This window comes from Streptomyces sp. NPDC006872, assembly GCF_040635845.1.
GTDB lineage: Bacteria > Actinomycetota > Actinomycetes > Streptomycetales > Streptomycetaceae > Streptomyces.
On the sequence record NZ_JBEYIL010000004.1, the window covers coordinates 386341 to 617026 of the forward strand.

158 protein-coding genes and 3 pseudogenes (2 of these 161 running past the window's edge) are annotated in these 230686 nt (G+C 72.1%); 102 read left to right on the forward strand and 59 right to left on the reverse strand.

Annotation, left to right across the window (positions count from 1 at the left end):
- Positions 1-46, reverse strand: the 5' end (the start) of a protein-coding gene (locus ABZ725_RS14920; RefSeq protein ID WP_358803092.1) for a histidinol-phosphate transaminase. Its footprint begins 1016 nt before the window's first position; the window shows 46 of its 1062 coding nt (coding positions 1-46); the start codon lies at positions 44-46; the stop codon falls past the left edge of the window.
- Between the two features lie 974 nt (positions 47-1020).
- Positions 1021-1467, reverse strand: coding sequence for a transposase family protein (locus ABZ725_RS14925; protein WP_358803093.1), 447 nt, complete (start codon positions 1465-1467; stop codon positions 1021-1023).
- Between the two features lie 892 nt (positions 1468-2359).
- Here ABZ725_RS14925 and ABZ725_RS14930 point away from each other — a divergent pair.
- Both ABZ725_RS14930 and ABZ725_RS14935 read left to right on the forward strand, forming a co-directional pair.
- A complete protein-coding gene (locus ABZ725_RS14930) occupies positions 2360-2782 on the forward strand; it encodes a CHAT domain-containing protein (RefSeq protein ID WP_358803094.1) in 423 nt (140 codons plus the stop codon).
- Between the two features lie 596 nt (positions 2783-3378).
- Positions 3379-4791: a cytochrome gene (locus tag ABZ725_RS14935; RefSeq protein WP_358803095.1), complete on the forward strand. Its 1413-nt coding sequence runs from the start codon at positions 3379-3381 to the stop codon at positions 4789-4791.
- A 56-nt stretch (positions 4792-4847) separates the two neighbouring features.
- On the opposite strand, the gene ABZ725_RS14940 is transcribed toward ABZ725_RS14935, so the two are convergent.
- Positions 4848-7304 (reverse strand): CBM35 domain-containing protein, encoded by a 2457-nt coding sequence (locus tag ABZ725_RS14940; RefSeq protein WP_358803255.1) that lies wholly within the window; start codon positions 7302-7304, stop codon positions 4848-4850.
- 209 nt (positions 7305-7513) lie between these two features.
- Between ABZ725_RS14940 and ABZ725_RS14945 the strand changes: the two genes are divergently transcribed.
- Positions 7514-10249 (forward strand): glucosidase, encoded by a 2736-nt coding sequence (locus ABZ725_RS14945; RefSeq protein WP_358803096.1) that lies wholly within the window; start codon positions 7514-7516, stop codon positions 10247-10249.
- Positions 10246-11694 carry an alpha-amylase gene (locus ABZ725_RS14950; RefSeq protein ID WP_358803097.1) on the forward strand — a complete coding sequence of 483 codons (1449 nt, stop codon included), beginning with the start codon at positions 10246-10248 and terminating at the stop codon, positions 11692-11694. The genes ABZ725_RS14945 and ABZ725_RS14950 overlap by 4 nt, the downstream gene beginning before the upstream one ends.
- Before the next feature lie 3 nt (positions 11695-11697).
- Here ABZ725_RS14950 and ABZ725_RS14955 read toward each other — a convergent pair whose 3' ends face one another.
- From ABZ725_RS14955 to ABZ725_RS14990, 8 genes and pseudogenes are all read right to left on the reverse strand, one after another.
- Positions 11698-12252: a DinB family protein gene (locus ABZ725_RS14955; RefSeq protein WP_358803098.1), complete on the reverse strand. Its 555-nt coding sequence runs from the start codon at positions 12250-12252 to the stop codon at positions 11698-11700.
- A gap of 101 nt (positions 12253-12353) precedes the next feature.
- The gene (locus tag ABZ725_RS14960; RefSeq protein ID WP_358803099.1) at positions 12354-14150 is read right to left on the reverse strand and encodes a hypothetical protein; all 1797 of its coding nucleotides are present in this window, start codon (positions 14148-14150) and stop codon (positions 12354-12356) included.
- Entirely contained in the window at positions 14147-17731 is a 3585-nt protein-coding gene (locus ABZ725_RS14965) for a DUF5682 family protein (protein ID WP_358803100.1), read from the reverse strand. The genes ABZ725_RS14960 and ABZ725_RS14965 overlap by 4 nt, the downstream gene beginning before the upstream one ends.
- A gap of 5 nt (positions 17732-17736) precedes the next feature.
- Positions 17737-18906, reverse strand: coding sequence for an AAA family ATPase (locus tag ABZ725_RS14970; protein ID WP_358803101.1), 1170 nt, complete (start codon positions 18904-18906; stop codon positions 17737-17739).
- A gap of 35 nt (positions 18907-18941) precedes the next feature.
- Positions 18942-23981 (reverse strand): hypothetical protein, encoded by a 5040-nt coding sequence (locus ABZ725_RS14975; protein ID WP_358803102.1) that lies wholly within the window; start codon positions 23979-23981, stop codon positions 18942-18944.
- Positions 23978-24832, reverse strand: coding sequence for a DUF4132 domain-containing protein (locus ABZ725_RS14980; protein ID WP_358803103.1), 855 nt, complete (start codon positions 24830-24832; stop codon positions 23978-23980). Before ABZ725_RS14980 ends, ABZ725_RS14975 begins: the two co-directional genes overlap by 4 nt.
- Before the next feature lie 98 nt (positions 24833-24930).
- Positions 24931-25320, reverse strand: a complete 390-nt coding sequence (locus ABZ725_RS14985; RefSeq protein ID WP_358803104.1) for a cold shock domain-containing protein — start codon at positions 25318-25320, stop codon at positions 24931-24933.
- Positions 25321-25408: 88 nt separating this feature from the next.
- Positions 25409-25555 (reverse strand): annotated as a pseudogene (locus ABZ725_RS14990) (LysR family transcriptional regulator); the annotation flags it as partial.
- A gap of 2 nt (positions 25556-25557) precedes the next feature.
- Here ABZ725_RS14990 and ABZ725_RS14995 point away from each other — a divergent pair.
- A pseudogene (locus ABZ725_RS14995) lies at positions 25558-26013 on the forward strand (EamA family transporter); the annotation flags it as partial.
- A 34-nt stretch (positions 26014-26047) separates the two neighbouring features.
- Here the strand turns inward: ABZ725_RS14995 and ABZ725_RS15000 are convergent.
- Entirely contained in the window at positions 26048-26437 is a 390-nt protein-coding gene (locus ABZ725_RS15000) for a DUF5997 family protein (RefSeq protein WP_358803105.1), read from the reverse strand.
- A 58-nt stretch (positions 26438-26495) separates the two neighbouring features.
- On the opposite strand from ABZ725_RS15000, the gene ABZ725_RS15005 reads away from it, so the two are divergent.
- Positions 26496-27317, forward strand: a complete 822-nt coding sequence (locus tag ABZ725_RS15005) for a LysR family substrate-binding domain-containing protein (protein WP_358803106.1) — start codon at positions 26496-26498, stop codon at positions 27315-27317.
- Positions 27318-27355: 38 nt separating this feature from the next.
- On the opposite strand, the gene ABZ725_RS15010 is transcribed toward ABZ725_RS15005, so the two are convergent.
- The 3 genes from ABZ725_RS15010 to ABZ725_RS15020 form a co-directional block, all read right to left on the reverse strand.
- Positions 27356-30160 carry a beta-L-arabinofuranosidase domain-containing protein gene (locus ABZ725_RS15010; protein WP_358803107.1) on the reverse strand — a complete coding sequence of 935 codons (2805 nt, stop codon included), beginning with the start codon at positions 30158-30160 and terminating at the stop codon, positions 27356-27358.
- Positions 30161-30290: 130 nt separating this feature from the next.
- Positions 30291-30767 carry an Lrp/AsnC family transcriptional regulator gene (locus ABZ725_RS15015; RefSeq protein ID WP_351916327.1) on the reverse strand — a complete coding sequence of 159 codons (477 nt, stop codon included), beginning with the start codon at positions 30765-30767 and terminating at the stop codon, positions 30291-30293.
- Between the two features lie 106 nt (positions 30768-30873).
- Entirely contained in the window at positions 30874-32271 is a 1398-nt protein-coding gene (locus ABZ725_RS15020) for an MFS transporter (protein WP_358803108.1), read from the reverse strand.
- Positions 32272-32805: 534 nt separating this feature from the next.
- On the opposite strand from ABZ725_RS15020, the gene ABZ725_RS15025 reads away from it, so the two are divergent.
- The 16 genes from ABZ725_RS15025 (at position 32806) to ABZ725_RS15100 (ending at position 50776) form a co-directional block, all read left to right on the forward strand.
- A complete protein-coding gene (locus ABZ725_RS15025) occupies positions 32806-33636 on the forward strand; it encodes a 2-amino-3,7-dideoxy-D-threo-hept-6-ulosonate synthase (protein ID WP_358803109.1) in 831 nt (276 codons plus the stop codon).
- A complete protein-coding gene (locus tag ABZ725_RS15030; RefSeq protein WP_358803110.1) occupies positions 33633-34844 on the forward strand; it encodes a 3-dehydroquinate synthase II family protein in 1212 nt (403 codons plus the stop codon). Before ABZ725_RS15025 ends, ABZ725_RS15030 begins: the two co-directional genes overlap by 4 nt.
- A gap of 6 nt (positions 34845-34850) precedes the next feature.
- Positions 34851-36233 (forward strand): class I adenylate-forming enzyme family protein, encoded by a 1383-nt coding sequence (locus ABZ725_RS15035; RefSeq protein ID WP_358803111.1) that lies wholly within the window; start codon positions 34851-34853, stop codon positions 36231-36233.
- A gap of 76 nt (positions 36234-36309) precedes the next feature.
- The gene (locus ABZ725_RS15040; protein WP_351916319.1) at positions 36310-36585 is read left to right on the forward strand and encodes a phosphopantetheine-binding protein; all 276 of its coding nucleotides are present in this window, start codon (positions 36310-36312) and stop codon (positions 36583-36585) included.
- A complete protein-coding gene (locus tag ABZ725_RS15045; RefSeq protein WP_358803112.1) occupies positions 36582-36860 on the forward strand; it encodes an acyl carrier protein in 279 nt (92 codons plus the stop codon). Before ABZ725_RS15040 ends, ABZ725_RS15045 begins: the two co-directional genes overlap by 4 nt.
- Entirely contained in the window at positions 36850-38025 is a 1176-nt protein-coding gene (locus tag ABZ725_RS15050) for a beta-ketoacyl-[acyl-carrier-protein] synthase family protein (protein WP_358803113.1), read from the forward strand. Before ABZ725_RS15045 ends, ABZ725_RS15050 begins: the two co-directional genes overlap by 11 nt.
- On the forward strand, positions 38022-38882 hold the full coding sequence (locus ABZ725_RS15055) for a hypothetical protein (RefSeq protein WP_358803114.1): 861 nt from the start codon (positions 38022-38024) through the stop codon (positions 38880-38882). The genes ABZ725_RS15050 and ABZ725_RS15055 overlap by 4 nt, the downstream gene beginning before the upstream one ends.
- Complete coding sequence (locus tag ABZ725_RS15060; RefSeq protein WP_358803115.1) at positions 38869-40569, forward strand: long-chain fatty acid--CoA ligase; 1701 nt, start codon at positions 38869-38871, stop codon at positions 40567-40569. Before ABZ725_RS15055 ends, ABZ725_RS15060 begins: the two co-directional genes overlap by 14 nt.
- A complete protein-coding gene (locus ABZ725_RS15065) occupies positions 40566-41120 on the forward strand; it encodes a hypothetical protein (RefSeq protein WP_358803116.1) in 555 nt (184 codons plus the stop codon). The genes ABZ725_RS15060 and ABZ725_RS15065 overlap by 4 nt, the downstream gene beginning before the upstream one ends.
- A 3-nt stretch (positions 41121-41123) precedes the next feature.
- Entirely contained in the window at positions 41124-42041 is a 918-nt protein-coding gene (locus tag ABZ725_RS15070) for an NAD(P)-dependent oxidoreductase (protein ID WP_358803117.1), read from the forward strand.
- Positions 42038-43918: an FAD/NAD(P)-binding protein gene (locus ABZ725_RS15075; protein ID WP_358803118.1), complete on the forward strand. Its 1881-nt coding sequence runs from the start codon at positions 42038-42040 to the stop codon at positions 43916-43918. Before ABZ725_RS15070 ends, ABZ725_RS15075 begins: the two co-directional genes overlap by 4 nt.
- A 70-nt stretch (positions 43919-43988) precedes the next feature.
- On the forward strand, positions 43989-45425 hold the full coding sequence (locus tag ABZ725_RS15080; RefSeq protein ID WP_358803119.1) for an adenylosuccinate lyase family protein: 1437 nt from the start codon (positions 43989-43991) through the stop codon (positions 45423-45425).
- The gene (locus tag ABZ725_RS15085) at positions 45422-47017 is read left to right on the forward strand and encodes an MFS transporter (protein WP_358803120.1); all 1596 of its coding nucleotides are present in this window, start codon (positions 45422-45424) and stop codon (positions 47015-47017) included. The genes ABZ725_RS15080 and ABZ725_RS15085 overlap by 4 nt, the downstream gene beginning before the upstream one ends.
- A 1-nt stretch (position 47018) precedes the next feature.
- The gene (gene fabG / locus ABZ725_RS15090; RefSeq protein ID WP_358803121.1) at positions 47019-47747 is read left to right on the forward strand and encodes a 3-oxoacyl-ACP reductase FabG; all 729 of its coding nucleotides are present in this window, start codon (positions 47019-47021) and stop codon (positions 47745-47747) included.
- Positions 47748-47982: 235 nt separating this feature from the next.
- Positions 47983-49587, forward strand: coding sequence for an FUSC family protein (locus ABZ725_RS15095; protein ID WP_358803122.1), 1605 nt, complete (start codon positions 47983-47985; stop codon positions 49585-49587).
- Positions 49588-49729: 142 nt separating this feature from the next.
- On the forward strand, positions 49730-50776 hold the full coding sequence (locus tag ABZ725_RS15100) for a lactonase family protein (RefSeq protein WP_358803123.1): 1047 nt from the start codon (positions 49730-49732) through the stop codon (positions 50774-50776).
- A gap of 100 nt (positions 50777-50876) precedes the next feature.
- On the opposite strand, the gene ABZ725_RS15105 is transcribed toward ABZ725_RS15100, so the two are convergent.
- Both ABZ725_RS15105 and ABZ725_RS15110 read right to left on the reverse strand, forming a co-directional pair.
- Positions 50877-51800, reverse strand: a complete 924-nt coding sequence (locus tag ABZ725_RS15105; RefSeq protein WP_351912887.1) for a hypothetical protein — start codon at positions 51798-51800, stop codon at positions 50877-50879.
- A 208-nt stretch (positions 51801-52008) separates the two neighbouring features.
- Entirely contained in the window at positions 52009-52995 is a 987-nt protein-coding gene (locus ABZ725_RS15110; RefSeq protein WP_358803124.1) for a BadF/BadG/BcrA/BcrD ATPase family protein, read from the reverse strand.
- Between the two features lie 155 nt (positions 52996-53150).
- On the opposite strand from ABZ725_RS15110, the gene ABZ725_RS15115 reads away from it, so the two are divergent.
- Positions 53151-53828: a uracil-DNA glycosylase gene (locus ABZ725_RS15115; protein WP_358803125.1), complete on the forward strand. Its 678-nt coding sequence runs from the start codon at positions 53151-53153 to the stop codon at positions 53826-53828.
- 85 nt (positions 53829-53913) lie between these two features.
- Here ABZ725_RS15115 and ABZ725_RS15120 read toward each other — a convergent pair whose 3' ends face one another.
- On the reverse strand, positions 53914-64674 hold the full coding sequence (locus ABZ725_RS15120; protein ID WP_358803126.1) for an amino acid adenylation domain-containing protein: 10761 nt from the start codon (positions 64672-64674) through the stop codon (positions 53914-53916).
- A gap of 101 nt (positions 64675-64775) precedes the next feature.
- The gene (locus ABZ725_RS15125; protein ID WP_358803127.1) at positions 64776-66077 is read right to left on the reverse strand and encodes a valine--pyruvate transaminase; all 1302 of its coding nucleotides are present in this window, start codon (positions 66075-66077) and stop codon (positions 64776-64778) included.
- A gap of 1421 nt (positions 66078-67498) precedes the next feature.
- On the opposite strand from ABZ725_RS15125, the gene ABZ725_RS15130 reads away from it, so the two are divergent.
- From ABZ725_RS15130 to ABZ725_RS15160, 7 genes are all read left to right on the forward strand, one after another.
- Positions 67499-68956 carry an amino acid adenylation domain-containing protein gene (locus ABZ725_RS15130; RefSeq protein WP_358803128.1) on the forward strand — a complete coding sequence of 486 codons (1458 nt, stop codon included), beginning with the start codon at positions 67499-67501 and terminating at the stop codon, positions 68954-68956.
- A gap of 153 nt (positions 68957-69109) precedes the next feature.
- On the forward strand, positions 69110-70438 hold the full coding sequence (locus ABZ725_RS15135) for a condensation domain-containing protein (RefSeq protein ID WP_358803256.1): 1329 nt from the start codon (positions 69110-69112) through the stop codon (positions 70436-70438).
- Positions 70439-70523: 85 nt separating this feature from the next.
- Positions 70524-71675: a cytochrome P450 gene (locus ABZ725_RS15140; RefSeq protein ID WP_358803129.1), complete on the forward strand. Its 1152-nt coding sequence runs from the start codon at positions 70524-70526 to the stop codon at positions 71673-71675.
- Positions 71665-74784: an amino acid adenylation domain-containing protein gene (locus ABZ725_RS15145; protein WP_358803130.1), complete on the forward strand. Its 3120-nt coding sequence runs from the start codon at positions 71665-71667 to the stop codon at positions 74782-74784. Before ABZ725_RS15140 ends, ABZ725_RS15145 begins: the two co-directional genes overlap by 11 nt.
- Before the next feature lie 32 nt (positions 74785-74816).
- A complete protein-coding gene (locus ABZ725_RS15150; RefSeq protein WP_358803131.1) occupies positions 74817-76559 on the forward strand; it encodes a non-ribosomal peptide synthetase in 1743 nt (580 codons plus the stop codon).
- A gap of 6 nt (positions 76560-76565) precedes the next feature.
- Complete coding sequence (locus tag ABZ725_RS15155; protein WP_358803132.1) at positions 76566-77345, forward strand: hypothetical protein; 780 nt, start codon at positions 76566-76568, stop codon at positions 77343-77345.
- Positions 77327-78388 (forward strand): phosphopantetheine-binding protein, encoded by a 1062-nt coding sequence (locus ABZ725_RS15160; RefSeq protein WP_358803133.1) that lies wholly within the window; start codon positions 77327-77329, stop codon positions 78386-78388. Before ABZ725_RS15155 ends, ABZ725_RS15160 begins: the two co-directional genes overlap by 19 nt.
- Here ABZ725_RS15160 and ABZ725_RS15165 read toward each other — a convergent pair.
- Positions 78373-79149 carry an alpha/beta fold hydrolase gene (locus tag ABZ725_RS15165; RefSeq protein WP_358803134.1) on the reverse strand — a complete coding sequence of 259 codons (777 nt, stop codon included), beginning with the start codon at positions 79147-79149 and terminating at the stop codon, positions 78373-78375. The two genes, ABZ725_RS15160 and ABZ725_RS15165, sit on opposite strands and share 16 nt — an antisense overlap.
- 273 nt (positions 79150-79422) lie before the next feature.
- Here ABZ725_RS15165 and ABZ725_RS15170 point away from each other — a divergent pair, with 273 nt between their 5' ends.
- The 25 genes and pseudogenes from ABZ725_RS15170 to ABZ725_RS15290 form a co-directional block, all read left to right on the forward strand.
- A complete protein-coding gene (locus ABZ725_RS15170; protein WP_358803135.1) occupies positions 79423-80580 on the forward strand; it encodes a pyridoxal-phosphate dependent enzyme in 1158 nt (385 codons plus the stop codon).
- Positions 80581-80689: 109 nt separating this feature from the next.
- Complete coding sequence (locus ABZ725_RS15175; RefSeq protein ID WP_358803136.1) at positions 80690-86122, forward strand: type I polyketide synthase; 5433 nt, start codon at positions 80690-80692, stop codon at positions 86120-86122.
- 52 nt (positions 86123-86174) lie between these two features.
- The gene (locus ABZ725_RS15180) at positions 86175-87026 is read left to right on the forward strand and encodes a 3-hydroxyacyl-CoA dehydrogenase NAD-binding domain-containing protein (protein ID WP_358803137.1); all 852 of its coding nucleotides are present in this window, start codon (positions 86175-86177) and stop codon (positions 87024-87026) included.
- Positions 87027-87056: 30 nt separating this feature from the next.
- Entirely contained in the window at positions 87057-87305 is a 249-nt protein-coding gene (locus ABZ725_RS15185) for an acyl carrier protein (protein ID WP_351912862.1), read from the forward strand.
- Positions 87306-87388: 83 nt separating this feature from the next.
- Complete coding sequence (locus ABZ725_RS15190) at positions 87389-89305, forward strand: CocE/NonD family hydrolase (protein ID WP_358803138.1); 1917 nt, start codon at positions 87389-87391, stop codon at positions 89303-89305.
- A complete protein-coding gene (locus ABZ725_RS15195; protein ID WP_358803139.1) occupies positions 89302-90555 on the forward strand; it encodes a hypothetical protein in 1254 nt (417 codons plus the stop codon). The genes ABZ725_RS15190 and ABZ725_RS15195 overlap by 4 nt, the downstream gene beginning before the upstream one ends.
- A gap of 467 nt (positions 90556-91022) precedes the next feature.
- Complete coding sequence (locus ABZ725_RS15200) at positions 91023-91583, forward strand: hypothetical protein (RefSeq protein WP_358803140.1); 561 nt, start codon at positions 91023-91025, stop codon at positions 91581-91583.
- 360 nt (positions 91584-91943) lie between these two features.
- Positions 91944-93101: an acyl-CoA dehydrogenase family protein gene (locus ABZ725_RS15205; protein ID WP_358803141.1), complete on the forward strand. Its 1158-nt coding sequence runs from the start codon at positions 91944-91946 to the stop codon at positions 93099-93101.
- Positions 93102-93181: 80 nt separating this feature from the next.
- Positions 93182-99619 (forward strand): MupA/Atu3671 family FMN-dependent luciferase-like monooxygenase, encoded by a 6438-nt coding sequence (locus tag ABZ725_RS15210; protein WP_358803142.1) that lies wholly within the window; start codon positions 93182-93184, stop codon positions 99617-99619.
- A complete protein-coding gene (locus ABZ725_RS15215) occupies positions 99619-107511 on the forward strand; it encodes an amino acid adenylation domain-containing protein (RefSeq protein WP_358803143.1) in 7893 nt (2630 codons plus the stop codon). The genes ABZ725_RS15210 and ABZ725_RS15215 overlap by 1 nt, the downstream gene beginning before the upstream one ends.
- Positions 107508-110885, forward strand: coding sequence for an amino acid adenylation domain-containing protein (locus ABZ725_RS15220; RefSeq protein WP_358803144.1), 3378 nt, complete (start codon positions 107508-107510; stop codon positions 110883-110885). The genes ABZ725_RS15215 and ABZ725_RS15220 overlap by 4 nt, the downstream gene beginning before the upstream one ends.
- Before the next feature lie 298 nt (positions 110886-111183).
- Complete coding sequence (locus tag ABZ725_RS15225) at positions 111184-118002, forward strand: SDR family NAD(P)-dependent oxidoreductase (RefSeq protein WP_358803145.1); 6819 nt, start codon at positions 111184-111186, stop codon at positions 118000-118002.
- Positions 118003-118101: 99 nt separating this feature from the next.
- Complete coding sequence (locus ABZ725_RS15230; RefSeq protein ID WP_358803146.1) at positions 118102-118317, forward strand: MbtH family NRPS accessory protein; 216 nt, start codon at positions 118102-118104, stop codon at positions 118315-118317.
- A complete protein-coding gene (locus ABZ725_RS15235; protein ID WP_358803147.1) occupies positions 118314-119081 on the forward strand; it encodes an alpha/beta fold hydrolase in 768 nt (255 codons plus the stop codon). The genes ABZ725_RS15230 and ABZ725_RS15235 overlap by 4 nt, the downstream gene beginning before the upstream one ends.
- Positions 119078-122608, forward strand: a complete 3531-nt coding sequence (locus ABZ725_RS15240) for an amino acid adenylation domain-containing protein (protein ID WP_358803148.1) — start codon at positions 119078-119080, stop codon at positions 122606-122608. Before ABZ725_RS15235 ends, ABZ725_RS15240 begins: the two co-directional genes overlap by 4 nt.
- The gene (locus ABZ725_RS15245; protein WP_358803149.1) at positions 122605-124473 is read left to right on the forward strand and encodes a CocE/NonD family hydrolase; all 1869 of its coding nucleotides are present in this window, start codon (positions 122605-122607) and stop codon (positions 124471-124473) included. The genes ABZ725_RS15240 and ABZ725_RS15245 overlap by 4 nt, the downstream gene beginning before the upstream one ends.
- 80 nt (positions 124474-124553) lie before the next feature.
- Positions 124554-125534, forward strand: a complete 981-nt coding sequence (locus tag ABZ725_RS15250; protein WP_358803150.1) for an alpha/beta fold hydrolase — start codon at positions 124554-124556, stop codon at positions 125532-125534.
- Between the two features lie 38 nt (positions 125535-125572).
- Positions 125573-126385: an LLM class F420-dependent oxidoreductase gene (locus ABZ725_RS15255; RefSeq protein WP_358803151.1), complete on the forward strand. Its 813-nt coding sequence runs from the start codon at positions 125573-125575 to the stop codon at positions 126383-126385.
- A gap of 243 nt (positions 126386-126628) precedes the next feature.
- Positions 126629-128413, forward strand: coding sequence for an ABC transporter ATP-binding protein (locus ABZ725_RS15260; RefSeq protein ID WP_358803152.1), 1785 nt, complete (start codon positions 126629-126631; stop codon positions 128411-128413).
- On the forward strand, positions 128410-130197 hold the full coding sequence (locus ABZ725_RS15265) for an ABC transporter ATP-binding protein (RefSeq protein ID WP_358803153.1): 1788 nt from the start codon (positions 128410-128412) through the stop codon (positions 130195-130197). The genes ABZ725_RS15260 and ABZ725_RS15265 overlap by 4 nt, the downstream gene beginning before the upstream one ends.
- 67 nt (positions 130198-130264) lie before the next feature.
- The gene (locus ABZ725_RS15270; protein WP_358803154.1) at positions 130265-131437 is read left to right on the forward strand and encodes a pyridoxal-phosphate dependent enzyme; all 1173 of its coding nucleotides are present in this window, start codon (positions 130265-130267) and stop codon (positions 131435-131437) included.
- 55 nt (positions 131438-131492) lie between these two features.
- On the forward strand, positions 131493-136061 hold the full coding sequence (locus tag ABZ725_RS15275; RefSeq protein WP_358803155.1) for an SDR family oxidoreductase: 4569 nt from the start codon (positions 131493-131495) through the stop codon (positions 136059-136061).
- Entirely contained in the window at positions 136058-140731 is a 4674-nt protein-coding gene (locus ABZ725_RS15280; RefSeq protein ID WP_358803156.1) for an SDR family NAD(P)-dependent oxidoreductase, read from the forward strand. The genes ABZ725_RS15275 and ABZ725_RS15280 overlap by 4 nt, the downstream gene beginning before the upstream one ends.
- A gap of 144 nt (positions 140732-140875) precedes the next feature.
- Positions 140876-141469, forward strand: a complete 594-nt coding sequence (locus ABZ725_RS15285) for a cysteine dioxygenase family protein (protein WP_358803157.1) — start codon at positions 140876-140878, stop codon at positions 141467-141469.
- A gap of 34 nt (positions 141470-141503) precedes the next feature.
- Positions 141504-144143, forward strand: a pseudogene (locus tag ABZ725_RS15290) (amino acid adenylation domain-containing protein); the annotation flags it as partial.
- 66 nt (positions 144144-144209) lie between these two features.
- On the opposite strand, the gene ABZ725_RS15295 reads toward ABZ725_RS15290, so the two are convergent.
- Positions 144210-145361, reverse strand: coding sequence for an exo-alpha-sialidase (locus tag ABZ725_RS15295; protein ID WP_358803158.1), 1152 nt, complete (start codon positions 145359-145361; stop codon positions 144210-144212).
- Between the two features lie 212 nt (positions 145362-145573).
- Between ABZ725_RS15295 and ABZ725_RS15300 the strand changes: the two genes are divergently transcribed.
- Complete coding sequence (locus tag ABZ725_RS15300) at positions 145574-146155, forward strand: hypothetical protein (RefSeq protein WP_351912820.1); 582 nt, start codon at positions 145574-145576, stop codon at positions 146153-146155.
- A gap of 419 nt (positions 146156-146574) precedes the next feature.
- On the opposite strand, the gene ABZ725_RS15305 is transcribed toward ABZ725_RS15300, so the two are convergent.
- Positions 146575-148317 (reverse strand): acyl-CoA dehydrogenase family protein, encoded by a 1743-nt coding sequence (locus ABZ725_RS15305; protein ID WP_358803159.1) that lies wholly within the window; start codon positions 148315-148317, stop codon positions 146575-146577.
- A 74-nt stretch (positions 148318-148391) separates the two neighbouring features.
- Between ABZ725_RS15305 and ABZ725_RS15310 the strand changes: the two genes are divergently transcribed.
- Entirely contained in the window at positions 148392-149144 is a 753-nt protein-coding gene (locus ABZ725_RS15310) for a PaaX family transcriptional regulator C-terminal domain-containing protein (protein ID WP_358803160.1), read from the forward strand.
- A 126-nt stretch (positions 149145-149270) separates the two neighbouring features.
- Here the strand turns inward: ABZ725_RS15310 and ABZ725_RS15315 are convergent, their stop codons facing one another.
- Entirely contained in the window at positions 149271-150083 is an 813-nt protein-coding gene (locus ABZ725_RS15315; protein WP_358803161.1) for a pectate lyase, read from the reverse strand.
- A gap of 49 nt (positions 150084-150132) precedes the next feature.
- Positions 150133-151110 (reverse strand): polysaccharide lyase family 1 protein, encoded by a 978-nt coding sequence (locus ABZ725_RS15320; RefSeq protein WP_358803162.1) that lies wholly within the window; start codon positions 151108-151110, stop codon positions 150133-150135.
- A gap of 423 nt (positions 151111-151533) precedes the next feature.
- On the opposite strand from ABZ725_RS15320, the gene ABZ725_RS15325 reads away from it, so the two are divergent.
- Complete coding sequence (locus ABZ725_RS15325) at positions 151534-152847, forward strand: PHB depolymerase family esterase (RefSeq protein ID WP_358803163.1); 1314 nt, start codon at positions 151534-151536, stop codon at positions 152845-152847.
- A 58-nt stretch (positions 152848-152905) separates the two neighbouring features.
- Here the strand turns inward: ABZ725_RS15325 and ABZ725_RS15330 are convergent, their stop codons facing one another.
- Positions 152906-154288, reverse strand: coding sequence for a nucleobase:cation symporter-2 family protein (locus ABZ725_RS15330; protein WP_358803164.1), 1383 nt, complete (start codon positions 154286-154288; stop codon positions 152906-152908).
- 106 nt (positions 154289-154394) lie between these two features.
- A complete protein-coding gene (locus ABZ725_RS15335; RefSeq protein WP_358803165.1) occupies positions 154395-155753 on the reverse strand; it encodes an FAD-dependent oxidoreductase in 1359 nt (452 codons plus the stop codon).
- A gap of 200 nt (positions 155754-155953) precedes the next feature.
- On the opposite strand from ABZ725_RS15335, the gene ABZ725_RS15340 reads away from it, so the two are divergent.
- Positions 155954-156475, forward strand: a complete 522-nt coding sequence (locus tag ABZ725_RS15340; RefSeq protein WP_358803166.1) for a DUF6214 family protein — start codon at positions 155954-155956, stop codon at positions 156473-156475.
- Positions 156476-156523: 48 nt separating this feature from the next.
- Here ABZ725_RS15340 and ABZ725_RS15345 read toward each other — a convergent pair whose 3' ends face one another.
- Positions 156524-157177 (reverse strand): DUF305 domain-containing protein, encoded by a 654-nt coding sequence (locus tag ABZ725_RS15345; protein WP_358803167.1) that lies wholly within the window; start codon positions 157175-157177, stop codon positions 156524-156526.
- Positions 157178-157387: 210 nt separating this feature from the next.
- Here ABZ725_RS15345 and ABZ725_RS15350 point away from each other — a divergent pair, with 210 nt between their 5' ends.
- A complete protein-coding gene (locus ABZ725_RS15350) occupies positions 157388-158890 on the forward strand; it encodes a hypothetical protein (RefSeq protein WP_358803168.1) in 1503 nt (500 codons plus the stop codon).
- Here ABZ725_RS15350 and ABZ725_RS15355 read toward each other — a convergent pair.
- The 5 genes from ABZ725_RS15355 to ABZ725_RS15375 all read right to left on the reverse strand — a co-directional run bounded on the left by ABZ725_RS15355 (position 158878) and on the right by ABZ725_RS15375 (position 162821).
- On the reverse strand, positions 158878-159597 hold the full coding sequence (locus ABZ725_RS15355; RefSeq protein ID WP_358803169.1) for a helix-turn-helix domain-containing protein: 720 nt from the start codon (positions 159595-159597) through the stop codon (positions 158878-158880). The two genes, ABZ725_RS15350 and ABZ725_RS15355, sit on opposite strands and share 13 nt — an antisense overlap.
- Positions 159598-159784: 187 nt before the next feature.
- Positions 159785-160474, reverse strand: coding sequence for an HAD-IA family hydrolase (locus ABZ725_RS15360; protein ID WP_358803257.1), 690 nt, complete (start codon positions 160472-160474; stop codon positions 159785-159787).
- 46 nt (positions 160475-160520) lie between these two features.
- Complete coding sequence (locus ABZ725_RS15365; RefSeq protein WP_358803170.1) at positions 160521-161045, reverse strand: hypothetical protein; 525 nt, start codon at positions 161043-161045, stop codon at positions 160521-160523.
- Positions 161042-161713: a phosphatase PAP2 family protein gene (locus ABZ725_RS15370; protein WP_358803171.1), complete on the reverse strand. Its 672-nt coding sequence runs from the start codon at positions 161711-161713 to the stop codon at positions 161042-161044. Before ABZ725_RS15370 ends, ABZ725_RS15365 begins: the two co-directional genes overlap by 4 nt.
- 172 nt (positions 161714-161885) lie before the next feature.
- On the reverse strand, positions 161886-162821 hold the full coding sequence (locus tag ABZ725_RS15375) for a M56 family metallopeptidase (protein ID WP_358803172.1): 936 nt from the start codon (positions 162819-162821) through the stop codon (positions 161886-161888).
- Between the two features lie 519 nt (positions 162822-163340).
- Between ABZ725_RS15375 and ABZ725_RS15380 the strand changes: the two genes are divergently transcribed.
- Positions 163341-164504 carry a transposase gene (locus ABZ725_RS15380; RefSeq protein ID WP_358803173.1) on the forward strand — a complete coding sequence of 388 codons (1164 nt, stop codon included), beginning with the start codon at positions 163341-163343 and terminating at the stop codon, positions 164502-164504.
- Positions 164505-164539: 35 nt separating this feature from the next.
- On the opposite strand, the gene ABZ725_RS15385 is transcribed toward ABZ725_RS15380, so the two are convergent.
- Positions 164540-165094, reverse strand: a complete 555-nt coding sequence (locus tag ABZ725_RS15385; protein WP_358803174.1) for a DUF5134 domain-containing protein — start codon at positions 165092-165094, stop codon at positions 164540-164542.
- A gap of 222 nt (positions 165095-165316) precedes the next feature.
- Here ABZ725_RS15385 and ABZ725_RS15390 point away from each other — a divergent pair, with 222 nt between their 5' ends.
- Positions 165317-166957: an FUSC family protein gene (locus ABZ725_RS15390; protein WP_358803175.1), complete on the forward strand. Its 1641-nt coding sequence runs from the start codon at positions 165317-165319 to the stop codon at positions 166955-166957.
- 209 nt (positions 166958-167166) lie between these two features.
- A complete protein-coding gene (locus ABZ725_RS15395; protein ID WP_358803258.1) occupies positions 167167-167739 on the forward strand; it encodes a MarR family transcriptional regulator in 573 nt (190 codons plus the stop codon).
- An 11-nt stretch (positions 167740-167750) separates the two neighbouring features.
- Here the strand turns inward: ABZ725_RS15395 and ABZ725_RS15400 are convergent, their stop codons facing one another.
- Positions 167751-168515, reverse strand: a complete 765-nt coding sequence (locus ABZ725_RS15400) for a VOC family protein (protein ID WP_358803176.1) — start codon at positions 168513-168515, stop codon at positions 167751-167753.
- A 135-nt stretch (positions 168516-168650) separates the two neighbouring features.
- On the reverse strand, positions 168651-169043 hold the full coding sequence (locus ABZ725_RS15405; protein WP_358803177.1) for a VOC family protein: 393 nt from the start codon (positions 169041-169043) through the stop codon (positions 168651-168653).
- A gap of 113 nt (positions 169044-169156) precedes the next feature.
- Between ABZ725_RS15405 and ABZ725_RS15410 the strand changes: the two genes are divergently transcribed.
- Positions 169157-169705 carry a GNAT family N-acetyltransferase gene (locus ABZ725_RS15410; RefSeq protein WP_358803178.1) on the forward strand — a complete coding sequence of 183 codons (549 nt, stop codon included), beginning with the start codon at positions 169157-169159 and terminating at the stop codon, positions 169703-169705.
- Between the two features lie 3 nt (positions 169706-169708).
- Here ABZ725_RS15410 and ABZ725_RS15415 read toward each other — a convergent pair whose 3' ends face one another.
- Positions 169709-170428, reverse strand: a complete 720-nt coding sequence (locus ABZ725_RS15415; protein ID WP_358803179.1) for a glycerophosphodiester phosphodiesterase family protein — start codon at positions 170426-170428, stop codon at positions 169709-169711.
- A gap of 261 nt (positions 170429-170689) precedes the next feature.
- Between ABZ725_RS15415 and ABZ725_RS15420 the strand changes: the two genes are divergently transcribed.
- The 4 genes from ABZ725_RS15420 to ABZ725_RS15435 all read left to right on the forward strand — a co-directional run bounded on the left by ABZ725_RS15420 (position 170690) and on the right by ABZ725_RS15435 (position 174622).
- Complete coding sequence (locus tag ABZ725_RS15420; protein ID WP_358803180.1) at positions 170690-172087, forward strand: DUF6421 family protein; 1398 nt, start codon at positions 170690-170692, stop codon at positions 172085-172087.
- A gap of 56 nt (positions 172088-172143) precedes the next feature.
- A complete protein-coding gene (locus tag ABZ725_RS15425; RefSeq protein ID WP_351920562.1) occupies positions 172144-172890 on the forward strand; it encodes an SDR family oxidoreductase in 747 nt (248 codons plus the stop codon).
- Entirely contained in the window at positions 172887-173957 is a 1071-nt protein-coding gene (locus ABZ725_RS15430) for a low specificity L-threonine aldolase (protein WP_358803181.1), read from the forward strand. Before ABZ725_RS15425 ends, ABZ725_RS15430 begins: the two co-directional genes overlap by 4 nt.
- 92 nt (positions 173958-174049) lie before the next feature.
- Positions 174050-174622 carry a transglutaminase family protein gene (locus tag ABZ725_RS15435; RefSeq protein WP_358803182.1) on the forward strand — a complete coding sequence of 191 codons (573 nt, stop codon included), beginning with the start codon at positions 174050-174052 and terminating at the stop codon, positions 174620-174622.
- Positions 174623-174655: 33 nt separating this feature from the next.
- On the opposite strand, the gene ABZ725_RS15440 is transcribed toward ABZ725_RS15435, so the two are convergent.
- Positions 174656-175384, reverse strand: a complete 729-nt coding sequence (locus tag ABZ725_RS15440; RefSeq protein ID WP_358803183.1) for a lysophospholipid acyltransferase family protein — start codon at positions 175382-175384, stop codon at positions 174656-174658.
- A 187-nt stretch (positions 175385-175571) separates the two neighbouring features.
- A complete protein-coding gene (locus ABZ725_RS15445; RefSeq protein WP_358803184.1) occupies positions 175572-175988 on the reverse strand; it encodes a DUF4395 domain-containing protein in 417 nt (138 codons plus the stop codon).
- Between the two features lie 75 nt (positions 175989-176063).
- On the opposite strand from ABZ725_RS15445, the gene ABZ725_RS15450 reads away from it, so the two are divergent.
- From ABZ725_RS15450 to ABZ725_RS15465, 4 genes are all read left to right on the forward strand, one after another.
- Positions 176064-176477: a thioredoxin family protein gene (locus ABZ725_RS15450; protein ID WP_351920541.1), complete on the forward strand. Its 414-nt coding sequence runs from the start codon at positions 176064-176066 to the stop codon at positions 176475-176477.
- Positions 176478-176685: 208 nt separating this feature from the next.
- Positions 176686-177207 (forward strand): flavin reductase family protein, encoded by a 522-nt coding sequence (locus ABZ725_RS15455; protein WP_358803185.1) that lies wholly within the window; start codon positions 176686-176688, stop codon positions 177205-177207.
- A gap of 219 nt (positions 177208-177426) precedes the next feature.
- Positions 177427-178215: an electron transfer flavoprotein subunit beta/FixA family protein gene (locus ABZ725_RS15460; RefSeq protein WP_351920537.1), complete on the forward strand. Its 789-nt coding sequence runs from the start codon at positions 177427-177429 to the stop codon at positions 178213-178215.
- Between the two features lie 50 nt (positions 178216-178265).
- Positions 178266-179228: an electron transfer flavoprotein subunit alpha/FixB family protein gene (locus tag ABZ725_RS15465; RefSeq protein WP_358803186.1), complete on the forward strand. Its 963-nt coding sequence runs from the start codon at positions 178266-178268 to the stop codon at positions 179226-179228.
- A 64-nt stretch (positions 179229-179292) separates the two neighbouring features.
- On the opposite strand, the gene ABZ725_RS15470 is transcribed toward ABZ725_RS15465, so the two are convergent.
- A complete protein-coding gene (locus ABZ725_RS15470; protein WP_358803187.1) occupies positions 179293-180213 on the reverse strand; it encodes an endonuclease/exonuclease/phosphatase family protein in 921 nt (306 codons plus the stop codon).
- Between the two features lie 180 nt (positions 180214-180393).
- Here ABZ725_RS15470 and ABZ725_RS15475 point away from each other — a divergent pair, with 180 nt between their 5' ends.
- Positions 180394-181698 carry an aldolase gene (locus ABZ725_RS15475; protein WP_358803188.1) on the forward strand — a complete coding sequence of 435 codons (1305 nt, stop codon included), beginning with the start codon at positions 180394-180396 and terminating at the stop codon, positions 181696-181698.
- Positions 181699-181754: 56 nt separating this feature from the next.
- Here ABZ725_RS15475 and ABZ725_RS15480 read toward each other — a convergent pair whose 3' ends face one another.
- The 3 genes from ABZ725_RS15480 to ABZ725_RS15490 form a co-directional block, all read right to left on the reverse strand.
- Positions 181755-182144 (reverse strand): VOC family protein, encoded by a 390-nt coding sequence (locus ABZ725_RS15480; RefSeq protein ID WP_358803189.1) that lies wholly within the window; start codon positions 182142-182144, stop codon positions 181755-181757.
- Between the two features lie 122 nt (positions 182145-182266).
- Positions 182267-183004 (reverse strand): hypothetical protein, encoded by a 738-nt coding sequence (locus tag ABZ725_RS15485; protein WP_358803190.1) that lies wholly within the window; start codon positions 183002-183004, stop codon positions 182267-182269.
- A 7-nt stretch (positions 183005-183011) separates the two neighbouring features.
- On the reverse strand, positions 183012-184049 hold the full coding sequence (locus ABZ725_RS15490) for a LacI family DNA-binding transcriptional regulator (RefSeq protein ID WP_358803191.1): 1038 nt from the start codon (positions 184047-184049) through the stop codon (positions 183012-183014).
- A 235-nt stretch (positions 184050-184284) separates the two neighbouring features.
- Here ABZ725_RS15490 and ABZ725_RS15495 point away from each other — a divergent pair, with 235 nt between their 5' ends.
- Complete coding sequence (locus tag ABZ725_RS15495) at positions 184285-185271, forward strand: ROK family protein (protein WP_358803192.1); 987 nt, start codon at positions 184285-184287, stop codon at positions 185269-185271.
- A gap of 79 nt (positions 185272-185350) precedes the next feature.
- Here ABZ725_RS15495 and ABZ725_RS15500 read toward each other — a convergent pair whose 3' ends face one another.
- Positions 185351-186298 (reverse strand): ADP-ribosylglycohydrolase family protein, encoded by a 948-nt coding sequence (locus tag ABZ725_RS15500; RefSeq protein ID WP_358803193.1) that lies wholly within the window; start codon positions 186296-186298, stop codon positions 185351-185353.
- A 225-nt stretch (positions 186299-186523) separates the two neighbouring features.
- Between ABZ725_RS15500 and ABZ725_RS15505 the strand changes: the two genes are divergently transcribed.
- Both ABZ725_RS15505 and ABZ725_RS15510 read left to right on the forward strand, forming a co-directional pair.
- On the forward strand, positions 186524-186718 hold the full coding sequence (locus ABZ725_RS15505) for a hypothetical protein (protein ID WP_358803194.1): 195 nt from the start codon (positions 186524-186526) through the stop codon (positions 186716-186718).
- Between the two features lie 141 nt (positions 186719-186859).
- Positions 186860-187903, forward strand: coding sequence for an NUDIX domain-containing protein (locus tag ABZ725_RS15510; protein WP_358803195.1), 1044 nt, complete (start codon positions 186860-186862; stop codon positions 187901-187903).
- Between the two features lie 21 nt (positions 187904-187924).
- On the opposite strand, the gene ABZ725_RS15515 is transcribed toward ABZ725_RS15510, so the two are convergent.
- The gene (locus ABZ725_RS15515; protein WP_358803196.1) at positions 187925-188971 is read right to left on the reverse strand and encodes a protein kinase family protein; all 1047 of its coding nucleotides are present in this window, start codon (positions 188969-188971) and stop codon (positions 187925-187927) included.
- A 22-nt stretch (positions 188972-188993) separates the two neighbouring features.
- The gene (locus ABZ725_RS15520; protein ID WP_358803197.1) at positions 188994-190349 is read right to left on the reverse strand and encodes a dipeptidase; all 1356 of its coding nucleotides are present in this window, start codon (positions 190347-190349) and stop codon (positions 188994-188996) included.
- Between the two features lie 204 nt (positions 190350-190553).
- Between ABZ725_RS15520 and ABZ725_RS15525 the strand changes: the two genes are divergently transcribed.
- Entirely contained in the window at positions 190554-191819 is a 1266-nt protein-coding gene (locus tag ABZ725_RS15525; RefSeq protein WP_358803198.1) for a geranylgeranyl reductase family protein, read from the forward strand.
- Between the two features lie 20 nt (positions 191820-191839).
- Here the strand turns inward: ABZ725_RS15525 and ABZ725_RS15530 are convergent, their stop codons facing one another.
- Positions 191840-192301: a nitroreductase family deazaflavin-dependent oxidoreductase gene (locus ABZ725_RS15530; RefSeq protein ID WP_358803199.1), complete on the reverse strand. Its 462-nt coding sequence runs from the start codon at positions 192299-192301 to the stop codon at positions 191840-191842.
- 159 nt (positions 192302-192460) lie between these two features.
- On the opposite strand from ABZ725_RS15530, the gene ABZ725_RS15535 reads away from it, so the two are divergent.
- The 3 genes from ABZ725_RS15535 to ABZ725_RS15545 all read left to right on the forward strand — a co-directional run bounded on the left by ABZ725_RS15535 (position 192461) and on the right by ABZ725_RS15545 (position 195213).
- Positions 192461-193150: a TetR/AcrR family transcriptional regulator gene (locus ABZ725_RS15535; RefSeq protein ID WP_358803200.1), complete on the forward strand. Its 690-nt coding sequence runs from the start codon at positions 192461-192463 to the stop codon at positions 193148-193150.
- 156 nt (positions 193151-193306) lie between these two features.
- Complete coding sequence (locus ABZ725_RS15540; protein WP_358803201.1) at positions 193307-194551, forward strand: sensor histidine kinase; 1245 nt, start codon at positions 193307-193309, stop codon at positions 194549-194551.
- On the forward strand, positions 194548-195213 hold the full coding sequence (locus ABZ725_RS15545; RefSeq protein WP_351920008.1) for a response regulator transcription factor: 666 nt from the start codon (positions 194548-194550) through the stop codon (positions 195211-195213). Before ABZ725_RS15540 ends, ABZ725_RS15545 begins: the two co-directional genes overlap by 4 nt.
- On the opposite strand, the gene ABZ725_RS15550 is transcribed toward ABZ725_RS15545, so the two are convergent.
- Positions 195174-195485: a DUF6332 family protein gene (locus tag ABZ725_RS15550; RefSeq protein WP_358803202.1), complete on the reverse strand. Its 312-nt coding sequence runs from the start codon at positions 195483-195485 to the stop codon at positions 195174-195176. The two genes, ABZ725_RS15545 and ABZ725_RS15550, sit on opposite strands and share 40 nt — an antisense overlap.
- Before the next feature lie 73 nt (positions 195486-195558).
- Complete coding sequence (locus tag ABZ725_RS15555; protein ID WP_358803203.1) at positions 195559-197073, reverse strand: MFS transporter; 1515 nt, start codon at positions 197071-197073, stop codon at positions 195559-195561.
- An 87-nt stretch (positions 197074-197160) separates the two neighbouring features.
- Between ABZ725_RS15555 and ABZ725_RS15560 the strand changes: the two genes are divergently transcribed.
- Positions 197161-197577: a MarR family transcriptional regulator gene (locus tag ABZ725_RS15560; RefSeq protein ID WP_358803204.1), complete on the forward strand. Its 417-nt coding sequence runs from the start codon at positions 197161-197163 to the stop codon at positions 197575-197577.
- Between the two features lie 26 nt (positions 197578-197603).
- Here ABZ725_RS15560 and ABZ725_RS15565 read toward each other — a convergent pair whose 3' ends face one another.
- Positions 197604-198347 (reverse strand): maleylpyruvate isomerase family mycothiol-dependent enzyme, encoded by a 744-nt coding sequence (locus tag ABZ725_RS15565; RefSeq protein WP_358803205.1) that lies wholly within the window; start codon positions 198345-198347, stop codon positions 197604-197606.
- A 50-nt stretch (positions 198348-198397) separates the two neighbouring features.
- Complete coding sequence (locus ABZ725_RS15570) at positions 198398-199612, reverse strand: MFS transporter (RefSeq protein ID WP_358803259.1); 1215 nt, start codon at positions 199610-199612, stop codon at positions 198398-198400.
- 179 nt (positions 199613-199791) lie between these two features.
- Here ABZ725_RS15570 and ABZ725_RS15575 point away from each other — a divergent pair, with 179 nt between their 5' ends.
- From ABZ725_RS15575 to ABZ725_RS15640, 14 genes are all read left to right on the forward strand, one after another.
- Complete coding sequence (locus ABZ725_RS15575) at positions 199792-200691, forward strand: SCO3242 family prenyltransferase (RefSeq protein WP_358803206.1); 900 nt, start codon at positions 199792-199794, stop codon at positions 200689-200691.
- Entirely contained in the window at positions 200688-201623 is a 936-nt protein-coding gene (locus tag ABZ725_RS15580; protein ID WP_358803207.1) for a sugar phosphate isomerase/epimerase family protein, read from the forward strand. Before ABZ725_RS15575 ends, ABZ725_RS15580 begins: the two co-directional genes overlap by 4 nt.
- A 93-nt stretch (positions 201624-201716) precedes the next feature.
- Entirely contained in the window at positions 201717-202457 is a 741-nt protein-coding gene (locus ABZ725_RS15585) for an EboA domain-containing protein (RefSeq protein WP_358803208.1), read from the forward strand.
- Positions 202457-203311 carry a TatD family hydrolase gene (locus tag ABZ725_RS15590; RefSeq protein WP_358803260.1) on the forward strand — a complete coding sequence of 285 codons (855 nt, stop codon included), beginning with the start codon at positions 202457-202459 and terminating at the stop codon, positions 203309-203311. The genes ABZ725_RS15585 and ABZ725_RS15590 overlap by 1 nt, the downstream gene beginning before the upstream one ends.
- 7 nt (positions 203312-203318) lie before the next feature.
- Positions 203319-204575: a metabolite traffic protein EboE gene (eboE, locus tag ABZ725_RS15595; RefSeq protein ID WP_358803209.1), complete on the forward strand. Its 1257-nt coding sequence runs from the start codon at positions 203319-203321 to the stop codon at positions 204573-204575.
- On the forward strand, positions 204572-205948 hold the full coding sequence (locus ABZ725_RS15600) for a nucleotide pyrophosphatase/phosphodiesterase family protein (RefSeq protein WP_351919990.1): 1377 nt from the start codon (positions 204572-204574) through the stop codon (positions 205946-205948). Before eboE ends, ABZ725_RS15600 begins: the two co-directional genes overlap by 4 nt.
- Before the next feature lie 85 nt (positions 205949-206033).
- Positions 206034-207224, forward strand: coding sequence for a cytochrome P450 (locus tag ABZ725_RS15605; RefSeq protein ID WP_358803210.1), 1191 nt, complete (start codon positions 206034-206036; stop codon positions 207222-207224).
- A gap of 428 nt (positions 207225-207652) precedes the next feature.
- Positions 207653-208237, forward strand: coding sequence for a hypothetical protein (locus ABZ725_RS15610; RefSeq protein ID WP_358803211.1), 585 nt, complete (start codon positions 207653-207655; stop codon positions 208235-208237).
- Between the two features lie 89 nt (positions 208238-208326).
- Complete coding sequence (locus ABZ725_RS15615) at positions 208327-209187, forward strand: hypothetical protein (protein WP_358803212.1); 861 nt, start codon at positions 208327-208329, stop codon at positions 209185-209187.
- Between the two features lie 111 nt (positions 209188-209298).
- Positions 209299-211233, forward strand: coding sequence for a molecular chaperone HtpG (htpG, locus tag ABZ725_RS15620; RefSeq protein ID WP_358803213.1), 1935 nt, complete (start codon positions 209299-209301; stop codon positions 211231-211233).
- Positions 211234-211394: 161 nt separating this feature from the next.
- A complete protein-coding gene (locus ABZ725_RS15625) occupies positions 211395-213740 on the forward strand; it encodes an MFS transporter (protein WP_358803214.1) in 2346 nt (781 codons plus the stop codon).
- 39 nt (positions 213741-213779) lie between these two features.
- Positions 213780-214118 carry a DUF2218 domain-containing protein gene (locus ABZ725_RS15630; RefSeq protein ID WP_358803215.1) on the forward strand — a complete coding sequence of 113 codons (339 nt, stop codon included), beginning with the start codon at positions 213780-213782 and terminating at the stop codon, positions 214116-214118.
- Positions 214119-214128: 10 nt separating this feature from the next.
- On the forward strand, positions 214129-215010 hold the full coding sequence (locus ABZ725_RS15635; protein ID WP_358803216.1) for an SIS domain-containing protein: 882 nt from the start codon (positions 214129-214131) through the stop codon (positions 215008-215010).
- 28 nt (positions 215011-215038) lie between these two features.
- The gene (locus tag ABZ725_RS15640; protein ID WP_358803217.1) at positions 215039-215881 is read left to right on the forward strand and encodes a class II fructose-bisphosphate aldolase; all 843 of its coding nucleotides are present in this window, start codon (positions 215039-215041) and stop codon (positions 215879-215881) included.
- Here the strand turns inward: ABZ725_RS15640 and ABZ725_RS15645 are convergent.
- Positions 215868-217007, reverse strand: a complete 1140-nt coding sequence (locus ABZ725_RS15645; protein WP_358803261.1) for a methyltransferase — start codon at positions 217005-217007, stop codon at positions 215868-215870. The genes ABZ725_RS15640 and ABZ725_RS15645 overlap by 14 nt on opposite strands.
- 231 nt (positions 217008-217238) lie before the next feature.
- On the opposite strand from ABZ725_RS15645, the gene ABZ725_RS15650 reads away from it, so the two are divergent.
- Positions 217239-218483: an ROK family protein gene (locus tag ABZ725_RS15650; protein WP_351917018.1), complete on the forward strand. Its 1245-nt coding sequence runs from the start codon at positions 217239-217241 to the stop codon at positions 218481-218483.
- A 16-nt stretch (positions 218484-218499) separates the two neighbouring features.
- Here the strand turns inward: ABZ725_RS15650 and ABZ725_RS15655 are convergent, their stop codons facing one another.
- Both ABZ725_RS15655 and ABZ725_RS15660 read right to left on the reverse strand, forming a co-directional pair.
- A complete protein-coding gene (locus tag ABZ725_RS15655) occupies positions 218500-219024 on the reverse strand; it encodes a hypothetical protein (protein ID WP_358803218.1) in 525 nt (174 codons plus the stop codon).
- Between the two features lie 67 nt (positions 219025-219091).
- Positions 219092-219877: a substrate-binding domain-containing protein gene (locus tag ABZ725_RS15660; RefSeq protein WP_358803219.1), complete on the reverse strand. Its 786-nt coding sequence runs from the start codon at positions 219875-219877 to the stop codon at positions 219092-219094.
- Positions 219878-220012: 135 nt separating this feature from the next.
- On the opposite strand from ABZ725_RS15660, the gene ABZ725_RS15665 reads away from it, so the two are divergent.
- Complete coding sequence (locus ABZ725_RS15665) at positions 220013-220897, forward strand: NAD(P)-dependent oxidoreductase (RefSeq protein WP_358803220.1); 885 nt, start codon at positions 220013-220015, stop codon at positions 220895-220897.
- A gap of 115 nt (positions 220898-221012) precedes the next feature.
- On the opposite strand, the gene ABZ725_RS15670 is transcribed toward ABZ725_RS15665, so the two are convergent.
- Together ABZ725_RS15670 and ABZ725_RS15675 are read right to left on the reverse strand one after the other, a co-directional pair.
- Positions 221013-221597, reverse strand: coding sequence for a DUF4865 family protein (locus ABZ725_RS15670; protein WP_358803221.1), 585 nt, complete (start codon positions 221595-221597; stop codon positions 221013-221015).
- A 10-nt stretch (positions 221598-221607) separates the two neighbouring features.
- A complete protein-coding gene (locus tag ABZ725_RS15675; protein WP_358803222.1) occupies positions 221608-222216 on the reverse strand; it encodes a TetR/AcrR family transcriptional regulator in 609 nt (202 codons plus the stop codon).
- 176 nt (positions 222217-222392) lie between these two features.
- On the opposite strand from ABZ725_RS15675, the gene ABZ725_RS15680 reads away from it, so the two are divergent.
- Genes ABZ725_RS15680 through ABZ725_RS15690 form a run of 3 tightly spaced genes read left to right on the forward strand, consistent with a single transcriptional unit; the run spans position 222393 to position 225996 of the window.
- Entirely contained in the window at positions 222393-222683 is a 291-nt protein-coding gene (locus tag ABZ725_RS15680; protein ID WP_351917006.1) for an SHOCT domain-containing protein, read from the forward strand.
- Positions 222680-223438 (forward strand): ABC transporter ATP-binding protein, encoded by a 759-nt coding sequence (locus ABZ725_RS15685; protein ID WP_358803223.1) that lies wholly within the window; start codon positions 222680-222682, stop codon positions 223436-223438. The genes ABZ725_RS15680 and ABZ725_RS15685 overlap by 4 nt, the downstream gene beginning before the upstream one ends.
- A complete protein-coding gene (locus ABZ725_RS15690; RefSeq protein ID WP_358803224.1) occupies positions 223435-225996 on the forward strand; it encodes an ABC transporter permease in 2562 nt (853 codons plus the stop codon). The genes ABZ725_RS15685 and ABZ725_RS15690 overlap by 4 nt, the downstream gene beginning before the upstream one ends.
- A gap of 24 nt (positions 225997-226020) precedes the next feature.
- Here the strand turns inward: ABZ725_RS15690 and ABZ725_RS15695 are convergent, their stop codons facing one another.
- The gene (locus tag ABZ725_RS15695) at positions 226021-226557 is read right to left on the reverse strand and encodes an ATP-binding protein (RefSeq protein ID WP_358803225.1); all 537 of its coding nucleotides are present in this window, start codon (positions 226555-226557) and stop codon (positions 226021-226023) included.
- Positions 226558-226800: 243 nt separating this feature from the next.
- Complete coding sequence (locus tag ABZ725_RS15700; protein WP_351916999.1) at positions 226801-227124, reverse strand: hypothetical protein; 324 nt, start codon at positions 227122-227124, stop codon at positions 226801-226803.
- Positions 227125-227434: 310 nt separating this feature from the next.
- On the opposite strand from ABZ725_RS15700, the gene ABZ725_RS15705 reads away from it, so the two are divergent.
- Positions 227435-228559 carry a PLP-dependent cysteine synthase family protein gene (locus ABZ725_RS15705; protein ID WP_358803226.1) on the forward strand — a complete coding sequence of 375 codons (1125 nt, stop codon included), beginning with the start codon at positions 227435-227437 and terminating at the stop codon, positions 228557-228559.
- A 15-nt stretch (positions 228560-228574) separates the two neighbouring features.
- Here ABZ725_RS15705 and ABZ725_RS15710 read toward each other — a convergent pair whose 3' ends face one another.
- Together ABZ725_RS15710 and ABZ725_RS15715 are read right to left on the reverse strand one after the other, a co-directional pair.
- Positions 228575-229045: an SRPBCC family protein gene (locus tag ABZ725_RS15710; protein WP_358803227.1), complete on the reverse strand. Its 471-nt coding sequence runs from the start codon at positions 229043-229045 to the stop codon at positions 228575-228577.
- Between the two features lie 52 nt (positions 229046-229097).
- The gene (locus ABZ725_RS15715) at positions 229098-229928 is read right to left on the reverse strand and encodes a DeoR/GlpR family DNA-binding transcription regulator (protein WP_358803228.1); all 831 of its coding nucleotides are present in this window, start codon (positions 229926-229928) and stop codon (positions 229098-229100) included.
- 293 nt (positions 229929-230221) lie between these two features.
- On the opposite strand from ABZ725_RS15715, the gene ABZ725_RS15720 reads away from it, so the two are divergent.
- Positions 230222-230686 carry the 5' portion of a hypothetical protein gene (locus ABZ725_RS15720; RefSeq protein ID WP_358803229.1) on the forward strand. Its footprint extends 1842 nt past the window's final position, so 465 of the gene's 2307 nt are visible here — the first part of the coding sequence; it begins with the start codon at positions 230222-230224; its stop codon lies beyond the right edge, outside the window.

Here is a 230686-nt window from a genome sequence, read left to right on the forward strand (position 1 = left end):
AGTCCAACCGCGTGCCCGAGTAGTCACCGTGAGGGGTGCTCTCCATCCGGCCTCCGATCAAGTGTGTTCGACCGCCCAAGGCTGCGGCGCTGTCGGGACCGGGAGGTGAACATTGGGGAAATGCGAGATCACGCACTCCGGAAGTCCGACGGTCAGTCAAATCGGTGGTGACCCCAAAGGGATCGAGCGGGAGGTGTGTGCCATGCTCACGCTCTGCCAAGCCCGGCGAACGGTCATGATGGAGACCGCCCCGTCCGGCCGGGTACTGACCCCGGCCGCTCCACTTCACCGTCGCCCTGGCCACAGCTCGGTCGCAGGTTCCGATGCGGTGTGAGAGCTCGTCCGTTCGTTGTCGGAGGCCGTACGTGGCCACCGTGCCGACAGCCGCCCGGCCGCTGGGGTGACGACGGCGGGGTGACGACGTTGGACGACGCCTCGGAGGGCGCGGAGACGGGCCTGGCCGACACGGGACGAGTTACGTCCTGCACGGGACGAGTTACGGCCTGCCGCGGTTCGGCCACTACTCAGGGTGCGGGAGCCGGGGGAGTTGACGACCGCTCACGTGAAGCTGGTCGCCGGCTCGGTGGACGTTGAGTCTGCCGGATCCGCGTACAGCCTGCACGCCGCGACCGAGCCGGATGCGGGAGGCCTCGCCGCCAAGCCCACCCAGGTGTTCTTCCTCCTCGTCCAAGAGGCCCGCGCCCACGGGGGCGATGCCCGGATGATGGCGGCCGGGGTCGAGCTGGTGCGCCGGGCCGACCGTGCGGTGCTCCTGGAGGACGCGTTGAATCTGTGGATCTTCTACGGCCACAAGGACCCCGGCCTCATGCGCGGCCAGGACTCCGACCCGCGGGACCCGTCGGGCGTCGCTGTCACCGTCCCGGGCAGCGATCCCGACGAGCCCGGCCCGGGCACGGTGGTCAACGTCTCCGGCCTCGCCCATCCGGCCTCGACGCTGACCGGCTTCGGCCGCGTCGCCTCGGTCGCGCTGTTCACGCACTCCGAGACACTCGAGGCCGGCTACGACGACCTGCGCGAGCGCTGTGCCGGGCAGCCCCTCACCCCCGAGGGGCTGCCCGCGTGGGTGATGTCCGCGCAGCTTGCGGGCTTGGCCGGGCCGCACCACAGCACGCGTCCTTCGCTGTCCGCGACCACCATGGATTCGACGGCGTTCTGCTTGTTCTTTCCGGAGATGAACTTGTCCCGACCCTTGCGTCCTTGGGCCGGGCGGCGGACACGGATCTCGGTGCCGTCGATGATGCCTGTCTTCCCGGTTGCGCCGAGGTGGTCGATGACCTCGGCCAGGGTGCGCAGCCGTACGTCGGAGCTGATGGTGCAGCCCCGCTCGGCGAGCAGGGGCCGCACCTCGCCGACGGCCCGGGTGATGCGAGCGGTCCACGCCGAACCAGCAGGCCAGCACGTCGTGGGTGGCCACCCTGGTCCATCTCCGCCACGCGGCCCCGGCACGGAAGGCGTTCAGACCTGGCAGATCCAGGTCACGACCGGCGACGAGGCGGCGGTCGGCAGTCCGCGGGCCACACGCGGCGTGGACTACGGCCGTGGCCTGTACTGGCAGGCGGACAATCTGCGCTGGCGGATGGCCGACGGCCCAGGGTCCCCAGCTCGATCGAGTACGGCGGCTCGGCGCCATACCGGTTGGCGATGTCCAACGCGCCACTGGAGCAGGCGATGTCGAGAATCTGTGCACCGTCGTAGGTGACGATCAGCACGCGCCGTTTGCTGTCCATGCCCTGATACCACTACATTCCGCAACGCCACGAGCCTCACTGTTTGATGGGTAGGTTGGGAACGCTGAAAGCCGTTGGTGGCTGAAGAGCTAGGAAGCTCGGCCGGGTGACTGGCTGCTCTCTATCCGCTCGTGTGGTCGGTGGGGTTCGAACAGCAGGCTGGTTCGGGTGAGTTGAGCGGTGTTGAGGCATGAAGGAAGGGCCTCTTGGCAGCTCGCGGTTGTCGAATCCAGCGAGTTGCAAGAGGCCCTGGTGTTGCAGCGTTGCGTGGTGGTGGCGACGGGTCCAGTCGGTCCACCAGCTCAGGAACGATCCACTCGGTGAGCAACCCGGGTCGGATGTCATCGGATAACCCGATCCATGGATGCATGCCCGGTCAACGAACCAGCACCCCGGCGGTCACCGTGCCGGGGAGAGGAATTACGTGCACCTCTCAAGCAACGGCATTGCGACAACGGCATCAAGTGGCCATGCCTGCCGACTACCCGCCGTGGGACCGCGTCTGCGCGTTCTGTGCGCCGTGAGGCGCTTCTTTTATCCCCGACTCACTCGGGAGGAGCTCGAATCCCAATCTCCAGCGGCAAAAAGAGAAACTCACCGGAACGATTCCTGTGGTGTTGCCGGACGGGGCACTCGCCCAGCTACCGCTCCACGCTGCCGGTCAAGCTCTTCATCAGGCCTGCTCCTCTTATGCGCTGACGCTCGGCATGCTGCGCCGAGCGTCAGCGAACATCGCTGCGTCCCCAGCGCTGCGGCTCCTGGCCGTCGCCATGCCGGAAACGCCGGGTGCCGCACCCATCGAGGGTGCGGCGGCAGAAGCACGGCATCTCGCCGAGCGGTACGGCGCGCAGGTGCTGGCCGGCGAACAAGCCACCCACGACGCGGTATGTGCTGCACTTCCCGACCACGAACTGGTCCACTTCGCCTGTCACAGCGACGGCTCCGGGCTGCCGCTCCACGACCATCGCAACCTGAGTGTGTGCTACCCCGACAGTCCCAGCCTGTGGGCCGCGTTCGTGCACATCGGCCCATGAACCCGAGCCGCAAGTTCGGATCGTATCGCTGACCAGGAACGGCAACGGGCGAGGAAGGCCGCCCTCAACCAGGACTGCCTCGCCACAAGTTGGGACGCTGCGGGCGAACGTCGCGCGGACGAGCGGCCCCTGTTCGCCGTGTGGCGGGACGGCCCCCTTAGCTCTGGCCCGACATCAAGGACAGCCGCTCCTGGGAGGGCGCGATCAAGAACGAGAGCGACGAAGCTATCCGCGACCTCAGGGTGTTCTGAGGCCCGTGCAGTGCGAGTGCGGTATGACCCCGGAATCGGCCTGGTGTGCGCCGCCCTCCCGTTAGTCTGGGGTTGTCCTAACGGAGGTTGGTCGACACCAACAAGGACAACCCCGACCGCCAGGTACGGGTGAGTTTCCTGGGCTGACCCTGCGCCGCTTGCGGGTCGGCCTGCGCACGCAGCGGACCGCGGCCCCGGACACGGCTCGTCGACGGCGGCCGGAGATCGCCCCGAGCCGTGCCCCCGTAGTTCACCCCGGGCGGGGCCTGGGATAAGGTCCCCCCGGTTCCGGTCACCGAATGGGGAGGTGCCGGTACGGGGAGTGTCTGAGGGGCGGGCAGATTGATGGAATCCCAGGTGGGCGATGGCGGATCCGTGGACCTCGAGGGGGCGACGTTGGAGACGTTGTCCCCTGAACCGCTGCTGACCAGGGACTACGAGACTCGCCCTTCGCTCGTCTACGAGAGCCTGCGCCAGCGGTACGGCCCGGTCGCGCCGGTCGATCTGCTCGGCGTGCCCGCCTGGCTGGTCCTCGGCTACCGCGAGGCGCTCGAAGTCCTTCAGGACGACGCCGGGTGGCCGAAGGGGCTGGAGAACTGGCGGGCCCGCTCGGAGGGCCGGGTGCCCGCCGACTGGCCGCTCGGACCGTCCCTGGAGGTCAACCATGTGCTGATCCAGGGCGGCCCCGGTTACCGGCCGCTCAGGACGGCCTGGGACGCGGCTCTCAAACCGTTCCAGGACCCGCGTCACCCCCAGGCGAAGCGGCTGAAGACGGCGGTGACCGTCTACGCCGACGAACTCATCAGCCTGGTGGGGCAGGCGGGCGGCACGGGCCTGGCGGACCTGTCCGCCCAGTTCTCCCGTCCGCTGCCCCTGATGGTGGCCAGCCATCTGCTCGGCTTCCCCGGTTCGCAGGGCGACGATGCGCTGATGGACATGTGGCGGGTACTGGACGCGGGCCCGGACGCGGAGCCGGCACTGGAGAGGCTGCTGGGGGCCCTGGCGGAACTCGCGGCGGTGAAGCTGAAGACGCCGGGGGAGGACTTCCCCTCGTATCTGCTGGCGGCCCACCCCGAACTCTCCCTCGACGAACTGGCCCGTGAGCTGTTCATGCTGCTGGGCATGACCTCCGATCACGTCGGGATCCTCATCTCCAACACGGTGGTCGAAGTCATCTCGGGTGAGGGCGGCGTGCGCGCCAGCCTGTCCGCCGGGATGGTCAGGGAGAGCATGAACCGGGTGGTCATGCGCAAGCCGCCGCTGGTGAACTTCGTTCCGCGGTTCGCGGCCGAGGACACCAAGCTCGGGAACTACACCATCCGCGCGGGCGACCCGGTGTGGGTCTCCTCCGCGGCGGCCCACGCGGACCCGCTCTTCGCCGGCAACGTGTGTCCGAGCACCACGGTCAGTACCCGGGCGCACCTGTCATGGGGCGCGGGCCGGCGCCAGTGCCCGGCGCGCGAGCTCGCCTCGACGGTCGCGGCGGTCGGCGTGGGCCGGCTGTTCGAGCGGTTCACCCACCTGGACCTCGCGCTCCCCGTCGACCAACTGCCGTGGCGTTCCTCGCCGTTCATGCGAGGGCTGCGCTCGTTGCCCGTACGGTACGAGCTCGCCGCGATGCCGCAGCCGCCGTCGGTGCACGCCCCGACAGCGGAGTCGGAGTCGGAATCGGCCGAGACGGCGTTGCCGGACCCGGCCGTCCGGCAGCGCTCGTCGCTGTGGCGCTATCTGACGGGCCTGATCGGCGTCGGCCGCTGATCGGCCGCTGACAGGCCGTCCGCCGAAATCGCAGCCCGGCTCTCGGAGGAGCCGGGCTACGACTGGCGGACGACCCGGCCCAGTTCGATGCGGTCGATGTTCGGGGCCCAGGCGCTCGCGTTCCCGAAGGTCACTCTGTTGGCGCCCTTCTCCAGGTCGACGGGGACGCCCAGCGTCCAGTAGTCGTCCGAGCTCCAGGTGTTCTTGAAGGTGACCCTTCGCGGCGCTCCGGCGCCGACCGTGATGTCCGCCGTACGGGACGCGATGTCCGTGTTGTAGGCGTGGCCGTTGTCGCGGCGGTCGTTGTGCGCGTAGTGGACGACCAGCATGTGCCGGCCGGCGGTGGGCGCGTGCACGGTGAACTCGGCTGTGCTGGAAGGGCTGTTGCCGAGCTCGCCGATGCAGGAGCCCCCGAAGGCGTGGACGGAGTCGACGAGCCTCGCTCCTCCCGTGAGGACGGCGGACGCGGCCTGGTAGGAGAGGGTGCCGGTGGTCGAGCCTTCGCCCGAGACGTCGAGGGACCGGACCGCCGCGTGGCCGGCGGTCAGCGTGACACGGTTGTTGCCCGCGACCAGGTAGAGCCGCAGCGGCCGGCTCGGCGTCGCTGTCACCAGCTCGCCGTGCACGGTGAGCCGGACCGCCGCCGAGGTGCGCGGCACCACCGTGTAGTAGCCGTCGCGCGGGGCGTACACGTCGAAGACGGCCTTGTCGCCCTTGCGCAGAACGAGGGCGCCCGTGCCCACTCCGGCCGACGAGGAGTAGTCGTACGACGGGTTCCCGCCGATGTCCGCGAGCGTCGCCTCGTACGACGCCGACGGGGCGCCGGTGCGCGCGGTCAGGTCGATGCGGTCGAGGGTGACCTCGGCGTCGCCCTTGGCGAGCGTCAGCACATGGGAGCCGGCGGACAGCTCCACGCCGAGGTCCTTTCTGGCGCGGTAGTGCCAGTTCTGTGTGGAGGGATACGTCACCGTGACCGGTTCCGCGCCGTCGACCGACAGCTTCTGGGTGGCCGGGGCGCCGGACTGGTTGCCGTACAGGATCGCCAGGTCGTACATGCCGTCCACCGGTACGGCCACCGTGAAGTCGACCTTGCTGGAAGCGGTGTCGAGGGGGCCGACGTCCTTCGTGCCGGAGGCCGCATAGCCGTTGGGGTCGCTCACCGTTCCGTGGGTCTGGATCCGGCCGCCCGTGACGGCCGCGTCCTCGGCCTCGTACGACGCCGACCAGGGGACGGCGGCGGGGGCCGGGGTACCCGTGCCGCCCGGGGTGAGGACGAGCCGGTACGCCGACATCCGGCGCAGGCCGCGCAGCGGGACGGTCACCGAGCCGTCGTCCGCCACCTCGAGCTTCGTCCGCATGACGACGTGCGGAGCGGCGTGCCGCCCCTCGTAGCCCGACCAGGCGGCCTCGGCGACGGTCACGCCGACCGCACGGCCGAAGACGGACCGGGGGAGGTGGTGCACCACGACGTCCGCGTCGCCGTCCGAGCCGCCGAGCAGCACCTGGGCCTGGCGGCGTGAGATGTCGAGGGAGGCGAGACCCTGGAGGGTGTCGACGGTGTTCGGCTGCGGCGGGGTGACGCCGACCGTGTCGCCGGTGAGCCCCGCGTACCAACGGAACAGCCACCAGCCGCCGTTGGGGATGTTCGTCCGCACCACATTGCCGTCCAGGTTGCCGGCGGCGTCCCAGTAGGCCTGGTTGGCGTACACCTTGTTGCGCTCGAACATCGAGACCCACTGCACGAGTTGCCCCGGCACGGACAGGTCACGGCGGTTGGCGTACTCGTCGATGCTGATCCTCAGCGGTGGGATGCCCAACTCACCCTCGATGCAACGATAGTCGTCGTAGTGCTCCTGGAAGTCCCGCAGTGAGCCCGAGTCCAACTCGTGCCAGGTCAGCACCTGGGGCAGGACGTTCTCCCGCTTGGCGAAGGCGAGGAAGTCGGTCAACAGGCGGGCGTGGTAGGCGGCTTCGTTGGGGCCCGCGATCCTCGCGTCGGGGTCGACCGCACGGATGCGCTCGTACACGGTCTTCCAGTCCCGAAAGAAGCGGTCGCGGTTGGCCTCGTACTGCTTCTGGTCGGCGACGCCGAGGTCGTACCAGATCTGGTCGGGCTCGTTGAACGGGATGTAGACGAAGCGGTCGCCGCTCGGGTCGGCCGACACCTCCTTGACGATCTCGTCGACCTTGGGGAGGTAGTCGTCGATGCCGAGATCCTCGTACGGCCACTGGGCGTAGACGTCCTGCATCAGCACGTTGATCTCCCCGCCGCCGTTGCGGAAGAACGACCTGGAGACCGAGAGCGCGTCCCCGTTGGGATGCTGGGCGCCGCCCTCCGGCTTCTGCGAGACGCTGGTGATCTTCAACGGCTCCAGTACGGCGTCGCCGGGCACGCCGTCGTCGCTCAGCCCGTAGAGCGCGCCGTTCGCGCCGAGGAGCACCGGGCCCTCGGAGACGGCGAGGTCGACGGTGAGGCGCCTCGGCAGAGCCTCTATGTGACCGGTCACGTTCATGCGGGGATTGTGATCGGTCACATACGGGCCGTCAAGAGCGCCGGCGATCGTCGGGTCGTCGGACGGCCGACCGTCGAACTCCACGCCCGTCATCCGTTCGGCCCAACTGGAGCCGATGCACCGGCCATGTCATTGCGGGCCGGTGCCGGACGGTCGAGGGTGGACGTACGGCTCCGGGCGACGCCGGGCCGTGGCGAGGAGGACGGGCGATGACGGACGGCGACGGCGCGGCGGACGCCGAACGGCGGCGGCTGGCGGAGGCCGACGGGGGCGCGGCGCCCTGGCGGCGCTGGGGACCCTATCTGAGCGAGCGCCAGTGGGGGACGGTCCGCGAGGACTACAGCACCGACGGCGACGCCTGGTCGTACTTCACCCACGACCAGGCCCGCTCGCGCGCCTACCGCTGGGGCGAGGACGGCATCGCCGGCGTCAGCGACGACAAGCAGCGGCTCTGCTTCGCCCTGGCTCTGTGGAACGGCCGCGACCCGATCCTCAAGGAGCGGATGTTCGGGCTGACCAACAGCGAGGGCAACCACGGCGAGGACGTCAAGGAGTACTACTTCTACCTCGACAACACGCCCACGCACTCGTACATGAAGTACCTCTACAAGTACCCGCAGGGCGAGTTCCCCTACGCCGACCTCGTCGACGCCAACCGGGCGCGCGGCCGCCGCGACGTGGAGTACGAACTCCTCGACACCGGAGCCTTCGACGAGAACCGCTACTTCGATGTGTTCGTCGAGTACGCGAAGGCGGGACCCGAGGATCTGCTGATCGAGATCACGGCGCACAACCGCGGCCCCGACGACGCCGTGCTTCACCTGCTGCCGACCCTGTGGTTCCGGCACACCTGGTCCTGGGCGGGCGGCGAGGCCGTGCCCGGACTGCGCGCGACGGACGGGGGCATCCGCGCCGACCACGAGGAACTCGGCCCGCGCTGGCTCTACCACGACGGCACGGCGGAACTCCTGTTCACCGGCAACGAGACCGACAACGAGCGGATCTTCGGGAGCCCGAACGCCACCCCCTATGTGAAGGACGGCATCGGCCGCTACGTCGTCCACGGCGAGACCGCTGCCGTCGACCCCGCGCGCACCGGCACCAAGGCGGCCGTCCACCAGGCGCTCACCGTCCCCGGCGGCGGCAGCAGGACCCTCCGGCTGCGCCTGACCGACACCGAACTCGCCGACCCCTGGCGGGAGTTCGACGCGACCGTGGACCTGCGCCGGAGCGAGGCCGACGCCTTCTACGACGGCCTCACCCCGGACGGCATGGCCGAGGACGAACGACACCTCGTCCGGCAGGCGCTGGCCGGCATGCTGTGGAGCAAGCAGTACTACGGCCTGGACGTCGCGCGCTGGCTCGCCGAGCACGGCGCCGACCCGCTCGCCGCCGACCCCCGGATCCGCAACAGCGCCTGGTACCACATGGTCAACGACGAGATCATGTCGATGCCGGACACCTGGGAGTACCCGTGGTTCGCGGCCTGGGACCTCGCCTTCCACACCCTCGCCCTGGCCATGGTCGACATTGCCTTCGCCAAGGGGCAGTTGGAGCTGCTGCTGCGCCGCCTATATCTGCACCCCAACGGCCAGATCCCGGCGTACGAGTGGAACTTCGGCGATGTCAACCCGCCCGTGCACGCCTGGGCCACCCTCTTCGTCTACGAACTGGAGAAGCACCGCACCGGACGCGCCGACCGCGCCTTCCTGGAGAACGCCTTCCACAAGCTGATGAAGAACTTCTCCTGGTGGCTCAACCGCAAGGACGTCGACGGCAACAACGTCTTCCAGGGCGGCTTCCTCGGCCTCGACAACATCGGCGTCTTCGACCGCAGCGCCCCGCTGCCCACCGGCGGCCATCTCGACCAGGCCGACGGCACCGCCTGGATGGCGCTGTACTGCCAGAACCTCCTGGACATCGCGATCGAACTGGCCGTCGACAACCCGGTGTACGTCGAGCAGGCGCAGACCCTGTTCGAGCACTTCGCGTGGATCGCCGTCGCCATGAACCGCGTCGGCAAGGACAACGCCAGCCTCTGGGACGAGGAGGACGGCTTCTTCTACGACGTCCTGCGGCTGCCCGACGGCACCGCGACCCCGCTGAAGGTGCGCTCGCTGGTCGGCTTGATACCGCTGGCGGCGACCAGCGTGATCGGCGGCCGGGCGGACCAGCGATTCCCCCAACTGGTGCAGGGCGCAAAGGAGTTCATCGAACGACACCCGGCCGTCGAGGCCTTCGTCTCCCAGCACGTCACCGCGGACCCCAATGCCGACGGCCGTTATCTCTTCGCCCTGTTCGGCGAGGACCGGCTGCGCCGCGTCCTGGCCCGCATGCTCGACGAGGACGAGTTCCTCGGCCCGCACGGCATCCGTTCCCTCTCCCGCCACCACGCCGACCACCCGTACACCTTCGAGGTGCACGGCCGGACCTACGGCGTCGGCTATCTGCCGGCCGAGTCCGACTCGGGGATGTTCGGCGGCAACTCCAACTGGCGCGGACCCGTGTGGTTCCCGATCAACCTGCTCCTGATCCGGGCGCTGCTGAACCTGCACGGCTACCACGGCCCCGACTTCCGTGTGGAGTGCCCGACCGGCTCCGGACGCCTGATGAACCTCTACGAGGTCGCCCGCGAGATCTCCGACCGGCTCACCGCCACCTTCCTGCGGGACGCCGACGGCCACCGCCCGGTGCACGGCGCGCAGCCCCAGTTCGCCAAGGACCCGCACTGGAAGGACCTGATCCTGTTCTACGAGTACTTCCACGGCGACAACGGCGCGGGCCTCGGCGCCTCCCACCAGACCGGCTGGACCGGACTGGTGGCCGCCACCACCACGCTGTTCCACACCCTCACCGCCGACGAATGGCAGCGCGGCAGCCGGGAGTCCCTGCGGCCGAAGGGCGAGGGCAGCTCCGACGGCAACCGTGAGGAGCCGCTGTCATGACGGTGCTCTACGAGATCAACACCGTTGTCTGGCTGGGTGAGTTGAGCGTCCGACACGGTCGCCGCGTCACCCTCGGGGACGTGCCCGGCGAGGCCTGGGACGAGATCGCCGTGCCCGGTGTCGACACGGTCTGGCTGATGGGCGTCTGGCAGCGCAGCCCCGCCGGGCTGCGGATCGCACTGCGCGACGAGGGCCTGCTGACCTCGTTCCGCGAGGCCCTGCCCGATCTCACCGACGCCGACATCGTCGGCTCCCCCTACTGCGTACGGGACTACGTCGTCGACGCAGCCCTCGGCGGACCGGACGGACTGGCCGCCGCCCGGGTCCAACTGGCCCTACGCGGACTGCGGTTGATCCTCGACCACGTCCCCAACCATGTCGCCCCCGACCATCCCTGGCTCACCGCGCACCCCGACCGCCTGATCCAGGGCACCGCGGACGACCTGGCGCGGGCGCCGGGCGACTTCGTCGAGGCCGCCGACCGCGTCTACGCCCGCGGCCGGGACCCGTTCTTCCCGCCCTGGCCGGACGTCGTCCAGCTGAACGCCTTCAGCGACGGCCTGCGCGCGGCGACCGTGGACACGCTGGTGGCCATCGGCGACCAGGCGGACGGCGTGCGCTGCGACATGGCGATGCTGCTGATGAACGACGTCTTCGCGAAGACCTGGGGCGACCGGGCGGGACCGGTGCCCGCCGAGGACTTCTGGCCGTATGTCCTTCCGCGGGTCCGTGAGCGCCACCCCGACCTGCTCTTCGTCGCGGAGGCGTACTGGGACCTCGAGTGGTCCCTTCAGCAGCAGGGCTTCGACCACTGCTACGACAAACGGCTCCACGATCGTCTGGTCCACGAGGACGCCGACTCCGTGCGCGCCCATCTCCGGGCCGACCTCGCCTACCAGCGAGGCCTGGTCCGCTTCCTGGAGAACCACGACGAGCCACGGGCCGCCGCCACCCTGCCCGGTGCGCGCGGCCGGGCGGCCGCCGTCACCGTGGCGACCCTGCCCGGCGCGACCCTCTGGCACGAGGGCCAGTTCGAGGGGCGCCGGGTACGGCCGCCGGTGTTCCTCGCGCGCAGACCGCGGGAGCCCGTCGACGAGCCGGCGCGCGACTTCCACCGCCGTCTGCTGCCGGCCGCGGTCGCCGTCCGCCGGGGCGAATGGCGACCGCTCGCCCCGACGGGCTGGCCGGACAACGACACCTGCCGCAACCTGCTGGCCTGGACCTGGACCCACCCGGACGCCCGCCATCTGGTCGTCGTCAACCAATCCGACCGCCCGGCCCAGGCCCGACTGCCCCTGCCCTGGGGCGACCTGCGTGGACACGATCACCGCCTGACCGACCTGCTCACCTCGCAGTCGTACGACCGCGCCGGCGACGAACTGACCGACCCGGGCCTGTTCGTGGCCCTGGAGGCCTGGCAGGCGCACGTCTTCGAAGTCGGGTGATGGTCAGCCCATGCTCTTCGCGCCGTCGATGGCCTCACGGATGATGTCCGCGTGACCGGCGTGCTGCGCGGTCTCGCCGACGATGTGCATCAGGACCCGGCGGGCCGACTGCCGAGCGCCCGGCTCGTTCCACGGGGCCGCCGGCAGCTCGTGATCCGCGTCCAGATCGGGCAGCGACACGACCAGTTCATCGGTACGACGGGCCACCTCTTCGTACTCCTTCAGCACCCCGGCCAGCGTCTCGCCGGGCAGCATCCGGAACTCGGCGGCCCGCGCGGCCCAGTCGTCCTCCGTCATCTTGGTGAAGTCGGGCATCCCCGACGGGCCCTCCAGGATGAACTTCACCCAGTTGCGCTCCACGGAGGCGACGTGCTTGATCAGACCCCCGAGACACAGCTCGCTCACGGTGGACCGCTGCCCGGCCTGCTCGTCGGTGAGGTCGCGGGTGGTGAAGCGCAGGAAGTGCCGGTGCTCGGCGAGCGTCTCCAGCAGGTCGGCGCGCTCGCGGCTGACGGCCGGGGCTGCGGCGGTCTCTTCGAGGGGGGTGGGCTGGCTCATGACGGCCTCCGTGAGTGCTGTTCCGGGATCATCTGTCCCGCGGTCACTTTCTCCCGCGGTCACGAGCACCACGTTAGGACCGATAGAGGTCAGATCCTGACCTAGATGCGCACGCCTTCCGGTGAAGTCGTCACCCCTTGCCCGCTCGCTCCCCACGCCGCCGCGCACAGCGCCCGTTCGACCTCGGCGGTGTACACGGCCGAGGCCAGCCAGGCGCGGGCGAAGCGGTCGGCGTCGGCCGGGAGCAGACGGCCGAAGGCGTCGCGGGAGCGGTCCGCGGCGGCGGCCTGAAGTTCGTCGAGGAGGTCGGCGGCGGTGGCGAGACCGACCCGACGCAGCCGCCCTCCGTCGCCCGCCCCGCCGCCGGGGAAGGACAGCACCCGGCGGCCCCCCGACACGGTCTGCTGCACTCGACGACCGAGGAGGTGCAGCGGGGCCTCGTCCACGGGGGGAGCGGAGGCGGGCGAGGCCGCCGCCGCGGGCAGGTCCGCGCGTTGCAGACGGTCCAGCCCCAGGTCCACCCGGGCGTCGGCCCCGGCGGGGTGTTCGGCGGCCAGCAGCAGCGCGCGCGGCACCGGCCCCGGCGCGAGACGGGCGACGATCCGCAGCCGCTTGCCCCGGGCGGCGGCCAGCAGACGGAGATTGTCGCGGTACGGGAGCGCGGGGTCGTCGTGCGCCATGGCGAGCCGGAGCGCGAGGCCGTCGCAGTCGGCCAGCAGACAGTCGCCCGTCGCCTCACGGACCGTGCCCGCCAGGGTGACGTCGAGGAAGAGCAGGCCGTGGCCGTCACCGGGGCCGCCGCTCAGGGCCCGGGCGACCTGCTCGGCGGCGGGCACCGTCCACAGCCGGTCGAGCGGCGCCTCGCTCCAGGCGGCGCCGACCGCCCGCACCGCCCGCACCCCCGCCCCCGCGCCGAGCCGACCCGTCGGGGAGACGGTCGCACCGGAGACCGCGAGCCCCGCGCGCGACAGCTCACGGTGGGTCAGGGAGGCGTCGCCGATCCGCACGGCGCGGTCGGCGGCGCCGGTCGCCCGACCCGGACCGCCCGGGGCCACGTCGGAGACCGTGTAGAGGCGACCTTCGGTGTCGGCGGTCCAGGTGACCGCGCCCGCGTACCCGCTCGCCGTCAGGATCGGCTCGGAGAAGAGCCCGTACAGCCGCAGGGAGCCGTCCGGGGTGTACGGCTGCCGTACGGAGCCGCGCAGTTCGGCCAGGTCCCGCCCGGTCGCGAACGGCAGGCGGTGGGCCACGCCGAGGACGCTACGGAGGGCGTCGACGAGATCGGGCAGTCGGTACGCGGGATCGGCGGAGCGCGCCGCGCGTACCCCGGTGACGACGGAGACCGCCGAGGCGGCGGCCCGGGGGAGACCCGCGAGCCGTGCGCTGTGCGCGGCCCGCAGCAGCTCCGCCTGGAGCACGGCGCCGGAGCCGTCCGTACCGGCCGCGAGCACGGCGGCCGCCGCCTCGAACACGGCCCGCGCGGCGGCGAGTCGGTCGGGAGCGGCGGTCTCGACGGCCGACGGCTGCGAGGACTCTTCGCCCTCGGCCGTCTCCTTCTGCGAGTTCTGCGAGCTCTGCGAGGGCGCAGGCGACGCGTCGGCAGTGTCGTCGGCGACCGGTGCGGCCGAGGCCGCCGCCGCTCGGTGCAGACAGTCGGGCGCGAGCAGACAACCGCAGCGGATCGCGTCCGCGTCGGTCACCGTGCCGCCGGGGGCGTGCAGTTCGAGGTCGGTGTCGTCGTCCACGGCGATCCGCACGGTGTCGCCCTCGCGGACGACCGGACGGGCCGCCAGCTTGGCGATGCCCGCGTCCAGCCGCTTGCGCAGCCGGGGCGAGAGCGCCTCGACGAGTTCGGCGGTGACGGCCGGGGCGACCGGAGGCAACAGGTCCGGGCTCATGCGATCTTCTCCCCTACCCAGCGGGCCAGTTCGAGCGGACTGAGAGCGGCGACGGGCATGCCCGCGGCGACGAGCTGACCCGCGACGCCCGTGGAGTAGCGCGGCCGCCCCGTGTCGTCGAGGCTGGCGCAGCCCAGCACATGACAGCCCGCGCCGACCAGCGCCCGCACCTCGGCGAGCAGCCCGCCGAGCGGATAGCCCTCCTCGAAGTCGCTGACGACCACGACAAGGGTCCGCGACGGCACGGTGACGAGCTCGCGCGCGTGCCGCAGACCCGCCGCGATGTGCGTGCCGCCGCCCACGCTGACCTCCAGCAGCAGCGACAGCGGGTCCTCGACATGGCCGGTGAGGTCGATGACCTCCGTGGAGAAGGCCAGGAAGTGCGTGGACAGGGTCGGCACCCCGGCCAGCACCGAGGCGGTCAGCGCGGCCCACACCGTCGACGCCTCCATGGACCCCGACACGTCCGTGACCAGGATCAGCCGCCAGTCGGCCGCCCGCCGCGCCCGGGTACGGAACACCGGGCGCTCGGGGATGACCTGGACCGTGCCGTCCGGCCCGCGCCGGGCGGTCGCCAGGTTGGCGCGCAGCGTGCGGGGCAGATCGAGGCCGCCGCCCGGCCGCCGGCTCGGGCGCGGCAGCGCCGTACCGTGCAGGGCGGGCCGCAGCCGCGTGGCCAGCTGCCGGGTCAACGCCTCGACCAGCCGCCGTACGAGCGGTCGCAGCGCGGCCAGCCGGGCCTCGGGCAACCCGCCCGCATGCCGCAGCACCGTGCGCAGCAGATCGACCGAGGGGCGCACGCTGTCCGCGTCGAGTTCCGCGAGCACGTCCCTGCGGCCCGACGCGGCTGCCGCCGCCAGCACCTCCTCCCGGATGCCCGGGCCGAACAGCACGGCCAGCTCCTGCGCCCACTCCCGCACCCCGGGATACGGCGTCTCCCGGCCGCCCCCGGCCCCCGGGCCCGTCAGATCCCCTCTGCTGCCCTCGCCGCGCCCGCTGCCGTACAGTTCGTCCAGAGCGGTGGCCAACGAGCGGGCGGACGACGGGAGTTGATCGCGACGGCGGCCCAGCACGAGCCGCCAGCGGTCGGCGGGGGAGAGGAGCCGCTCCTCGGCCTCGGGCCCCTCGCCCCCCGAGGGCGCGACCTCTGCGGGGAGGTCCCGGTCGACGAGGTCTCGGCGGGTGTCGCCCGCTGTCGCCGGCAGCAGTCCCAGCGACCGCAGCATCGCGCGGGCCGCGAGGTCCGCGCCGGCCCATGCGGCGAGCGCGGCCGGATCCAGGCCCTCGGTGTCGGCCACGCGCCCGGCGCCGAGGCGTTCCTCGACGGACGCGAGGAGACGGTCGCGCGCCGCCGGGCTCAGCGTCTCGAACCCGCCCCGCAGCGCGGGGAGCCGGTCGAGGAACTCCCGGTCGGGCAACTCCGAGACCCGGCCCAGCAGGGGCTCCAGCGCGGGCGCCGCGGCCTCCAGCAGCGGACCCGCGGCGGTCAGCAGCCCGCTCAGCCGGGCGGTCAGGGCCGACCGCGAGTCGGGATCGACGGCGCCGTCCACCCAGGACGCGACCCGGTCGCCGAAGGCCCGGGCGTCCTCCTGCCCGAGCAGCACCCGGACGGCCCCGGCGGCGCCGCGCATCAGCGGTGAGCCCTCGGCGGCCAGCCGGGCCAGCGCCTCGGTGAGCCGGACGCCGCCCAACAGGTCGGCCCGGTGGGCGAGTTCGAGCAGGGCATGGGCGTCGGCCGGATCCTCGGCACCGGTCAGGCCGTCCACCTGCCGTACCGCGGCCGCGGTGAGCAGCTCGGCGACGGCGGCCGCCCGCGCCGCCCGGTCCTCGTCGGAGCCGAGCCCCGGCACATGACCGGCCCGCAGCCGGTCCGACAGCTCCAGGCCGGCGAGGAGTTCGGGCAGCGTGCCGGCCTGGGGCAGTACCTCGGCGACATCGTCGAGCCGCTCCTGCGTGAGCGCGGGCAGCCCGCACTCCGCGGCTTCCGCGAGTCCTTGCAGGACCTGCGCGGCCGTCGACCCGCCCGCGTCCCGCTCAGCGCGCCGCCGCTCCCGCAGCACTCCCTCGGCCGCCTGGGCAGCGGTGACCCCGCGCACGCCGGCCGCGGTCAGCATGGCCGCCGTCGCCGGCGTCCAACGCACCTCCCAGCGGGAGGTGAGGGCCTCGGCGCCGCCCGCGCCGACCACCTCCTTGGGCTCCCCGTACGGCACCCCGCACACCGTCAGCCGGCGCAGCAGCAGTTCACGGCGGCGGTCCAGGTCGGAGCGCAGCGGGTCGAGCCGTAGATCCCGGGTCGCACCCGAGGCGCTCTCCGGGCCCGGCAGGCCCAGCGTCCCGACCTCGGCCTCGACCGCCGGGGCGAGACCGCTGCGCGGCGCGGCCGGCGCCGGCCGTCCGGTGCGCGTGCCGACGAGCACCCGCTCCATCGCCCGCGCGACAGCCCGCCCCCGCCCGTACGGCTCACCCTGCGCGAGGACCGTCTGCACCGCCTCGACCAACTCGCCACGGCCCGCGGCGGGCAGCCCGCGCAGCCGGGCGAGGTCCGAGGCGAGCCGGGTGATCTCGCGCGCGTCGGCGGGCCCGGACGGATGCCCGAGACCCCGCAACTCCGCGCACACCCGCACGGCGGCCCGCGTCAGCGACTCCTCCAACGCCGCCGGATCCCCCGCCGCCCGGAACACCGTGTCCTGCCACTCCGGGTCCCGGATCCCGGCCGGATAACCGGACCGCTCGTCGAGCAGCGCATAGGCATACGGAATCAACGAGGTGACCCACGAAGTCCGTCCAGGAGCAACGGAGTCACCCCGCTCACCGCGCCCCGGCCCACCCGCTTCGCCGGGCCCCTCGACTGCCGCTCCTGCTCCCTCCGCCGTGGTCGCTGTCGTTCCGGTCAGCGCCGGGGCGTGGAAGGCCCCGACGATCACGGCGGCGCGTTCGCCGTGGGCCGTGGCCTCGGCGATCCGGCAGCGCATCCAGTGCTCGCGCCGCAGGTCCAGCTCCGGTACGCCGTCGGCGGCGACCGCGTCCTGGCGCAGCGCCCACCCCGTCAGCAGGGCCGCCCGGCGCAGGGCCTCGGGCGGGGAGCCCGGGGCGGTGGCCTCGACGAGCCGGTCCCACAGGTCGTCCCCGGGGCGGCCGGTGAGCCGGGCCCGCAGCGCGCCGGTGAGTCCGAGGGGCTCGCCCTGCGCCGAGCCCTCGCGTCCCTCGCCCCACGCCCGGTCCGCCAGGGGCAGATCGCAGGCGATCACCGGGACGCCGTGCCGGGCGGCCCAGCGCACGGCGGCCAGCTCGGGGGAGAAGTCGGCGAACGGATAGAACGCCGGCCCGCCGCCGCCCCGTCCGTCGGCGGGCGCCGCGGCGAGGGCGACCGGCGCCCGGGTCTCCTCGTGCCCGAGCCACGGCAGCCACTCCTGCAGCTCGGCCGGCAGCTCGACGAGCAGCACGTCCGGCTTCGCCTCGTCCAGCAGCGCGGGCATGGCGGCCGCCAGTGAGGGCGCGTGGTGCCGTACGCCGATCAGGTGGGGCGCGGCCGGGTCGGTGAGCGCGGCGAGGGCCTCGTCGAGGTGGGACAGGTGGGACACGGCCGTCAGCCCTCCAGCACGGTGCGCAGGTCCCACAGGGTGCGCCAGGTGGCGGAGCCCTGTTCGGCGCGGCGGCGGACGGGGCCGTCCCAGTAGCCGCGCAGCCGGGCCGCGTCGGCGGGGTCGTCCTTGCGGACCACGCCCAGCAGATGGCCCGGGAGCAGCCCCAGCACATCACGGTCGCCGGGGAAGTAGGCCGCCGCGAGCGCCAGCGCGCCCGCGACGGACACCGCCTCCGCGGTGCTCATCACCGTGGACGGCCGCTCCACCTCCCAGCCCTCCGCCGACCGCCCCTCGCGCAGGTCGCGGAAGGCGGTGACCAGTGCCTCCAGCACGGCGTCGTCGACCTGGAAGGGCGCCCCGGCCCGCTCCACCGAGGCCCGTGCCTGGCTGCGCACCAGTGCCGTCTCCGCGTCGAGGTCCGGGATCGGGCCGACGGTCTCGAAGTTGAAGCGGCGCTTGAGGGCCGCGGACATCTCCGAGACGCCCTTGTCCCGCAGGTTGGCGGTGGCGATCAGGTTGAAGCCCGGCGCGGCATGGGCCAACGCGTCGTCGCTGCCCGCCAGTTCGGGCACGGCGATGCGCCGCTCGGACAACAGCGAGACCAGGGAGTCCTGTACCTCGGGCAGACAGCGGGTGACCTCCTCGACCCGGGCGATGGCGCCCCGGGACATGGCGGTCAGCACCGGTGAGGGCACCAGCGCCTGTCGGCTCGGCCCCTGCGCCAGCAACAGGGCGTAGTTCCAGCCGTACTTGAGCTGATCCTCCGTGGTGCCGGCCGTGCCCTGCACGACCAGACCGCTGGTGCCGCACACGGCGGTGGACAGCAGCTCGGACAGCATCGACTTGGCGGTGCCTGGCTCGCCGACGAGCAGCAGACCGCGCTCACCCGCGAGCGTGACCACACACCGCTCCACCAGCGCCCGGTCGCCGACGAACTTGCCCTGCACGACCAGCCGGCGCGGCACCCCGTCCGCCGCCTCGGCGCCCTCGGGCAGCTTCAGGGCCCGGCCGTCGCTGCCCATCACGAACGTGACGACGGCACGCGGGGTGAGCCGCCAGGCGGGCGGGCGGGGCCCGTCGTCGTACGCGGCGAGGAAGGCCAGCTCGGCGGCGTACAGGTCCTCGGGCGGGACGATCTGCCGGACGGGGGCGGGGGACACGGTGGTGGTCATCGGTGCGCGCTCTTCCAGAGGGGGCGGGACGGTGGTCATCGGCGGCGGCCCTTGCGGGTGGCGCGGGTGGTGAGCTCCTCGTAGGCGGGGGCGTCGCCCGCGCGGACGCGGTCCCACGCGCGCGTGAACAGCTCGGGCACCGGCATCAGCGGCACCGCGCGGGTGTGGGCGCGCACCGGGTAGAGGCTTTCCTTCCAGATCTCCACCGGCAGCGCGGGGGACTTGAGGTCCAGCCAGCCGCAGGGCAGGAAGAGGGTGCGCCCCGCGCGAGGCCGCTTGGCCTCGACGACCAGGTCGGTCGCCGCGAGTTCGGCGCGGGCCTTCTTCGTCCGCGCGGGCTTCCAGCCGGTCCAGCGCACGCAGTTGCGGTCCGTGGGGTCCGGGAGGGCGAGCAGCTGGAGGTAGAGCGTCGCCGCGTCCGCACCGAGGCCGTGCTCGGCGGCCACCTCCGCGACCAGTTCGGGCACGCTGAGCGAAGGGTCCTGGGCGTATCCGGCGGCCCCTTCGGCCCCTTCGGCCCCTTCGGCCCTTTCGGCGCCGTCGAAGGGATCGGGGCCGGCGGCGAGCGCGCGGGCGAGTTCCGTGTCGAGGATCGTCCGCAGGGCCCACATGCCCCGGCCCCGCCCGGACCCCACGAGGCCCTCGACGAGCCCGAACGCCGGGTCGTCGGGGGCGCTGAGCCTGCCCGGGCGGACCAGGACGGTCTCCTGGTCGCCGTACCAGGGGCGCAGCACCAGAGCCTCGCCCACCTGCGTCAGCCCGTCGGCGTCGGCGCCCCCGGTGGCGGGCATCCCGTACGCCTTGCGCAGCTCGACGGCGGTCGAGGAGCCCTTGTCCGTCCATGCGACGTCCAGGTCGAGCAGCAGTCCCGGATCGGCGACCCGGCGGCGCAGCGCGGCGAGGCTCTCCGGCAGGACGGCCCGCAACGGGTGCCCGTACGGCAGGGAGTAGGCGAGCCCGGCCAGGGCGGCCACGGCACGCGTCAGGTGGTGCTGGCCGGGCAGCGCCGACGGGTCCTCCGCGACCAGGTTGCCGTTCTTGTCCGGCCGCTGGACCGTGGTGCGGCTGATCCAGGGGGTGAGCCCCGGGTTGAGGACCTCCTCCGCGGCGCCGGTGGGCAGGCCGCCGAGGGACAGCTCCCCGGCCAGGTCCTCGGGCAGCCGCACGACGTTGCCGAGCCGCTCGGCCCACACCCCGCCCGCGGCCTCGGTGTCCGGCCCGGCCGTCCACAGATCGCCGGGGCTCTCGGGCAGCAGCGCCCCGACGAGCGCCGCCCGGTCGGTGTTCCCGACCGTGGACAGCAGGGCGTCGCCGAGCTCCTTCTGACGCGGCTTCAGCCCGGTCGCCGCGATCACCTCGTCGGTGAGCTGCGCCGGCCGGCCCGCGAGCAGCAGGGCCGCCTGCAGGGGCCCCAGCCCGCCGCGCGTCGCGGCGGCGAGGACGGCGGGCGCCTCCGGCTGCCAGGGCGCCGGGCCCTTGTCCCGGACGAGTGAGGTGACGGCGGTCAGCGCGTCGGCGGGGAACACCGCCGGGTGCGCGGTCTCCCGGTCCAGGGTGAAGTGGGCGATCGCGCCGAACCGGCCGGTCGGGTCGTGGTCCAGGGCGAGCCAGTGCACCCGCCCGGCCTGCCGGTCGAGGTTCTGGCAGCCGAGGACGACGACGGTACGGCCGTCCCGGCGCAGCACCTGGCCCAGCCGCTCCTGCTTCTCGTGCGGCTCGCTCAGCACGATCTCGCGCAGGGCGCCCCCGGCCGCGGCCAGCGGTCCCTCCGTGATCGCCTCGAACAGCAGGAGCAGCGCCTCGCGGTGCGCCTCGGTCACCGTCGGGGAGGCGGCGCGGTACGCGAGGGGGCGCAGCACGTCCAGCACCGGAGTCCACACCAGGCCGATGCCGGGAACGGTGAACTCGTCGCTGTGCCACCCGTCGGCGGCCCCGGTCGACCGGGAGGCCTGGGCCAGGGCCTTGCCGTCGGCCGGCTTCCCGGCCAGCACATGGTTCACGGCGCGGATCTGCCGCAGCGAGCTCCAGTTCCGCTCGCCGCCCCACCAGCCGTGCACGTCGGCAAGGCCCTTGGTGGCCTCGCGCAGCGTCTCGTCGTCGCCGTGCTCGGGCTTGAGGTCGGCGAACATGCCGTCGGCGCGGCTGCGTTCCGCCTTCGGCCGCTCCACCGGAGGCGCCACGAACGACGCGGTGGACGTCGCGAACTGCAGCACCGCGCGTACGAGCGCGGCGACACCCGTGCCCAGCCTCGCCTCGCCGAGTTCGGGCAGCGCGCGGGTCACGACCTCCTGGAGCACCTCGTCGGCGGTCGGGACGACCTCCTTGCTCTCCGGAGTCCCGTCGACCGCCTTCGCCGCCGTCAGCTTCGCCTGCCGCTCCGCCAGCGCCTCGGCTCCGGCCCGCACCAGCTCGGCCGCCCGCTCGTCGGTCAGCGCGCGCAGCACGGCCGACGCCCGCTCGTCGCGAGGGCGCAGGGCGTGCCAGAAGTCGACCGGCGGGACGAACCGGGTGCCCGCGGCGAACTCGCCGCCCCGCTCCATCGGCGTCACCCGGCCCAGTTCCCCGGCGGCCGACGTGTCGTCGCCCGCGTACAGGGCGATCTGCCGGTGCAGGCCGACGGCGACGGGCTCGGCCCCGCCGGGCAGCCGCAGCGCGCCGAGCAGGTCGCCCGGCGCCCGGCCGTCGGCCCAGGGCAGGGTGACGGTCCGGCCGTCCGGCGTGCCGGCGACCGTACGGGTCTCGGCGCCCTCGCCCTCCGTGCGCACCCAGCGGCCGAGCACCGTGCCGTCCGTGCCGAACGGACTCTGCTCCAGCCCCGGTCGCAGGGGCAGCACCTGGCAGTCGCCCTGCAGCAGGCGCGCGTCCTCACGGATGCCGGACTGCACGAACGCGGGCAACGAGGCACGCCCGTGCGTGCCGGTGGCCGGGTCGTACTCGAGCCACACCTGCTGCCGGCCCTGCCTGCCCTGACGCCAGTACGAGGTGCCGTCGCCGAGGATGCGGCGGCTCGCCGGCACGACGGTGTCACCGGCGTGCAGTGTGCGTCCGCCGGTGGCGCGACCGCCCTCGGGCAGCGGGATCGACGGCTCGCCCGCGTCGCTGCTCCCGTACCAGTACGGGATCTGCTCACCGCCGAGCGGGAACACGTCGGCCGGGCGGGCGGACCAGTAGCCGAACTGCTTGCCCTCCTGCCGCCACATGACGAGCAGTTCACCGTCCGTGAAGCGGTACTGCGGGCGCTGCCAGCTGTCCAGGCCGTCGGGCAGCCGCAGGTCGTGCTCCAGCAGGATGTCCTCGGGGCCGACGACGATCACCTTGTGCGGACGGGCGAGGATCAGCGCGGGCCAGGCCTCGCTGACGTTCAGCGTGTCGTCACGGTTCCGCCTGGCCTCGGCGTCGAGCCTGCGCAGCGCCTCGTCGAGCGCGGGCCAGCCCAGTTCGTCCAGGATGCCCGCGCGCAGCGTGTGCCCGAGCAGCGGCGCGACGTCACGCGCGGCGGCCTGGGCGACGGCCGCCGGACTCACCCGGGCGGCCACCGTACGGAACGGGCGCAGCCGATCCAGCGCCGCCCGTGCGGCGGGCAGACCGACCGCCGAGGTCAGGTCCCCAGCCGCGTTCTCCAGCCACTCCCGCAGCACATCGCTGAGCACGGGGTGGGCGGCCAGGCCCGCCAGGACCTCGGCCCCGGGACGGACGCCGCTGAGGGCGCCGACGGCGGCGTACAGCAGACGCCGGAAGCGCGGGTCCGCCGCGGTCGCCGTCAGATCGCGCCGCCCGGCCGGGGGCTCGCGCAGCCAGCGGTCCAGGGACAGGTACACGACCTGGTCGGGGGCGGGCAGTGTCAGGGGCACGCCGTGGGCCACGCACAGGTCCAGCAGGTCGAGGTCGGCTCCGGCCTGCCAGCGGCCCGTGCACAGGTCGACCGGACGGCCCTCGGCGCGCAGCCGGGGAGCCATCCGCTCCACGAGGGCGAGGGTGGCCGGGGATCGATCGCTGAAACTGGCGCCGTGCTTGCGGTACAGCGCCCACCGGCCGAGCCAGTCCGCCGCGTCGACGTCGGATGCCGTCTCGCCCGTCAGGAGCTGATCCGCCTTGCAGTCCGCGAGCAGCGCCAGCCAGAACTCGTCGTCCTCGACGGAACGGGCCAGACCGGTCGGCATGATCTCCAACAGCCGCGCGCGCACCTCGGGTCGCTGCTCGGCGAGAACGGCGAGTGTCGTCCGGTAGGCGTTCCAGAAGGAGGCGGGGGCCCGGACCGCGGCGGGCGAGGCGAGCAGATCGGCGACCAGGGCGCACTCCTCGGCGACCCGGTCCAGACCGGCGGCCTTGATCAGCCCGCGCGCGTCCTGCGGCAAGGAGGCGTACGGAGGCATGCCGGCCGCACAGCGCTCCACGGTCAACTGCCGGAACTGCGCCCAGGCCTCGGCCGGGTCGAGACGCGTGGCGAGCGCCTTGACATGCTCCTTGAGCGCCTTGACCGTGAGCGCCCCCGCGAAGGCGAACTCCAGGAACACGGCCCGCTGCCGCTCCTCGTCCACCTTCAGCGCGTGCACCCGCTCGGCCTCGCGGGCCTTGCCGAAGAAGGCGGAGGCGTACGTGGTGTTCTCGTGCTGGAGGAAGACGCGGGCAGCCTGCTCGTAGAAGGTGGGCAGGAAGTGCGGCACGGCCCGGCCGAGCCGGGTGCCGAGCTCCTCGAAGCCGTCCTTGGCGGTGCCGGGGCGGGACTTGGCCTGCCGCGCGAGCCGCTCCACGTCCTTGACCAGCGCCAGCGCATGGTGGCCGTTCGCCGGGTCGTTGACCAGCGCCCAGGCGGGGAAGCCGAGCGTCTCCCGGCGCACCTGACCGACCTCGGGGATCTCCGGGTCCCGGGCCAGCCCGAGGAACTCCAGCGCCAGGTCCTCGGCCTCGCCGAGCGTGCCCGGCACCAGCCGCACGATCCGCCGGTCGTCCAGCGCGGGGTGACCGTAGGTGCGGACGGTGAGCGTGTCGGCGTCCTCGCGGGCGGTGCTGCCCGCAGGCAGGACGGCGCCCGCCTCGAGCAGCGCGGCCGCGGTGGTCTCGTCGTAGGTCGTCATGCCGCCCGCTCCTCGTCCTCGATGTCGCGCCCGGCATACAGCGCCGCCGCCATACGCATGCCCTCCGACCAGGCCACCGGCCCGACCTGACCGAGCTTCAGCGCCCGGCCGGCGGAGTCGGTGAACATCAGGGGACCGGTCTCGGCCTGCTCGTAGCCCTCGTAGTCGCCGACCCACACCCGGGCCTCGACCGTGCGGCCGTCCTCCAGGACGGCGCAGACGGCGTGGCCGCCGCGCACGCGGTAGCCGAGCTGGGTGACCCGGCCGTGCAGGAACCGCTGCTCCTTGAAGGCGCCGCCCGCGTACTCCTCGACCGAGGTGCCCTCCGCGTCGAGCGTGGCGGGCCGCCGCCACACCTCGCGGAAGAGCTGCTGGGCACGCTGTTCGACGCCGAGTTCGACGGCGAACTCCCGCAGTTCTTCGAGCTCGTCGAGAAGCACGGGGTGCGGGAGGCGGACGAGGTCGGGCGTGATGCGGACGGTGTCGCCGTCCAGGTCGACCAGGCCGAGGCCGCGTTCGGCGTCGGCGTCCCGCAGGAATCCGGCCACCTCGCCGTCGGCCCCGGTGACGACGAGGTCGCGCAGGGCGGACTGCCAGGCGGGGTCGGGCCACCCCCGCGCGATCACGGCGAACGGCACCGGCAGTGAGCGGACCATCCACCGCTCCACGGTGGCCAGGCACTCGCGTTCGTGCCTTTCCAGCCACTCCGTGAGCTGCCGCAGGCCCACCACCGCCGGCTCATCGGTGATCTTGGACGGTACGGACTTCAACCGCCGTCCGGCCGCGTTGCGGCACACCACCTTGCCGTCGTCGAGGGCGACTTCATAGTCGCCGGCCGACACCCACCCCATGTGTGCCTCCCGCACCCGCACTGATCAAGTGACGGGAACTGTAGAACAGGCCACTGACAACGGGCCCGGGAGGCGGGAACCAGGGTTTGCCGGTCGGGTCAGCCCTCCACCCAGCCGTGGTTCTTCGCGAACTGCGCGAGGCCGGCCCGCACCTGGACGATCTGCTCACCGGTCAGCGAGGGCGCCGCCGTCAGCAGCGCCTCGGTGACGTCCCGGGTGAACTCCTCCGTGTTGAGCACATCGCACAGGACGTCGTCGTCGGCGGCGAGGGGCTTGCCGTCCTCGCCCCGCGCGAGCCGGACCCCGGACGCCTTCGGGCCCCGCTCACCGTCCTCGATCTCAAACTCCACGACGATGCCCCGGCGCACCTGCGACTCCGGCATCAGCATGTCGTTGACGTGCAGGAAGACATCCTCCCCGCCGTCGTCGGGCGCAATGAACCCGTAGCCTCGCTGGCTGTCGAAGCGCACCACACGACCAGCAACCATCCCAACCCCCAGCAACCTCGAAACACCCACGTCGGTGAACCTGCCCAGATCGTAGTCAAAGCGACGGCTCCGGGCGACACCGGGACGTTCACTGCGCGCGATACAGCGTGGTGAGCAGTTCCAGCACGGCCTGCGTCGCGGGGTGCGGGTCGTCGCGCCACCACACCAGGCGCACGGCGACGGGCTCGGCGTCGCGCACCGGCCGGTAGACCACGCCGGGCCGCGGGTACTGGTTGTGCCCTGGTGTTCGGCACGATGAACCTGTCCCTCTACACCGCCATCGACCGCATCGGGCTCGGCCTCGCGGTGACCCTGGAGTTCCTCGGCCCGCCGACCATCGCCCTGGCCGCCGCGCGCCGCCGGGTCGACGCCTGCTGCGCCGCGGCCGTCTCCGCCGTGCTGTTCCTGCCGGTCGGCGTCGTCCTGGTGCTGCGCGAGCCGCCGACCGCCCAGGCTCTCGGCTACGCCGTCGCCGCCGGGGTGCTCTCCTCCGCGGTGCCCTGCCTGGCCGATCTCTTCACGCTGCGGCACGTGCCCGCTGCCGCGTTCGGCCTGTTCATGAGCGTCAACCCGGTCCTCGCCGCGCTCGTCGGGTGGATCGGGCTCGGGCAGGGCCTCGGGCTCGTCGACTGGTCGGCCATCACCGCAGTCGTCTGCGCCAACGCCCTCGGTATCCTCGTGCCGTGCCGCTGACCCGCGTCAGCCGACCGGGGGCAGCCGACCGGGGTCAGGACTGCTGCTCGCGCTCCGCGTTGCGCTTCTTGATGCGGACCGTCTCCTTGCGGACCTCGGCCTGTGTGGCGCGCTCCTTCTCCAGCCACTCCGGCTTCGCGTCCTTGACGGCCTCGATCTGCTCGGTGGTGAGCGCCTCGGTCACCCCGCCGCGGGCCAGACCCGCGATCGAGACGCCCAGCTTGGCCGCGATCACCGGACGCGGGTGCGGGCCGGTCTCGCGCAGCTTCCGCAGCCACTCGGGCGGGTTCGCCTGGAGCTCGGCCAGCTCGGCGCGCGAGACGACGCCCTCCTGGAACTCGGCGGGCGTGGCGGGGAGGTACACACCCAGCTTCTTCGCCGCGGTGGCGGGCTTCATCGTCTGGGTGCTCTGCTGCGACTTCATACACCCCAGGGTATCGGCCCCCGACGAGAGGTCCGACCACAGCCGGTAACCTGGCGGGATGACCGACTCGGCGGATTCCCCCTCGTTCCGGCTCGCGTACGTCCCCGGAGTGACGCCCGCCAAGTGGGTGCGGATCTGGGCGGAGCGCCTGCCCGACACCCCCCTCGCCCTTCTCCAGACGACCCCCGCCGAGGCCGCCGACGCCTTGCGCGAGGGCACCGCCGACGCGGCTCTCGTACGCCTTCCGGTCGACCGTACGGTGTTCAGCGCGATCCCCCTCTACACCGAGACGACCGTCGTCGTGGTCCCCAAGGACCATGTGATCACCGCGGCCGAGGAGATCACCTTGGAGGACCTCGCCGACGAGGTGGTCCTGCACCCCCTGGACGACGTCCTCGGCTGGGAGCGGCCGCCCGGCGAGGCCGCCTTCGAGCGCCCCGCGACCACCGAGGACGCGATCGAGCTGGTCGCGGCGAACATCGGCGTCCTGGTCGTGCCCCAGTCCCTGGCCCGGCTCCACCACCGCCGCGACCTCACCTATCGCACGGTCGTCGACGCTCCTCAGTCGGACATCGCCCTCTCCTGGCCGGAGGACGCGACGACCGACCTCGTCGAGGACTTCATCGGCATCGTCCGCGGCCGCACGGTCAACAGCACCCGCGGCCGCGCCCAGCAGCCCCCGGCGGCGGAGCGCAAGGGCGAGCGCGAGCGCGGAAAGCCGCAGTCCGGCGGCACCGCGCGCAAGACCACGGCCCGGGGCGCGCAGAAGAGCGGCGGCACGAAGAGCGGTGGCCACAGGAGCGGCGCCCCGAAGAGCGGTGGCACGAAGGGCGGCGGTCGGCGCGGAACCGGCGGCGGCAAGCCCCGCCGCCGGTCGTAGTCGCTCGCCGACTGCGGCCACCACCGCTGTCGGCCCGTTCAGGCCACGAAGGTCGCCGCGCTCGCGGTGCTCACCGCCTTCTCCCCGTCGGCCTGGGTGAGCAGCCCGGCCGCCACCCATGCGTTCACCACGGTCTGCACCCGTGCGACCAGCGCCGCCTTGGACGCGAACGGCGCCCCGGCCCACACCTCGTCGAGCAGCGTGGTCCCGTCCGCCTTCGCGGGGTCGGCCACGCCCGAGTCGCTGTTCCCGAAGACGATCCGGGGCTCCGCGCGCCGCCAGTACGCGTGCGTCGGATCCTCGGTCCCCTCGTGGAAGGGGGCGAACTCGGTGCCGTTCAGGATGTAGTGGAGCGGCTTGCCGCTCACGGCGGTCAGGGTGGGCAGCAGGTCGCCGGAGAGCGCCGCGTTGGCGTACAGCCCGAACTGCAGGTACGACGTCGAGGAGTTGCGGGCCACCAGGTTCACCGGGCCGTAGAAGAGAGTCTGCAACGACGGATCGTCCAGGGCCTTCTCGACCCGCAGCCGGAACGGGACGGCGATGCGCACGACGTCACCGGACTGCCAGGTGCGGGACACGGTGAAGTAGCTGCCGGCGACCGGAGTGCCGCTCACCGCACTGCCGTTGACCGTCACCCGGAAGCCGGCGGTCGCCCAGGACGGCACCCGCAGTTTCAGTGCGAAGGCGGCGCTGCTCCCGCCGAAGGTGAGGGTCGTGCCCTGCTCCACCGGGTAGCCGGTGGTTTGGGTGACCGTGACGCCCTTCTCCGCCCAGGTCAGCGTGGACGGGCTGTAGAGGTTGACGTACAGCGCGCTGCCGTCGGCGGCCTTGAAGTACACCGAGTCCTGGTACTTGGTGGCGCTCTCCATGCCGGTGCCCTCGCAGCAGGTCGTCCCCTGCTTGGGCGTGTAGTCGCGCACATGGCCGGGCGTGAGCCCGATGAAGTACGTGACCAGCGGTTTCTCCGCGTCGGCCTTGTCCTGCTTGGAGCCGAGCACCTGGTTGTACAGCGCCCGCTCGTAGTAGTCCATGTACTTCGGGTCCTGCTCGTGGAAGAACAGCATCCGGCTCAGCTTGAGCAGGTTGTACGCACAGCAGGTCTCGGCGTCGGTGTCGCTGATCGTCCCCGCGATCACCCCGCGCGCCTTCCAGAACTCGGCGGTGCTGGTGCCGCCGATCCCGTACATGCGCTGCGGGATCACCATGCCCCAGAAGTTCTTCGCGGCGGTCAGATAGCGCGTCTCACCCGTCGCGTCGTACAGCCGTACGTATCCGGTGAAGATCGGGATGTGCTGGTTGGCGTGCAGACCGTTGAGGATGTCGTTGTTCGCCGCGCACGCGTCGATGAGCGTGTCGAGGTCGAACAGCTTGGCCAGGGCGAGGTGATCGGCCTTGCCGGTGATCGTGTACAGGTCGGCGATGGTCTCGACGATGCCGCCGAACTCACCGCTGGAGAAGATCCCCCACATCCGCTGCAGGGTGGCGTCGGGCAGCTTGGACAGCCGGGAGTACATCCAGTCGCACATGCCCGACGCGAGGTCCAGCGCCCGGGCGTCGTCCGTCGCGAGATAGGCGTCCAGCAGCCCCTTCAGGATCTTGTGCGCCGTGTAGTAGGGCGCCCACACCTTCGTGTAGTCGCCGCTCGTCATCGACTCCAGGGCGATGAACTGCGTCTCCGGGTAGGCGGCGAGGAAGCCCGGGTGGCTCGGGCCGCCCCAGGTGCGGCGCAGGGTGGCGGTCAGTCCGCGTCCGGAGGAGTCGCCGAAGGTGCCGCCGGTGGTGGCGGAGAAGTAGTACGAGGCGAGGTTGCCGAGCCCCGCGGAGGAGTTCTTGGCCTCGTTGCTCTGGAGCGAGGTGATGTCGGCCGCGGTCAACGCCCGCGAGTAGACGTTGAACTCGTCGAAGGCACCCGAGTAGACGGGGTCGCCGGAGTAGTTCGAGCGGCCCAGCCAGTTGTTCGTCAGGGTGCCCAGGACGGACGGATTGAGCGTCATCGCGGTGTTCGTGGCGACGGCGGCGCCGTTGACGTAGAGGGTGCCCGTGGTGCCGGAGATGGTCACCGCGAGGTGGCTCCACTGGTTCAGCGGCAGCGCGGCGGTGCCGTTGAGGCCCTGTTCGCCGCCCGCGCCGTTGGTGGTGATGGCGAAGCGCGGCACCCCACTCGCGTTGCGGGAGGCGAGGTACATGTACCGGGTGGTGTTGTTGCCGAAGTCGAACACGCGCTGCCAGTTGGCGTCGTGCGTGGGCTTGACCCAGATCGACAGGGTGATCGCCGCGGCGCCGCCCGGTACGGCCGCCGGGAGGTCCACGTACTGGTAGGAGCCCCGGACGTTCTCGTGCGCGCCGCCCCACTTCCCGGTGACGGTGAGCATGCGCGGGTCGGTGCGCAGCGCCGCGCGGACGTCGGTCAGCGCGCCGACCATGGTCCCGATCCGGTCGGCGTAGGTCTGGTCGCCGGTGCTCGCGTAGGCCTGCGACAGCATGCTGAGGAAGTGGCCGGTGTAGTGGCCGCGCAGATTGCCGTTGGCCTCCCCGTCGAGGCCCTCCCAGCCGCCCGGAGCGACTGCGCCGCCGGTGGAGAGGCCGGCGTTGGCGCGGAAGACCTGCAGCAGCCGGTTCACGTCGTAGCCGCGGGCGTGGTCGAGCATCAACTGCCGCTTGGCGGCGAAGACTCCGGGGCCGAGGGCGACGTCCTTCGGTGCGAAGGGCTGAAGCGTCCAGGAGGCCGGAGGCGGAAGGGCGGCCGCCGAGGCCGCGGGAGCCAGGGCCGCGCCCGCTCCGGGGACGGCGGCGGCGAGGATCGCGCTCTGAAGAAGGGTCCGTCTGCTGAGGGGCGGTGCCATGTACTGCTCCTCTGGTCCACCGAGTATGTTCGATATAGCGAACGGTGTACGAATGGTCGACCAGACGCTAGAGGCGGGACGAGAGAGCGTCAACGGTCCTGACGGGACGGAAAGTTGCGGAGCGGAGGGGCTACTTCGCCACGGCCCGCCCGATCGACTCGACGAGCGGCAGCAACCGGTGCGGCACCCGCTCCCGCAGAGCGACCTCGGTGCGGGTGCGCACCACTCCGGGCAGGCTGATGAGCTTCTGGATCACGTCCTCCAGATGTGCGTTGTCGCGGGCCACGACCCGGGTGACGAGGTCGCCGCCGCCGGTGATGGAGAACGCCTCGACGATCTCCGGGACGGCGGCCAGCGCCTCGCCCACATCGTCGAGGTGACCCTGGGTGACCTCGATGTGCACGAACGCGAGCACCGGGTGGCCCAGCGCGGCGGGGGAGAGGGAGGGGGCCGCCCCGGTGATCACGCCGTCCCGCTCCAGCCGGTCGAGGCGGGCCTGCAGGGTGCCGCGCGCGACGCCGAGCAGCCGGGCGTACTCCCGCACGCTCGTGCGCGGCTGCTCCAGCAGCAGCCGCAGAATGCGGGTGTCCAACTCGTCCACGGCCATGCCGTCGGCCTTCCTCGCAGGTACCTGATCAGCGCCGACTGTACCGATGGCTCAGTGGAACCGGCATCCACCGAGCCATGCGGCCTACCTGCCGTGGGGGGGGGTGTCAGACGTCGAACTCGTGGTCGCGGGTCTCCGGCAGGGCCAGCAGGCACAGGAGGCTCAGCAGGCAGAGTCCGCCCGTGTAGAAGCCGAGGACGAGCGGTGACTCCCAGTGGCTGTTCAGCCAGGTGGCGACGAGCGGCGCGAAGCCGCCGCCGAAGGTGTTGGCGAGGATGAAGGCCGCCGAGGCGCCGGTGTAGCGCAGCCGGGCCGGGAACAGCTCGGGCAGGAAGGCCGCCACCGGCGAGAACATCAGCGCGAGCAGCATCAGCCCGACCGTGTAGGCCCCGGTGATCACCCATACGTCGCCGGAGCTCAGCGAGGCGTACATGGGCACCGCCCACAGGACACTGCCGACGGCCCCGGTCAGCATCACCGGGCGGCGGCCGATCCGGTCGGCCAGCCGGGCGGCCGGGAGGGTGAGGGCGATGCCGGCGGCCGAGCCGACGCTCGCGGCGATCAGCATCGTGTTCCGGTCGATGCCGAGTTCCTTCGGCCCGTACGACAGGCTGTAGACGATCGTCAGGTAGTAGACGGCCGAGCCGCCCAGTGCCGCGCCGATGCCGAGGAACAGCCGGCGGGGGTGCCGGGCGAGCAGCGTGCCGAGCGGGAAGCGGGACCCGGCGGCTGGAGTCTCGGCGAGCGCCCGGGGCGTGCGGTCGGGGGCCGACGCGAACACCGGTGACTCGGAGATCGTCGTACGCACCCACAGGCCCACCGCGACCAGCACCGTGCTGAGCAGGAACGGGATCCGCCAGGCCCAGTCGGTGAACGCGTCCCGGCCTGCGAGGTTGAGGGTGGGCAGGATGACGGCGGTGGACAGCAGGAAGCCGAGCGAGGGGCCGGCGTTCGGGACGGCCGCGTACAGCGCCCGGCGGCCGGGCGGCGCGTGCTCCGCGGCGAGCAGCACCGCCCCGCCCCATTCGCCGCCCATGCTCACGCCCTGCAGCAGCCGGAGCGTCACCAGCAGCACGGGGGCGAGGAGTCCGGCGGTCTCGTAGGTCGGGAGCAGTCCGACGCCGACCGTCGCCACGCCCATCAGCATGAGCGAGACGACCAGGGCCCGCCGTCGGCCGATCCGGTCGCCGATGGTCCCGAACAGCATGACGCCGACAGGGCGGGCGAGGAAGGCCGCGGCGAAGGTGAGGAACGCCGCCAGGGAGGAGACGGTGGCGTTGTCGGACGGGAAGAAGGCGGGGCCGAGGACCAGCGCGCTGGCGGTGCCGTACACCGCGAAGTCGTAGTACTCGATCGTCGTGCCGACCAGGCTCGCGGCGGCTACCCGCGACGCCTTGGTCCCGGCGGGCGAAACGGCCGGCGAGGGCGGCGGCGACGCGGACGGTCTCGGGTCGATCGGGGCGGAAACGGCGTTGGGGGCGGTATGGGACGGTAATTCAGGCATGGGGAGTCACTTCCGGTACGCCCGGTGCGTGGGGGCCGGGGCCGAATGGGGAGAGGGACGGCCTCGCATATAACACGAACCGGAGTGCCCTTGTCACCCCGATCTCGGAATTCAATTTCAGCCGGGAAGCCTTCTGGCCGAATTCTTCTCTCCGGTTCCCCGCGGTTCTCTTGGGTTCCCTGCGGTTCTCTCCGGAATAGCGGCCCAAATTACACGTGACACCGCTGTAAAGCCTCCGATGCGGCCATGGGTCCGGGCAGACCGGCCCAAGGTGCATAGAAAACACCCGAACAGCACTCGTGGGCCACGTCAACCCGTCCTACCTATCAGAACGCTGTCAAATAGTCATGCGGCGGAGGGCATGAATATTTGGGGTCGATTACGCCTTGCCAACGGCTGATCACTCACGGAATGCTGATCCGGGGGGAACTTGAAAGTTCTATGACCATCGTTTTTCGGACATGGCGACCGCATCAGACTGCATCGGTCCGACATTCCTGAATGCGGCCTCCAAGCTGGGAAGGCGCATTACCCATGCTGAAAACCGGCAAGTTATTACGCTTGAGAAGACTTTCGCTGGCGGGGGACGGCCGGCATCTCTTCGTGCCCCTCGACCACAGCGTTTCGGACGGTCCGATCGTCCCCGCCGACAAGTGGGACGACCTGTTGCGCGCGCTGGTGGACGGCGGGGCCGACGGGATCATCGTCCACAAGGGACGGGCCCGCTCCTTCGCGCCGGACATCCTCAAGCGCTGCGCGCTGGTGGTGCATCTGAGCGCCAGCACCGCCTGTTCCGCCGACGTCCACGCCAAGGTGCTGGTCGCCGACGTCGAGGAGGCGCTGCGGCTTGGCGCGGACGCGGTGAGCGTCCATGTGAACATCGGCTCGGACACCGAGTCCCGGCAGCTCGCCGATCTGGGCGCGGTGGCTCGTTCCTGCGAGGCCTGGGGCATGCCGCTGATCGCGATGGTCTACCCGCGCGGCCCCCGGATCGAGGACCCGCGCGACCCCGCCCTCCTCGCCCATCTGGCCAATGTCGCCGCCGACCTGGGCGCGGACATGGTGAAGACCTCCGTGGCGCTGCCGATCGAGCGGATGGCCGAAGTGGTGGCGGGCAGCCCCATCCCCGTTCTCGCAGCGGGCGGTCCGCCGGACGACTCCGACCTCGTCGAGTACGGCGCCGCGGTCATGGCCGCCGGCTGTCAGGGGCTGGCCGTCGGCCGCCGGATCTTCTCCTCGACCTCCCCGTACGCGCTGGTGTCCCGGCTCTCCGCGGTCGTGCACGGCGGCGACGGCATCCAGAGTGGCATGAGCATGACATCAACGAACGGCAACTACTCGACGATGGTGGCAGGTGTCGCATGAGGTTCGCGTGGATCGATCTCCGTGAAGTCCCCCGTCCGCAGCTCCAGGCCGTGGTCGACGCCGCCGTCCACGCCCGGATGGCCGGGGTGGTCTCCGCCGACGCGGAACTGCTCGGTACGTTGCCCCCGACCGTCACCCGGGTGCTGGTCACCGAGGGCCCCGCCCCGGCCGCGACGGTCGCCGCGAAGAAGCCCGGCGACAAGGACGGTAAGGAACCGAAGGACGCCAAGTCCGAGGCGAGCGCCCCGAGTTCCACTCCCGCCGCCGCCGGAATCGACCTCCTCCTGCGGAAGTTCGGCACCCAGGACGAGCTGGACGCCCTGGCCGCCGCCAACCGCGCCACCGCCACCGGCAGCGGTGCCCCCGTCGCCGGCTTCATCGGCGTACGCGACGACCGCACCCTGAGACTGTCCTGCTCCGGCGCCATGGCGCTGCCGTACACCGTCATCCACTTCGCCGACCCGACCAAGATCCCGCTGGAGATCGTCCTCGCCGCGGCCGAGTCCGCCGAGGGCAAACTGGTGACCGTCGTCGACGGACTGGAAGAGGCCGCGATCGTCTTCGACGTGCTCGAACGCGGCTCGGACGGCATCCTGTTCACGCCCCGCGGCGCCGACGACGTGTTCGCGCTGGCCCGGCTGCTGGAGGCCACCACACCCCAGCTGCAGCTGTCCACGCTCACCGTGGAGAGCATCCGGCACGTCGGCCTCGGCGACCGGGTCTGCGTGGACACCTGCTCGCACTTCGAGGAGGACGAGGGCATCCTCGTCGGCTCCTACTCCTCCGGGTTCGTTCTGTGCTGCTCCGAGACCCACCCGCTGCCGTACATGCCGACCAGGCCGTTCCGGGTCAACGCCGGCGCCCTGCACTCGTACACGCTCGGCCCCGACAACCGCACCAACTACCTCAGCGAGGTGGGCTCCGGCAGCGCCCTGCTGGCGGTCGGCGCCGACGGGCGGACCCGGCGGGTGGTGGTCGGCCGCGCCAAGCTGGAGTCCCGGCCGCTCCTGGAGATCCGCACCCACGCCGAGGACGGCCGACTCGTCAGCCTGACCGTGCAGGACGACTGGCACGTACGGGTCCTCGGCCCGGGCGGCAAGGTCCTCAACGTCACCGAACTGCAGGCGGGCGACGAACTGCTCGGCTACCTGGCCGCGGACAAGCGCCATGTGGGCCTGCCCATCGGCGAGTTCTGCAAGGAGGTCTGAGAGCCCATGGACGACTCCCTGGAGGAGGCGGTCCAGAGCCTCTTCGACGCACAGGACGACGACGGCCTCCCCTATCTGATCCACCGCCAGGAGACCGTCACCCGGGGCGAGTTACGCGAGCGGGTGGCCAAACAGGCCGCGGTCTTCGCCGGTTACGGCATCGGCCCCGCCAGCACCGTCGGTCTGCGGACGCCGCCCAGCTTCACCCAGGTCGAGGTGCTGCTCGCGCTGTGGCGGCTCGGCGCCCAGGTGCTGCTCTTCGACTTCCGGCTGAAACCGGCCGAGGTCGCCGGACTCCGCGCCTCCTGCCGGCCGCAGTTCATGGTCAGCGCGGGCGCCAACGTCCGGGCGACGTTCGGATTCCGGTCCGAGTACGAGGTCCTCACCGAACGCCAGGGCGGCGGCCGGCCGGCCGCCACCGACCACCGGCTGGTCCAGTTCAGCTCGGGCTCCACCGGGCGGCCGAAGGTGATCGGCAGGACGGCCCGGTCGCTCACCGAGGAGGTCGACCGGTTCGCCGGGGTCGCCGGCATGCCGGGCCGCGGCGACCGGCTGCTGCTGCTCAGCTCGACCGCGCACAGCTTCGGCCTGGTCGCCGGACTGCTGCACTCCCTGGCCGCCGGGGTCTGTGTCGTCTTCGCCCCTCGGATCTCCGCCCGCGACATCCTGCGGACCGCCGTCGACCACCGCGTCACCGCCCTGTTCGGAGTGCCGATGCACTACGAACTGCTCGCCGCCGCCGTCGACCCGCCCGCGCTGCCCGAACTGCGGGTCGCGGTGTCGGGCGGCGAGCTGATGCCCCCACCGGTCGCCGCCCGGTTCGCCGAACGCTACGGAGTGCGGGTCGGCGAGTCCTACGGGACCACCGAGTCCGGGGTGGTCGCCATGGACACGAGCGGCGCACTGCGGCCCGCGGTCGGCCGGGCCGCCCCGGGCGTGGTGCTGCGCGAGCACCACGGCGAACTGGACGTCGCGCTGGCGCAGTCGCCGTACCTCTTCGGCTCCGGCGGCGCGCAGTACGCCGACGGATGGCTGCACACCCGGGACCGGGCCACCGTGGACGCCTCCGGAGCGGTACGGGTGCACGGCCGCGCCGACTCCCTCGTGGTGATCGGCGGCCTCAAGGTCGACCTCGTCGAGGTCGAGAACGTGCTCCGGGAGCACCCGGCCGTCGAACAGGCCGTCCTGGTCCACGAGGACGTCACCGAGGCCTACGTCACGGTGACCGCCGGGGCCGGGCAGCCGTCCGCGGAGGAACTGCTGCGCTGGTGCCGGGAGCGGCTGGCCGACTACAAGCTGCCCCGGGTCGTACGGCTGCTGGAGACCCTGCCCCGCACGTCCAACGGGAAGCTGCTGCGCCAGGCGGCGGCGTTGCGCTCCGCGCGTTGAGCCCCCCGCGCGTTGAGCCCCCCGCGCCCCTGGGGTGCTGCACCTTCCCCGAAATCACTCACTGGAGACATTGATCATGAGTACGTCGACCCTGGAAGACGAGATCCGCGAGTTCGTCCTGACATCGGTCATCGACGAGATGAACATCCTGACCAGCCGCGACGGCATCACGGACGAGAGCCCGGTGACCGTCGGCGGGCTGGACGTGGACTCGCTGAGCCTGATCGAGCTCACCCTGCGGCTGGAGTCACGGTTCGCCGTGGAGATCCCGGACACCGACATCGAGCCACTGGCCTCCCTGACGCTCGGCGGGCTGGTCACCGAGGTCGTCCGACGCGGTGCGAAGGCATGAGGACGGACCCTTTCACCACCGCTTCCGTCCGGGAGCTGCTGGCGGACCGGAACGTCTTCCCGGGACTGCCGGACGACCTCGGCGACGACGCCGAACTCGTCCTGGACTCCCTCGGGTTGGTGTGGCTCCTGCATGTGGTGGAGGAGCGCTACGGCCTGGTCGTGGAACCCAGCGACGAGGACATCGCCCGACTCACCTCGCTGCGGCGGCTCACCGACTACCTGAGCGCCGCCGCGTCGGCCCCGGCCGCAGGGGGCGAGCGCGATGAGCGCTGAGGTCACGGTGACCGGATTCGGCGTCCGCACCGCGTTCGGCACCGGAGCCGAAGCCCTTCGGCGCGGGGTCTTTGCGGGAGTCCACTCGTTCGCCCCCACCACGAGGTTCGACACCGGCCCGTACCGTACGCCGATGGCGGCCGCCGCCCCCGACGGACCCGAAGCGGTCGAGGACCTGGCCCTGCGCCACGCGCTCGACCTGTGCGGCGTCCAGGCCCTCGACATGGCGGGCCTGCGCCCGGGCGCCGAGGCGGCGGTCCTGCTCGGCATCGCCGGCGACCACACCGCCGTCACCCGGTACTGGCGGGCGGAGGCGGGTTCCCCGACCGGCGGGAGGACGCCGCTGTCCGACGCCGTTCCCGCCCGGCTCACCGAGGCGCTGGCCGACGGCCTCGGACTCACCGGGCCGCGACTGACCTTCACCAACGCCTGTGTCGCCTCCGCCGCGGCGATCGTGCACGCCTGCCGGCTGATCTCCTCGGGCCGGACCGACGTGGCGGTCTGCGCGGGCGGGTACCTCGTGGAGGAGGAGACCTTCGGGAAGTTCGACTCCGGGCGGGCGCTGTCCCGGGACGGCACGGTGCGCCCGTTCAGCGCCGACCGCAGCGGACTGCTGCTCGGCGACGGGGTGGCGGTCGTCGTCCTGGAGTCCGCCGAGCACGCCCGGCGGCGCGGCGCCCGGCCGCTGGCGTCCGTGGTGGGCTGGGGCGCGGCGACGGACGCCCACCACATCGCCCAGCCGCACCCGGAGGGCGCCGGCCTCGCCCGCGCGGCCCGCCAGGCGACCCGGCTCGCCGGCGACCCGGACGGGGCGGCCCTCGGCTATGTCAACGCCCATGGCACCGGCACCAAGTACAACGACGGGGCCGAGACCCGCGGACTGCGGGCCGCCTTCCCCGAGCACGCCGAGTCGATACCGGTCAGCTCCACCAAGAGCACCACCGGCCACCTCCTGGAGGCGGCCGGCGCCGTGGAGTTCGTGATCACGCTGCTGGCCCTCACGGACGGCGTGCTGCCGCCGACCGCCGGATACACCGCCGCGGACCCGGAATGCGACCTCGACTACGTGCCGAACCGGCCGCGCCAGGCCGATCTGCGCCGGGCCCTCACCGTCAACGCCGCCTTCGGGGGCGCCAACACCGCACTCGTCCTGGAGCGGCCATGACGACCGAGCCCCTGCTGCGCTCCCCCCTCGGCGTCCTCGCCGCCGCCACCGCCACCCATGGCACCGGGGCGGACGACGACATCACGCTGCCGAAGCTGCCCGGCTTCGTGGAGTCCGCGTTCAGCCCACTGGCCTACGAGGTGAGCAGCCGGTGTCTGACCGAGCGCCCGGGCGACGGCGCACGCACCGCCGTCGCGCTGGCCGCCCTGACCGGTGACACCACCACCGCCGACCTGGCCAGCAGCCGCATGGTCTCCGGGAAGGTCCACAACCCGCTGCTGTTCATGCAGGCCACCCCCAACTCCGTGCTGGGCCACATCAGTCGGCAGTTCCAGATCACCGGGCAGATGTTCAGCGTCTCCACCCTCGACGACCCGGCGACCGAGCTGCTCGCCCTGGCGGACCTGCTCCTGGAGGACCCGGAGCTGGACCGTGTCCTGGTGCTGGGCGTGGAACTGGGCGGCGGCGCGCGGCTGGCCGCCGTGCACCGGGAACTCGCCGCCGACAGCGGCCGACCGGTCCCACGCCTCCCGGCGTCCGCGGGCCTCGCGGCCGCGCTGCTCCTCGGCCGTCCCGACGCCGGGACCCCGGTGACGGTCCGTTCGGCCGAGCCGGCCGACGACACCGCCCGCCCCGCGCACACCGCCGGGGAGCCCCGGCACCACGGAAGCATCGCGGGCCTGTTCGACCTGGCCGCCGCCCATCGCCGACTGCTGCGGGACGGCGGCAGCCGGCTCCTGGCGACGGAGCCCGGCGCACGGCGCGGCCCCGCCGAACTCATCCTCACCGCCGGCACGGACTCACCCGTGCGGGCCCCCGCCGGAAGGAACGAGACGAAGACCCATGCTCATCAGTAGACAGGAGCGGGCCCGGATCTGCTCCGACACCGAACTGGGCGCCGGCAACGTCCTGGAACGCCTGCGGGCGTACGGCCGTCCGCTCGACGAGCCCGTGCTGCGCACGGACGGCACCTGGCGGGCGCCGGACGGCAGCCGTCCCACGGCGCTGACGCTGAGCCGGCTGTGCGAGATCGTCGAGACGTACGCGGGCTGGTACACGGCCCGGGGCCTGCGCCCCCGCGACCCGGTCGCCGTCCACTCCTTCTCCAGCGTCGAGTTCGCCGTGAACTTCCTGGCGTTGACGTCCCTCGGCGCGATCCCGTCGTTCGTCAACGGCAATCTGGCCCCGGACACGGCACGCGCGTACGTGCGTCGACAGGGCGCCGTCGGCGCGTTCGCCGACCGGGCGCACCACGAGGTGCTGTCGGGATCGGACCCGGGCCTCGGCTTCTGCGTCACCGCCGACGACATCCTTCCGGAGCACCGCGAGTCGCTGCCGCAGGCGTACCCGTACCGGCACGACCCGAGCGACCCGGTGCTCATCTCGCACTCCTCCGGCACCACCGGCCTGCCCAAGGGCGTGCCGCACACCCACCGGACGCTGATGTACGCGCAGTTGCACCGGCTGCGCTACTCCACCGGCACCGACATGGAACGCACCCTTGTGGGCCTGCCGGGCGCCCACAACGCCATGGTGGCGACCCTGCTCTACTGCCTGCTGCTGCACACCGACATCAAGCTCCTCTCCAGCCAGCGCGGCGCCGAAGTGCTCGACGGCGTCGAGGAGTTCCGGCCGACCACGGTGCTGGCCTTCGCCGGCACGTTCGGCGAGATGGCCGCCGAGGACCTGTCGAAGCGCGACCTGTCGAGCGTGCAGGTGTGGTTCAACACCGGCGACGCGGCGCACGAGGCGCACATCCGGGCGCTCGTCCAGCACGGCAGCCACCTCGAGATCCGCCGGGACCTGAGCCGCGTACGGGTGGACGGCTCGGTCTTCGTGGACGGGCTCGGCTCCTCGGAGGCCGGCTACTCCGTCTTCCACAACCGCCACACCAAGGACACCGCCGCCTACGCGCGCTGCGTCGGCAAGCCGATCAGCTTCGCCGAGGCCGCCGTGCTCGCCGAGGACGGCACCCCGCTGCCGCCCGGCCAGGTCGGCCGTCTCGGCCTCAAGTCCCCGACCCTCACGCCCGGTTACTGGAACGACTCGCTGACCTGGAACCGGCTGCGGCTCGGCGGCTACTGGCTCACCGGGGACCTCGCCCACCGGGACGAGGACGGCAACTTCTACCACCTCGACCGGGTGCCGGACGCGGTCCGCACCCGCGCCGGCATCGTCTACAGCACCCGCACCGAGGAACTCCTGCTGGCCGCGACTCCCGAACTGGCGGACTGCACGGTCGTCGGCGTGGCCCCGGACGGCGTCCGCGCGGACTGGGACGGCGACGGAGAGGCCGAGGCGTACGTCCTCCTCCAACTCGCCGACGACCGACTCGACGAAGAGCAGGGCGAGAACGGCGGTGCGGACGACGAGGCGTGGACCGCGCGGGTCAACGCGGTGCTGACCGAGGCCGGATTCCCCCCGGTGCACCGCGCCCTGCGGATGAAACCCGACGACGTGGCCAAGGGCGCCACCGGCAAGGTTCTCAAACGAGTGATGCGCGACCGGTTCGCCGCCGTCGCCGCCGAGGAGCAGCACGCATGAGCACGAACACGGACGCCGACGGCGTCAACCACCGCGCGCGGGCGGGGGAGGCGTACCGGCTGTGGTGGCAGCACGACGCCCACTGGTACCAGGGCGTGGCCGCGCGCTTCGGACAGCAGGCCGCGAACGAGATCAACGCCGAGGCGCTGCGCAAGGTCGCCCTGCACGTCGGGCAGCGGGTGGCCCGGCTCTCCGGCGCGCTCCCCGACAGCGGGGACACCGGCAAGGACGTGGAGGAGCTGCGCCGCCGCTACGACGAGTGCGGCGACCGGATGTTCCCGCCGGAACTGCGCAACGCCTCCACCGAGGTCGAGGACGACGACCTGATCGTCCTCACCATGAAGCGGAACTTCGCCGTCACCATGGTCCGGATGGCCGGTTCGCTGGACGGCTACCGGTGCCCGTGCACCGACATCCACGCGGGCTGGTCCGAGGGGCTCGGCGTGACCCTGACCGAGAACCGGGCCGAGAGCTGTCTGCGGGACGGCGACAGGGCGTGCCGGCTGCTGATGCGGGTGGCCGGTCCGGTCGTGTCCAGGACGGAGGGCTGAGCCGTGCGGATACTCGTCGCAGGGGCCACCGGAGTGGTCGGACGTCCGCTGGTCGGCGCGCTGCGGGCCCGCGGCCACGAGGTGAGCGCGCTGGTGCGGGAGGAGTCGCGGGCCCCGGACGCGGACCGGGTCGTGGTCGCCGACGCCCTCGACCGCGAGGCGGTCGTGTCGGCGGTCTCGGCCGCCCGGCCGGAGGTGGTCGTCCACCAGCTGTCGGCGTTGCGGCTGCTGCGCGACGACCCTCCGGAGGCCTTCGCGCGGACGGCGCGGCTGCGCACCGAGGGCACCGCCCACCTGGTCGAGGCGGCCCGCGCGGCCGGCGCCCGGCGACTGGTCGCGCAGTCCATCGCCTTCGCCGCCGCCCCCGTCGGGCCCGCCGTCCTCGACGAGGACGCGCCGCTGTACGAGGACGCCCCGGATCCGGGCTGGGCCGCCACCGTGCGGGCCGTCGCCGAGCTGGAGCGGCTGGTGTCGAACAGCGAGGACCTGGGCGGCCTGGTGCTGCGGTACGGCACGCTGTACGGCCCCGGCACCGCGTACGCGCGGGACGGCGGGACCGGGCAGCGGGTGCTGGCCGGGAAGCTCCCGCTGCCCGAGGGCGGGGCCGGGATCACCTCGTTCCTGCACGTCGAGGACGCCGTGGGGGCGGCGGTCGCGGCCGTCGAGTCGGCGGCCACCGGCGTCTTCCACCTCGCGGACGACGAACCGGCCCCGGCCGCGCAGTGGCTGCCGCAGTACGCCCGTGCGCTCGGCGCCCCGCCCCCGCGCACGATCCCGGCGGCGATGGCGCCCCGGCTGCTCGGCTGGTTCATGGCCCACCAGCTCACCGCGGCACGCGGGGCGGCGGCCGACCGGGCCCGGTCGGCGCTGGGCTGGAAGCCGCTGCGGCCGAGCTGGCGTGACGGGCTGGGCCAGGAATGACCCACCCCGTCGGCGCCCTCTCGGTGTGCGTGATCGGGGCCGGTCCGCGCGGGTTGTCGGTCCTGGAACGGATCTGTGCCAACGCCGCGGGCACCGGCCGGCCGGTCGCGGTGCACCTCGTCGACCCCTACCCGCCCGGTCCGGGCGCGGTGTGGCGCACCGACCAGCCGGGCGAGCTGCTGATGAACACGGTCGCCTCCCAGGTGACCCTGTTCACCGACGACAGCGTGGCCTGCGCCGGGCCGTCCGTGCCGGGGCCCAGCCTCTACGAATGGGCGCGCACGATCGGGCAGCGCGTCGGCGACCACCCGGACCGGGTCCTGGACGAGGCGCGGCGGCTCGGCCCGGACACCTACCCGACCCGGGCCTTCCACGGCCACTACCTGGAGTGGGTCTTCCAGCACCTGTTACGCACCGCACCCGAGGAGGTGACGGTCCACCCGCACCGCTCGACGGCGGTCGCGCTGGACGACACGCCCGACGGACGGCAGACGGTCACCCTGGCGGACGGCGGCCGACTGACCGGGGCGGACGCCGTGGTGCTGGCCCTCGGCCACGGGGAGCTGACCCCCGACCAGGAAGAACTGGCACTGGCCGACTTCGCCGACCGGCACGGCGCGACCTATGTCGGTCCCGCCAATCCGGCCGACGCCCGGCTGAGCGGGATCGCGTCGGGCACGCCCGTCGCCCTGCGCGGCCTCGGGCTCAACTTCTTCGACCACCTGGCGCTGCTGACCGAGGGCCGCGGCGGCACGTTCAAGGAGAGCGAGACCGGCCTCGTCTACCTCCCGAGCGGCAACGAGCCGGTGCTGTACGCCGGTTCACGGCGCGGGGTGCCCTACCACGCCCGGGGCGAGAACGAGAAGGGCGCGCTCGGCCGCCACCACCCCCGCTTCCTCACGGCCGAAGTCATCGCCGGGCTGCGGCGACGGGCGGACGACGGGCGTCCCGTCGCCTTCCGCGACGCGCTCTGGCCGCTGATCGACCGTGAGGTGCGCACCGTCTACTACGAGGCGTGGATCCGCGCCGCCCACGGGACCTGGGCCGCCGAGGAGTTCGTCCGGTCCACGCTCGCCGGCCGGTGCCCGGAGGAGCTGCTGCTGGACCGGTACGCGGTGCCGGCCGGCGAGCGCTGGGACTGGCGGCGCATCGAGCGCCCCTACGGCGAGCGGACCTTCGCCGGCCGCGACGAGTTCCGGCACTGGCTGCTGGAGTATCTGCGGCGGGACCTCGCCGAGGCCCGGCTGGGCAATGTGAGCGGGCCGCTGAAGGCCGCCCTGGACGCCCTGCGGGACCTGCGCAACGAGATCAGGCTCGTCGTCGACCACGGCGGGGTCCCCGGCGACTCCTACCGCGCCGAACTCGACGGCTGGTACACGCCGTTGAACGCCTTCACCTCGATCGGCCCGCCCGCCTTCCGCATCGAGCAGCTGATCGCGCTGATCGAGGCCGGGACGCTCCACCTCCTCGGCCCGGGGATGCGGGTACGGCCGTCGGCGCGCGCGGGCGGGTTCCTCGTGGACGCGGAACTGGTCGCCGAGCCACCGGTGTTCGTCGGCACGCTGATCGAGGCCCGGCTGCCCGCCGTCGACGTACGGCGCAGCGCGAACCCCCTGCTGACCGGGCTGCTGGCGGCCGGCGCCTGCGGCCCCTACCGGCTGGGGGACCACGAGACGGGCGGACTGGCCGTGACCGGCGGCGCGGCCCGGCTGGTCGACGCGGCGGGCCGGGCCCACCCGCGCCGCTTCGCGTTCGGCGTGCCGACGGAAGGGGTGCGCTGGGTGACGGCGGTCGGCGTCAGACCCGGCGTCGGCTCGGTGACGCTGGAGGACTCGGACGCGATCGCACGGGCCGCGCTGCTGCTCCCGGAAGCATAAGTGCCCATGTTCAGCAAGGTTTTGACGAGACATCAGATACGAGACATCAGCTACGAGACGTAGGGAGTCGATGAGCGTGAACGTGCTGTCCGCGGGTACCGACGCGGGCCTGCTCGCCCCCACCTGGGCGGACACGCCGGTCGCGGCCGAGGTGACCGACGAGGCATGGCTGCAGGCCATGCTGGACGTCGAAGTGGCGCTCGCCCGGGCCCAGTTCGCCGTCGGGCTCACCCCGGCCGCCGCGGTGGAGACGATTCGCACGGCGGCCCGCGAGGACCGGCTGGACCCGGTCGCCCTGGCCCGGGCGGCACGGGCCACGGCCAACCCGGTGGTCGCACTCGTCGCCGCCTTCACCGAGGCGGTCGCCGCCCGGGACCCGGCCGCCGCCGAGTATGTGCACCGCGGCTCCACCAGCCAGGACATCCTCGACTCGGCGGCCATGCTGATCGCCCGCCGGGCGCTCGGCCTGATCGCCACCGACCTGGACCGCGTCCGCGCCGCCCTCGCCGCGCTGGCCGACACCCACCGCCACACCGTGCTGGCCGGACGCACCCTGACCCAGCACGCGGTGCCCACGACCTTCGGCCTCAAGGCGGCCGGCTGGCTCCACTCGGTCGGCGACGCCCTGGCCCGTGTACGGGCCGTCGCATCCACCCTCCCGGCCCAGCTCGGCGGCGCGGCGGGCACCCTCGCCGCATACGGCGAGTACGCGGTGCTGGACGGCGGCAGGGCCGAGAACGCGGTGGAGCTGCTGCGGCCGTTCGCGCAGGCGCTGGGGCTGGCCGAACCGGTGCTCCCGTGGCACACCGCGCGCACGCCCGTCGCTGACCTGGGCGCCGTGCTCCAACAGGTCACCGGGGCGCTCGGGAAGTTCGCGCTCGATGTGCAGACGCTGTCGCGCACCGAGATCGGCGAGCTGTCCGAGCCGGCGGCGGCCGGACGCGGGGGCTCGTCGGCGATGCCGCAGAAGCGCAACCCCGCGCTCGCCACACTGATCGTGTCGGCCGCCCGTCAGGTACCCGCCCACGCCCTCGTCCTGGCCCAGTGCATGCTCGCCGAGGACGAGCGGCCCGCCGGGGCCTGGCACGCCGAGTGGCAGCCGCTGCGGGAGGCGCTGCGGCTGGCGGGCGGGGCCGCGCACACCGCCGTGGAACTCGCCGAGGGGCTGGTCGTGCATCCGGAGCGGATGCTCGCCAACCTCGAACTGACCGGCGGTGCGATCGTCGCCGAACGGCTGACGGTGGCCCTGGCCCCCGCACTCGGCAAGGCACGGGCGAAGCAGGTGCTGACCGCCGCCACGGCCGGGGCGGACAGCAGCGGCCGCCCGCTCGCCGACGTGCTCTCGGGCCGTCCCGAACTGATCGCCCGCCTCACCCCGGACCGATTGACGGAACTCCTCGACCCGGCCCGGTACACGGGCGCGGCCGACGCGCTCGTCGAGCGCGCGCTGCGCACCTACGGGAACGCCGACGGCATCCGCCCGACAGCGGACGGGGGCACCCGATGAGCGCCGTGAGCCGCACCGAGGAGACCACGAAAGCGGCGGCGACTCCCCGGTCCTGGCCCGTCCTGGTGGTCGTCGTCTGCGCCCAGATGCTGATCTGGCTGGACACCTCGATCCTCAACGTGGCGGTCACCACGCTGGCCGACCCGGACCGGGGACTCGGCGCGACCCCCGCCGAGCTGGAGTGGGTCGCGAGCGCCTACACCCTGGTGTTCGCCGGCACCCTGTTCGCCGGCGGCGCGCTCGCCGACCGCTTCGGCCCGCGGGCCACCCTCTTCGCCGGACTCGCCCTGTTCGGCGTCGCCTCCGGGGTCGGCGCGTTCGCCGGGAGCGCGGGCCGGCTGATCGTGGCGCGCGCCTTCATGGGCGCGGGCAGTGCGCTGCTGATGCCCGCGACCCTGTCGGTCATCGTGCAGAGCACCCCGCCGGAGAGACGCACCCGGGCCATCGCGATCTGGAGCTCCTCCAGCGCCCTGGGCGTGGCCGTCGGCCCGGTCGCGGGCGGGGCCCTGCTCAGCCACTTCTGGTGGGGTTCGGTCTTCCTGGTCAACGTGCCGATCGTGGCCCTGTGCCTGGCCGGGGTGGTGGCCGTGGTGCCCGCGCTGAAGGGCCCGGTGCGCAGGGTGCTCGATCTGCCCGGCCTCGCGCTGTCGGTCCTCGGCCTCGGCGGTGTCGTCTACGGCATCATCGAGCTCGGCAACGGCCGCAGCTGGCACGGGGCACACGTCCTGCTGCCCCTCGTCCTGGGCGGTGCGCTGCTCACGGCCTTCGTCGCCGGCCAGCGCAGATCCCCGGCGCCCAGCCTGGACCTGCGGCTCTTCCGGCAGCCCGGGTTCACGGCCGGGAGCGTGGTGCTGCTGATCGCGTTCCTGGCCCTGGCCGGGCATCTGTTCTACGCGGCCTTCTACCTCCAGGGGCCCCGCGGGCTCTCCCCGGCCGACGCCGGAACCGTGATGATCTCCGCCGCGGTCGGCATCCTCCTGGGCAGCCAGGCCTCCCCGGCGCTGAGCAGACTGCTGTCGGCCCGCTGGACGGTCGCGGCCGGAGTCCTCGTCACGGCCGCCACGTACGTCGGCTATCTGTGGTTCGACGGACGGACCCCCATCCCGGTCGTCGTCGCGCTGCTGTGGGTCCAGGGCTTCGGCATGGGCCTGGTCGGCACACCGGTCACGGCCGTGATGATGAGCGCGGTGCCCGCACAGCTCGCGGGCGCCGGATCGGCCGTCAACAGCGTCACCCGGCAGGTCGGCGGGACGCTCGGGGTGGCCATGGCCGGCTCGATCCTCTCCGGGGTGTACCGGGAGCGCATGGCGGACGCCACGCTGCCCACGGCTGCACAGGGGCTGTCGCCCGGCGCCGCGGAACGGGCCCGGACCTCGGCCGAGGCGGCGCGCTCGCTGGCCGGTTCGCTGCGGCTGCCGGAGCTGGCCGCCACCGCCGACCGCGCCTTCCTCGACGCGATGTACGCGGCCACCTTCTGGATCGCGGTCCTGGCCTTCGTCGGGTTCGTCGTGGCCGCCGTGGGGCTGCGCCCACGCAAGACCGGCGGCGCAAGCGTCGACAGTGGCAGTGGCAGTGGCAGCGGAGAGCGGTGACATGGCGGGGACCAGGCAGGACAGGGCGGCCCGGTCGGTCTTCGTGACCGGCGGGAACCGGGGCATCGGGCTGGCCGTGGCCCGCCGCTTCGCGGCCGCGGGAGACCGGGTCACGGTCACCTGCCGCGGCGACGGGCCGCCCCCGGGCGAGGACCTCCTCGCCGTGCGGTGCGACGTGACGGACGGCCGGCAGGTGGACCAGGCCTTCAAGGAGGCCGAGGCCGCCCACGGTCCGGTCACGGTCCTGGTCGCCAACGCCGGCGTCACCGGCGACCGGCTGCTGGTACGGATGAGCGAGGAGGACTTCACCTCCGTGATCGACGCCAACCTCACCGGAGCCTTCCGGGTCGTCCGGCGCGCGATGCGCGGGATGCTCGGGCAGGGCCATGGCCGGATCGTGCTGATGTCCTCCACCGCGGCACTGCACGGGGCCGCCGGGCAGACCAACTACGCGGCGGCGAAGGCGGGGCTGGTCGGATTCGCCCGCTCACTGACCCATGAACTCGGCGCCCGGGACATCACCTGCAATGTGGTGGCCCCCGGACTGACCGAGACGGACATGAGCCGTGCGCTCACCGAGGAACAGCGCCGGAACCTGCTCGGCCGGACCCCGGCGGGCCGCCCGGCCCACCCGGACGAGGTCGCCGACGCGGTCGTGTTCCTGGCCGGCGCCGGTTATGTGCGCGGCGCCGTCATCCCGGTCGACGGAGGCGCCGGACTGGGTCACTGAACCGAGTGGGCCGTTGGTCGGCCGACGGCGAGGGAAGTCCCGCCCGGAGTGGGCCATTGGCCCAGTGCTTTCCTCGCCTGTTGAACCACCAGCCCTCCGGATGCTGAGATGTCCCCATCGATGGCGCTGCGGACTCCGCGGCGCCTTTCTCATGTCGTGCGGCATGCCAGGTCAGGTCATGCCAGGTCAGGGTGCGTCGTCGCGGCGCGCCGAGGTGGGGAAAGGGCGGGGCAGCTTGCTGAAGAGGGCGTTCGTCGCACCGGATCCAGGGCGCGCGCGGCTGCGGTTCGCCTCCCGGGCGGTGCTCGGCATCGGGCTCGCCGTCGCCCTGTGCGGGCTGGCCGGGCATTCGCTGACGGCCGCCGTCACCGGCGGTCTGGCCGCACTGCTCGCCCTGTTCACGGTGACCGACCCGACGGTGCGCGGGCAGGCCGTCACGACCGCGCTGCTCCCCGTCGTCGGGCTGCCGGTGCTCGCTCTCGCAGCTGTCCTGCACGACACGCCCGTCGCCCGTGACCTGGCCTTCCTCGCCGTCGTCGGGGCCGGGGCGTACGCGCGGCGCTGGGGGCCGCGCGGGCACTCGCTCGGCGTGTTCGCGTTCATGACCTTCTTCGCCGCCCAGTTCCTGCAGACCGTCCCCGCCCAGCTGCCGGAGCTGTACGCGGCGGTGCTGATGTCGCTGGGGGCGGCTTCGGCGGTGCGCTTCGGCCTGTGGTGCTACGAGCGCCGCTCGCCTGCGCCGGTGGCCGTCGCCGCGCCGACCGGCGGTACGGGCCTGGCGCGGATCACGACGCGGCAGGCGATGCAGGCGACCGTCGCGGCCGGGATCGCCCTCGTCGTCGGGCAGGCGCTGTCCGACCAGCGGTGGTACTGGGCGGTGGGCGCGACCTGGTGGGTGTTCGTGAACACCACCTCGCGCGGCGAGACGCTCGTCCGAGGGTTCCGGCGGTTCCTCGGGACCGTGATCGGGATTGTTCTGGGCCTGCTGGTGGCCGTCCCCCTGCACGGGGATCCGGTGGCGACCGCCGTGATCGTCGCGATCAGCGTCTTCGGGATCTTCTACTCCGCCGCCGTCTCCTACACGTGGATGATGCTCGCCGTCACGGTCATGGCCAGCGCCCTCTACGGCCTGCTCGGCCTGCTCGATCCGGCCCTGCTCGCCCTGCGGGTGACCGAGACCGCCGTCGGGGCGCTGGGAGCGGTGCCGGCGGTGCTGCTGGTGCTCCCGGTGACCACGCACTCCGTCACCGACGCCTGGGTGGAGCGGGCGCTGCGCTGTGTGCACGCCTGCACCGCCGAGGCCGCCGCCCGGCTCGCCGGCTCCCCGACGGCGGACCCGGCCCGGCGCGTGATCGAGCTGGAGCAGATCCTCGCCCGGGTCCGGCTGTCGCTGGCGCCGCTGGTGCATCCGCTGAGCCCGCTGCGGGCGCGCGGGGCCCGGGCCCGGCACGTGCTCGCGCTGCTCGACGACTGCGCCCGTGAGGTGCGCGCACTGGCCTCCGTAGCAGCGGACCCCGAGGCCTCGCACGACGCCCGCCTCGTCGCCGCCTGCCGACGGGTCGAGGCCGCGGTCGAGGCGCTCACCGCCCTACCGGCCGACGGACGGGCACGCCCCGCGCAGACCGCCGCCGAGCCCCCGCGCGCCGCTCCGGCCGAGCCGGCCCTGACCCATCCGCACGGTCTGACCCATCCTCACGGCCTGGCCCATCCGCCCGGTCTGGCCCCTCTGCATGGTCTGTCCCAGCCGCACGCCCTGTCCCATCTGCACGCCCTGGAACAGGCACTCCTCGAACTCGCCGTGCCCCTTCGTGGTTCCGTCCGGGTCCCGATGGGCGCCTGAGCGTCGCCTGCCGGTCGCCCGGGCGTCGCGAGCCCCGGCGGACGAGATCGCGTGCCTGGTCTAGACCGCTCGTGATCGACTGCTACCGTCACCCCGAGCAACAGCGTCAGCAGCGACAGCGGCGACCCGGGAGGGGACAGCGGTGGCAGACCTCGGCGGAAGGCGACGGCGGGCGTTCATCGGCTCGTTCACGGCGGCTGGAGGGCCCGGGATCGTGGCCGCCGCCGTGGACCCGGCCAATGGCGCACTGACCCCGTTGAGCAGCGTGAACGGCGTACCGGACCCCTCCTACCTGGCCCTGTCGGCCACCGGGGACACGCTGTACGCGGTCAGCGAGACGGCGGACGGCGCGGTGGCCGCCTACCGGGTCACGGGCGATGTGCCGGAACAGGCCGGACCGCCCGTGCCGGTGGACGGCAGCGGCCCCACCCACCTCGCCGTGTTCGACGGACACGTCCTCACCGCCAACTACGGCTCCGGCAGCGTCACCGCCGTCCCGGTCCTCGCCGACGGCACCCTCGCCCGCGTCGCCTCCGGCGTGCTGCGGCACACCGGCTCGGGCCCGCACACCCGGCGCCAGCAGGGCCCGCACGCCCACCAGGTGCAGCCCGACCCGAGCGCGCGCTGGGCGGTGAGCGTGGACCTGGGGACGGACTCCGTGCGGGTGTGCGCCCTGCGCGACGGCAGCCCCGTGCTGCACCGCGAGCACGCGCTGCGCCCCGGCTCGGGACCGCGCCACCTGGCCTTCCACCCGGGCGGCCGGTACGCCTACGTCGTCAACGAACTCACCCCGACGGTCACCGTCTGCCGCTGGGACGCCTCGGACGGCTCACTGAAGCCGCTGGCCGAGACCGCCGTCTTGCCCGGCGCACCGGCCGGGGACGCCTACCCCTCGGGCCTCGTCGTCTCGCCCGACGGCCGGTTCGCCTGGACGGCCACCCGCGGCGAGGACGTCCTGTCCGTGTTCGCCGTGGAGGACGGCGGGGAGACACTGCGGCTGGTCGGCACCGTGCCCTGCGCCGGGCACTGGCCGCGCGCCATCGCGGTCTCCGGGTCCGGCGACTTCCTCTACGTCGCGAACGAACGCTCCGGCGACGTCACCTGGTTCACCGTGGACCGGGCGACCGGACTGCCCCGCCGCGGCGGTTCGATCCCGGTCCCGGCGGCGTCCTGCGTGGTCCTCGGCTGAGCCCTGCCCACGCAGCGCGGCGGGCAGAGCCGACCACGCGAGGGGGCCCGCTCCTGATGGAGCGGGCCCCCTCGCGTGGTACGGCGTTGCGACGAACGCTTCAGCGGACCGGCGCGCCCTGCGGCTGCGGCGGGGCGATGCCGAGGGCGGTCGTGTACTTGGCCAGCGCGAGCTTGCCGATGGCCGGGTACGGGCCGAGCGCCTCGGCGGCGGCACAGCCGGCCTCCTTGGCGGCCTCGTGGACCAGCGTGGCGTCGATCTCCGGGCCGATCAGGTACGGCGCCAGCGCCAGCTGCTGCGAGCCCGACGACCGCAGCTGCTCGGCGACGGAGGCGATGGAGCCCTCCTGGTCGAGAGCCGCGGCCATCACCGGCACGGCGAGCCGCGCGGCGAGCAGCATGCCGGTGATCCCGGCGGCCTGCACGGCCTCCTCGCCGCCGACCGAGGCCAGGACGATGCCGTCCGCGGCCGTCGCCACGGTGAACAGCCGGGCGCGGTCCGCGCGGGCCAGACCGGCCTCGGACAGCCGCACGTGCAGCGCCTCGGCGAGCAGCGGGTGCGGGCCGAGCACATCGGTCAGCTCGGCCGCGATCCGGCTCTCCATGACGGCCTGGCGGACCTGGCGCAGCAGCGCGCCGTCGGGGCCGGCCAGCAGCGGCACGACGACGGCCACGGGGCCGTCGGGCTCCTTGACGTCCAGACCGGCGGCACGGGCCTGCTCGAAGCGGGCGGTGCGCTCTTCGGCGGCGTACGTGAGCACGGCCTGCAGGGTGGGGAACTCGGTGTCGTCCCCGTCGAGGTATCCGATGCGCGCGTCGAGGCCGGGAAGCTCGGAGCGGGCGATGCTCACGATCTCCTCGGCGAGGCCGCGCGTGGCGATGCTGGGCGTGCCCGGCACCGCGAGCACGAGCGCGGGCGCGCCCTCGGGAGCCGCCAAAGGCTCGGGTCGGCGGTGCCGCCCGGGCTGGCGAGGTCGCGGCATTCGTACTGGCAGGCCGGACGCGGGCCCAGTGGGGGAGCTCATGGCGACGCATGTTACTGGCTTCTTGGGCTCCCCTGTTCGGGGAGGGTGCACGTGAGCGGTATCCGTCCGGTTTTGTCTGATGAGTTACGTGCGGATCAGAAGTGATCAGAGTGTTTTCCGGGCGACTTGCCCTCGAAGGAGGTAATCCGAGGTAATCCCCCATTTGGACCATGACGTACGGCCCCTACGCGCGATGCATCACGATGCGTTACGCCTGCCGCACCACCGTCAGCAGCGAGTTCTCGCTCGGCAGCGTGAGCGTGTCCGTCGCCAGCGCGATGGCGATGCGCACGGCGCCGTCCAGCGGATCGCCCTCGGGCGGCACCCGCAGGGCATGCGGCAACCGTCTCGCGAGTTCCTCCTCCACGGGGTGGAGCAGTGGATCGCCGATGTGGAACAGGCCCCCGGTCAGTGCGATCCGGGACGCTCCGGCGGTCGGGCACACCGCGGCGGCCGACTCCGCGAGGTGCCGGGCCGCCGCGCGCAGGATGCCGGCGGCGACGGTGTCGTCCTGGGCGCACGCGGCCACCTGTGGCGCGAACGAGGCGAGGACGGCCGCCCGGTCCGGGCGGGGGTAGAGCTGACCGGGCAGCCCGGCCATCGGCCCGAACTGCTGTTCGGCGCTGACCAGGAGCGCAGCCGACCCGCCGGGACGCCCGTCGTGGGCGCGCAGCGCGGCTTCCAGCCCGGCCCGCCCGATCCACGCACCGCCCCCGCAGTCGCCCAGCAGATGGCCCCAGCCGTCCGCCCGCTGCCAAGCCGTCAGGTCGGTGCCGATGGCGATCAGGCCCGTGCCCGCCGCCACCACGGCACCAGGCCGGGACCCGAGCGCGCCCACGTAGGCGGTGACGGCGTCGGCCGCGAGCGCGGTCGTCCGGACGCCGAACTCCCGTGCCAGCGCGCCGGGAAGCTCGGCGCGCAGGGCCTCGCCCAGTGTGCCGAGCCCCGCCGCGCCCACGACGGCCGTGGTCGGCGGCGATGTTCCGGTCTCGGCCGTCAACGCCCTTACCAGAGGCGCCAGTTGTGCCATCAGCCGGTCCGGGTCGATGCCCCGCGCGCCGATGCCCACCGGCACCTGGGACGCACGCCGGGCGAGTGCGCCCCGCTCGACGGTTCCCAGCGCCACCCGCAGACCGGACCCGCCGGAGTCCACGGCGAGGATGCCGGAGCCGGGCTTGATCACTGGACGCGGCATCAGGCTCCCCTCCTGCCCGGTGACCGACTGCGCGCTCTGCCGGACCGGCTCGATGACCTCGATGAGGAGGAAGAGTAACGCCGAGGGCGGCGTCGGTGCGTGAGGGGCTTCCGCGTTGTGCGGGACCCCGGTGTGTGCCAGTAGGGTGACGCGCTGTGGCACCACGACCCTTGAATGAACTTGTCGAAGCCGGCTGGGCGAAGGCTCTTGAACCCGCGGGCGAACGTATCGCTGAGATGGGGCACTTCCTCCGGGCCGAGATAGCGGCCGGCCGGACCTACCTTCCGGCCGGGGAGAACGTCCTGCGGGCCTTCCAGCAGCCCTTCGACGACGTCCGCGTCCTGATCGTCGGCCAGGATCCCTACCCCACGCCGGGAATGGCCATCGGGTTGAGTTTCGCAGTCTCGCCCGAGGTGCGTTCCTTGCCGGGCAGTCTGGAGAACATCTTCCGGGAGATGCACTCCGACCTCGGACTGCCCAGGCCGTCCAACGGGGACCTCACGCCATGGACCGAGCAGGGTGTGCTGCTGCTCAACAGGGCGTTGACGACGGCCCCCCGCAAGCCTGCGGCCCACCGGGGCAAGGGATGGGAGGAGGTCACGGATCAGGCCATCCGGGCGCTGGCCGCGCGCGGCAAACCGCTGGTGTCCATCCTGTGGGGGCGTGACGCGCGCAATCTGCGGCCGCTGCTGGGGGAACTTCCGGCGATCGAGTCGGCCCATCCCTCGCCGATGTCGGCGGACCGCGGTTTCTTCGGCTCACGGCCGTTCAGCAGGGCCAACGACCTGCTTGTCCGGCAGGGCTCCCAGCCGGTGGACTGGCGACTGCCGTAGGCCGGGGTGCGCGTGACAGCGAGGACGGCCATGTCGTCGTCCTGAGGAGCGTCAGGCGGAGAGAGACGATGTCCTCGCTGTCCCATCAGGGACCGAGCAGGCTCCGCAGGAGGCGCTCGGGCTCCTCGGTGGCGTCACGTAGGAGCGTGGTGAAGGCCTTGCCCCATGCCTCGACGGTGAGTTGGGCGAACAGGTCCGTGGAGTACTCGAAGGTGACGGTGATGGCGTCGTCCCCCGGTGCCAGGACGGCGTACAGCTCGTTGCGTGCCACCCCCGGCGTGGAGAGACCGCGCACCGAGGCCGACACCGACCGCAGGTCCAGAGCGGGCGGCGGTGTGGTGACCACCGTGAACAGCACGGTGGGGAACAACGAGTCCCCGGTCCCGGGCGAGACCAGCTCGACCACGTCGGTCAGCGGCAGTTCCTGGTGGTCGAGCACGGTGAAGAGCGTCGATCCCAGCTGCGCCACGAGGTCGGCGAACGTCGCCGCCTCGCCGAGCCGGGCGCGCAGCAGGACCGCGTCCCCCAACAGTCCGACCACGTCGGACCGCTCGCGGCGGGTGCGGTTGGCGCTGGACGCGGCCAGCACCACATCGGCGGGACCGCCGCACAAGCCGGCCGTCCAGGTGGCGAACGCCGCGGCCAGCACGGTGTACGGCGTCGTGCCCAGGCGGGTTGCGGTGTCCCGGACCCGCCCGGGTGTGTCTCCGTCGATGACCCAGGTGTGCAGGGCGCCCCGGCCGGAGAGCGTCCTGGGCCGCGGTCGGTCGTACGGCAACGCCGGACGCAGGGGGACGCCGTCGAGTTCGGTGCGCCAGAACCGCTCGAGCTCCGCTCTGCGCTCGTTGCCCAGCCCGTGTTCCGCACGTGCGCAGTCGGTGAACTGCACGGCGGGCGGGGCCGGTCGGCCGCCGACGCCCTGATGCCGGGCGTTGTACAGTTCCTGCAGCTCACGCCAGATGACGCCCATGGACCAGCCGTCGCAGACCGCGTGGTGGAACACGGTCACCAGCACCCAGTGATCCGGGCCGAGCTGCGCCAACCGGAAGCGGAACAGCGGTGCGCGGTCCATCGCCAGTGCACGGGAGGCGTGTTCCCGGCACCACCGCTCGACGAACCCGGGGTCGTCGGCGTGCGCGGTGAGAATGTCGACCGGCAGGTCCACGGGCACGTCGGCCAGCACCTCCACGAGGTACCGCCCATCGCGTCGTACGGCCCTGCTGCGCAGTGCGTGATGGCGCCCCACCAGATCCTCGAGGGCACCCGCCAGGTGTGGGAGATCGAGGTCGCCGTACAGGTCGATGCGGTGCCCGACGTTGTAGACCCCGGGGTTGGCGTGCTCGTGGTGCCGGTGCCACAGCCTGCGCAGCGTGGCGGTCATCGGCACGGTGTCCACCGTCGGCTCGGCGGGTACGGGACGTTCGTCGCGCCCCGCGACGCCACGGATCGTGGAGTCGAGAAAGAACTCGGCCATGGAGAGTTCGATGTCCAGACGGTCGTCCATACGGTTCAGCAGCCTGATCGCGCTCAGGGAGTGGCCGCCGAGTTCGAAGAAGGACCGGTTCACGGGCACCTGGCGCGCGCCGAGTTCGTCGCACCACAGTTCGTGCAGAGCTTTTTCGAGCGGGGTGGCGGGTTGCGACTCCGTCTCCGGGGCCTCGTCGGCGGGCTCGGGCGCGGGGAGCCGGTCCCGGTCCAGCTTGCCCGAGGCGTTGACCGGGAGCCGTTCCAGGCGTACCCACCGGCGCGGCACCAGGTGGTCGGGGAGTTCCGCGGTGAGCGCGGCGCGCAGCCCGCGGAGGTCGTCCTGCGGTGTCGCGGGGACCACGTAGGCGACGAGTTCCGCGTCGCCGTGCCGGTCGCGGCGGGACACCACGGCCGCGTCGCGGACGCCGGGCAGGGCGCTCAGCGCCCCTTGGACCTCGGTGGGTTCCACCCGGTGGCCCCGGATCTTGACCTGCTCGTCCGTGCGGCCGCAGTACTGGAGCGATCCGTCCGTGCGCCAGCGTCCGAGGTCCCCCGTCCGGTAGAGCACGCGCCCCGAGCCGTCGTCGAGGAAGGCTCCGGCCGTCTCCGCCGGCCGGGCGTGGTAGCCGTGCGCGACCGGCGCGCCGCCCACATGGATCTCGCCGACGGCTCCCGTGGGCACCTCCTGCCCGGCGCCGTCCAGCAGCAGGATCCGTGCTCCCGACACCGGCGTGCCGATCGGCGGCCACTCCGCACCGCCGGGGTCGACACGGTGCGACGTGACGATGACGGAGGTCTCCGTGGGCCCGTACTGGTTGTACAGCGCGCACCGTGGGTGCGCGGCGAGGAAGCGACGGAACGCGGGGGTGAGCTGCAGTGCCTCCCCGGCCGAGAACAGCTCTTGCAGGGAAGGCAGTCGAGGATCGGTCTCGACCAGGTACCGCAACGGGGTGCAGGGCATGAACATCCGCTGCACCCCGTGGCGGCGCACCGCCTCCGCGACAGCCGTGGGGTCGTGTCGCACCTCGTCGTCGATCAGCACGAGCGCCGCCCCGGATCCCAGCGTGGTGAAGATCTCCTGCACGCTGACATCGAACGCGGGCGAAGTCCATTGCAGGGTGCGCAGCGCGGGATGCCGGTCCAGCTGCCCCCGCACGAGATTGGCCGGGCCGCGGTGCGGCACGACGACTCCCTTGGGACGGCCGGTCGAGCCCGAGGTGTAGATGCAGTACGCGGGGTCCTCGGACCGCGCTCCGTCGACCGGGGGAGCTGCCGCGAGGACCTCGTCGACTTCGCCGACCTCGTCCACGAGCTGCACCGGCAGCCCTGCCGCAAGCTGCGGACAGCGCGCGAGGACGGCGTCGGAGGTCACCAGCACAACGGGGGCGCCGTCGTCGAGGAGCATGGCAAGCCGCGGGGTGGGCATGGCGGGGTCGAGAGGCAGATACGCGGCCCCGCTCTTGAGCACCCCCAGCAGGGCGGTGATCAGTTCCGGACCGCGTGGCAGCAGGAGCGCCACACGCTCCCCGCGCGCGGCGCCCCGGGTGCGCAACTGCCGGGCGAGCATGTTCGCGCGGGTGTCCAGCTCCTGATAGCCGACGGTCTCCTCACCGCTCACCAGGGCGACGGCGTCCGGTGTCCGCCGCACCTGCTGCTCGAACAGCCCGTGCAGGGTGTCCTCGACGGTGGGAAACGGCTCGTCCAGGCGTCCCAGCCTTGCCGAGGTCGTACGGTCGGCGCCGGACAGGGCGGTCAGTTCGCTCAGCGCCGCGCCGGGGGAGTCGAGCGCGCGGTGCAGCACCTGCTCCACGTAGTGCACGAAGCGGCGCACGACGGTCTCGTCGAAGAGGACCGTGTCGTACTCGACCATGAACCGCACGCCGTCGCGGTGGTGGGTCAGATAGATGCTGAGGTCGAACGGAGCGCGTGCGCTCGGCACGTCGAGCAGTGTGGCCGCGAGCCGGGGCGGGTCGAAGGTCACCTCGCCCTCGTTCTCGTACTCCACCATGACTTGGAAGAGCGGGTTGCGCCCCGGGTCCCGTTGCGGGTTGAGCTCCTCGACCAGTTCGTCGAAGGGGACGTCACGGTGTTCGTACGCCGCTGCGCTGGTGGCCCGTACCCGGTGCAGCAGCGTCGGGAAGTCCGGGTCGCCGGTGAGATCCAGGCGCAGGGGCACGGTGTCGAGGAAGAGACCGACGTGGTGTTCGCCGCCGACGGGGCGGGCGGCGACCGCGGTGCCGAGGACCACGTCGTGCTGACCGCTGAACCGGCTGAGCGCTGCTGCCACGGCGCTGGTCAGCGCCATGAACGGAGTCGCCCGGTGCGCTGCGGCGAATGCCCGTATCCCGTCGACGAGTTCGGCGTCCAGGTCATGGGTGAGGCCGGCTCCCGCGCCGGATCTGACCGGGGGACGGGGCCGGTCGGTGGGCAGGGTGAGGTCCGGGACGCCGGCGAGCTGACGCCGCCAGAAGTCGAGGGACGCGGCGGGATCGGGCAGGCGGACCGGCTGCGCTTCGGGCAGGGGCGGCGGCTCAGGAGCGTCGTGCTGGACAGAGCGGTAGAAGGCGGCGAGGTCGTGGACAAGCACCGCTGTGGAGGAGGAGTCGAAGACGATGTGGTGGGCCAGCAGGAAAAGCAGATGCCGGTCCTCGGACAGGCGCAGCAGCCGGGCCGTCAGCAGCGGCCCGCTGCGCAGGTCGAGGATTCGGCGCCCCTCGGTCCCGAGCGCGGCGCGCAGCGCCTCTTCCTCCGTCGCCCCGGTGTGGTCGTCGACCGGGCACTCGAGCTGTATCCGGTCGAGTGTCTCCTGGTACGGAATTCCGTCGGTGTCGCGGAACACGGTGCGCAGCGCCGGATGCCGGTCGACCACCCGCTGCAGCGCCCACCGCAGCGCCGGAACGCTCAGCGGGCCGTCCAGACGGATCGCCTTGGGCTCGTGGTACATGCCGGTCCCCGGATGCAGCTGCTCCAGGAACCAGATACGGCGCTGCGCGGGCGACAGCGGCATCCGCTTCGGCACGGGCGTCGCCTGCCCCTGCGCGCCGGGCCGCTCGCGGCGGCGGAGCCGGTCGAGCACCGGCAGCGCCGAGAGGACCTGCTTCTCCGGCACGCCGAAGTCCACGAAGCAGGCGATCTCGTCCGCTCCGGCATCCACCAGACGGCGTACGGTCCTGGCGGCGGTGTCCTCGTCGCCGATCAGAGCGCGTGAGGCGCAGTAGCGGTCATAGGCGCGTTCGAGCAGGAACTCGATGTCGTCCTCGGGGGTGTTGTCGAGGTCGACGGTGAAGCCGAGGCTGTTGGTGACCTGGTCGAAGAGGGACAGCGACGAACGCAGGTACGTCACGAACGGCCGGTACGCCTCGGCCCGCGCGCGGTCCGCGTCGTCACCGAGGTACGTGTGCACCAGCACCACCACCCGGCCCGCGGCGGGATCGAGTCCGTGTTCGGCGCGGGTGCGCCGGTACAACGCGACGTTCTCCGCCAGTTGTTCGACGGTCTGCGTCATCAGGTTGGTGACCACACCGAGGCCCTCGGCGGCTGCGCGGCGGTAGCTGTCGGGGTTGCCCACCACGGCGACGTACATGGGCGGTTGCCGCTGGACGGGGCGCGGGTGCAGCCGTATCTCCACGGGCTGACCGTCGCCCGCGGTCGTCGTCAGAGGCTGCCCCGACCAGAGCTGCCGTACGGTCGCCAGCTGCTCGTACATCACGTCGCGGTGCCGGCCGAAGTGCTGCGGGGCGAGCAGGAAGTCGGTGGCGTGCCAGCCACTCGCGAAACAGAGTCCCGCCCTGCCGCCGGAGATGTTGTCGACGACGGACCACTCCTCGGCGACCCTGACCGGATGGTGCAGCGGCAGGACGACCGAACCCGCGTGCAGCCGGATGCGGTGGGTACTGGCCGCGAGCGCGCCGGCGAGCACGGAGGGGTTGGGAAAGAGCGCGCCGAACGAATTGAAGTGGCGTTCCGGGAGCCAGAGGGCGTGGAAACCGTGCTCGTCCGCGAACTTGGAAGCCTTCATGATCAGCGAGTATTTGTCGCGGTCGGTGTCGTCGTCGGCGTCGGTGTCGTCGGGGTAGTCGCCGAAGAAGTACAGGCTGAAGTCGCATCCGCCGGCGGGCGCCGACTCGGGCTCGGGACCCGCTGGTACGGAGCGCCGCACAGGGATCGGCGTCGGCGTCGGGGCGGTGGCAGGCGCAGTGATCGGGGCGATGGCAGGCGCAGGGGTCGCGGACGTGGCGGTGAGCAGGTCGAGCTGGCGGGATATCACCCCGGTCACCTGGTCGACGAGATGCTCCGCGAGCTTCAGTTGCTGCCCGAACAGCTCGTTGAGTCCCGGGGGTGACTCGAGCGCTGGTGCCGGTGCCGGTGCTGGTCGCTGCTGCTGCTCGTCCGGCTCCGGCCCCGGCTCCGGCTCCGGCCCCGGCTTCGGATGCGGCGCTGTGGGGCCGGCCTCGTCCTGCCGTAGCTGCGCCAGACGTTCGGCCAGCCCGCGTGGGGTGTCGGCCGAGGAGAACAGTTCCCGGACGGGGATGCGTACGCCGTACCGGTGCTCGAGCTCCGTCGTCATGCCCATCAGGGCGAGCGAGTCCGCGCCGAGCTCGAAGAACGAGCTGTCGGGCGCGACGTCCGCCACCTCGCTGCCGAGCTTCCGAGCGGTCAGCCGCCTCACCTCGGCGAGCAGTTCGTCGGGTGCGGCGGGCTTCTCCGGAACAGCCGAAGGTCGCGCCCGATCCTCCGGGGCCTGCGCCGTCGGCACGGCCCGGGGCTCCACCCGCTGTCTGCGCAGCGGATGCCCTGGCAGCGGCACCCTGCCACCGACGCCGTTGACCACGCGCCAATCCAGCTGCGCCCCCCTGCGGTACAGCGAGCCCAGCGAAGTCAGGAGCCCCCGCACCTGGTCGGCTCCGTGCGCGCTCGTACCCTGCCCGCTCAGCCAGCGGCTCTCCGGCGCGCAGTGCCGTCCGAGACCGGTGAGGGTGGACCGGGCACCCATCTCCAGGAAGTCACCGACGCCTTCCGCCGCCGCGGCGGCCATGGCCAGATCGAATCGGACCGGCTGCCGCGCCTGGCGGCAGAGGTAGTCGGCGTCGAGGATCCAGCCCACGGGACGCGGCCTACCGTCGGCCGTGGTCACCAGGGGTGTGTGCAGCGGGCCGTAGGCGATTCGCTCGGCGTGGGAGCGGAAGTCGCGCAGCGCCGGTTCGACCGAGGCGGAGTGGAACGCCCTGGAGACGGACAGCGCCCGCCACCGCAGGCCCTCCAGGTCGAGCAGGCGCACCGCCTCCTCGACGGCCTGCGGCGAACCGGAGATCACCTGGGCGCACGGGCCGTTGACCGCGGCCAGTTCGGCGCCGGCGGCCCGCGCGATCCGCTGCGCATGGGGCTGTTCGGCGCGGACCGCGAGCATGCCGCCCGGTGGACAGGCCCGGTGCATCAGCCGCCCCCGCCATGCCGTGAGCCGCAGCCCGTCGTCGAGGGTGAGGGCGCCGCCCGCGAACAGAGCCGCGTACTCGCCGACGCTGTGGCCGAACAGCAGCGCGGGGCGGACCCCGGTGGTACGCCACACCTCGGCGAGCGCCGACTGGTGTGCGAACAGGGCGGCTTGGGCCGTCTCGGTGGGCCAGACCTCGTCCTCGGCGGCGGACTCGTCCAGCAGAAGGGGGAGCAGGGTGCCGCCGAACTCGTCGGCGTAGATCTCCTCGCATCGGTCGAGTGTCCGTCGGGCGGCTGCATAGGCGGTGTAGAGGCCGCTCGCCATGCCACGGCGTTCGCTGCCCTGTCCGGGGAAGACGAAGGCGAGCGGACCGAGAGGACCGTGCGGGGCGGGCTGTTGCTCGTCCAGCGCATCGGCGAGTTCCTCGGCCGTCCCGCCGACAGCCGTGGTCCGTGCCGTCCGGTGGGGCCTGCCGAGTGCCATGGTGGCTGCCACGTCCGCAGCCGCCGGCCGCTGCTGCCGCAGCCGGTCGCGAAGTCGGCCGGTGAGGTCGCCCAGGGACTGTGCGTCCCGGGCCGACACCGGGACGAGTACGGGCAGCTCGGGGACGCCCGCCGGGGAAGCGGGCTGTGGCGGAGGCTCCTCCAGCAGAACGTGGGCGTTGGTCCCGCCGACGCCGAGCGCGCTGACCCCGGCCCGGCGCGGCACACCGTCCTCAGCCGGCCACGGTCGCAGCTCGGTACCCAGCGTCAACGGGCCGTCCGCCAGGCGGAGGTCGGGGTTGGGACGGGTCAGATGCAGCGTCGGCACCAACGTGCGGTGTCGCAGCATGAGAACCGTCTTGATCAGACCGGCCATTCCGGCGCAGCTGTCGAGGTGTCCGATGTTCGGCTTCACCGAGCCGACGGTGCACAACGCCGTGCGCCGCGTGCCCTCGCCGAGAGCCCTGCCCAGCGCCTCCAGTTCCACCGGATCACCGAGGCGGGTGCCCGTCCCGTGCGCCTCCACGTACGAGATCGTGTCCGCGGGGACGTTCGCCCTGCGCAGCGCCTGACGCACCACCTCGACCTGACCGGCGACGCCGGGTGCGCTGAAACCGACCTTGCTCGCTCCGTCGTTGTTGACCGCGGAGCCCAGGATCACCGCATGGACGGTGTCGCCGTCGGCCAGCGCGCGGTCGAGCCGCTTGAGCAGCACGGCGGCCACGCCGTTGCCGCCGACGGTGCCGTCGGCCTCCGCGTCGAAGGCCCGGCAGCGCCCGGTGGGCGACAGGATGGACCCGGGATGGCTGCGGTAGCCGGTCTCCTGGGGAAGATGCACGGCCGCGGCGCCCGCCAGCGCCAGGTCGGCCTCACCGCTCAGCAGCGCCTGGACCGCGAGGTGCACGGCGACCAGCGAGGTGGAGCAGGCCGTCTGCACTCCGATGGCGGGGCCGGTGAGCCCGAGCCGGTAGGCGACCCGGGAGGCGAGGAAGTCGGGCTGCTGCCCGACGGCGCTCTGCAGGGCGGTGGCGGGGTCCGCCGTCCCGACGGGCACGCCGGTCGCCGGCGCCTGTTGATGGTCGTAGAGGTGCATGCCCGCACCTGCGTACACCCCGACCCTGGTGCCCGGTTCGGTCGCCGCGTAGCCGCCGTCCTCGAGCGCCTCGTGGCAGCACTCGAGGAACAGCCGGTGCGCGGGATGCGTGAGACGGGCCTCCTTGGGGCTCATCCCGAAGAAGTCCGCGTCGAACGCGTCGACGCCGTCGAGGACGCCGGCGACCGGCACCAGGTCGGGCGCGCGCCGCTGCTCCGGGGACAGGCCCGCAGCCGCGAGTTCGGCGTCGTCGAAGATCCGGACGCTGTCCACTCCGTCGCGCAGATTGGCCCAGAACTGCTCCACCGAGTCCGCGCCCGGGAAACGCAGCGACAGGCCGACGACCGCGATGCGCTGATCGGCGGTGTGCCCGGCGGCGGCGCCCGTGGTCGCGGGCTCTGCCCGTTGCCCGCGGGCGGCAGCCAGATGAGAGGCGAGCGCGGCGGCCGTGGGGTGTTCGAAGAACGCGGTCTGGGCGATCGTCGTCGAGATCCGCTGTTCCAGGCGGGACCGCAGGCGGGTGAGGAGCACAGAGGTCAGCCCGAGTTCGTAGAACGGCACATGCACCTCCACCGCCTGCCCCAGCACGGCGGCGATCTCCTCCGCCACCACCTGTGTCAGGCGTGCGGAGGACATGGCGTCCTGCGGGGCGGAGACGGTCCGCAGACCACCGGCGATCAGACGGTTCCGAAGCTCGGCACGGCGCACCTTTCCGGCGGGGGTCCTCGGGAACTCGCCGGGCGGTACGGGCAGGACCTGGGAGACGGTCAGGCGGAGCCGGGCGAACAGCGTCGCCTTCACCTCCCGGGCGATACGTGCGTCCTCGTCGGCGCCGCGGCTCACGAAGAACACCGCCGGCTCCTCCGTGCCGCTGTCCGGGTGCGGAATGCCGCAGGCGGCCACGTCCCCCTGTCGGACGCCGACGACGGCGGTGGCCGATGCCTCGACCTCGTGGCAGTAGACGTTGTGCCCGTTGAGGATGATCAGGTCCTTGCGCCGTCCGGTGATCACGACCTGCCCACCGTCGAGAAAGGCCAGGTCACCGGTGTCCAGCCAGTCCCGTCCGGCGGGGAAGGCCTCGGCGTCCGCCTCCGGGTCGTTCACGTAGCCGGGGGTGAGACGGGCGGGCGTGTGCACCTGGAGTCTGCCGATCCTCCCCGCGGGCGTCGGCTCTCCGCCGTCGTCCACGATGCGCAGGGTGACGCCGTGTGCGGGCGATCCGGCTGCGACGAAGGAGACGCAGTCGTCCTCCGGGGTCTGTGCGTCGGCCCGCACCAGGTCGCCGCTCAGGCTGCTCTTGAGCAGGCGGTGCACGGTGCCCGGCCGCCCCAGCCGCCCGTAGGTGACAGCCGTGACCGTCTCCGCCATCCCCCACGCCGGCACGACGTGATCCTCCCGGACACCGGACGCGGCGGTGGCGTCGAGGAAGCGGCGCAACACCGGCAGCACGATCTGCTCGCCGCCGCAGAGCAGCGACTTGAGGCCGGCGAGGTCTCGGGGCTTCTCCGGCCGCTCGGCGAGCGCGTCCGCGACGAGCCCGTAGGCGAAGGTCGGCGCCCAGCTGTGCTGGGCCCCGTGCTCGTCGAGGAGGTCCAGCCAGCGCAGCGGCTCGGCCAGGACCCGTTCGGTCGGTGCGTGAACGTTGGTGCATCCCACGAAGACCGCCAGCAGGTGGTACAGCAGGAACGCGCCGCTGTGATCGACCGGGAGCCAGTTCACCGTGGTGTCTTCCGGGCGTACGTCCAGGATCCGCCTGGTGCTTGCGGCGAAGTCCGCCAGACCGGCGTGGGTGAGCTGCGCCGCCTTGGGTACACCGGTGCTGCCGGAGGACAGCATCAGCAAGGCGACGTCGGACCCGGTCGGCCGGATGAGGTCGTCCGCGGGCGGCGCGCCCGGACAGTCCTGCGCGACCACGACCCGTAGTGCGGGAGCTGCGGTGGCCAGGGCTTCGGCTCCGGTCGCGTCACTGAGCACCAACGGCCGGTCCAGCACCGCACAGGCATGCAGTAGTCGTTCCAGCGCCGGAGAGCCCGGCACGGCCCGCTCCGCGATGGCCGCAGGCCGGGCGCCGCCGAGCACACAGGCCCAGAAGGCGGGGAAGAACTCGGCCAACGGCAGCCCGCACAGCACTACCGCGTCACCGGCGCGCAAGCCGCGCTCCCGTAGCCCGGTGAGCAGTCGGCGGGCCTGTAACAGCAGTTCGCGATAGGGCCGGGTGGTCGTGGAACCGTCCGGGGCGACGGTGACGACGGCCGCGCCGGAGGCCGAGTCCGCGGCACGCAGCAGGGCGTCCACGGCGCTGTGCGGGTCACCTTCGGTGCGCTCCGGCTCAGGCCCCCGGCAGAGAGCGTGCCCCTGTACGCGTTCCATGCGTGTCCCCTTCATCTTCACTCGTGGGCGACGGCGGCCGGGCGGCACCAGGGCGGCCGGCGGCGAACAGCAGCAGAACCAGCGCTCCGCACACCGCCCACTCACTCACCGGACCGGGGCGGCGGCGCACCGATCGCAGATGCCGCGTCACGCATCTCCCGCAGGACCTCGGCCACGCGGCGAACGCCCTCGGTGAGCACCTTCTCCTCGGTGCTGAGGCTGATGCGGAAGCACCGGGTCGCGTGCTCGCCCGGAGCGGCGGAGGAGAGTGGCTCCACGAAGAAGTGCCGTCCTGGCACGATGAACACGCGCCTGTCCTTCAGCCTGTTGTAGAGAGCGATGTCGTCGAACCACCCGTGGTTCACCCACAGCCAGCAGAACATTCCGCCGGCGCCGGAGTGCATCCGCCAGTCCATGTCCGGCGGCATCACTTCCGACAGCAGGTCCGCGACGAACTGCTTCTTCTCCCGGTAGTAGGGAGCGATCGCGTGGTGCGTGACGTGATCCAGCCGTCCGTCCCGCAGCGTGCGGGCGAGGGCGGCCTGGGGCAGTTGCGGGGCGTGCAGGACGGAGTTGGACATGAACGCCGCCAGAGCGTCGATGTACTCGGGGGCGCCGATCGCGAACCCGAGCCGCTCTCCGGGCAGTCCGGCCTTGGAGACGGAGAAGCAGTTGACCACGTTGTCGTGCAGCACCGGCTCGGTGTGCACCTCGGCGATCCTGGGGAACGGGGAGCCGTAGGCGTGATCAAGGAACAGCGGAACCTCACGTTCCGTCGCCACGGCGATGAGCGCGTCCAGGTCCGCCCGGTCCAGGGCGCGACCGGTGGGATTGCCCGGACTGGAGACCAGCAGCACGCCGATGTCCGACTGCCGTCTCAGACCTTCGATGTCCAGGGCGTACCGGAAGCGGTGGTCGCCCTGCTGCTCGATCCGGGGCGGTACCCCCGCAATGCCCCGCTCGTGCATGCACAGCCCCTGGTAGCCGGTGTAGTCCGGCACCATGGGAAGGACGATCTTCCGGTCGCCTCGTGCTCCGGGGCCCGCGAAGAGGGCGGCCGCGGCGAAGCACACCATCTGACTGCCCGGCCCGACGACCACGTTCTCCGGGCCGAGCCGCCAGCCGTACGTCCGGCGGAAGTAGTCGACCACGGCCTCGATCAGCACCTGACTGCCGCGTGACGGACCATAGCGGCAGCTGGTCTGCCCGAAGTCGTCGGCGAGTGACTCCGCCAGGGCGGCCCGCCACATGTCGTGTGCCTCGGGGATGGGAGCCGGGTTGCCCACGCCGAGGTTGAGCCACTCGTCCGCCGACGCACCCGCCGTACTGGCGGCGACGTCCTCCATGATGCCGCGCAGCCCGGAGACGCCGGCCATTCTCGTGCCGCTCAGCGACAACTGCATGTTCTTCTCCTCATCCTGAGCTGCGCAGACAGCACGGTGGCCAGGGACGGACCACGGGTATGGCCTCATGGGTGGTGGACGACCAACGCGGTGGCCGGTGTGCGCCGGCGGCCGGGAAGCGGTCCGGGCGGCGTTCACGAGCGCCCGTCAGCTCCCGTCAGCGGTCGGCCAGGCCTCGGCCCCGCGCTGTGGCGGCCGTGGTAGCCGCAGCAGGGCACAGTGGTCCCGTGGTGATGTCGGGTTCCGAGTTCCGCTGTGCCGAAGGCCCGCAGGAACGTCGAGAGACTGCGGAGGGCCTTGCCGGGTGCGGTGATGTCCGGTGACTCTTCCGAACGCGCACACGGCGGGCAGCGTGCAGCCCATGCTCTTAGCGCACGACGGTTCTGTCAACGCGTGTGGAGCACCGCGGTGTCGAGGGGCGAGGGGCGTGCCGGACGGGTACGGCGTCGGCGATGCCCGTATCGCGGAGAACTGTCCGATGCCTAATTCGATGCCCCGACAAGTCGAATCCTTCCCGAAAAGTAGGGCGGCCGTACGCTTCGTCGGCAAACTGCGCGCTTGACAGGGGATCAACCCAGGTACTGGTCAAGAGATATGATCACCCCTTCCCTCATTCGGTCACACGCCATAGAGTGGGGAACGTCCTTCGGGACGCCTCGTGAATCTGTGGTGCGTCATTACCGGTGCATCGCTCGGATGAACGCGAGGCAGGCAGCGAACCTCTCGCCATTGGCTGTTGAAGAGGACGGGCGCTGCCGTGTTAGGCGCCGCTGGTCGGCGCGACGGGGGACAACGAAAGGGGTACGGGGGCGCTCCATCTGCCGTTGGATCGGCGTGTGGGCTGCCGTGTGCGCACGGCGTGCTGCTCGGGCGTGTTCAGCCCGGAATACCGCGGAACCAATGGGCCTTTCCTCGGCGTGAGGAAGGCGCGGAGGAGGCACGGCGGCCGACGCCGATCGTCGGGCTGCCCGGCTGAACTCGGGTTGTCGGCCAAGGATCTGCAGGCCAGGGATCTGCCGACCAAGGATGCGGTCGTGGGACGTGCGTCCCGCCGCTGACGAGCCCGCTCCGCGCTGTCGATGGCGCCGTGAGACTACATGTCCATGAACAAGTCCGTGCGGGATGCACGTATCGCTTCGGTGCTGGGGGAAGTGGAGTGGAATGCCCTACGCCTGTGTAGGTTTAGCCGACGGCGCACGCGAAGAAATGGCCAGAAGCCTCGGCCCTTCTTCGGAGTCGCTCGGTGAATCTTTCATAGACCTTTCAGCGAACTCGCTCGCCGTGCTGTGCCCGACGGCCGGGCGTGATAACCCGTTCGATATTCCTATGGATTTCATCAACGCTTCTGTCAACATTCCGAAAGCGGCTCCCCGCAGCCTGCACGGACACTTACTCCGGTCTCCCGGACCGCGGTGCGGCGTATGAAGACGATTCGAGAAGCCTTCGAGGCTCAGGCGGCGCGGACACCGGATGCGGTGGCCGTGCGGGCCACCCGGACCCACACCTACCGTGAGCTCTCGGCGAAGGCGGCCGCCCTCGGCGAGGAGATCCTCGCGCACACCCCGACAGGGTCGCTGGTCGCCCTCGACGCGGCCGGCCCCGCCAGCGGCGTGGTCGGCATCCTCGCCGCCGCGGGCAGCGCATGCGCGGTGCTCCCGCTGAACCGGGAGAGCCCCCCGGCCCATCGCGAGCGGATCCTCGCGAGCGCGCGGCCGTCCCTCGTCCTGCGCGAGACCGCCGAGTGCGCCTTCACCGTCGAGCCCGTTCCGGCCACCGGGGGGCCCTTCGTCCCCCGCGAGCCGGTCATGGCCGATGTCGCCTACGTCATGTACACCTCGGGGTCGACCGGACTCCCGAAGGGCGTCATGGTTTCCCACCAGGGGCTGCTCGACCGGCTGGCGGGCCTTGCGTCCACCCCCGGGCTGGCGGCGGGCGAGACGATGGTCGCCGCGACCGCCCTGTCCTTCGACATCTCGATGGCGGAGATACTGCTGCCGCTGACGGTCGGCGCCTCCTTCCTCGCCGTTCCGGACGACGTGCGCTTCGACCCCTACTCCTTCGAGGACTTCGTCAACAAGTACGCCCCCCAGGTCATCCAGGCCACCCCCAGCTTCTGGCGCATGCTCCTGGCCGCGGAGTGGCAGGGCGCCGAGGGCGCCAGGATCTGGTGCGGCGGAGAGGCGCTCACCCCGGAACTGGCGCGCCGCCTCCTGCCCCACGGCGCGGAGGTCTGGAACCTGTACGGCCCGACCGAGGCCACGATCTGGGCCACCGCCGCGCGCGTCGAATCGCCGGACGTGATCTCCCTGGGACGCCCTCTGGAAGGCAGCGGCCTCTACCTGGCAGCCGTGGACGGCAGCGGCACGACGCACCTGGACGAGACGGTCACGGAGCCCGGAACGGACGGGGAGATCGTGCTGTACGGCGCCGGCATCGCGCTCGGCTACCTGGACAGGGACGACCTGACCGCCGAGCGGTTCCCCGTCAGAGAGACCTCCGACGGCAGCGAACGGCTCTACCGCACAGGCGACCGCGCGAGATACCGGGCGAACGGCTCCCTGGAGTTCCTCGGGCGCGCCGACGGCCAGATCAAACTCCGCGGCCACCGCATCGAACTGGGCGAGATCGAGGCGGTGCTGGAAGAGCATCCGGCAGTGACCGCCGCGGTCGCCGTCCTGCGCGACGCCGACCGGCCGCAGCACGCGTCGATCACCGCCCATGTCGCGGCCCGCGGAGACGGCGCGTCCGACAAGGCCATCCGGAACTGGTTGCTCGAACGGCTCCCGGCCAGCCATTGCCCGAGCCGGATCGTCGTCCGGGAGACGCTTCCGCGCACCACCGCCGGAAAGGTCGACCGCGTGCTCCTGGCGAGCGAATAGGGCACGCGGCCCGAACGCCGGGAAGCCGCGGCCGCCCCCGAGCGGAGCTCACCGACGCCGCCCCGTGCGGTGGCGGCCCGTGGGCTGAGCGCCGTGCGACCGGCCGAGGCCCCAGGACATCAGCAAGCGTATGGAGGCAACGAGTTGAGCCAGGTGAAGACCGCTCCGATGACGTTCGGTCAGCTGTCGGTGCTGAGGGACCTCGACCTGTCCGGGCCCGACGAGCAGAGCGACGGCAATCTCCCCCTAGTCTTCGACGTCCCGTCCGGTACGGACGTGGACGAGGTCACCGCGGCCTGGTGGCGGCTGGTGGATCGGCACGAGGCGCTGCGGACCGTCTACGACCGGCGGGCCGCGCAGCCCACCCAGACGGTCCGGCCCTTCCGGAAGGGCGAGCTCGGCACGGTCGAACTGCCCGCCGCCACCCGGGAGGCGGCCCTGCGGGTCGCCGGGGAATGGGCGGAACACGAGATACGCATCGACGTCGAGCAGTCCTGGCGCGGCGCCGTCGCAGTCCACGAGGGTGTCGCCACCCACCTGGTGTGCGTGGTGCACCACCTGGCCGTCGACAGCGCCGCCTGCACCCTGCTGGAGAGCGAGTTCAACACGCTCGTCTCCGGGGGCACGCTCGCCCCCGACCCGCCGCAGCCCGTCGATCTCGCGCTGGACCAGCACGGCGACGAACAGCAGCGTCGGCAGACGATGGAGTTCTGGCTCGAGGAGTGGGAGGGATTCGTCGACGAGGACCGGCAGGGCGACGACACCAGCCGGAGGTTCCGGGCGGCGCTGTACTCGGAGCGCGCCCAGGACGCCGCGCGCACGGTCTCCGAACGCCTCGCCGTGTCCGTCCAGTCCGTGATCCTCGGCGCAGCCGCCCTCGCCCTGTTCGGCCTGAAGGGCCGTGACCGGGTCACGTTCGGCCTCCTCGCGGGCAACCGCATGGACAAGCGCTGGCAGACGCTCCTCAGCAGCATGAACCAGCTCGCCCCGATGACCGTCGCCGCCGACGGCGACGCCGACCCGGACGGGTTCCTGCGCACGCTCTACATGAACAGCCTGGAACGCCTTCTCTACGGCTCCTACAGCATCGACGAACTCCGGGCCCGGCTCACGGAGGCCGGCTGCCACAACCCCGACCCTCTGCAGTTCGACTGCTACTTCAACTACCTGGGGGAGATCGTCCGGCCCCCGGCGGCGCAGTCACCGGCGCGCGACGACGTCGAGTGGTTCGACGACGCCTGGCAGGGCGGGCCGCGCTTCAACCTCAGGGCTGCCACCGGCTCCGGCCTGCACCTGTCCCTGACCGCGAGCGACGACTACCTCGGCGCCGAGGCGACCGGCCGCTTCCTCGCCGCCGTCGAGGCCGCGCTGGTGAGCCTCGCCGACGGCGGGCCGGACACCGTGAGCGAGGTGGGCCTGGCCCCGCTGCGGAAGGTCAGCCCGCCGCCGTGTACGAAGGACGGGGACACCGTCCATGAGTGACACCCGGCAGGCGGCCGTGGACGCCGGCCCTCGTACGGGCCGATGTCCCTATCATGTGGCCGATCGCGCGCAGGCGGACCCGTGCATGGACTACCTCCATCTGCGGGACGACGAGCCGGTCCGGTGGGACGAGGACCTCGGCGTGTGGCTCGTCACCGGATTCCGCGAGGTGAGCGACCTCCTGCGCCACCCGTCCCTCTCGGCGGCCTGGCCGGAGCAGGGCAGGACCACGCTGCACACCCCGGACGCAGGGAAGGACGGCGACGGGAGCCGCACCGCCGAACTGGTGCGCAGGTGGTTCATGTTCATCGACAACCCGGCGCACGCCGACGCTCGGAAGATCGTCGCCCCGCTCTTCTCGACCGAACGCCTGGCAGCCGCACGCCCCTTCGTGGAGGGGCTCGTCGACGAACTCCTCGCGCCCGAGCGTGACGTGCTCGACGTCATGGACGATCTCGCCGTTCCGCTGTCGAGCCGGGTCATCTGCCACATCCTCGGACTGCCCGAGGACATCGCGCCCCGCCTCGCCGTGTGGGCCCCCGACATCGCGGCGTTGCTCGTCGCGGACTATCTCCCCCAGGTGATCACCCGGGGGTACCAGGCGCTGCACGAGGTGACCGCGGCCGTCGACGAGGCGCTCCGGGGCGAGGTGCCCGAGGAGTCGGGCCTGTGGCTGCTGCGCGAGGCGCACCGGCGCGGCGAGATCGAGCTCCAGGACGTGTGGGCCACGGCGAGCCTGCTCATCTACGCAGGCTTCGAGACGACCTCGACCTTCATCGGCAAAGCCGTACGGGCCGCCCTGCACGCCGGGGCCTGGGACGAGGTCCTGAGGGCCGAGCCGGCCGTCGCGGTGGAGGAACTGCTGCGCTTCGACACCTCGGTCCAGCAGGTCGCCCGCTTCGCGGCCGCGCCGGTCGAGGTGGCGGGGCGTCATATCGCGGCCGGTGACCTCGTGCTGCTCATGCTGGGGGCGGCCAACCGCGACGCGGCCGTCTTCGACGACCCCGAACACCTGCGGCCCGGCCGGGAGATCAAACGGCACCTCACGTTCGGATACGGCGTGCACTACTGCCTGGGAGCCGCACTGGCACGGCTGGAGGCCGAGGTCGCCCTGCAGCGGCTCGGCTCCCGGTGGGACACGATCGAGGAGGCCGCCGCCCCCGTGACCCGCTCGCACTACGGCCTCACCGTCCTGGAACACCTCACGGTCAGAGGGGGGACCCGCAATGGCGCGTGACGCCGAAACCGCCTCGTACCTTCATGGCGAGCTCATCCACGAAGCGGTGGCCCACCGGGCGCGCACACAGCCCGACGCCCTCGCCGTCGTACAGGGCGACGTCCGCCTGACGTACGCGGAACTGGACGCGGCGAGCGACGACTACGCCGCCGGACTGCGCGCCCTGGGCGTCGCCCCGGGACACCGGGTGCCCGTGCTCATGGGACGCTCGCCCCAGTACGTGGCCGTCGTGCTCGCCGTCCTCAAGTGCGGGGCGGCCTACGCGGCCCTGGACCTGCGGTGGCCCGAGGAGCGCCTGCGCGCCATCCTTCGGCGGCTCGAGCCGCCGCTCGCGGTCGTGGCGGAGCCCAGGGACCTCCAGGTGCCCGTCTGGTCCTCGGCCGAGCACCCCGTCGACGAGGCGGTGCGACGCGGGCGTCGGATTCCCGCCGCGGCGTGCGACGGCGGCAGCGAGGCCACCGTCTTCTTCACCTCGGGCAGCACCGGAGTCCCCAAAGGCGTGGTCACCCCGCACCGGGCCACCACCCGGCTCTTCCAGCCCGGTGGCTTCGGCGACTTCGGTCCGGGCCGCGTCATGCTCTCGGCGGCTGCGCTGCCCTGGGACGTCGCGAGCCTGGAGCTGTGGGGACCGCTGGTCAGCGGCGGCACGGTGGCCCTGGTGGAGGACGAGTACCTGCTGCCCTCGGGGCTCACCGCACTGATACGCGACCAGCGCGTCGACACGGCATGGCTCACCGCGTCCCTCTTCAACGCCTTCGTGGACGAGGACCCCTCCTGCTTCCTCGGCCTGCGGCACGTGATGACCGGCGGGGAGAGGCTGTCGCCGCACCACGTGGGCAGATTCCTCGCCGCCCACCCGACGGTGCGGCTGACCAACGGTTACGGGCCCGTCGAGTCCTGCGTCTTCACCACCACGCACGACGCGGTGCCGCAGGACACGCAACGCACGCACGGCATCCCCATCGGCAGGCCCGTGCCGCACACCACGGTCCATGTGATGCGGGACGGCCGGGTGTGTCCGCCGGGGGAGACCGGCGAGATCTGCATCGGCGGGGACGGCCTCGCAGACGAATACCTGGGCATGCCGAAGGACACGGCCGCGCGGTTCGTGGACACCCCCGTCGACGGCGGGACCGTCCGCCTCTACCGGACCGGAGACCTGGGGTTCACCACCCCCGACGGACTGCTCCACTACGTCGGACGGGCCGACCGGCAGGTGAAGATCCGAGGCCGACGGATCGAGCCGCTGGAGATCGAGAACGTCTGTCTCGCCCTGCCGCACGTCAAGCAGGCGGTCGCGGTGCCGGTGCCCGGCGCGGACGGCGCCTACACCGCGATGGTGCTCTTCTACGTCGTGGAGCCGGGCGCCGCCGCCGAGGAGGCCGTCACACCGTCGGCCGTACGTGCGCACCTGGTGGCCGGGCTGCCTCCCCACAGCGTTCCCGACGACCTGAGGCGAGTCGACGCCGTCCCGCTGTCGTCCACCGGGAAGACGGACACCGAGCGGCTGCTGTCGATGACCCGGCCGGCGCCCGCCGACACGCCGGGGGAGACGACCGCTCCTGCCGGATCCGCTGTGCCGGAAAGCCGGTGGACAGCGGTCGTCCTGGAGGAGTTCCGCACGCTCCTGGGCACCGAAGCCGCGCCCGACGTGCCGTTGGCGGTGCTGGGCGGAACGTCCCTCGACGCCATCCGGCTCTGCGCGCGGCTCTCCGACCGCACAGGCATCTCCGTGCCGGTCTCCGGCTTCCTGCGCAACCCCACGGTCAGCGGTCTGGCGGAACTCCTTCAGACCCGCTCCGGCCCCGCCCTGCCGGCGTCACCCGGCCGCACGGACCGGGTCCCGCTCGACGGCGTCCAGGCCCACTTCGGCCTGCTGCACGAGCTGGACCCGAGCGACTCCGCCGCCCTGTGCCACCTGCTGTGGGAGGTCACCGGCGCGCTGGACACGGCGGCCCTGGAGCAGTCTCTCAACGATGTGCAACGGCGTCACGAGGCCCTGCGGTCGGCCTATCGGCTCGATCCCGAGCCGGTGGCAGTCGCACCGGACGCCGTGGACGCCATCCGCGTCGAGACGCTTCGGGCGGGAGACGGGCCGCAGGAGGCGCGGGCTCGGGTGGAGAAGGCACTGAACCGCCCCCTGGCCATCGAGGACGCGCGGGTCTGGCGATGCGTGTACGCCCCGGTGGACGACCACACGGCGCTGCTGGGCGTCACCGTCCACCACATCGCCTTCGACGGCTGGTCGCAGGACCTCCTCGTCGCCGAGCTGACACACGCCTACGACGCCCGCAGCCGCGGGGCCGAGCCGCACTTCGAGAACACGGCGCCCACCCTGCGCCAGGTGGCCGACGAGGCCGCACGGTTCCGCGACCCCGAAGAGGCCGCCGCTCAACTGAAGTACTGGACGGAGCACCTCGCGCAGGTGCCGGAACTCACGCTGCCCGCACCCGGGCCGGAACCGGTACAGCCGTTCGCAAGTCTGGGATTCACCGTGGACGCGGTGGTCGCCGCCCGTCTGCGGGCCGAAGCCGGTCATCTCGGATCGACCGTGTTCCTGCCCCTCGTGGCCGGGTACGCGGCTGCACTCGCCGATGTGACCGGGCAGGACGACTTCGGCATCGGCGTACCCCTGATGCGTCGTTCCGGACCCGGCTGCATGGCAGCCGTGTCGTGCCTGGTGGACGTCCTGTGCCTGCGGCTGTCGGGCAGGGACGGCGGGCCGGTGCTCGCGGACCTGTCGAAGGTGGCTCGCTCCGCGGTCGAGGACGCCTTCGCCCGCCAGGACGTGGCGTTCGCCGAGGTGGTCCGTGCGGTCGGGCCGCCCCGGACCGGCCGTAATCCGCTGTACCAGACGATGTTCGCCGTGCAGAACGCCGTGCCCGAGGAGCTTGTGCTCGCCGGCTGCACGGTGCGGCGCCTGCCGATGGCGCCGCCGGCCGCCATGCACGAGATCGTCTGCGAGGTCTGGCCGACGGCCGAAGGCGGAATGCGGGTGGACATCAGCTTCCAGGCGGACCGCGTCGCGTCGCAGACCGCGCACCGTCTCGCCCACGCCTACGAGGAGTTGCTGGTCTCCGGCGAGCTGCCGGGCTCTCAGCGCTCGTGAACAGTCACCACTCGAAGGGACTCCACCTCTCCATGCAGGACAATTCAGAGGAACGGACGGTCGTCTGCCTGCTGCGGCGCTTCGTCGACGCGAACCCCGAGGCGACCGCGATCGAGTGCGGCAAGGACGTGCTGACGTACCGGCGTCTGTGGGACGAGGCCGGCGCCCTGGCGGCGCGGCTCCAGCGGACGGCACGGTTCGAACCGGGCGGTGTACTCGGCGTCCTCTTCGAGAGGGGCGTACCGGGGGTGGTCGCCCAGCTGGCGGCCTGGCGTGCCGGAGTCGCCTACCTGCCCCTGGATCCCGCCCTTCCGGACGGACGCATCGAGTCGGTCCTGAAGGACGCGCGGCCCTTCGCCGCCCTGGCCCAGCCCGACCTCCGGCACCGGGTGCCGCAGACGGTCCCCGTGTCGGAGGCCGGCTCCTGCGACCCCGCACAGGAGCCGCGGCCGGTCAGGTCGACGCTCGCCTACGTCATCTACACCTCCGGCTCCACCGGCACGCCGAAAGGGGTGGAGGTCGGTCACGCCAGCCTGGTGAACCTGCTGGACTGGCACCGCGAGACCTACGGGACAGGGCCCGGCGTGCGGGTGGCCGCCTTCGCGGGGCTGGGGTTCGACGCCTCGGTCTGGGAAGTCTGGGCGACGCTCGCAGGCGGCGCGACCCTCGTCCTTCCGGCCGAGCCCCTGGGCGCCGACGTCACCGCCATCTCGGACTTCCTCCAGGAGAACGCGATCGAGCAGTGCTTCCTGAGCACACCGCTCGCCGAGGAGCTGATCGGCTCGGACCGGCCTCCCGGCTCCCTGCGTGTCCTGCTCACCGGAGGCGACCGGCTGCGGGTGCGGCCCAGCGGCTCGTTCCCCGCCGCGGTCCACAACCACTACGGACCGACCGAGGCCACCGTCGTCACGACCGCCAGCCAGGACCTGCGCGGCACCGGCCGCCCCGACCGGCCACCGGTCATCGGCACCCCCATCACGGGCGCGCGCGTCCGGCTGGTCGATCCTCAGGGCTTCGACGTCGTCGGCCCCGGCGAGACCGGTGAACTCCTCATCGGCGGGGAGGTCCTGGCGACCGGCTACCGCAACGACCCCGCCCTCACCGAGGAGAAGTTCGTCGAGCGGAGGGCCGGCGCCGACGGCACGGCAGACCGGTGGTACGCCTCAGGGGACGTCTGCCGCTGGACCGACTCCGGCGACCTGGAGTTCGTCGAACGGCGCGATGCCCAGCTGAGCGTCCGCGGCAACCGGGTCGAACCGGCCGAGATCGAGCACACCGTGCTGACCGTGGCGGGGGTGAGCCAGTCGGCCGTCGTGCTGTGGGACGACGGCTCGGGCGGTTCCCTTGCCGCCTTCTACTGCGGTGCGGCCGCAGTGGAGGCGGTGCAGGAGGCGCTGGTCGCGCGGCTGCCCCGGTACATGGTCCCGTCCCGCGTCCAGCGGCTGGACGCCATGCCGCTGACGCCGAACGGCAAGATCGACCGCGATGCCCTGCTGGAGATTCCCGCCGGGCCGGCCCAGCGGCCCGAGGGCGCCCTCCGGCCCGGTTCCACCGAGGAGGGCATCGCCGAGATCTGGGCCGAGCTGACCGGCATCGCGCCCGACGTCCGCGACAACTTCTTCGACGTCGGCGGGCATTCCCTGCTGGCGGCGCGCATGATCGGCAAGGTCCGTGACCGGTTCGGCGTCAAGGTCGGGCTGCAGGCGGTGTTCGACCACCCGGTCCTGGCGGACCTGGCGGCAGAGGTCGACGCCGCGTCGAAGAACGGAGTCTGAGACAAGATGTCCGGCAACACGATCACCCACGACGACCGGCCGGTCGTCGTCCTCGAGTTCGGGAACGAGATCCCGGCACGGAGCTTCGACCGGATCCTTCCGCCGGAGCTGCACGCGCACCGCCTCAGGATCGATCCGCTGAGCTACCCCGGACTCGCCGAGGCGGTCCCCGACCTGGCGGCCCAGGCACGACACTGGGCGGCCGAGATCGGCACCGCCACGCGGCCGCGGGCCGTGCTCGCCTACTGCTCGGCCGCCGAGCTGGCGGCGCTGCTGGTCGACGCGCTGCCCGGGCCCGGCATACCGCTCCTCGTCCTCGACCCCGTGGCTCCCGGCCCGAGCACACCCCAGGAGCTGCTGCTGGATCTCGCCATGGGCATGGACGACACGCTGGAGCCCTCCGAGGTGCCCGACATCACCGGCCTCCCGGCGTCCGACGCCCTGCACCGGGCGAGTTCCTTCCTCCGCTCCCTCGTCACCCGGGCCGCACCCGACCTGGAGGACGACATCGCGGACGAGCTGACGGCGGGACAGCGGGCCTGGCTCGGCTTCACGCTGTCCGCCGCGGCCGACCGCATCGTCCCGCCGAAGCTGGGCCATGTCGTCCTCAGCGAGGACTGCGAGTGGCCGGACGCCGACGCGCGGTCGGTGCACCGCACCGGACTGACCATGACGGACCTGTTCGGGACGTCGGCGGTGACGCCGCTGGTGACCGAACTCCTCTCGGCCCCCGTGGCGGCCGGAGGCCCTCGAGGGAAGGAAGAACCGTGCAGTCGCACTTCGTAGAGCGGGACGCGACCGAGGCCGTCGTCGCGGCCCAGTGGTCGCGGGTGCTGGGCCGGCCGCCCGCGAGCCTGGACGCCGACTTCTTCGGATCCGGCGGCACCTCCCTGCTCGCCGCGAAACTGGTCTCCGCGCTGCGGGCCGCCCTCGGTGCCCGCGTTCCTCTGAAGACCCTGTTCGAGGCGCCGACGTTCGGCGGTCTCAGCGCTCGGATCAGGAACGACACCCCCGGGTCCGGCGGACGGCTGCTGACCCTCAACTCGTCCGGCACCGGGGCACCGCTCCTCCTGGTGCCGGCTGCGAGCGGCGGCGTCATCGGCCTCCACCGCTTCGGAGGCGATCCGATCGACCGTCCCGTGCTCGGGCTGCAGGCCCGCGGCCTCGATCCGGCGGAGGGCGAGCCCTGCAGGACGCTTCCGGAGATCGTCGACGATTTCATCGGCGTCCTGGAGAAGGCGGACGCGCCGCGCAGCCTGCACCTGGCCGGATACTGCGTGGGGGGCATTCTGGCCTACGAACTGGCCGCCGGGCTCCGGTCGCGGGGATGGGACGTGCGCTCCGTCATCCTGCTCAACACCTCGCTGTACTGCCCGCCGTTGGAGGTGAGCGACGCAGCCAGGGAGAAGCTCGTGTCCGTCGCCGAGGAGGCGGGCATCGCGATACCGCAGGGCCAGGAGGCGGACGCCGCGACGGTGTTCCACGCGGTGACCTCGCAGGGGCCGGACCCGATCGAGACCGACTTCGCCGAGTTCGAGGCCGGGTTGCAGGTCTTCGGATCCGTCGGGGCAGCGGTGTCGGGCTATGTGCCCGAGCCGGTCGACCATCCTGTGCGGCTGTTCTCGACGGACGACCGGGACAACCCGTCGGACGTCGAGGGCACCCTTCACCCGGTGACCGACTGGCCGGACCTCGGGCTCGGTGACTACAAGCAGTACTGGGTGCCAGTGGACCATTTCGAGATGATCGCGCACGAGCCGACCCTGCGGGCCGTCGAAGACGCCATGAAAGACATCGACGACGGCCGAAGACATCAGAGCGAAGTCTGACCGGGGCCGAGGAGACGCTTCGCCATTTCCGAGAGAAGCGGCTCCCGTGACGAATGCAGGAAAAAGTGATCCCCCGGCAGGACCACGGCGTCCAAATCTCCCTCGACCAACTCGGACCAGCGCTGGAGATGGTCCATCGATACGGCCGGGTCGCTCGCTCCGCCGAATACCGTCACCGGTATGCCCGGAGGCTTGCACGGCAGAAAGGAATAGCGTGAAAGCATTGCGTAGTCCGCCCGTACCGCAGGCAACAGCATTCGCATGAAGTCCATGCTGCTGAGAATCTCCTCCGGCGTTCCGTTCATGTTTCGGAGTTCCTCGATCAGTTCACCCTCGGGAAGCGTGTGCAGGTCCCGTCGGCCGTCGTGCACGGCCGGCAGCGCGCGGCATCCCGAGAGGAACACATGCACCGGTTCGATGTCGTGCTCCTCGCGCAGGACCCGGGCCGCCTCCCAGCAGACGATCGCCCCGAGACTGTGCCCGAACAGGGCGAACGGCTCTTTGGAGTACTCCAGCAACTCCGGGACGATGGCGTCCAGACTGTCCTGCAGGGTGTCGACCGGATCCTCGAACAACCGGTCCTCGCGGCCCGGCGGCTGAATGGCGTGGACATCGATCTCGGGGGGCAGCAGCTCGGCCCATCCGCGAAATGTGGAAGCGCCGCCGCCGGCATAAGGGAAGCAGAACAGCCGTATGCCCCCGGGTGGATTCGTACGCGACAGTCGATGGATCCAGGGTCGCGTGGGCGGGTTACCGTGCATGTGCGTCCTCTTCCGTTTTCCGGTTCTGCTCATCGGCCCGAACAGCGTGCCACAGAGCTGCCTCCGGGGCGAGTAAATGAAGTGGATATCGAGTACGTTCGTCGTCTATCGTGCACGTCACACCGAGCGCCATTGTGGCCTGTTGGCGCCTGAGTTAGTCTCGCTGCCGGTCGACATGAGACATGCGCACCGAGCGATATACCATCGAACGACATGGAATTTCTGCCCTCTTGATATAGAGCGCAGCCGTTGGGGGATCGAGTGCGGTACGGGGTGACAAACGTCGATGGGGTCGAGACCTCCCGGAAATACCGTCTGGAGTGTGTGCGGTGCGACTGGCGCGGTCCTTCCTCGCTGCTCTTCCGGTGTCCGGTCTGTGCCGGCGCCATCGAGACGAGAACCGACCTCGGCAGTGCCGAGATCGGTAAGGGGGACCAGCCGGAGGAGGCGTACGCGGACCTCTTGCCCATCGAGTCCATGGACCATCTGGTCCAGGGAATCTCCCGGGTCACCCCCTGCCGCCCGGCACCGGAACTGGGCAGGGTGGTGGGCGTCCCCCGCCTGTGGGTCAAGGACGAGTCGCAACAGCCCACCGGCAGCACCAAGGACAGGCTCGCGGCCGTCGTCCTCGCGGTCCTGCGGCAGTACGGCGTCAAGGAGTTCGTCACCTCCAGCACCGGCAACACCGCCGTCGCGCTGGCCCGCGCGGTCCGCAGGGACGGAGCGATCCAGGCCCACTTCTTCTGCGGGCGCGACTTCGCCGGGCGCCACGACGTCCGGACGGACGAGCACGTCACGGTCACCGTGGTCGACGGCAGCTTCGCGGACGCGACGGAGGCCGCCCGCTCGCACGCCGACCGCCACGGTCTCTTCTGGGAGGGCGGCTTCTTCAACTGGGCCCGCAGGGAGGGCCTGAAACTGGCCTACCTGGAGGCGTTCGACGCCATGGAGGCCGAGCCCGACGTCGTGGTGCAGGCCATCAGCAGCGGCATGGGCATCATGGCCGCTCACAAGGGAGCCGTGGAGTACCGGCACCTGGGCCGGCTTGCGCGGATCCCCCGATTCCTCATGGTGCAGCAGGACACCTGCGCGCCGATGGCCCGGGCCTGGCGTGAGAACCGGGCCGAGCTCACCGACGAGGACGTGATCGCCCACCCCGACGGCCTGGCCCGCGCCATCCTCCTCGGCGACGGCCGCGCCAGCTATCCGTACATGCGGGACATCGCCGCGGCCAGTGGCGGCGCCATCGTGGACGTCACCCAGGAGGAACTCGTCGAGGCGAGACGCCTGCTGTCCGACCTGGAGGGGCTGGACGTCTGCCATGCCTCGGCCGCCACGGTCGCCGCCGTACGCAACGAGGCGGCGGCGCACCGGATCGGCCCGGACGAGGTCGTGCTGGTGAACCTGACCGGCAGACAGCGACCGGCCTGAGGCGCGGTCGACCGCCGCGGCGGGAGCGCCCGGTCCACCACCGCGAAGACAGCAGACCGCAGGGGGCTGCGGCAGCACCGACGGACGCCGCACGACGGAGGGAACAGCGATGAGCGACACGAGCGACAGAGATCTCGACGAGCCGTCCGTGCCGGAAGGCATCGCGATCATCGGGATGTCCGGACGTTTCCCGGGCGCCCGGGACCTGTCCGAGTTCTGGGCGAACCTGCGCGACGGCGTCGAGTCGGTCGTGGAGTTCCGCGACGACGAGCTCCAGGCGGCCGGAGTGGACCCCGAAGTGTTCCGGCAACCGCACTACGTGAAGGCCGGACCCTCCTTCGAGGGCCTCGACCTCTTCGACGCGGAGTTCTTCGGCTACACCTCCCGGGAAGCCAAGATCATGGACCCGCAGCACCGGCTGTTCCTCGAAACCGCCTGGGCGGCGCTGGAGCACGCGGGCCACGACCCGGCCCGGTACGAGGGCACGGTCGGGGTCTTCGGAGGCGCGAGCAGCAGTGCCTACATCGCCAACGTCGTCAGCAACATGGACGACGGGGAGGAGATCCGCGGGGAGAACGTCGGCCTGGGCAATGAACTGGCCTTCCTGACCACCCGGGTCTCCTACAAACTCGACCTCAAGGGGCCGAGCTACCCCGTCCAGACGGCCTGCTCCAGCTCGTTGGTCGCCCTCCACGCCGCCTGCCAGAGCCTCCTCGCCTACGAGTGCGACATGGCGCTGTCCGGCGGAGTCTCCTACAAGGTGCAGGAGAAGGCCGGCTACCCCTATCAGGAGGGCGCGTTCCTCTCCCCGGACGGTCATGTCCGGCCCTTCGACGCCGCCGCCCGCGGCACGGTCTTCGCCAACGGCGTCGGCGTGGTGGCGCTGAAGCGACTGGCGGACGCCGTCGCCGACTCGGACACCGTCCACGCGGTGATCAGGGGCACGGCGGTCAACAACGACGGTGCGGTCAAGGCGAGTTTCTCCGCGCCGAGCGTCGTCGGTCAGGCCACGGTGATCGCGGAGGCCCTGGCGACGGCCGGGCTGGAGCCGGGGGACATCGACTACGTGGAGGCCCACGGCAGCGGCACCCTGATCGGCGACTCGATCGAAGTCCAGGCCCTGTCACGGGCCTTCAGCGGCGCGGCGGGCACATGGCGCATCGGCTCGGTGAAGTCCAACGTGGGGCACCTGGACGCGGCGGCAGGGATGGCCGGACTGCTGAAGACCGTGCTGGCCCTGCGGAACGAGGAACTGCCGCCGTCCCTCAACCACGTGGAGGGGAACGGCGACATCGACTTCACGGACGGGCCGTTCCGGGTGCAGACGGAGCTGAGCGCATGGCCGCGGTCGGAGCGGGTGCGCCGCGCCGGCGTGAGCGCGTTCGGCTTCGGCGGCACGAACGCGCACGTGGTGCTGGAGGAGGCTCCGTCCGCGCCCGAACTCTCCGCGAGCCCGCGGAAGTCCGAGCTCCTGGTGGTGTCGGCACGCTCCGAACAGGCCTTGGACCAGGCGTCGGACCGGCTGGCGGCCTTCCTGCGCCGGGAGCGGCCCGCGCCGGCCGACGCGGCCTTCACGCTGGCCCGGGGCCGGCGCGCCTTCCCCTACCGGCGCACCGTGTGCGGATCGGACATCGACGCGGTGGCCGCCGCGCTGGAGAGCCGGGACCCCGCGCACGTGACCAGCGGGCATGCCGAGCAGAGCTCGCCGCACGTCGCGTTCCTGTTCAGCGGCCAGGGGTCCCAGTACCCGGGCATGGGGCGCGGACTCTACGCGTCGGAGCCGGTCTTCCGGTCGGCCGTGGACACCTGCGCGGAGCTCCTGGAGCCCCTCCTGGACAAGGACGTGCGTGACGTCCTGTTCTCGGCGGACGCTGCCGACGCCACGCTCCTGGGACAGACCCGATGGGCCCAGCCAGCGCTGTTCGTCGTGGAGTACGCCCTGGTCACGCTCTGGCAGGCATGGGGAGTGGAGCCCTCGCACCTGCTCGGGCACAGCCTGGGGGAGTGGGTCGCGGCATGCGTCTCGGGCGTCTTCCGCCTCGAGGACGCGCTGCGACTGGTGGCGCTGCGCGGCGAGCTGATGCAGAACTGCGGGGCCGGGGCGATGCTCGGCGTGGTGGCGGAGCGGGACGCGGTGGAGGCGGCGCTGCCCGACGGCGTCTGCCTGGCGGCGCACAACGGCCTCCGCGACTGTGTGGTGTCGGGATCCGTCGACGCGGTCGAGAAGTTCGCCGTGACGGCCGATGAGCTCGGGTGGGCGACCCGGCCGCTGGAGGTGTCCCACGCGTTCCACTCGGAACTCATGGAGCCGGTCGTCGACGCGTTCGTCGCGGCGGTGGGGAAAGTGGACCGCGGGTCGCCGGGCATTCCCTTCGTCTCCAATGTGACGGGTGACTGGATCACACCGGAGCAGGCACGGGACCCGGAGTACTGGGGACGCCAGATACGTCAGTGTGTGGAGTTCGCCGCCGGTGTGCGCCGGCTGGCGGAGAGCGGCACTGCGGTGCTCCTGGAGGTCGGCCCCGGCCAGACCCTCGCGGGACTGGCACGGCGGACGCTCGCCGAGGCGGACACCGGGGGAGTGACGGTCACGGCCTCGCTGCCGCATCGCCGTGACCCCCGCGGCGCCGGTGAGACCATGCGCCGCACCCTGGGCCAGCTGTGGCTCCACGGGGTGGCGCCGGACTGGACCGGCTACTACGGTCAGGACGAGCGGCGCCGCATCCCCCTGCCCACGTATCCCTTCGAGCGCAAGCGCTACTGGCTCGAACCCGTGGCCCCCCGGACGCCCCGCGAACCCGGCCCCCACCCCCTGCTCGACCATGTGCTGCTCCGGTCCGCGGGACAGTCCGTCTTCCACACCGAGCTCTCCCTCGAACGCCACTGGGTGCTCGCCGAACACCGCATGCTAGGTGAGGCGATCGTCCCCGGGACCACGTACCTCGAGATGTGCCGGGCCGCCGCCACGGCCCATCTGGGGCGCCCCGTCACCGAGATCAAGGACGTCGACTTCCTGGTGCCGCTGCTCGTGCAGGAGCAGCAGCCCCGCACCGTGCACACCACCGTCAGGGAACTCGGCGACGACCTCGTGGAGTTCACGGTGGCCGGCCACGACCCGGCACGCGACGTGTGGACCGTCCACGTCCAGGGCACGGCCGGCGTCGCTCCCCTCGCCCCGCCGCCGCCCCAGGACCCGGCCGCCCTGCTCGCGAGGTGCGATCTGGAGACCGTGGACCTCGGCGTGGCCCAGGCCGAGCACAAGGTGATGGAGTTCGGCCGCCGCTGGACGGACAGCCTGCGCACCATGCACGTCGGCGTCCGGGCCGCGCTCGGCATCCTCGACATGCCCGAGCGCTACCGCGCCGAGTGCGAGGACCACGTCCTGCACCCGGCGCTGCTCGACCTCGCGACGGGGTTCAGCGGATTCGCCGTCCACGAGTCCCGGGAGGACGTACGAGAATACCGGGGCAGCCGCGCCTTCTTCCTGCCGGTCGGCTACGACTCCCTCCGCATCCACGCGCCGCTGCCGCCCGAGGGGTTCAGCCTCATCACTCCCCACCCGGAATCCAGGGCCGGCGTCGAGGTGCGCAAGGTCGACGTCACGATCTGCGACGCCTTGGGGAACACCGCGGTCGAGATCCTCGGCTTCACCGTCAAGCGCGTCCCCGACCCCCGGCACACGGTCGCCCGGATCCGTCCGCACACCCGTCACCACACCCTGCGCTGGGTACCCGCCCCGGCCGTCGCGGAGCAGCGCGAGGCGCCGGTCGCCGTGCTGCTCGTCACCGAAGGCGGCGTCCTGTCCCGGGACCTCGGCGGCTCGCTGCACTCCCGCGGGGTACGGGTGATCACGGCCGAGCTCGCCGAGGAGTGGAGCACGCGCGGCGACGACCACTACTGGGTGCCCCCCACCACCGAGGGGTACGAGCGGCTGCTCGACGCCCTGGGCGACGAGGTGCCCGGCGAGGCGGTGGTGGTCGCGGCCCCCGCCGCCGACGCCCAGCGTGGGGTCGGGGAACTCGACCGCAGGCTGCGCAGTGGGGTCGAATCCCTCTTCCACCTCATGCGGGCCCTGGCGGCACGGGACGCCGTCCCCGACCGGCTCACCGTGATAGCCCCCTGCGTGGCGCGGGTGACGGGCGACGAGCCGGCCACGGCCCCCGTGCACGCGACGCTGTTCGGCCTGGCCAAGGTCATCGGCCAGGAGAACGAGGGGACGGAGGTGCTCTGCCTCGACGTCGAGGAGGCCACCGATCCGGCCGCACTGTGCGCCGAACTCCTCGGCCCCTGGTCGCCGACCATGGTCGCGCTCCGGCAAGGCCGGCGCCATGTCACCGAGCTGGCGCCGGTGCATCTGCGTGAACAGTCACGCCAAGAGGACGAGCGCCCCGACGGCGTCTACCTCATCACCGGCGGCCTGGGCGGACTCGGGCTGGCCGTGGCCCGGCATCTGAGCCTCACGGTGCCGGGCGTCCGGCTGGCGCTCGTCGGCCGCAGCACCCCGGGTCCGCGCGAGGGCTGGGACGCGACGGCCGCCGAAGACCCGCGCCGCCACCGGCAGATCACCGCCCTGCGGGAACTGGAGGCCCAGGGCGCCGACGTGCGCTGCTACCGGGGAGACGTGGCCGGCGAGGCGGACATGGCGGACGTCGTCCGCGCCGTCCGCGCCGATCTCGGCCGCATCGAGTGCGTCATCCACGCGGCGGGCGTCGCGGGCGACGGCTTCCTCTTCCACAAGGACGCCGAGACGTTCCGGAGCACACTCGCCCCCAAGGTGGTCGGCGCGACCGTGCTGGACCTCGTCACGGCGGACGACCCGCCGCAGTTGATGCTCACCTTCGGCTCCACCACCTCGGTGTTCGGGGTGGCCGGCCAGGGCGACTACACCGCGGCCAACAACTACCTCCGACACTTCGCCGACCACCGCGCCGCCTTGGGGCGCAGGACGGTCACCATCGACTGGACCGACTGGCTGGACACCGGCATGGCCTTCGACCACGGTGTCCAGCGGGACCAGGGCTTCTTCCGGTCGATCAGCGTGGAGGACGGGCTCGCCAGCTTCGACGAGATCCTTCTCGCGCCCCGTTCGCCCGTGATCGTCGGTGAGATCAACCACCGCATGCTGGGCGCCGTGGACCCCGACCGCCTGGCTGCGCAACTGCGCAGAGCCCCGCTGGTCCTGGAGGAGTCGGTCCGCCGGCGGGTCGCGGCGGCCGGCGGGGAACCCCGCCGGGGATCACCGGCGCAGGCGTCCACCGGGCCCGGAGCCGACGAAGACGTCACGCTCTTCGGCCGGGACGACGGCGGGTACAGCGAGACGGAGCACCGGCTCGCCCGGATCTGGGCCAGGGAACTCGGCCTGGACCGACTGAACATCCATGAGAGCTCCTTCTCGCTGGGCGGAGACTCCCTCATCGCCCTGCGGATAGCGCAGAGCATCCAGAAGACCATGGGCGTCAGGGTGTCGATGGTCGACCTGTTCCGGTATGTCACGGTCGCCGACCTGGCGGCGCATCTCGACAGCAGGAAATCCCGTGGCTGAAACGGCAGTTCCGTTCGGCTGCCCCCTACCAACCATCTGAGGCGATATCACCATGAACATCCGTACAGTGGGTGTGATCGGCGCGGGCACCATAGGCCGTGGCGTGGCACAGTCCCTGGCCCAGTCCGCGTTCGACGTGTTGCTGATCGACGTGTCCGAGGAGCAACTGGCCTCCGCCGAGGCACAGATCGAGAGCGACCTGCTGCTGCAGGGCATGTTCCGCACGGAGCGCCTGAAGGACGACCCGGCCACCATCCTCGGACGCATCACCACCGGCACCGACCTGTCGGCCCTGAGCGCCGCGGACTTCGTCGTGGAGAACGTCACCGAGAACTGGGACATCAAGCGTGACGTGTACGAGCAGATCGACAAGATCTGCCCTCCGGACGTGATCTTCGGCGTCAACACCTCCGCGGTGCCCATCACCCGCGTCGGCTCGGTCACCGCACGTCCCGAGCGCATTCTCGGGCTGCACTTCATGAACCCCGTCCCGCTGATGGACACGGTCGAGGTGGTCCAGGGCCACTTCACCTCGGAGTCGACCATGGACACCGCGCTGGGGCTCCTGCGCGACCTCGGCAAGGAGGGCATCGTCGTTCAGGACGCGCCGGGCTTCGTCACCAATCGCGTACTGATGCTGACGATCAACGAGGCGATCTTCTGTGTCCAGGACCAGGTCGCCACGGCCGATCAGGTCGACCGGATGTTCAAGGGGTGCTTCGGCCACAAGATGGGGCCGCTGGAGACCGGCGACCTCATCGGCCTGGACACGATCCTGAACTCCATCACCGTCATGTACGAGAGCTTCCGGGACAGCAAGTACCGCCCCGCGCCGCTGCTCCAGAAGATGGTCGACGCCGGACTGCTGGGCCGCAAGACCGGCCGCGGCTTCTACAGCTACTGAAAACCCCACCCCACACTGGAGGTAGTAACCATGCAGGACGACGTGCGCACCCGGGTCAGGGAGTTCCTCACGCCGCAGCTCAACGGCCGGGCCCTGGACGACAGCGACGACATCTTCGCGCTGGGATACGTCAACTCGCTCTTCGCCATGCAGCTGGCGCTCTTCGTGGAGCAGGAGTTCTCGATCAAGCTCACCCCGGACGACATGGAATTCGACAACTTCCGCACGGTGGACGGACTCGTCCGTCTCGTGACGTCGAAGACCGTGCCGGCGGCGTGACCCCGCGGACGCCCCGCGCGGCGATCGGGAACGGCCGCGCGGGGCGTCCGTCCAGTGACGGGCGTGACAGAAAGGCGTACGACATGACGACGCGGACCGAGGGCGCCGTGCCGGGCCCCGGCGCGGACGGCACGGCCGTCGTCCCTCTGCTGCTGCGGCTGCGGGCCTCGAACGTCCGGGTGTGGACGTCCGGCGGTCGGCTGCACCACGAGACGTCGTCCGGCGAACTCGACGAGGCGCTGCGTGTGCTGCTGGAGGAGCGGTCGGCGGACCTGGTGGCCTATCTCGAAGCCGTGGACGGCGTCGAGTCCTCCACCCACTACGTGACGATGCGCGACGGTGTCCGGATCGCCGTGGACGTGTTCCGTCCCAAGCGGGACGGCCGGCTGGTCGAGGAGCCGCTGCCGGCCCTCTGGTGCCACGACCGCTACCACCGCTCGGACCTGGTGGACGGGCTGACCTGGACCAAGCTCGACAGCCGCCCCTGGCTCCGGAAGATCCTCGACGACGGCTATGCGATCGCTGCCGCGGACGCCCGTGGAACGGGCGCCTCCAGCGGTGTGCGAGGCACGGAGTTCGGACCCGAGGAGACCCGGGACGCGTACGAGATCACGGAATGGCTCGCCGCGCAGGACTGGTGCGACGGAAACATCGGCATGTACGGGGAGTCCTATCTCGGCATCACCCAGTTCCTCGCCGCCGGCGCCGCCCCGCCCAGCCTGAGGGCGATCTTCCCGCAGGTGGCTCTCTTCGACCTCTACTCGTTCCTCCGTCCCGGGGGCGCGTTCCGGCACGACTTCATCCGGAACTGGGGGGCGATGGTGCGACGGCTGGACACGGAGACCGAGGCCGCGCCCGTGCGGGACGACCTCTCGTCGGCCGGCGCCGCGATCGAGGAGCACCGGGCCAACACCGATGTCTTCGCGAGGGCCGCCGGGCTGCCCTGCCGGGACAGCAGGGACGACGGCGACGACGGGCTGCCCTACGCGCAGCAGAGCCCCTCCAGCCGGGTCGGGGCGATCGCCGACGCGGGCGTGCCCGTCTACCAGCTCACCGGCTGGCACGACATGTGGGTGCGCGACGCGTTCCTGTGGCACGCCAACCTCACCGGACCGCGCAAGCTGCTCGTGGGCGACTGGTCACACAACGGCAGGGACGGCGCCGACCTGGCGGCCGAGCACCTGCGCTGGTTCGACCACTGGCTCAAGGGCGTCGACACCGGGGTCATGGACGAGCCCGCCATCCGCTACCACCGGCGCAACGCACCCCGTGGCCAGGAGTGGGGCACCACGCATCGATGGCCGCCCCCCGGGGTCCGTACGACGCGGATGTACTTCGGCGCGGGGCCGGCCGCGCCCGCGTACTCCGTCAACGACGGTTCCCTGGTGGCCGAGGCGCCCTCGCGGCTCGGCGGCATCGACGACTTCGTCGTCGACTTCACGGCCACCTCCGGTACGGCGACCCGCTGGACCGACGGCTACGGCGGACCGTTCGGCTACGGGCCGATGACCGGCAACGACCTGTCGGCCCTCACCTACACGACAGCCCCCTTGGAGCGGGAGCTGGAGGTGACCGGGCACCCGGTCGCCGAACTGTGGGTGACGTCGACGCACCCGGACGGCGACTTCTTCGTCTACCTGGAGGACGTCGACGGCCAAGGGGTCTCCCACTATGTGACCGAGGGCGTGATCCGCGCTTCCCATCGGGCGCTGGGCGCCGCTCCCTACGACAACCTCGCGCTGCCGTACCACCCGTGCTCGCAGCGGACCCGATCGCCGTTGCCCGAGGAGGCGGTGGCGCTGACCTTCGACCTGCATCCCATCAGCCATGTGTTCGCCCCGGGGCACCGGCTCCGGATCGCCGTCACCTGCTGCGACAGGGACAACGCCGAGACCTCGGTGCACTACCCGCCACCTGTCGTCCAGATCCACCGGAGAGGCGCGCAGGCCTCCTTCGTCGACCTCCCTGTTCTCCCAGCCGCCCAGGAGCAAGCGACATGACAGACACCACCCGACGGGACACCGCGACGACGGACGCCGGGACCGAGGAGTTCCGCACACATGTCGAGCTGCACACCCCGGTGGCCGGCGAACTCGCCTCCGAGATAGAGCGTCGTCTCCTCTTCGTGTCGTCGGAGATCACGGGATACGAACTGGACACGGCCGATGGCGAGGTGCGAGGGGTGATCCTGCGCACCGCCACCCCGCTCGGCGCGGACGAGCTCGCCGACAAGGTGAACCGGGTCGTCGACAGCGACGTCCGCCAGCAGCGCACGACGCGGGTCAAGTCGGTGTGGACGTCCCCGCACGAGCGCGTGGTCGAGGAGGGGACGTTCGAACTGCTCGCCCTGGCGGGCGCGGTGACCGAGGCGGGTGAAGGACAGGTCGCCGTCGGCGAACCCCTGCTCTCGCTGCTCGCGTACTTCGACCAGGCGGTGAAGCAGCTCCTGGGGCAGGACTTCGCCCCGCGGGAGTACCGCTACCCCACGCTGATCAGCACCGGCGCCCTCGCGACGGCCGGCTACTTCGCCTCGTTCCCCCAGCACCTGATGTTCGTGACCCGGCTGCACAACGACATCGACGTGTACCAGGGGTTCCAGAAGTCCTACGCCGAGACGGGGCTCGACTCCACCGTGCTCGCCGCCTGCCGCAACGTGGACTACTGCCTCCCGCCGACCATGTGCTACCACACGTTCCATCAGTATCGCGGCCGGACGCTGGACACGGACGGGGTGCACGTCGTCACGGCCAAGGGCAAGTCCTTCCGGTTCGAGGCGGCGTACGCCACGACGATGGAACGGCTCTGGGACTTCACCATCCGGGAGATCGTCTTCATGGGTTCGCGTGAGGACGTGCTGGCCTCGCGCGAGCTCTTCATGCGGAAGATCTTCGCCTTCATGGAGGAGCTCGGTCTGAGCGGCTTCTGCGAGGTGGGCAACGACCCGTTCTTCGGCGGCGGCGACACCTCCGCGCGGATCTGGTCGCAGCGGCTGCTGGAGCTCAAGTACGAACTCCGCCTCACCGTCGCGCCCGGACGGACCATTGCTGTGGGCTCCTTCAACTTCCACGACGACCTGTTCGGCCACAGCTTCGGCATCGACTACGGCACGGAGGGCGCCGTTCGCAGCGGGTGCGTGGGATTCGGGCTGGAGCGGCTCGTCTACGCCTTCCTGTGTCAGTACGGTCTCGATTCCGACGGCTGGCCCGCCGCCGTACGCGAGGGAGTCGGCGCCCTGGGCGGGGCGGCCTGACGCGGATATGCGTTGTATTCGGAGAAGGGTTTTTGAGCTGCACGAAAACTCTGGCGCTAATTTCGTTCATGCCTCCTTAAAAAACTTGCCGGTGTCCCGTCGGCTGACGTAGCGTGAATCGGGACAGGTCCTGAATTCTGTTCAACGGGGGAACGTGCGGACAATGTCGGCGTCGCACTGTTGCGCGCGCAGCAGTCGGTGCTCGAATTCCCCTCTCTCTATCGGGAGTCGATGTGTCCAACGGTGTACGACAAGATGAGCGATGTCCCAGTTGTGGGCATGATATGACCCGGATGCGACCGGCCGGGCTGCGCGTGTGCACAAGCTGTTTCGATGAATTCAAGCGGAATCTGACTTCTTTTCCGCGACTTTATCGCCAGTGCGAGGAAATGCTGACGGTGTCGCCCCAGAAGGGTGAGAAGGTATCCCGTCAGCTGGGTCGTGGTATTTCACTCAATTCCAGTGCCGTGGACGCCCGTGATGTACTCCGGGCGCGTCTGCTGGCCTGGTCCGATCTGGTCGCCGCGGAGCAGTCCTGCGCAGCCCCTGATCGGTCGGTCGACGCGATGGCGGCTTTTCTTCACCGCCATGCCCATTGGCTCTGTGCACATGCCGCGGCCGGTGACATCGTCGCTGAGATCGCCGAGACGACGGCCAAGGCGAAACGGGCCGCCTATCCCCACCGGACGCGTAAGTTCAGGGTCGGCGGGTGTGTCGAGCCGCAGTGCGACGGCTCCCTGGTCGCCGTGATCCAGCCCCATGAGCAGCTCCTGCCGAGCGAGGTGCGCTGCGACATCGACCCCGAGCACTCCTGGCCCGCACACCGCTGGCGTGAACTGGACCGACGAGTGGGCCGGCAGAACGCCACGGGCGGCGACCGGTGGCTCACCGTCGTGGAGGTCTCCAAGCTCTGGGGCCTGTCCACCAGCAACGTCTACCGGCTCGCGTCGGTCAACAGCTGGCGCCGGCGCGCGAACGGCCGCCGGGTCTACTACTACGAGGCCGATGTGCTCCAGTCGGTGGGATGACGCCGTGCGCCACGGTGACGCCTTGCCCGACGGTGACGCCGTGCCCAACGGGGGCCGTGTGCAGGCTGGTTGACCCTTGACTTCCGGTCTGGCGACTAAGAGTATGAAAACCAGACTGCACACGTGTATGTGCAGGTCGCCCCCCGAGCCGGCCTCCGAGCCCGGCGGGAGCGCGATCCCGGCGGCGACGCCGAATCCGGCGTGCGGCCCCACTCGGCATCGTTCCGGCGGCCGGCGACTCACCTCACTCTCTCTCACCCTCCCACGGGCGTCCTTGCGACCGATGACGCCCGGCTCGCGCGCGTTCACCGCGGCGCGGCAGCCAACTCCTCCGCTCGTGACACAAGGTGGTGCTTGTTTGTGATCGTCCAGTTGTCTCCGGAACAGCGGGCGGCCTGGAGCCAGTTCAAGGTGTTCGCCGAGAAGGAGATCCTTCCGCACGCCGCCGCGTTCGACGCCGACCAACGCATCTCCACGGACGTGGTCCGCGCGCTGGCCCAGGAAGGCTGCCTCGCGGCCACCGTGTCGGCGCACGGCGGTGGCGGCGGCATGGACTGGGTGACCTACGGACTGCTGAGCGAGGAACTCGGCCGCGCCTGCCAGAACATCCGCAACTTCGTCGCCGTCGAGGACATGGTGGCGCAGGCCGTCGACCGCTGGGGCACCGCCGAACAGCGAGACCGCTGGATCGGCCCCATCCGCCGTGGCGAGACGCTCGCGGCCTTCGCCCTCACCGAACCCGGCATCGGCTCCGACGCGGCCTCCATCGAGATGGAGGCCGAGCCGGTCGCCACCCCGGACGGCGACGACGGGTTCGTACTGCGGGGAAGCAAGAAGTGGATCAGCTTCGGGCAGATCGCCGACCTGTTCCTGGCCTTCGCCAAACTGGACGGCAAGCACACCGGATTCCTGGTCGAGCGGGACACCCCCGGCCTCACCGTCAACCCCCTCAACGGCCTGCTGGGACTACGGGGTTCCATGCTCGGCGAGCTCGTCTTCGACGACTGCCGCATCCCCGCCCGGGCACTCGTGGGCCGGCCGGGCATGGGTCTGACCTTCATCGCCTCCTCCTCCCTCGACCTGGGCCGCTACAGCACCGCGTGGGGATCGGTGGGACTGGCCCGGGCGTGCATGGAGGCCTCGGTCCGCCATGCCGACGCACGCCACCAGTACGGCAGCCCGATCAGCGATCACCAGCTGGTACGACGGATGCTCGCCGACATGGTCACCGACATCACCGCGGCCAGGTTGCTGTGCCACCAGGCCGGAGTGAGCAAGGACCAGGGCGAGGCGGACGCGGTCAACCTCACCCTCATGGCCAAGTACCGGGCCTCGCTGCTGGCCAACCAGGCGGCCGCCGACGCCGTGCAGATCCACGGAGCCCAGGGCATCGGCACGCCCGGCCAGGTGGAACGGCACTTCAGGGACGCGAAGGTCATGGAGATCATCGAGGGCACCACCCAGATCCAGCAGTCCATGCTCGGCCAGTACGCCAGGCAGGTCGTCGGCCGCGGCTGACCACCGACCGGAACGTCGTCCAGGCCGCAGATCCGGCCACCGCAGACAACACCTCGATCACGGGGGAAGGACCAGCCTCGATGAACAGTGGACGGCCTGCGAGCCGCGTCGCCGACTCGCTCACCGATCTGTTGCTGCGCCGCTCCGCGGACCGCCCCGACTCCGTCGCCTACACGTTCCTGGAGCGCGACCACGAGGTCTCCTGGAGCTACGGCGAACTCGACCTCAGGGCGCGAGAGATCGGCGCGACGCTGCGAAGGACCTGCGTTCCGGGCGATCGCGTGGTGCTCATCCTGCCGCCCGGCCTCGACTACGTCGCCTCGTTCTTCGCATGTCTGTACGCCGGGGTCGTCGCCGTACCCGTGTACCCGCCGCACGGGTCCAGTGCGGTCCGCAGCCTGTCCCGGCTGGAGGCGATCGTCGCCGACGCCCGACCGTCCGCGGCACTGACCCTCGGAGCCATCGCGCAGCAGCGCGACGCCTTCGTGGAGTCCAACCCGATCCTCGGCACGCTGCGCTGGATCGGGGTGGACACCGACGTGGCCCCGGAGACCGACTGGCAGCCGTCGCCGGCGTCCCGTGACGCGCTCGCCTTCCTCCAGTACACCTCCGGCTCCACGGGCACCCCCAAAGGGGTGATGGTCAGCCACGGGAACCTGCTGCACAACGGCGCGGACATCGAGCGGTTCTTCGATCTCACGCCCGACAGCAAGACCGTGATCTGGCTGCCTCCATACCACGACATGGGCCTCATCGGCGGAATCCTGCAGCCGCTGTACACCGGATACCCGACCGTGCTGATGCCGCCGATGAGGTTCGCGGCGGAGCCCCTGCGCTGGCTGCAGACCATCGCCGAGCATCGGGCCACGACGAGCGGCGGGCCGAACTTCGGCTACGAACTGTGCCTTCGCAGGATCGCCCCCGAGCAGTTGGAGGGGCTGGACCTCAGCTGCTGGCAGGTCGCTTTCAACGGCGCCGAGCCCATCCGCGCCGATGTGATGGACGCCTTCGCGGAATTCCTGGCGCCCACCGGTTTCCGTCGCGAGGCGTTCTACCCGTGCTACGGACTGGCCGAGGGCACTCTCATCGTCACCGGCGGTTCGCCCGAGGCGGCGCCGGTGGTGCGAGAGATCGAGGGCTCCGACCCCATGGTGGGCTGCGGACAGCCGTCCCCGGAACAGGAACTGGCCATCGTCGACCCCGAGACACGTCGGCGGCGCGCGGACGGCGAGGTCGGCGAGATCTGGGTGAGCGGCCCGAGCGTCGCCCAGGGCTACTGGGAGCGCCCCGAGACCAGCGCCGAGGTCTTCGGCGCCCGCATCGAGGGCTCGGCAGAAGGCCCGTTCCTGCGCACCGGCGACCTTGGATACGTCGCCGACGGCGAACTCTTCGTCTCCGGCCGCATCAAGGACCTGATCATCCTGCGCGGAGTGAACCACTACCCGCAGGACCTCGAGAACACCGCCTTCCGGTCCCACCCGGCACTCCAGCACAACGGCGGAGCCTGCTTCACCGTCCCCGTCGACGGCCGGGAGGCGCTGGTCGTCACGCACGAAGCCGAGCGGGTGTCCCGTGACGCCGACGTACGGGAAGTCGCGGCGGCGGTGCGGGCCGCGATCGGTGAGAACCACCTCATCGCCCCGTACGCGTTCGCGCTGGTGCGGCCCGGACGGCTGCCCCGCACGTCGAGCGGCAAGATCCAGCGGTTCGCGGCCCGGGAGCAGTACCTGGCCGGCACGCTCGCCGTGCTAGGCGTCCACGAGTTCGGTCAGGACGACGATGCCGACACGACCGCCGCCACGGCCGCCGCCGGACCGGACGGGGCGCGGACACCGGAGGCGGTCGAGTCCTGCCTGCGGGCACACGTCGCGCTGCGCGCCGGCGGCGACCCCGACGCCCTGGACCTCAGCAGGTCCGGGCCCGCCCTCGGCCTCGACTCCCTCGACCTCCTGGAGATCCAGCACGAGGTCGAGAAGACGTTCGGCGTCGAACTCGGACACGAGGCCATGCACGGGGCCCCGCTCCTGGACGTCCTGGCGGCGGTGGTGGCCGGCATCGAAGCGGCCGGGGACACCGCCGGACCGCAGACCTCGACCGGGGCCACGGCGCCGGGCGGGCCGCCCGGCCCGTCGGCCGACGAGCTCGGCCACGGAGAGCGCGGCCTGTGGTTCCTCGACCGCGTCACCGGCTGTGGCGCCGCCTACAACGTCGCCGGGGCGGTACGTCTCCCGGAGGACGTGGACCCGGAGGCCCTGCAGTGGGCGCTCGACCAGGTGGTGGAGCGGCACGCCGCACTGCGCACCTCCTACGCCGCCCGCGACGGGCAGCCGGTGCGCACTGTCACCGCCGAGGGGAAGGTCGTTCTCGACCGTACGGCCGTGGCGGACGCCGCGCCGGGTTCCCTGGAGGACCTGCTGGCCGAGGCCGCCGCCGAGCCCTTCGACCTGGCGGAGGGACCCCTGGTGCGAGCCCGGCTGTGCGGACGCGCCGACGGCTCTCCGGTACTGCTGCTCGTCATGCACCACATCGTGGCCGACTTCTGGTCGATGTCCCTGGTCGTCGACGAACTGGCGCGCTGCTACCGGGCGGCGGCGACCGGCACGGGACCGCAACTGCCGCCGGCCGGCGACTACACGGACTTCGTCGCGGCGCAGCACCGGTACGCGACGAGCGACGAGGGCGAGGCCGCCGCCGCGTTCTGGCGGGAGCGGCTCGGTGGCGAACTGCCCGTGCTGGAGCTCCCCACCGACCGGCCGCGGCCCCCCGTCCAGACCTACCGCGGCGACACCCACGACTTCACCCTGGACGGGGAACTGCTCGCCGGACTCACCGCCCTGGCCCGGCAGTCCGGGACGACGCTGTACACCGCGCTCCTGTGCGCGTTCGAGGTCCTGCTGCACCGCTACAGCGGCCAGTCCGACATCCTGGTCGGCTCGCCGGTGTCCGGCCGCGGCCGTGCCGCGTACGCGGACACCGTCGGCTACTTCGTCAATCCCGTGGTCATGCGCGGCGACCTGAGCGGCGATCCGGTCTTCCGCGAGCTGCTGGGCCGGTTCTCCCGGACCGTCTCCGAGTCGCTGGCCCACCAGAACTACCCGTTCAGCCTGCTGGCCGAGCAGCTCCAGGCCGGCCGGGACCCGGCGCGGTCCCCGGTCTTCCAGGCCATGTTCATCCACCATCAGGCGCCGTCCCGGTTCCCCGGCGACCTCGCTGCCGTCGCCACCGGGCACGGGACGCGGCCGTTCACCGTGGCGGGGCTCGATCTGCTCCCCGTCCATGTCCCGCAGCGCACCGCGCAGTTCGACCTCACCGTGATCGTCGCGGAACACGGGGACGGCCTCGTCGGGCGCGTCCAGTTCAACGCCGACCTGTTCGACCGCTCCACCGTCGCCGACCTCGCCGACAACTTTCGCACCCTGCTCGGGGGAATCGTCGTCGACCCCGACCGGACCCTTTCCACGCTGCCGCTGCTGAGCGCTCAGAAATCCCGGCGCATGCTGTTCGACTGGAACGACACCGCCCTGGACCTGCCCGGCGAGCTCTGCGTCCACGAGGAGTTCGAGGCCGCGGCCGCCCGCACGCCCGACTCCGTCGCCGTGGTCTTCCGGTCGGCACGGCTCACCTTCAAGGAGCTCTCCGAGGCATCGGACCGGCTGGCCCGAGAACTCGTGGCGCGGGGCGTCGGCGCGGAGTCCCGCGTCGGTATCTGCCTGGATCGCTCACCGGAGCTGATCGTCGCGATGCTGGGCATTCTCAAGGCCGGCGGAGCCTATGTGCCGCTCGATCCGGACTACCCGCGCGACCGGCTGGACGTGGTGGTCTCGGACGGCCGGCTCGACCTGCTGGTGACCCGCCGTCGAGTGGCGCACCGGGTCGCGGACACCGCCGTGCCCCTGCTCGACGTCGACGACGTCCTCGCCGCACCGGACGGCCGTACCGGCGGCCCGGCCGGCCGGGCCGCCGCGGACAACGCCGCCTACCTCCTCTACACCTCGGGCTCGACCGGCGTCCCCAAGGGAGTGGTGGTCAGTCACCGCAACGTCGGCAACTTCTTCGCCGCCATGGACGGGCGAGTGGGCTGCGGCGCCGACGACACCATGCTCGCGGTGACCAACGCCGGTTTCGACATCTCCGTCCTGGAACTGCTGTGGACGCTCACCCGCGGCGCCAAGGTGGTACTCGCGGAAGACGCGTTCTCCCGGCAGACCCCGTCGACGGCCCCGGTCGGACCCGTCGACTTCAGCCTGTTCTTCTTCGCCAGCGACGCCCGGTCCGGCACGGACGAGGCCGGCCGGCGCTACGACCTCGTCTTCGACAGCGCCCGCTTCGCCGACGAGCACGGCTTCACCGCGGTGTGGACCCCCGAGCGGCACTTCCACGAGTTCGGCGGCCTCTACCCCAACCCCTCTGTGCTCAGCGCCGCCATCGCCGCTGTGACCCGCAACGTGGCCGTCCGGGCGGGCAGCGTCGTCCTGCCGCTGCACTCGCCGGTGCGGGTGGCGGAGGAGTGGTCCCTCGTGGACAACATCTCCCATGGACGGGCCGGTGTCGCGTTCGCCTCCGGCTGGCACGCCGACGACTTCGTCTTCTTCCCGGAACGGTACGAGGACCGCAAGGAACAGATGTTCCGGGACATCGACACCGTGCAGCGGCTGTGGCGGGGCGAGACGGTCACCCTGCCCGGCGGCACCGGCAAGCCGGTGGACATCGGCATCCGCCCCGCTCCCCTCCAGCCCGCCCTGCCCACCTGGATCACCGCCGCCGGCAGCCCCGACACCTTCACCAGGGCGGGAGCCATCGGCGCGAACGTCCTCACGCACCTCCTCGGCCAGACCGTCGAGCAGGTCGCCGAGAACGTGCGCCGCTACCGTGAGGCCCGGCTCCGGCACGGCCACGACCCGGACGCCGGAGTGGTGACCCTGATGCTGCACACCTTCCTCGGCGACGACGTCGAAGAGGTGAAGGAACAGGTCCGCGAGCCGTTCACCGCCTACCTGCGGTCATCGGTCGGACTGATCGAGAACCTGGTGCGCACGCTGCGCCTGCCGGTCGATCTCGCGGGCATGAGCAAGGCCGACCTGGACGATCTGCTGGAGTTCGCGTTCAACCGCTACTTCGACACCGGCGCGCTGTTCGGGACCCCCGAGTCCGTGCGCCCGCTGATCGAGCGGTGCGCCGAGGCCGGGGTCGACGAGATCGCCTGCCTGGTGGACTTCGGGCTGCCCGTCCGGACGGTCCTGGACGGACTGCCGGCCCTCGACCTGGTGCGCGAGCAGAGCGCGCGCGGCGCCACCCCCGCCGAGGCCGAGGCCGACCCGACCGGGACCGAGGACCGGTCCCTCGCCGGTCAGGTCGCCGCCTGGCAGCCGACCCTGCTGCAGGCGACCCCCTCGGCGATGCAGCTGATGGCGCTCGACAAGGGCGCACTCGGCGGCCTGACGTCGTTGCGGGCGCTGTTGCTGGGCGGCGAGGCACTGCCACCCGCTCTCGCCCGGGAACTGCGGGACTGCCTGCCCGCCCGGCTGATCAACATGTACGGCCCCACCGAGACCACGATCTGGTCGGCCACCCACGAAGTGACGACCGTGGAGGAGACGGTGCCGCTCGGCGGCCCCATCGCCAACACCCAGATCCACATCGTGGACGAGGGACTGCGACCGGTCCCGGTCGGCGTGGCCGGCGAACTGGTGATCGGCGGCGCCGGGCTGGCCCGCGGCTACTGGGGCCGCCCGGACGCGACCGCCGACAAGTTCGTGCCGAACCCGTTCACACGGACGCCCGGAGCGCGCCTGTACCGCACGGGCGACCTCGCCCGCTACCGCCCCGACGGCCGCATCGAGTTCCTCGGGCGGATCGACCGGCAGGTCAAGGTACGCGGTCACCGCATCGAACTCGGCGACATCGAAGCGGCCCTGGGGGCCCGCGAGGACGTCCGCGAGGCCGTCGTGCTCGCCCGGCGGGAGGCGTCCGCCGACACCCGGCTGGTCGCCTACGTGGTGGCGTCCGACGGCGCGGCCCCGTCGAGCCGGGACCTCCAGCGCGGTCTGCGCGAGCGGCTGCCGCAGTCCATGATCCCCACCGGCTTCGTCCTCCTGCCCGACCTGCCGCGCACCGCCCACGGAAAGGTCGACGTCAAGGCTCTGGCGGCCCTGGAATGGTCGGGCGCCGGGCACGGCGCCCAGGCGGCGCCGGTGACGGAGCTGGAACGGTCGATCGCCGAGATCTGGAGCGAGGTGCTCAAGGTCGACTCGGTCGGGCTCTACGACAACTTCTTCGACCTCGGCGGGCACTCCATGCTCATGGTCCAGGTCCACAACCGGCTGCAGCGCGCCACGGGAGTGGAGCTGCCCCTGATCAAACTCCTGGAGCACCCCACGGTCAGCGCACTGGCCACCCATCTCGGCGCCGGCGGCGCCGAGACGAACCAGCAGGTGTTCTCCGAGAGCCAGGAACGAGCGCGCCGGCAACGCGACAGCAGGCGAAGGGCCCGCGGGCTCGGTGGAAGGGGCAGGGCGTGATGAGCGAGCTCAACGAGCCGGCGGAGGACCCCGGATCGGACATCGCCGTCATCGGCATGGCCTGCCGGTTCCCGGGCGCTCCCGACGTCGAGACGTTCTGGGCGAACCTGCGTGACGGCGTCGAGTCCATCCGGCACTTCACCCCGGAGGAACTGGCCGAACTGGGCGTACCGCCGGAGGTCTCCGGCCGACCCGGCTTCGTCCCCGCGGGCGCTCCGATCGAAGACCCCGAGGGCTTCGACCACCGCTTCTGGGGGTACTCACCGCGCGAGGCCGCGCTGCTCGACCCCCAGCAGAGGCTCTTCCTGGAGACCGCCTGGGCTGCTCTCGAGCACGCCGGTCACACCTCGTCGGACCAGGCCGGCACCATAGGGGTCTACGCCGGCATGGGCCTGAGCACCTATCTGCTGTACAACCTGCTCGATCACCCGGACATCGGCGACTCGGACACCCAGTTGGCCATGCTCGGCAACGACAAGGACTTCCTGAGCAGCCGGGTCTCGTACCACCTCGATCTGCGCGGCCCCAGCATGACGGTCCAGACCGGCTGCTCGACCTCGCTCGTCGCCACCCACCTCGCCTGCGACAGCCTGCTCAGCTACCAGTGCGACCTGGCACTGGTCGGCGGCAGCACGGTGGTGCTGCCCGAGCGCACGGGCTATGTGCACGTCCCCGGCGGCACGGCGTCCTCCGACGGGCGGTGTCGGGCCTTCGACGCCGCCGGCGACGGCACCGTCTTCGGCAGCGGGGCGGGCGTCCTCGCCCTCAAGCGGCTGAGCGACGCCCTGGAGGACGGCGACACCGTGTACGCCGTCATCAAGGCGTCCGCGGTCAACAGCGACGGCGCCAACCGGGTCGGCTTCACCGCGCCCAGCCTGGACGGACAGGCCGAGGTCGTCCTGCGCGCGCAGAAGATCGCCGACGTCGATCCGTCGACCGTCTCCTACATCGAGACGCACGGCACTGCGACGAAGCTCGGCGACCCGGTGGAGGTCGCCGCTCTGACCAAGGTCTTCCGGCAGAGCACGGACGCGACCGGATACTGCGCCATCGGCTCGGTCAAGACCAACATCGGGCACCTGGACGCCGCGGCGGGCGTGGCCGGCCTGATCAAGACGACTCTGGCCCTGCACCACGGGAAGATCCCGCCGTCGCTGAACTTCGCCGAGCCCAACCCTCAGATCGACTTCGCCGCGAGCCCCTTCTACGTCAACACGGAACTCGCCGACTGGCCCGACCGGGAGGGCCCGCGGCGGGCCGGCGTCAGCGCCTTCGGTTTCGGCGGCACGAACGCCCACGTCGTTCTGGAGCAGGCGCCCGCCGACCCGCCGACCCCGGACGACGCGGGGCCCCAGCTGCTCGTGCTGTCGGCCAGGACACCCGCCGCGCTGGAGGAGATGACCGCAAGGCTCGCCCGTCACCTCGAGGACCGGCCCGGCCTGAGGACAGCGGACGTCGCGCACACCCTGAGGCAGGGCCGTGTCCCGTTCGAGCACCGCAGGGCGCTGGTGTGCCGGGACCGCGAGGACGCCCTCGCCGTGCTGGCCGGCGGCGACCCCGCCCGTCTGCACGAAGGCACCGCGCCCCGCCAGGACCGTCCCGTCGCCTTCATGTTCGCCGGACTCGGGGATCAGTACCGGGGGATGGGCCGGGACCTGTACCAGGACGTGCCGGAGTTCCGGACGGCCGTCGACGAGTGCTGCGAGCTGCTCCGGCCGCTGCTCGGCCGCGACCTCCGGGACGAACTGGGGTTGCGGGGCCCGGCGGTCGAGACGACTGCGAGCGGCGGGTTCGACCTGCGGCGCATCATGTTCGGCGGACGCGGCGAGGAGAACGACCCGCTGCAGCGCACCGGGCTCGCACATCCGGCGTTGTTCGTCGTCGAGTACGCGCTGGCCCGGTTGTGGCAGTCGCTCGGCGTGCTGCCCACCGCGCTGATCGGGCACAGCCTGGGCGAGTACGTCGCCGCCACCGTCGCGGGCGTCTTCACCCTGGAGGACGCCCTGACCGTGGTCGTCGCCCGTGCCGAGCTGTTCGACGGGATGCCGGAAGGCGCCATGCTGGCCGTGCCGCTCGGCGCGGAGGAGACCGCCCGTCACCTCGACGGGTCCCTGACCGTCGCGCTCGTCAACGGGCCCGCCCTGACCGCGGTGTCGGGGCCGGTCGACGAGATCGAGGCGCTGGAGCGGCGCCTCGCCGACCGGCGGATCGCCGCCCGGCGGATGCGCGCCGAACGCGGCTTCCACTCACCCATGGTCGCCGGCATGGCCGCGCCCCTCGCCGAGCTCATGGCAGGGATTGCGCTCTCCCCGCCCCGCATCCCGCTCGTGTCGAACGTGACCGGCACCTGGATGACCCCGGAACAGGCCACCGACCCCGCGTACTGGGCCCGGCACAGCGTGAGCACCGTCCGGTTCGCCGACGGGCTGGCGACGCTGTGCGCCGAACGCGACCGCTCCCTGATCGAGGTGGGCCCCGGACAGTCGCTGAGCGCGCTGGCGGCGGAGCACCTGGCCGGGGCGGACCCGCAGGCCCGCCCTGTCGTGCTGCCCTCGCTACGGGCCGTCTACGACCGCCGCCGTCCCGATGACATCAGCCATCTCCTGGACGCCGTGGCCCGGTTGTGGACCACGGGCACGGCCGTGGACTGGCGCCCCCTGTCCGACCCCGCCGGGCGTCGGAGGGTCGGGCTGCCCACCTATCCCTTCGAGCGCACGCGCTGCCGCTTCGACCGGGCCGACGACGGTCCCCGGCGCCGTCCCGCCGCGACCCGGCAGGACGACCCCGAATCCTGGCTGCTCGCCCCCGCCTGGCAGTCGGCGCCCATGCCGCCCCCCGCGCCGCCCTCTCCTGCCGGGGAGCACTGGCTGCTCCTCGCCCCCGTCGGGCAGGACGGCCTGCCGCACCCGCTCGCCCGGGACGTCAAGGACCGTGCCACGGCGGCCGGACACCGGGTGACCGTCGTCGTGCCCGGCACCCGGGTGCCCGCCGACGGCCTACGGGACGCCGCCGACCACCAGGTCGACCCGGACGAGGCGGCGGCCTACGCCGAACTGCTCGCCGGGTTCGACGGCGACCGGTGGCCCACGAAGGTGCTCCACCTGTGGAGCATCGGCGAGGACCCGGACGACGGCGACCGGACGCACGGCATGGACAGCCTGCTGTGGCTCTCCAGGGCACTGTCGGCCCGCAGCGCCTCCACACCCGTCGACCTGTGGATCGTCTCCCACGGGCTCGCCCGCGTCGAGCGGGCGGACCGGCCGAGGCCGGAGGTCGCCACGCTGCTCGGCGCCGCCAAGTGCGTACCGCAGGAGTACGAGGGCATCAGCGTGCGCTGCGTCGACGTCGCCCCGGACGACACCGTCGGCCCCGGCGTCGGCGAACTCGCCGGCCGACTCCTCGACGTCATCGCCGAAGCGCCCGACGAACGCCTGATCGTCTACCGCGGGCGTACCCGGTGGACGCAGACCTTCCAGCCGCTGAGGCTCGGTGCGGCCCGCAGCCCGCTGCGCGCCGAAGGCGTGTACGTGATCACGGGCGGGCTCGGCGCGGTCGGCCTCGAACTCGCCGACCACCTGGCCGACCTGTCCGCGTCCATCGTGCTGATCGGGCGTTCCGCCTTCCCCGAAGAGGAGGAGTGGGACAGCTGGTCGGCCCGCCACGGCGAGGCCGACCCCACCAGCCGCAGGATCCGGCGACTGCGCGCGATGCGTGAACGCGGTGCACGGATCCTCGTGTGCCGGGCGGACGTCACCGACGAGCAGGAGATGAGGCAGGCCCTCGCGGAGACGGAGCGGCGGCTGGGACCCGTCGCCGGCGTGTTCCACGCCGCCGGAGTCGTCGGCGAGAGTGCCTTCGCGCCCATCGACGCCCTCGACCGGCAGTGGCTCGACGGCGTGATGCGCGCCAAGGTCGACGGCACCCGCGTACTGGAGAGGACCCTGGCCGGGCGGGAGCCCGAGTTCGTGCTGCTCTTCTCCTCGAACGCGGCTCTGCTCGGCGGGCTCGGCACGTCCGGCTACACCTCGGCCTGTGTGTTCCTCGACGCGTTCGCCCGGGCCAGGGCCGAGCGGCCGGGGACACGGTGGATCAGCGTCAACATGGAGGACTGGATCCCCGACGACGGTCTCGGCCGCCCGATGACCAGCGTCACCCGGTACGGCGTCGGCGTCGCGGACGGCGTCCGGCTGCTGAGCCGGATCGCCGAGAGCGCCGAGGCCGGGGTGACCACCATCGTCACCGCCGACCTGGAGGAGCGGCTGGACCGGTGGGTCCGCCATCCGGAGGTCGCCAGGCGCGGACGCGTACCCGTCGGCGGGGCCCGCCAGCCGCGGCCGGAGCTGAGCACCGGCTACGCGCAGCCCTGCGATGCCACGGAGTCGGTCATCGCCGAGATCTGGGCCGAGATGCTCGGTGTCGACCAGGTCGGGCGCGACGACGACTTCTACGAACTGGGCGGGCACTCCCTGCTCGCGACACAGATCGTCTCCCGGGCCCGCGCGGCGCTGGGCGTCGAGCTGTCGCTGCTCGACCTGCTGCGCCGGCCGACCGTGGCCGGGCTCGCCGACCACGTGCGCGGCGACGACAGCGAGGCGGCGGCCCAGGGACCCATCCCGGTCGTGCCGCGGGACGGAGCACTGGCCCTCTCGTACGGGCAGCAGCGGTTCTGGATCATCGACCAGCTCACCCCGGGCAACTCCGTCTACAACATCCCCGACGTCGTGCGTATCGAGGGACCCCTGGACGCCGAGGTGCTGAGGTCCTCCCTCGACGACATCGTGGCCCGGCACGAGGCCCTGCGGACCTGCTTCGTACTCGACGACGGCGAGCGGCCCACCCAGCGCATCTCGACGGACGTCCGCGTTCCGCTGCCCGTCACCGATCTCGGGGACCTTCCGGAGGACGTGCGGCGACAGCGCTGGGAGGAGCTCGCTCTCGCCGAGTCACGGCGGCCGTTCGACCTGACCCGGGTGCCGCTGCTGCGGGCCGTGCTCCTGCGGGTGGGCGAGGAGGAGCACATCCTGCTGCTCACGATGCACCACAGCGTGTCCGACGCGTGGTCCACCGGCGTGTTCGTACGGGAACTCGGCATCCACTACGTCGGCCGCCTCGGTGGGTCCGCCGAGGCACTGCCACCGCTGCCGATCCAGTACGCCGACTACTCCGCCTGGCAGCGGCAGCAGCTCGACGGCGCCAAACGCGTCGAACTGGTGGAGTACTGGCGCGCGCAACTCGCCGGCGCGCCCCAGCTCGTGGAGTTCCCGCCGGACCACCCCCGCCCGGCGGCCCAGAGCTTCGCCGGTGCGACGGTCCCGCTCACGCTGCCCGGCCCCCTGGTCAAGGGGCTCCAGCAGCTCGGCGGCAGCCAGGGCGCCACCCTCTTCATGACCCTGTTGGCGGCGTTCACGTTTGTGCTGCACCGATTCTCGGGCGAGCGGGACGTGGTCGTCGGCTCGCCGATCGCCGGACGCACCCACCCCGACGTGGAGAACCTGATCGGTGTCTTCGTCAACATGCTCGCCCTGCGCACCGACGTCGATCCCGGCCTCTCGTTCAACGCCCTGCTGGCGCAGGTCAAGGAGATGACGCTGGCCGCCTACGCCCACCAGGAGCTGCCGTTCGAGCTGGTCGTGGAGGCGGTCGCACCCGAACGCAGCCTCGGCCACGGCCAGTTGTTCCAGAACGTCCTGGTCCTGCAGAACGCCCCGCTGCCTCCTCTGGACCTCGGCGGACTGCACCTCGAACAGGTGCCGATGCCCGCCGTCAACGCCAAGTTCGACCTCATGATCATGCTGCGGGAGACGGGCGACGACGCCGTCGGCATCGTCGAGTACGCGACGGACCTGTTCACCGAGGAGACGGCGGGCCGGATCGGCGCGCACTTCGTCACCCTCCTGAACAAGGTCGTGGCGGACCCCGACCGCCCGCTCGCCCAGCTCGACCTCCTGTCGGAGACGGAGCGGGCGAAGGTGACCGGAGAGTGGGCGCACGGACCCGACAGTCACGTCGGCCCGCGCTCCCTCCCGGAGATGTTCCGGGAGCGCGCCGTGGCCACACCGGACGCGATCGCGATCCGCAGCGCGCTGGACCCTGTCGCCGCACTGACGTTCGAGGCGGTCGAGGCCAGGTCCAATCAACTCGCTCGGGAACTGCGGCAACGGGGCGTCGGCGCCGAGTCACGCGTCGCCGTCTGCTCCGAGCGGTCCCCGGAGACGATCGTCCTGCTGCTGGGCATCATGAAGGCCGGCGCCGCCTATGTGCCGCTGGACCCGGCCTACCCGCGGGAGCGACTCCGGTTCATGCTGGCCGACGCCGAGGCCGACCTGGTGCTGGTCGCCGGCGACCACCGGAAACGCCTGGGCGAGGGCCCGCACACCGCACGGACGGTGGACGTCGCCACGCTGTGGCGGGCGTCCGCCGAACAGGCCACGACACCCCTCGACGTGCGCATCGACTCCGCCCAGCCCGCCTACGTCCTCTACACCTCCGGCTCGACCGGCGTCCCCAAGGGCGTCGTCGGCCTGCACGGGGGCATGGTCAACCGACTGGAGTGGATGTGGCGGGAGTTCCCCTTCCGGCCCGACGACGTCCTCTGCCAGAAGACCTCGCTGAACTTCCTGGACTCGTTCTGGGAGATCTTCGGGCCGCTCTGTCAGGGCATACCGATCGTGGTGCTGCCGCAGTCCCTGCTCATGGACCCGCCCGCGCTGGTGGCGGTGCTCGCCGAGCACCGGGTCACCCGTATCGTGCTCGTCCCGTCACTGCTGCGGACCCTCCTCGACACCGTGCCCGGCATCGCCGGCGAACTGCCCGGCCTGCGCGTGTGGGTGAGCAGCGGCGAGGCCCTCCCCGCCGACCTCGCGGGCCGCTTTCTGATCACCCTGCCGGGCCGAGTGCTGCTCAATCTGTACGGGGCCTCCGAGATCTCCGCCGATGTCACCTGGCATGTGCTGACCGAAGCCGACGTGGCGGCGGGCACGGTGCCCCTGGGCAGGCCCATCGCGGGAACCAGCGCGTACCTGCTCGACGACCTGATGCAGCCGGTCCCCGTGGGAGTGGCGGGAGATCTGTACATCGGGGGACCCGCCCTCGGCCGCGGCTATGCCGGCCGACCGGACCTCACGGCCGAGCGCTTCGTGCCGAGCCCCTTCCCCGACCGGACCGGGGGACTGCTCTACCGCACCGGTGACCGGGCGCGATTCCGGTCCGACGGGGTGATCGAGTACGTCGGCCGGAGCGACCTGCAGATCAAGGTCCGCGGGTTCCGGGTCGAACCCGCCGAGGTCGAACAGGCCCTGGGCGCGCACCCCTCGCTGGAACAGGTCGTCGTGACGGCCGAGGGCGAGGTCCTGGTCGCCTACTGTGTCGCGGCCGAAGGCCGGCAGGCCGACGGGGAGGCGCTGCGCCGGCACCTGCACGGGCGGCTGCCGAGCTACATGATTCCGACGCTGTTCGTGCCCTGCCCCGAGCTGCCCCTGACACCGAGCGGCAAGGTCGACCGTCGTGCGCTCAGCAGCCTCGCCCGGGCCGAGTCGTCGGCCGCGACCGTGTCCTCGGTCGCACCGCGCGACGACGCCGAACGGGCGGTCGCCCTGCTCTGGCAGGAGACGCTCGGCACCACCGGACCGGTGGGCGTCCACGACGACTACTGGGCCTCGGGCGGCTACTCCCTGCTCGCGACCAGGTTCGCCGTCCGCGTCCGGGAGACCTTCGGCGCGGCGTTCCCGCTGGACAGGTTCTTCGCGGACGCCACCATCGCCGGCGTCGTCCGGACACTGCGGGCCGACCCCGACGCCGGCCCCGAGGTCGACGAGCGGGCGGCGCTGCTGCTGCAGATCACGGAGCTGTCCGACAGCGAGCTCGATCGACTGCTGACCCAGGAGGACCTGTGAGCACCGGCGGCGACATCGCCGACAAGCGGCGGGAGGCGATGCGCCGACTGCTCGCGCAGCGCGGACTGAACACGAGGTCCGAGGCGCCGATCACCGCCCACCCGGAACGCGGCAGCGCCCCGCTGTCGTACCCGCAACGCCAACTGTGGCTGTTCGAGCAGATGTTCCCCGACACCGGGGCCTACAACGTGCCCGCGGCGGTACGGCTGACCGGCACGCTCGACGTCCCGGCCCTCCAGGCCGCACTGGACGCCTCGATCGCCCGGCACTCCGTCGTGCGTGCGACCTTCGGACTGGCCGACTCCGAACCCCGGCAGCGCTTCGCACCCGCCCCGGACCAGGTGGTGATCCAGCGGCACGACCTGACCGGTCAGCCGTCCCCGGACCGGGAGCAGCGCGCCCGTGAGCTGGCCAGGTCCATCGCGGCCCGCCCGTTCGACCTGACCGGCGGCCCGTCCGTGGCCGTTCATCTGATCACCACGGCCACGGACGAACACGTCCTGGTGCTCACCATGCACCACCTCGTGGGCGACGCCTGGAGCTGGGGCGTGCTCCTGCGCGAGGTCGCCGCCGGCTATGACGCCGTCCTGCGCGGCGAACACCCCGCCGCCGGGCCCCTGCCCGTCCACTACGGCGACTTCGCACGCTGGCACCGGGACAGACTGGACGGCGCCGCGTACGACGACCAACTCGCCTTCTGGCAGAAGACGCTTGCCGACCCGCCGCCCGTCCTCGAGCTCCCGGCCGACCGGCCCCGTCCGCTCACTCCGGCGTTCCGCGGCGACGTGGTGGACTTCGACCTGGACGCCGCCGCCGTCGCCGGGCTCAGGGAGCTGGGACGACAGGAGGGCGCGACGCTGTTCATGACCGCCATGGCGGCGCTCGACGTCCTGCTCTACCGCTACACCGGCCGGACCGACTTCCTGGTCGCGACCTCGGTGGCCAACCGCGGCCACTCCCAGGTCGAACCGATGATCGGTCTCTTCGTCAACACGCTGCTGCTGCGGGCCCGGATCGACGGGGACCGGACCTTCCGCGAGGTGGTGCGACACGTCCGTGAGGTGGCCGGCGAGGCACTGGTCCACCAGGAGGTCCCGTTCGAGAAGGTCGTGGAGCGGCTGCGCCCCGACCGCACCGCAGGGGCCGTCCCGTACTTCCAGGTGATGTGCACGCTGCGCTCCGCACCGGCGTTCCCCGCGATGGCCGGACTGAGGCTGAGCGACTTCCCCCTCCACAACGGGACCAGCAAGCGCGACCTCACCCTGAACCTCGTCGAGGACGGAAGCGCTGTCCGGGGGCAGTTCGAGTACGACACGGAGCTCTTCGACCGTGAGACCGTGACCCGCCTGGCCGCGCACCTGCGGCAGTTGGTCACGGGTGCGCTCGCGGCGCCGGACACCCCGGTCGGCGCACTGTCCATGCTCACCGACACCGACCACGCCCCGCCGGCCGAGCCGGCCGTCTACCCGGAGGCGGCCTCGTGCGTGCACGAGCTCTTCGCCGAGCAGGCCGCCCGTACCCCGGACGCCGTGGCCGTGCGAGGCGAGGACACCGAGCTCACCTTCGCCGAACTCGACCGGCTCGCCAACCAGTTGGCCCATCTGCTGCGTGCAGCGGGCGTGGTCCCGGAACGCCCGGTCGGGCTGTGTCTGGAGCGCTCCCCGGCCATGGCCGTGGCCGTGCTCGGCGTGCTCAAGGCAGGCGGAGCCTATGTGCCGGTGGACCCCGCCGACCCGGCGGCCCGCCGGGCGGCGATCCTCCGCGACTCGGGCGCCGCCGTCCTCGTCCACACGGGTGCCGCGGACCCCGGCGCCCCGATCCGGACGGTGGAACTCGACCCGGCCTGGACCGCTCTGCGCGACCTGCCCGCCGACTGTCCGCAGAGCGGGGCGGCGCCCGGGAACATCGCGTACATCCTCTACACCTCCGGCTCCACCGGCGCACCGAAGGGCGTCGCCGTCGAGCACCGCCAGATCGTCAACTACACCTTCGCGGTCCTGGACCGGCTGGGCATCGACGAGCCGCTGAGCTACGCGATGCTGCAGCCGCTCACCGTCGACTCGTGCCTGACCATGCTGGTGCCGCCCCTGGTGACCGGGGGGATGCTGCACCTGATCACCCGCGAGCGTGCCCTCGACGCGGAGGCCCTCGCCGACTACCTGGCGGAACACCGGGTCGACTGCCTGAAGATCGCCCCCTCCCATCTGAAGGCTCTGATGCGTTCGGGACGGGGCAAGGACCTGCTGCCCCGGCGCCGTCTCGTGGTCGGAGGCGAGTCGTCCGCCTGGCCGTGGCTGCGCTCCGTCGCCCGCACCGCCGCACCCGACTGCCAGGTGTACAACCACTACGGTCCCACCGAGACCACCGTGGGCGTGCTGACCTGGCGCGTTCCCCGCGACGCGGAGCCCGAGGCGGTGACCGCGCCGCTGGGACGGCCACTGCCCAACACCACGGCGTACGTGCTCGACCGCGACGGCCGTGAGGTCCCGGTCGGCGTCCCCGGCGAGCTCTGCATCGCCGGCGCCAACGTGGCCCGGGGCTATGTGGGCAGACCTGACCTGACCGCGGCCGCCTTCGTGCCCGACCGTCTCGGCACTCCCGGGCAGGACGGCGCGGGAGACCTCCCCGGTGGGGAGGGCGGGCCCCGGATGTACCGGACCGGTGACCTGGTGCGGCTGCGCCGGGACGGCGCCCTCGAATTCCTGGGGCGCGGCGACGACCAGGTGAAGATCCGCGGGTTCCGGGTCGAACTCGGCGAGATCGAGGCGGCCCTGACCGACTGCCCACTCGTACGGGAAGGGATCGTCGTCGTCCGGCGCGAGGGGCAGGACGAGCCCCGGATCGTCGGATACCTCGTCGCCGCGCAGGACGCCGGGGGCGCCGACACCGACGCCGTGCTGGCGTACCTGCGGGAACGGCTGCCCCGCCACATGGTTCCCGCCGCGCTCGTGGTGCTGCCCGCCCTGCCCCTGTCCGCGCACGGAAAGGTCGACCGGAGGGCCCTGCCGGCGCCGACGCGGACCGAAGCGCCTGCGCTGGCCCCCCGCAACGAGCTGGAGCGGGCCGTCGCCGACGTGTGGCGTGCCCTCCTGGGCCTGGAGGAGATCGGCCTCGACCAGAACTTCTTCGATCTCGGCGGACATTCGCTGCTGCTCATCGAGCTGCACCAGCGGCTCTGGGCGGAGGTGGGCATCCGTACCGAGCTGATGGAGCTGTTCCGCTCGACCACCGTCCGCGCCCAGGCCGCCCTCGCCGGCCACGAGAGAGCCCCGGCCGACTCCATCGGCCTGGACAGCGCCAAGGAACGCGGCAGACGTCAGCATCAGCAGCTGAGGCGCAGACAGGCCGCCCGGCCGCAACGGCCGTCTCCATGAGGCCACTTGACACCGGGAAGTGCGGCTAAGAGTATGTTCGGGACGCTGCCGCGATGTCTCTTCATCCCCGCAGCCCGACCGACAGAACTCGGCTCCCGGCCCTCTCGCGGGATCTCTGCCGACCGGTCACCTCCCTCTCACCCCCGCCCGGGCCGTGCCGTCGTGCGCGCGGCCTGCCCGGTCGGGGCCGGCTCCCGAAGCTTCGACGGACACCGCCGGGTGCCCGTCGCCGCCGCGGGCGAGCGCGCGCAGGCAGTCTCAGTCAGAACGAAGGCGTCCGTACGAATTGGGTGAGTACGTGGAAGAGTCCGACGACTCGCAGGAGCTGGGCCCCGACATCGCCGTCATCGGAATGGCCGGCCGTTTCCCGGGAGCGCCCGACCTGGACCGGTTCTGGTCGAACATCCGGGACGGCGTCGAGTCCGTGGCCTTCTTCGACGATGCCGAGCTGCTCGCCGCCGGTGTCCCCGAGGAGGAGTTCTCCCGCCCCGGGTACGTGAAGGCCGGGGCGCGGGCGGAGGGCGTCGACCTCTTCGACGCGGAGTTCTTCGGATACACCCCGCGCGAAGCGACCATCATGGATCCACAGCACCGGATCTTCCTCGAACTGGCCTGGGAGGCCGTGGAGCACTCCGGCTACGACCCCGGCCGGATCGAGGAGAGCGTCGGCGTCTTCGGCGGCGCCGGGACCAGCGCCTACCTTCCTCACGTCTTCGCCAATCTGGAGAGCGGCGCCTCCATCGGGGCCTCCAACGTGGGGCTCGGCAACGAACTCGGCTTCCTCACCACACGCGTCTCCTACAAGCTCGACCTGCACGGCCCGAGCGTTCCGGTGCACACCGCCTGCTCCAGCTCCCTGGTCGCGGTCCACCTCGCCTGCCAGAGCCTGCTGAACCACGAATGCGGCATGGCGATCGCCGGCGGAGTGGCGTTCAAGGTCCCCCCGGGCAAGGGATACCAGTACCAGGAGAGCGGGATCCTGTCCCCCGACGGGCACTGCCGCCCCTTCGCCGCCGACAGCCGGGGCACCGTCTTCAACAACGGGGCGGGCGTCGTCGTCCTCAAGCGTCTCGACGACGCACTGCGGGCCAACGACACGGTGTACGCGGTCGTCAAGGGAACCGCCGTCAACAACGACGGGTCCGCGAAGGCGAGTTTCACCGCGCCGGGTGTGGCCGGCCAGGCCGCCGTCGTGCTGGAGGCACTGGAGATCGCCGGTGTCGGCGCCGAAGACATCAGCTACGTCGAGGCACACGGCAGCGGCACCCGGATCGGTGACTCGATCGAGGTCGAGGCGCTGACCAGGGCCTTCGGCGCAAGCTCGGACCGCACCGGATTCTGCGCGATCGGCTCGGTGAAATCGAACGTCGGACACCTCGACGCCGCCGCCGGGATCGCCGGACTCCTCAAGACCACGCTCGCCCTGCGGCATCGCACGCTGCCGCCCACCGTGCACTTCCGCCACGCCAACCCGGCCATCGACTTCCCCCGGACGCCGTTCCGCGTCCAGGACGCGACTGCCCCCTGGGACGCCCCGGACGGCGCCCCCAGACGAGCCGGGGTGAGCGCATTCGGATTCGGCGGCACCAACGCCCACGTCGTCCTCGAGCAGGCGCCCGAACCCGGGCCGCCCGCCCCCGCCCGGCCCTCCCAGGTACTCGTCCTGTCGGCCCGCACGCCGCAGGCGCTGGAACAGGCCACCGACCGGCTGGCCGGGCAGCTGCGGCGCGCGGACCGGTCGCTCGCCGACGTCGCCTTCACCCTGGCGCAGGGCCGGAAGGGGTTCCGCCACCGCCGTGTCGTCGTCGCCCCGGATCCGCAGAGCGCGGCGCACGCCCTGGAGACCCGCGACACCGGGAGCGTGACGACCGGTGTCGCGGATGCCGCCTCGCCCTCCGTCGCGTTCCTCTTCACCGGACAGGGCTCCTCGTACCCGGGGATGGCAGCCGGGCTCTACACGGACCAAAGGGTGTTCCGCGACGCCGTCGACCGATGCGCCGAACTGCTGCGCCCGGAGATCGACACGGACATCCGCGATCTGCTGCTCGCCGGGCAGGACGACGAGGAGGCCCGCCGCACGCTCGGCGCCACGCGGTTCGCCCAGCCGGCCCTCCTGACCCTGGAGTACGCGCTGGCCGAGCTGTGGAGCTCCTGGGGCGTCACACCGTCCGCCATGATCGGGCACAGCCTCGGCGAATACACGGCCGCCTGCCGCGCCGGAGTCTTCGAACTCGCCGACGCGCTCCGGCTGGTCGCACTGCGCGGCCGGCTGATGCAACAGCAGACGGGCGGCGCGATGCTCAGCGTCGGCGCGGAGCGGGCCACCGTGGAGCGACTGCTGCCCGAGGAGCTGTCCCTGGCGGCGCACAACGGCCCGGCCGACTGTGTCGTGTCGGGCCCGGACGACGCGGTCACCGCCTTTGCCGCCCTTGCCGAGCGGCAGGGCATCGTGACCCGCCCGGTCGCCACCTCCCACGCCTTCCACTCGGCCCTGATGGCCCCTGTGGTCGAGGAGTTCACCCGGGCCGTCGCCCAGGTGCCCCGGCACGAGCCGACGGTGCCGTTCCTCTCCAATGTGAGCGGCGACTGGATCACCGCGCAGGAGGCCACCGACCCCGCCTACTGGGGCCGCCACATCCTGGCCACGGTCGAGTTCGCCCGGGGGATCGAGGTGCTGGCGGCCGACCCGGACCTGGCCTTCCTGGAGGTCGGCCCGGGCCAGACGCTGCGCAGCCTGGCCGCACGGACACTCGCCGGCGGACAGCCCCGCCCGGTGGCCGCCACACTGCCGCACCGGCAGGACGGCCGCGGGCCGCTGGAGACCGCCCAGCGGGCCCTGGGCCTGCTCTGGCTCCACGGCATCAGCCCGGACTGGGCCGGCTATCACGCCGACGAGCGGCCCCGCCGTGTGGCGCTGCCGACGTACCCCTTCGAGCGCACGCGCCACTGGCTGGAGCCCGCTCCGGCACGGCAGACACCGGTGACGCCCGGCCCCCACCCGCTGCTGGACGAGTTGCTGGTCCGGACGGTGGACGAGGTGGTGTTCCGTACGTCGTTCGACCTGGAGCGCCACTGGGTCCTCAGCGAGCACCGGATGCTCTCCGAGGCCATCGTGCCCGGTACCACCTACCTGGAGATGGCGCGCGCGGCGGGGACGGAGTTCCTCGACGAGCACGTCTCCGTCGTCTCCGACGTCGAGTTCCAGGTTCCCCTCCTGGTCACGGCGGAGCAGCCGCGCGTCGTTCACACCATCGTGCGCTCCGACGGCGGTGACGGCGCCGAGTTCAAGGTCGTCAGCCAGGATCCGACGACGCCCGCCGGACGGCGCTGGACCCTCCATGTGCGCGGCAGGCTCTCGGCAGCGTCGCGGACGCCGCGCCGCGCCGACCTGGCCGCCCTCGCCGCCCGCTGCGAACTGGCCACGGTGGACGTCGGCGCCCTGCAGGCAGAGCACCGGGTGATGGACTTCGGCAGCCGCTGGCAGGACAGCCTGCGCACGGTCGACGTCGGCGTGCGGGCCGCGCTCGGACGGCTGAACCTGCCGGAGCGCTACCAGGAGGAGACCGACGCCTTCACGCTCCATCCCGCGCTGCTCGACCTGGCGACCGGATTCCACCGTTGGGCGATGCTCCGGGGCGACGACGCCCCCGACGCGTCCGGTCACGACTTCTACCTGCCGTTGGCCTACGACCGCCTCACGGTCCACGGGCCGATGCCCGCCCGGTGCGTCAGCTTCATCCAGCCCGCCCCGGACTTCCCGCAGACCGACGAGATCCGCAAGGTCGACGTCCTGGTCTGCGCACCCGACGGCGCCGTCGTCCTCGACATCAAGGGGTTCACGGCCAAGCGCGTCAACGACCCCCGGCGAACGATCCGGAACGCCCGAGCGGTCTCCGCGCACCACACCCTGCGCTGGGCGCCCGCGGACTCCACCGACGGGACCGGGGCCGCCGCGCGCCCGGTCGACCGTGCCCTGGTCGTCGGCGCCGAGTCGCCCAGGCTCGCGACCGTCGTCGCCGAACTGCGGGACGCCGGGGTGAGCGTCGAGGTCGCCGCAGCCGACACCGACTGGTCCGCCCGGACGGAGCCGCTGCCGACGGAGACGGTGTTCGTGGCGAGCGAGGACGAGACGGGGAGCCCCGGCCGGCAAGCTCAGGAACACCTCCTGGAGCACGGCGTCATGGCACTGCTGCGACTGGCCCACGCCCTCGGCAGGCAGGAGGCGGGCCCCCGTCGGCTCACCGTGGTCGCCGGCCACGTGGACGGCGTCACCGGCGACGAGCCCTACCTCGTGCCCGCCCACTCCGCGCTGTTCGGGCTGGCGAAGGTCATCGGCCAGGAGCACCTCGACATCGGCTGCCGGTGCGTCGACACCGCCGCGGACGTCCCGCCCGGCGCGCTCGTCCGGGAGATCCTCGGCACGGACCCGACGGGGCAGGTCGCCCTGCGCGCCGGTGGTCGCCATGTCCTCGAACTCGTGGAGGCGGACCTGGTCGCCGAGCCGGAGGCCGGGACGGCCGTACCGGACGGGGTCCACCTGATCACCGGTGGCCTCGGCGGACTCGGCATGGAGGTCGCCCGGTCCATCGGCGCGGCCCGGCCCGGGGCGCGCATCGCCCTCGTCGGCAGGCGCGGGCTGCCGCCCCGCGAACAGTGGCCCGACGTGCTGCGGGACGGGCCGGCCGCGCAGGCCGAGCGGATCCGGCTCATCGAGGAGATGGAGGCCCATGGCGCGCGCGTCCTGATCTGTCCGGGCGACGTCTCGAACCACGAGGACATGGCCCGTGTCGTCGAATCCGTCCGCCGCGAACTCGGCCGCGTCACCTGCCTGATCCACGCGGCCGGCACCGCCGGTGACGGCTTCCTCATGAACAAGACGCCCGACGTCTACCGGGCCACCCTGGCTCCCAAGGTCACGGGCGCGATGGTGCTGGACGACGTCACCGCCGACGACCCGCCCGAGCTGATGGTGATGTTCAGCTCGACCACCGCCCTGTTCGGCTCCCCGGGCCAGGGCGACTACACGGCCGCCAACCTCTACCTCGACGCGTTCGCGGCCTGGCGCGGCAAGCGAGGGCTGCGCACGATCACCATGAACTGGACCGACTGGCTGGGCACCGGCATGGCCGCCGACCACGGCGTCCAGCGCGACCAGGGCTTCTTCCGGTCCATCGAGATCGAGGACGCGCTGGCCGCCTTCCAGGCGGCCGTCCGGTCGGACCATGTGCGGGTCATCGTGGGGGAGATCAACCACGATGCGCTGGCCGCGCTGGACCCGGCCGTGCTGCGGGCCCGCATGGCCGCCTCACCCGTCCGCCTCGGCGAAACGATCCGGCGGGCCGTGGCCGCCCGGTCGGCGAAGCCCGCCGCCCGGCCCGCCGCCGGGTCCCCGGCACCCGCCCCGGAAGCGACACTGCTGGGGCGGTCCGACGGCGCCTACAGCCCGCTGGAGGACACCATCGGCAGGCTGTGGGCGGCCGAGTTCGGCATCGACGAGATCGATGTGTTCGCCACCCTCTTCGACCTCGGAGGCGACTCGCTGCTGGCCCTGCGGCTGTCGAACACCGTGCAGCAGGCCCTCGACGTGAAGATGTCGATCGCCGATCTGTTCGCCCACCCGACGGTCGCCGACCTCGCCCGGCACCTGGCCGCCGAGGACGAGGCGGCGGACGTGCCGGACCCGGCCGGCGCCCCGGACGCCGTCTCCGCGGCCGCTCCGCCCGGCTCGGGCCGGCCTGCCGGGGACGAGAGCGACCCGGCCTGGTTCGGGCTCTGGAACGCCCAGCGGGGGATGTGGATCCAGCACCAGATGGGGGAGGGCCGGGCCGAACTCAACCTGCCGGTGTGGCAGCACGTGCACCGGGCCGTGGACCCGGAGGTCTTCGGCAGGGCCATCGCGTTCCTGATCGACCGTCATCAGGCGCTCCGGCTGGTGTTCCGGGACACCGAGGACGGGCCCCGCCAGCGGGTCCTGCCGGCCTTCGGCCTCGACGTCCCGCTGGTCGACCTGACCGCGCACCCCGATCCGCAGGCCGAGGCCGAGCGGCTGATCCGGGCCGACAGCGCCCTCGCCTTCGACAACCTGAGCATCCCGCCGGTGCGCGTCGCCCTGTACCGGCTCGGACCCGAACACCACTGCGTGTACTACAACCTGCACCACCTCATCTCCGACGGCACCGGCATCGGGATCTTCCTGCGGGAACTGCTGGAGACGTACGAAGCGTTCGCCAAGGGCGAGGAGCCCTCGCTGGAGCCGCTCGACACGGCCTACGAGGAGCTGATCCGCGGCCGGTTCGCGTGGCTGTCCGGCCCGGAGCGCCCGCCCGCCGAGGCCTACTGGCTCGACGAGCTGGCCGAACCCCTGCCCCGGCTGCACATCGGCGACCACGAGGCGCCGGGTACCGACGTGTCCAACGAGACCATGGACTTCACGGTCGACCCGGACCTCTCCGACGCCGTGGGCGTACTCGCCAAGAAGTGGGACGTCACCGTGCACGTCCTGCTGCTCAGCGCGTACGCCGTGGCTCTGCGCGGCATCGGATCGGACGACGACATGGTGATCTGCGTGCCGTTCTCCGGGCGTGACACCCAGGGCATGGGCGGCCTGCTGGGCATGTTCGTCAACCCGCTGGCCGTACGCATCGCGCTCTCCGACACCGACACCTTCGACGAACTGGTCCGGCGTACCCAGCGCAAGAGCGTCGGCGCCTACGCCCACAGCCGCTATCCGTTCACGCTGATCGCCGAACGGGTGGCGCCCGCCGACGGCACGCCCCTGGCAGGGCGGAATCCGGTCTTCTCGACCGCGTTCCAGTTCACCGACTTCCTGCCGCCCGCGAATCAGACGTCGCAGCTCGACATCTGCCTGTACGGCAAACCGGGCGAGGACGGTCTGAGCATGCGGCTCAGCTACAACTCGCTGCGGCTGGCCGAGTCGGAGGCCGTAGAGGTCCGGGCGGCGTTCCTCGCCGCACTGCGCGAGGTGACGGACGACCCGGGCACGACACTGGCGGCACTCTCCGAACCCATGCGACGGGCCCGCCGGGCGAGCGTCGTCGCACCCAAGGGGCGCCGCCGCCTGGGATCCCCGCGGCCCTCGCGGGGCCCCGGCGCGTAACCGGCACGGCCGACAACCGAGTTCGGCATCCGAGTCGGCAACCGGGTCGACAACCGGCGGACTCGGTCATTCGAGAAGGAATCGAGAAGGAAGAGGTCCATGGACGAGCGGCAGGAAGAAGCGCAGTTCGCGGTGGTGGTCAACCACGAGGAGCAGTACTCGATCTGGCCGTCGGGCCGTGAGATGCCCGAAGGCTGGAAGCACGCCGGACACCAGGGCCCGAAGGACGCCTGCCTCGCCCACATCAAGGAGGTGTGGACCGACATGCGTCCGCTGAGCCTCCGCCTGAAGATGGAGAACGAGAACACCCGATGACGACGCTCGTCCGGCCGCTCGTCCACAGGCCCCACGCGACCATGAGGCTGCTGTGCCTGCCCTACGCCGGAGGCGGAGCCTCGGCGTACCGCGGGTGGGCCGCCGAACTGCCCGCCGACATCGAGCTGTGGGCGGTCCAACCGCCCGGCCGGGAGGACCGGGTCCTGACCCCGCCGATCGACCGCATGGACGACCTGCTCAACGCCCTGGTCCCCGCCGTCGTCCCGCATCTGGACCGACCCTTCGCCCTGTTCGGACACAGCATGGGGGCCGTCGTGGCGTGGGAGCTGGCCCGGGCACTGCAACAGCTCGAAGCCGGTTCGCCGGTGCGGCTGTTCGTCTCGGGGTGCGTGCCGCCGCAGATCAGGGACGTACCGGAACCGCCGCTGCACACGCTCTCCGACGCGGAACTCGGCGACCGGCTCAGGGAGTGGGGCGCGACCCCGGAGGCCGTGCTCGCCGATCCGGAGCTGATGGCGCTGTTCCTCCCGGTCATACGAGCGGACCTCGCCGTGGTCGAGAACCATGTGTACCGCGCCGCACCCCTGCTCACCTGCCCCGTCTCGGCGTTCGGAGGCGTCGACGACGGTGATGTCGGCGACGCCGTACTGGCGCGGTGGAGCGAGACGACGACCGGGCCGTCGGACTGCCGCATGTTCCCCGGAGACCACTTCTTCCTGCACTCGGCACGCACGGCTGTCCTCGAGGACATCACCGACCGGCTCGGTGCGGTCTCGTCCTATGGAAAGGGTGGAACGGCATGACCCCGCAGCACGGGACCGTCCCGCAGAGCGACACGCACACCCCTTCGGTGACGGACGTCGTCACTTCCGTGTGGGCATCCGTGTTGCGCATCGAGACGCCGGATCCGGACGCGAACTTCTTCGCTCTCGGGGGCAATTCCCTGCAGGGTGCACGGATGGTCGGCCGACTGCGCGAGGAACTGGGCATCCGCATACCGCTCAGCGCCCTTTTCGAGAGCCAGACGGCCGCCGAACTGGCCGCCAGGATCGAGGATCTGCGCGAGGACGCGCCGCGGACCGGCACCACGGTCCCACCGTTCGCGGAGCGGACGGGAGAGACCTTCCACGCACCGGCCTCCTTCGCCCAGCAGCGCCTGTGGGTCGAGGAGCACATCCTGGGACCCAGTTCCCGGTACAACGTGCCCGCCGCGGTCGAGATCGAGGGCGACCTCGACGTCGCCGCCCTGCGCCTGGCCCTCCAGACGCTGGTCGACCGGCACGAGGTGTTCCGCACCTCCGTCCGTGCCGTCGGCGGCGTACCCCAGCAGGTCGTCGAGGCCGCCCTGGAGCTGCCGCTGACGATCGTCGACCTCCGGGACGAGGCGGAGGAGCAGCGGGAGCACATCCTCGTCGACCGCCTCGGCGCGTCGGCGCGGCGGCCGTTCGACGTCGAGCGGGGGCCGCTGCTGAGGGCCGAGCTCTACCGACTGGACGACCAGTGGCACGTCCTGCTCGTCACCATGCACCACGCCATCACCGACATCCACTCCTTCGAGCTCGCCGTGTCGGAGCTGCTGGAGCTGTACTCGGCGGCCGCCAAGGGCACGGTGCCGCCGGCCGACCCGCCGGCCCTGCAGTACGCCGACTTCGCCGCCTGGCAGCGGCGCACCGTCGGCGACGCCGCGTTCGACGCGCAACTCGCATACTGGAAGGAGCGTCTGCGCGGCCCCCTCCCGGTGCTCGACCTGCCCACGGACCTGACGCCGCAGGCTTCCCCGAGCGGCCGGGGCGCGACCGTCGCCCTGGAGCTGCCGCGGGCCGTCTCACGCCGTATCCGCGAACTGGCCCGGCAGAACGACGCCACGCCCTTCATGACCGTGATGACCTTCGTCGCGGCACTGCTGCACCGCTACAGCGGCCAGACGGACATCGTGGTGGGCACCCCCAGCGCCAACCGGGACCTGCCCGAGCTCGAAGGCATGCTCGGCTACTTCCTGAACACACTCGCCGTGCGCTGCGACCTGTCGGGCGACCCCACGGTGCTCGATCTGCTCGGTGACGTGCGCGAGCGATCGCTGGGCGCCTACGCGCACCAGGACGTTCCGTTCGAGCGGGTGGTCAACGCCGTGGCCACCGACCGCTCCGGGCTGCAGTCGCTGTTCCGGGTCATGCTCGCCTTCCAGCAGGAACTGCCGTCCGTGCAGCTGCCCGGCCTCACGGTCACCGACGTCGACCTGGACCGCAACGCCGCCAAGTTCGACCTGGTGTTCTCGGTGACCGAGACCGAGTTCACCTACCGGGTGGCGCTGGAGTACAACACCGACCTCTTCGTCGAGGACACGGCGTGGCGGATCCTCGACCACTTCCGCTCGCTCGCCGCCGACGCGGTCGCCGCGCCCACGAAGCGGGTCTCCGACCTGCGGATCCTCCCGGACGACGAGCGCCGGCAGATCGAGTCGTGGTCGGCGGCCCGCTGCGGGCCGTACCCGACGGACACGTTCCTCCACCACATGTTCGAGGAGCAGGTGCGCAGGACTCCCGACGCGGTGGCGATCGAGAGCGGGGACGACCGGATCGCCTACCGCGAGCTCGACCGGCGCGCGGACCTGCTGGCCGCCGCGCTCACGGCCCGCGGCGTCACCACGGACCACCTCGTGGGGCTGTGCTGCGAGCCCTCGGCGGACCTCCTGGTCGGCATCCTCGGCATCCTCAAGGCCGGGGCGGCCTATGTGCCGATCGACCCCCTCGCCCCCGTGGACCGCATGAGCCACCTGGTCGAGGACAGCGGACTGCGGGTGCTGGTGACGACCGCGGGACTGCACCCCCAACTGCCCGGGGCCGCGCTCACGGGCGTCGACGTGGTGCACGCCGAGGCCGTGGACCCGCTCGGCGGGTACGACGACATCGCACCGGCCGCCGAGGACCGGCGCCCCGGCCGGGCGCTGGACCCCGCCCAGCTCGTCTACCTCATGTACACCTCCGGAACCACGGGCAGGCCCAAGGGCGTCGGACTGCCGCACACGGCCGTCACCCCCTGGATGCGGTGGGCGCAGGACATCCGCCCCATCGGCGAGGGCACCCGGGTCGTGCACAACCTCTCGTACCACTTCGACTGGTCCGTCGAGCAGATGTTCCACGCGCTGACCAGCGGTGCCTGCCTGGTCATGCTGCCCCTGGACGTGCGGGCCGACCCCGAGGCCACAGCCCGGTTCATCAACGAGCACGCGATCGGCATGCTCTACCTCACCCCCACACAGATGCGGGCGCTCGCCGGCGTGGGCGTCACCATGCCGACCCTGCGGCACGTCTCCCTGGGCGGCGAGAACCTCAGCGGCGACCTGGTCGCCCGTACCCGCGAGGTCGTGCCCCCCGAGTGTCTGATCTGGAACGAGTACGGCCCCACGGAGACCGCGGGCGTGGCGCTCGCCGGTCGCATGGGCCACGAGTCGGAGGACCGCGCCTCCATGCCGCTCGGCGAACTCGTCTCCAACGCCTCCTGCGCCGTCGTCGACCGCTGGGGCAACCAGCAGCCGATCGGCGTCCCCGGCGAGCTCCTGGTCGGCGGGGACGGGGTGGCTCGCGGCTACCGCAACCGGCCCGACCTGACCGCCGAGCGCTTCGCCCCGGACCCCTCCGGGCACGGGCGTCGGCTCTACCGGACGGGGGACATGGTCCGCTGGCTGCCCGGCGGTGAGATGGAGTTCCTCGGCCGGACCGACCACCAGGTCAAGATCCGCGGCGTGCGGGTCGAACTGGAGGAGATCGAATCCGTGCTGCGCGGCCACCCCGGCGTGGCGAACGCGGTGGTGGTCCTGGAGCCCGGCGAGCGGCTCGTCGCCCACCTCGTGCCGACCCCGGACGGCGGTCCGGACGACGCGGACCTGCGCACCTATCTGGCGCCGAAGCTGCCTGCGGTCATGCAGCCCGCCGTGTTCGTCCGGCTGGACTCCATGCCGACCTCGGCCACGGGAAAGGTGGACCGGGCCCGGCTGCCCCGGCCCACCGACCAGCCCCCGGCCGAAGTCGTGGCGGTGCCGCCGAGCACCGAGACGGAGCATGTCGTCGCCGCCGTCTGGAGCGAGGTGTTGAAGCGCGAGGTCGTCGACGTGCACACGACGTTCTTCGAACTGGGCGGTGACTCGCTCACCCTGCTGTCCGTCGTCGAACGGCTGCGTCAGTCCCAGGACCTGGAGATCCCCGTGCGCGCGATCGTCGACACGCCGACGATCGCCGGTCTCGCCGCACGGATCGACACGCTGCGGTGGACCCTGCGGTCCCGCGAGACGGCCGTCGACACCACCGGTGAGCGCGAGCTGGGTGAGCTGTGACCCCGCAGCCTTCCGAAAGCGTCGTCGATCTCCTGCTCTCCCTGCGCTCGGACGGCATCGCCCTCTGGGCCGAGCGCGGGAGACTGCGGTTCGACGCCCCGGCCGGCGCCATGACCCCCGCCCTGCGCGAGAAGCTCGTCGCGCGCCGGACGGAGATCGTGGCGTTCCTGGCCGAGGCCGACCTCGCCGAGCGCAGCACCGTCCGCATCACCATGACCGACGGAGTGGAACTGGCCGCCGACGTCCACCGCCCCAAGCGCGAGGGCGTGGTGGTCGAGGAACCCCTGCCGGTGGTCTGGTGCCATGAACGCTACCGCCGGGCCGAGTTCGTCAGCGGCGGCGTGCTGACCAAGCTGGACAGCCAGCCCTGGCTCAAGGATCTCCTGCGCCACGGCTATGTGGTCGCCGTGGTGGACGTACGGGGTGGCGGCGCCTCGGGGGGCACCCGGCCCGTCGAGTTCGACCACCAGGAGGCCCGGGACGCCCACACGGTCACCGAATGGCTCGCCGAGCAGCCCTGGTCCACCGGACGCATCGGCATGTTCGGCATGTCGTACTCCGGGATCAACCAGCTGCTCGCCGCCGGCACCGCGCCGCCGCATCTGGCGGCGATCGTCCCCCAGATGGCGATGTTCGATCTCTACGCGTTCCTGCGTCCCGGCGGCGTCTTCCGGGACGACTTCGCACGCAGGTGGGGCGAGACCGTCCGTCGGCTCGACACGGAGGCGGGCGTGGCCCACTCGGACGACGCGGACGTCGCCGGCGCCCTGGCCGGACACCGGCTCAACGCCCAGGTGTTCGACCAGGCCGCGGCGCTGCCCTTCCGCGACAGCAAGGACGAGACGACGGGCCTCGCACCCTACGAGGACGTCAACCCGGCCGCCGCGCTGGCCGACATCAGCGCCTCCGGCGTCCCCGTCTGCCATCTCACCGGCTGGTACGACATCTGGGTACGCGACACGACGCTCTGGTACCGCAACCTGACCAATCCCCAGCGGATGGTCATCGGACCGTGGAGCCACAACAAGTGGTCCGACGAGGACATCGCCCGTGAACACCTGAGCTGGTACGACCGCTGGCTCAAGGGCGTCGACAACGGAGTCATGGACGAACGGCCGGTCAGGTACTTCACCATGAGCGCTCCGGCGGGCACCGAGTGGCGCACCGCGAACCAGTGGCCGCCGGCCCATGTGCGACCCCGGCCGTTCCACTTCCACGCAGGGCCGTCCGGCACCGTCTCCTCCGTCAACGACGGTCTGCTGCTGGCCGCGGAGGCCGGGCCCGCCCCCACCGACGGCGCCGACGCCTACGAGGTCGACCACTCCGCGACGACCGGGACGACCTCCCGCTGGTCCGACGGATACGGGGGCGGCTTCCGCTACGACCTCACGGCGAACGACCGCAGGGCCCTGACGTACACCTCGCCGGTGCTCACCCAGGACCTCGAGGTCACCGGCCACCCCCTGGTGCACCTGTGGGTCACCTCCAGCCACCCGGACGGCGAGTTCTTCGTCTACCTGGAGGAGGTGGACGAGAAGGGCGACTCCCACTACGTGAGCGAGGCGGTGCTCCGCGCCTCGCACCGCCGTCTGGGCACACCGCCGTACGACACCATGGGCCTGCCCTACCACCCGGGGACGGCGGACTCGGTCGTACCGCTGCCCGGCGAACCGGTGGAGCTGGTCGCCGACATGCACCCGACGTCGAACGTCTTCGTCGCCGGGCGCCGACTGCGGATCAGCATCACCTGCTGCGACCGCGACAACGCCCAGGTTCCCGAGCGGGACCCCGTGCCCGTCGTGCGGATCCACCGCGGCCCCGGCCACCCCTCGCGGGTGATCCTGCCGGTGGCGCCGCAGCTGTGACGGGCGGACCCCCAGCCCGTGCCGGCGAACCGGGCCTCAGCGGAGGCCCGATCGAGTCCCCCGTAGCGGAAAGTGCCGTCATGAACACGGAATTCGAAGCACGCCGAGAGGCCGTCGTGCGGGCGTGGCGAGAGACGCTGGAGTCCGAACCCGCCTCGGACGACGAGGACTTCTTCGAGGCCGGAGGCAATTCCATCCTCGCGGTGGAACTCCAGCGCCGGCTGACCGCGGCCCTGGGCCAGCGGGTGCCCCTGCGCCGACTCCACGACCACCCCACCGTCCGCGGCATCCTCGGACTGCACCCGCCGCGGCAGTCCCGGGCCGCGGAGGCCGAAGCCGCCGGCCCACCCGCCCTGACCCTGTACTGCCTGCCCTATGCCGGCAGCTCCGCCCGGATCTACGAACCGTGGAAGACCGGGCTGCCGTCCTCGGTGGCCGTCACACCACTGGAGCTGCCGGGCCGCGGAGCCCGCTGGCCCGAGCGCCCCAAGACCGAGCTGGAGCCCCTCCTCGACGACCTCGCCGAGGCGATGGACGAGGCGCGCCACACCCCGTACGCCGTCTTCGGCCACAGCTTCGGAGGCATCCTCGCCTTCGAACTCGTCCGCCATCTGCGCAGCCTGGGATTCCCACCGCCCCGGCGCCTGCTGGTCTCCGGCTGTCCGGCACCGCATCTGGCCACGCCTGCCGAGACCACGTACGACCTCTCGGACGAGGAGTTCACCGAGCGGCTGCGGCAGCTGCGCGGCACCCCCGAGGAACTCCTCGACAACGAGGAGCTGTTGGAGCTCTACATCCCGATCATCCGGGCCGACTACACCATCCTCGACCACTACAAGGCGCCCGAGTCCGAACCTCTCGACTGCCCCGTCTCGGTGTTCTACGGACGCGGGGACGACGACGCGGGACGGGACGTCACGGAGCCGTGGAGCGCGTACGGCAGCGAGCCCGCGACGATCGAGGAAATCGCCGGAGACCACTTCTTCCTCCGCGACGCCGAGGAAGAACTGCTGACGAAGATGGCACGGCATCTCGGGGCCCCGGCGCCCGGCAACCCGTGACCGGCACACACGAACGGCGATTCCGAAGAGAGAAGCTCATGTCCAACCCCCCCTACGCCCCGCGGCCCGTCCGCATCGGCGTACAGATCCAGCCGCAGTACTGCTCCTACGCCGAAATCCGCCGCGCCGCCGCCCAGTACGAGGAACTCGGCGTGGACGTGCTGTTCAACTGGGACCACTTCTTCCCCGTCTACGGAGCCGCCGACGGCCAGCACTACGAGTGCTGGACCATGCTCGGCGCCTGGGCCGAGGCGACCTCCAGCGTCGAGATCGGGCCGCTGGTGAGCTGCAACTCCTACCGGAACCCCGATCTGCTCGCCGACATGGCGCGCACCGTCGACCACATCAGCGACGGCCGCCTCGTCCTCGGCATCGGCGCCGGCTGGAACGAGAAGGACTACCAGGAGTACGGCTACGAGTTCGGGACACCGAAGACCAGGCTCGCGGCCCTGGCCGAGGGACTGGAGCGGATCGAACGACGCTGGCAGCGGCTCAACCCCGCGCCCACCCGGAAGATCCCCGTCCTCGTCGGCGGCAACGGTGAGCAGAAGACCCTTCGGCTGGCCGCGCGGTACGCCGACATCTGGCACGGCTTCGGCGACGCCAAGGAACTGGCGCACAAACACAGCGTCCTCGACGCCTGGTGCAGGGAGATCGGCCGCGACCCGGACGAGATCGAGCGATCGACACGGGTGTTCCGGCGCACCCCGGACGAAGTCGGCCAGGACCTCATGGAGGTGGGCACGCGCTTCATCCAACTCGTCGCCCAGGCACCGCACTTCGACCCGGCTCCCGTCAAGGACTGGCTGGACTTCCGGGACGACATGAACAAGGGCCTCGTCGCGTCCTGAACCAAGATCACGATCTCTTGACACGCCGGGGCGGCTCTAAGAGTATGGCCAGCACGCTGCGGTGGTGTGCGTACGAAGTCCCGCCCGACAGCAGCGTTTTCGGCCGTGTGAGGGTGTCCCTCCCCCCGCAGCGCCCCCCACGCAAAGCCCCCACCGTGACTGCGCGCTCCGCGGCGGTCCACGGCGGTCCGCGGCCAAAGGCCCACCCACGTAGATGAATCACCCCGTATGAGGACGGCCGAGATGACCGAAGGATCCGACCTGCCCACCCACGAGCGCCGGGTTCCCTACACCGACCCCGGGACGCCGGACGTCCGCAGCCCGGCCCGCTATCTGTGGTGGCTGGTCGTGATGCAGCGCGGCCGGATCCTGCTCGGCTCCCTGTGGGGTTCCCTGTGGATGTGCGCGCTGATGCTGCCGCCCTACTTCATGGCCCGAGCCATCGACGACGGCCTCAAACAGCGGGACACGGACACGCTGCTCCTCTGGGTCGTGGCCATCCTGGTGGCCGGCGCGGCCATCGCCTGTCTCGGAATCCTGCGGCACCGCACCATGACCCTCATCCGCACGGACGCGGCCTACCGGACGGCCCAGGTCGTCGTCCGCCAGGTCACCCGGCTCGGCGCCACGCTGCCGAAACGGGTCTCCGTCGGCGAACTCACCCACCTCCAGGCCGGCGACATGGGCCGGATCGCCCAGACGCTCACCATCACCGGCCCCGGAGTCGGCGCGGCCATCGCCTACTCGGCCACCGCCGTCCTGTTGTTCACCATCTCGGCCGTCCTCGCCGGCGTCGTCCTGCTGGGCGTCCCGCTGCTCGCCCTCGCGGTCGGCCCCCTCCTCGAGAAGCTGCACGGCGCCGAGGGCACCTACCGGGAACGGCAGGGCGAGCTGACGGCCCGCGCCGGCGACATCGTCTCCGGACTCGGCGTGCTGTGCGGCATCGGCGGCAAGGCCGTCTTCGGCAAGCGGTACCGGGAACGGTCGCAGGCGCTGCTGACCGACGGCTACCGGGTCGCCTCGTTCACCAGCTGGGTCCAGGCGATCGGCGCGTGCCTGCCGGTGATCTTCCTCGCGGCAGTCACCTGGATCAGCGCCAGGATGGCGGCCGCCGGCACGATCACAGTGGGCGAGATGGTCGCCGTGTACGGCTACGTCGCCGCACTCCTCGTACCCGTGACGTTCTTCATCGAAGGCGCGGACGACCTGCCCCGCGGGCTCGTCGCCGCCCGACGGGTGATCGACATCCTGGCCCTCGACCCGGAGGTCGAGGACGGGGCGAGCCCGATGGCGGCCCCGGCCGGCCCGGCCGCCCTGCACGATCCGCACTCCGGACTGACGCTGGAACCCGGCCGGATGTCCGCCCTCGTCTCAGCCCGCCTCGACGAGGCACGGGCGGTCGTCGACCGGCTCGGCCGCTACACCGACTCCGACGCCACCTGGGGCGGCACTCGGCTCTCCGACCTCGAACTGACCGAGGTGCGGCGCCGCATCCTGGTCGCCGACAACGACGCCTACCTCTTCGCCGGCGCGGTCCGCTCGGTCGTCTCCGTCCGCGACGACCACACGGCCGACGAACTCGACAGGGTCCTGCGCACCGCCGTGGCCGAGGACATCGTCGAGGCCCTGCCCGACGGCCTCGACTCCCGGATCGACGCCCAGGCCCGCAACGTCTCCGGGGGACAGCGCCAGCGCCTGCGCCTGGTCCGGGCCGTACTCGCCGACCCCGACGTGCTGCTGCTCGTCGAACCGACCTCGGCGCTCGACGCGCACACCGAGGCCACCGTCGCCCAACGCGTCCTCACCGCCCGGCAGGGCCGCACCACGCTGATGGTCAGCACCTCACCCCTCATCCTCGACCGGGCAGCCCAGGTCTCGTACCTGGTGGACGGCGAGGTGGTCGCCGTCGGCACCCACGGCGAACTGCTCGTCTCCCATCCGGGCTACCGGGACCTCGTGCTCCGGGGCGCCGCCGAGAGCGAACCGTCCGCGCACGCGACGGCCCTTCAGGAAGGAACCAGCCGATGAGCCGCCCGAACGAGCCATGGCGGCTCCCGGTCGCGGACCGTGCGACCGTACGCCGGGCCGGCCTGGCACTGATCAAGGCCGACTGGCGGTCCATGGTCGTCGTCGTCCTGCTCGCCGGCCTCGCCGCCGTGGCCGGCCTCGCGGGGCCGTGGCTGCTCGGCAGGATCGTCAACCGGGTCGAGGCCGGCCACGCCTCCACGTCCGCCATCGACCAGCTGGCCCTCGGCGTACTGGCCTGCGCGGTCGCCCAGCTGGTGCTCACCCGATTCGCCCTCAACCACTCCCACCGGTTCGGCGAGCGCGCGCTGGCACGACTTCGGGAGGAGGTCGTGGACCGGGCGCTCGCCCTGCCGGCCCGGGTCGTCGAACAGGCCGGCACCGGCGAGCTGATGACCCGTGCGTCGATGGACGTCGGCACCGTCGCCGGCACACTGCGCACCGCCATCCCGGACGTGTTCATCGCCGCGATGCAGTTGCTGTTCGTCTTCGTCGCCGTCTTCGTGCTGCACCCGCTGCTGGGGCTGTGGGCCCTGGTCGGCATGCCCCTCGTCTGGTGGGCCGCCCACTGGTACCTCGCCCGGGCCAGGACCGCCTACCTCGCCGAGGGCGAGGCCGCGTCCTCGGTGGCCGAGATCGTCGCCACCACTGCCGAGGGCGCCCGCACGGTCGAGGTCTTCGGCCTGCGCCGACGCCGTGTCCGGGACGCCGACGAGGCCATCGGGCAGGCGTACGGCGCCGCCCGCCGCACCCTGTTCCTGCGGACCGTGCTGTTCCCCGTCACGGAGTTCGCGCACTCCCTGCCCGTCGCCGTGACGCTGCTGGTCGGCGGGTACGCCTACCTCGACGGCTCGATCAGCCTCGGCGTGGTCGTCGCCGGCAGCCTCTACATGTGGCAGCTCGTCGACCCGCTCGACCGCGTGCTGATGTGGATGGAGCAACTGCAGCGCAGCGGCGCGGCGTTCGCCCGGATCAAGGGGATCGGCATGGTTGCCGCCGAGCGGCGGAGCGGCGTGCCCGCACCCGCCGACGACCGCATCGAGGTACGCGCGGTCCACTACTCCTACGTGGACGGCCACGACGTGCTCAAGGACGTGGACCTCACCGTCCGCCCGGGGGAGCGGCTGGCTCTGGTCGGCGCGTCCGGTGCGGGCAAGACCACCCTCGGAAAGCTCCTGTCCGGCGCGGACACCCCGCGCACGGGCAGCGTCGTGGTCGGCGGCGTGCCGGTCGCCGACCTCGCCGCCGCCGACGAACTCGGCAACCGCGTCGTGCTCGTCACCCAGGAACACCACGTCTTCATCGGCAGCCTCCGCGACAACCTGACCATGGCGGCTCCCGAGGCCGACGACGAAAGGCTGCTGGAGGCGCTCGCCGTGGTCGGGGCCGACTGGGTCAAGGATCTGCCCGACGGCCTCGACACCCAGGTCGGCTCCGGTGGGGAGGAACTGGACGCCGCGCAGGCCCAGCAACTCTCCCTGGCCCGGGTGGAGCTGGCCGACCCGCACACACTGATCCTCGACGAGGCCACCTCGCTGCTGGATCCCGCGACCGCACGGCACGCCGAACGGGCGATGGCCGCCGTACGGGCCGATCGGACCGTGATCGCCATCGCCCACCGCCTGCAGACCGCGCGCGACGCCGACCGCGTCGCCGTCGTGGAGGACGGCCGGATCGTCGAACTCGGCTCGCACGACGAGCTGGTCGCGGCCGGCGGACCGTACGCGGCGCTGTGGTGCTCCTGGCACGGCAGGGGCGCCACCGTCGACGAGGGGCGCGCGGGTTGATCCCGGCCCGTCCTTCCCGCACGACACGTATCGCATCCGGATCCACGAGATCGAGGGGGACGACGCAGTGCCTCAGGACGAGAAGAGCCAGGGCGGCGCAGGGGGCACGTACGCACTCGCCTGTATGCGCTGTGACGTCGAACTCGAACCGGCACTGGTGTACCGGTGCCCGGACTGCTCCGGGGCCCTGGAGCCGCGCTACCCCCTCCAGGGCGCGGCGCGGCGCGACGACGAGGTCCCCGAGCGGGCGTACTTCGACTTCCTTCCGCTGAGCTCACCGGACTTCCTGGACGACGGCATCACGCGCCGTACGCCCTGCCGTCCGGCACCGAGGCTGGGCGCCGCCATCGGAGTGCCCGGACTGTGGACGAAGGACGAGTCGCGGCAGCCCACCGGCACCACCAAGGACCGGCTGGCATCGGTCGTCCTGGCCGTGTTCCGTCAGTTCGGGGTCAAGGAGTTCGTGGGGTCGAGCACGGGCAACAGCTCCACCGCGCTGGCCCGCGCGGTGCTGCGGGACTCCGCGATACGCGCCCACTTCTTCTGCGGCGAGGACTTCGTCTCCAACCACGAGGTGCCGGACCACGCCAGAACCACGCTCACCGTGGTCCCGGGCACCTATGTGGGCGCCTCGGCAGCGGCCCGCCGCTTCGCGGCCGAACGGGGGCTGCACCTGGACGCCGGATTCTTCAACTGGGCACGCCGTGAAGGGCTCAAGCTGGCCTACCTGGAGGCCGTCGACGAGATGGACCGCACGCCCGACGTGATCGTCCAGGGCATCAGCAGCGGAATGGGTCTGGTGGCAGCCCACAAGGGCATGCGCGAGTACCGGCTGACCGGCGCGATCGAGCGGATGCCACGGTTCCTCATGGTCCAGGAGGAGTCCTGCGCGCCCGCCGCCACCGCCTGGCGGGAGGGCCGCCGCGAACTGACCGACACCGACCGGATCGACCGGCCCCAGGGGCTGGCCACGGCGATTCTGCTCGGTGACGGCGCCCCGTACTACCCCTATCTGTACGACATCGCGTCGCAGACCGGGGGAGCCATCGTCTCGGTCTCACGCCAGGAGCTGATCGAGGCCCGGACGATGCTGCGGGAACTGGAGGGCCTCGACGTCTGCTACGCCTCGGCCGCGACGATCGCGGCGGTGCGCAACGAGGCTGCCGCGGGGCGGATCGACGAGGACGCGATCGTCCTCGTCAATCTGACCGGGCGCAGCCGGACGGACGCACCCGTCTGACCGGGGCGCCGAGAACGGCCGAGAGACACATGCTCGCTGCGGGGACGGGAGACCGATGACAGACCAACAGCTCGACGAGTACACGGACAGCCTGGACATAGCGGTGATCGGCATGGAAGGCCGGTTCCCGGGGGCTCCGGACGTCGACGCCTACTGGCGCAACATACGTGACGGGAAGTGCTCGGTCACCTTCCTGTCCGAGGAAGAGCTCCTGCGGCGCGGGGTCGACCCGGCGCTGGCCCGCGACCCGCTGTACGTGCCCGCGACCAACGAGCTGGCGGACATCGACAGCTTCGACGCGGAGTTCTTCGGCTACTCGCCACGGGAAGCCGAACTGATGGACCCCCAGCACCGGGTGCTCCTCGAATGCGCCTGGGGCGCGCTGGAGAAGGCCGGTCACGACCCGGCCCGCTACGACGGGCTGATCGGCGTCTACGCCGGCGCCGGCACCAACACCTACCTGCTGTTCAACGTGGCGGCGAACCGCCGGGCCGCCGACATGCTGGGCGGCAGCCAGGTCATGATCGGCAACAGCGGTGACTTCCTCGCCTCGAGGGTGTCGTACAAGCTCGGCCTCGAAGGCCCCAGCGTCAACGTCCAGTCGGCCTGCTCGACCTCACTGGTCTCGGTCGTCCTGGCCTGCCAGGCACTCCTCTCCTTCCAGTGCGACATGGCACTCGCCGGCGGTGTCGCCGTCGACGAGTCGAAGCACAAGGGCTACCTGTACGCCGAGGACGGCATCTTCTCGCCGGACGGCCACTGCCGTTCCTTCGACGCGGACGCCCGGGGAACCGTCGGCGGCAACGGCGTCGGCATGGTCGTGCTGAAACGGCTCGGCGACGCGATCGCCGACGGGGACCACATCCACGCCGTCGTCAAGGGCGCCGCCCTCAACAACGACGGTGACCGGCGCGTCGGTTTCACCGCGCCCAGCGCCGACTCCCAGGCATCGGTCATCACCACCGCCCTTGCGAACGCCGACGTGGAACCCGAGACCGTCGGATACGTCGAGACGCACGGCACCGCCACGATCCTCGGGGACCCGATCGAGTTCGCCGCGCTCACGGCGGCGTTCGGCGCGGGTGCCGACAGGCGCAGCTTCTGCGCACTCGGAGCCGTGAAGACCAACATCGGCCACCTCGACGCGGCCTCCGGCATCGCGGGGCTCATCAAGGCCGTCAGCGCCGTCGAGCACGGGCAGATCCCGCCCACCCTGCACTTCAAGCAGCCCAACCCGCGCATCGCCCTGGACGACAGTCCGTTCTTCGTCAACACCGAGCTAGTGCCCTGGCCCGTCGCCGACGGCCCGCGCCGCGCCGGAGTGAGCTCGTTCGGCCTGGGCGGCACCAACGCGCACGTCGTGCTGGAACAGGCCCCGGACCGTCCCGCGCCGGGCTCCTCGGGCTCCTCGGGCCCCTCGGGCCAGGAGCAGCTCATCGTGCTCTCGGCCCGCAGCGACACCGCGCTCGACGCCATGTCCGACCGGCTCGCCGACCACCTGCGCGAACACCCGGACACACCCCTGGACGACCTGGCGTTCACCCTCCAGATGGGCCGCAAGTCCTTCAACCACCGCCGGGTGCTCGTCGCGTCCGACCCGGCGGACGCCCTCGACGCCCTCGATGTCCGCGACGACGGGCGCATCCTCAGCGCCGGCCGTGCCGGAGACGGACACCGCCCGGTCGCCTTCATGTTCAGCGGCTTCGGCGAGCAGTACCCGATGATGGCGGAGCGCCTCTACGAGACCGAACCCGCTTTCCGCGAGGCGCTCGACGAGTGCGCCCTGATCCTCGACCCGCTGCTCGGCCGGGACATCCGCGAGGTCGTCCTCGACCGGACCGCCGCGCGCCGCACCGAGGGCGACGGGAAGCCGGACCTCCGGCGCATGCTGATGGGCGCCCGGATCAGCGACCACCCGCTGGACCAGCCCACGCTCGGCTACCCGGCCGTCTTCGCCGTCGAGTACGCGCTGGTCCGACTGTGGCGCTCCTGGGGAGTCGTCCCCGAGGCGATGATCGGCCACAGCCTCGGCGAGTACGTGGCCGCGTGCGTCGCCGGCGTCTTCTCCCTCCAGGACGCCCTGCGGCTGGTCGTGGAACGCGCCCGGCTGATCTCCGACTGCGGCGAGGGCGCCATGGTGGCCGTGCCCCTCACCGAGGAGGAGGTCGGGCGACACCTCACCGACGAGGTGTCCGTGGCCGCCCTCAACGACCCGCGCACCTGCGTGCTGGCCGGCCCGCCCGAGGCGATCGACCGGGTGAGCGCCGCTCTGGAGGCGGCCGGGGTGGTCTCGCGACGGCTCAACACCCGCTTCGCGTTCCACTCCCCGATGATGGACCCGGTGGTAGAGCCGTACGCCGAGGTCGTGCGCCAGGTGCGGCTGAACCCGCCCGCCATCCCCTTCGTCTCCAACGTCAGCGGCACCTGGATCACCGAACAGGAGGCGACGGACCCCGACTACTGGGCCCGGCACGTACGGCTCCCGGTCCGCTTCGCCGACGGCATGCGCACTCTGTGGGGCGTGGACGACGTCGTCCTCGTCGAGGTGGGCCCCGGCCGGGCGCTGACCTCGGCGGCGATGCAGCATCCGGCGAGCGCGGAGGTCGCCGACCGGGTCGTCGTGCCGTCGCTCCCCGACGCGTTCACCGCGGAGTCCGACCGGGCGACCGCGCTCAGGGCCCTCGGCCGGCTGTGGCTCGCCGGAGTCACGCCCGAGTGGGAGGGCCTGCACGCGCACGCCACGCGCCATCGGGTGCCCCTGCCCCCCTACCCGTTCGCCCGCTCCCGGTACTGGCTCGACGCCGACCGGCGCGACCGGAGCGCGGCCGCGGCCGAGGAACGGGCCCGGATGGACGACTGGTTCTACGACACCTCCTGGCAGCGGATGGGACCCGTGGAGGACACCCTCGCGGCGGCCGATCACCGCTGGCTCGTGTTCGCCGACGACGGCGGCCTCGGCGGCGACATCGCCGCCCGGCTGTCCGCGCTGGGCGCCCCCGTGGTGACCGTCACCGCGGGACCGACCTGGCAGGACGACGGATCCGGCCACGTCGTCATGGATCCCGCGCAACCCGACCACTACGGGAGACTGGCCGAAAGCCTGCGCGCCCGGGAATCCTTCCCCGACCGGGTCGTGCACTGCTGGGCCGCGGACCCGGCCCCCGAGACGGACGACCGTGCGGCGGCCGAGGACATCCTGCGACGCGGTTTCCACAGCCTCGTGCGGTGGGCCCGTGCGTGCGAGCCCGAGCTGATGGTGGGCGAGCAGCACTGGACCGTGGTGTCCAGCGAGACGTACCCGGTACTCGGCGACGAGCCGATCAGCCCTGTCAAGGCCACCGTCCAGGGTGTCTGCAAGGTCGCCCCGCAGGAGTACCCCTCCCTGCGCTGCACCCAGATCGACGTGCCCGTTCCGGCCGGCCGGACCGGCCTCGCCGACCGGGTGCTCGCGGAACTCGCGGGGGAGACCGGCAGCGGAGTCGTCGCCCTGCGCGGCACATCGCGCTGGCGCCAGGTCCTCGTACCGGCGCCGCTCACGGCGAACGCCGGGTCCGGGCTGCGGCCCGGCGGCGTCTATCTGATCACCGGCGGGCTGGGCAAGATCGGGCTGGTCCTCGCCCGGAGCATCGCCGCCGGCGCCCCCGGTGCGCAGCTGATCCTGATGGGACGTACGGGACTGCCCGACCGCGGCGGTTGGGACGGCGAGCACGACGCCGCCACCACCGCGACCATCGCAGCCGTCCGCGAGCTGGAGGCCATGGGCGCCACGGTCGTGATCTCCGCCACCGATGTGGAGGACCCCGACGCGGTCGCCGCCGCGGTGGACAAGGCCGTACAGGAATGCGGTCCCGTCAACGGAGTCGTCCACGCCGCCGGCACCACCGGCCCCGCCGCCCACCAGGTGCTCGCCGAGCTGACCGACGCCGACTGCTCCCGCCACTTCGGGCCGAAGCTGCACGGCGTACACGTACTCGACCGGGCGCTCGCGGGCCAGCCCCTCGATTTCGCGGTGCTCTGCTCCTCCGTCGCGGCCCTTCTCGGCGGACTCGGATTCACCGCGTACTCCGCCGCCAACGCCTTCCTCGATTCCTTCGCCCGGCGGGAGCCGTCGCCCGACCGGATCCGGTGGACATCGCTGAACTGGGAGGCATGGCACTTCCCCGGCGCCGACACCGCGCAAGCCGGCATCGGCGCCGCCGTCCACCAGGTCGCGATGAGCCCGGACGAGGGGCGCACGGTCTTCGAGTGCCTCCTCGGCGCGAGGTGCCGCCCCCAGGTCATCGTCTCCACGACCGACCTGGACGAGCGGGTCCGGCAGTGGTCCGCCCCCGTCCAGGACATCGCCGCGGTGGAGCAGCGCCACGCCCGCCCCAGCCTGCGCAATCCCTACGTGGCTCCGGCGACCGACCTGGAGCGTCAACTCGCCGGCATCTGGGAGGAACTGCTCGGGATCCAGGCGGTGGGGGTGCAGGACAACTTCTTCGAACTCGGAGGCAGCTCGTTGCTCGGCCTGCAGGTGGTGCACAGACTGCGCAGCGGCCTCGGGATCGCGGTCCCGCTGACCGTGGTGTACGAGGGCCCCACCATCCGCTCGCTGGCCGGCCTGATCGGTGAACTCGCATGAGCCGGGACCGGGACATCGCGATCGTCGGCATGGCGGGACGCTTCCCCGGCGCCCGAGACCTCGACGAGTTCTGGGCGAACATACGGGACGGTGTGGAGAGCGTCTCCTTCTTCACCGACGAACAACTCCTCGCCGCAGGCGCCCCGCCGGACCACCTCGACCAGCCGAACTTCGTACGCGCCGGCGCCTGTCTGTCCGGCATCGACACGTTCGACGCCGAGTTCTTCGGCTACACGGCCCGCGAGGCGGAGATCATGGACCCGCAGCACCGGGTCTTCCTGGAGACGGCGTGGCAGGCGCTGGAGCACTCCGGGTACGACCCGGCCCGGGTGGGCGGAGACATCGGCGTGTTCGCCGGGGCCGGCAGCAACGGCTACCTGGCCCACGTCTACTCCCACCCCGAGATCGTCGAGACCACCGGCGGCACGCAGATCCTGCTCGGCAACGAGCTGGGCTTCCTGTCCACCCGGGTCTCCTACAAGCTCGACCTGCGCGGCCCCAGCGTCTCGCTGCGCACCGCGTGCTCCACGTCGCTGGTCGCCGTGCACCTGGCCTGCCGCTCGCTGCGCGAGCGGGAGTGCGACATGGCGCTCTCCGGCGGTGTCTTCCTCAACCTGGAACAGGAGCGGGGCTACCTCCACCAGGAGGGGTCGTTCGTCTCCCCGGACGGACACTGCCGCCCCTTCGACGCCCGTGCCGCCGGCACCCTGTTCGGCAGCGGCGCGGGCGCGGTGGCGCTCAAGCGCCTCGACGACGCCCTCGCCGACGGCGACACCGTCTACGCCGTGGTCAAGGGCTCGGCGGTCAACAACGACGGAGCGGTCAAGGTCGGCTTCACCGCGCCGACCGTGGCCGGGCAGGCGCGGGTGATCACCGACGCACTGCGCGACGCCGGCACGGACCCGGGCGCCATCGGCTACGTCGAGGCGCACGGCACCGGCACATCGCTCGGCGACCCGATCGAGATCCGCGCCCTGACCCGGGCCTACGCGGGCGTGCCGTCCGAGACGGTCGCTCTCGGATCGCTCAAGTCGAACTTCGGCCACCTGGACGCGGCCGCGGGTATCGCGGGACTGATCAAGACGGTCCTGTCCCTGTGGCACGAGACGCTGCCGGGCACCCTGCACTTCGAATCCCCCAACCCGGACATCGACTTCGCCGCCGGGCCCTTCGCCGTCCAGCGGGACACCACCCCGTGGCCGCGCTCCGAGTCACCCCGGCTGGCCGGTGTCAGCGCCTTCGGCTTCGGTGGCACCAACGCCCATGTCATCCTCCAGGAAGGTCCTCCCGAGGGCCGGCCCGGCGTCGGGCCGGAGGGTGAACCCGCGCGCGCCTCGCACCTCCTGGTGCTGTCCGCGCGCGACCGTGCGGCGCTGGACGAGCTCAGCGACGCGATGGCCGGGCAGCTGCGCCGAGGGCAGGCACGGCTCGCCGACGTCGCGTACACCGCGGCCGTGGGCAGACACCGGTTCCCGGTGCGCCGGACCGTCACCGGACCCGACGCCCCGTCCGTCGCCGCCGCTCTGGAGGCGCGGGACGCGGCACGGGTGACGACCGGCGAGTGCGGCGGGGCGGTTCCGCGGGTCGCGTTCCTCCTCAGCGGGCAGGGCGGCCAGTACCCCGGCATGGCCGGGGAGCTCTACGCGCACGAGCCGGTCTTCCGCGACGCCATCGACCTCTGCCTGAAGGAACTGGCGTGCGGCGGCACCGACGCCCGCCTCCCGGAGCTCCTGCTCGACGCGGTGGACGCCGAGGCCGCCTCCGCCGAACTCAGCCGGACCGCGCTCGCCCAGCCGGCTCTCTTCGTACTCGAATTCGCCCTGGCACGGCTCTGGGAATCCTGGGGCGTCGAACCCGCCGCCCTGCTCGGACACAGTCTCGGCGAGCTCGTCGCGGCCTGCCTCGCGGGAGTCTTCACACCGCAGGACGCCCTCCGACTGGTGGCGCTGCGCGGAGAGCTGATGCAGGAGCAGCCGACCGGAGCGATGCTCAGCATCGTCGCCGACCGCACGACGGTCGAGTCCCTGCTGCCCGCCGAGATCTCCCTGGCCGCCCACAACGGCCCCAAGGACTGCGTCGTCTCCGGGGACCACGCCGCGATGGCGGCGTTCGCCGCGCTGCTCGCGGAGCGGGGTGTCGCGAGCCGGCCCGTCAGCACCTCGCACGCCTTCCACTCGCCGATGATGCGGCCCATGGTGGAACGGTTCGTCGCCGCCGTCGCGGCCGTACCGAGGCAGGCGCCCCGCACCAGGTTCGTGTCCAATGTGACGGGCACCTGGATCACGGACGAGGAGGCGCAGGACCCGGCGTACTGGGGCCGACACGTACTGGCCCCCGTGGAGTTCGACGCCGCCGTGCGCACCCTGGCGGAGGAACCCGACCTCGTGTTCCTGGAGATCGGCCCCGGCCAGACCCTCACCAGCCTCGCCCGGCGCATCGTCACGGGCGGAGCCCCCCGCCTGGTCACCTCCTCACTGCCGCACCGGCAGGACAGGAGACGCCCGGTGGAGGCCGCGCAGCGCGCCCTCGGACAGCTGTGGCTCGCCGGCGTCCTACCCGACTGGGCCGCCTTCCACGGCCACCCGCACCAGGGTGGGCCGCGCCGTCGGGTCGCCCTGCCCACCTACCCGTTCCAGCGGCAGAGGTACTGGCTGGACCGGCGGGCCGAGCCGGCCGCGAGCGCCCCGGCGACCCGGCGCGTCGAGGTCACGGACTGGATACAGGCCCCGTCCTGGGAACGCACTGTGCTGCCCCAGGCCCCTGCCTCCTGGACCGACCGGCACTGGCTCGTCTTCGAGGACCGGCAGGGACTGGCCGAGGGGTTGACAGCCCGACTGCGCCGGGACGGAGCCCAGGTGACCACGGTCGCCGCGGGAGACCAGTGGTCGCAGGAAGCCGGTCGCTTCACGATCGACCCCGTCGACGGGGACCACTACACGCGGCTGTTGCGGGCACTGAACGAGCAGGACCGTCTGCCCACCCGTATCGCGCACTGCTGGAACGTCACCGACGTCACCGACGTCACCCACGCCGCCGCCGAGTCGCAGAGCACCGACGCCGACCCCGCCGCCCGATTCGCCGTCGCCCGCCGCGCCTTCGACGAGCTGCTGCTCCTCGCCCAGGCACTCAACGGCCACCCCGACCACCCGGACTGCCACATCTGGGTGATCAGCAACGGGCTGCACCAGGTCATCGGCACCGAGCAGCTCATGCCGCTCAAGTCCACCCTGCTCGGCCCGGCCCGAGTCATACCGCGCGAACACTTCGGGCTCGGCTGCCGCACCGTCGACATCGTGCTCGACGGCGAGCGGATCGAGCGCACCGTCGACCAACTGGTCCGCGAGTTCTCCGTGCCGCCCGCGCACGCCTGCGTCGCCTACCGGGGAGCGCACCGCTGGTCCCAGACCTATGTCCCGGCGCCGCTCCCACCCGCGGACCGCACACCGTCCGCCCTGCGCGACGACGGCGTCTACCTGATCACCGGCGGAACCGGCGGGCTCGGACTCGCCCTGGCGGAGCATCTGGCCCGCCCGGGCCGCCGACTGGCCCTGCTCGCCCGCACTCCCGTCCCGCCGGAGGAGGAGTGGGACCGCCGACTCGCCCAGCCCGGCGGCGGCAGGGTCGCCGAAGTCATCGAGAACGTGCGCCGCATCCGGCAGCGGGGCGCCGAGGTACTGCTCCTGACGGCCGACGTCTGCGAACGAGACCAGGTCGAGGCGGCGGTCGCTGCCGTGGTGGCCCGGTGGGGAAGCGTCCACGGCGTCTTCCACGCCGCGGGCCTGGCCGGCGGTGGCCTGATCCAGCTCCGCACACCCGAGGACGCCGCCCAGGTCATGGGTCCGAAGGTGCTCGGGACGCTCCACCTCGACCACGCACTGGCCGCGCAGCAGCTCGACTTCCTGTTCCTCTTCGGCTCCAACGCCGCCCACGTGGGCGACTTCGGCCTGGCCGACTACGTGGCGGCCAACAGCTTCCTCGACGCGTTCGCCCATGCCCACGCGGCCGAACGCCGGGTGCTCACCGTCGACTGGGGCCCGTGGAAGGACGCGGGCATGGCCGTCACGACGGACCTCCCGGACGCGCTGGCGGAGATCCGCGGCAAGGATGTCGCGGAACGCGGCATGGCCTCGGCGCAGGCCCTGGAAGTGCTGGAACGAGTCCTCTCCTCATCCCCCGAACCGCAGCTGATCGTGTCGCCCGTGGACGTCAAGGCCCTGATCGAGCGGGCCTTCACGCTGGGCGCGGACGCCGGCGGCGACGAACGGCTGGCCGGGCTCGGCACACCGCAGACCCTCCATCCACGCCCGGAGATCCCCAGCGCCTACGCCCCACCCGACGGGGAGACCCAGCGACAGCTGTGCAAGGCGTGGCAGGACATGCTCGGCATCGACCAGGTCGGCGTGCACGACAGCTTCTTCGACCTCGGCGGCAGCTCCCTGATCGCCATCCAGCTCGTGTCGACCGTCAACAAGTCCCTGGGCGCCGCGCTCACGGTGGCGCAGTTGTACGAGGTGCTCACCGTCGCCGGGCTGGCACGGCTGGTCGACGGCGTCGACGCCGAACAGGCCGAGGCGGCCGGACACGCGATCGAACAGGTCAAGAGCCGGGCCAACGCGCGTCGGCAGCACCAGCAGAACCGGATGGCCAGGGCCCGCGCCCGCCGGACCTGAGCCCGAGACCGACACCGGCCGCACCACGCACGAGCCGGCGTACACCCCCAGAAGAGAACGCCACCACCCACCGACCGGTGGCAGCGGCCGGTGGCGTCCGGTGCTCCCAGAAGGAGCGCCGAGCGCCGCACGAAAGGACTCAAGATGCTCGCCCCCTCCTCCCGGGGAATGCGACTGAACGGCCTTGTCAGCGAGATCCGCGACGCGCTGCACGCCCCGGCCCCCGGCCGGCCCGAGCAGACCGGCCGACGGGTCGCGGACGTCGTCGCCGGCCATCTGCACCACGACGACCTGCTGACCGACGACCAGTTGACCGCCGATCCGGCCCGCTACAAGCAGCACGTCCTGCACATCGAGCCGGACGGCACGTTCTCCGTCGTCGCGCTGGTGTGGCTGCCGGGCCAGCGCACCCCGATCCACGACCACGTCTCCTGGTGCGTGATCGGCACCTACAGGGGAGCCGAGGAGGAGATCCGCTACCGCCGCGTCGAGGAGGACGGCTCACCGCACCTCGTCCCCGTCGACATCACCGTCAACCACGTCGGAACCGTGGCCTTCCTTGCCCCGCCGGGGGACATCCACGAGGTCCGCAGCGCGACCGACGGTCTCACCGTGTCCCTGCACGTGTACGGGGCCGACATCGGCGCGCTCGGCACCAGTATCCGGCGACGTTACGACCTGCCGGTGCGGTCGCCGCGCGCCGCCCTCGGGCGAGCGCAGCGGTCCGCCAGGCGGTAAGGGGAACGACATCATGGGGGACAGCTTGCGCAATCCGCCGAGTACCCTGCCCGAGCTGTTCTCCGCGCAGGTGGCCCGAACGCCCGAGGCGGTCGCGCTCGTCGCCGACGGCACCGTACTGACCTACGCCGAACTGGACGCCCGGGCCGAGCGGCTGGCCCGTGCGCTGGCGGCCCGCGGCGCCGGGCCGGAGACCGTCGTCGCGGTGAGCGTGCCGCGTTCCGTGGAACTCGTCCTGGCTCTGTACGCGGTGCACAAGACGGGAGCGGCCTATCTGCCGGTCGACCCGGGGCACCCGGCCGAACGGGTCGCGCTCATGATCGAGGACGCACGGCCCCTGACGGTGCTGACGGCCGACGACATCCGGGACCTGTCGGCGCGGGAGGGGACGCAGGACACCCCGCTGCCCCCGCCGCCGCACCCGCTCACCACCGCGTACGTGATCTACACGTCGGGGTCGACCGGACGACCGAAAGGCGTCGCCGTACCCCACCGCGCGATCGTCAACAGGCTGAACTGGATGCAGGCCCGGTACCCGCTCGCCGCCGACGACCGGGTGCTGCAGAAGACCCCGGCCGACTTCGACGTGTCGGTATGGGAGTTCTTCTGGCCGCTGAGCGTCGGGGCCTGCCTCGTCGTGGCCGAGCCCGGCGGCCATCGGGACCCGCGCCACCTCGCCGAACTCATCCGGTCCCAACGGGTGACCACCGTCCACTTCGTCCCTTCGATGCTCAGACTGTTCCTCGACGAACCCACAGCGGCGGCGTGCACCGGGCTGCGCCGGGTCTTCGCCAGCGGAGAAGCCCTCTCCGGCGAGCTGCGCGACCGGTTCTTCCCCGTCCTCGGCGGCGCCGAACTGCACAACCTGTACGGCCCCACCGAGGCCGCCGTCGACGTCTCCCACTGGCAGTGCCGGGCGGACGAACCGCCGGGGCCGGTCCCGATCGGGCGACCCGTGTGGAACACCGGGCTGCACGTCCTCGACGCCGATCTGCGGCCGGTGGATCCCGGCGCCACCGGCGAGCTCTACATCACCGGCGTCCAGCTGGCACGGGGATACGTCAACCGGCCGGACCTCACCGCGGACCGGTTCCTCCCCGACCCGCACGGGCCGCCCGGCAGCCGTATGTACCGCACCGGTGACCTGGCCCGCCTGCGCCCGGACGGCGCCCTCGACTACGCCGGCCGAACGGACCACCAGGTCAAGGTACGGGGCATGCGCGTCGAGCTCGGTGAGGTGGAGGCCGTACTGGCGAGGCGGCCCGGAGTGGCGGCCGCCGCGGTCGTGGCCCGGCCGGACGGGACGGGCGGCGCGCAACTCGCCTGCTACCTCGTCCCGGACGCCCGTGAGGCGGGTGCCCTGCTCCAGGTGTGCCGACTCGAACGACAAGGTCTGCTGAGTGCCGACGAGCGCTACGCACTGCCCAACGGCATGGTCGTCGCATCGGCCAATCACACCGAGACGGACTTCGTCTACCAGGAGATATACGAAGGCCGCGAGTATCTGCGCAACGGCATCACCCTGCCGGACGGGGCGTGCGTGTTCGACGTCGGGGCGCACATCGGGCTGTTCACGCTCGCGGTCGCCCGGTCCCGCCCGGACGCAGTCGTCCACGCGTTTGAGCCCATCCCCGCTCTGTTCCGCCTGCTGGAGCTCAACACCCGCATCCACGGCGCCGACGTCAGGCTGTTCCCGTGCGGGATCGGTGAGAAGGAGGGCACGGCGACGTTCACCTACTACCCCGGTCTCTCCATCATGTCCGGGCGGTTCGGCGACACGGCACAGGAACGCGGTGTCGTGGAGGCGTACGTACGCAACGACCTCTCCGCGACGGGCGTCGACGACCCCGCAGCCGAGGCCGACCTCGACGCGCTGCTCACCGATCGGCTGAGGCACGAGGAGGTCGTCTGCGAGCTGCGGACCCTCTCCGACGTCATCCGCGAGACCGGAGTGGACCGCATCGACCTGCTGAAGATCGACGCGGAGAAAAGCGAACTCGAGGTCCTCAACGGCATCGACGACGTGCACTGGCCCCTCATCCGCCAGCTGGCGATCGAGGCACACGACGTGGGCGACCGGGTGGCCCGCATCAAGGACCGGCTCCTGGCTTTCGGCTACACCGTCGAGGTCGAAACGGCGCCCCTGCTCACGGGCACGGGACTGGTCACGATGTACGCCGTCCGCCCCGGCCACGCGACGGACGTCCCGGCCCCGCCCGTGGCCCAGCCGCGCTCCGGGCGGGCACTCCCGTCCGACCCGGACCTCTTCGTCGAAGAGGTCCGCCGCGACGCGGCCCGGCGCCTTCCCGAGCACATGATCCCGTCGTCGTTCACACTGCTCGACGCGTTCCCGCTGACACCCAACGGCAAGCTCGACCGCACAGCGCTTCCGGACCCGATCCCGCGCACCGCCGGCTCCGGCACAGCCCCGCGCAACCCGCAGGAGGAACTGCTGCGCGCCCTGTTCGCCGAGGTGCTCGACCTCCCCGGGATCGGGATCGACGACGACTTCTTCCGCCTGGGCGGGCATTCCCTGCTGGGCATCCGGCTGACCGAGCGGATCCGCTCGGTCTTCGGCGCCGACCTGAGCATCCGGTCCCTCTTCGAGGCGCCGACCGTGGCCGGACTGGCCCGACTGCTGGCGGACCGGGAAGGACTCGACGCGCTGGACTGATTTTCCATGATCCCGCCGATCCCGCCGATCCCGGCGATCCCGGCGAACTTGCCGGTCGCTTTCGCGTCATCCGACCACCGCGGCCCGTACGCACAGCACGTCCGGCAGATGCGCGGCCAACTGCCGCCAGCTGTCGCCGTCGTCGGCGGAGGCGAACACCTCGCCGTTGCGGTTGCCGAAGTACACCCCGGCCGGATCCGCGTCGTCCGTGCGGAGCGCGTCGCGCAGGACCGTGCCGTAGTGGTCCTCCTGCGGCAGCCCGACGGTGAGCGGCTCCCAGCTGCTCCCCGCGTCCGAGGTACGGAAGACGCGGCAGCGGTGGTCGGCGGGGACCCGGTCCGCGTCGGCGTTGATCGGGAACACGTACGCCGTGTCCCCGCGGCTCGGGTGCGTGGCGACGGCGAAGCCGAACGTGGAGGGCAGACCCGCGCCGATGTCGGTCCACCGCCCGCCCGCGTCGTCGCTCCGGTAGACGCCCCAGTGGTTCTGGAGGTAGAGGCGGTCCGGGTTCGCCGCGTCCCTCGCGACCTTGTGCACGCACTGGCCGAACTCCGGGTTCGGATCCGGCAGGAACACCGCGGAGACGCCGGAGTTGGAGGGCGCCCAGCTCGCGCCGCCGTCGGTCGTGCGGAAGACGCCCGCGGTCGACACGGCCACGGTCACGGACTTCGGGTCACGCTCGTCGGTGAGGACCGTGTGCAGGCCCTCCCCGCCACCGCCCGGCACCCACTGGGAGCGGGTGGGGTGCTCCCACAGCGGGCGGACCAACTCGAAGCTCTCGCCGCGGTCCTCCGAGCGGTACAGCGCGGCCGGTTCCGTGCCCGCGTACACCACGTCCGGCTCGGCGGCAGACGGGTGCAGCTGCCAGACCCGCTCCAGCGAGGCCTCCGTGTCCTGCGGGAACCTGACGGCCTGTCTGGCCGGTTCGGTCCAGGTCCGGCCGAGGTCGTCGGAGTGGAACACCGACGGGCCCCAGTGCGCGCTGTCTCCGCCGGCCAGCAGCCGCGGGCGGTCGCCGCGGGTGTCGACGGCGACGGAGTAGATCGCCTGTGCGTTGAAGTAGGGGCTTTCGTCGAACTCCCAGGTGCCACCGCGCCGGCGCCCGATGAACAGGCCCTTGCGCGTGCCCACGGCGAGCAGTACCTCGGTCATGCCGATCACCTCCGCTGTGTCTTCGACGTCTTTGTCCCGGACACCGGCCAGTCTGCACCCCGCCACTGACAGTCACCTCTGGAAACACCGTCGCCGCAGGTCACAGCGGTCACGGTGGGCTGCGACCGCCCGAGATCGGCCACTTTCGCGGGGACGCCTGCGCGGTCGCCGGGGCGCGTGGGACCGTCGGGACGAGGCGATCGCTGAGCATCGGGCCCGCCCGCCGCGTATGGGAGGGCAGCCGGGATGTTCATGTGTTCATGAGGAGGAAGCCTTCGATGGCGTTCCGTGGTCCGAAGGTGTGGCTGTGGCGCTGGCGGCGCAATCCGCTCAAGCGTCGCGCCGACACGGTGGAGTCCTGGGTCGTGCTCGGCGTGTGGGCGCTGACCGTCCTCGCCGGGGTGCTGGCGGGGTTGGCGACCGCGGGGTCCGTCGAGAACGGTCTGGCGCGCGAACGCGTCGAGTGGCGGCCCCTGGTGGGGCGACTGACCGAGCAGGCCCCGGGCAAGGCCTCGGCGACCGGTTCCTCCAGCGGCGATCAGGTGTGGGCGAAGGTCGGCTGGACCGGGCCGGACGGCTCCGGGCACACCGGCCAGGTCCGGGTCGGCCCCGGCAGCGCCGCCGGCACCCCGATCACGGTCTGGACGGACCGGCAGGGCCGCCTGGTGACCCAGCCGGCCACCGCGGCCCAGGCCAGACTGCGCGCGTCCCTCGTCGGCGGCCTGGCGGGCGTCGGCGCGGCCGCACTGCCCCTCGCGGGCGGCCGCGTCCTGCGGGGCCGCCTCGAGCGCCGACGCGTCGACCAGTGGGACACCGACTGGGCCCGCTTCGCCGCCCTGTGGGGCCGCCCGACAGGCTGACCCGGCGACGTCGTCGCCGGAGGGACGCAGTGGGCGCAGCGGCTCGACGAGCGGCGCGCCCGGCGGACGCGCCCGGCGGACCAGGGTGGCTCAGGGGCCTGGGGGCGGCAGGGCCGGAGCGGGGACCACTCCCCGGGCGGACCGAGGGCCGTCGGCACCAGGTCGGCCGGAAGGCACGCGTGCGTGCGCAGGCCGCGAGTCGGCCCGGCGCGGCGAGGCTCGGTCCCGGAGTGATCCTCTGGCACCGAGCGCGCGGCGGTCCGCCGAGGAACCGCGCGATCGCCGTGCCGGCCGTGCCCGCCGTGCGGCGTGCTCTCGCATCCGGATCTCCGGTCGGCGGCCGGACGGAGCCCTCGGTACCGGCTTCTCGGCTCCCGCGCCCCGACTCTGCGCCGGTGAAGCCTCCGCGGCGGGAGGGGTCAGTTCGTGGGGGGAAGGCTCCGGTCCAGGATCGTGTCGAGATCGGCGCCGTCCGGGAGCGTGCCGAAGGAGTGGCCCCAGTCACCGGCCAGCCGGGTCGCGCAGAAGGCGTCGGCGACGGCCGGCGGGGCGTGCCGGACGAGGAGGGAGGCCTGGAGGGCGAGGGCCATCTGCTCCACCAGACGGCGCGCGCCGGCCGGTGTCGCCTCGCCCAGCCGGGCCTTCAGCCGCACGACGGCCGTGTCGAGGCGGGCGTCCGCCCCCTGCGCCAGGGCGAGTTCGCCGAAGAGGGCGTCCGCGGTGGCCGGCTCGCGGCTCAACGCCCGGAGCACGTCGAGGGCGTTGACGTTGCCCGAGCCCTCCCAGATCGACAGCAGCGGCGCCTCGCGGTAGTGCCGGGGCATCCCGGAGTCCTCCACGTAGCCGTTGCCGCCCAGGCACTCCAGGGCCTCCGCGGTGAAGGCCGGACCCCGCTTCGTCACCCAGTACTTGCCGACGGCGGTCGCGATCCGCCGGAAGGCCTGCTCGCCGGCGTCCCCGCGCACCGCCCGGTCGGCCGCCCCGGCCAGCCGCAGCGTGAGGGTGGTGGCGGCCTCCGACTCCAGCGCCAGGTCGGCCAGGACGTTGCGCATCAGCGGCTGGTCGAGCAGTCGCGCCCCGAACGCGCTGCGGTGCCGCACGTGATGGCCCGCCTCGACGAGCGTCTTGCGCATCAGCGTCGCCGACATCGTCACGCAGTCCAGGCGGGTGCAGTTGACCATCTCGATGATGGTCTTCACACCCTGTCCCTCGGGCCCGACCAACCAGGCCACGGTCCCGTCGAACTCGGGCTCGGAGGACGCGTTGGAGCGGTTGCCCAGTTTGTCCTTGAGCCGCTGGATGCGGAACGTGTTGCGGGTGCCGTCGGGCAGTACGCGGGGCACGAGGAAGCAGGACAGCCCGCCCGGAGCCTGCGCCAGGACCAGGAAGACGTCGCACATCGGCGCCGAGGTGAACCACTTGTGCCCGCGCAGGGTGTACACGCCGGGCTCCGCGGTGGGCGCGGCCGTCGTCGTGTTCGTCCGGACGTCGGAGCCGCCCTGCTTCTCGGTCATGCCCATACCGGCGAGCAGACCGCGCTTCTCCGTCGGCGTCCGCAGTCCGGGTTCGTACGCCCGGCTCGTCAGCAGCGGCTCGTAGACGGCGGCGAGCTCCGGCTGGCGGCGCAGGGCGGGGACGGCCGCGTAGGTCATCGACGTGGGACAGCCGTGCCCGGCCTCCGTGTGCCCCCACGCGAGACCGCCCGCCGTGCGCGCCACATGCGCGCCGGGCCGGTCGTCCGCCCAGGGCGCCCCGGCCTGCCCCTCGGCGACGGCGACCCGCATCAGCTCGTGCCAGCTCGGATGGAAGTCGACCTCGTCGACCCGGCGCCCGTAGCGATCGTGCGTGCGCAGCACCGGCTCGTGCCGGTTGGCCAGGTCGGCCCACTCCTGCGCCTCGACGCCGCCGGCCAGCAGTCCGATCCGTCGGACGTCCGGCTCCGCCCACCCGGCCCTCTCCCGGCGCAGCCCCTCCAGCAGGGCGGCGTCCTCGGCGGCGTCGTACGGAGCCAGTGGCGGCGGTTGATTGACGACGTCGTGAGTGACGTACGACGCCTGTCCCCGTGATGGCTCTGCCTGCAGCCGCTGTGTCTCCGACGGTTCCGTCTCCGACGGCTGTGGCTGCGACGGCTCTGTCCGGGACTGCGCGAGTGTGTAGACCATGCAGCCCATGTTGCACTCACGCTGCGGTTGTAGCAATAGTGCAACATCGGATGGCGCGCGTAGGGTACGTCCCTATGCGGATGAACGTCTCGGCGGAGCCCGGCGGGGTCGACCTGCCCCCGCTGTCGGCGCGGTCGGTGGTCCTGAGCCTGTTGCTGGGCACACACCCGCCCGAGCTCGCGGCGAAGGACCTGGTACGAGGGCTGGAGCTCTTCGGCGTCGGGGGATCGACGGTCCGTGCCGCGCTCAGCCGGATGGTGGCGGCGGGCGACCTGCGGCGGACGGACGGCGGCTACCGGCTCAGCGACCGGCTGCTGGAGCGTCAGCGGCGACAGGACGACTCCCTGCACCCGGACACGCGCGCGTGGGACGGCGACTGGGAGACGGCCGTGATCACCGCGACGGGCCGCGGCCCCGCCGAACGCGCCGAACTGCGCACCCGGTTGAGCGCCCTCCGGCTCGCCGAGCTCCGCGAGGGCGTCTGGCTGCGGCCCGCCAATCTGGGGCGGCCCTGGCCCCCGGACCTGGGCGACGTCCTCCAGCGGTTCACCGCCCGCCCCGCAGTACCCGCCCGGGAGCTGGCCGCGAGCCTGTGGCCGCTCGACGTGTGGGCGGAGACGGCCCGGGGCCTGCTCGCCCACGTCGATCGGACGGAACGGCCCGCCGACCGCATGACCGTCCTCGCCGCGGTCGTCCGGCATCTGCGCGCCGATCCGGTGCTGCCGGCCTCGCTCCTCCCCGCCGACTGGCCGGGCCCGGCGCTGCGCAGCACGTACGACCACCACCAACGGGAGCTCACCGAAACGGCGTTGGGACCGGGTCGATAGCCACGACGGCCCCAAAGGCGCGGCGGCCGTGCGAAGCGCCGTGCGGGGACGCTTCGTACGGCCGCCTTCTTACCGTGGGGGGACCGGGGAGTGGGCCGGGGGCGGAACGGGGGTCGAGCGGGGGGACTACTTGTACGTGATGTCGGACGACGCGTACTTGCAGTAGGTCCCGTCCGCGCTGGTGCCGTTGGTGGACGGCTCCGCGCCCGTGTTGTTGCCGATGTACTTCTGGCAGGGAATGATCTTCTTGCTGCTGTCCCCGACGATGGTGATCTTCTTCAGGGTCGCGCTGTCGCCGTAGTTGGTGTTGATGCCGACGAGCTTGTTCCCCGAGTAGGTCGCCTCGATGGTGTTCAGGTTGATCGTCCGCTTGTACTGCGTCCCGCAGTTGCCGCACGAGCGGACGAACGTGCCGAAGTTCTGCACCGCGAAGTTCGACACGTTCAGCGTGCCGGCGCCGTTGAACTGGAACACCTTGTCGCTGGCCGAGCGCGCGCCACCGCCCGAGACGGTGTACACGTTGGACGACGAGGAGCCGCGGAAGGTCGCCGCGTCCTCGCCGACGTCCTCCCACCAGACGTTCTGCAGCGTGCAGCTGCCCTGGCAGTGGATGCCGTCGGCGGCGGGCGCGCCGATGATGACGTTCTTCAGGACGGCGCCGGCCGCGAGCTCCAGGATCGGGTCCTGGTCCTCGTTCTGGCCGCCGCTGCCGAGGTCGCCGCTGCCGTAGAGGCGCTTCATCCCGTAGTCCTTGGTGCCGGAGACGGGGATGGTGGCGGTGACGGCCTGACTGCCGGTGGCGGTGGGCCAGGTGGCGGCGCTCGCCGGGGTGAGCGCGCCACTGGTCATGATCATGCCAACCGTGAGGCCGACGGCGGACAGCCCGCCGGTGAGAGCGCGCAAGCGCCTGGGTGAGCTCGCGATTGCTGGGGAAGTCATGTCCCGATGCCTTCTTCCAGGTGGGGGATGGGGGGAGTGGTGTGGTCGGTCAGAGCTTTCCGGCGCCCGCGCCGGACGTCACCGAGGCGACGACGGACGAGGCGGGCTCGGCGGTGTAGCTGTACGGCGGCTTGGTGAAGGTTCCGACCTGCGACACCTCGGTCGTGGCGCCGCCGAGGTCGTTGCCGGTCAGGTTGGCGTAGCCGTCCACGTCGCTGTCGCGGTTCGTGGTGACGGCGACCGGCGTCGAGCGGAAGACGTTGTTCTCGACGAGCATCTGCGCGCCCATGCGCGAGTGGACGGCCGTCTCGGCCCCGACGACGTAGTTGTCGTAGAAGTGGCCGGTGCCGAAGCGCAGGCTGGGGATGCGCGAGTAGACGTTGCTGAAGAGGTTGTGGTGGTACGTCACCCTCAAGTGGCCGGTGTCCTCACTGGAGTTGTTGTCGCTGTGGCCGACGAGTGAGCCCTTGTAGTGGTCCTTGAAGGTGTTCCACGACACCGTCACGTAGTCCGAGGCGTGGTTGATGTCCAGCAGGCCGTCGTAGTAGTCCTTGTCGTGATCGCGGTCGGCCGAGAAGGAGTTGTGGTCGATCCACACCTTGGTGGCGGCCTGGACCTCGATGCCGTCGGCGGGCTTGAGCGGTTTGCTGATGTTCAGATTGCGGATGACGACGTTCGTCACCTTCTTCAGGCGCAGGCCCCCACCCGTGAACCCGGATGCCGAACCGACGCCCAGGACCGTGGTGTTGGACCCGATGTCGACCTGACCGCTCAGCGAGATCAGGCCGTTGACCTTCACGACCTTCGCCGTGCTGCCGGTCACCGCCGTCTTGAAGGCGTCCAGCGTCGAGACGGTGACCGCGGTCGCGCTGCCGCCACCGGTCGTGCCGGCGCCGAAGCCGATCGGTGCGCTGTCGGCGGCGCCCGCCGACTGGGGGAGGGCGAGGACCGCCGCCGTGGCGAGAGCGGCGGCCGCCGCCACCAGAGCGGATCTCGGTGCGTGGGGGCGTGGGGGGCCAGTACGCATGCGGGTGCGTCCCTTCGGGGGAGGGGGGTGAGTCACGTGATGCAGGTGTTTCAGATATGTGACTGATGTTCGCCATGTTGAACGTCATGCACGGGCAGTGCGGCTCTTTGTGGGGATCGGGCGAGCGGCTCGGTCACACTGCTGAACGGAACGTAGGGGGCAAGCGCTTTCTAGTCAACGCTTCGCGCAGAACGCATTCGGCCGTCCGGCCGGCCTCGGCCGATCGGCAAGGGCTTCCGGGGAGTTGGCGTGGGAGCGCTTCCATGGCGAGCGTGTGCATGCCACCATGCGTTGCGGATGCTTCCCCCTTGGCGGCCGGGCCTGTCGACCCGGACCCGGCCGAACGCCGCCTGCTGAGCCGCGCCCGTCCCCGCTCCGCACGCTTCGACGTACCCCGAGCCGCTACCAGAATGGGGCAATCACGTGATCCACTCACCTGGGCGAACGCTGCGTTCGTTATGGGGCGCACTGCTTCTTCTCCTCGCCGCAGCCCTGCTCACCGCACCCGCACCCGCCGCTGCCGCCGCCGCACGGACGGAGGTCGCCGCAGCCGTGCCCGCCGCCACCCTCACCGAGGTCACCGGCTTCGGGACCAACCCCAGCAACCTGCGCATGTACGTGTACGTGCCGTCCAATGTGACGGCGCACCCGGCGGTCCTGGTCGCCGTGCACTGGTGCACCGGCTCGGGCCCCGACATGTACAACGGCACCGAGTACGACACGCTGGCCGACCGGTACGGGTACATCGTGATCTACCCGTCCGTCACCCGCAGCAGCAAGTGCTTCGACGTCTCCTCGCCGCAGGCGCTGAAGCGCGGGGGCGGCAGCGACCCGGTCGGCATCAGGTCGATGGTCGACTGGGTGAGCGCCAACTACTCCGCCGACACCGGCCGCGTCTACGCCACCGGTATCTCCTCCGGCGCGATGATGACCAACGTCCTGCTCGGCGACTACCCCGACGTGTTCGCCGCCGGCGCCGCGTTCGCCGGCGTCCCGTTCGGCTGCTTCGCCACCACCGACGGCTCCGAGTGGAACAGCGCCTGCTCCGGCGGCACCGTGATCCACACCCCGCAGGAGTGGGGCGACCTCGTCCGCGCGGCCTACCCCGGCTACACCGGTCCCCGGCCGCGTATGCAGCTGTGGCACGGCACCGAGGACGATGTGCTGCGCTACCCCAACTTCGGGGAGGAGATCAAGCAGTGGACCAATGTGCAGGGCGTGAGCCAGACCCCGTCCGCCACCGACTCGCCCGTCTCGAACTGGACCCGGACCCGCTACGGCGGCACCGGTGACCAGGCGCCCGTCGAGGCCGTGAGTCTGCAGGGCGTCGGCCACAACGTGGACATGACCGGCTTGGCGGCCCGCGTCCTCACCTTCTTCGGTCTGGACAGCTCGGGGCCCGCCCCGCAGCCCCAGCCCGGCGGCTGCCGGGTGACCGCGACGACCAACGCCTGGAACACCGGTCTGACCGCCTCCGTGACCCTCACCAACACCGGCGCCACCGCGGTCGGCGGCTGGCAGCTCGGCTTCACCCTGCCCGCCGGCCAGACCATCACCAACGGCTGGGGCGCCACGTACGCCCCGGTCTCCGGAGCGGTGACGGCGACCAACGCGACCTACAACGGCGCCATCGCCCCCAACGCGAGCGTCACCATCGGCTACCAGGCCAACCACACGGGCAACAGCGCCGCGCCCGGGGCCTTCACGCTCAACGGGACCGTCTGCACGTCGAGTTGAGCCCGACGGGGGCGCGGGGGAGGTGTGCGAAGCAGCCGCCCCCGCGCAGGCGGCAGGCCTAGACGGCCGGCAGACCTGTCGCCCGGGACCCGTCCGAACCGGCAGAGCTGTCCGAACCGGCCGACGCGGGCGAACTGCCCTTGCCCGGCAGGTGGTTGAAGAGCAGGTTGAGGGCGATCGCCGTCACGCAGCCCGCGCTGATGCCGCTGGTCATCACGGTCTGGAACCAGTCCGGGAACTTCGCGTAGAGCGTCGGGACGCCGACCGGCAGCACGCCCATCGCGACCGACACGGCCACCACCGTCAGGTTGTGGTTGCCCCTGAAGTCGACCTCGGCCAGTGTGCGCAGCCCGCTCGCGGCCACCGTGCCGAACATCACCAGACCGGCGCCGCCCAGCACCGGCGCCGGAATCGCCGCCACCACGGCGCCCAGCTTGGGCAGCAGGCCCAGCAGGACGAGCATGGCGCCGGCGGTGGCGACGACCCAGCGGCTGCGCACCCGGGTCATGCCCACCAGGCCCACGTTCTGCGCGTACGCCGTGTACGGGAAGGTGTTGAAGACACCGCCGAGGACGGTCGACAGGCCGTCGGCGCGCAGGCCGTCGGAGAGGCTGCGCGAGTCGACCCTGCGGTCCGTCATCTCTCCGACGGCGATGAGGTCACCGGTCGTCTCGGTCATCGTCACCAGGGCCACGACCAGCATCGAGATGATCGCCGAGGCCTCGAACGTCGGCGCGCCGAAGTGGAACGGCGTGCTGATCCCGACCCAGTCGGCGTCCCCGACGCCGTCGAAGTCCGTGAATCCGAACGGCACCGCGACGGCGAGCCCCACCGCGATGCCGATCAGCACCGCGATCCGGCTCAGGAAGGCCGGCGCGAAGCGCTGCACGCCCAGCACCACCGCGAGCACGAACGCGGCCAGCCCGATGTTCCTCGGCGCCCCGAAGTCCGCCGAACCGGCCCCGCCCGCCGCCCAGTTGCCCGCGACCGGCAGCAGCGAGACACCGATGATCAGGATCACCGTGCCCGTGACCAGCGGCGGGAAGAAGCGCAGCAGCCTGCCGAACACGGGTGCCAGCAGGGCGATCGCGAGCCCCGCCACGATCACCGACCCGTAGATCGCGGGCAGTCCGCCGCCGGTCGTCCCGATGAGCACCATCGGCGACACCGCCGCGAACGTACAGCCCTGCATGATCGGCAGCCGCACGCCGAAGCGCCAGAAGCCCACGCACTGGATGAGCGTGGCGATGCCGCAGACCAGCAGGTCGGCGGTGATCAGATACGCCAGATCGGCGGGCGACAGCTTCATCGCACCGCCCACGATCAGGGGCACCGCCACCGCGCCCGCGTACATCGCGAGCACGTGCTGCAGGCCGAAAGCCGCCAACTGCCGTACGGGCGGCACCTCGTCGACGGGATGAACGGGCGCGGTCGTGGCCATGGGCACTCCAGAGCGGTGGGGTGACTGGAAACATGCGGACAGCACGAGACCGTAAGGCGCTTGAACAGTTTGTTGATTTCGATGCTGTTGCCGAGGTGTGTCAGGCTCACCCGGTCGCCCGCGACGCCGCGGCCAGCAGCGACGCCCAGTCCGGCAGCTTCACCACACCCCGCCCGAGCGAGGCCCCCAGCTCCGCCTCGGCCCGCTCGATCGCCAGCCATCCCGCCCACTCGACGACGGGTTCTGCCGCGGCGGCCCGCAGCAGTTCCAGCGGGTCGCCCGGCAACTCGCGCCGCAGCAGGACGGGGGCGTCCTCCAGCAGGGACGTCGCCGTCTCCTTCGCGCACGGCCGGTTGGTGCCGATGACACCGGTCGGGCCCCGCTTGATCCAGCCCGCCACGTACTCGCCCGGCGCGACCGCGCCCCCGCGCAGCACCCGCCCGGCGAGATGCGGCACCGTGCCCCGCTCCGGGGCGAACGGCAGCCCCTCCAGCGGCAGCCCGCGATAGCCCACCGACCGCAGCACCAACTGGGCCTCGAGGTCCTCGTGCAGTCCGGTGCCCGTCACCCCGCCGTGCCCGTCCGGCGCCGTCCGCTCGAAGCGCACCGCGCCCACCCGGTCGCCGTTCCCGTCTCCGTCGGCGAGCAGTTCGACCGGCCGCAGGAAGAACCGGAGCCGGATCCGCCGCCGGGCGCCGCGGGACGGCGTCGCCGCCCAGCCGCGCAGCACCTCCACATTGCGGCGCTGCGCCGCCGGCAGCCCGGCGGGGTCGCCGTACGCCGGGTCCAGCGCCAGCTCCGCCTCGTCCACGATCACCTCGGTGTCCGGCAGGCCGCCCAGCTCGCGCAGCTCCTTGGTGGTGAACCGGGCCTGGGACGGGCCGCGCCGTCCGACCATGTGGATCTCGGTCACCGAACTCGCCGCGAGCGCGGTCAGCGCCCCCTGCGGCATGTCGGTGGGACTGAGCTCGGCCGGGCCCCGGGCCAGCATTCGGGTGACGTCCACCGCGACGTTTCCCACGCCCACCACCACGGCCGAACGGGCGGCGGGCAGAAAGCCGTCCGCGGCGGCGTCCGGATGCGCGCTGTACCAGGACACGAACTCGGTCGCCGACCAGCTGCCGGGCAGCTCCTCGCCGGGGATGCCGAGGTGCCGGTCCGTCGCGGCGCCCACGCAGTACACGACCGCGTGGTACAGCTCGCGCAGCCGCGCCACGGGCACTCCGTCCGCGCCGACCCGGATCCCGCCGAGGAAGCGGACCCGCTCGTGTTCCAGCACCGCGCGCAGGTTCTGCTGCAGCGACTTGATCTTCTCGTGGTCCGGGGCGACGCCGTACCGCACGAGCCCGTACGGGCACGGCAGCCGGTCCAGGACGTCGACGAGCACCTCGGGGTCCTGCTGGACCAGGCTCTGGGCGGTGTAGACCCCACTCGGCCCCGAGCCGACGACGGCGACACGCAGCACGGCGGAACTCCTTCCCCGGCGGGACGGAGGGGATCGCTGGTGTCTCCAGCATCGCACCGCTGCCGCTCCGCTGACAGGGTGCTGTGCGGTTGCGACGCGTGCGTGTCCGTTCGTATGGAAAGTGATCATGCGGTTACGTTGCGTGTGTGCTAGAAGCATCGTTTCTTAATCTTTCTGATCGTTCCGCCGAGGACGGCACGGTGTCCGTGTGGCCCGCGTGGGAGGTCCAGGAGGGTGGAGGCGCCACTTCCTGGTTCCATGTCCGGCTGGCCTTCGCCGACGGGGCGTGCGTCGAACTGCTGGCCGTCGTGTCCGAGGGCCGGGTCTCCATCGAGGACGTCCGGGCCCGGCCGGCCCTGTCCCTCGTCGACCTGACGGTCCTCGCCGACTGGATCGAGGGCCCGCTGTTCGAGAGGTGCGACCGGCCCGGCCCGGAGGCGGAGGACGCGGAGGACGCGGAGGGCGCGGAAGGTGCGGCGGACACGGAGGACACGGGGCGTGTCGACGACTCGCTCGGCTCCCGGCGGGCCCGCCCGGCCTGGCCGCGCGGCATCGAGGGACGGTGGCTGGTCGCGCAGGAGTACCGCGCGGCCCAGGAGGACGGCCTCGACCCCGTTCTCGCGGTCATGTGCGCGACGGGGCGCAGCCGGCGCAGATCGCTGCGGCTGATCGCGCAGGCGCGGGACGCCGGGTATCTGACACCACGTCACGCGCGCCGCTGACCGGACCGGCGCCGGCCGCGGCCGCAGTCGCAGTCGCAGTCGCAGTCGCTAGAGCATCCCGCGCATCCGGGTGATCTCGCTCGTCTGCTGTGCGATCACGTCGTCCGCCATCTCCTCGACCTGCACGTTGTTGCCCTGTGCCTTGACGTCCGTGGCCATGGTGAGGGCGCCCTCGTGATGGGTGATCATCAGCGTGAGGAAGAGCGCGTCGAACGCCTTGCCGCGCGCCGCGCGCAACTTGGTCAGCTGTGCCTCGGTCGCCATCCCGGGCATCAGTGTGTGCGCGTGCTCGTCGCTCGTCGTCTTCTTGCCATGTGTCGTGAGCCAGCCCTTCATGGCCTCGATCTCCGGTCCCTGCGCCGCGGAGATGCGCAGGGCGAGCCGCTCGACGTCCCCCGACTCGGCGCGGTCCGGGACGAGTTCGGTCATCTCCAGTGCCTGGGTGTGGTGCTCGATCATCATCTGCGCGTACGACACGTCGGCCGAGTTGGGCGTGTCGTCGTCGGCGCGCTGTTCGGCCGCGTCCTGTGCGGACAGGGTCCGGTTCGCCTCGCCCGGCTTGCCCGGCGCGATCACCGAAGGGCCGCTCGCCGAAGGTCCCTTGGCCGCACCCGACTTGGTGTCCGGCCCCGAGTCGCAGCCCGCGAGCGCGAGTGCGAGCAGCAGTGCGGCCGAGACGAGGGGCGCGCGGCGGACGAGCACAACAACCTCCTGGGACGGGCGAGTTGAGGACGAGCCGGTCGTCCTCGGCTGGATCCGTGGGCACTGTCTGGATCTTGCACCACTGAACGCGCTACCGAACGGAAAGATTCATTACGAGTGCGTTGCCGACCTTTGATATGTGCATGATGAAGACGATACTTCGGAGCACCGTGAACCGTTCCCGTGGGAACGGCAACTAGGGAGGATGCAGTGACCCTGTTGAACGATCCCCGAACGCACCGCAGACGGCTGGGAGTCGTAGCCGCGTGTGCCGGACTCCTGGCCGCGCTGCTGAGCGCGGTACCGGCGGCCGCGACCCCCGACCCGGGGGACGGGCCGGCCGTGGAGCAAGAGGTCTCCCGAGGCGCCCGGGCCGACGCGTCCGCGGCGATCGCCGCGGGTGAGATACCCGGTCAGGACGAGATCGTCCACTCCGCCAACATCCAGCACCTGACGAACATCCCCAAGGACGTGCTGGCCGGCACCAACTCGGACCTGGCCTTCCAGGGCAAGTACGCCTTCTCGGGCAACTACGACGGCTTCCGCATCTTCGACATCAGCAACCCGAAGTCGCCGAAGACCGTGTCCCAGGTGCTCTGCCCCGGCGCGCAGAACGACATCTCGGTCTCGGGCGACCTGCTCTTCCTGTCGACCGACTCCTCGCGCAGCGACAGCAGTTGCAACAGCACCACGCAGCCGGTGACCGAGAAGTCCTCCTGGGAGGGCATGAAGATCTTCGACATCAGCGACAAGAAGAACCCGAAGTACGTCGCTGCCGTCGAGACCTCCTGCGGCTCGCACACCCACACCCTGGTGCCCGAGCGCAAGAACGTCTATGTCTACGTCTCGTCGTACTCGCCCAACGCCGCCTATCCCGACTGCCAGCCCCCGCACGACGGCATCTCGGTCATCAAGGTGCCGCGCAACGCCCCCGAGAAGGCGGCGGTCGTGGGCTTCCCCGTCCTGTTCCCCGGTGAGGGCGCGGACGGCGGCGGCAACCCGGGCAGTCCGACGAACCCCGGCGTGTCCAAGACCACCGGCTGCCACGACATCACGGTGCTGCCGGAGAAGGACCTGGCGGCCGGCGCCTGCATGGGCGACGGCATCCTGTTCTCCATCAAGGACCCGGAGCACCCGAAGGTCATCGACCAGGTCCAGGACAACGTGAACTTCGCGTTCTGGCATTCGGCGACCTTCAACCAGAAGGCGAACAAGGTCGTCTTCACCGACGAGCTGGGCGGCGGCGGAGCGGCCACCTGCAACGCGGCGACCGGCCCGAACCGCGGCGCCGACGGCATCTACGACATCGTTGGCAAGGGCGACAAGCGCAAGCTGGTCTTCCGCAGCTACTACAAGATCCCCCGCTACCAGGCCGACACCGAGAACTGCGTCGCGCACAACGGCTCGCTGATCCCGGTCAAGGGCAAGGACATCATGGTCCAGGCGTGGTACCAGGGCGGCGTCTCCGTCTGGGACTTCACCGACTCGTCGAAGCCCACGGAGATCGCCTACTTCGAGCGCGGTCCGATCTCCACCAGCACCCTGGTGGGCGGCGGCTCGTGGTCGGCGTACTACTACAACGGCTACATCTACTCCAACGACATCGCCAAGGGCTTCGACGTGCTGAAGCTCAGCGACCGGCGCACGGACCCGGCGAAGCGGGTTCACCTGAGCGAGCTCAACGTCCAGACCCAGCCGGACTACTTCGACTGATTTCCGGTCGACCGACTTCCGGTCGGTCGATTCCCTGTCGACCGATTTCCGGTCGGCGGGTCCGTCGCGAAGAAACGCGACAGATCGGTGTCACCTCTCCCGCCGGGCGCCTCGGCGTCCGGCGGGACCCCCTGGTCCCAGTCGAGCCGGTAGCGGGCGAACAGCTCGGCGCGCAGTGTCGTGAGCGGCAGCGGCACGTTCGGCAGCACCATCGCGTAGACGGCTCCCATCAGCTGGGAGCGCAGCATCGGGTAGTCGTGGTCGACGTCCTGCGACCCGTGTCGGACCGCGGTGTCCCGCAGCAGCTCGGCCAGCCGCTGTTGCTCCGGACACTGCACGAAGCCCTCGGCCTGCAGCAGCCCCGCCATGTGCTGGCGCATCAGCACGGTGCGGTCCCGGGCCAGCCCCATGATCGCGTCGATGGCCCGCGCCATCCGCTCCCGGCCGTCCTCGGTGTGCGGTTCGCGCTCCAGCGCCTCCTCGAGCGTGCGGTGCATCAGCCGGTGCACGGCCGACTGCACCAGCTGGCGCTTGCCGGGGAAGTAGTACGAGACCAGACCGCGTGCCGAGCCGGCCCGGTCCGCGATGTCGCCGAGCGTCGTCGCCTCGTACCCGTGCTCGCTCACCACCTCCACCGCCGCCTGCAGGAGCCGCTCCCGGGAACGCCGACGCAATTCTTCATTGACCGAGGCGCTGCGCGGGGACATCCTGTAACTCCTGCGTTGACTGGCTATCAGCCAACTATACTCAGGGTGTCCCGGTCTGTTCCGGACGGAACGTGACCGGGCTGCCGCCTGCTCTGGGCGACGCGGGGGATCGTCCAGAGTGGGCGCGCTTCACCACAGTGGTGGCCTGAGGCTACTGTCGGCGGGGGTGAGGCGAGGCCTCGCCGGATCAGCCCACCAGGCCCAGGACCGGGCGCAGCCCGTCCGGACGCTCGGCCGTCGGCAGATGGTCCACGAAGTGCACCGCGCAGCCGAGCGCCGCCGCCCCGCCGTCCGCGCGCCGGTCGTCGCCCACCATCAGCGTGCTGCGGGGATCGGCGCCCAGCGCCTCGCACGCGATCGTGAACAGCCGCGGGTCCGGCTTCTGCACTCCGTGTTCGTACGACAGCACATACGTCTCGACGAACCGGTCGAGGCCGTGCTCCCGGAACACCGGCCGCAGATCCCAGCCGATGTTGCTGACCACACCGACCCGGAAGCCGCGCTCGCCCAGCCCGCTCAGCACGTCCAGGGCGTCGGCGTACGGGGACCAGGCGGCCGGCGTCCAGTGCCGGTCGTACAGGGCGTCGTGCAGCGCCGGATCCGGCAGCGGCACCTGACGGGCCAGACCGGTGTACGCGGCCCGGTGCAGTTCCGCGCTCCGATCCCGCACCCGCCACGCCCCGGCCACCTCGTCGGGCACCCGGACGGGAGGCGCCCCACCCGGCAGCGCACCGGCCGTCTCCAGCGCCCACGCCTTCGCGACCACCTCCGACTCGGGCAGCGCGCCGCCCGCCGCGTCCAGCGCCGCCCGCAGCCAGCACTCGGCGGACTCGACACGGAAGAGGGTCCCGGAGAAGTCGAACAACACGGTCGTCATACGGCTGGTCATACGGCTCGTCGTACGGGTCGTCATGGGGACGACCCTATGGACGGTGCGGATCGCGTGGAGTCACGTTCCAGAGGAGCGGCAGATCACCGTCACAGAACACGCAGACGAAGACCCCTTCACGGACCACGTTGTTCTCCCCGCACCCCTCGCAGCGACGGAACACCAACGCGTGCGTGAATCCGTCGGGACGGCCGATGCCGGCCCGGTCCAGGGCGGCGGCGACGGCCGGCCAGGAGTCGGGGTCGGGGCAGTAGCCGGTGGACTGGTTGCTGACCTCGTGCACGAGCACCGCTCCGCGGGGGCCACGGCGGAACGAGATCTCACCCGCGCCGAGGACGTCATCACCGTCCGCACACGCCACATGCTCGCTGCGCCGCGGCGCGAGCCGCAGCAGGCCGTCGAGGCCGACGACGTACGTGAACGGCTCCGCGTCCTTCGCCGTCGTGCAGGCGTCCAGGTCGGCGGCGCAGCGGATCGCTCGGCCCCCGTTGCCGCGGCCGACCGCCCGCCGTACGTCCTCCGGGCCCACGTAGCCGTACCTGCGCCCCGGCCCGGTCACGGTTGCCACCGCAGTCGTGCCGCGATCGCCAGTGTCACCAGCAGCGCGCCCAGCAGCCAGCCGCCCAGGACGTCTGAGGGCCAGTGCACGCCCAGCCAGATTCGGGTCAGGCCCACGCCCGCCACGGAGACCACGGCGACCGCCAGCGCCGTCCGCCATACGACGCGGTCGACGCCGTGCCGGTGCAGCAGCCACAACAGGAGGCCGAAGACCACGGTGGCGGTCAGGGCGTGGCCGGAGGGATACGCCGCGTAGTGCGCGGAGTCGACCGGGTCGGGCCAGTCCGGACGGGCACGGCCGACCCAGGCCTTCAGGCCCTGCTGGATCAGCGTGCCCACCGCTGAGGTGACGATCAGCCAACCGGCCGTCCACCAGGCCGCATGTCGCCACACCAGCCACACGGCCACCACCCCGACCAGCAGCCGCATGGTCACGGGGTCCCAGACCCAGTCCGTGAGGATGCGGCAGACCTGGGTGATGTAGGGGTCGGCGACGGCCCATCGATGGGTGGTACGGGAGATGTCGTCGTCGACGGAGATCAGGGGCTGCCAGGCGGCAGCGACCAGGAGGAGCAGCACGGCGGAGCACAGTCCCAGGACCAGGGCGGTACGGACGGCCGTGCGCAGGGCCGTCGGACGGGGCGGGGAGTCGACGTGCAGGGTGTGCATGTAGTGATAATCGCCGACCCATGGGGCGAGAGGCGAACCCGGGTGGCCCGCCGAGTGCCCCGGAACGGCCTGTTCCGGCCAGGGGGACGGCCTGTCCCGGTTCGAGATGTGTCTCTCGGCGGTGGTCGCTGTGCGTCGGGCCGGCCGTGGGCTGTTCCCGTGCGGGGGATGCTCAGCCCAGTGCCCGAAGCGCGGGCACCAGTGTCACCAGCACCGGGATCACCGGTACCAGCGAGGCCGCGGCCGTCAGCCGGAGTCTGCGGGCCGCGGTGAGGCGGTCGGGCGGGGTCAGCAACCGGTTCACGCGCTGCGGGACATGGGCCTGCGGGGCGGGGGAGGGGCCGAACACGCCCCGGTCCTCGTTGAGTTCGACCAGCGCCAGTGCGGTCGTCAGCCGGCCGAAGCGGCGGGAGGCCATGTCGTCGGCGGAGAGTTCGACCAGCCGGTGCATCTCGTCCCGGAACGCGGCGAACACCGGCACCTGCGGGAACCCCGTGGCCAGCGCGGTCGAGCAGTGCAGCAGCCAGTCGTGCCGCGCCTGCGCGTGCCCCTGCTCATGCGCGAGCACGGCATCGAGCTGACGACCCTTCAGACGCCGCAACGCGGCCGTGGTGACCACCAGTCGAGGCTCCGCCCCCGCCAGCCACCAGGCGTCGGCCCGCTCGCCCTCCAGCACGAACAGCCGGCCGGACGCGGACTCCTCGCCCGGCAACAGCGGGGCGCGCAACCGGAGTTCGGCGCGCCGCGACCGGTGTCCGGCCCGGCTCCGCAGGATCTCCCGTACCAGCATCGCCCCGCTCCACAGCCCGCCACAGGCGAGCAGCACCGCGGTCGCCGCCGCCCAGGGGCCGGTCGCGCCCAGCGCGTACGCCTCGACGACCGACTGCGGAGCCGGAGCGAAGACGTGCCCGCGCACCGCCTGCCAGGCCGCCGCCGCGCTGAGCGTCATCGACAGCGCGCAGCACAGCAGGACCGCGGCCACCACGCACTGCCACGCCCACAGGGCCACCACCGGTTCATGGTCCGGCCAGTCGGCCCGGGCGATCAGCCGGGGGGCGATCACGGCGGTCAGAGCACCGAGCAGCAGCAGGACCGCGGGGACCATCATGGTCAGCACCCTATGAGCGGCGCGGCGCTCAGGGGTACGGCTTGTTACAGCGAAGTGACGCAGACCACGCCAGGGCGACACGGATCACCGCCGAGACCCGTGGACTGCGGCCGCCCGCACGGCAGTTGACTCTCGCGGAGGTCGCGGAGGTCGCGGAGGTCGCGGAGGTCGCGGAGGTCGCGGAGGTCGCGGAGGTCGCGGAGGTCGCGGAGGGTCGCGAGGGATCTCAGATCGTGGTTGATCACCTGTCTCTTGCGAGGGCGCCCCGGTGTTCACGCCGGGGAGGAATCGCGTCCGGGTGTCGCGATGCGGAGCGTGGCCGCCATCCGGTTCAGGGCGCGGAACGCCCCTACCCGTTGTCGGCTTTGCCGAAGCGATTCGAACGCGTGCACCTGTGTTCGCTGGTCGGGGTGGTGACTGTGGAGTCGCGGTGTGTTTGTGCGGCTGTCGTACGTATGGTCCTTCGCGGGGTTCGGGACGGCACAGCGTCCCGGCCGGGGACCGTGAGGGGGCGAGAGGGTGCAGGCAGGGGCGGTTGTGGAGGCCGGGCATGCCCGCTACACCTACCGGCTACGCGTGTCGTCCGCCGCCAGCGCCGCCCTGGCGGCGGAGTGGCACCGATGCCGGTGGGTGTGGAATGAATGCGTCGCCAAGTCCAAGGCCGTATACCTGCACGCCAGGGCCACCGGTCAGAGGGCCACGTGCGGCCCGGCTCAGCTTGACAGGATGTTGACCGAGGCCCGCGCCCGCACGCGGTGGCTGCGTGAGGGCTCGTCGGTTGTCCAGCAGCAGGTCATTCGCGACTTCGGCCGCTCCCGCGCCAAGGCGCACAAGAAGAAGCGCGAGGCGCTGCCGACCCTCAACTACACCAAGCGCGGGTTCCGGTTGAAGGACGGCCGTCTGCATCTGGCGGGCGGCGTCGTCGTGGCGGTGGTGTGGTCGCGGGAGTTGCCGGCCGGGCCGTCCTCGGTGCGTGTGTACCAGGACAGCCTCGGGCATTGGTATGGCTCGTTCGTCGTCCAGGTCCAGGTCCAGCCCCTGCCGGAGACCGGCCGTGCACTCGGCGTCGACTGGGGTGTGAAGGAGACCGCGACCACCACGTCCGACGCGCACGACCTGCCGCACGCCGGGCACGGCAGGAAGGCCGAGGCGAAGCTGATCCGGTACGACCGGATGACGGCCCGCCGCAGGCCGAAGAAGGGCAAGCCTGGATCGAAGGGCTATCGCGAGGCGAGGAGACTGCGGGCGAAGGCGTTCAAGAAGGTCGCGAGGCAGCGTGAGGACACCGGCCGCAAGTGGGCCAAGAAGGTCGTCCGTGACCATGACGCCGTCGCGGTCGAGGACTTCCGTCCGAAGTTCCTGGCCAGGAGCACCATGGCCCGCAAGGCCGCTGACGCCGCCATCGGCGCCACCAAGCAGGCCCTGATCGAGATGGGCCGCAAGCACGGGCGGGACATCCGCCTCGTGCACCCCGCGCACACCACGATGGACTGCGCGCGCTGCGATGCGAGAGCCAAGCATCGCCTGCCGCTGGGTGAGCGCACCTACGCGTGCACCGCGTGCGGAACAGTGTCTCCACGGGACAAGAACTCCGCACGCGTCATGCTCGTCCGGGCTGGTCTCAACCCGGCTGGTGCTGATGGCGGAAGACCTCCTGGAGCGCTGCTCCAGGAGGCGGCCTGAGCCAGGAATCCCCTTCCCTTCAGGGAGGGGAGGATTCAAATCGTCAGCAGCATGGCGAGCATGCCGATGCCCATCGACAGCCGGCATGCCCGCGCCACTTCGGGCCGGTCGCCCCACGCCGCGGCGACGGCGGGTCCGCCCGCCCCGGCCACGGGCAGCAACCGGACCCCGGAGAGCAGGACGTACCCGGTGAAGTACAGCAGCAGCACGCCGGTCAACAACGGGATTCCGGAGCCGCCCTGCCCGTGGTCGTGCGCATGCGCGGGCGCTGCGGCCATCACGGCCGCCATGTAGACCATGGCTCCGGTGCCCACCAGGTGGTGCAGATGATGGGCGCTGGTGCGGGCCGTCCACAGGGCCTGCAGCGCAGCCGCGCCGAAGACCGCCGCGAAGGCCGGCCAGGCCCAGGTCGGTGGGGTGAACGCGGCGGGGGGCACGGCCATCGCGGCCATCCCGAAGCCCATCAGCGCCTCGCCGCCCGCGGCCCTGCGCTGTTCCTCGACTCCGCTGCGCATCCGCAGCAGGCAGTAGGCCCCGGTCGCCGCACACAGCGCGACGAGCAGCCAGCCGGGCGAAGCCGGTCCGTGCATGCGCACCTCCCCGCTCGACGTCGTCAATCGCGTCCGATCGAGGGATGCGATGCCCGCTGCTTGCCGCGCGCACGCGGGCGCAAGGGTGTACACGGGGAGCATTCGCCGGAGCACGGCACGGGCACGGCGCGGGTGCAGCACAGGCGCGGCACGGGCGCGGCACGGGCACGGGATGCCTTGCGGAGTAATTTTACGAGTAAAACACATGCTAAATTGATGGGTATGAGCAGCACTCTCCCGCTCGCCGCCGCGCTGCGCCTCGGCCGGCCCTCCGACATCTGGTTCAAGCCCGCCCTGAGCGTGGTCGCGGCGGTCGCCCCGCCCAACCTGATCCTGCTGGCGCTCGGGCGGCTGGATCTGGCCATGTACACGATGGCGGGCTCACTCTGCGCGCTCTACGCCCACAACCGCCCCTACGCGGCCCGGGCCCGCGTCCTGGCCTGGGTGGTGCTGGGCATGACCGGCGGACTGGCCGTCGCCCTGCTCGCGGCCTCGCTCACCACCAGCGCCGTCGTGCTGGTCGCCGTCGGCGCCCTGCTCGCGGCCGCGCAGAAGGTCCTCTGCGACGCGACCCGTCTCGGCCCGCCCGCCCATGTCGTCCTCACCTTCATCAGCTCCGCCTCGCTGTTCGTGCCGCAGAGCCTCGGACAGGTCCCCGGTCATCTGGGCCTGGCCCTCGCCACGGGCGCCTGGGCCTGGCTGATCGGCATGGCGCCAGGGCTCGCCCGCCCGCACGGCCCCGAGCGCCGCGCCACCGCCCACGCCCTGAACGCGGCCGCCGTCCACGCCGCCACGGACGGCGCCGACGACGGCCACGCCCGGACCCGCGCCGCCGCGGCCGCCGCCGTGCACGCCGCCTGGCAGACCCTCCTGTCGGCCCGCGCCGGAGAAACGCGCCGCGCCCTGGAACGCCTGGTCGTCCGAGCCGAGATCGCCCTCGCCGCGCCCGCCGACACCGACCCGACCCGACTGCGCGACTGGGCGCGCGAGCTGCGCGGCACCGGCCCGGTCCCGCACCCGGACGACCTCGTCGACGACGACGAACTCCTCGGCCTCGACGCCGAACTCGCCACCGCCGGACCGTCGTTGTGGCGTCGTCTCGGCCCCCTCACGCCGATCGCCGTACGCACCGTCCTGGGCTGCGCCCTCGCCGGTTACGTCTCCCTCGCCCTCGGGGTCGGACGCCCCTACTGGGCCCTGGTCACCGCCGCATCCCTCTACCAGGCGAACGTCACCCTCACCTGGAGCCGCGGGGTCCAGCGGGTCGTCGGCAACCTCGTCGGGGTTCTCGCCTTCGCCGTGCTCGTCCCGCTCGCCCATCTCACGCAGGCGGCCCTCGTCCTGGTCTGTCTCGCCCTCAACTTCGGCGCCGAGGCGCTGATCAGCCGCAACTACTGGCTCGGCAGCGTCTGTGTGACCCCGATGGCCCTGCTCATCACCGAGTTCGCGCAGGTCCAGGATCCGGGCCGGCTGATCACCGAGCGGCTCGTGGACACCCTCGTCGGCGCGGTGGTCGGCTTCGGCGCCGCGGTCGCCGTCACCAACCGCCGGGCCGGCGACCGCCTCGGGGCCGCCCTGACGGCCGTCGAACGGTCCCGCGAGCACACCGCCCGCCTGCTTGCGGAGCCGTCTTCCGCCCCCGGCCCGCTGGACTCGGCCCGCCGGAGCCTCACCGCCGCGCTGGTCGACCTGCGCGCCGCCGCCGACGCGGCATCCGGCGAGTGGTGGCAGCGGGCGCTGCCCGAGGAGCGGGTCGTGACGGCCGAACAGTCCGGACACCGTACGCTCGCGGCGACGGTACGGCGCCAGGGGCTGCTCCTGGACCGGTACGTGAACGTGAGAGCGGAGGACGTACGGCGATGACGGCGACGCAGGGACGGGCGGCGGCCGGGAACGGGACGGGGGAGGGACCGGCGACCGGGGACGCGTCGCGGGAACGACCCGCGGCCGAAGACCTGAATCCCATCGGCGACGAGTCCGGGAGCGGCGACCCGCCCACGAGCGAGGGCTCGACCACGAGTAAGGCTTCGGCACCGAGCGAGGCTTCGGCGCCGAGTGAGGCCTCGGCCACGATCGACGGATCGGCCACGAGTGAGGCCTCGGCTACGAACGACGGCTCGACCACGACCGACAGCTCGGCCAGGAACGACACCGTCGCCGCCGTCGTACGGCAGTGGCAGACCGTCCGGCCCGAGCTGGACACCGGCCCCATGGAGATCATCGGCCGGGTCAACCGCTGCGCCGCCCTTCTCCAGCAGGCCGAGGACGCGCCCCTGCGGCGAGCCGGACTGAGCCGTCCCGAGTTCGACCTGCTGGGAGCGTTGCGCCGTACCGGCCATGAGCTGACCCCCGGCGAACTGGCCCGCGAGACGTTCTCCTCCGGGGCCGCCGTCACCAAGCGTCTCAAGCAGCTCAGCGAGCGCGGCCTGGTGGAGCGCCGCGGCGACACCCGTGACCGCCGCGTCGCGCACCTTCGTCTCACGGACGCCGGGCGTGACCTCGTCGACGGCATCATGCCCGAGCAACTCACCTACGAGAGCGCCGTCCTGTCCGCCCTGGACGACGGCCGACAGGACGAACTGGCCGGCCTGCTGGGTGAGTTGCTCAGCCGACTGGAGGGACACATGCGGGGGCTGCGGGCCTGAGCGCCCGGACTTCAGTGCTCGTCGCCCGCCCGGTACACGCCGAACACCGCGCTCTGCGGGTCCCGCAGCACGGCGATCCGGGGACCGTCCGGCACCGACGTCGGCTCCATCAGCGCGGTGCCGCCCGCCCCGACCGCCGTCTGCGTGGAGGCGTCCACATCGGCCACCGCGAAGTACGGCAGCCAGTGCGACGGCACTTCGGGCGGGAACTTCTCGTCCATCGTGATCATGCCGCCGAAGTCCGCGCCGCCGACACCCCACTGCACGTAGTTCTCCGAGGAGCGGACGGTCCAGCCGAACACCGTTGTGTAGAAGGCCTCCGCACGGTCGGGGTCGCGGGTCAGCAACTCGACCCAGCCGAGCGAGCCGGGCGCGTTGAAAAGCCCGGCGCCCGGGAAGGACCGCGCCTGCCACAACTGGAACGCGGCGCCGCCCGGATCGACGGCGACCACGAAACGACCCACGTCGAAGACGTCCATCGGACCGACCAGCACCTTGCCGCCGGCCTCCGTGACCAGTCGCGCGCTGACATCCGCGTCGGTCACCACGAACGACACGCTCCAGGCGCACGGCTGCGACTCCTGGTACAGGGGACTGAGCGCGGCGACGGCCGCCTCGCCGAGGTGCGCGACCGTGTAGCCGCCCGCCTCCTGCCGTGGATCCGTCTCCGTGCGCCAGCCGAACAGCTCCGCGTAGAACCGCTTCGCCGCCTCCAGGTCACTGCTCCCCAGCTCGGCCCAGCAGGGCCCGCCGGGCACGGGCGCGTCGAGCTTCATGGCGTTCCCTCCGAAAGAGACCCCTTCCAGCACGCTATGCCGCGACCCGACCCACGGCATCCGGTGACGGCCCCGCCCCACCGACCCCGGCGCACAGGGACTGCCGACCGAGTGGCCCGGCCCCCCGCCGGAGATTCAGATGCCCGGCCGAAAGCGGATCGGATGGTCCGCTGGCACCTCCACCAGCACGATCGGTGTTCCGTCCGGATCCGTGATCCACATCTCGACCAGCCCCCAGGGCTCCTTCACCGGCGGCCGGACGATCTCGACCCCCTTCGCCAGCAGCTCTTCGTGCGCCGCGGTCGCGTCCGCCACCTGCAGCCACAGCCGTACGGCGGGATCCGGCGGCGTCTCCGCGCGACCGGAGAGCTCCAGGAAGCCACCGCCGAGGAAGTAGACGACCCCGCGCTGCGGCCCCGTGCCGAACTCGCGGTAGACGGCCAACCCCAGCTGCTCCCCGTAGAAGGCACGGGAACGCTCGGGGTCGGTGGGTCGGAGCAGGGTTCTGCTGCTGAGTACGTGCACCATGCAGCGGAAGCCTACTGGGGCAGGATTAGGCTCGTCGGAGTCCCCGCCGCGTCAGAGACCGCAGAGACCCGCAGAGCCCCGCAGAGACCGTTCAGAGACCGGAGACCGCCCGCATGGACACCGCCGCCACCGAATCCACCGAGTTCACCTTCCGCGACGCCACCGACGCCGACGTGGACGCACTCGTCGCACTCGTCGAGTCCGCCTACCGCGGAGACTCCAGCCGCGCCGGGTGGACGACGGAGGCGGACATACTGGAGGGCCGGCGGACCGACCCCGAGGGCGTGCTCGCGGTCATCAAGAACCCCGACAGCCGACTGCTCACCGTCGAGCGGGGCGGCCGGATCGTCGCCTGCTGCCAGCTCGAACACCGCGGCGACCACGCCTACTTCGGCATGTTCGCGGTCAGCCCCACGGTCCAGGGCGGCGGGCTCGGCAAGACGGTCATGGCGCAGGCCGAGCGGCAGGCCCGCGAGAACTGGCAGGTCGCCGAGATGCACATGACCGTGATCTCCGTTCGCGACGACCTCATCGCCTGGTACGAGCGGCGCGGCTACCGCCGTACGGGACGCATGACCCCCTTCCCGTACGGCGACGAGCGCTTCGGCATCCCCCAGCGCGACGACCTTCAGTTCGAGCTGCTGGTCAAGGAACTCTCCTGACCGCTATGCCGTGAAGCGGCCCGTACGCCTGATCTCCGGGTAGTCGGTGGTCGCGCCGTCCAGTTCCAGGGCGCGGACGAGCCGCAGCTGGTCCTGTGTGTTGACCACCCAGCCGATGATCTGCAGGTCCCGTTTCCGGGCCTCCTCGACGATCTCCAGGTTGAGCCGCCGCAGGTTGAGGCAGACCGTCGCGGCGCCGACGGCCACGGCCCGGTCCACGACGTCGAGGCCGATGGGGGTCCCCCCGCTCGAGTCCGGTCGAGAGTGGCGGAGGCTGCTGATGAGCGCGGTGCGCACCCCGGGGACCAGTCGCGCGATCTCCGCGACGGCCTCGTCGTGGAACGAGGACACCTCCACCCGTTCCACCAGGTCCCGCGCCAGCATCACCTCGGCGAGCGCCCGGGCCGCCTGAACGTCCTTGATCTCGGCCTGGAGCGGCGCCCGCACGGCGTCCAGCACCTCCTCGAAGACCGGGACGCGCTCCCCGCGGCCGGCGTCGAGGGTCCGCAGCTCCACGAGCGTCTGCTCGGCGACGGGCCCGGTCCCGTCGGTCGTGCGGTCCACGTCGGGGTCGTGCATGACCACGAGCGCGCCGTCCCGGCTCAGGTGCAGATCGAGTTCGATGACGTCGAGGCCGGCCTGCTCGGCGGCGACGAAGGAGCGCAGGGTGTTCTCGGGCTCGACGCCCATGACTCCACGGTGACCGATGGTGAGGAAGTTCAAGACGCGACCCGCTTCCGTCGACGGTTGTGCCGGCGCACCACGCAGCCTGGTCAACGTCGGCCGGCCCGAGCGTGCGTGTGTGCACCAGACTCTCCCTACCCACCCCGCCACGGCGGAAGCAACCGCACCTTCGATGTCCGGCAGGAAAAAGTGCGGTGAAATTGCTGGGGCGCAGGATAATCTCCCGAAGGTCCACTTGCTGGAGGAAACCTCATATGCATACGGTGTCCTGACGCGAGGTTCTCCAGTGGAGGATGGGACATGACGGAAATTCTTGTGCAGGCGGCTACGGGGGAGCGAGTGCCTCCGGCGACCAGGGTGGTGGAGCACCCGGCGTGGCGCGTGCTCAAGGATGCCGTGGAGCGGATCCGGCCCTGGCAGGCGAAGGACGGATCGATCGACTTCACGGCTGAGGACGCACCGGAGCGCACGGACGCCGAGCAGGCCGTCCGGCGCGTGATCGAGGCCGTCGAGGAGCTGTCGCCGCTGCTCCCGCACGACGCCGACTACCACCGGGCCCTGGCCAGGGATCTGCGGGTCTGGGTCGACGGCGGTTTCGCCGTGCCGGACTTCCTCGACTCCCTGCTGGCCTTCCAGCCGGCCGCGAACCGCCGCGACGGCCTCCAGCACCTGGTCGTCTTCCCGATGTACACGCAGAACGGCAACCCGGACCGCAACATGGAGGCGGTCGTGCTGCGTATGGTCTGGCCGGACTGGCTGGCCGAGCTGGAGCGCACCCGCTACGACAACCCGCTGTTCTGCGGCATCACCTTCGAGGACTTCACGGCCGGCTACGACACCAACTCGGCCGTGCTGTTCCCGGAGACCATCGCGGTCCGCCAAGCGCCGGAACGTTTCTCCTGGGGTGGCATCTTCTGCGACCGCGAGGCAGCCCGCTTCCGCCGTGTCACCGACGCCGCCGTCGACGTCCTGGGCCTGGAGCTGCCCGAGGACATCGCCGCCCTGGTCCACGACCAGAAGCGCTGCGAGGAGGCCTTCGTCCTGTGGGACATGGTCCACGACCGCACCCACAGCCACGGCGACCTGCCCTTCGACCCCTTCATGATCAAGCAGCGCCAGCCGTTCTGGATGTACGGCCTGGAGGAGCTGCGCTGCGACCTCACCGCCTTCAAGGAGGCCGTGAAACTGCAGTCCGACGGCGTCCCGCAGGCCCGTGACGTGCAGTACGCGGTCCTCTTCGACCGCATGTTCCGCTTCCCGGTCACCGGCGACCGGGTGCGCAACTACGACGGCCTCGGCGGCCAGCTGCTCTTCGCCTACCTGCACAAGCACGACGTCGTCCGCTGGACCGACAACAAGCTGCACATCGACTGGCGGCGCGCCCCGCAGGTCACCAACCAGCTCTGCGCCGACATCGAGCAGCTCTACCGCGACGGCATCGACCGGCCGAAGCTGGTGCACTGGTTCGCGGGCTACGAGCTGGTCTCCGCCTACCTCGCCCCGCACCCGGGCTCCAAGTGGGCCAAGGGCCCCGATGCCCTGGACCTGACCCAGCCGCCCCGCAAGCTCGTGGATGACGTGCTTCCGGACGAGTTTCCGCTGAGCATGTTCTATGAGGCACTGTCCAAGAAGCTGAAGAGCGTGATCGCCTCGACCCGGGGCATCACGGCGGACGGCGCCGAGCGGATCGCCGCGTGAGCGACCTGCGCATCGAGGACACTGCTCTGCAGAACACTGCTCAGGAGGCGAAGACCATGGGGAACGGGGCTCTCAGCGGTGCGGTGATCGCGGTGGCCGGCGCGGGCGGACCCGCCGGCCGGGCGGCACTGCTCAGGCTTGCCCAGGAGGGCGCGACCGTCGTCGGCTCGGACAACGACCCGGAGCGGCTGGCGGAGGCCGTCGACCACGCGCGCTACGAGGCCGGCGGCGCCACCGTCACCGGCGACACCGTCGACCTGCTCGACCTGAACTCCACCCGCGAGTGGGCCACCCGCATCGAGAAGGACTTCGGCCGGGTCGACGGCCTGGTCCATCTCGTCGGGGGCTGGCGCGGCAGCGAGACCTTCATCAAGACCAGCCTCGACGACTGGGACTTCCTGGAGCTGCTGCTGGTCAAGACCGTGCAGCACACCTCCCTCGCCTTCGGCGAGGCACTCCAGGCCAGCGCGCGCGGCCGGTATGTCCTGATCAGCGCCGCGGCCGCCGGCAACCCCACCGCGGGCAACGCCGCCTACGCCGCGGCCAAGGCCGCGGCCGAGGCGTGGACGCTGGCCCTGGGCGACTACTTCCGCAAGGCCGGGGGCGCCGAGGGGCCCACCTCGGCGGCCACGATCCTGGTCGTGAAGGCACTGGTGCACGACGCGATGCGCGCCGAGCGGCCCAACGCGAAGTTCGCGGGCTTCACGGACGTCGAGGACCTGGCCGACGCCATCGCCGGAGTCTGGGAGAAGACCGCCCTCGAAGTGAACGGACAGCGTCTGTGGCTCACCGAGAAGCCGTGAACCCACCGAAGACCGACGCGCGTCGCCATCACGACCCCGAGGTCCGCGGTTTCGCCAGCGACAACTACGCCGGCGCCCACCCGGAGGTGCTGGCCGCCCTGGCCCTGGCCAACGGCGGCCACCAGGTGGCGTACGGCGAGGACGACTACACCGAGAACCTCCAGCGGATCGTCCGCAGCCACTTCGGGTCCACCGCGGAGGCCTTCCCGGTGTTCAACGGCACCGGCGCCAACGTCGTCGCGCTCCAGGCCGTCACCGACCGCTGGGGAGCGGTGATCTGCGCCGAGAGCGCCCACATCAACGTGGACGAGGGCGGCGCGCCCGAGCGCATGGGCGGTCTGAAGCTGCTCACCGTCGCGACGCCCGACGGCAAGCTCACCCCCGAGCTGATCGACAGACAGGCCTGGGGCTGGGAGGACGAGCACCGCGCGATGCCGCAGGTCGTCTCGATCACCCAGAGCACGGAGCTCGGCACCCTCTACACACCCGACGAGATCCGCGCGATCTGCGACCACGCCCACGGGCACGGCATGAAGGTCCACCTCGACGGCTCCCGGATAGCCAACGCGGCCGCCTCCCTGGACGTCCCGATGCGGACGTTCACCAACGCGGTCGGCGTCGACATCCTCTCGCTCGGCGGGACCAAGAACGGCGCGCTGTTCGGCGAGGCCGTCGTGGTCATCAACCAGGACGCCGTCAGCCACATGAAGCACCTGCGCAAGCTGTCCATGCAGCTCGCCTCCAAGATGCGCTTCGTGTCGGTGCAGTTGGAGGCCCTGCTCGCCAAGGACCTGTGGCTGCGCAACGCCCGCCACGCCAACGAGATGGCCCAGCGGCTGGCCGAGGGCGTGCGGGCCGTGCACGGCGTGGAGATCCTGTATCCCATGCAGGCCAACGGCGTCTTCGCGAAGCTCCCGCACGACGTGAGCGAGCGGCTGCAGAAGCGGTTCCGGTTCTACTTCTGGGACGAGTCGGCGGGCGTCGTGCGCTGGATGTGCGCGTTCGACACGACCGAGGAGGACGTGGACGCGTTCGTGGCGGCGGTCAAGGAGGAGATGGCGCGCTGAGCGGGCGTACGCGCACATGGATGCGTGCATAGATATGCGATCACCTGGAAATTAATTGACGCCCGGGTGATCGCTTTCTATGCTCTGCGTCCATGGAGCTGATCCAGGAGAACCCCGACCTGTCCGCGTACCTGGCCGCTGACGAGGTCATCGACCACCATCACCCGCTGGTGAGGCAGACAGCCGCGCGTCTCGCCAAGGAGGCCACGGACTCGTATGTCTATGCACGTCTGGCGTTCGAGTTCGTCCGCGACACCATTCCCCACTCGCAGGACTCCGGCGACCCGCGCGTCACCTGGCGCGCCTCCGACGTGCTGGAGCAGGGCACGGGCATCTGCTACGCCAAGGCCCATGCGCTGACCGCGCTGCTGCGGGCCGAGGACATCCCGACGGCGCTGTGCTACCAGAAGTTCGACGTGGTGCACGGACTCGTCGCCGTCCGCTTCCACGGCGCCTGGCACCGGCAGGACCCCCGCGGCAACAAGCCTGGTGTGGACGCGCGGTTCTCCCTGGACGGCGAACGACTCGCCTTCCTGCCCGACCCCGCGGCCGGCGAACTGGACTATCGCGGCCTTTACGCCACCCCGCACCCGGCCGTCCTCGGCGCGCTCAAAGCCGCCCCGGACCGGGCCCACCTCTGGCGGACGCTGCCCACCGCACTGTGAGCCTCCCCGCCGCGGGGGTGGCGCAAGCGGGCGTCAGCGCGCCTCGGCCTCGCGCACCTGCTCCGGAGTGGGCGCCGTGCCGCCCAGGTGGGCCGGCATCCACCAGGTGTCGCTCGCGTCCTTGGGGCGGACCGGGTAGGCGCGCTGAGCGGCCTCCAGAAGCTCCTGGACGCGCTCGCGCAACTGCCGGGTGATCGCGCCCGCGTACTTGTCGCGCGAGGCCTCGATGGCCTCGCCGACGCGGATGGTGATCGGGGTGTGGCTGCGCTTGAAGTTGCGCGGGTGCCCCTTCGTCCACAGCCGCTGGGTACCCCACACGGCCATCGGGATCAGCGGGACGCCGGCCTCCTGCGCCATCCGGGCGGCGCCCGACTTGAAGGTCTTGAGGCAGAACGACTGCGAGATCGTCGCCTCGGGGAAGACGCCGACGATCTCGCCGGAGCGCAGCGACTCCAGCGCGTGCGCGTACGCCGCGTCGCCCTGGTTGCGGTCCACCGGGATGTGCTTCATGCCGCGCATCAGCGGGCCGGAGATCTTGTGGCGGAAGACCGCGTCCTTCGCCATGAAGCGAACGAGACGTTTCTGCGGGAGCGCGGCCAGACCGTCGAAGATGAAGTCGAGGTAGCTGATGTGATTGCTCACCAGCACAGCTCCGCCAGAGCGCGGGATGTTCTCCGACCCCTTGCAGTCGATCTTGAGGTCCCAGGCCTTGAACAGCAGCTGGGCGAGGCCGACGGCGGGGCGGTAGACAATCTCTGCCATGGGCGGGGCGGACCCTTCCTTCTCCTTGCCGGGGAAGCCTCCGACGGCAAAGTTACGCAGCCGTAGGTTTACGGCATCTCGCAGATCGTGCCCCAAGAACGGCCGGGGAGCCAGTCCTGGTGCCCGGGAACCGCGAGATTCTCGTCACTTCAACCCCCTTGATCCACCTCGGGCTTTTAAGTCGCCTTTACTCCGCGCGTACCGAAACCCGGCGTACGAGCAGGTACATCTCGCATCCGAGGCAGTACCCGAAAGCAGCATTGAGGAAGGCGGCCGCGAGCGCCGCCCCGGTCGCCGCGAGACCCAGCCAGTCGGGCCCCAACGTGAGTCCGACGAGGCCGACCCCCGCGAACAGCAGTCCCACCGACTGCGCGAACCGCGGCGGTTGAGGCGACTCGAACTCCGTCGGCGGTCCGATCCGCGGCCGGACGACCCTGCGGAACACCCAGCCGTACGGCGAACGCCCCACCCCGCCCGCCGCGCCGAGCGCGAACGCCGCCGTCTGCCAGGCCAGCAGCCAGGCGCTGCCCGTGATCAGCACGACCGCGAGCACTACGGTCGTCACGGCGGCCCCGAAGCGCGGGCCCCTCGCATCGATGTCCATGAATCAAGCATTCCGCAACGGAAACGATTCCTGGGCCCGGGAATCTTTGCAGTCATGTGAACGCTGGAGGAGCTGATGACCGGACTGCTGGTGTGCGTGGCGGTGCTCGCGGCGGCGAGCGCCTACGGAGTGCTGCAGCGGCGGCGGAGCGGGAGGGTGCGGGTGCGCGGGCGGGACGAGGGAACACGGCTCGGAGCGGACCGGCTCGGCGGCGAACTCGGCGAGCGGGCCACGCTCGTGCAGTTCTCCAGCGCCTTCTGCGCCCCCTGCCGGGCGACCCGCCGGGTCCTCGGCGAGGTGGCCGGCGTGGTTCCCGGAGTCACCCACATCGAGATCGACGCCGAGGCGCACCTGGACCTCGTCCGCGAACTCGACATCCTCAAGACCCCGACCGTCCTGGTCCTCGACGCCGACGGCCGCGTCGTGCGACGCGCCACCGGTCAGCCCCGCAAGGCCGACGTCATCGCGGCCCTGGGGGAGGCGGTGTGACCCGTCGGCAGGGGGCGGTGAGGCATCTCCCAGATGCCGGAACGTACTTGACTGCGCCCGCCACCTATCGTCAGCCTGACCGTATGCCTGAGGAACTCCTGCTCCATGGACGGGTCCACGTCGACCTGGTCCGTACCGCGAGCGCGCGCTGTCCGGTCCGTTGAGCATCCACGGCCCGGCACGCCACCTCCGGCAGAAGGACAGTCTCATGACGGCCACGCCCGACCTCGGCGCCGCTCAGCTCGCCTCACCCGATCTCCTGCGCTCCGTCTTCCGGCGGCACGCGGCGGGAGTCGCGGTGATCACCGCCCCCGGTGCGAGCGGCCCGGTGGGCTTCACCGCCACCTCGCTCAGCTCCGTCTCCGCCGAACCCCCGATGCTCTCCTTCGGGATCGGCACCGGCGCCTCCAGTTGGCCGGCCGTGTCCCGGGCCGAGCATGTCGGCGTCCACATACTCGGCGAGCATCAACAGGCGCTGGCCGCCACCTTCGCCAGGAGCGGCGCCGACCGCTTCGGCGCGCCGACCGGCTGGCGCGAGGGCCCGGCGGGCGTTCCCGTCCTGGACGACGTGCTCGCGTGGCTGGTGTGCCGGATCGTCGCGCGGGTGCCCGCGGGGGACCATCGCATCGTGCTGGCCGAGGTGATCCAGGGCGATCCGGCCGGTGATCAGGCGGGCGCGGGCCGTCCGTTGTTGTACCACCAGGGCCGGTTCACCGCTCTGCGGGATTGATCACTGGCCCGTCCTCCTGCAAAGCCGTCGAGTTCCGATTACGCTGCGTTGCAAAGGTCACAGTTCAAAGCGCTTGCTTAGCGGGGACGAACTGGGTGTACTGACGAGTAATATTTCGGTCGGAGCGCGGGCCGCCCCAACCGGGATCGGCCGCTTGTGGCACCTATGCTGCCTGGAAGAAGGCAGCCGAAGAACTGACGATGCAGTAGGAGAGCCGGCGTGAGCTTGAGGATCGTTGTCACTGTGAAGTTTGTGCCCGACGCCACTGGCGACCGGCACTTCGCCGATGACCTGACCGTCGACCGGGACGACGTGGACGGTCTGCTCTCCGAGCTCGACGAGTACGCGGTCGAGCAGGCGCTGCAGATCTCCGAGAACTCCGACGACGACGTGGAGATCACCGTCCTGACGGTGGGCCCCGAGGACGCCAAGGACGCGCTCCGCAAGGCCCTGTCCATGGGCGCCGACAAGGCGATCCACGTCGAGGACGACGACCTGCACGGCACCGACGCCATCGGCACCTCCCTGGTGCTCGCCAAGGCCATCGAGAAGGCCGGCTACGACCTGGTCATCTCCGGCATGGCCTCCACCGACGGCACCGCCGGCATCGTCCCGGCCCTGCTCGCCGAGCGCCTGGGCGTCCCGCAGGTCACCCTGCTCTCCGAGGTCTCGGTCGAGGACGGCACCGTCAAGGGCCGCCGCGACGGCGACGCCGCGAGCGAGCAGCTGGAGGCCTCCCTGCCGGCCGTCGTGTCGGTCACCGACCAGTCGGGCGAGGCGCGTTACCCGTCCTTCAAGGGCATCATGGCGGCCAAGAAGAAGCCGGTTCAGGCCTGGGACCTCTCCGACCTGGACCTGGAGGCCGACGAGGTCGGTCTCGAGGGCGCGTGGACTGCGGTCGACACCGCGACCGAGCGCCCGGCCCGCACCGCGGGCACGATCGTCAAGGACGAGGGCGAGGGCGGCAAGCAGCTCGCTGAGTTCCTCGCGGGCCAGAAGTTCATCTAAAGGCCCCTCGCAGACCGCCCCTCAACTTCGTTTCGCAGGAGAGCAATCCCATGGCTGAAGTCCTCGTCTACGTCGACCACGTGGACGGCGCCGTCCGCAAGCCCACCCTGGAGCTGCTGACGCTGGCCCGCCGCATCGGCGAGCCGGTCGCCGTCGCCCTCGGCTCGGGCGCCGAGAACACCGCCGCCGCGCTGGCCGAGCACGGCGCCGTCAAGGTGCTGACGCACGACGCCTCCGAGTACGCCGACTACCTCGTCGTACCGAAGGTGGACGCGCTGCAGGCCGCCGTCGCCGCCGTCTCCCCGGCCGCCGTGCTGGTCCCGTCCTCCGCGGAGGGCAAGGAGATCGCCGCCCGCCTCGCGCTGCGCATCGGCTCCGGCATCATCACCGACGCGACCGACCTCGAGGCCGGCGACGAAGGCCCGGTGGCCACCCAGTCGGTGTTCGCCGCGTCCTTCACCACCAAGTCCCGCGTCTCCAAGGGCACCCCGGTCATCACCGTCAAGCCCAACAGCGCCGCCGTCGAGGCCGCCCCGGCCGCAGGTGCCGTCGAGGCTCTCGCCGTCACCTTCTCGGCCCAGGCCACCGGCACCAAGGTCGCCGGCCGCACCCCGCGCGAGTCGACCGGCCGTCCGGAGCTGACCGAGGCCGCGATCGTCGTCTCCGGCGGCCGCGGCGTCAACGGCGCGGAGAACTTCGCGATCATCGAGGCCCTCGCCGACTCCCTCGGCGCGGCCGTCGGCGCCTCGCGTGCCGCGGTGGACGCCGGCTGGTACCCGCACACCAACCAGGTCGGCCAGACCGGCAAGTCGGTGTCCCCGCAGCTGTACATCGCCAACGGCATCTCCGGCGCCATCCAGCACCGCGCCGGCATGCAGACCTCGAAGACCATCGTGGCCGTCAACAAGGACGCCGAGGCCCCGATCTTCGACCTCGTCGACTACGGCGTCGTCGGCGACCTCTTCGACGTCGTCCCGCAGCTCACCGAGGAGATCAACACCCGTAAGGGCTGATCGTCCGACAGTCGCACGACTGAGCGAAGGCCCCCGTGACCCTGCCGGTCACGGGGGCCTTCGCTCATCCCAGGGTCACGGAGGCCTGCACCGGCAGATGGTCGCTCGGATACTGGCCGTTCACGGTGAAAGCGTCGGTCCACTCCCGGTGGACCGTGACGCCCGGCGTCGCCAGGATCCAGTCGATGCGGTCCCCGCCCGGTATGAGCGCCCGGTACCCGTGGTACGTCCCGTACACCCCGCCACGCGCGCGTGCCGTGTCCCAGGTATCCACCAGACCGGAGGCCAGCAGCGTGTCGTAGACCGGACTGGCATGGGCGATGGCGTTGAAGTCGCCGGTCACCAGCAGCGGCAGGGAGCGGTCGAACCGGGCGAGCCGGTCGGCGATCAGGTCGGCGGAGCGCACACGCGCGTTCTGGCTGCCGTTGTCGAGATGGGTGTTGAGGATGCAGAACTCCCGCCGCGCCCGCAGATCACGGAAGCGGACCCAGGTGACCATGCGGGGGTAGTTCCCGCCCCAGGTGTTGGAGCCGCGTACCTCGGGCGTGTCGGAGAGCCAGAAGTGCGCGTGCTCGACCGGGGCGAGCCGGCGGGTGTCGTAGAAGACGGCCACCGCCTCCGGGTCCTCCACGCTGCGGCCCTTGGCGATCCAGTCGTAGTGCGGCCCGAGGTCGGCCTCGATGTCGCGTAACTGGGCCGCCAGACCCTCCTGGGTGCCGATGACGTGCGGAGCCGCCCGGCGCAGCAGCGCCCGCATCACCGGACGGCGGACCGGCCAGGTGTTGGGATCCCTGGCGCCCGGGTAACGCAGGTTGAACGTCATGACCTCAAGTGGTGCATTGGACGCGGGCGCAAGCGCTGCGCGCACCCGGCTCTCCTGCTGCGGGGCCGAAGCCCCTGCCGTGCCGAGCAGCGGCACGGCGGCCAACGCGGCCACCATGCTCTTCAGCCCCGCCCGCCGGGTCGGCCCCGTGGTGCCTGTCATGAATCCCCTCCCCTTGTGGGAAAGGATGCAGGGGAGAACGGTTGTACGGAAGGGGGAATCGGTGTGGCAGTGAGCGCAGGGACCATGCCGTGGACAGGGTGTTGACCCACCGGAAGCCGCATGGATAACTTCACTCTACGGATTACTGATTCCGTGCAGCGGAAAACTGGAGGGTGTGGAATGGGCCAGGGCCAGCAGGAGACGGTCACGACGAGCCTCGCGGGCGCCGTCAGCGAGGAGATCAGCGCCTCCCTCGCCCCCGTCGACGCCGAACTCGACCGCCGCTACCCCGGAGACCCCGGCACCCGCCAGCCCGTCCACACCGTCTACGTCCCCGGTGACGCCTTCGCCGCCGACACCGTCCGCTCCTGGGGCGACAAGGCTCTTGCCGCCCTCGACGAGCACGCCCCCGACGCGGCCTCCTTCGCCGCCTGCCTCGGCCTGGCCGACGAACTCGCCGAGCCCGTGTACGCGCGCGTACGGGCCAAGCTGGAGCGCGAGCCCATCGAAGACCTGCGCGTCGACTTCGAGGACGGCTACGGCCCCCGCCCGGACGCGGAGGAGGACGAGACGGCCGCCCGGGCGGCCCGGCTGATCGCCGAGGCGTACGCCAAGGGCACCGCGGCCCCCTACATGGGCATCCGCATGAAGTGCATGGAGGCCGCGGTGCGCGACCGGGGCATCCGCACCCTCGACATCTTCCTCAGCGGCCTGATGGAGCACGGCGGCCTGCCCGACGGCCTGCTCCTCACCCTCCCGAAGGTGACGTACCCGGAGCAGGTCACCGCCATGGTCGCGCTCCTGGAGGCCTTCGAGAAGGCACGCGGACTGGACGCCGGGCGGCTCGGCTTCGAGATCCAGATCGAGACCAGCCAGTCCATCCTCGCCACCGACGGCACCGCGACCGTCGCCCGCATGATCCAGGCGGCCCAGGGCCGGGCCACCGGGCTGCACTACGGCACCTTCGACTACAGCGCCTGCCTCGGCGTCTCCGCCGCCTACCAGGCCAGCGACCACCCCGCCGCCGACCACGCCAAGGCGGTCATGCAGGTCGCGGCGGCCGGCACCGGCGTCCGCGTCTCGGACGGCTCCACGAACGTCCTGCCGGTCGGCCCGACCGAGCAGGTCCACGACGCCTGGCGACTGCACTACGGCCTCACCCGCCGGGCCCTCGCACGCGCCTACTACCAGGGCTGGGACATGCACCCGGGCCACATCCCCACCCGCTACGCGGCCGTCTTCGCCTTCTACCGCGAGGGCTTCGCCCAGGCCGCCGAACGACTCTCCCGGTATGCCAACCGGGCCGGCGGCGATGTGATGGACGAGCCCGCGACCGCCAAGGCCCTCAGCGGCTACCTGCTGCGCGGCCTGGACTGCGGCGCCCTCGACCTCGCCGAGGTGACCGACGCGACCGGACTCTCCCGGACGGCCCTGGAGGGCTTCGCGGCACCTCGACGAGGCGATCTGACGGCTTCAGGCCGCTGACCACCGGTCACCGACCACCGGCTACTGACTACCGGTTGGCGGCCGCCGACGACCGACTACTGCTCGGGGAACTCGTACGGGCGCGTGATGATCTCCATCCCGTGCCCGGCCGGATCCATGAAGTACAGGCCCCGGCCGCCGTGGTGACGGTTGATCTCACCCGGCTGCCTGCCGTGCGGATCCGCGAAGTACGTGATCCCCGCCCGCCTGATCCGCTCGAAGGCGGCGTCGAACTCCTCGTCGGAGACGAGGAACGCGTAGTGCTGGACGACGATGGACTCCGGCGCGATGGTCGCGAAGTCCAGGGTGACCTTGTTGCTGGTGTCGACCGGAACGAACGGGCCCCATTCGGCCCCGACTTCGAGCCCCAGGATGTGGGCGAGGAACTCGGCGGACTCCCGGTTGTCACGGGAGTGGACGATCGTGTGATTGAGCTCGACTGACATGTGTGGAATGCCTCCGTAAGGCAAACTCACGGGCACCTCCATGCCTCACCCGGTCGGTGACCGACACGCGATGCCGTTCGAACACCCTAACGGACGACAACGGACGACGGCGTTCGAGCAAGCTAGCCGACGCGCAGATGCTCCAGGCCGGACGCGGTCACCCTCTTCTCCTCCGCGAACAGTCGAGTGCCTTGCTCGCACAGCCGGGCGTCGGCCCGGGCCCGCGTGCAGAACTCCTCCGGGGTCGCCCCGAACAGCCGCCTCAACGCCGGTGACACGGCGAGGAGTTCGGTGATCAGGGCGCGCTGGCCGGGATGGCTGCGCGGGGCACCGGAGCCGTTGTGCAGCACGCCGTGGTGATTCACGTACGCGAACGCATCGAGGAGCGCCTCGCCGTTCTCCAGCTCGACCCGGAAACCCGGTGCCGGCAGCAGTACCCGGTCGTAGTTCGGCTCGGTCGCATCCACCACGTCGAGCTGCTCCCCGTCCAGCCAGATGACGAACAACTCCGTTGTGACACCGGGCGCGGCGACGGGGGAGGCGGACACATAGCCGAGCCGGCTGATGTGCGCCGACACGCCCACCTCGACGCCCGTCACCCGGGCCTTCACCATCGGGACGGGTGAGGTGATACCGGACTCGGCCATCTTGTGCCGCAGTTGGGCGGGGCTGGCGTTGGAGCCGACGGCCACCACCGGCGTCCGGCCGGGGTGTGTCAGCCGGTCCAGCGGCAGCAGTTCGTCCCCGTCGAGCAGCCCGGAGCCGGCCGGCCAGGCGCCGGGATAGGTCAGCGGACGGTCGCGCGGAGCGTCCGCCAGGCCCAGCGCCTCCAGCGTGCGGTGCTCGTCGTGGGCGTCCATGGGCGCCTCAGTCCGCCGGCGGCAGCTCGCCCGAGCCGCGGGTGACGAGCCGGGTCGGCAGTTCGATGTGCTCGGGAACGATCAACGAGCCGTCCAGCTGCCGGAACAGCCGCTCGGCGGCCGTACGACCGAGGGCGGCGGCGTCCTGGGCGACCACGGTGACCGCCGGCTGGAGCAGGTCGGCGAGCTCCAGGTCGTCGAAGGCCACCAGGGCGACCCGGCGGGTCCGCTCGGCGAGCACCCGGATCACGGTGACCGTCACCCGGTTGTTGCCCGTGAAGATCGCCGTGACCGGATCGGGCCCCGACAGCATCTCCTCGGCGGACCGGCGCACCCGCAGGGGATCGGTGGCCCCCAGGGACATCCAGGCGTCCTCCACGGGTATGCCGGCGTCGTCCATCGCCGCGCGGTAGCCGCGCAGCCGCTCCGCGGCGGTGTGGATGCGCGGCATGTCGCCGATGAAGCCGATCCGGCGGTGCCCGTGCGCGACGAGATGGGCCACGCCCTCGCGGGCGCCGCCGAAGTTGTCCGAGACGACGCAGTCGGCCTCGATCCGACCGGCCGGGCGGTCCACGAAGACCGTGGCGACGCCCGCCTTGATCTCGGGCTCCAGGTAGCGGTGGTCGTCGCCGGCCGGGATCACCACGAGACCGTCCACCCGCCGCGCGCACAACGCCAGCGCCAGTTCCTGCTCACGGTCCGGGTCCTCGGCGCTGGAGCCGTTGATCAGCAGTGCCCCGTGGGCGCGGGCGACCTCCTCCACCGCGCGGCTGAGAGGACCGTAGAACGGGTCGGCGAGGTCCTCCAGGACCAGGCCGATGCTGGCCGTGCGGCCCTTGCGCAGCACCCGGGCGCTGTCGTTGCGGCGAAAGCCCAGCGCGTCGATGGCCTCCTGGACCCGGCGTTCCGTCTCGGGCGTGACGCCCGGCTCGCCGTTCACCACCCGCGACACCGTCTTGAGGCCGACTCCGGCCCGAGCGGCGACGTCCTTCATGGTGGGACGGTTGCCGTAACGGCTCTCGGGTCGGCGCTGCGTCTCGGGCACGATGCGGTGTCCTGTCCTGTCGTCCCCGGGACACCGTCAGGCGCGCCGTCCGCAAAATGTTGCGCACGGGGGTGTGTGGGTCCCAGGGTTTGTATGAGGATGTGGCGTCGAGCATAGAGCCTGGACAACGTTGTCAGATGCGGGAGACACTGTCCACCGCAATCTCCGGCCCGCGTCCCCCAACCGCTGGACCGGCCAGCCCTTTCTTCATGGTGGACCGGGAGTACCCAGACTGATGCACACCGACCTCGTGGCCGCGCTGGACATCGGCGGCACCAAGATCGCCGGAGCGCTGGTGGACGGCGACGGCACGATCCTGGCCCGCGCGCAGCGCCCCACGCCCGCACAGGAGAACGGCGACACCGTGATGCGGGCCGTCGAGGAGGTGTCGGGGGAGCTGACCGGGTCGCCGCTGTGGGAGCGCGTGCACGCCGTCGGCATCGGCAGCGCCGGACCCGTGGACGCCTCCACGGGCACGGTCAGCCCGGTGAACGTGCCCGGCTGGCGAGACTTTCCGCTGGTCGACCGGGTCCGGGCGGTGACCGGGAACCTCCCGGTCGAGCTGATCGGCGACGGCGTGGCGATCACGGCGGCCGAACACTGGCAGGGCGCCGCCCGCGGCCACGACAACGCGCTGTGCATGGTGGTCTCCACCGGCGTCGGCGGCGGCCTGGTCCTCGGCGGCCGACTGCACCCCGGTCCCACCGGCAACGCGGGGCACATCGGCCACATCAGCGTCGATCTCGACGGCGATCCGTGCCCGTGCGGCGCGCGCGGCTGCGTGGAACGCATCGCCAGCGGTCCCAACATCGCCCGCCGGGCCCTGGAGAACGGCTGGCAGCCCGGCCCCGACGGCGACGTCTCCGCGGCCGCGGTGGCCGCCGCCGCCCGCGCGGGCGACCCGGTCGCCGTGGCCTCCTTCGAACGGGCCGCCCAGGCCCTGGCGGCCGGCATCGCGGCCACCGCGACCCTCGTCGAGATCGACATCGCGGTGATCGGCGGAGGCGTGGGCAAGGCGGGCGAGGTCCTCTTCGCCCCCCTGCGCCGGGCCCTCCTCGACTACGCGACCCTCTCCTTCGTCCAGCGCCTGACGGTGACGCCCGCCCAGATGGGCACCGACGCGGGGCTGGTGGGGGCGGCCGCGGCGGCCCTGACGGCAGGAACCGGACAGACCGGGCGCACCGGGCGGACGGAGGCGGGAGCCGCGGCCGCGGGGGTCTGAGGGCCCCGGGTCCCTGAGGTTCGCGAGTCCCTGAGGTTTTGAGGTCCTGAGGTTCCTGAGGGAACGTTCCGGCGCAGGGCTACTGAGGATCGAGGGGACCGGTCCGGGCGGCCGCCGCGAGGGCGTCCCAGCCGCTTCCGGCGGGGATGTCCTCGCGGGCCTGGAGCCAGGCGGCCGGGAGGCCGGCCGTGCCGGTGCGGGCCGCCACGACGCCTCCGACGATGGCGCAGGTCGTGTCACGGTCGCCCCACCCGCCCACGGTCTGCCACAGCGCCCCCGGCAGATCGTCCAGGCGCCCCGCGGCGGACCAGAGGGCGAACGGCACCGTGTCCGGAGCGGAGATCAGCGTCCCCGAGCCCAGCACGGACGCCGCGTGACGCACCGAGGCACGCTCCGGGAGACTCGCCGCCACCAACAGCCCGGAGCGGACGTCGCCGTCCGCCAGATGACCCGCCACCTCCCGCAGGAACGCGGCACGCGGCGGGACGTCCTGCCCCTCGCCGGCGGCTGCCAGCGCGGCGGCGACCGCCACGGCCACCGCGCCCGCGACCGCCTCCGGATGGGCGTGGGTGGCCAGCGCGGACAGTTGGGCCTGCTCGCGGACCGCGACCAGGTCGCGGTGGAACCAGGCCCCCAGCGGAGCGACCCGCATCGCCGCGCCGTTGCCGTAGGAGCCCTGTCCGCCGAACTGTCCCGTCGTCACCGCCCGCCAGTCCTCGCCCTCGGCGACACGCCGCAGCACGCCGTGCATGGAGGGGCCGTACTTGCGGGCCGGGTCGCGGCGGTACTCGGCGGCGAACTCCCGGGCGAGGTCACCGGGACGGACCTCCCCGTGCGCCCTCAGATGGGCGAACAGTACGAACGCCATCGCCGAATCGTCCGTCCACGGCCATGGCGCGGGACGAGGTTCCCGCGCCGCCAGAAGTTCCTCGGCGGGCTCGTCGGAGCGCAGGAACCAGCTGTCGCCGAACGCGTCGCCCGCCACCAGCCCGTCCAGACTGGCGTGGGCCTGCTGCGGACCGCTCATGGCGAACTCTCCCTCGGAAACCCGGAGCGTCGGAAACCCGGAGCGTCGGAAACCCGGAGCGTCGGAAACCCGGAGCGTCGGAAACCCGGAACCTCGGAAAACCTGGCGCCCCGGAATCTTGAAAATGTCGGTGACCACGGCATTCTCGCCGCGAACGGGCCGATCGTGCGAGCGGATTGACGGCCGGCGCGTGACCCGGGGCCCGTTCGTGCCGTTGATCCACGCATGAAGAAGCGCAGCATGCTCGCCATCGCCTCCCTCGCCACCGGTTTCGTCGTCGCGGCGATCACCCCCTCGCAAGGCCTGGGCGGTGAGGACCTCGGCGGACTGAACGTGGGCGACACCCTCAGCACGCTCGACCACACCATCGCCAGCGACAGCCTTGCCGTCGAGGACGACGCCCTGGGGCAGAACGGCTGACGTACCGGGCCCGAGGCCGTGGCGCCGGCACCCCGTCGAGGGGTGCCGGCGCCACGGCGTCTCTGCGCCCTCAACGCGAACTGGTTTCCGTGGCAGGGTGGAGCGGGCAAGCCACAGGGGGCCAACAGAAGAGGGGGAACTGTGACCGTCGTCTGGATCAACGGCGCGTTCGGTGCGGGGAAGACCATCACCGCACGGGAATTGATCGACCTGATCCCGAACAGCACGCTCTTCGACCCCGAGGTCATCGGCGGAGCGCTCCCGTACCTGCTGCCGGCCAAGCGCCTGGCCGAGGTCGGCGACTTCCAGGATCTGCCGATCTGGCGCCGGCTCGTGATCGACACGGCGGCCGCGCTCCTCGCCGAGTTGGGCGGCACCCTCGTCGTCCCCATGACCCTGCTGCGCCAGGAGTACCGCGACGAGATCTTCGGAGGTCTCGCCGCCCGCCGGATCGCCGTCCGGCATGTCCTCCTCGCTCCGGCGGAAACGATCCTGCGCGAGCGAATAGCCAACCGGGAGATCCCCCCGGACCTCCCCGACGGCGAGATACGGATCCGTCAGTGGTCGTACGACCACATCGAGCCGTACCAGGCCGCCCTCGCCTCCTGGCTCACCGCCGACGCCCACCCCGTCGACAACGGGTTCCTCACCCCGCAGGAGACGGCCGCCCGGATCTCCGCGGCCGTCGGCAGCGGGGCCGTCGCCGCATGCGACATCGTGCAGACCCCCGAGCCCACCGCGGAGACGGTGGCCGCCGGGGTGCTGCTCTTCGACGAGCAGGACCGGGTGCTGCTCGTCGACCCGACGTACAAGCCCGGCTGGGAGTTCCCGGGCGGCGTGGTGGAGCCCGGCGAGGCGCCCGCGCGCGCGGGGATGCGCGAGGTGGAGGAGGAGACCGGGATCCGGCTCGCGGACGTGCCCCGGCTCCTGGTCGTGGACTGGGAGCGCCCGGTGCCTCCCGCCTACGGCGGACTGCGGCTCCTCTTCGACGGCGGCCGGCTCGACTCCGCGGCCGTGGCGGGACTGCTGCTGCCCGGACCCGAACTGCGCGCCTGGCGCTTCGTCACGGAGGAGGAGGCGGCCGATCTGCTGCCGCCGGTCCGCTACGAACGACTGCGCTGGGCGCTGCGCGCCCGCGAGCGCGGGGCCGCGCTCTACCTGGAAGCGGGCATCCCGCGCGGGTGAGCGCCGCCACGAGCGCCGCGGCTACGAGGGGAGGAGGCGGCGCACTGTCTCCGCCGGGAAGGGCGTCGACCGGCCCTCCTCCCGGAACCGTCGCTCGAACTCCTCCATCACGACGCCGACCGGGGCATGACGGCCGACGAGTGCGGCGGCTCCGTCCGGGATGCCCTTGGGGCGCAGGCCCCCGGCGCACGCGCGCAGGAATGCCTCGCGTTCCGCACCGCGGTACCCGTACAGGTCGGTGACCAGCCACCTCGCCAAGTAGCCGCTGGTGTAGGCCCGGTCGTAGTCGCGGTGCCGGTCGAGGAACGCCCGCTCCGGCGGGGTGAGGCGGAACCCGGCGGAGAGCGCCAGCCCGTGATCGGCGAGGTACAGATGCCGTCCGTCGGTGAGGACGTTGCGGAAGTGGACGTCGAAGTGCACGAGCCCACGCTCCCGGAGGAAGCCGGTCAGGGCCGGCAACTCCCGCTCCACCAGGGCGCACGCGGCGTCCGCGCCCTCCGTCCGCAGCCGGGCGCCCAGCCAGTCGTGCAGGGTGGACGGGATGTACTCCAGGAACAGCGTCAGGCTCGCCGACGCCGAGCGCAGCCCCTCCACGCGCGCGTGCAGGCCCGGGCCGCCGTCCCAGTACGCCACCGCCCGGTCCACGTCGGCCAGTTGCGCAGGGAGCGGCCGCGGCCCGTCGGACAGCACCCGCCAGTGGTACGTCAGCGGGAAGCCCGGGAACCGGCCGGACAGCACCCACCGCGTGGTCATCGTGTTCACGGCCAGCTCCCGCCACGCCCCGAAGCCGGGGCTGCCGACGTCCCCGATGCCGTAGTGGCAGAAGGACGGCAGTCCGAAGACGTCCGCGGTGGACCTCGCGTGTTCCGGGCGCCGCTCGGCGTCCGTCAACCGGATCCGCTTCACGAACACCCGCCGTCCCGCCACCTCCACCCGCCGCACCTGCCCGCCGATCCCGGCGCCCATGGGCACACCCGAGTCCACCAGGGCGGTGAGTTCGGCGTCGCTCAGCAGGCCGAGGCGGCGGGAGACCGTCCGGTGGGCGGTGCGGCGCTCGGGCACGGTCACCGTCCGAGGCGGGCGGCGCGGCTCAGTTCGCCGCGTAGTTGCGCAGGAACAGCGCCTCCGCCGCCGACAGCCGCTCCAGCTCCTGCGGGGACACGCTCTCGTCGACCGCGTGGATCTGCGCCTCGGGCTCGCTCAGGCCGATGAGGAGGATCTCCGCGCGCGGGTAGAGCGCGGCCAGCGTGTTGCACAGCGGGATGGAGCCGCCCTGACCCGCGTACTGCATCTCCTGGCCGGGGTAGGCGACCGCCATCGCCTCGGCCATCGCCGCGTACGCCGGGCTGGTGGTGTCGGCGCTGAACGGCTGGCCCTGGCCGATCTGTTCGGTCCGCACACGCGCGCCCCACGGCGTGTGCGCCTCCAGATGGGCCTGCAGCAGCTTCGTGGCCTCGGCCGCGTCCACGCCCGGCGGCACCCGGAGGCTGATCAGCGCGCGGGCGCTCGCCTGCACCGACGGCGTGGCGCCGACGACCGGCGGGCAGTCGATGCCGAGGACGGTCACGGCCGGGCGCGCCCAGATGCGGTCGGCGACCGTGCCGGAGCCGATCAGGCCGACGCCGTCCAGCACCCTGGCGTCCTGGCGGAACTGCGCCTCGTCGTACTTCAGGCCCTCCCAGCGGGAGTCGTCGGCGAGGCCGTCGACGGTCGTGGAGCCGTCCTCCGCGCGCAGCGAGTCCAGGACCCGGATCAGCGCGCCCAGCGCGTCGGGCGCGGCCCCGCCGAACTGGCCGGAGTGCAGATTGCCCTCGAGGGTGTCGATCTGCACCCGCAGCATGGTCATGCCACGCAGGGTGGAGGTGACCGTCGGCAGCCCGACCCGGAAGTTGCCCGCGTCGCCGATGACGATCGTGTCGGCCGTCAGCAGCTCGGGGTGCTCCTCCGCGTACCGCTCCAGACCGCCCGTGCCCTGCTCCTCGGAGCCCTCGGCGATCACCTTGACGTTGACCGGGACGCCGCCGTTCGCCTTCAGGGCGCGCAGCGCGAGCAGGTGCATGATGACGCCGCCCTTGCAGTCGGCGCTCCCGCGGCCGTACCAGCGGCCGTCGCGCTCGGTCAGCTCGAAGGGCGGGGTGGTCCAGGCGGCCTCGTCCAGCGGCGGCTGCACGTCGTAGTGGGCGTACAGCAGGACCGTCCTCGCGCCGGCCGGACCGGGCAGGTAGCCGTACACCGACTGGGTGCCGTCGGGCGTGTCGAGCAGGGCCACGTCCTGGAAGCCCTCGGCGCGCAGCGCGTCGGCGACCCAGTTCGCGGCCGCCTCGCTCTCGCTCCTGGGGAACTGGTCGAAGTCCGCCACCGACTTGAACGCCACCAGCTCGGCGAGCTCCGCCCGGGCCCTGGGCATCAGGGAGGCGACGGTCTCGGCGACCGGATTCGACGACATGGGCACGCTCCTTGTGGGTGCGACGTTGTACAGGGTGGCACTGGTCCGTTCGGGGGACCGTGCGAGCGTACGCGCTGCCGGGATGGGGTCGCGCGCACGCCGCCGATCCTCCCACAGCGGACTGTCATCGGTCCGTGACGATCTCCGCCGTAGGATGCGGGGGACAGGTGCGGCAAGCGGCTTGATCGGGAGCAGTAGACCATCGTGAGCAGCGAGAACTCTTCGGCGGACGACGTGCGGCAGGTGTGGGATGTCGTCGTGGTGGGCGCGGGACCCGCGGGGGCCTCGGCCGCCTACGCGGCGGCGGTCACAGGGCGGCGCGTGCTGCTGCTCGAGAAGGCGGAGCTGCCCCGCTACAAGACGTGCGGCGGCGGCATCATCGGACCCTCGCGCGATGCGCTGCCGCCCGGCTTCGAGCTGCCCTTCCGCGACCGGGTGCACGCGATCACCTTCTCCAACAACGGGCGCTTCACCCGCACCCGCCGCTCCCGGCAGATGCTGTTCGGGCTGATCAACCGGCCCGAGTTCGACCAGCAGCTCGTCGAGCACGCCCAGAAGGCGGGCGCCGAGCTGCGCACGGGCGTCACCGTGCAGCGGGTCGAGCAGCACGGCTCGGCGGTGCCGGACCGGCGCACGGTCGCGGTCGTCCTCCAGGGCGGCGAGACGGTGCTCGCGCGGGCGGTGGTCGGCTCCGACGGCAGCGCGAGCCGGATAGGGGCGCATGTCGGCGTCAAACTCGACCAGGTGGATCTCGGCCTGGAGGCGGAGATCCCGGTGCCGGAGACGGTCGCCGAGGACTGGAAGGGGCGCGTCCTCATCGACTGGGGGCCGATGCCCGGCAGTTACGGCTGGGTCTTCCCCAAGGGGGACACGCTGACCGTCGGCGTGATCTCCGCGCGCGGCGAAGGCGCGGCCACCAAGCGGTACCTGGAGGACTTCATCGGGCGGCTCGGCCTCGCCGGGTTCGAGCCGAGCATCTCCTCCGGCCATCTGACCCGCTGCCGCGCCGACGACTCACCGCTCTCGCGCGGGCGGGTCCTGGTCTGCGGGGACGCGGCGGGTCTGCTGGAGCCGTGGACCCGCGAGGGCATCTCCTTCGCCCTGCGCTCGGGCCGGCTCGCGGGTGAGTGGGCGGTCCGGATCGCCGAGGCGCACGACGCGGTGGACACCCGCCGCCAGGCGCTGAACTACGCCTTCGCGGTCAAGGCGGGCCTCGGTGTGGAGATGAGCGTCGGCAAGCGGCTGCTCGCCGTCTTCGAGCGCCGGCCCGGGCTCTTCCACGCGGCCCTCACCGGTTTCCGCCCGGCCTGGCGGGCGTTCACCGACATCACGCGCGGCCGGACCACCCTGGGCGAGCTCGTGCGCACCCACCCGATGGCCCAGCGGGCGCTGACCGCGATGGATCGGCGGCAGGCCGCCCAGGAGCCGGCACCGGCAGCTGCGGCGGAGGCCGAGGAGAGCGGTTCCTGACCGAAGGGGCGCGCCCGTGATCACCGTCGGTCGGTGACGGTGATCCGGAACACCGGGTGGTCAGGGGCGATCCGGCGCATCTCGGCATCGGGGGAGTCGGGGCCGACCCCGTTGAAGAAGACGCCGACCTCGGCCTTCCAGCGCTTGAGGTAGGCGCGCAGCAACGGCGTCTTGTCGTCGTCCGCGACCTCGATCGCCGTGAACTCCTCCACGTGCTTGCCGAGGTGGAGTTCGCCGCCGCCCGCCGCACGCATGTTGTGCGTCCACTGGACGTGACCGCGCGGTGCGATCAGGTACTGCTGCCCGTCCACGGTCAGCAGGTTCACGGGGGTGGTGCGCCACTCGCCGCTCTTGCGGCCGCGCACCGCCAGGACCCGCGACCCCCACACGCTGAGCCCGCGTCGGGTCAGCCAGGCCACGGCACGGTTGAAGACATTGACGGTGAACCAGCCGGGCTTCTGTACGTGGGCGTGGGTGGACATGGGTACTGCCTCCTGCTTCCTGGACCAAAGTGTGAGCACTGCTCTCGCTGGAGTCGAGTCTGCCCGAGGGTGGTGTTCGAAAGCAAGAGCGGTGCTCTCTTTTCAGTTCGACGCTCTCGATTGTGTGCACTGCTCCGGTTTCATGGGACACTGACCCACATGAGCAGCACCGTGCGTGGGGCACGCGCCCGAGCCAGGATCGAAGTCACCACCGCCATCAAGGAGGAGGCCCGCAGACAACTCGCCTCCGAGGGGGCCGCCAAACTCTCGCTGCGGGCCGTGGCCCGTGAGCTCGGCATGGTCTCCTCCGCGCTGTACCGGTACTTCCCGAGCCGTGACGACCTGCTCACCGCACTCATCATCGACGCCTACGACTCGCTCGGCGAGAGCGCGGAGGCCGCGCACACGGCCGCCGCCGGTGTCGCTCCCGTCGACCGCTGGGTCGCGGTCGGCGAGGCGGTGCGCGGCTGGGCACTGGCGCATCCGCACGAGTACGCGCTGATCTACGGCTCGCCGGTGCCCGGTTACAGCGCGCCCGCGACGACCGTTGCGGCCGCCGCCCGGGTCGGCCTCCTCCTCATCGGCATCGTGCGCGACGCACACCGGGCGCACGCGCTGGAAGTGCCGCTCCTGACGGACGAACTGGTTCCCGAAGCGGTGCGGATGGCGGCGGATCTCGCGCCCGACCTCCCACCGGGAGCGGTCGCCCCCCTCGTCGCGGCCTGGGCCCAGCTGTACGGACTGGTCGGGTTCGAGGTGTTCGGGCAGTTCCACCGGGTCGTGGAGGACCGCGAGCCGTTCTTCCGGTACGCGCTCACCCGGCTCGCCCACGAGGTGGGTCTGCGGTAGAGCCCGCCCGGCGAGGGAGACCCCCTGGTCGGAAGCGCCGCGCGCTGGTGGAGGCGATGAACGCGGGCGGGTGCGGCGCGTACTTCCGGGGGAGTACCGCCGAGCACCTCGTCCGGCGGACGTCCGGCGTGGGCGGTGGCGTCTAGCGTGGCGGACATGGACGAAGAGCAGGTGCGCGGGCGCGGTGGCCCGGAGCAGTGGTGGCGGCACGGGCCGCCGCCGCGGCTGCGCCGCTGGGAGCGGGCGGAGCCGGACGCGGCGCGGTGGCCCTGGCGTTCCACCGTGCTGATCACCGTGTTCGTGCTCGTCGGCTCGACCTTCGCGACCCACGCGCAGCAGGGCGAGCGGGCCTCGCTCGACGCCTTCGCGCGCGTGCTGCTGGTTCTCGCCTCCGGTCTGCTGCTCTGGCGGCGACGGCAACCGGTGGCCGTGGTGTTCGGCACCGCGGCCGCCGCCGCGATCTACCTCGGCGCCGGCTACGCCTACGGGCCGGTCTTCCTGACCGTGGCGGTCGCCTGCTTCGCCGCCGTCGTCGCCGGGCACCGCCGGGCCGCCTGGACGGCCCTGGGGATGCTGTGGGCCGTGCATCTGCTGGTCGCGCACTGGCTGTACCGGTGGCTGCCGCCCGCCGGGGACGACCCCGCGCCGTTCGGGCAGGAGATCGTCGTCGCCGGGTGGGTCCTGGCGATCGTGGCGATCGCGGAGCTGGCCCGGAGCCGGCACGAACAGTGGGCCCGTGAGCGGGCCGAACGCGCCCAGGCCGCCCGGCGGCGTGCCGACGAGGAGCGGCTGCGCATCGCCCGTGAACTGCACGACGTCCTCGCCCACAGCCTCTCGGTCATCAACGTGCAGGCAGGCGTCGGCCTGGCGCTGCTCGACGCCGACCCGGAGCAGGCGCGGACCGCGCTCACCACCATCAAGTCCGCCAGCAAGGAAGCGCTCGGCGAGGTGCGCCAGGTGCTCGACACCCTGCGCACGCCGGGTGATGTGCCGCGGGCGCCTGCGCCCGGCCTGGACCGGCTGCCCGAGCTGGTGGAACAGGCGGCGCGCGCGGGCCTCACGGTCGAGGTGACCGGCTCGCCGCCCGGGTTGCCGCCCCACACGGACCTCGCCGCCTTCCGCATCGTCCAGGAGGCACTCACCAACGTCGTACGCCACTCGGGCTCGCGCCACGCGCGCGTGCGGCTCGAACGGCGCGGCGCGGCGCTACGGCTCCGTATCGACGACGACGGACCGGCGACCGGCGCCGAAGCGGGCGGCAGCGGCAACGGTCTCGCCGGAATGCGGGAGCGGGCCGCGGCCCTGGGTGGCACGATCGAGGCGGGGCCGCGGCCCGACGGCGGCTTCCGGGTGCTCGCCGTACTCCCGGTGAAGGCCGAGGCCAAGGAGGACGACCGGTGATCCGCGTACTGCTCGCCGACGACCAGTCGTTGGTCCGGGCGGGGTTCAGGGCGCTGCTCGACGCACAGCCGGACATCGAGGTGGCCGGGGAGGCCGCCGACGGGCAGGAAGCGGTGCGCGCGGTGCGTGAACTGCGGCCGGACGTCGTCCTGATGGACATCCGGATGCCCCTCCTCGACGGCCTCGCCGCCACCCGCCGGATCACCGAGGACGAGGCGCTCTCGCAGGTCAGGGTGGTCATGCTCACCACCTTCGAACTCGACAGTTACGTCTTCGAGGCGATCCGCTCGGGGGCTTCCGGCTTTCTGGTCAAGGACACCGAGCCGGACGAACTCCTGCGTGCCGTACGGGCGGTGGTCGCCGGCGACGCGCTCCTCTCGCCGGGAGTGACGCGTCGGCTCATCGCCGAGTTCGCGGCCCGCTCCAAGGAGCCCGCGACGGACGACGCGTTGGGTCGGCTCACGGAGCGGGAGCGGGAGGTGATGGCGCTGGTCGGGATCGGCCTGTCCAACGAGGAGATCGCCCGCCGACTGGTGGTCAGCCCGCTCACCGCCAAGACCCACGTCAGCCGCACGATGGTGAAACTGGGCGTGCGGGACCGGGCCCAACTGGTCGTGCTGGCCTATGAGTCGGGGCTGGTCCGGCCGGGCTGGCTGGGCTGAGCGTCCGTACGGAGGCGGGTGTCGGCACGGAAGCGGAGCAGTACGGAGACCACCCGGGCCAGGAACACCACCGGAGCGAGCGCGAGCCCGGAGCGCAGCGACAACTTCTCGGCCGTGTCCGGCAGTTCGAACAGCAGCGCCGGTCCGGCGAGCGCCCCGAACAGCACCGCCGCCGCGAACACCGCGCTGAACAACGCGTATCCGATCTCGACGGTGATCGCGTCCCGGTCGGCCTGCGTGCGCCGTCCCCCGTAACCGTTGTGGCTGCTCATACGGCAAGTCTCACAGGCGTGCGCCCGGCGAGGCAATCGCCCCCGCCGGACGCACACTTCGCGCAGCCACTTCCTAGTCGCGGACCCCCACGGGCTCCGCGTTCGACCCATGGTTCGCCTCCGCGCTCTCCTCCGCCGCGGTGGACTTGGCGACGAGGACCGAGCCCTGGGCGCGTCGGGTGCGCAGGCCGGGGAGGGTGATCAGCAGGCCCGCGGCGGCGATGAGCGTCACCACCGTCAGCCCGGGGCGGTAGCTGTCGAGGACGGCCTGCGGGGTGGGGTCGGCGGGGGCGCCCGCGGTCACCACCGCGGTGACCACGGCCAGGAAGATCGCACCGCCCACCTGTACCGAGGTGTTGAGCAGGCCCGAGACCATGCCCTGCTCGTGGTCCGCCACGCCGTTGGTGGCCTGGATGTTGAGCGAGGGGAAGACCAGCGCGCAGGCCGCGCCGATCAGCAGCATCGACGGCAGGATGACGGCGGCGTAGACCGGGTCGAGATCGACGCGCAGGAACAGCGCGTATCCGGCGACCATGAACGCGAAGCCCGCCGCGATCAGGCGCGGGGTGCCGAACCGGTCCACGATCGAGCCCACCTTGGTCGAGGACACCGCCACCAGCGCGCCGGCCGGCAGGAAGGCGAGCGCGGTGTGCAGTGCCGACCAGCCGAGCAGTGTCTGCATGTACAGGGTGGCCAGGAACTGGAAGCCGACGTACGAGCCGAAGAAGGCCATGGCGCCGAGCTGGGCGCGGATCTGGCTGCCGGAGCGCAGCACGCCGAGCCGGATCAGCGGGCCCGCGGAGCGGCGTTCGACGAGGACGAAGACGGTGAGCAGGACGACGACCGCCAGGAAGGACAGCAGGGTGCGGGCGGAGGTCCAGCCCGCCTCCGGGGCCTGCACCACCGTGAAGACCAGCAGCAGCATCGACGCGGTGCCGAGGACGGCGCCGGGGACGTCGTAGCCGTTGTGGTCCTTCTCCCGTTCGCTGCGCGGCAGCAGCTTCAGGCCCGCCGCCAGTGCGATCAGGGCGATCGGCGCGGGCAGCAGCATGGTGAGGCGCCAACTGGCCTCCGTGAGCAGGCCGGAGAGGACCAGGCCCATCGAGAAGCCGGTCGCGGCGCAGGTGGTGTAGATGGCCAGCGCGCGGTTGCGCAGCGGACCCTCCGGGAACGTCGTCGTGATGATGGACAGGCCGGCCGGGGCGGTGAAGGCCGCGCTGAGGCCCTTGATGAACCGGCTCGCGATCAGCAGCGGACCCGAGTCGACGAGACCGCCGAGCAGGGATGCCAGGGCGAAGACGCCGAGGGCGATCAGGAAGACCTGGCGGCGGCCCAGCAGGTCGGCCGCGCGGCCGCCGAGGAGGAGCAGGCCGCCGTAGCCCAGGATGTAGCCGCTGACCACCCATTGCAGGGTCGAGGTGGAAAGGCCGAGGTCGGAGCCTATGGACGGCAGGGCGACGCCGACCATGGACACGTCCAGCGCGTCCAGGAACATCGCGGCGCACAGCACCAGCAGGGTGCCCCACAGCCGGGACGTCCAGCGGCCCTCGGTGGGAGGGGACGCGGGGGAGGGGAGCGGAGAGGTCATGTCGCAGAACAGTACATGCACACGCATCGAATGCAAGCGCATTTAATTCCGATGCAACAATTTCCTTCCTCTGCTACGGTGCGCCCCATGGCGGCGAAGACGGGCGGGACAGAGGCCGAGGGCGAGGCCGAGCAGGCGCTTGTCGAGCAGTGGCGGGACATGCTGGCGCTGCATGCGCGCACCCAGTGCGAACTCGACCGCGCGCTGCATCAACACGGCTTGTGCGCCAGTGACTTCGAGGTGCTCGACGTCCTCGCCGAATCGGGCGCGCCGAACGTCTCGTGCGGTTACCGCGTCCAGGAGATCGCCGAGCGCGTCCACCTCAGCCAGAGCGCGCTGTCCCGGCTCATCGCCCGTCTGGAGAAGGACGGTCTCGTCGAGCGCGGCCTCTGCACCGAGGACCGCCGGGGTGTGCGGGTGGCGCTGACGCGGAAAGGGCGCGCGCTGCACGGCCACGTACGGCCGGTGCAGCGCGCGGTGTTGACCCGGATGCTGACGGACTGACGCCAGGAGACGGTCGGTCGGGTCGGTCAGACGGAGGACGTCTCCCGCCACAGCGTCGCCAGTGTGGCGTTCCCGGTCACGGTGGGAAGCGGCAGCCGGTTCCACAGCGACAGGTAGAGCTGTGCCGCCGGTCCGGACACCTCGCAGTCGGCGTCCCCTTCGACGGTCCGCTCCGTCACGGGCGGTTCCGGCGACAGGCGTACGGTCCAGACGGCGTCGGCGGTGTCCGTCGCCCGTACCCTCAGGACCCGGGGCTCCTCGGTGCGCACCCTGCTCCGGTCGCGCGCGTGGAAGCCGCGCAGCAGCTCGTCGACGCCGTCCGCCGCGAAGTCGACGGCGAGGTCCCGGGCGATCTCGTCGGGCCCTCGGCCACGGGCCGACTCGGCGTCCACGCGGTGCACGGCCGTCTCGTGTGCCTGCCGTCTGGCCCAGAACGCGAGCGGCGACGGCGCGGGCAGGAAGTGCCAGCACCGTACGTCGGCCGAGGCGGTGGACAGGGTGTCGACGAGTCGGCCGTGTCCCTCGCGGAACCAGTCGAGGAGTGGATCGCCGTCGAGGTCCGGCGGCTCGGCGAGGGGGTGGAACGAAAGGTCTCCCTCGGCCACGAACGACGTCGCCCAGCGGTGCACCGCGCCTGTGTGCCGCAGCAGGTCTCCGACCTGCCAGCCCGGGCAGGTCGGCACTTTCGCGTCGGGGCCCGCCACCGCCGCGGCGGCGGCCAGCGCGCGGCCTTCCCGGTCCAGGACGCTGATGAACTCGGCAGTCTCCATGTGGGGGAGTCTGCCGGATGGAGTGCGGTCGAGGGGAGCGCTGACGCGACTCAGTCGGCCGTCGCCCGACGCGTTGTGAGGCCGATCAGCGCGGCGGCCGCGGCCAGGACCGCCACGCTGGTGAGGGCGGCGGGCAGGGAGAGCCAGTCGGCCATGAAGCCGATGGCGGGCGGGCCCAGGAGCATGCCCCCGTAGCCGAGCGTCGAGGCGATGGCGACTCCGCTCGGGCCGGCCAGCGCCCCGGCGCGTTCGACCGCGACCGGGAAGAGGTTGGCCAGGCCCAGTCCGGCGACGGAGTAGCCGACCAGCGCTGCCCAGAGGGTCGGAGCGAGGGAGCCGAGCAGCATCCCGGCCGCGGCGACCGCGCCGCCGGTCACCACCGTGCGGGTGCGGCCGAGCCGTTCGAGGAGAGTGGTGCCGGTGAGCCGGCCGACCGTCATGGCCAGGGCGAAGCAGGAGTATCCGGCCGCGGCGACCCCGGCGGAGGCGCCCAGGTCCTGTTCCAGGTGCAGGGCGCCCCAGTCGGCGAGGGCTCCCTCGCCGTAGGCGGTGCACAGGGCGATGAGGCCGAAGACGACGACGAGCCGGCGGGTGCGGGTGGTGTGGGTACGGGTGGTCGGGCGGTGCGGGTCCGCCTTCGCGGGCGACGGGTCCTCGTCCTCGGGCCGGGTGCCGACGCCGCGTTCGGACGGCCGGGCCGGCTCGTGCCGGAGCAGCGTGGGTCCCGTGAGCGCGGTGACGAGCAGGCCGACGACCCCGAGGCCCAGCAGATGCCGGGTCGGCGACAGCGAGCCCGCGACCAGCCCGCCCAGACCGGCGCCGACCATGCCGCCCAGGCTGAAGGCCGCGTGGAAGGTGGGCATGATCGGCCTGCGCAGCGCGGCGACCAGATCGACGGCGGCGCTGTTGAAAGCCACGTTGATGGAGCCGTAGGCCGCCCCGAACAGCAGGAGGACGGCCCCGAGCGCGGCGACGGAGTGGGTGAGCGGGGGGAGCGTGACCGTGAGGGAGAGCAGGACCGCGCAGACCACGGTGACCGGGTGGCTGCCGTAGCGGTGGCAGAGGCGTCCCGTGAACATCATCGTGATCACCGCGCCCGCGGAGACGCCGAGAAGTGCGAGTCCGAGCGTGCTGGGGGAGGCGCCGGTCTGCTGCTTGATGGCCGGGATGCGGACGACCCATCCCGCGAAGATGAAGCCGTCGAGGGCGAAGAACGTGGTCAGAGCGATACGGAGGCGGGTCAGGTCCTTGCCGTCGCCCGGCACGACGTTGTGCGTTCGGGCTTTGTTTATTTGCGGCACAAAGTCAGGCTAGGCGGCCGACGTCGACTGGACAAGGGGGCCCGGTGCGTGCGGATGTTCGATATGGCGCACACACGGTTTCTTCACAGAAATGATCGGGACGAGGTATATGAGAGTTAAAATGTTAGAAGTAGGGTCCGATCATGCATGGCTCGAACGACTTCCGTTCTCCCCCACGCCTTGCCGATCTGGCGCAGCTGATCCGCATGCCCGCAGCCTTGAGCGTGCCCGGTGACGTCCTCGCCGGCGCCGTCGCGAGCTCCGGGAGGCCCCGGCCCCGCATCGTCGCCACGATGGCTTCCTCCGTCGCCCTCTACTGGGCCGGAATGGCGCTCAACGACTATGCGGACGCCACCGTCGACGCGGTGGAACGGCCCCAACGACCCATACCCTCCGGGCGAGTTGCCCGCCGTACCGCGCTCGCCACCGCGTGCGGACTCACCGCGACGGGCCTCGGCCTCGCCGCTCTGGGCGGCGGGCGGCGCGCGCTCGGCGTGGCGCTTCCGCTGACCGGGTTGGTCTGGGCGTACGACCTGCGTCTGAAGGCCACCTCGGCCGGGCCGGCCGCCATGGCGGGAGCGCGGGCGCTGAACGTGCTCGCCGGAGCGGACCCCGGCCGTCGGGCCGCCGCCCTGCCGGCGGCGCTGCTGGTCGGCGCGCACACCTACACCGTCACGGCGCTGAGCCGTCACGAGGTGTCGGGAGCACCGCGCACCGTGCCCGTCGCCACGCTGGCCGGCAGTACCGCAACGGCCGTGGCCGCCGCGGCACTTCCCACCTGGAGACGGCGCGGTCCGGCCGCACGGATCGGCGCCGCCGCCGGCGCGCTCGGCTACCTCGCCACCTACGGGACGGCGCAGGCGCGGGCAGCGCGGGAGCCCTCCGCGGAGAACGTCCGCGGCGCCGTCGGCACCGGGATCCTGTCGCTGATGCCCCTTCAGGCGTCGCTCACCGCCGGCGGCGGGGGCGCGGCCCTGGCCGGAATCCTGGCCGTGGCCCACCCACTGGCACGCCGCCTCGCCCGGAAGGTGTCGCCCACATGAGCACGGGCTCGGGCGGTGCGAACGCCGGTGAGGTGAGTCCCGGTGAGGTGAGCCTCGTTGACGTGAGCCGCGGTGAGGCGAGCCCCGGTCCCGCCGGTGGGCTGCGGTTCGGGTTCGGGACCAACGGGTTCACCAACCACCGGCTCGACGACGTGCTGACCGTGCTCGCCGACCTCGGGTACGACTCGGTCGGGCTCACCCTCGACCACGGCCACCTCGACCCGTTCGCCCCGGACCTGCCGCGCCGAGTCACCGCTCTCGCAAGGCGGTTGGAGCAACTGGGGCTGGCGGTCGTGATCGAGACCGGTGCGCCCTACCTGCTGGACCCGTGGCACAAGCACCTCCCCACGCTGATGTCGGCCCCCGGAGCCGAGCTGCGCGTCGACCTGCTGGCCCGCGCCGTGCGCATCGCGGCCGACCTGGGCTCCCCGGCCGTCCACCTGTGCAGCGGCCCGGCTCCGGAGGGCGTGTCGGCGGACGAGGCCTGGAAGCGGCTGACCGTGGGCTGCGAAGAGGTCCTGGACATCGCCCGCGCACACGGCGTGGCCCTCGGCTTCGAGCCCGAGCCGTACATGTTCGTCGACACCGTGGAACGCGTCCTGGAACTGCGCGGACGGCTCGGCGACCCCGAAGGGTTCGGTGTCACGCTCGACATCGGCCACGCCCACTGCGTCGACGACCTCCCGCTGCTCGACTGCGTCGCACTGGCGGCCCCGCACCTGGTGAACGTGCAGATCGAGGACATGCGGCGAGGCGTGCACCAGCACCTCGAACTCGGCACGGGCGAGATCGACTTCCCGCCCGTCCTGGCCGCCCTCAAGGCCTCCGGCTACCGAGGGCCGGTCTCGGTGGAGATCCAGGGCGGAGCTCTGGACGCCCCCGAAGTCGCCCGCCGTTCCCTGGAGTTCCTCAAGGCCGCCGAGCCGTTCTGACGCCGCGGTGATCCGTCGCTGCGTCCAGCACCACCAACCCCCCACCCCCGTACGGCTGTTGTCGTACGCGCAGCCGAACAGGAGGTATGCGCGGTGGACCCACACATCGCCGGAGCCCTCGACCGACAGCTCACCGCCGACGCGCAACGCTGGCTGACCGAGGCCGTCACCCGTGTCGGCCGGGACCCGGCCGCGCTGCGCACCGTCTTCCCGGCCGTCGGCAGGCGCTGCGGACGCGGACCGCTCGTCGACGGCTGGACGGTGGCCGACGCCGCCCGTGCCAGGCTGCTCGTCGCCCTGCCCCTGCGCGGAGCGCCGCTCGCCGAGGAGATCACCGCTCTCCACCGGTACGGGGACGCCGCCGAGCAACGCGCGGTGCTGCGGGCGCTGCCCCTCCTGGAGGACGCGCACGCCTCGTTCGCCGACCGAGGCCTGCCCCTCGTCCGCGAGGCGCTCCGCGGCAACGACACGGACCTGATCGAGGCCGCCCTCGGTCCGTACGCAGCACGCCATCTGGACCACGACGGCTACCGGCACGCCGTGCTGAAGTGCGTCTTCTGCGACATCCCCCTCGACCGGGTCGCGGGTCTCGCGGAGCGGGCGGACCGCGAACTCGCCCGGATGCTCGCCGACTTCGCCCATGAACGGGTCGCCGCCGGACGGGACGTCCCCCTCGACGTCTGGCCGATCCTGCGCGCCCACCCCGGCACGCTGGAGGCGGCCGGGCTGCCCGCGGAAGCCCACTCGCCCGTCCCCGACCGCCGCGCCGCTGCCGTCCGCGCCCTCACCGCCTACTCCGCCACTGCCACTGCCGCGCCCGCAGGAGCCGCATGATGCGTATCTTCGACCCCCACATCCACATGACCTCCCGCACCACGGACGACTACGAGGCCATGTACGCGGCCGGTGTGCGGGCGGTGGTGGAACCCTCGTTCTGGCTCGGCCAGCCGCGCACCTCGGTGGACAGCTTCACCGACTACTTCGACGCGCTGCTCGGCTGGGAGCCGTTCCGCGCCGCGCAGTTCGGCATACAGCACCGCTGCACCATCGCCCTCAACCCCAAGGAGGCCAACGACCCCCGCTGCACAGGGGTGTTGGACGTCCTGCCGCGCTATCTGGCCAAGGACCGGGTGGTGGCCGTCGGTGAGATCGGCTACGACTCCATGACCCCCGAGGAGGACGAGGCGCTGGCCCGGCAGCTCGAACTCGCCGTCGAGCACGAACTGCCGGTCCTCGTCCACACTCCGCACCGCGACAAGGCCGTCGGCACCCGGCGCACCCTCGACGTGGTCCGCGAGTCCGGCATCCCGCCCGAGCACGTCCTCGTCGACCACCTCAACGAGCTCACCGTGGCCATGGTCGCCGACAGCGGCTGCTGGACGGGCTTCTCGATCTACCCGGACACCAAGATGAGCGAGGACCGCATGGTGCGCATCCTCCAGGAGCACGGGACCGGGCGGATGCTCGTCAACTCCGCCGCCGACTGGGGTCGCAGCGACCCGCTCAAGACCCGGAAGACGGCCGACGCGATGCTCGCCGCCGGCTTCGACGACGACAGCGTCGACGAGGTCATGTGGCGCAACCCCGTGGCCTTCTACGGCCAGAGCGGGCGACTCGACCTCGAGGACGTCAAGCCCGACGACACGGGCCTGTTCGAGGGGAACTCCATCAAACGCGGCGGAGAGTGAGCCCGCGGTGCGCTTCCGACACCCCGACGGCCAGACCGTCCACCTCGCCTACTGCAGCAACGTCCACCAGGCCGAGGACCTCGACGGAGTCGTGGACCAGCTCGCCGCGTACGCCGAGCCCGTACGGGAGACCCTCGGCGTCGACCTGCTCGGCATCGGCCTCTGGCTGGCCCATGACGTCGTCACCGAGCTGACCGCCCGGCCCGACGCCGTACGCCGACTGCGCGCCGAACTGGCCGCCCGCGGGCTGGAGACCGTCACCCTCAACGCCTTCCCCTACGGCGGCTTCCACCGCGAGGTCGTCAAGAAGGACGTCTACCGCCCCGACTGGACCGACCCCGCCCGCCTGCGCTACACCGTCGACTGCGCCCGGGTGCTCGCGGCACTGCTCCCCGACGACGCCCGGCGCGGCAGCGTCTCGACCCTGCCTCTGGCCTGGCGCACCCCGTGGCCGACGGCCGCCCGCGACACGGCCCGCCGGGCCTTGGACGAACTGGCGGGAGAACTCGCCGAGTTGGAGCGGGAGACCGGTCGCACGATCCGGGTCGGCTTCGAGCCCGAACCCGGGTGCGTGGTGGAGAACACCGTCCAGGCGGCCCGGGAACTCGGCGGGCTGGACCCGGAGCGGCTCGGCGTCTGCCTGGACACCTGCCATCTCGCCGTGCAGTTCGAGGAACCGGCCCAGGCGCTGCGCCGCCTCGCGGACGCCGGGCTGCCGGTCGTGAAGGTCCAGGCGTCCAGCGCGCTCCAGGCCGACGACCCCGCGGCCCCCGAGGCGCGGGCGGCGCTCGCCCGGTTCGCCGAACCCCGCTTCCTGCACCAGACCCGCACCGCCCCGCAGGGCGTCGTCACCGGCGTCGACGACCTGCCGGCCGCCCTCGCCGGAGGCCTGGACCCCTCCTCCGCCTGGCGGGTGCACTTCCACGCCCCGCTGCACGCCGAGCCCGAACCGCCGTTGCGCACCACGGCACCTGAACTGACCACCGCGCTACGGGAGTTGCTCGGCGGCCCGAGGGCCGTGTGCGATCACGTCGAGGTCGAGACCTACACCTGGTCGGTCCTCCCCGAACAGGTGCGGCCGCACGACCGGGAGGGGCTCGTCGCGGGCCTGGCCGCCGAACTGGCCTGGACCCGCGACCGGTTCGAGGAACTCGGCCTGACCCGAACACCCGCCGCACCCACCGGGTCCATCGCACCCACCGGGTCCACCGCACGCACCGCATCCCCGAGCACCGAACCTCCGCGAAAGGAGCCTGTCTCGTGACGAGACTGGTCGTCCTCGACATCGTCGGCCTCACCCCCCGCATGCTGCGCCACATGCCCGCCGTCTCGGCCGTCGCCGCACAGGGCTTCCAGGCCCGGCTCAACCCCGTGCTGCCCGCCGTCACCTGCTCGGTGCAGTCCACCCTCCTCACCGGCGTGCCGCCCACCGAGCACGGCATCGTCGGCAACGGCTGGTACTTCCGTGACCTGGGGGAAGTCCTGCTGTGGCGGCAGCACAACGCGCTGGTCGGCGGGGAGAAGCTGTGGGACACGGCACGCCGGACCGACCCCGACTACAAGGTCGCCAACGTCTGCTGGTGGTACGCCATGGGAGCCGACGTCGACCTCACCGTCACCCCGCGCCCGGTCTACTACTCCGACGGCCGCAAGGAACCCGACTGCTACACCTGGCCGCCCGCCCTGCACGACGAACTCACCGACAGGCTCGGCCCGTTCCCGCTGTTCACCTACTGGGGCCCCAACGCGGGGATGCCCTCCAGCCAGTGGATCCTGGCCGCCGCCCGCCAGATCTTCGACGAGCACAGCCCCGACCTGACCCTGGTCTACGTACCGCACCTGGACTACGAACCCCAGCGTTCCGGCCCGGACTCGGCGCAGTCCGCCCGCGAGGCGAAGCGGCTCGACGACGCCCTGCGCCCGCTGCTCGACCACTTCCGCAGTGAGGACGCCACGGTCGTGATCCTCAGCGAGTACGGCATCGCGCCCGCCTCCCGGCCGGTCGACGTCAACCGCGCGCTGCGCCGGGCCGGGCTGCTCGAAGTCCACACCCAGGACGGCATGGAGTACCTCGACCCCTGGACGTCCCGCGCCTTCGCCGTCGCCGACCACCAGGTCGCCCACGTGTACGTACGGGACCCGGCGGACATCGAGCGGGTCGCGAAGATCGTGGCCGAACTGGACGGCGTGGACGAGGTGTTGGACGCCGCGGGCAAGGCCGCCCACGGCCTGGACCACGAACGCTCGGGGGAACTGGTCGCCGTCGCCGAGTCGGACGCATGGTTCACCTACTACTACTGGCTCGACGACGACCGCGCCCCGGACTTCGCCCGCCAGGTCGAGATCCACCGCAAGCCCGGCTACGACCCGGCCGAACTCCTCTACGACCCCACCGTGCCCGGTGTGAAGGCCCGCGCCATCGGCCAGGTCGCCCGCAAGAAGGCCGGTCTGCGCTACCGCATCAGAACGGTCCCCCTGGACCCCTCCGGGGTGCGCGGCAGCCACGGTCGACTGCCGCAGGACCCGCAGGACAGCCCCGTCCTGCTGTGCTCGCGGCCCGACCTGGCGCGGGGCGAGATCGACGCCACCGAGGTCAAGGACCTCCTCCTCGCCCTGGCCGGCCTCAGCTCCCCCTGACCACCGGAGCCCACTGACGACCCGAGCCTCCTGACCACCGGAGCCCCCTGACCACCGGTCTGCCTCACCACCGGAGCCCCCCACCATGAACACGACGGACACCCCGCCGCCCCTGCCCCAACACCGCCCCCTCCTCGATCCCGCCGCCGAGTACGGGCGTTGGGTCAGGGAGCGGCCCCTGACCCGGATCAGCCTGTGGGGCGACCTCCATCCCTGGCTGGTCACCCGCAACGAGGACGCCCGGGCCGTCCTCAGCGACGCGCGCTTCAGCTCGGAGAACGTCCGGCCGGGGTTCCCCGGGCTGCAGCCGACCCCGCCGCCGCGCACCCCCGGCCAGCTGTTCGCCATGGACCCGCCGGACCACACCCGGCTGCGCCGCATGCTCATCCCCGAGTTCACCTTCCGCAGGGTCGAGCAACTGCGGCCGGCCATCCGGAAGATCACCGACGAACTCCTCGACGGCCTCGTCAAACAGCAGCGACCCGCCGACCTCGTCGAGCACTTCACCCTGCCGCTGCCCCTCCTCGTCATCTGCGAACTGCTCGGAGTGCCGTACGCGGACCGGGACTTCATCCACCGGCAGGCCGCCGCCTTCGCCACCGTCTCGGCCGGACCGGAGGCGATGCGGGCCGGCTGGGCGGCGCTCTTCGGCTACCTCCGGGAACTGCTGGCCGCCAAGGCGGGCGAGCCGGGCGACGACCTGATGAGCAAGCTCGCCACGGAACGCGTCGCCACCGGTGAGGCCACCCCGGCGGAAGCGGCCGGCATGCTCGTCCAACTGCTCATCGCCGGGCACGAGACGACCGCGAGCATGCTCTCCCTGGGCGTGGTCGCGCTACTGCGGCACCCGGACCAACTCGCCGCGCTGCGCGCCGACGAAGGCCTTGTGCCGGGCGCGGTGGAGGAGCTGCTGCGGTACCTGACCGTCGTCCACATCGGGATGCGCCGGATCGCCACCGAGGACGTCGAGGTCGGCGGCGTCACCGTCCGGGCCGGCGAAGGCGTGGTCGTCGCGCTCCAGGCGGCCAACCGGGATCCCGCTGTCTTCGCCGACCCGGACACGCTCGACATCACCCGGGACGCCGGACAGCACCTCGCCTTCGGCCACGGTCTGCACCACTGCCTCGGCCAGTCGCTGGCCCGGGCCGAGCTCCGGATCGCGCTGCCGACGCTGTTCCGGCGGCTGCCCGAGCTGCGGGCGACCGGCCCGGCGGAGGAGTTCGCGTTCGAGGGCCGCGCGGTGCACGGAGTGCGGGAGCTGCCGGTGGCCTGGTGATGGACCGGCGGTGGGTGAGCCGCGCGCCACGAGCGCGGCTCACCCACCGCCCAACCAGGCCACCGCGACCCTCGGCAGCCGTAGGTCGAAACCGAGTTCGGCGGCCCGGAACACCAGGAAGTCGCCCTCGACGACCTGGGGACCCCTGGGTCGGCGGCCGGCCCTTCCTCCCTGACCGGCTCCCGGACCACGTCAACGCGTTCGCGGCCACCGGACACGGCATGCTCGGGGTCACGCTCGGCCCCGCCACCGGCCATGAGGTCACCGAGTACGTCCTGACCGGCCGTCGCCCCGCTTCCCTCGCCCCGTTCGGCTTCGACCGCCTCCGCAGCTGAGCGGGCGGGGCACTCACACCCGTCACCGCGCGAACAGGTGATGTCATGATGCGCGGCCCGGCAGGAGAAGCAGGAGAACATGGGGGGATGCGCATGAGTGGAGATCGGCTGCGGGCCCTGGCCGGGGCGGCGTTGGCGGTGGGCGTCGCGGTGGCCTGCGGCGGACCGGCGGGCGGCGGCGGGACGGCCGCCCCCACCGCGACCGGCGTCACGTCGGGCACACCGGCGGCCCCTCGCTTCGACGAGGAGATCGAGCTGTCCGACGGCCGGCGTGTGGGCATGGCGTACGTCGCCGGACGCGGTCTCGTCGAGCGGCACCGGGACACGGACTCGACGGTGTGGAGCGCGCCGAACGTCGTGTACGCGACCGCGACGGACCGGTGCCAGAGCCTCACCCTCAAGGAGTTCGACGGCACCGTCGCCGTCATCGCGAACTGGGGCGTCTACTGCTATGACGGCGAACCGCCGACGGAGTCGATCGCGGCGGTCGGCACGACCGACCTCGCCCGCTGGGACACGAACCTCACCAGGAGCTTCGACGGCTGGACGAAGGTCACCGCCGAGGGCGGCGGCGACTCGCGACGCCTGCTCTTCACCAGGGGCTCCACCGAGTCGCTGACCCGGCTCGGCTGGACCCGAACCGGAGGCTTCGCGGAGGTGGAGGAGATTCCGCGCTGATTTCCGCGCATCTCCGACATGCGCTGATCGGACCACTAAGCTCCGCGTCGCATCGTCGGATCAGTCGCGACTCGGGGGAGCCGAATTCCATGAACGCCTGGAACCAGCAGGGCGGCCGGCCGCCGCACGATCCGTACCACCCCTACGGTCCCTACAGCCCGCAGCCGGCCCCGCCGCCCATGCCGCCGCCCGTGCCGCACGTGGGACCGGTCCACAGTCTGTGGCGCGTCGTCAACCCCGTCGCGGTCGGGCGCAAGGTGTTCCGGCCGTCACGGCCCGGCCGGGTCGACGATCCCGTGGTCGCCCGTATGCAGCGGATCCGCACCCTCGTCGGACTGGGCGCGGTGGTGTGGGTGATGGTCTCCTACAAACTCGTCGAGTCCGTGGGGGACTTCGCCGACGACCGCGCCGACCAGTCCTGGATCAACGTCCTCGTGCTCTCGGTGACCTTCCCGGTGGTCGTCGGCGTGCTGATCGGCGTGGCCCGTCCTCCGGCCAGGCAGGAGTTGCTGCGGCGGGCGGCCAGGCCGTTCGGCTCGGTCGTGGCGATCATCGCCGGGGTCGCGGTGTTCCCGGCGTCCGTGCTCACCGGCTTCGCCGAGGGGCGGTTCGCCACGAACCCCGTGATGTCGACGGTCACCGTCGTCGGCACGCTGTTCACGCTCTGCTGGGTCCTGCCGTTCGTCGTCTACGGAGTCGGCATGTCCCTGGCGCATGTGTTCCGCACCGCGGACATCCACGAGACGGTCCCGCCGCTGCTGGCGCTGGTGCTCGTGTGGGAGATGGCGCTGATCGACCTGCTCACCGGGGCGTACGAGGGCGTGCCGGGCCCGCTGCGGATCGCGCTGACGCTGGGCGCGCCGCTCTCGGTCAGCGCGGTGGCCCTGTGGGAACTGCGTCGGCTGCGCGTCGGATACGGCCTGACCCTGCGCGGCGCGCTGCTGCGCTGACGCCCGCCGACGCCACGAGCTCGAACAGCGAGCGGTGCGGGCTGACTTGGTGTCTTACAGTGGCTGTCGCCAGTCCAGGAGACTCCGGAACCTGTGAGGGATACGCGCATCATGTCGACCGAAACGTTTGAGTTCCAGGTAGAGGCCCGTCAGCTGTTGCAGCTGATGATCCATTCGGTCTACTCGAACAAGGACGTCTTTCTCCGCGAGCTCGTCTCCAACGCCTCCGACGCGCTGGACAAGTTGCGCCTCGCCGCGCTGCGCGACGACGCACCCGACGCGGACGTGTCCGACCTGCACATCGAGATCGAGACCGACACCGAGGCCCGCACCCTGATCGTGCGGGACAACGGCATCGGGATGTCGTACGACGAGGTCGGCCGGCTCATCGGCACGATCGCCAACTCGGGCACGGCGAAGTTCGCGCAGGAGCTGCGCGAGGCCCAGGAGGAGGGCGGGGCCGAGGGGCTCATCGGCCAGTTCGGCGTCGGCTTCTACTCCGGCTTCATGGTCGCCGACGAGATGACCCTGGTGACCCGGCGCGCCGGCGAGAGCAAGGGCACCCGCTGGTCGTCGCGCGGGGAGGGCACGTACACCCTGGAGACCGTCGAGGACGCGCCCCAGGGCACTGCCGTCACGCTGCACCTCAAGCCGGCGGACGACGAGGACAAGCTGCAGGACTACACCTCGCCGTGGACGATCAAGGAGATCGTCAAGCGGTACTCGGACTTCATCACCTGGCCGATCAGGTCCGTCCCGAAGAAGGCCGAGAAGAAGACCGACGCGGACGGCTCGGACGACGCCGACGACACGCCCGCGCCCGAGCCCGAGACGCTGAACTCGATGAAGGCGCTGTGGGCGCGCTCGCGCGACGAGGTGTCCGACGACGAGTACCACGAGCTGTACAAGCACATCAGCCACGACTGGCGCGAACCGCTGGAGACCGTCCGGCTCCAGGCGGAGGGCACCTTCGAGTACCAGGCGCTGCTGTTCGTCCCCTCGCACGCCCCGCACGACCTGTACAACCAGGGCTACAAGCGCGGTGTCCAGCTGTATGTGAAGCGCGTCTTCATCATGGACGACTGCGAGGCGCTGCTGCCGCCGTACCTCCGCTTCGTCAAGGGCGTGGTCGACGCGGCGGACCTCTCGCTGAACGTCTCCCGGGAGATCCTCCAGCAGGACCGGCACATCCGGATGATGCAGCGCCGGCTCACCAAGAAGGTCGTCTCGACGGTCAAGGACATGATGACCGCGGCCCCCGACCGCTACGCCACGTTCTGGCGGGAGTTCGGCGCGGTCCTGAAGGAAGGGCTGCTCACCGACTCCGACAACCGCGACGCCCTCCTCGCGGTCTCCTCGTTCGCGACCACGCACAGCGAGGACGAGCCGACGACGCTCAAGGGCTATGTCGAGCGGCTGAAGGACGGACAGGACGCCGTCTACTACCTCACCGGCGAGTCCCGGCAGTCGATCGAGAACTCCCCGCACATGGAGGCGTTCCGCGCCAAGGGCGTCGAGGTCCTGCTGCTCACCGACCCGGTCGACGAGGTGTGGGTCGACGCGGTGGGCGAGTTCGACGGCAGGCCGCTGCGGTCCGTCGCCAAGGGCGAGGTCGACCTCGGCGGGGAGGACGGCGAGAAGACCGAGGGCGAGCGGGAGAGGCAGGGCGAGGAGTACGCCGGTCTGCTCGGCTGGATGAAGGAGAACCTGGACGAGGACGTGAAGGAGGTGCGGCTGTCCTCCCGCCTCACCGTGTCCCCGGCCTGCATCGTCTCCGACGCGAACGACCTCACCCCGGCGCTGGAGAACATGTACCGCGCGATGGGGCAGGAGGTGCCGCGCGCCCGGCGGATCCTCGAACTGAACCCCGAGCACGTGCTGGTGAAGGGCCTGAACCAGGCCTACAAGGAGCGTGAGGACCGCGCGGGGCTCGCCGAGACCGCAGAGTTGCTGCACGGTCTGGCGGTCCTCGCCGAGGGCGGGCGGCCGAAGGAGCCCGGCCGGTTCGTGAAGCTGGTGGCGGACCACCTGGAGCGTGCGCTGTAGCAAAGGCGACGCGGCCGCCGTCGTGGGGGACCGGGCAGAAGCCGTCTGCCCGGTTTCTTCACGCGTCGCACACCGAAAGTACTAGTTGCTTGAGTAAATCAAGCGCGCATACGATGTCGGGCAGTCGTGCAGGACCGCATCCCCCCACGGAGGCCCGACCCATGTCCCACGCACACCCCAGGTCAGCGGAGCCGGGGGAGAGGTCCGTCGCGCCGCGGGCCGACCTCGTCGTGGCGGTGCTGGCCTTCGGCGGCATCGTCGTCTCGCTGATGCAGACCCTGGTGATCCCGATCGTCCCGGAGCTGCCGAAGCTGCTGGACGCCCCGGCCTCGGACACCGCCTGGGCGATCACCGCCACCCTCCTCGCGGCCGCCGTCGCCACCCCCGTCATGGGACGGCTCGGCGACATGTACGGCAAGCGCCGCATGCTGCTGGTCAGCCTCCTGGTACTGATCGCCGGTTCGGTCACGGCCGCCCTCAGCGACGAGCTCACCCCGATGATCGTCGGCCGGGCCCTGCAAGGACTCGCCTCCGGGGTCATCCCGCTCGGCATCAGCATCATGCGCGACGAACTGCCCGCCGAGCGGCTCGGCTCGGCCACCGCCCTGATGAGCGCCTCCCTCGGCGTCGGCGGCGCCCTCGGCCTGCCCGCCGCCGCGCTCATCGCGGACCACTTCGACTGGCACATGCTGTTCTGGACGTCGGCCGCGCTCGGCGCCGTCGCCCTCGTGCTCGTCCCGCTGTTCGTGCCGGAGTCGAAGGTGCGCACCGGCGGACGCTTCGACCTGGCCGGCGCCCTCGGCATGGCGACCGGGCTGATCTGTCTGCTGCTCGCGATCTCCAAGGGCGCCGACTGGGGCTGGGGCAGCGCCACCACCCTCGGGCTCTTCGCCGCCGCGGTCGTCGTCCTGCTCCTGTGGGGTCTGTTCGAACTGCGCGTCGAGGAACCCCTGGTGGACCTGCGGACCACCGCCCGCCGTCAGGTGCTGGTGACCGACCTCGCCTCGATGGCCTTCGGCTTCTCGATGTTCGCGATGTCCCTGGTCCTCCCTCAGCTCCTGCAGTTGCCTGAGGCGACGGGCTACGGTCTGGGCAAGTCGCTGCTGACCGCCGGTCTGGTCATGGCCCCCACGGGCCTGGTGATGATGGCCACCGCGCCCCTCTCCGCGCGGGTCTCGAAGGCGCGGGGCCCGAAGGTCACCCTGATGCTCGGCGCGGTCGTCGTCGCCGCCGGGTACGGCCTCAACATCGTGCTGATGGACGAGGTGTGGCAGCTCGTCCTGGTGTCCTGCGTCATCGGCGCCGGCGTCGGCTTCGCCTACGGGGCCATGCCCGCGCTCATCATGGCCGCCGTGGACCCCGCCGAGACGGCCGCCGCCAACAGCCTCAACACCCTGATGCGATCCATCGGCACCTCCACCGCCAGTGCCGTCGCCGGCGTGATCCTGGCCCAGATGACGACCGCTTTCGGGACTGCCGCGCTGCCCTCGGAGAACGGCTTCAAGGTGGTCATGGCCGTCGGCTCCGGCGCGGCGGTCCTCGCCCTCGTCGTCGCCGCGTTCATCCCACGGCAGCCGACGGCGCGCACGGACGCGGTGACCGTCGCGGAACCGGTCACCGCCGGACCGGTCGTCGCGGCACCCGACGGACAGGCCGTCGGGGCGGCGGTCGCCGTGCCGCTGGCCCGCGCCGTCGCGGAGCTCGTCGCGACCGTCCCGGGCCTCACCGACGACGGTCCGGCCGGCGGCGGGCACCCGGTGCGCGGGCAGGTGCGGGGCGCGGAGGGCGTCCCGGTGGGCGGCTCCGCCGTCACGCTGATCTCCCTGGGCGGGCGGCAGTTGAGCCGCTCGGTCGCCGAGACCGACGGCTCCTACGGCGTCGAGGCGCCCGGTGAGGGCACCTACGTGCTCATCGCCTCCGCCGACGGCCACCAGCCGCGGGCGACGACCGTCGTTGTCGGGGCGACGCCGGTGACCTACGACGTGCTGCTCGGCGGCGTCAGCGGGCTCGTCGGCGCGGTGCGGTCCGCGGACGGCGGGGCACCGGTGGCCGGGGCGGTGGTCATCCTCACGGACGTCCGCGGCGATGTGGTGGCGACCACGCGAACCGACGGCACCGGCGAGTTCTCCGTCGCCGACCTGGTGCCGGGCCCGATGACCCTCGCGGTCAGCTCGCCCAAGCACCGGCCGCTGGCCATGCCCGTGGACATCGGCGCCACCGGCGTCACCCGGGTCGACGTCGAGCTGCGGCCCGGCGCGCAGGTGCGCGGCACGGTACGCGGCGCGGGCGCTCCGCTGGGCGACGCCCGGGTCACCCTGGTGGACGCCGCCGGTAACGTGGTGGCGACCACCACGACCGGGAGCGACGGGGCCTACGCCTTCTCCGACCTGGACAGCGGCCCGTACACGGTCATCGCCACCGGCTACCCGCCCCGGGCGGCCGGCATCAGCCTCGGCGGCGGTGACACGGACGACCACGACATCGAGCTCGCCCACCTGGCCGAGTAGTTCACCTGTTCCACCTGCGCGCACCGAGGAGACCGTCCGATGGCCCTTTCCGAAGCCCGCGTCGCCACCGACCGCCCACACCGCTACGCCAAGCAGCTCGCCGCCCACCTCGGCCGTCGCGCCGAGACGGTCTGGGACGAGGAGAAGGGGGTGGGCCGGATCACGTTCGCACAGGGCGCCGGCACCCTCACAGCCGTCGACGGCGCCCTCCTGCTCGCCCTGGAGACCGACACCGAACACCTGGACCGCCTCGAGGACGTGATCGGCCGCCATCTGGTCCGCTTCGGCACCCGCGACGAACTCGTCGTGGAATGGCGGCGGGACGACGGCGAGCCCGGCAGCACCCAGCGCGGCGGCGGCGAGCAAGCGATGTCGTGAGAGGCGGGACATGACCCACATCGAGGACGAACTGACAGCCCAGCCCCAGTGCTGGACCCGCGCCGCGGCCGAAGCCGTCCGGCATGCCGGGGAGTTGCCGACGCCGGGTGAGCGGGTCGCGCTGGTCGGCTGCGGCACCTCCTGGTTCATGGCACAGGCCGCGGCGGCCCTGCGCGAGGGCGCGGGGCACGGCGAGACGGACGCCTTCGCCGCCTCGGAGTTCCCGCACGGCCGCCGCTACGACCGGGTCGTCGCCCTGACCCGCTCCGGCACCACCACCGAGGTCCTCGACCTGCTCGGCCGGCTGCGCGGACACACCCGCACGACCGCGATCACCGCCGACCCGCACACCCCGGTCATGCAGGCCGCCGACCATGTCGTCGTCCTGGACCACGCCGACGAACGCTCCGTCGTGCAGACCCGGTTCGCGACCACCGCGTTCACCCTGCTCCGCGCGCACCTGGGACTGCACACCGACGCCGTCGTCGCCGACGCCCGCACCGCGCTCGCCGAGCCGCTGCCCGAAGGGCTCGTGGACTGCGGGCAGTTCACGTTCCTGGGAGACGGCTGGACCGTCGGCCTGGCGAACGAGGCCGCGCTGAAGATGCGCGAGGCGTCCCTGTCCTGGACCGAGGCCTATCCCGCGATGGAGTACCGGCACGGCCCCATCAGCATCAGCACCGCCGGCACGGCGACCTGGATGTTCGGCGACGCGCCCGAAGGCCTGGCTCGACAGGTGCGCGCCACCGGCGCGTTGTGGGTCCCGGGCCGACTGGACCCGCTCGCCGAACTGGTCCGCGCCCAGCGTCTCGCCGTGGCCGTGGCGGCAGCACGCGGCCTCGATCCGGACCGGCCGCGCCACCTCACCCGCTCGGTGATCCTCGCGCCCTGAACTTCTGACGAGCCGAAGAGGAGTGGCCGTGCCTCTCACCACGACCGGCGAGCTGGTCACCCGGGCCCACGCGGCCCGTACCGCCGTCGCCGCCTTCAACATCATCACGCTGGAGCATGTCGAGGCCGTCATCGAGGGGGCCGAGTCCGCCGGCGCGTCCGTCGTCCTCCAAGTCAGCGAGAACGCCGTCAGGTTCCGGCAGGGGCGCCTGCTGCCGCTCGCCCGTGCCGCCGCCGTGGCCGCCGAACGGGCCGCCGTGCCGGTCGCGTTGCACCTCGACCATGTGCAGAGCGCCGCCCTGCTCGGTCAGGCGGCCGACGCGGGCTTCAGTTCGGTCATGTACGACGCCTCCCGGCTGCCGTACGCCGAGAACCTCGCCGCGACCCGCACCGTCGTCGACCGGGCGCACGCCCAAGGGCTGTGGATCGAGGCCGAGTTGGGGGAGATCGGCGGCAAGGGCCCGCATGTGCCCGGGGCCCGCACCGACCCGGCCGAGGCCCGCGTGTTCGTCGCGGAGTCGGGCGTGGACGCCCTGGCCGTGGCCATCGGCAGCGTTCACGCGATGACCGCCCGCACCGCCGCCCTCGACCACGACCTGCTGGAACGGCTCAGCAGGGCCCTGGACGTGCCCCTCGTCCTGCACGGCTCCTCCGGAGTCCCCGACGGCGAACTGACGGCCGCCGTCGCCGGCGGCATCACCAAGGTCAACATCGGCACCGCACTCAACCAGGCCATGACCGGCGCGATCCGCGACCACCTCGAGACGCACCCGGACGCCGTCGACGCACGCAGCTATCTGAGCGCCGGACGGGAGGCCATGGCACGAACGGTCGAGCGGATCATCACCGGCGTGGGGCTCACCCTTGTCTGACCGCCTTCAGCACCACGAACTTCGGGTCGCCGGCGACCAGTTCACAGTTGCCGAACAACCGCTTCAGCTTCACGTGATAGCCCAGGTGCCGGTTGCCCACCACCCACAGTTCGCCGCCCGGCCGCAGCGCCCGCCGGGCCCCCGTGAACATCCGCCACGCCGTCGCGTCCGTGGTGGCCTGATGGGAGTGGAACGGCGGGTTGTTCAGCACGAGGTCCACACTGTCGTCCGCCACCCCCGCCAACCCGTCCCCGACCCGGAACTCGGCCTGCCCCGGCACTCCGTTCGCCTTGTACGTGGCCTCCGCCGACGCCACCGCCTGGAACGACTCGTCCGTGAACAGCACCTCGGCCTCCGGATTGGCCAGTGCCACCGCCGTACCGACGATCCCGTTGCCGCAGCCCAGGTCGACGACCCGCCGCGGGCCGTCCGTGCTCGGCAGCCGCCCGAGGAAGAACCGGGTGCCGATGTCCAGCCGCTCGGCGCAGAACACGCCCGCATGGTTGACGACGGGACGGCCCGAGAGCGTGCCCCCGAGGTCGTCGGGGAGGTCGTAGACGTGCGGCCACGGATTGGCGGGGGGCTTCAGCGCCGGATCCGGGGTGCAGAGGATCAGCCGGGCCTTCTGCTCGGCGAGCGAGGTCCGGGTCGGCCCGAGGATCCGCTCGAACAGTCTCAGCGTCGAGGTGTGGATCTCCTTCACCATGCCCGCGCCCACGACCAGCGTGTCCGCGTGCACGGCGGGCGCCAGCCGCAGCAGCTGGTCCTCCAGGAGCGCGAGGCTCTTGGGCACCCTGATCAGGAGCACGTCGATCCGCTCCGGGACCGGGTCCTGGGTGGTGAGCAGGTGGACGGAGCCGGTCTCGACACCGGCCCGGGCCAGGTTCGTCCGGGTCGCCTCCTGCCCCAGCCAGGAGTCGGTGATCTGTGTCGGGCGGTGCGCCGCGAGCGCCGTGACCAGCGCGCCCCAGCGGTCGCCGAGCACCACCACCGTGCCGGTCAGCGGCGTGTCCTGGGCGGCGAGGTGTCTGAGCAGGTACGCGTCGGAGGTGTCCCAGGCACGCAGTCTGTCGCGCGGATCCTCGGGGTGGCGGGCCAGCGAGACCTCGCCCCACGGCGTCGTCAAAGGGTCGTTCATCGTGGGTCAAGGCTAGCCGAACCGCAGCTCAGGCCCGGTGTCCGAGAAATGGAGGAGGACGGGCGCAGGGACACCGGGCGGTTTTCCCGGGAGCGTGCGCAGGTGGCGCCGGGCACGGCGGCGGCCGGGCCGGGCCTCGTGGGGCGGCTGAACGTCACGTTGCGGGTCAGTGGCTTCCCCGCCGTCACCTGAGGAACGGATCATGGGAGACTCGCCCTCATGAGCGGCAAGGCGGACCCCCGGTCGGCGGGGGAAGGAACCACCTCGAGGGCGCGGCTGGACCGGGGGCGCGGTGCGCTCGGGCCCGCGTTGGAGCTCGTGCACACCGGGCGGGCGCCCACCCGCGCGGTGCTCACCGCCGAACTCGGCGTCACCCGTGCGACAGCCGGCGCGGTCGCCGCGGAGCTGGAGGCGCTCGGGCTCATCCGGGTCGACGCACGGCCCGGCGCGGCCGCCGGATCGCAGGGCCGCCCCTCCCATCGGCTCGAAGTCGCGCAGGACGGCCCGGTGGCCCTCGCCGCCCAGGTCCACGCCGATGGATTCAGGGCCGCGCTGGTCGGCCTCGGCGGCCGGATCATCGCCACCACGCCCAGTTGTGAGGCCGTCGACGCCGACCCCGCCAAGGTGCTCGGCGCGACCGTCGACGCGGGTGCGGAGCTGCTGCGGCAGACCGGCCGGCGCTGCGTGGGCGCCGGACTCGCCGTACCGTCCGCGGTCACCGAGCCCGAGGGGCTGGCGCTCAACCCCCTGCACCTCGCCTGGCCGGTGGGCGCGCCCGTGCGGGAGATCTTCGCCGAGCGGATCCGCGCCGCCGGTATCACCGGCCCCGCGTTCGCGGCCAACGACGTCAACCTCGCCGCCCTCGCCGAACACCGGCACGGCGCCGGACGCGGCGCCCGCGATCTGCTGTGCGTGGCCACCGGGCACCGGGGCGTCGGCGGCGCGCTGGTCCTGGACGGCCGTCTGCACACCGGAAGTTCGGGCCTGGCCCTCGAAGTCGGCCATCTCACCGTCAATCCCGAGGGCCGTCCCTGCCACTGCGGCAGCCGTGGCTGTCTCGACGTCGAGGCCGACCCGCTCGCCCTGCTCACCACCGCGGGCCGCGAGCCGGGGCCCGAGGGCTCCCTGCTTCAGCAGGCCGACCAGCTGCTCCTCGAGGAGTACGGCGACCCGGTCGTGCGCACGGCCGCCGAAGCGCTGATCGACCGGCTGGGCCTGGGCCTCGCCGGTCTGGTGAACCTCCTCAACCCCGACCGCATCATCCTCGGCGGCCTGCACCGCACCCTCCTCGACGCCGACCCGGACCGGCTCCGCGCGGTCGTCACCGACCGCAGCCTGTGGGGCCGCAGCGGCGGCGTCCCGATCCTCGCCTGCTCCCTCGACCACAACAGCCTTGTCGGAGCCGCGGAGTTGGCGTGGCAGCCGGTGCTGGACGATCCGCTGGGGGCGCTGAGCCTCGTGTGAGGCCCGGCGCACGCGCTCAGGCGTCGTCGCACGCGGCGGTGCGGAACTCCGCTACCGACGCGGCGGTCCGGTTGCCGTCGGCGTCGGCGCCCTTCACATCGTCGCCCGCGAAATAGCGCACCTGGCCCGGCGTCAGCCCGGCCAGCCGGGTGAGGTCGAAGGACACATGGGCCGTCGACCAGGAGTTGTCCTCGGTCCAGCCGTACAGGGTGTAGGTGCGCTGCCGTTCGAGGGCGGCGGGCATCGCCCTGTCGACGCTCCAGCCCTCGCCGGCGGCGTCCATCGGCCAGCTGACGAACCCGGTGACGGGCTCGGCGCGGCTCCACGTCGCCACGTCCGTGGTGTCGTCCCCTGGGCCGTCGGTGTACAACGTGGCCCCGTCGATGTGGTCGTCACAGACCATCAGCACGCCGACCGGCCGTCCGTCCGCCGTCACCGTGACACCCGTGACGCCCGCCAGGGGCTGCCCGCAGCCGGTCAACGAGGCCACGACCGCGGCACTGGCGCAGGCCGTGGCGGCATACCGGAATCGGGCCCGCACGAGCCCACCCCCCTTCGACGAAGCCTCCATCGTGACGGCTGCCCGGGCGCAGGACAATACGTTTCGGCTACCAGCCCCGCGCCGCCGTCCGCAGCCGGTCGCGGACCCGGTTCACGTCGGGGTTGGCGTCGGAGCCGGGGCGCTGGACGAGGAACAGGGTGTTGAGCGGGGGCTCCTCGGGCGCGTGCAGGAGAACCAGGCCTCCCGAGTCCAGATACTCCTGGCACAGGGAGTGCGGCAGGACGCTGCAGCCGGCGCCCGCGTTGACCGCCGACAGTACCGCGTACAGATTCGGCACCGTGACCGCAGCCCGGGCGGTGAGCTGCTTGCCGAAGACGTTCCGCCAGTAGCGCCGGACGATCGGGAGGTCCTCGGCGTGGGTGACCAGCGGGACGCCCCGCAGCACGGCGCACAGGTCACCGGCCTCCGGGTGCTCCTCGACCTGCCGCGCCCAGGACGGGGAGGCCACCAGGACGTACTCCTCGTCGGCCGGCGGCTCCGAGTCCAGGGCCCGCCCGCGCGGCCGGCGGGTGGTGATCACCAGGTCGTGCCGGCCGGCCCGCATCTCCTCCAGGAGCGGCTCGGTCAGCCCCTGCGTGACCCGTAGCTGCAGTCCGTCGGCGACCAGCGGCGCGAGCGCGGGCAGCACCCGCACGCACAGCAGCTCCGACGGTCCCGCCAGACGCACGGGCGCGGTCTGCCCGGCCAGCGGACCGCCGCCCTCGAGAGCGGCCAGCGTGTCCAGCGGCGCCGCGACCTGCTCCGCGAGCTCGTACGCCGGCGGCGTCGGCTCCACGCCCCGGGGCAGCCGGGTGAACAGCTCGCGCCCGGACTGCTGACCCAGGAGACGCAAGCCGGCCCGACCGCCGCGGCCCTCGCGCACGAGCGGCCGAATCCCATGCTCAACGGCCACCAGGCGTGGCTGGACGGCCTGATCGGCGCCGCGTCCAAGTAGTCTCGTACCGCGACTGATCAGGGAGTTGACGTCATGACCGACAAGCTCACCGTGAGCGTCCTGGGCACCGGCATCATGGGTGCCGCGATGGCCCGCAACCTCGCCCGGGCCGGCCACACCGTACGCGCCTGGAACCGCAGCCGGGCCAAGGCTGAGCCGCTCACCGCCGACGGCGCGCACGTCGTCGACACCCCTGCCCAGGCGGTCGAGGGCGCGGACGTCGTCCTGACCATGCTCTACGACGGCCCCGCCACCCTGGACGTCATGCGCGAGGCTGCTCCGGCCCTGCGCGCCGGCACGGCCTGGCTGCAGTCCACGACCGCCGGGATCGAATCCGTCGGCGACCTGGCCGCCTTCGCCCGCGAACACGGCCTCGTCTTCTTCGACGCGCCGGTCCTCGGCACCCGTCAGCCCGCCGAGGCCGGTCAGTTGACCGTGCTGGCGGCGGGCCCGACGGCGAGCCGGGATGCGGTGGCGCCCGTCCTGGACGCGGTCGGCGCGCGCACGGTGTGGACCGGCGAGGACGGTGGCGCGGGCAGCGCCACCCGGCTGAAGCTGGTGGCCAACAGCTGGGTCATCGCGGCCACCGCCGCGGCCGGCGAGGTCCTCGCCCTGTCCCAGTCCCTCGACGTCGACCCGAACGCGTTCTTCGAACTGATCGCGGGCGGCCCGCTCGACATGGGGTACCTGAAGGCGAAGACCGGCCTGATCCTCGAAGACCGGCTCTCGCCCGCCCAGTTCGCGGTGACGACGGCCGCGAAGGACGCGCGGCTCATCGTCGAGGCCGGCCGCGCGAACGGCGTCCGCCTGGACGTGGCGGCCGCGAGCGCCGAACGCCTGGAGCGGGCCGCCGCTCAGGGCCACGGCGACGAGGACATGGCAGCCGCCTATTTCGCCAGCTTCGACGACAAGGCCTGAGCCCGACTGGAGAGCACGTGTCCACGCCCCCGCGGCCGCTCCGTCACACCGGCCCGGCCCGGCCGGGGCACCGCTCGCCTCCGCAGGCGTCCCCGAGCACTGTCCGCGCCGGTGTTCACCACTGCCGGCCCCCGGGCAGGGCGGCCCGCCCCGGCGCGGACAGGTGCAGCACCTGGAACAGGTCACCGTCGGCCTTCGGCGTGTCGTGCTCCCAGAGCGAGAAGTGCACGGTCTCCCAACGGCTCGTGTCCACGGCCGCCGCCGCGAGCACGGCCCCGTCCTCCCGCGCCAGCCGCCCGGTCTCCTCCACCGCTTCCCGCACCACGTCCGCCAGCACCACACCGTCGGGAACCGGCCGGCGCCGCCGTAGGGCGAACGGGGCCGGGGCTCCGGCGGCGACGCCCTCCTCGTAGGCCAGGCCCGTCCACTGACGGACCGTCGGACGCCCGAAGTCGTCGCTCAGCCCCTGGAAGCCGCCGCCCCACAGGAAGGCGTTCATGCCCTCCACGGTGTTCCAGAGGTAGAACGGCGCGTACTGACTGACCGGCGAGCCGTGCCTTCCGCGCTCGCGCAGCAGGTACGCCTTCAGGCCTAGGCCCTCCCAGTCGTCGAGCAGATGCCCGACGCGGGCCACACGCGCGTGGATGATGCCCGGGTCGTAGTCGGCGGGCAGGGTGAGCTCGTACTGCATGGCGTGCATCGGGTCCTCCTCAGGGCCTGTCGGCGGGACGTGGCGCGAGCAGGGAGAGCAGTCCGCGGACGGCGGCGTCGAAGGCGGTCGGTGACCCGGCCGCGCGGGCCAGGACGTATCCGCCCTGCACGGTCGCCACGACCGTGGCGGCGATCGCCTCGCCGTCCAGCTCGGGCCCGAACTCGCCCTGCTCCTTGCCTTCTTCGACGAGATGGGCGAGCTGCTCGCGGATCCGGTCGATCGTGTCGTCGACGGGCTCGCGCAGCTCGTCGCTCGCGATCACCTCCGGATCCATCGTCAGCCGCCCGACGGGGCAGCCGCGCAGCACGTCACGCTCGCGCGTGAGATACGCCCTGATGCGCTCGTAGGGCGTGCCCGGCCCGTTCAGCACTCCCTCGGCGGCGGTCCGCATCTCGTCGGCCGTCCGCCGGATCGCCGCCAGGGCGAGATCGGGCTTGCCCTTGAAGTGGTGGTACATGCTGCCCTGCCCGGCGCCCGCGCGCTCCAGGATCGCCTTGGGGCTGGTCCCCACGTAACCGCGCTCCCAGAGCAGCTCCCGGGTGGACTCGATCAGCCGCTCCGAGGTGCTCTGCGAACCGTTCTCCGAGGTGCTCTCCGAGGTGCTCATCCACTCACTGTACATACTAGTAGGTACAGAAATCGAGACCGTCGGGAGCAGCGCACCCGACCCCGTCTACTCCCCGGGAGGTACGTGCAGTGCCGCTGGCGGTACGACGACCCGGACCCTTCCCCGGCGGGAGTCTCGAGGCATCACCGGAACACCCACCTGGGAGATGACTCGAGATGCAGACACTGGCGAACTGGGACGGCGGCCCCGGCCCGTGGATCCTCTTCTTCCCGCTGATCTGGGCGGCCGTCGTGATCGGCGTGGTCACCCTCCTGCGCCGCACCGGGTGGCGCGGCCGCGGTGGCCCGTGGCGCGGCATGCAGGACAGCCGTCCCACCGGCGACGCGCCCCTGGCCGTCCTCGGCCGTCGCTTCGCCTCCGGCGAGATCGACGAGGACGAGTACTGGCGTCGGCTGTCCGTCCTGGACGAGCAGTTCGGCCCGACGGGCAAGGGCGGTGCGGCATGACCACCGCGACCGCAGCCACCACCACGCGCAACGCCGCGCGGGTCGTCGACGCCGTGAAGGTCTACGGCGTCGGCGACACCGCCGTACGGGCCCTGGACGGGGTGAGCGTCGACTTCCCGGCCGGCCGCTTCACCGCGATCATGGGCCCGTCGGGCTCCGGCAAGTCCACCCTGATGCACTGCGCGGCCGGCCTGGACGACCTCACCTCGGGCGCCGCGTACATCGGCGACACCGACCTCGGCACGCTCGACGACCGACGCCTCACGCTGCTGCGCCGCGACCGGGTCGGCTTCGTCTTCCAGGCCTTCAACCTGGTGCCGACCCTTACCGTCGAGGAGAACATCAGGCTGCCGCTGGACCTGGCGGGCGAGCGCGGCGAGACGGAGTGGATCGACGCCCTCGTCGACGTCGTCGGCCTGCGCGACCGCCTTCGCCACCGGCCCTCCGAGCTCTCCGGGGGCCAGCAGCAACGCGTCGCCGTGGCCCGGGCGTTCGCCGGCCGGCCGGACGTCGTCTTCGCCGACGAGCCCACCGGCAACCTCGACTCCCGTGCCGGGGGAGAGGTGCTCGGGCTGCTCGCCCGCACGGTGCGCCGGACCGGGCGCACGGTCGTCATGGTCACCCACGACCCGGTCGCGGCCGCCCACGCCGACGAGGTCGTCTTCCTCGCCGACGGTCGTCTCGTCGACCGGATGGCCTCCCCGACCGCCGACCGCGTCCTGGACCGGCTGAAAGCCTTCGAGGTGCCGTCATGAACGCCTCCTTCCGCCTGAGCCTGTCGTCCCTGCGCGCCCACCGGCGCCGTTTCGCCGGGACCTTCCTCGCCGTCTTCCTCGGCGTGGCCTTCCTGGCCGGAACGCTCGTGATGGGCGACACCCTGCGTGCGAGCTTCGACTCGATGTTCGGCGACGCGACGGCCGGCACCGACGCGGTCGTGCGCGGCGCCGACACCATCACGACCCCCGGCGAGAGCCAGGGCGTGCGCCGGCCCGTCGACACCGACCTGGTCTCTACGGTCGAGGCCGTCCCCGGCGTCGCGGCAGCCGCCCCCGACATCCAGGGCGCGGGCCAGCTCCTCGGCAGCGACGGCGACCCGATCGGCGGCCAGGGACCGCCCACGATCGCCGGCAACTGGATCACCGACCCGAAGCTCAACCCGTACCGGCTCGCCGAGGGCCGCGCCCCGGTCCGGTCCGGCGAGGTCGTCGTCAACCGCGGCGCCGCCGACCGGGGCGGTCTGAAGATCGGCGACACCACCACACTGCGCACGCCCGACCCCGTGCGTGTGACGATCGTCGGCCTCGCGACCTTCGGCGGCGAGGACGGCATGGCCCAGGTGACCTTCACCGGCATGACCCGCGCCGACGCCGAGCGCCACCTCACCGCGCGGCCCGGCCGGGCGGCGAGCATCGTCGTGCGGGCCGACCCCGGGGTCGGTCAGCCGGAGCTGGTCGACCGGCTGACTCCCGCGCTCCCCGAGGGCGTCGAGGCCATCACCGGGCAGGAGGCGGCGCAGGAGAACACCGACATGATCGCCAGCCAGTTCCTGACGATCTTCACCACCTTCCTGCTGGTGTTCTCCGGGGTGGCTCTGCTGGTCGCCACCTTCTCCATCCACAACACGTTCGCGATCGTCGTCGCCCAACGCACTCGTGAGAACGCCCTGTTGCGCGCGCTGGGCGCCTCCCGCCGCCAGGTCACCGCGGCCACCCTCGTCGAGGCGAGCGCCGTCGCCGTGACCGCCTCGGCGGCCGGACTCGCGGGCGGCATCGGCATCGCGGCCGGTCTGCAGGCGTTGTTCCCGGCCATCGGATTCCCCTTCCCCGAGGGCGACCTGGTGATCAGCGCCCTGTCGCTGGCCCTCCCCCTCGCGGTCGGCGTCCTGGTCTGCCTGGGCTCCGCGCTGCTGCCCGCCGTACGGGCCGGCCGCACCGCTCCGCTGGCCGCGCTGCGCGAGACGGCCGTGGACGCCTCCGGCGCGTCCCGCCCGCGCGCCGTCATCGGCCTGGGCCTGCTCGCCCTCGCCGTCGCCGTGACCCTCACCGGCGTCCTCGGCTCCCCGTCCCTGTGGGCGGCCGGCGGCGGAGCCGTGCTGGCCCTGGTCGCCTTCGTGGTGCTCGGGCCGGTCGCCTCCAGCACGGTCGTAGGCGTCCTCGGTGGGCCGCTGGACCGGTTGCGCGGCGTCACCGGGGGCCTCGCCCGTCGCAACGCGCTGCGCAGCCCGAAGCGGACGGCGGCCACCGCGAGCGCCCTGATGATCGGGGTCGCCGTGGTCTCCCTCTTCACCGTGTTCGGCGCCTCGCTCAAGGCGACCATGGACCAGACCGTCTCCCGCTCCTTCGCGGGCGACGTCGCCGTCAGCACCCCCTCCTTCGGCGCGGGCGGCAGCGGCCTGAGCCCGAAGCTCGCCCCGGCGATCGACGAGCTGCCCGAGGTGGACACGGCCGTCGGCCTCGGCCGGGGCGTCGCCGAAGTCGACGGCAGGGGACGGGCGTTGACCGTCACCGACCCGGCGGCACTGCGGCGCACCTTCGACCTCGGGACCGTCCAGGGCGACCTGGACAGGCTGGGCGCCGACGGCATCGCGATCACCCGCCAGGAGGCCGACCGTCAACGGCTGACCACCGGCGACACCGCCCGGCTCGTCTTCGCCGACGGCGAGCGGCGGACCTTCACCGTCCGCGCGGTCTACGGCCGCTCCGAACTCGCCGGCGACTACGTCATCACCCGTGCAGCCTGGGCCCCGCACCGCACCCAGGACGCCGACACCCTGATCGCGGTCTCCTTCAAGGACGGCGTCGGCGCGGACGCCGGCAAGGCGGCGGTCGAGAAGGTCGCCGCGCGGTACGGCGACCCCGAGGTGCAGACCCGCGACGAGTACGCGCAGTCCTCGGCCGGCGGCATCGACATGATGCTGACCCTCGTCTACGCCCTGCTCGCCCTCGCCGTCCTCATCGCGCTCCTCGGCATCGCCAACACGCTGACCCTCGCGATCCACGAGCGCACCCGCGAGCTCGGCCTGCTGCGGGCCGTCGGTCAGACCCGGTCCCAGCTGCGGGCCATGGTCCGCTGGGAGTCGGTGCTGGTCGCCGCGTTCGGCACGGCGGGCGGACTGGTCCTCGGCGCCTTCCTCGGCTGGGTGCTCGTGCGGGCCTCCGACGGGGCGAGCGACAGCGCCTTCGCCTTTGCGGCGCCGCCTGCCCAGCTCGTCGTGGTGGCCCTGGTGGGCGTCTCCGCCGGAGCTCTCGCGGGCCTGCGCCCGGCACGGCGCGCGGCCCGCCTGGACGTCCTGCGGGCCATCGCTGCGGAGTGACCCGAAAGAGAGGTCACCGCCCGGTCAGCCGACGACGGCGGACCGGGCGGGAGCATGGGCGGGCCGCAGATCGTCGGCGGAGACGACCTCCGCGAACCGGGGCGGGGCCTGTTCCCGGGGCATGCGACGGGGCGGACGCGCCGACAGCTCGCGCGCGGCGACGGGCGCGGGCAGCGTGAACCAGACGACCTTGCCGGACTCGCCGTCCGGCCGGGCTCCCCAGCTCTCGCTCACCGCGGCCACCATGGCGAGGCCGCGCCCGCAGGTGGCGAGGGCCTCGTCGTCGACCGTCCCCACGACCGGCAGCCGCGGGTCGTGGTCGCGCACGGAGACGGTGAGGCGGTCGAGCAGCAGTTCCATCTCCACGACGCACGTCTTGTCGGGCTGCGCGTGCAGGTGGACGTTGGTCAACAGCTCCGTCACACCGAGCGCCGCTCGGTCTATGAGCGGGTCCATATGCCAGTAGCGCAACTGCGCCGATACGATTCTGCGGACCTGGCCGATCCGCGACGGCAGAGCCTGAAGCTCCACCATGCAGTGCCTGTTCGGGTTGGTGATCACGGCTGCGACTCCCCGACTGAGGTCCGGAAGAACACGGAGTTCGGATCGAGCAGAGCGTCTGCGCAAGGCGGCCGCCTGCTGTCGTGGCCGGCGGGGCTGGTTCGCAGCGTTATCGCCGGTAAACCCAGAGTGACGTGAGACCAGAGTGACGCAGCCCTGACGGCACCGCAACTCGCGGTGCTCCGATCGGCGGGCGGGGGTCTTCCGCGCCCGTCGCGGGCCGGGGTCTGCGTCCGCGCCGGCTCAGCCGCCGCGTCCCGCCGCCCTGCGCACGGCTTCGATGAAGCGGCGCGCCGCGGGTGGTCCCGGCTCGCCCGGCGCCGGGTCGTGGTCGCCGAGGGTCAGCAGGTACCGCTTGCCGTTGAGGTCGGCCAGCGCCCGGTCCTCCGGCGCGAACCACGGCCTGGAGGCGCGGACCGCCTGCACGGGCGCGCTGTCGATCTCGCTGCCGTAGCTGGTCAGCAACTCCAGCCTGCCGCCGCTGATCCGGACCTGCCCGGCCCGGGTGAGCGAGCGCAGCCGCTTCCCTATGCGCACGCCCGTAGCCGTGAACTCCGGCTCCGCCATGGCGTCCCGCCCCCTCGTGATCGAACGCGTCTTCCGTGACCCAGTGTGCGCCCCCGTCCGGGACCTTCGCCCCGCCCGGTGCAGTCTGCCCGCGCCCGGCGTCGAGCACCAGTGCGCACGACCCCGCGGGCGTGCTTGTCCGGAGCACTCGCGCGAATGCGCCCCCCAAGAGCCCGCGCCCGCTCCCCAGGGTCGCCTTTGGGGTGCTCAAAGGTGTGTTTATGCAGGTGAGAAGCGTGCTGAAGGTGCCTATGATCGAGGTGTCGGCCGCGCGGACCACCGTCGGCGCGCAGCCCGAAGGAGCCCCGCCGTGACCACCCCCCAGCCCGCCAGGACCGGCGCCACCCTCGACGTCGACCACAGCGACACCACCTACCGTGACTGGCTGAAAGAAGCCGTCCGCAGGGTCCAGGCGGACGCCAATCGCTCGGCCGACACACACCTGCTGCGCTTCCCGCTCCCGGACAAGTGGGGCATCGACCTCTATCTCAAGGACGAGTCGACCCACCCCACCGGCAGCCTCAAGCACCGCCTCGCCCGTTCCCTCTTCCTCTACGGCCTGTGCAATGGCTGGATCCGGCCGGGCCGCCCGGTGATCGAGGCGTCCAGCGGTTCGACGGCCGTCTCCGAGGCGTACTTCGCGAAGCTGATCGGCGTGCCCTTCATCGCCGTCATGCCGCGCACGACGAGCGCCGAGAAGATCCGCCTGATCGAGTTCCACGGCGGCCGATGTCACTTCGTCGACGACCCGCGCACGATGTACGAGGAGTCGGCCCGTCTCGCGGCGGACAGCGGGGGCCACTACATGGACCAGTTCACCTACGCGGAACGGGCCACGGACTGGCGCGGGAACAACAACATCGCCGAATCCATCTTCCGCCAGCTGGAGTGGGAACGGTTCCCGGAGCCCGCGTGGATCGTGGCCACGGCCGGCACCGGGGGCACCTCCGCGACCCTCGCGCGCTATGTCCACTACACGCGGCGCAACACCCGCATCTGCGTCGCCGACCCGGAGAACTCGTGCTTCTTCGAGGGCTGGACCACCGGCGATCCGGACGTCACCTGTGACTGCGGCTCGCGCATCGAGGGCATCGGGCGGCCGCGTATGGAGCCCAGCTTCGTGCCCGGCGCGATCGACCGGATGATGAAGGTGCCCGACGCGGCCAGCGTCGCCGCCGTACGCGCGCTCGAACGGGCCATCGGCCGCAAGGCGGGCGGCTCGACCGGCACCGGACTGTGGAGCGCGCTCAAGATCGTCGCCGAGATGGTGGCCGACGGCCGGCAGGGCAGCGTGGTCACCCTGCTGTGCGATCCGGGCGACCGCTACCTGGACAAGTACTACTCCGACGCCTGGCTCGCCGATCAGGGCCTGGACATCGCCCCGTACACCGCGGCGATCGACTCCCTGCTGGCCACGGGCGTGTGGCAGGAGTGACGGCCGGGACTCGCCCTAGGCGGCGAGCCTTCGGTCCAGTGCGGTGACCGCGCCCCGGAAGGAGCGTCCCAGGCCCGGCCCGGCCAGGCGGGCCACGCCCCGGAACACCCTCGTCCCGTCCGTCGCGAAGGTCCATCGCACCTGCGTTCCTGCGCCGGCGGGCGTCAGCCGCCACTCCTCGACCAGGGCCCGGACCCCCGGCACATTGGTGACGTCCACGCGATACGCGTACACCTCCGGCGCCTTCGCCACCAGGACCGTCTCCCGGAAACGCGTGCCGCCCCGCAGCCGTACGTCACGTCCCGCGCCGCCGTCGAGCGGCTGGACGGCTGCCACGGCCGCGAACCACTCGGCCCAGCCCGCGACGTCGTCGGCCAGCGCGTGGAAGACCCGCTCCGGGGGAGCGGAGAGCTCCCGGGTGAAGACCATGCGCACGGGAGCGGTATCGACGAATTCGAGCCCTTCGGAGCGCAGACGACGGGCCATGGCGACACGAACCCCCTAGGTCGACGGGGGCGTCACCCTAGCCGCAGCCCCGTCAGATGTCTGCACCCTCGGCGGGCTCGCCCGCGACCACCAGCAGCCGCAGCTGTTCGGAGATCTCCGAGCGTGCCTCGGCGGGCAGCCCCCCGTCCGTCACCAGCGTGTCGACCTGCTCCAGCGCCGCGAACGAACTCAAGCCCACCACACCCCACTTGGTGTGGTCCGCGACCACCACGACCCGGCGCGCCGACTGCACCAGCCGCCGGTTGGTCTCGGCCTCCGCGAGGTTCGGCGTCGACAGGCCCGCCTCGGCCGATATGCCGTGCACACCGAGGAACAGCATGTCGAAGTGGAGCGCCGCGATGGCCTGGTCGGCGACCGGGCCCACCAGCGAGTCCGACGGAGTGCGCACCCCGCCGGTCAGCACGACCGTGGCCGCGCCCTGCCGCGGGCCCGAGGTGCGCTGCGCCATGTGGAAGACGTCGGCCACCCGCACCGAGTTGGTCACCACGGTCAGATCCGGCACGTCCACCAGGTGATGCGCCAGCGCGTACGTGGTCGTACCGCCCGACAGCGCGATCGCGCTGCCCGGGACGACGAGCTCCGCCGCGGCCTTCGCGATGTCCTCCTTGGCGGTCAGCTCCAGGCCCGACTTCGCCTCGAAGCCCGGCTCGTGGGTGCTCGCCTCCACGACCGGCACCGCCCCGCCGTGCACCTTCTCCAGGACACCCTGCCGCGCCAGCGCGTCGAGATCGCGCCGCACCGTCATGTCCGACACGCCGAGCTTGCGGGTCAGCTCATTGACCCGGACACCGCCACGACGCCGTACCTCGTCAAGGATCAGGGCGCGACGCTGCTCCGCGAGGAGGTTCTGATTCTCACTCACGTACGCTCCGGTCCTTTCCCTCACACCGTCCGACAGGCCCGCTCACCTGCTCCGACAAGGAAATTTCTCCCGACGCCGGTGTGCGGGTGCCCCATCCTCGCACGGCTCGCTCACAGCTGTGCCATCACCCCGACGCGTGCATGCCACTCGTAGGAAAGCGCGCGTGTCCCTCGCACGCTCCGGGGAGATTCCGTGACGAGAGGTGTATCAGGGCCGCCGAGCGGCGATCCTTATGCCCGCACGGGCACATTACGGACACCGGTCGAAAGCGTGTCACGGGGGAAGTGCGAACAGTGAAACGTACCGCTCCGGGCGGAGCCGCCCTGGAACTCCTGGTCCACGGCGTGGGTGGCGCCACGCCCGAGAAGATGCTGAACGATCCGCGCACGGTGCGGATCACCGGTGACGAGACGGCGGCCGTCTTCCGACGCGCCGAGGACGTCGCCGCCGACTCCGCCCCGGACCCCGGCGACGACCGCGGTCGCGCGACCCCGGTCCCCGAGGCCTACGTCTGGTCCAACCTCACCTCCGGCAACGGCACCCGCGCCCTGTGGCTGTTGCTGCTGCCGTTCATGGTCGTCAACCTCGCCCACTGGATGCGCCCCGCCGCCGCCCGCGAACGCACCCGCGCGGTGCGGTTCTACGGGCTGCTGGTGCGGCTCGCCGCGCTGAGCCTGACGGTGCTGCTCGTCGCCGCGGCCTGCGAGGTCGCCCTCGACCTGACGGCCTGGCAGTGCGCGGGCACGCCCGCGTGCGCA

Excerpts from the sequence above, each read along its gene's own strand:
- ABZ725_RS14935 (WP_358803095.1), top strand. The coding sequence starts at position 3,379 with ATGGAATCCCAGGTGGGCGATGGCGGATCCGTGGACCTCGAGGGGGCG.
- ABZ725_RS14940 (WP_358803255.1), bottom strand. The coding sequence starts at position 7,304 with ATGAACGTGACCGGTCACATAGAGGCTCTGCCGAGGCGCCTCACCGTC.
- ABZ725_RS14945 (WP_358803096.1), top strand. The coding sequence starts at position 7,514 with ATGACGGACGGCGACGGCGCGGCGGACGCCGAACGGCGGCGGCTGGCG.
- ABZ725_RS14950 (WP_358803097.1), top strand. The coding sequence starts at position 10,246 with ATGACGGTGCTCTACGAGATCAACACCGTTGTCTGGCTGGGTGAGTTG.
- ABZ725_RS14955 (WP_358803098.1), bottom strand. The coding sequence starts at position 12,252 with ATGAGCCAGCCCACCCCCCTCGAAGAGACCGCCGCAGCCCCGGCCGTC.
- ABZ725_RS14960 (WP_358803099.1), bottom strand. The coding sequence starts at position 14,150 with ATGAGCCCGGACCTGTTGCCTCCGGTCGCCCCGGCCGTCACCGCCGAA.
- ABZ725_RS14970 (WP_358803101.1), bottom strand. The coding sequence starts at position 18,906 with ATGACCACCACCGTGTCCCCCGCCCCCGTCCGGCAGATCGTCCCGCCC.
- ABZ725_RS14975 (WP_358803102.1), bottom strand. The coding sequence starts at position 23,981 with ATGACGACCTACGACGAGACCACCGCGGCCGCGCTGCTCGAGGCGGGC.
- ABZ725_RS14980 (WP_358803103.1), bottom strand. The coding sequence starts at position 24,832 with ATGGGGTGGGTGTCGGCCGGCGACTATGAAGTCGCCCTCGACGACGGC.
- ABZ725_RS14985 (WP_358803104.1), bottom strand. The coding sequence starts at position 25,320 with ATGGTTGCTGGTCGTGTGGTGCGCTTCGACAGCCAGCGAGGCTACGGG.
- ABZ725_RS15000 (WP_358803105.1), bottom strand. The coding sequence starts at position 26,437 with ATGAAGTCGCAGCAGAGCACCCAGACGATGAAGCCCGCCACCGCGGCG.
- ABZ725_RS15005 (WP_358803106.1), top strand. The coding sequence starts at position 26,496 with ATGACCGACTCGGCGGATTCCCCCTCGTTCCGGCTCGCGTACGTCCCC.
- ABZ725_RS15010 (WP_358803107.1), bottom strand. The coding sequence starts at position 30,160 with ATGGCACCGCCCCTCAGCAGACGGACCCTTCTTCAGAGCGCGATCCTC.
- ABZ725_RS15015 (WP_351916327.1), bottom strand. The coding sequence starts at position 30,767 with ATGGCCGTGGACGAGTTGGACACCCGCATTCTGCGGCTGCTGCTGGAG.
- ABZ725_RS15020 (WP_358803108.1), bottom strand. The coding sequence starts at position 32,271 with ATGCCTGAATTACCGTCCCATACCGCCCCCAACGCCGTTTCCGCCCCG.
- ABZ725_RS15025 (WP_358803109.1), top strand. The coding sequence starts at position 32,806 with ATGCTGAAAACCGGCAAGTTATTACGCTTGAGAAGACTTTCGCTGGCG.
- ABZ725_RS15030 (WP_358803110.1), top strand. The coding sequence starts at position 33,633 with ATGAGGTTCGCGTGGATCGATCTCCGTGAAGTCCCCCGTCCGCAGCTC.
- ABZ725_RS15035 (WP_358803111.1), top strand. The coding sequence starts at position 34,851 with ATGGACGACTCCCTGGAGGAGGCGGTCCAGAGCCTCTTCGACGCACAG.
- ABZ725_RS15040 (WP_351916319.1), top strand. The coding sequence starts at position 36,310 with ATGAGTACGTCGACCCTGGAAGACGAGATCCGCGAGTTCGTCCTGACA.
- ABZ725_RS15045 (WP_358803112.1), top strand. The coding sequence starts at position 36,582 with ATGAGGACGGACCCTTTCACCACCGCTTCCGTCCGGGAGCTGCTGGCG.
- ABZ725_RS15050 (WP_358803113.1), top strand. The coding sequence starts at position 36,850 with ATGAGCGCTGAGGTCACGGTGACCGGATTCGGCGTCCGCACCGCGTTC.
- ABZ725_RS15055 (WP_358803114.1), top strand. The coding sequence starts at position 38,022 with ATGACGACCGAGCCCCTGCTGCGCTCCCCCCTCGGCGTCCTCGCCGCC.
- ABZ725_RS15060 (WP_358803115.1), top strand. The coding sequence starts at position 38,869 with ATGCTCATCAGTAGACAGGAGCGGGCCCGGATCTGCTCCGACACCGAA.
- ABZ725_RS15065 (WP_358803116.1), top strand. The coding sequence starts at position 40,566 with ATGAGCACGAACACGGACGCCGACGGCGTCAACCACCGCGCGCGGGCG.
- ABZ725_RS15075 (WP_358803118.1), top strand. The coding sequence starts at position 42,038 with ATGACCCACCCCGTCGGCGCCCTCTCGGTGTGCGTGATCGGGGCCGGT.
- ABZ725_RS15080 (WP_358803119.1), top strand. The coding sequence starts at position 43,989 with ATGAGCGTGAACGTGCTGTCCGCGGGTACCGACGCGGGCCTGCTCGCC.
- ABZ725_RS15085 (WP_358803120.1), top strand. The coding sequence starts at position 45,422 with ATGAGCGCCGTGAGCCGCACCGAGGAGACCACGAAAGCGGCGGCGACT.
- fabG (WP_358803121.1), top strand. The coding sequence starts at position 47,019 with ATGGCGGGGACCAGGCAGGACAGGGCGGCCCGGTCGGTCTTCGTGACC.
- ABZ725_RS15105 (WP_351912887.1), bottom strand. The coding sequence starts at position 51,800 with ATGAGCTCCCCCACTGGGCCCGCGTCCGGCCTGCCAGTACGAATGCCG.
- ABZ725_RS15110 (WP_358803124.1), bottom strand. The coding sequence starts at position 52,995 with ATGCCGCGTCCAGTGATCAAGCCCGGCTCCGGCATCCTCGCCGTGGAC.
- ABZ725_RS15120 (WP_358803126.1), bottom strand. The coding sequence starts at position 64,674 with ATGGAACGCGTACAGGGGCACGCTCTCTGCCGGGGGCCTGAGCCGGAG.
- ABZ725_RS15125 (WP_358803127.1), bottom strand. The coding sequence starts at position 66,077 with ATGCAGTTGTCGCTGAGCGGCACGAGAATGGCCGGCGTCTCCGGGCTG.
- ABZ725_RS15130 (WP_358803128.1), top strand. The coding sequence starts at position 67,499 with ATGAAGACGATTCGAGAAGCCTTCGAGGCTCAGGCGGCGCGGACACCG.
- ABZ725_RS15140 (WP_358803129.1), top strand. The coding sequence starts at position 70,524 with ATGGACTACCTCCATCTGCGGGACGACGAGCCGGTCCGGTGGGACGAG.
- ABZ725_RS15145 (WP_358803130.1), top strand. The coding sequence starts at position 71,665 with ATGGCGCGTGACGCCGAAACCGCCTCGTACCTTCATGGCGAGCTCATC.
- ABZ725_RS15150 (WP_358803131.1), top strand. The coding sequence starts at position 74,817 with ATGCAGGACAATTCAGAGGAACGGACGGTCGTCTGCCTGCTGCGGCGC.
- ABZ725_RS15155 (WP_358803132.1), top strand. The coding sequence starts at position 76,566 with ATGTCCGGCAACACGATCACCCACGACGACCGGCCGGTCGTCGTCCTC.
- ABZ725_RS15165 (WP_358803134.1), bottom strand. The coding sequence starts at position 79,149 with ATGCACGGTAACCCGCCCACGCGACCCTGGATCCATCGACTGTCGCGT.
- ABZ725_RS15175 (WP_358803136.1), top strand. The coding sequence starts at position 80,690 with ATGAGCGACACGAGCGACAGAGATCTCGACGAGCCGTCCGTGCCGGAA.
- ABZ725_RS15180 (WP_358803137.1), top strand. The coding sequence starts at position 86,175 with ATGAACATCCGTACAGTGGGTGTGATCGGCGCGGGCACCATAGGCCGT.
- ABZ725_RS15185 (WP_351912862.1), top strand. The coding sequence starts at position 87,057 with ATGCAGGACGACGTGCGCACCCGGGTCAGGGAGTTCCTCACGCCGCAG.
- ABZ725_RS15190 (WP_358803138.1), top strand. The coding sequence starts at position 87,389 with ATGACGACGCGGACCGAGGGCGCCGTGCCGGGCCCCGGCGCGGACGGC.
- ABZ725_RS15195 (WP_358803139.1), top strand. The coding sequence starts at position 89,302 with ATGACAGACACCACCCGACGGGACACCGCGACGACGGACGCCGGGACC.
- ABZ725_RS15210 (WP_358803142.1), top strand. The coding sequence starts at position 93,182 with ATGAACAGTGGACGGCCTGCGAGCCGCGTCGCCGACTCGCTCACCGAT.
- ABZ725_RS15215 (WP_358803143.1), top strand. The coding sequence starts at position 99,619 with ATGAGCGAGCTCAACGAGCCGGCGGAGGACCCCGGATCGGACATCGCC.
- ABZ725_RS15230 (WP_358803146.1), top strand. The coding sequence starts at position 118,102 with ATGGACGAGCGGCAGGAAGAAGCGCAGTTCGCGGTGGTGGTCAACCAC.
- ABZ725_RS15235 (WP_358803147.1), top strand. The coding sequence starts at position 118,314 with ATGACGACGCTCGTCCGGCCGCTCGTCCACAGGCCCCACGCGACCATG.
- ABZ725_RS15240 (WP_358803148.1), top strand. The coding sequence starts at position 119,078 with ATGACCCCGCAGCACGGGACCGTCCCGCAGAGCGACACGCACACCCCT.
- ABZ725_RS15250 (WP_358803150.1), top strand. The coding sequence starts at position 124,554 with ATGAACACGGAATTCGAAGCACGCCGAGAGGCCGTCGTGCGGGCGTGG.
- ABZ725_RS15255 (WP_358803151.1), top strand. The coding sequence starts at position 125,573 with ATGTCCAACCCCCCCTACGCCCCGCGGCCCGTCCGCATCGGCGTACAG.
- ABZ725_RS15260 (WP_358803152.1), top strand. The coding sequence starts at position 126,629 with ATGACCGAAGGATCCGACCTGCCCACCCACGAGCGCCGGGTTCCCTAC.
- ABZ725_RS15265 (WP_358803153.1), top strand. The coding sequence starts at position 128,410 with ATGAGCCGCCCGAACGAGCCATGGCGGCTCCCGGTCGCGGACCGTGCG.
- ABZ725_RS15275 (WP_358803155.1), top strand. The coding sequence starts at position 131,493 with ATGACAGACCAACAGCTCGACGAGTACACGGACAGCCTGGACATAGCG.
- ABZ725_RS15280 (WP_358803156.1), top strand. The coding sequence starts at position 136,058 with ATGAGCCGGGACCGGGACATCGCGATCGTCGGCATGGCGGGACGCTTC.
- ABZ725_RS15285 (WP_358803157.1), top strand. The coding sequence starts at position 140,876 with ATGCTCGCCCCCTCCTCCCGGGGAATGCGACTGAACGGCCTTGTCAGC.
- ABZ725_RS15300 (WP_351912820.1), top strand. The coding sequence starts at position 145,574 with ATGGCGTTCCGTGGTCCGAAGGTGTGGCTGTGGCGCTGGCGGCGCAAT.
- ABZ725_RS15305 (WP_358803159.1), bottom strand. The coding sequence starts at position 148,317 with ATGGTCTACACACTCGCGCAGTCCCGGACAGAGCCGTCGCAGCCACAG.
- ABZ725_RS15310 (WP_358803160.1), top strand. The coding sequence starts at position 148,392 with ATGCGGATGAACGTCTCGGCGGAGCCCGGCGGGGTCGACCTGCCCCCG.
- ABZ725_RS15315 (WP_358803161.1), bottom strand. The coding sequence starts at position 150,083 with ATGACTTCCCCAGCAATCGCGAGCTCACCCAGGCGCTTGCGCGCTCTC.
- ABZ725_RS15320 (WP_358803162.1), bottom strand. The coding sequence starts at position 151,110 with ATGCGTACTGGCCCCCCACGCCCCCACGCACCGAGATCCGCTCTGGTG.
- ABZ725_RS15330 (WP_358803164.1), bottom strand. The coding sequence starts at position 154,288 with ATGGCCACGACCGCGCCCGTTCATCCCGTCGACGAGGTGCCGCCCGTA.
- ABZ725_RS15355 (WP_358803169.1), bottom strand. The coding sequence starts at position 159,597 with ATGTCCCCGCGCAGCGCCTCGGTCAATGAAGAATTGCGTCGGCGTTCC.
- ABZ725_RS15360 (WP_358803257.1), bottom strand. The coding sequence starts at position 160,474 with ATGACGACCGTGTTGTTCGACTTCTCCGGGACCCTCTTCCGTGTCGAG.
- ABZ725_RS15370 (WP_358803171.1), bottom strand. The coding sequence starts at position 161,713 with ATGCACACCCTGCACGTCGACTCCCCGCCCCGTCCGACGGCCCTGCGC.
- ABZ725_RS15375 (WP_358803172.1), bottom strand. The coding sequence starts at position 162,821 with ATGATGGTCCCCGCGGTCCTGCTGCTGCTCGGTGCTCTGACCGCCGTG.
- ABZ725_RS15385 (WP_358803174.1), bottom strand. The coding sequence starts at position 165,094 with ATGCACGGACCGGCTTCGCCCGGCTGGCTGCTCGTCGCGCTGTGTGCG.
- ABZ725_RS15390 (WP_358803175.1), top strand. The coding sequence starts at position 165,317 with ATGAGCAGCACTCTCCCGCTCGCCGCCGCGCTGCGCCTCGGCCGGCCC.
- ABZ725_RS15400 (WP_358803176.1), bottom strand. The coding sequence starts at position 168,515 with ATGAAGCTCGACGCGCCCGTGCCCGGCGGGCCCTGCTGGGCCGAGCTG.
- ABZ725_RS15405 (WP_358803177.1), bottom strand. The coding sequence starts at position 169,043 with ATGGTGCACGTACTCAGCAGCAGAACCCTGCTCCGACCCACCGACCCC.
- ABZ725_RS15410 (WP_358803178.1), top strand. The coding sequence starts at position 169,157 with ATGGACACCGCCGCCACCGAATCCACCGAGTTCACCTTCCGCGACGCC.
- ABZ725_RS15420 (WP_358803180.1), top strand. The coding sequence starts at position 170,690 with ATGACGGAAATTCTTGTGCAGGCGGCTACGGGGGAGCGAGTGCCTCCG.
- ABZ725_RS15425 (WP_351920562.1), top strand. The coding sequence starts at position 172,144 with ATGGGGAACGGGGCTCTCAGCGGTGCGGTGATCGCGGTGGCCGGCGCG.
- ABZ725_RS15435 (WP_358803182.1), top strand. The coding sequence starts at position 174,050 with ATGGAGCTGATCCAGGAGAACCCCGACCTGTCCGCGTACCTGGCCGCT.
- ABZ725_RS15440 (WP_358803183.1), bottom strand. The coding sequence starts at position 175,384 with ATGGCAGAGATTGTCTACCGCCCCGCCGTCGGCCTCGCCCAGCTGCTG.
- ABZ725_RS15445 (WP_358803184.1), bottom strand. The coding sequence starts at position 175,988 with ATGGACATCGATGCGAGGGGCCCGCGCTTCGGGGCCGCCGTGACGACC.
- ABZ725_RS15450 (WP_351920541.1), top strand. The coding sequence starts at position 176,064 with ATGACCGGACTGCTGGTGTGCGTGGCGGTGCTCGCGGCGGCGAGCGCC.
- ABZ725_RS15455 (WP_358803185.1), top strand. The coding sequence starts at position 176,686 with ATGACGGCCACGCCCGACCTCGGCGCCGCTCAGCTCGCCTCACCCGAT.
- ABZ725_RS15465 (WP_358803186.1), top strand. The coding sequence starts at position 178,266 with ATGGCTGAAGTCCTCGTCTACGTCGACCACGTGGACGGCGCCGTCCGC.
- ABZ725_RS15470 (WP_358803187.1), bottom strand. The coding sequence starts at position 180,213 with ATGACAGGCACCACGGGGCCGACCCGGCGGGCGGGGCTGAAGAGCATG.
- ABZ725_RS15475 (WP_358803188.1), top strand. The coding sequence starts at position 180,394 with ATGGGCCAGGGCCAGCAGGAGACGGTCACGACGAGCCTCGCGGGCGCC.
- ABZ725_RS15480 (WP_358803189.1), bottom strand. The coding sequence starts at position 182,144 with ATGTCAGTCGAGCTCAATCACACGATCGTCCACTCCCGTGACAACCGG.
- ABZ725_RS15485 (WP_358803190.1), bottom strand. The coding sequence starts at position 183,004 with ATGGACGCCCACGACGAGCACCGCACGCTGGAGGCGCTGGGCCTGGCG.
- ABZ725_RS15495 (WP_358803192.1), top strand. The coding sequence starts at position 184,285 with ATGCACACCGACCTCGTGGCCGCGCTGGACATCGGCGGCACCAAGATC.
- ABZ725_RS15500 (WP_358803193.1), bottom strand. The coding sequence starts at position 186,298 with ATGAGCGGTCCGCAGCAGGCCCACGCCAGTCTGGACGGGCTGGTGGCG.
- ABZ725_RS15505 (WP_358803194.1), top strand. The coding sequence starts at position 186,524 with ATGAAGAAGCGCAGCATGCTCGCCATCGCCTCCCTCGCCACCGGTTTC.
- ABZ725_RS15520 (WP_358803197.1), bottom strand. The coding sequence starts at position 190,349 with ATGTCGTCGAATCCGGTCGCCGAGACCGTCGCCTCCCTGATGCCCAGG.
- ABZ725_RS15530 (WP_358803199.1), bottom strand. The coding sequence starts at position 192,301 with ATGTCCACCCACGCCCACGTACAGAAGCCCGGCTGGTTCACCGTCAAT.
- ABZ725_RS15535 (WP_358803200.1), top strand. The coding sequence starts at position 192,461 with ATGAGCAGCACCGTGCGTGGGGCACGCGCCCGAGCCAGGATCGAAGTC.
- ABZ725_RS15540 (WP_358803201.1), top strand. The coding sequence starts at position 193,307 with ATGGACGAAGAGCAGGTGCGCGGGCGCGGTGGCCCGGAGCAGTGGTGG.
- ABZ725_RS15550 (WP_358803202.1), bottom strand. The coding sequence starts at position 195,485 with ATGAGCAGCCACAACGGTTACGGGGGACGGCGCACGCAGGCCGACCGG.
- ABZ725_RS15555 (WP_358803203.1), bottom strand. The coding sequence starts at position 197,073 with ATGACCTCTCCGCTCCCCTCCCCCGCGTCCCCTCCCACCGAGGGCCGC.
- ABZ725_RS15560 (WP_358803204.1), top strand. The coding sequence starts at position 197,161 with ATGGCGGCGAAGACGGGCGGGACAGAGGCCGAGGGCGAGGCCGAGCAG.
- ABZ725_RS15565 (WP_358803205.1), bottom strand. The coding sequence starts at position 198,347 with ATGGAGACTGCCGAGTTCATCAGCGTCCTGGACCGGGAAGGCCGCGCG.
- ABZ725_RS15575 (WP_358803206.1), top strand. The coding sequence starts at position 199,792 with ATGCATGGCTCGAACGACTTCCGTTCTCCCCCACGCCTTGCCGATCTG.
- ABZ725_RS15580 (WP_358803207.1), top strand. The coding sequence starts at position 200,688 with ATGAGCACGGGCTCGGGCGGTGCGAACGCCGGTGAGGTGAGTCCCGGT.
- ABZ725_RS15590 (WP_358803260.1), top strand. The coding sequence starts at position 202,457 with ATGCGTATCTTCGACCCCCACATCCACATGACCTCCCGCACCACGGAC.
- ABZ725_RS15605 (WP_358803210.1), top strand. The coding sequence starts at position 206,034 with ATGAACACGACGGACACCCCGCCGCCCCTGCCCCAACACCGCCCCCTC.
- ABZ725_RS15610 (WP_358803211.1), top strand. The coding sequence starts at position 207,653 with ATGAGTGGAGATCGGCTGCGGGCCCTGGCCGGGGCGGCGTTGGCGGTG.
- ABZ725_RS15615 (WP_358803212.1), top strand. The coding sequence starts at position 208,327 with ATGAACGCCTGGAACCAGCAGGGCGGCCGGCCGCCGCACGATCCGTAC.
- htpG (WP_358803213.1), top strand. The coding sequence starts at position 209,299 with ATGTCGACCGAAACGTTTGAGTTCCAGGTAGAGGCCCGTCAGCTGTTG.
- ABZ725_RS15625 (WP_358803214.1), top strand. The coding sequence starts at position 211,395 with ATGTCCCACGCACACCCCAGGTCAGCGGAGCCGGGGGAGAGGTCCGTC.
- ABZ725_RS15630 (WP_358803215.1), top strand. The coding sequence starts at position 213,780 with ATGGCCCTTTCCGAAGCCCGCGTCGCCACCGACCGCCCACACCGCTAC.
- ABZ725_RS15635 (WP_358803216.1), top strand. The coding sequence starts at position 214,129 with ATGACCCACATCGAGGACGAACTGACAGCCCAGCCCCAGTGCTGGACC.
- ABZ725_RS15650 (WP_351917018.1), top strand. The coding sequence starts at position 217,239 with ATGAGCGGCAAGGCGGACCCCCGGTCGGCGGGGGAAGGAACCACCTCG.
- ABZ725_RS15665 (WP_358803220.1), top strand. The coding sequence starts at position 220,013 with ATGACCGACAAGCTCACCGTGAGCGTCCTGGGCACCGGCATCATGGGT.
- ABZ725_RS15670 (WP_358803221.1), bottom strand. The coding sequence starts at position 221,597 with ATGCACGCCATGCAGTACGAGCTCACCCTGCCCGCCGACTACGACCCG.
- ABZ725_RS15675 (WP_358803222.1), bottom strand. The coding sequence starts at position 222,216 with ATGAGCACCTCGGAGAGCACCTCGGAGAACGGTTCGCAGAGCACCTCG.
- ABZ725_RS15680 (WP_351917006.1), top strand. The coding sequence starts at position 222,393 with ATGCAGACACTGGCGAACTGGGACGGCGGCCCCGGCCCGTGGATCCTC.
- ABZ725_RS15685 (WP_358803223.1), top strand. The coding sequence starts at position 222,680 with ATGACCACCGCGACCGCAGCCACCACCACGCGCAACGCCGCGCGGGTC.
- ABZ725_RS15690 (WP_358803224.1), top strand. The coding sequence starts at position 223,435 with ATGAACGCCTCCTTCCGCCTGAGCCTGTCGTCCCTGCGCGCCCACCGG.
- ABZ725_RS15700 (WP_351916999.1), bottom strand. The coding sequence starts at position 227,124 with ATGGCGGAGCCGGAGTTCACGGCTACGGGCGTGCGCATAGGGAAGCGG.
- ABZ725_RS15710 (WP_358803227.1), bottom strand. The coding sequence starts at position 229,045 with ATGGCCCGTCGTCTGCGCTCCGAAGGGCTCGAATTCGTCGATACCGCT.